Source organism: Nocardia sp. alder85J, assembly GCF_020176955.2.
In the GTDB taxonomy this organism is placed as follows: domain Bacteria; phylum Actinomycetota; class Actinomycetes; order Mycobacteriales; family Mycobacteriaceae; genus Nocardia.
This window is the reverse complement of record NZ_JAIUCZ020000001.1, coordinates 398,896-629,581: the sequence shown is the minus strand read 5'-3', so window position 1 is coordinate 629,581 and position 230,686 is coordinate 398,896. Positions and strand designations below refer to the sequence as shown.

200 protein-coding genes and 4 pseudogenes (2 of these 204 running past the window's edge) are annotated in these 230,686 nt (G+C 70.0%); 70 read left to right on the top strand and 134 right to left on the bottom strand.

Annotation, left to right across the window (positions count from 1 at the left end; all coding sequences use genetic code 11):
- Both LBW94_RS02905 and LBW94_RS02900 read left to right on the top strand, forming a co-directional pair.
- Nucleotides 1-695, top strand: partial view of an FAD-dependent monooxygenase gene (locus LBW94_RS02905; protein WP_225056426.1) — the 3' portion only. 778 nt of this gene lie to the left of the window's left edge; the window shows 695 of its 1,473 coding nt (coding positions 779-1,473); its start codon lies off the left edge, out of view; its stop codon occupies nt 693-695.
- A gap of 163 nt (nt 696-858) precedes the next feature.
- On the top strand, nt 859-2,289 hold the full coding sequence (locus LBW94_RS02900) for a hypothetical protein (RefSeq protein ID WP_225056427.1): 1,431 nt from the start codon (nt 859-861) through the stop codon (nt 2,287-2,289).
- A 127-nt stretch (nt 2,290-2,416) separates the two neighbouring features.
- Here the strand turns inward: LBW94_RS02900 and LBW94_RS02895 are convergent, their stop codons facing one another.
- On the bottom strand, nt 2,417-3,388 hold the full coding sequence (locus LBW94_RS02895) for a heme o synthase (RefSeq protein WP_416276844.1): 972 nt from the start codon (nt 3,386-3,388) through the stop codon (nt 2,417-2,419).
- 263 nt (nt 3,389-3,651) lie between these two features.
- Here LBW94_RS02895 and tkt point away from each other — a divergent pair, with 263 nt between their 5' ends.
- Genes tkt through pgl form a run of 5 tightly spaced genes read left to right on the top strand, consistent with a single transcriptional unit; the run spans nt 3,652 to nt 10,180 of the window.
- Nucleotides 3,652-5,802, top strand: coding sequence for a transketolase (gene tkt, locus LBW94_RS02890; RefSeq protein ID WP_225056428.1), 2,151 nt, complete (start codon nt 3,652-3,654; stop codon nt 5,800-5,802).
- Between the two features lie 39 nt (nt 5,803-5,841).
- Nucleotides 5,842-6,981 carry a transaldolase gene (gene tal, locus LBW94_RS02885; RefSeq protein WP_225056429.1) on the top strand — a complete coding sequence of 380 codons (1,140 nt, stop codon included), beginning with the start codon at nt 5,842-5,844 and terminating at the stop codon, nt 6,979-6,981.
- Nucleotides 6,982-6,985: 4 nt separating this feature from the next.
- On the top strand, nt 6,986-8,548 hold the full coding sequence (zwf, locus tag LBW94_RS02880; RefSeq protein WP_225056430.1) for a glucose-6-phosphate dehydrogenase: 1,563 nt from the start codon (nt 6,986-6,988) through the stop codon (nt 8,546-8,548).
- Entirely contained in the window at nt 8,545-9,453 is a 909-nt protein-coding gene (opcA, locus tag LBW94_RS02875) for a glucose-6-phosphate dehydrogenase assembly protein OpcA (protein WP_225056667.1), read from the top strand. Before zwf ends, opcA begins: the two co-directional genes overlap by 4 nt.
- Nucleotides 9,446-10,180 carry a 6-phosphogluconolactonase gene (gene pgl, locus LBW94_RS02870; protein WP_225056431.1) on the top strand — a complete coding sequence of 245 codons (735 nt, stop codon included), beginning with the start codon at nt 9,446-9,448 and terminating at the stop codon, nt 10,178-10,180. Before opcA ends, pgl begins: the two co-directional genes overlap by 8 nt.
- Nucleotides 10,181-10,192: 12 nt before the next feature.
- Here the strand turns inward: pgl and LBW94_RS02865 are convergent, their stop codons facing one another.
- Complete coding sequence (locus tag LBW94_RS02865; protein ID WP_266269668.1) at nt 10,193-11,137, bottom strand: alpha/beta fold hydrolase; 945 nt, start codon at nt 11,135-11,137, stop codon at nt 10,193-10,195.
- A gap of 95 nt (nt 11,138-11,232) precedes the next feature.
- Here LBW94_RS02865 and LBW94_RS02860 point away from each other — a divergent pair, with 95 nt between their 5' ends.
- Entirely contained in the window at nt 11,233-12,081 is an 849-nt protein-coding gene (locus tag LBW94_RS02860; RefSeq protein WP_225056434.1) for an SDR family NAD(P)-dependent oxidoreductase, read from the top strand.
- Nucleotides 12,082-12,258: 177 nt separating this feature from the next.
- Entirely contained in the window at nt 12,259-12,504 is a 246-nt protein-coding gene (locus LBW94_RS02855) for a S1 RNA-binding domain-containing protein (protein WP_225056435.1), read from the top strand.
- Nucleotides 12,505-12,569: 65 nt separating this feature from the next.
- Here the strand turns inward: LBW94_RS02855 and secG are convergent, their stop codons facing one another.
- Nucleotides 12,570-12,803 carry a preprotein translocase subunit SecG gene (gene secG, locus LBW94_RS02850; protein ID WP_153345647.1) on the bottom strand — a complete coding sequence of 78 codons (234 nt, stop codon included), beginning with the start codon at nt 12,801-12,803 and terminating at the stop codon, nt 12,570-12,572.
- A gap of 120 nt (nt 12,804-12,923) precedes the next feature.
- On the opposite strand from secG, the gene LBW94_RS02845 reads away from it, so the two are divergent.
- Both LBW94_RS02845 and LBW94_RS02840 read left to right on the top strand, forming a co-directional pair.
- On the top strand, nt 12,924-13,700 hold the full coding sequence (locus tag LBW94_RS02845; protein WP_225056437.1) for an META domain-containing protein: 777 nt from the start codon (nt 12,924-12,926) through the stop codon (nt 13,698-13,700).
- 28 nt (nt 13,701-13,728) lie between these two features.
- Entirely contained in the window at nt 13,729-16,242 is a 2,514-nt protein-coding gene (locus tag LBW94_RS02840; RefSeq protein ID WP_225056439.1) for a thiamine pyrophosphate-dependent enzyme, read from the top strand.
- A gap of 304 nt (nt 16,243-16,546) precedes the next feature.
- On the opposite strand, the gene tpiA is transcribed toward LBW94_RS02840, so the two are convergent.
- The 8 genes from tpiA to LBW94_RS02800 form a co-directional block, all read right to left on the bottom strand.
- Nucleotides 16,547-17,332, bottom strand: coding sequence for a triose-phosphate isomerase (tpiA, locus tag LBW94_RS02835; protein WP_225056440.1), 786 nt, complete (start codon nt 17,330-17,332; stop codon nt 16,547-16,549).
- A 3-nt stretch (nt 17,333-17,335) separates the two neighbouring features.
- On the bottom strand, nt 17,336-18,547 hold the full coding sequence (locus tag LBW94_RS02830) for a phosphoglycerate kinase (protein WP_225056442.1): 1,212 nt from the start codon (nt 18,545-18,547) through the stop codon (nt 17,336-17,338).
- 5 nt (nt 18,548-18,552) lie between these two features.
- Complete coding sequence (gap, locus tag LBW94_RS02825) at nt 18,553-19,572, bottom strand: type I glyceraldehyde-3-phosphate dehydrogenase (protein WP_225056443.1); 1,020 nt, start codon at nt 19,570-19,572, stop codon at nt 18,553-18,555.
- A gap of 176 nt (nt 19,573-19,748) precedes the next feature.
- A complete protein-coding gene (gene whiA, locus LBW94_RS02820) occupies nt 19,749-20,732 on the bottom strand; it encodes a DNA-binding protein WhiA (protein ID WP_019926973.1) in 984 nt (327 codons plus the stop codon).
- Nucleotides 20,723-21,793 (bottom strand): gluconeogenesis factor YvcK family protein, encoded by a 1,071-nt coding sequence (locus LBW94_RS02815; RefSeq protein ID WP_225056445.1) that lies wholly within the window; start codon nt 21,791-21,793, stop codon nt 20,723-20,725. Before LBW94_RS02815 ends, whiA begins: the two co-directional genes overlap by 10 nt.
- On the bottom strand, nt 21,790-22,755 hold the full coding sequence (gene rapZ, locus LBW94_RS02810) for an RNase adapter RapZ (protein WP_225056446.1): 966 nt from the start codon (nt 22,753-22,755) through the stop codon (nt 21,790-21,792). Before rapZ ends, LBW94_RS02815 begins: the two co-directional genes overlap by 4 nt.
- A gap of 214 nt (nt 22,756-22,969) precedes the next feature.
- Nucleotides 22,970-25,348: an excinuclease ABC subunit UvrC gene (uvrC, locus tag LBW94_RS02805; RefSeq protein WP_225056448.1), complete on the bottom strand. Its 2,379-nt coding sequence runs from the start codon at nt 25,346-25,348 to the stop codon at nt 22,970-22,972.
- A gap of 10 nt (nt 25,349-25,358) precedes the next feature.
- The gene (locus tag LBW94_RS02800) at nt 25,359-26,258 is read right to left on the bottom strand and encodes a LysR substrate-binding domain-containing protein (protein WP_225056450.1); all 900 of its coding nucleotides are present in this window, start codon (nt 26,256-26,258) and stop codon (nt 25,359-25,361) included.
- A 71-nt stretch (nt 26,259-26,329) separates the two neighbouring features.
- On the opposite strand from LBW94_RS02800, the gene LBW94_RS02795 reads away from it, so the two are divergent.
- Entirely contained in the window at nt 26,330-27,376 is a 1,047-nt protein-coding gene (locus tag LBW94_RS02795; RefSeq protein WP_225056452.1) for a bile acid:sodium symporter family protein, read from the top strand.
- A 39-nt stretch (nt 27,377-27,415) separates the two neighbouring features.
- Here the strand turns inward: LBW94_RS02795 and LBW94_RS02790 are convergent, their stop codons facing one another.
- From LBW94_RS02790 to LBW94_RS02780, 3 genes are all read right to left on the bottom strand, one after another.
- On the bottom strand, nt 27,416-29,326 hold the full coding sequence (locus LBW94_RS02790; RefSeq protein ID WP_416276851.1) for a CocE/NonD family hydrolase: 1,911 nt from the start codon (nt 29,324-29,326) through the stop codon (nt 27,416-27,418).
- 118 nt (nt 29,327-29,444) lie between these two features.
- Complete coding sequence (locus LBW94_RS02785) at nt 29,445-31,145, bottom strand: multicopper oxidase family protein (RefSeq protein ID WP_225056454.1); 1,701 nt, start codon at nt 31,143-31,145, stop codon at nt 29,445-29,447.
- Nucleotides 31,142-31,540, bottom strand: coding sequence for a hypothetical protein (locus LBW94_RS02780; RefSeq protein ID WP_225056455.1), 399 nt, complete (start codon nt 31,538-31,540; stop codon nt 31,142-31,144). Before LBW94_RS02780 ends, LBW94_RS02785 begins: the two co-directional genes overlap by 4 nt.
- A gap of 91 nt (nt 31,541-31,631) precedes the next feature.
- On the opposite strand from LBW94_RS02780, the gene LBW94_RS02775 reads away from it, so the two are divergent.
- On the top strand, nt 31,632-32,090 hold the full coding sequence (locus LBW94_RS02775; protein WP_225056456.1) for a MarR family winged helix-turn-helix transcriptional regulator: 459 nt from the start codon (nt 31,632-31,634) through the stop codon (nt 32,088-32,090).
- Between the two features lie 33 nt (nt 32,091-32,123).
- Here the strand turns inward: LBW94_RS02775 and LBW94_RS02770 are convergent, their stop codons facing one another.
- Nucleotides 32,124-32,723, bottom strand: coding sequence for a TetR/AcrR family transcriptional regulator (locus LBW94_RS02770; RefSeq protein WP_225056457.1), 600 nt, complete (start codon nt 32,721-32,723; stop codon nt 32,124-32,126).
- Between the two features lie 79 nt (nt 32,724-32,802).
- Between LBW94_RS02770 and LBW94_RS02765 the strand changes: the two genes are divergently transcribed.
- Nucleotides 32,803-33,642, top strand: coding sequence for an enoyl-CoA hydratase/isomerase family protein (locus LBW94_RS02765; protein ID WP_225056458.1), 840 nt, complete (start codon nt 32,803-32,805; stop codon nt 33,640-33,642).
- Between the two features lie 198 nt (nt 33,643-33,840).
- Here LBW94_RS02765 and LBW94_RS02760 read toward each other — a convergent pair whose 3' ends face one another.
- The 4 genes from LBW94_RS02760 to LBW94_RS02745 form a co-directional block, all read right to left on the bottom strand.
- The gene (locus tag LBW94_RS02760) at nt 33,841-35,058 is read right to left on the bottom strand and encodes a winged helix-turn-helix domain-containing protein (RefSeq protein WP_225056459.1); all 1,218 of its coding nucleotides are present in this window, start codon (nt 35,056-35,058) and stop codon (nt 33,841-33,843) included.
- A gap of 377 nt (nt 35,059-35,435) precedes the next feature.
- Nucleotides 35,436-37,103: an FAD-binding dehydrogenase gene (locus LBW94_RS02755; RefSeq protein ID WP_225056460.1), complete on the bottom strand. Its 1,668-nt coding sequence runs from the start codon at nt 37,101-37,103 to the stop codon at nt 35,436-35,438.
- Between the two features lie 52 nt (nt 37,104-37,155).
- Nucleotides 37,156-37,878 carry an MBL fold metallo-hydrolase gene (locus LBW94_RS02750; RefSeq protein WP_225056461.1) on the bottom strand — a complete coding sequence of 241 codons (723 nt, stop codon included), beginning with the start codon at nt 37,876-37,878 and terminating at the stop codon, nt 37,156-37,158.
- A gap of 130 nt (nt 37,879-38,008) precedes the next feature.
- A complete protein-coding gene (locus LBW94_RS02745) occupies nt 38,009-38,689 on the bottom strand; it encodes an HAD family hydrolase (protein ID WP_225056462.1) in 681 nt (226 codons plus the stop codon).
- 87 nt (nt 38,690-38,776) lie between these two features.
- Here LBW94_RS02745 and LBW94_RS02740 point away from each other — a divergent pair, with 87 nt between their 5' ends.
- From LBW94_RS02740 to LBW94_RS02730, 3 genes are all read left to right on the top strand, one after another.
- Complete coding sequence (locus LBW94_RS02740; RefSeq protein ID WP_225056463.1) at nt 38,777-39,586, top strand: ABC transporter ATP-binding protein; 810 nt, start codon at nt 38,777-38,779, stop codon at nt 39,584-39,586.
- 92 nt (nt 39,587-39,678) lie between these two features.
- Nucleotides 39,679-39,996, top strand: coding sequence for an ArsR/SmtB family transcription factor (locus tag LBW94_RS02735; protein WP_225056464.1), 318 nt, complete (start codon nt 39,679-39,681; stop codon nt 39,994-39,996).
- Entirely contained in the window at nt 39,993-40,544 is a 552-nt protein-coding gene (locus LBW94_RS02730; protein ID WP_225056465.1) for an SRPBCC family protein, read from the top strand. Before LBW94_RS02735 ends, LBW94_RS02730 begins: the two co-directional genes overlap by 4 nt.
- Nucleotides 40,545-40,550: 6 nt before the next feature.
- Here LBW94_RS02730 and LBW94_RS02725 read toward each other — a convergent pair whose 3' ends face one another.
- A complete protein-coding gene (locus tag LBW94_RS02725) occupies nt 40,551-42,020 on the bottom strand; it encodes an amino acid permease (protein ID WP_225056466.1) in 1,470 nt (489 codons plus the stop codon).
- A 352-nt stretch (nt 42,021-42,372) separates the two neighbouring features.
- On the opposite strand from LBW94_RS02725, the gene ggt reads away from it, so the two are divergent.
- Nucleotides 42,373-44,325 carry a gamma-glutamyltransferase gene (gene ggt, locus LBW94_RS02720; RefSeq protein ID WP_225056467.1) on the top strand — a complete coding sequence of 651 codons (1,953 nt, stop codon included), beginning with the start codon at nt 42,373-42,375 and terminating at the stop codon, nt 44,323-44,325.
- Nucleotides 44,326-44,364: 39 nt separating this feature from the next.
- On the opposite strand, the gene LBW94_RS02715 is transcribed toward ggt, so the two are convergent.
- The 4 genes from LBW94_RS02715 to LBW94_RS02700 all read right to left on the bottom strand — a co-directional run bounded on the left by LBW94_RS02715 (nt 44,365) and on the right by LBW94_RS02700 (nt 47,386).
- Nucleotides 44,365-44,874 (bottom strand): PH domain-containing protein, encoded by a 510-nt coding sequence (locus LBW94_RS02715; RefSeq protein WP_225056468.1) that lies wholly within the window; start codon nt 44,872-44,874, stop codon nt 44,365-44,367.
- Nucleotides 44,875-44,878: 4 nt separating this feature from the next.
- The gene (ribH, locus tag LBW94_RS02710; protein WP_225056469.1) at nt 44,879-45,358 is read right to left on the bottom strand and encodes a 6,7-dimethyl-8-ribityllumazine synthase; all 480 of its coding nucleotides are present in this window, start codon (nt 45,356-45,358) and stop codon (nt 44,879-44,881) included.
- A 49-nt stretch (nt 45,359-45,407) separates the two neighbouring features.
- A complete protein-coding gene (locus LBW94_RS02705; protein WP_225056471.1) occupies nt 45,408-46,658 on the bottom strand; it encodes a bifunctional 3,4-dihydroxy-2-butanone-4-phosphate synthase/GTP cyclohydrolase II in 1,251 nt (416 codons plus the stop codon).
- A gap of 119 nt (nt 46,659-46,777) precedes the next feature.
- Complete coding sequence (locus LBW94_RS02700; RefSeq protein WP_225056473.1) at nt 46,778-47,386, bottom strand: riboflavin synthase; 609 nt, start codon at nt 47,384-47,386, stop codon at nt 46,778-46,780.
- Nucleotides 47,387-47,898: 512 nt separating this feature from the next.
- Here LBW94_RS02700 and LBW94_RS02695 point away from each other — a divergent pair.
- Entirely contained in the window at nt 47,899-48,369 is a 471-nt protein-coding gene (locus LBW94_RS02695; RefSeq protein ID WP_225056474.1) for a hypothetical protein, read from the top strand.
- A 145-nt stretch (nt 48,370-48,514) separates the two neighbouring features.
- Here LBW94_RS02695 and rpe read toward each other — a convergent pair whose 3' ends face one another.
- The gene (gene rpe, locus LBW94_RS02690) at nt 48,515-49,183 is read right to left on the bottom strand and encodes a ribulose-phosphate 3-epimerase (RefSeq protein ID WP_225056669.1); all 669 of its coding nucleotides are present in this window, start codon (nt 49,181-49,183) and stop codon (nt 48,515-48,517) included.
- 115 nt (nt 49,184-49,298) lie between these two features.
- Between rpe and LBW94_RS02685 the strand changes: the two genes are divergently transcribed.
- The 3 genes from LBW94_RS02685 to LBW94_RS02675 are packed head-to-tail and all read left to right on the top strand — an operon-like array spanning nt 49,299 to nt 52,770.
- Nucleotides 49,299-49,721 carry an ATP-binding protein gene (locus LBW94_RS02685; RefSeq protein ID WP_225056476.1) on the top strand — a complete coding sequence of 141 codons (423 nt, stop codon included), beginning with the start codon at nt 49,299-49,301 and terminating at the stop codon, nt 49,719-49,721.
- A complete protein-coding gene (locus tag LBW94_RS02680) occupies nt 49,721-50,638 on the top strand; it encodes an RNA polymerase sigma factor SigF (protein WP_416276843.1) in 918 nt (305 codons plus the stop codon). The genes LBW94_RS02685 and LBW94_RS02680 overlap by 1 nt, the downstream gene beginning before the upstream one ends.
- 53 nt (nt 50,639-50,691) lie before the next feature.
- Complete coding sequence (locus LBW94_RS02675; RefSeq protein WP_225056479.1) at nt 50,692-52,770, top strand: NAD(+) synthase; 2,079 nt, start codon at nt 50,692-50,694, stop codon at nt 52,768-52,770.
- Here LBW94_RS02675 and LBW94_RS02670 read toward each other — a convergent pair.
- Both LBW94_RS02670 and LBW94_RS02665 read right to left on the bottom strand, forming a co-directional pair.
- Nucleotides 52,767-53,246 (bottom strand): YbaK/EbsC family protein, encoded by a 480-nt coding sequence (locus LBW94_RS02670; RefSeq protein ID WP_225056480.1) that lies wholly within the window; start codon nt 53,244-53,246, stop codon nt 52,767-52,769. The genes LBW94_RS02675 and LBW94_RS02670 overlap by 4 nt on opposite strands.
- Nucleotides 53,247-53,275: 29 nt before the next feature.
- Nucleotides 53,276-54,193, bottom strand: coding sequence for a LysR family transcriptional regulator (locus tag LBW94_RS02665; protein WP_225056482.1), 918 nt, complete (start codon nt 54,191-54,193; stop codon nt 53,276-53,278).
- A gap of 101 nt (nt 54,194-54,294) precedes the next feature.
- Between LBW94_RS02665 and LBW94_RS02660 the strand changes: the two genes are divergently transcribed.
- Entirely contained in the window at nt 54,295-55,323 is a 1,029-nt protein-coding gene (locus tag LBW94_RS02660) for a YeiH family protein (protein WP_225056484.1), read from the top strand.
- Nucleotides 55,324-55,476: 153 nt separating this feature from the next.
- On the opposite strand, the gene LBW94_RS02655 is transcribed toward LBW94_RS02660, so the two are convergent.
- Entirely contained in the window at nt 55,477-56,937 is a 1,461-nt protein-coding gene (locus tag LBW94_RS02655) for an RsmB/NOP family class I SAM-dependent RNA methyltransferase (RefSeq protein ID WP_225056486.1), read from the bottom strand.
- On the opposite strand from LBW94_RS02655, the gene LBW94_RS02650 reads away from it, so the two are divergent.
- Nucleotides 56,824-57,684 carry a hypothetical protein gene (locus LBW94_RS02650; RefSeq protein ID WP_225056690.1) on the top strand — a complete coding sequence of 287 codons (861 nt, stop codon included), beginning with the start codon at nt 56,824-56,826 and terminating at the stop codon, nt 57,682-57,684. The two genes, LBW94_RS02655 and LBW94_RS02650, sit on opposite strands and share 114 nt — an antisense overlap.
- 150 nt (nt 57,685-57,834) lie before the next feature.
- Here the strand turns inward: LBW94_RS02650 and fmt are convergent, their stop codons facing one another.
- From fmt to LBW94_RS02630, 4 genes are read right to left on the bottom strand one after another with little or no spacing between them, the layout of a single operon-like run.
- Nucleotides 57,835-58,758: a methionyl-tRNA formyltransferase gene (fmt, locus tag LBW94_RS02645; protein ID WP_225056488.1), complete on the bottom strand. Its 924-nt coding sequence runs from the start codon at nt 58,756-58,758 to the stop codon at nt 57,835-57,837.
- Nucleotides 58,758-59,348 (bottom strand): peptide deformylase, encoded by a 591-nt coding sequence (gene def / locus LBW94_RS02640; protein WP_225056490.1) that lies wholly within the window; start codon nt 59,346-59,348, stop codon nt 58,758-58,760. The genes fmt and def overlap by 1 nt, the downstream gene beginning before the upstream one ends.
- A 32-nt stretch (nt 59,349-59,380) precedes the next feature.
- Entirely contained in the window at nt 59,381-60,448 is a 1,068-nt protein-coding gene (locus LBW94_RS02635) for an esterase/lipase family protein (protein WP_225056491.1), read from the bottom strand.
- Between the two features lie 54 nt (nt 60,449-60,502).
- Nucleotides 60,503-61,138, bottom strand: a complete 636-nt coding sequence (locus LBW94_RS02630; protein WP_225056672.1) for a PadR family transcriptional regulator — start codon at nt 61,136-61,138, stop codon at nt 60,503-60,505.
- A 185-nt stretch (nt 61,139-61,323) separates the two neighbouring features.
- Here LBW94_RS02630 and LBW94_RS02625 point away from each other — a divergent pair, with 185 nt between their 5' ends.
- On the top strand, nt 61,324-61,782 hold the full coding sequence (locus LBW94_RS02625) for a GNAT family N-acetyltransferase (protein WP_225056493.1): 459 nt from the start codon (nt 61,324-61,326) through the stop codon (nt 61,780-61,782).
- Between the two features lie 3 nt (nt 61,783-61,785).
- On the opposite strand, the gene LBW94_RS02620 is transcribed toward LBW94_RS02625, so the two are convergent.
- The 16 genes from LBW94_RS02620 to pyrR form a co-directional block, all read right to left on the bottom strand.
- Complete coding sequence (locus tag LBW94_RS02620) at nt 61,786-61,944, bottom strand: hypothetical protein (RefSeq protein ID WP_225056495.1); 159 nt, start codon at nt 61,942-61,944, stop codon at nt 61,786-61,788.
- A 457-nt stretch (nt 61,945-62,401) separates the two neighbouring features.
- On the bottom strand, nt 62,402-63,382 hold the full coding sequence (locus LBW94_RS02615) for an Rpn family recombination-promoting nuclease/putative transposase (RefSeq protein WP_225056496.1): 981 nt from the start codon (nt 63,380-63,382) through the stop codon (nt 62,402-62,404).
- Between the two features lie 133 nt (nt 63,383-63,515).
- Nucleotides 63,516-66,551, bottom strand: a complete 3,036-nt coding sequence (locus LBW94_RS02610; RefSeq protein ID WP_416276850.1) for a hypothetical protein — start codon at nt 66,549-66,551, stop codon at nt 63,516-63,518.
- Between the two features lie 43 nt (nt 66,552-66,594).
- Nucleotides 66,595-67,809: a methionine adenosyltransferase gene (metK, locus tag LBW94_RS02605; protein WP_225056497.1), complete on the bottom strand. Its 1,215-nt coding sequence runs from the start codon at nt 67,807-67,809 to the stop codon at nt 66,595-66,597.
- Between the two features lie 270 nt (nt 67,810-68,079).
- Nucleotides 68,080-69,297, bottom strand: a complete 1,218-nt coding sequence (gene coaBC, locus LBW94_RS02600) for a bifunctional phosphopantothenoylcysteine decarboxylase/phosphopantothenate--cysteine ligase CoaBC (protein WP_225056498.1) — start codon at nt 69,295-69,297, stop codon at nt 68,080-68,082.
- A gap of 60 nt (nt 69,298-69,357) precedes the next feature.
- Entirely contained in the window at nt 69,358-69,633 is a 276-nt protein-coding gene (gene rpoZ / locus LBW94_RS02595) for a DNA-directed RNA polymerase subunit omega (protein WP_225056499.1), read from the bottom strand.
- A gap of 136 nt (nt 69,634-69,769) precedes the next feature.
- Nucleotides 69,770-70,351, bottom strand: a complete 582-nt coding sequence (gmk, locus tag LBW94_RS02590; RefSeq protein ID WP_225056500.1) for a guanylate kinase — start codon at nt 70,349-70,351, stop codon at nt 69,770-69,772.
- Between the two features lie 7 nt (nt 70,352-70,358).
- On the bottom strand, nt 70,359-70,679 hold the full coding sequence (mihF, locus tag LBW94_RS02585; RefSeq protein ID WP_019927023.1) for an integration host factor, actinobacterial type: 321 nt from the start codon (nt 70,677-70,679) through the stop codon (nt 70,359-70,361).
- A 603-nt stretch (nt 70,680-71,282) separates the two neighbouring features.
- Nucleotides 71,283-72,107, bottom strand: a complete 825-nt coding sequence (gene pyrF / locus LBW94_RS02580; protein ID WP_225056501.1) for an orotidine-5'-phosphate decarboxylase — start codon at nt 72,105-72,107, stop codon at nt 71,283-71,285.
- On the bottom strand, nt 72,104-72,349 hold the full coding sequence (locus LBW94_RS02575) for a hypothetical protein (protein WP_225056502.1): 246 nt from the start codon (nt 72,347-72,349) through the stop codon (nt 72,104-72,106). The genes pyrF and LBW94_RS02575 overlap by 4 nt, the downstream gene beginning before the upstream one ends.
- Nucleotides 72,350-72,453: 104 nt before the next feature.
- Nucleotides 72,454-75,855, bottom strand: coding sequence for a carbamoyl-phosphate synthase large subunit (gene carB, locus LBW94_RS02570; RefSeq protein ID WP_225056504.1), 3,402 nt, complete (start codon nt 75,853-75,855; stop codon nt 72,454-72,456).
- Nucleotides 75,856-75,925: 70 nt separating this feature from the next.
- Nucleotides 75,926-77,041 (bottom strand): glutamine-hydrolyzing carbamoyl-phosphate synthase small subunit, encoded by a 1,116-nt coding sequence (gene carA / locus LBW94_RS02565; protein WP_225056506.1) that lies wholly within the window; start codon nt 77,039-77,041, stop codon nt 75,926-75,928.
- Nucleotides 77,038-77,544 (bottom strand): transporter, encoded by a 507-nt coding sequence (locus LBW94_RS02560; RefSeq protein WP_225056508.1) that lies wholly within the window; start codon nt 77,542-77,544, stop codon nt 77,038-77,040. The genes carA and LBW94_RS02560 overlap by 4 nt, the downstream gene beginning before the upstream one ends.
- Nucleotides 77,544-78,866 (bottom strand): dihydroorotase, encoded by a 1,323-nt coding sequence (locus LBW94_RS02555; RefSeq protein ID WP_225056510.1) that lies wholly within the window; start codon nt 78,864-78,866, stop codon nt 77,544-77,546. Before LBW94_RS02555 ends, LBW94_RS02560 begins: the two co-directional genes overlap by 1 nt.
- 139 nt (nt 78,867-79,005) lie before the next feature.
- A complete protein-coding gene (locus LBW94_RS02550) occupies nt 79,006-79,971 on the bottom strand; it encodes an aspartate carbamoyltransferase catalytic subunit (protein WP_225056512.1) in 966 nt (321 codons plus the stop codon).
- On the bottom strand, nt 79,968-80,573 hold the full coding sequence (gene pyrR, locus LBW94_RS02545; protein WP_225056514.1) for a bifunctional pyr operon transcriptional regulator/uracil phosphoribosyltransferase PyrR: 606 nt from the start codon (nt 80,571-80,573) through the stop codon (nt 79,968-79,970). The genes LBW94_RS02550 and pyrR overlap by 4 nt, the downstream gene beginning before the upstream one ends.
- A 182-nt stretch (nt 80,574-80,755) precedes the next feature.
- On the opposite strand from pyrR, the gene LBW94_RS02540 reads away from it, so the two are divergent.
- The 3 genes from LBW94_RS02540 to LBW94_RS02530 all read left to right on the top strand — a co-directional run bounded on the left by LBW94_RS02540 (nt 80,756) and on the right by LBW94_RS02530 (nt 83,611).
- On the top strand, nt 80,756-81,646 hold the full coding sequence (locus tag LBW94_RS02540; RefSeq protein ID WP_225056516.1) for an alpha/beta fold hydrolase: 891 nt from the start codon (nt 80,756-80,758) through the stop codon (nt 81,644-81,646).
- A gap of 100 nt (nt 81,647-81,746) precedes the next feature.
- Nucleotides 81,747-82,193: a MarR family winged helix-turn-helix transcriptional regulator gene (locus LBW94_RS02535; RefSeq protein ID WP_225056518.1), complete on the top strand. Its 447-nt coding sequence runs from the start codon at nt 81,747-81,749 to the stop codon at nt 82,191-82,193.
- Entirely contained in the window at nt 82,190-83,611 is a 1,422-nt protein-coding gene (locus tag LBW94_RS02530) for an MFS transporter (protein WP_225056519.1), read from the top strand. Before LBW94_RS02535 ends, LBW94_RS02530 begins: the two co-directional genes overlap by 4 nt.
- 209 nt (nt 83,612-83,820) lie before the next feature.
- Here LBW94_RS02530 and LBW94_RS02525 read toward each other — a convergent pair whose 3' ends face one another.
- On the bottom strand, nt 83,821-84,726 hold the full coding sequence (locus LBW94_RS02525) for an aminoglycoside phosphotransferase family protein (protein WP_225056521.1): 906 nt from the start codon (nt 84,724-84,726) through the stop codon (nt 83,821-83,823).
- 200 nt (nt 84,727-84,926) lie between these two features.
- On the opposite strand from LBW94_RS02525, the gene LBW94_RS02520 reads away from it, so the two are divergent.
- Nucleotides 84,927-85,568 (top strand): alpha-ketoglutarate-dependent dioxygenase AlkB, encoded by a 642-nt coding sequence (locus LBW94_RS02520; protein ID WP_225056523.1) that lies wholly within the window; start codon nt 84,927-84,929, stop codon nt 85,566-85,568.
- Here LBW94_RS02520 and LBW94_RS02515 read toward each other — a convergent pair.
- The 3 genes from LBW94_RS02515 to LBW94_RS02505 are packed head-to-tail and all read right to left on the bottom strand — an operon-like array spanning nt 85,534 to nt 88,540.
- A complete protein-coding gene (locus LBW94_RS02515; RefSeq protein ID WP_225056524.1) occupies nt 85,534-87,021 on the bottom strand; it encodes a MutS-related protein in 1,488 nt (495 codons plus the stop codon). The genes LBW94_RS02520 and LBW94_RS02515 overlap by 35 nt on opposite strands.
- Nucleotides 87,018-87,875: a MutS-related protein gene (locus LBW94_RS02510; RefSeq protein WP_225056525.1), complete on the bottom strand. Its 858-nt coding sequence runs from the start codon at nt 87,873-87,875 to the stop codon at nt 87,018-87,020. Before LBW94_RS02510 ends, LBW94_RS02515 begins: the two co-directional genes overlap by 4 nt.
- Nucleotides 87,854-88,540 (bottom strand): hypothetical protein, encoded by a 687-nt coding sequence (locus LBW94_RS02505; protein WP_225056526.1) that lies wholly within the window; start codon nt 88,538-88,540, stop codon nt 87,854-87,856. Before LBW94_RS02505 ends, LBW94_RS02510 begins: the two co-directional genes overlap by 22 nt.
- Nucleotides 88,541-88,847: 307 nt before the next feature.
- Between LBW94_RS02505 and LBW94_RS02500 the strand changes: the two genes are divergently transcribed.
- Both LBW94_RS02500 and LBW94_RS02495 read left to right on the top strand, forming a co-directional pair.
- Nucleotides 88,848-89,561 (top strand): HD domain-containing protein, encoded by a 714-nt coding sequence (locus tag LBW94_RS02500; RefSeq protein WP_225056527.1) that lies wholly within the window; start codon nt 88,848-88,850, stop codon nt 89,559-89,561.
- 18 nt (nt 89,562-89,579) lie between these two features.
- Nucleotides 89,580-90,011 carry an SRPBCC family protein gene (locus LBW94_RS02495; protein WP_225056528.1) on the top strand — a complete coding sequence of 144 codons (432 nt, stop codon included), beginning with the start codon at nt 89,580-89,582 and terminating at the stop codon, nt 90,009-90,011.
- A gap of 208 nt (nt 90,012-90,219) precedes the next feature.
- Here the strand turns inward: LBW94_RS02495 and LBW94_RS02490 are convergent, their stop codons facing one another.
- A complete protein-coding gene (locus tag LBW94_RS02490) occupies nt 90,220-91,029 on the bottom strand; it encodes a helix-turn-helix domain-containing protein (RefSeq protein WP_225056529.1) in 810 nt (269 codons plus the stop codon).
- 86 nt (nt 91,030-91,115) lie between these two features.
- Here LBW94_RS02490 and LBW94_RS02485 point away from each other — a divergent pair, with 86 nt between their 5' ends.
- Nucleotides 91,116-91,967: an NAD(P)H-binding protein gene (locus tag LBW94_RS02485; RefSeq protein WP_225056530.1), complete on the top strand. Its 852-nt coding sequence runs from the start codon at nt 91,116-91,118 to the stop codon at nt 91,965-91,967.
- A 297-nt stretch (nt 91,968-92,264) separates the two neighbouring features.
- Here LBW94_RS02485 and LBW94_RS02480 read toward each other — a convergent pair whose 3' ends face one another.
- Together LBW94_RS02480 and LBW94_RS02475 are read right to left on the bottom strand one after the other, a co-directional pair.
- The gene (locus LBW94_RS02480) at nt 92,265-93,497 is read right to left on the bottom strand and encodes an FAD-dependent oxidoreductase (protein ID WP_225056531.1); all 1,233 of its coding nucleotides are present in this window, start codon (nt 93,495-93,497) and stop codon (nt 92,265-92,267) included.
- Between the two features lie 78 nt (nt 93,498-93,575).
- Nucleotides 93,576-94,124 (bottom strand): DUF4334 domain-containing protein, encoded by a 549-nt coding sequence (locus LBW94_RS02475; protein ID WP_225056533.1) that lies wholly within the window; start codon nt 94,122-94,124, stop codon nt 93,576-93,578.
- A 336-nt stretch (nt 94,125-94,460) separates the two neighbouring features.
- Here LBW94_RS02475 and LBW94_RS02470 point away from each other — a divergent pair, with 336 nt between their 5' ends.
- Entirely contained in the window at nt 94,461-95,600 is a 1,140-nt protein-coding gene (locus LBW94_RS02470) for a serpin family protein (protein WP_225056534.1), read from the top strand.
- A 110-nt stretch (nt 95,601-95,710) separates the two neighbouring features.
- On the opposite strand, the gene LBW94_RS02465 is transcribed toward LBW94_RS02470, so the two are convergent.
- Nucleotides 95,711-95,926 carry a hypothetical protein gene (locus tag LBW94_RS02465; protein ID WP_225056535.1) on the bottom strand — a complete coding sequence of 72 codons (216 nt, stop codon included), beginning with the start codon at nt 95,924-95,926 and terminating at the stop codon, nt 95,711-95,713.
- Nucleotides 95,927-96,002: 76 nt separating this feature from the next.
- Between LBW94_RS02465 and LBW94_RS02460 the strand changes: the two genes are divergently transcribed.
- The gene (locus LBW94_RS02460) at nt 96,003-97,244 is read left to right on the top strand and encodes an SLC13 family permease (protein ID WP_225056536.1); all 1,242 of its coding nucleotides are present in this window, start codon (nt 96,003-96,005) and stop codon (nt 97,242-97,244) included.
- Nucleotides 97,245-97,250: 6 nt separating this feature from the next.
- Here LBW94_RS02460 and LBW94_RS02455 read toward each other — a convergent pair whose 3' ends face one another.
- Both LBW94_RS02455 and LBW94_RS02450 read right to left on the bottom strand, forming a co-directional pair.
- Nucleotides 97,251-97,913, bottom strand: a complete 663-nt coding sequence (locus LBW94_RS02455; RefSeq protein ID WP_225056537.1) for a PaaI family thioesterase — start codon at nt 97,911-97,913, stop codon at nt 97,251-97,253.
- 63 nt (nt 97,914-97,976) lie between these two features.
- Nucleotides 97,977-98,549: a TetR/AcrR family transcriptional regulator gene (locus tag LBW94_RS02450; RefSeq protein ID WP_225056538.1), complete on the bottom strand. Its 573-nt coding sequence runs from the start codon at nt 98,547-98,549 to the stop codon at nt 97,977-97,979.
- 85 nt (nt 98,550-98,634) lie between these two features.
- On the opposite strand from LBW94_RS02450, the gene LBW94_RS02445 reads away from it, so the two are divergent.
- Complete coding sequence (locus tag LBW94_RS02445; RefSeq protein ID WP_225056539.1) at nt 98,635-99,618, top strand: quinone oxidoreductase family protein; 984 nt, start codon at nt 98,635-98,637, stop codon at nt 99,616-99,618.
- Between the two features lie 47 nt (nt 99,619-99,665).
- Here LBW94_RS02445 and LBW94_RS02440 read toward each other — a convergent pair whose 3' ends face one another.
- Genes LBW94_RS02440 through LBW94_RS02425 form a run of 4 tightly spaced genes read right to left on the bottom strand, consistent with a single transcriptional unit; the run spans nt 99,666 to nt 102,162 of the window.
- The gene (locus tag LBW94_RS02440) at nt 99,666-99,923 is read right to left on the bottom strand and encodes a YciI family protein (protein ID WP_225056540.1); all 258 of its coding nucleotides are present in this window, start codon (nt 99,921-99,923) and stop codon (nt 99,666-99,668) included.
- The gene (nusB, locus tag LBW94_RS02435; protein WP_225056541.1) at nt 99,924-100,439 is read right to left on the bottom strand and encodes a transcription antitermination factor NusB; all 516 of its coding nucleotides are present in this window, start codon (nt 100,437-100,439) and stop codon (nt 99,924-99,926) included.
- A gap of 4 nt (nt 100,440-100,443) precedes the next feature.
- Nucleotides 100,444-101,007, bottom strand: a complete 564-nt coding sequence (gene efp / locus LBW94_RS02430) for an elongation factor P (RefSeq protein ID WP_225056542.1) — start codon at nt 101,005-101,007, stop codon at nt 100,444-100,446.
- A gap of 33 nt (nt 101,008-101,040) precedes the next feature.
- Nucleotides 101,041-102,162 (bottom strand): M24 family metallopeptidase, encoded by a 1,122-nt coding sequence (locus tag LBW94_RS02425; protein ID WP_225056544.1) that lies wholly within the window; start codon nt 102,160-102,162, stop codon nt 101,041-101,043.
- Between the two features lie 128 nt (nt 102,163-102,290).
- Between LBW94_RS02425 and LBW94_RS02420 the strand changes: the two genes are divergently transcribed.
- The 4 genes and pseudogenes from LBW94_RS02420 (at nt 102,291) to aroB (ending at nt 107,855) form a co-directional block, all read left to right on the top strand.
- Nucleotides 102,291-102,734 carry a prepilin peptidase gene (locus tag LBW94_RS02420; protein WP_225056546.1) on the top strand — a complete coding sequence of 148 codons (444 nt, stop codon included), beginning with the start codon at nt 102,291-102,293 and terminating at the stop codon, nt 102,732-102,734.
- Nucleotides 102,735-102,868: 134 nt separating this feature from the next.
- Nucleotides 102,869-104,080, top strand: coding sequence for a chorismate synthase (aroC, locus tag LBW94_RS02415; RefSeq protein WP_225056548.1), 1,212 nt, complete (start codon nt 102,869-102,871; stop codon nt 104,078-104,080).
- Nucleotides 104,081-104,083: 3 nt separating this feature from the next.
- Nucleotides 104,084-104,599 (top strand): annotated as a pseudogene (locus LBW94_RS02410) (shikimate kinase); the annotation flags it as partial.
- Between the two features lie 2,137 nt (nt 104,600-106,736).
- On the top strand, nt 106,737-107,855 hold the full coding sequence (gene aroB, locus LBW94_RS02405; protein ID WP_225056550.1) for a 3-dehydroquinate synthase: 1,119 nt from the start codon (nt 106,737-106,739) through the stop codon (nt 107,853-107,855).
- A gap of 275 nt (nt 107,856-108,130) precedes the next feature.
- Here the strand turns inward: aroB and LBW94_RS02400 are convergent, their stop codons facing one another.
- Nucleotides 108,131-108,583, bottom strand: a complete 453-nt coding sequence (locus LBW94_RS02400) for a B-4DMT family transporter (protein ID WP_225056552.1) — start codon at nt 108,581-108,583, stop codon at nt 108,131-108,133.
- A gap of 182 nt (nt 108,584-108,765) precedes the next feature.
- Between LBW94_RS02400 and LBW94_RS02395 the strand changes: the two genes are divergently transcribed.
- Entirely contained in the window at nt 108,766-108,984 is a 219-nt protein-coding gene (locus tag LBW94_RS02395; protein ID WP_225056554.1) for a hypothetical protein, read from the top strand.
- 168 nt (nt 108,985-109,152) lie between these two features.
- Here the strand turns inward: LBW94_RS02395 and LBW94_RS02390 are convergent, their stop codons facing one another.
- From LBW94_RS02390 to LBW94_RS02370, 5 genes are read right to left on the bottom strand one after another with little or no spacing between them, the layout of a single operon-like run.
- Nucleotides 109,153-109,974, bottom strand: a complete 822-nt coding sequence (locus LBW94_RS02390; protein ID WP_225056556.1) for a shikimate dehydrogenase — start codon at nt 109,972-109,974, stop codon at nt 109,153-109,155.
- A 31-nt stretch (nt 109,975-110,005) separates the two neighbouring features.
- A complete protein-coding gene (locus LBW94_RS02385) occupies nt 110,006-112,123 on the bottom strand; it encodes an endolytic transglycosylase MltG (RefSeq protein WP_225056558.1) in 2,118 nt (705 codons plus the stop codon).
- Complete coding sequence (ruvX, locus tag LBW94_RS02380) at nt 112,120-112,707, bottom strand: Holliday junction resolvase RuvX (RefSeq protein WP_416276842.1); 588 nt, start codon at nt 112,705-112,707, stop codon at nt 112,120-112,122. Before ruvX ends, LBW94_RS02385 begins: the two co-directional genes overlap by 4 nt.
- Nucleotides 112,707-115,370 (bottom strand): alanine--tRNA ligase, encoded by a 2,664-nt coding sequence (gene alaS / locus LBW94_RS02375; protein WP_225056676.1) that lies wholly within the window; start codon nt 115,368-115,370, stop codon nt 112,707-112,709. Before alaS ends, ruvX begins: the two co-directional genes overlap by 1 nt.
- Before the next feature lie 49 nt (nt 115,371-115,419).
- A complete protein-coding gene (locus LBW94_RS02370) occupies nt 115,420-116,775 on the bottom strand; it encodes a replication-associated recombination protein A (protein ID WP_225056560.1) in 1,356 nt (451 codons plus the stop codon).
- 168 nt (nt 116,776-116,943) lie between these two features.
- On the opposite strand from LBW94_RS02370, the gene LBW94_RS02365 reads away from it, so the two are divergent.
- Entirely contained in the window at nt 116,944-118,605 is a 1,662-nt protein-coding gene (locus LBW94_RS02365; protein WP_225056562.1) for a CocE/NonD family hydrolase, read from the top strand.
- Between the two features lie 82 nt (nt 118,606-118,687).
- Here LBW94_RS02365 and LBW94_RS02360 read toward each other — a convergent pair whose 3' ends face one another.
- Entirely contained in the window at nt 118,688-119,857 is a 1,170-nt protein-coding gene (locus tag LBW94_RS02360) for a phosphotransferase family protein (protein ID WP_225056678.1), read from the bottom strand.
- Nucleotides 119,858-120,449: 592 nt separating this feature from the next.
- Between LBW94_RS02360 and LBW94_RS02355 the strand changes: the two genes are divergently transcribed.
- Entirely contained in the window at nt 120,450-121,397 is a 948-nt protein-coding gene (locus tag LBW94_RS02355) for a hypothetical protein (protein ID WP_225056563.1), read from the top strand.
- 55 nt (nt 121,398-121,452) lie between these two features.
- Here LBW94_RS02355 and aspS read toward each other — a convergent pair whose 3' ends face one another.
- Nucleotides 121,453-123,270 carry an aspartate--tRNA ligase gene (gene aspS, locus LBW94_RS02350; RefSeq protein WP_225056564.1) on the bottom strand — a complete coding sequence of 606 codons (1,818 nt, stop codon included), beginning with the start codon at nt 123,268-123,270 and terminating at the stop codon, nt 121,453-121,455.
- Between the two features lie 186 nt (nt 123,271-123,456).
- Here aspS and LBW94_RS02345 point away from each other — a divergent pair, with 186 nt between their 5' ends.
- Nucleotides 123,457-124,374, top strand: a complete 918-nt coding sequence (locus tag LBW94_RS02345) for a neutral zinc metallopeptidase (RefSeq protein ID WP_225056566.1) — start codon at nt 123,457-123,459, stop codon at nt 124,372-124,374.
- 189 nt (nt 124,375-124,563) lie between these two features.
- Here LBW94_RS02345 and LBW94_RS02340 read toward each other — a convergent pair whose 3' ends face one another.
- From LBW94_RS02340 to LBW94_RS02325, 4 genes are all read right to left on the bottom strand, one after another.
- Nucleotides 124,564-125,643 (bottom strand): 2-oxoacid:ferredoxin oxidoreductase subunit beta, encoded by a 1,080-nt coding sequence (locus LBW94_RS02340; protein ID WP_225056568.1) that lies wholly within the window; start codon nt 125,641-125,643, stop codon nt 124,564-124,566.
- On the bottom strand, nt 125,643-127,583 hold the full coding sequence (locus LBW94_RS02335) for a 2-oxoacid:acceptor oxidoreductase subunit alpha (RefSeq protein ID WP_225056569.1): 1,941 nt from the start codon (nt 127,581-127,583) through the stop codon (nt 125,643-125,645). The genes LBW94_RS02340 and LBW94_RS02335 overlap by 1 nt, the downstream gene beginning before the upstream one ends.
- Nucleotides 127,584-127,702: 119 nt before the next feature.
- Nucleotides 127,703-128,722 (bottom strand): Rv2578c family radical SAM protein, encoded by a 1,020-nt coding sequence (locus LBW94_RS02330; RefSeq protein ID WP_225056571.1) that lies wholly within the window; start codon nt 128,720-128,722, stop codon nt 127,703-127,705.
- Between the two features lie 31 nt (nt 128,723-128,753).
- Nucleotides 128,754-129,743 carry an NAD-dependent epimerase/dehydratase family protein gene (locus tag LBW94_RS02325; RefSeq protein WP_225056573.1) on the bottom strand — a complete coding sequence of 330 codons (990 nt, stop codon included), beginning with the start codon at nt 129,741-129,743 and terminating at the stop codon, nt 128,754-128,756.
- Nucleotides 129,744-129,983: 240 nt separating this feature from the next.
- Between LBW94_RS02325 and LBW94_RS02320 the strand changes: the two genes are divergently transcribed.
- The 3 genes from LBW94_RS02320 to LBW94_RS02310 all read left to right on the top strand — a co-directional run bounded on the left by LBW94_RS02320 (nt 129,984) and on the right by LBW94_RS02310 (nt 133,180).
- Nucleotides 129,984-130,307, top strand: coding sequence for a type VII secretion target (locus LBW94_RS02320; RefSeq protein ID WP_225056574.1), 324 nt, complete (start codon nt 129,984-129,986; stop codon nt 130,305-130,307).
- Between the two features lie 3 nt (nt 130,308-130,310).
- On the top strand, nt 130,311-131,951 hold the full coding sequence (locus tag LBW94_RS02315) for a hypothetical protein (RefSeq protein WP_225056576.1): 1,641 nt from the start codon (nt 130,311-130,313) through the stop codon (nt 131,949-131,951).
- Nucleotides 131,952-132,310: 359 nt separating this feature from the next.
- Nucleotides 132,311-133,180: a TIGR03619 family F420-dependent LLM class oxidoreductase gene (locus LBW94_RS02310; RefSeq protein ID WP_225056578.1), complete on the top strand. Its 870-nt coding sequence runs from the start codon at nt 132,311-132,313 to the stop codon at nt 133,178-133,180.
- A gap of 52 nt (nt 133,181-133,232) precedes the next feature.
- Here LBW94_RS02310 and LBW94_RS02305 read toward each other — a convergent pair whose 3' ends face one another.
- From LBW94_RS02305 to hisS, 3 genes are all read right to left on the bottom strand, one after another.
- Nucleotides 133,233-134,240, bottom strand: coding sequence for a malate dehydrogenase (locus LBW94_RS02305; RefSeq protein ID WP_225056579.1), 1,008 nt, complete (start codon nt 134,238-134,240; stop codon nt 133,233-133,235).
- A 254-nt stretch (nt 134,241-134,494) separates the two neighbouring features.
- Nucleotides 134,495-135,139, bottom strand: a complete 645-nt coding sequence (locus tag LBW94_RS02300) for a hypothetical protein (protein ID WP_225056580.1) — start codon at nt 135,137-135,139, stop codon at nt 134,495-134,497.
- Nucleotides 135,140-135,238: 99 nt separating this feature from the next.
- Entirely contained in the window at nt 135,239-136,516 is a 1,278-nt protein-coding gene (gene hisS / locus LBW94_RS02295; protein ID WP_225056581.1) for a histidine--tRNA ligase, read from the bottom strand.
- A 163-nt stretch (nt 136,517-136,679) separates the two neighbouring features.
- On the opposite strand from hisS, the gene LBW94_RS02290 reads away from it, so the two are divergent.
- Together LBW94_RS02290 and LBW94_RS02285 are read left to right on the top strand one after the other, a co-directional pair.
- Nucleotides 136,680-137,549, top strand: a complete 870-nt coding sequence (locus tag LBW94_RS02290) for a peptidylprolyl isomerase (RefSeq protein WP_225056582.1) — start codon at nt 136,680-136,682, stop codon at nt 137,547-137,549.
- Nucleotides 137,550-137,961: 412 nt separating this feature from the next.
- Complete coding sequence (locus LBW94_RS02285) at nt 137,962-138,528, top strand: hypothetical protein (RefSeq protein WP_225056583.1); 567 nt, start codon at nt 137,962-137,964, stop codon at nt 138,526-138,528.
- Nucleotides 138,529-138,683: 155 nt separating this feature from the next.
- Here LBW94_RS02285 and LBW94_RS02280 read toward each other — a convergent pair whose 3' ends face one another.
- From LBW94_RS02280 to LBW94_RS02215, 14 genes are all read right to left on the bottom strand, one after another.
- Nucleotides 138,684-139,466: a DUF4913 domain-containing protein gene (locus LBW94_RS02280; RefSeq protein WP_225056584.1), complete on the bottom strand. Its 783-nt coding sequence runs from the start codon at nt 139,464-139,466 to the stop codon at nt 138,684-138,686.
- Entirely contained in the window at nt 139,463-141,352 is a 1,890-nt protein-coding gene (locus tag LBW94_RS02275) for a TraM recognition domain-containing protein (RefSeq protein WP_225056585.1), read from the bottom strand. The genes LBW94_RS02280 and LBW94_RS02275 overlap by 4 nt, the downstream gene beginning before the upstream one ends.
- A gap of 41 nt (nt 141,353-141,393) precedes the next feature.
- Entirely contained in the window at nt 141,394-141,969 is a 576-nt protein-coding gene (locus tag LBW94_RS02270) for a hypothetical protein (RefSeq protein WP_225056586.1), read from the bottom strand.
- A complete protein-coding gene (locus LBW94_RS02265) occupies nt 141,966-143,636 on the bottom strand; it encodes a peptidoglycan DD-metalloendopeptidase family protein (RefSeq protein ID WP_225056588.1) in 1,671 nt (556 codons plus the stop codon). The genes LBW94_RS02270 and LBW94_RS02265 overlap by 4 nt, the downstream gene beginning before the upstream one ends.
- A 76-nt stretch (nt 143,637-143,712) precedes the next feature.
- Nucleotides 143,713-144,021, bottom strand: coding sequence for a transposase (locus tag LBW94_RS02260; RefSeq protein ID WP_225056590.1), 309 nt, complete (start codon nt 144,019-144,021; stop codon nt 143,713-143,715).
- Entirely contained in the window at nt 144,018-147,269 is a 3,252-nt protein-coding gene (locus LBW94_RS02255; RefSeq protein ID WP_225056592.1) for a hypothetical protein, read from the bottom strand. Before LBW94_RS02255 ends, LBW94_RS02260 begins: the two co-directional genes overlap by 4 nt.
- A 6-nt stretch (nt 147,270-147,275) precedes the next feature.
- Nucleotides 147,276-148,766 (bottom strand): SCO6880 family protein, encoded by a 1,491-nt coding sequence (locus LBW94_RS02250; protein WP_225056593.1) that lies wholly within the window; start codon nt 148,764-148,766, stop codon nt 147,276-147,278.
- On the bottom strand, nt 148,763-150,253 hold the full coding sequence (locus LBW94_RS02245; protein ID WP_225056691.1) for a hypothetical protein: 1,491 nt from the start codon (nt 150,251-150,253) through the stop codon (nt 148,763-148,765). The genes LBW94_RS02250 and LBW94_RS02245 overlap by 4 nt, the downstream gene beginning before the upstream one ends.
- An 11-nt stretch (nt 150,254-150,264) precedes the next feature.
- Nucleotides 150,265-151,101 carry a hypothetical protein gene (locus tag LBW94_RS02240; protein ID WP_225056595.1) on the bottom strand — a complete coding sequence of 279 codons (837 nt, stop codon included), beginning with the start codon at nt 151,099-151,101 and terminating at the stop codon, nt 150,265-150,267.
- Between the two features lie 19 nt (nt 151,102-151,120).
- Nucleotides 151,121-151,366, bottom strand: a complete 246-nt coding sequence (locus LBW94_RS02235) for a hypothetical protein (protein WP_323137785.1) — start codon at nt 151,364-151,366, stop codon at nt 151,121-151,123.
- 14 nt (nt 151,367-151,380) lie between these two features.
- A complete protein-coding gene (locus LBW94_RS02230) occupies nt 151,381-151,677 on the bottom strand; it encodes a hypothetical protein (protein WP_019927091.1) in 297 nt (98 codons plus the stop codon).
- Complete coding sequence (locus tag LBW94_RS02225) at nt 151,674-152,324, bottom strand: hypothetical protein (protein ID WP_416276841.1); 651 nt, start codon at nt 152,322-152,324, stop codon at nt 151,674-151,676. Before LBW94_RS02225 ends, LBW94_RS02230 begins: the two co-directional genes overlap by 4 nt.
- Entirely contained in the window at nt 152,321-153,187 is an 867-nt protein-coding gene (locus LBW94_RS02220; protein ID WP_225056597.1) for a MinD/ParA family ATP-binding protein, read from the bottom strand. Before LBW94_RS02220 ends, LBW94_RS02225 begins: the two co-directional genes overlap by 4 nt.
- Nucleotides 153,188-153,203: 16 nt before the next feature.
- Nucleotides 153,204-154,217 (bottom strand): hypothetical protein, encoded by a 1,014-nt coding sequence (locus LBW94_RS02215; protein WP_225056598.1) that lies wholly within the window; start codon nt 154,215-154,217, stop codon nt 153,204-153,206.
- 910 nt (nt 154,218-155,127) lie between these two features.
- Here LBW94_RS02215 and LBW94_RS02210 point away from each other — a divergent pair.
- The gene (locus tag LBW94_RS02210) at nt 155,128-156,006 is read left to right on the top strand and encodes a DMT family transporter (RefSeq protein WP_225056599.1); all 879 of its coding nucleotides are present in this window, start codon (nt 155,128-155,130) and stop codon (nt 156,004-156,006) included.
- 143 nt (nt 156,007-156,149) lie between these two features.
- Here the strand turns inward: LBW94_RS02210 and LBW94_RS02205 are convergent, their stop codons facing one another.
- Together LBW94_RS02205 and LBW94_RS02200 are read right to left on the bottom strand one after the other, a co-directional pair.
- Nucleotides 156,150-158,546 (bottom strand): RelA/SpoT family protein, encoded by a 2,397-nt coding sequence (locus tag LBW94_RS02205; RefSeq protein ID WP_225056600.1) that lies wholly within the window; start codon nt 158,544-158,546, stop codon nt 156,150-156,152.
- Nucleotides 158,547-158,772: 226 nt separating this feature from the next.
- On the bottom strand, nt 158,773-159,426 hold the full coding sequence (locus tag LBW94_RS02200; protein ID WP_225056601.1) for a TetR/AcrR family transcriptional regulator: 654 nt from the start codon (nt 159,424-159,426) through the stop codon (nt 158,773-158,775).
- A 638-nt stretch (nt 159,427-160,064) separates the two neighbouring features.
- Here LBW94_RS02200 and sigK point away from each other — a divergent pair.
- From sigK to LBW94_RS02185, 3 genes are all read left to right on the top strand, one after another.
- Nucleotides 160,065-160,715 carry an ECF RNA polymerase sigma factor SigK gene (sigK, locus tag LBW94_RS02195; protein ID WP_323137784.1) on the top strand — a complete coding sequence of 217 codons (651 nt, stop codon included), beginning with the start codon at nt 160,065-160,067 and terminating at the stop codon, nt 160,713-160,715.
- Nucleotides 160,712-161,443 carry an anti-sigma factor domain-containing protein gene (locus LBW94_RS02190; RefSeq protein WP_225056602.1) on the top strand — a complete coding sequence of 244 codons (732 nt, stop codon included), beginning with the start codon at nt 160,712-160,714 and terminating at the stop codon, nt 161,441-161,443. The genes sigK and LBW94_RS02190 overlap by 4 nt, the downstream gene beginning before the upstream one ends.
- Before the next feature lie 195 nt (nt 161,444-161,638).
- On the top strand, nt 161,639-163,417 hold the full coding sequence (locus LBW94_RS02185; RefSeq protein WP_225056604.1) for a serine/threonine protein kinase PknE: 1,779 nt from the start codon (nt 161,639-161,641) through the stop codon (nt 163,415-163,417).
- Here the strand turns inward: LBW94_RS02185 and LBW94_RS02180 are convergent.
- Both LBW94_RS02180 and LBW94_RS02175 read right to left on the bottom strand, forming a co-directional pair.
- Entirely contained in the window at nt 163,410-164,270 is an 861-nt protein-coding gene (locus tag LBW94_RS02180) for an alpha/beta fold hydrolase (RefSeq protein ID WP_225056606.1), read from the bottom strand. The genes LBW94_RS02185 and LBW94_RS02180 overlap by 8 nt on opposite strands.
- Nucleotides 164,267-165,127, bottom strand: coding sequence for an SDR family NAD(P)-dependent oxidoreductase (locus LBW94_RS02175; protein ID WP_225056607.1), 861 nt, complete (start codon nt 165,125-165,127; stop codon nt 164,267-164,269). Before LBW94_RS02175 ends, LBW94_RS02180 begins: the two co-directional genes overlap by 4 nt.
- Nucleotides 165,128-165,279: 152 nt before the next feature.
- Here LBW94_RS02175 and LBW94_RS02170 point away from each other — a divergent pair, with 152 nt between their 5' ends.
- The 3 genes from LBW94_RS02170 to LBW94_RS02160 all read left to right on the top strand — a co-directional run bounded on the left by LBW94_RS02170 (nt 165,280) and on the right by LBW94_RS02160 (nt 166,740).
- Nucleotides 165,280-165,933 carry a TetR/AcrR family transcriptional regulator gene (locus LBW94_RS02170; RefSeq protein WP_225056609.1) on the top strand — a complete coding sequence of 218 codons (654 nt, stop codon included), beginning with the start codon at nt 165,280-165,282 and terminating at the stop codon, nt 165,931-165,933.
- 40 nt (nt 165,934-165,973) lie between these two features.
- Nucleotides 165,974-166,297, top strand: a complete 324-nt coding sequence (locus tag LBW94_RS02165; RefSeq protein ID WP_225056611.1) for a hypothetical protein — start codon at nt 165,974-165,976, stop codon at nt 166,295-166,297.
- 110 nt (nt 166,298-166,407) lie between these two features.
- On the top strand, nt 166,408-166,740 hold the full coding sequence (locus LBW94_RS02160; RefSeq protein ID WP_225056612.1) for a YnfA family protein: 333 nt from the start codon (nt 166,408-166,410) through the stop codon (nt 166,738-166,740).
- Nucleotides 166,741-166,744: 4 nt separating this feature from the next.
- Here LBW94_RS02160 and LBW94_RS02155 read toward each other — a convergent pair whose 3' ends face one another.
- From LBW94_RS02155 to LBW94_RS02145, 3 genes are all read right to left on the bottom strand, one after another.
- Nucleotides 166,745-167,194: a nitroreductase/quinone reductase family protein gene (locus tag LBW94_RS02155; RefSeq protein WP_225056614.1), complete on the bottom strand. Its 450-nt coding sequence runs from the start codon at nt 167,192-167,194 to the stop codon at nt 166,745-166,747.
- A 403-nt stretch (nt 167,195-167,597) separates the two neighbouring features.
- Complete coding sequence (locus LBW94_RS02150; RefSeq protein ID WP_225056616.1) at nt 167,598-169,454, bottom strand: hypothetical protein; 1,857 nt, start codon at nt 169,452-169,454, stop codon at nt 167,598-167,600.
- Nucleotides 169,455-169,469: 15 nt separating this feature from the next.
- Entirely contained in the window at nt 169,470-169,880 is a 411-nt protein-coding gene (locus LBW94_RS02145) for a hypothetical protein (RefSeq protein WP_225056617.1), read from the bottom strand.
- Here LBW94_RS02145 and LBW94_RS02140 point away from each other — a divergent pair.
- On the top strand, nt 169,863-170,354 hold the full coding sequence (locus tag LBW94_RS02140; protein WP_225056619.1) for a hypothetical protein: 492 nt from the start codon (nt 169,863-169,865) through the stop codon (nt 170,352-170,354). The two genes, LBW94_RS02145 and LBW94_RS02140, sit on opposite strands and share 18 nt — an antisense overlap.
- A gap of 32 nt (nt 170,355-170,386) precedes the next feature.
- On the opposite strand, the gene LBW94_RS02135 is transcribed toward LBW94_RS02140, so the two are convergent.
- From LBW94_RS02135 to LBW94_RS02105, 7 genes and pseudogenes are all read right to left on the bottom strand, one after another.
- The gene (locus tag LBW94_RS02135; RefSeq protein WP_225056620.1) at nt 170,387-170,785 is read right to left on the bottom strand and encodes a hypothetical protein; all 399 of its coding nucleotides are present in this window, start codon (nt 170,783-170,785) and stop codon (nt 170,387-170,389) included.
- 60 nt (nt 170,786-170,845) lie between these two features.
- Nucleotides 170,846-171,403, bottom strand: a complete 558-nt coding sequence (locus tag LBW94_RS02130; protein ID WP_225056682.1) for an adenine phosphoribosyltransferase — start codon at nt 171,401-171,403, stop codon at nt 170,846-170,848.
- Nucleotides 171,404-171,447: 44 nt separating this feature from the next.
- Nucleotides 171,448-173,118: an ABC transporter substrate-binding protein gene (locus tag LBW94_RS02125; RefSeq protein WP_225056684.1), complete on the bottom strand. Its 1,671-nt coding sequence runs from the start codon at nt 173,116-173,118 to the stop codon at nt 171,448-171,450.
- Between the two features lie 42 nt (nt 173,119-173,160).
- Entirely contained in the window at nt 173,161-174,354 is a 1,194-nt protein-coding gene (gene secF / locus LBW94_RS02120; protein WP_225056621.1) for a protein translocase subunit SecF, read from the bottom strand.
- Nucleotides 174,354-176,250: pseudogene (gene secD, locus LBW94_RS02115) on the bottom strand (protein translocase subunit SecD). The gene secF and the pseudogene secD overlap by 1 nt, the downstream one beginning before the upstream one ends.
- A 94-nt stretch (nt 176,251-176,344) precedes the next feature.
- Nucleotides 176,345-176,821, bottom strand: a complete 477-nt coding sequence (gene yajC / locus LBW94_RS44350; RefSeq protein ID WP_416276840.1) for a preprotein translocase subunit YajC — start codon at nt 176,819-176,821, stop codon at nt 176,345-176,347.
- A gap of 153 nt (nt 176,822-176,974) precedes the next feature.
- The gene (locus LBW94_RS02105; RefSeq protein ID WP_225056623.1) at nt 176,975-178,486 is read right to left on the bottom strand and encodes a flavin-containing monooxygenase; all 1,512 of its coding nucleotides are present in this window, start codon (nt 178,484-178,486) and stop codon (nt 176,975-176,977) included.
- A gap of 129 nt (nt 178,487-178,615) precedes the next feature.
- Here LBW94_RS02105 and LBW94_RS44170 point away from each other — a divergent pair, with 129 nt between their 5' ends.
- Nucleotides 178,616-179,224: a DivIVA domain-containing protein gene (locus tag LBW94_RS44170; protein ID WP_323137783.1), complete on the top strand. Its 609-nt coding sequence runs from the start codon at nt 178,616-178,618 to the stop codon at nt 179,222-179,224.
- Nucleotides 179,225-179,288: 64 nt separating this feature from the next.
- Here the strand turns inward: LBW94_RS44170 and ruvB are convergent, their stop codons facing one another.
- The 5 genes from ruvB to LBW94_RS02070 form a co-directional block, all read right to left on the bottom strand.
- A complete protein-coding gene (gene ruvB / locus LBW94_RS02090) occupies nt 179,289-180,389 on the bottom strand; it encodes a Holliday junction branch migration DNA helicase RuvB (protein WP_225056624.1) in 1,101 nt (366 codons plus the stop codon).
- Between the two features lie 6 nt (nt 180,390-180,395).
- Entirely contained in the window at nt 180,396-181,001 is a 606-nt protein-coding gene (ruvA, locus tag LBW94_RS02085) for a Holliday junction branch migration protein RuvA (RefSeq protein ID WP_225056625.1), read from the bottom strand.
- The gene (gene ruvC / locus LBW94_RS02080; protein ID WP_225056626.1) at nt 180,998-181,567 is read right to left on the bottom strand and encodes a crossover junction endodeoxyribonuclease RuvC; all 570 of its coding nucleotides are present in this window, start codon (nt 181,565-181,567) and stop codon (nt 180,998-181,000) included. The genes ruvA and ruvC overlap by 4 nt, the downstream gene beginning before the upstream one ends.
- Nucleotides 181,568-181,691: 124 nt before the next feature.
- Nucleotides 181,692-182,204 (bottom strand): O-acetyl-ADP-ribose deacetylase, encoded by a 513-nt coding sequence (locus LBW94_RS02075; RefSeq protein ID WP_225056627.1) that lies wholly within the window; start codon nt 182,202-182,204, stop codon nt 181,692-181,694.
- Nucleotides 182,205-182,272: 68 nt separating this feature from the next.
- Complete coding sequence (locus LBW94_RS02070; protein ID WP_225056628.1) at nt 182,273-182,986, bottom strand: TetR/AcrR family transcriptional regulator; 714 nt, start codon at nt 182,984-182,986, stop codon at nt 182,273-182,275.
- A gap of 109 nt (nt 182,987-183,095) precedes the next feature.
- Here LBW94_RS02070 and LBW94_RS02065 point away from each other — a divergent pair, with 109 nt between their 5' ends.
- The 3 genes from LBW94_RS02065 to LBW94_RS02055 all read left to right on the top strand — a co-directional run bounded on the left by LBW94_RS02065 (nt 183,096) and on the right by LBW94_RS02055 (nt 187,231).
- Nucleotides 183,096-184,118, top strand: coding sequence for a phosphatase PAP2 family protein (locus LBW94_RS02065; RefSeq protein ID WP_225056630.1), 1,023 nt, complete (start codon nt 183,096-183,098; stop codon nt 184,116-184,118).
- A 201-nt stretch (nt 184,119-184,319) separates the two neighbouring features.
- Nucleotides 184,320-185,690 (top strand): DUF2254 domain-containing protein, encoded by a 1,371-nt coding sequence (locus tag LBW94_RS02060; protein ID WP_225056632.1) that lies wholly within the window; start codon nt 184,320-184,322, stop codon nt 185,688-185,690.
- 83 nt (nt 185,691-185,773) lie between these two features.
- Nucleotides 185,774-187,231, top strand: a complete 1,458-nt coding sequence (locus tag LBW94_RS02055; RefSeq protein ID WP_225056634.1) for an alpha/beta hydrolase — start codon at nt 185,774-185,776, stop codon at nt 187,229-187,231.
- A gap of 150 nt (nt 187,232-187,381) precedes the next feature.
- On the opposite strand, the gene LBW94_RS02050 is transcribed toward LBW94_RS02055, so the two are convergent.
- Nucleotides 187,382-187,999 (bottom strand): hypothetical protein, encoded by a 618-nt coding sequence (locus LBW94_RS02050; RefSeq protein ID WP_225056636.1) that lies wholly within the window; start codon nt 187,997-187,999, stop codon nt 187,382-187,384.
- Between the two features lie 64 nt (nt 188,000-188,063).
- Here LBW94_RS02050 and LBW94_RS02045 point away from each other — a divergent pair, with 64 nt between their 5' ends.
- The 3 genes from LBW94_RS02045 (at nt 188,064) to LBW94_RS02035 (ending at nt 190,446) form a co-directional block, all read left to right on the top strand.
- The gene (locus LBW94_RS02045; RefSeq protein WP_225056637.1) at nt 188,064-188,885 is read left to right on the top strand and encodes an acyl-CoA thioesterase; all 822 of its coding nucleotides are present in this window, start codon (nt 188,064-188,066) and stop codon (nt 188,883-188,885) included.
- Between the two features lie 62 nt (nt 188,886-188,947).
- Nucleotides 188,948-189,577 carry a pyridoxal 5'-phosphate synthase glutaminase subunit PdxT gene (pdxT, locus tag LBW94_RS02040; RefSeq protein ID WP_225056638.1) on the top strand — a complete coding sequence of 210 codons (630 nt, stop codon included), beginning with the start codon at nt 188,948-188,950 and terminating at the stop codon, nt 189,575-189,577.
- 116 nt (nt 189,578-189,693) lie between these two features.
- Nucleotides 189,694-190,446: a YebC/PmpR family DNA-binding transcriptional regulator gene (locus LBW94_RS02035; RefSeq protein ID WP_225056640.1), complete on the top strand. Its 753-nt coding sequence runs from the start codon at nt 189,694-189,696 to the stop codon at nt 190,444-190,446.
- Nucleotides 190,447-190,528: 82 nt separating this feature from the next.
- Here LBW94_RS02035 and LBW94_RS02030 read toward each other — a convergent pair whose 3' ends face one another.
- Nucleotides 190,529-191,491 (bottom strand): NADP-dependent oxidoreductase, encoded by a 963-nt coding sequence (locus LBW94_RS02030; RefSeq protein ID WP_225056641.1) that lies wholly within the window; start codon nt 191,489-191,491, stop codon nt 190,529-190,531.
- 70 nt (nt 191,492-191,561) lie between these two features.
- Between LBW94_RS02030 and LBW94_RS02025 the strand changes: the two genes are divergently transcribed.
- Nucleotides 191,562-192,554 (top strand): GlxA family transcriptional regulator, encoded by a 993-nt coding sequence (locus LBW94_RS02025; protein WP_225056643.1) that lies wholly within the window; start codon nt 191,562-191,564, stop codon nt 192,552-192,554.
- 245 nt (nt 192,555-192,799) lie between these two features.
- Here the strand turns inward: LBW94_RS02025 and pdxS are convergent, their stop codons facing one another.
- The 9 genes from pdxS to LBW94_RS01980 form a co-directional block, all read right to left on the bottom strand.
- On the bottom strand, nt 192,800-193,738 hold the full coding sequence (gene pdxS, locus LBW94_RS02020) for a pyridoxal 5'-phosphate synthase lyase subunit PdxS (protein ID WP_225056644.1): 939 nt from the start codon (nt 193,736-193,738) through the stop codon (nt 192,800-192,802).
- Between the two features lie 372 nt (nt 193,739-194,110).
- Nucleotides 194,111-195,148 carry an NUDIX hydrolase gene (locus LBW94_RS02015; RefSeq protein WP_225056685.1) on the bottom strand — a complete coding sequence of 346 codons (1,038 nt, stop codon included), beginning with the start codon at nt 195,146-195,148 and terminating at the stop codon, nt 194,111-194,113.
- A complete protein-coding gene (locus LBW94_RS02010) occupies nt 195,148-196,272 on the bottom strand; it encodes a glycosyltransferase family 4 protein (protein WP_225056687.1) in 1,125 nt (374 codons plus the stop codon). The genes LBW94_RS02015 and LBW94_RS02010 overlap by 1 nt, the downstream gene beginning before the upstream one ends.
- Entirely contained in the window at nt 196,272-197,273 is a 1,002-nt protein-coding gene (locus LBW94_RS02005) for a phosphatidylinositol mannoside acyltransferase (RefSeq protein ID WP_225056646.1), read from the bottom strand. Before LBW94_RS02005 ends, LBW94_RS02010 begins: the two co-directional genes overlap by 1 nt.
- A 9-nt stretch (nt 197,274-197,282) precedes the next feature.
- Nucleotides 197,283-197,954, bottom strand: a complete 672-nt coding sequence (pgsA, locus tag LBW94_RS02000; protein ID WP_225056647.1) for a phosphatidylinositol phosphate synthase — start codon at nt 197,952-197,954, stop codon at nt 197,283-197,285.
- Between the two features lie 225 nt (nt 197,955-198,179).
- Nucleotides 198,180-198,800, bottom strand: coding sequence for an HIT family protein (locus tag LBW94_RS01995; RefSeq protein WP_225061790.1), 621 nt, complete (start codon nt 198,798-198,800; stop codon nt 198,180-198,182).
- Nucleotides 198,801-198,829: 29 nt separating this feature from the next.
- Nucleotides 198,830-200,884: a threonine--tRNA ligase gene (gene thrS / locus LBW94_RS01990; protein ID WP_225061791.1), complete on the bottom strand. Its 2,055-nt coding sequence runs from the start codon at nt 200,882-200,884 to the stop codon at nt 198,830-198,832.
- A 216-nt stretch (nt 200,885-201,100) separates the two neighbouring features.
- Nucleotides 201,101-201,796: a (2Fe-2S)-binding protein gene (locus tag LBW94_RS01985; RefSeq protein ID WP_225061792.1), complete on the bottom strand. Its 696-nt coding sequence runs from the start codon at nt 201,794-201,796 to the stop codon at nt 201,101-201,103.
- A gap of 300 nt (nt 201,797-202,096) precedes the next feature.
- Entirely contained in the window at nt 202,097-204,340 is a 2,244-nt protein-coding gene (locus LBW94_RS01980; RefSeq protein ID WP_225061793.1) for a SulP family inorganic anion transporter, read from the bottom strand.
- A gap of 533 nt (nt 204,341-204,873) precedes the next feature.
- Here LBW94_RS01980 and LBW94_RS01975 point away from each other — a divergent pair.
- Entirely contained in the window at nt 204,874-205,596 is a 723-nt protein-coding gene (locus LBW94_RS01975; RefSeq protein ID WP_225061794.1) for a hypothetical protein, read from the top strand.
- A gap of 193 nt (nt 205,597-205,789) precedes the next feature.
- Here the strand turns inward: LBW94_RS01975 and LBW94_RS01970 are convergent, their stop codons facing one another.
- The 8 genes from LBW94_RS01970 to LBW94_RS01935 form a co-directional block, all read right to left on the bottom strand.
- Nucleotides 205,790-208,009, bottom strand: a complete 2,220-nt coding sequence (locus LBW94_RS01970; RefSeq protein WP_225061795.1) for a SulP family inorganic anion transporter — start codon at nt 208,007-208,009, stop codon at nt 205,790-205,792.
- A gap of 260 nt (nt 208,010-208,269) precedes the next feature.
- Nucleotides 208,270-209,157 (bottom strand): cyclopropane mycolic acid synthase family methyltransferase, encoded by an 888-nt coding sequence (locus tag LBW94_RS01965; RefSeq protein WP_225061796.1) that lies wholly within the window; start codon nt 209,155-209,157, stop codon nt 208,270-208,272.
- Nucleotides 209,158-209,294: 137 nt separating this feature from the next.
- Nucleotides 209,295-209,834: a hypothetical protein gene (locus LBW94_RS01960; protein WP_225061797.1), complete on the bottom strand. Its 540-nt coding sequence runs from the start codon at nt 209,832-209,834 to the stop codon at nt 209,295-209,297.
- A gap of 46 nt (nt 209,835-209,880) precedes the next feature.
- The gene (locus tag LBW94_RS01955) at nt 209,881-210,894 is read right to left on the bottom strand and encodes a hypothetical protein (protein ID WP_225061798.1); all 1,014 of its coding nucleotides are present in this window, start codon (nt 210,892-210,894) and stop codon (nt 209,881-209,883) included.
- A 154-nt stretch (nt 210,895-211,048) separates the two neighbouring features.
- Nucleotides 211,049-211,405: a hypothetical protein gene (locus tag LBW94_RS01950; protein ID WP_225061799.1), complete on the bottom strand. Its 357-nt coding sequence runs from the start codon at nt 211,403-211,405 to the stop codon at nt 211,049-211,051.
- 56 nt (nt 211,406-211,461) lie between these two features.
- A complete protein-coding gene (locus tag LBW94_RS01945) occupies nt 211,462-212,901 on the bottom strand; it encodes an aspartate ammonia-lyase (protein WP_225061800.1) in 1,440 nt (479 codons plus the stop codon).
- Nucleotides 212,902-212,943: 42 nt separating this feature from the next.
- The gene (locus LBW94_RS01940) at nt 212,944-214,797 is read right to left on the bottom strand and encodes a serine/threonine-protein kinase (protein WP_225061801.1); all 1,854 of its coding nucleotides are present in this window, start codon (nt 214,795-214,797) and stop codon (nt 212,944-212,946) included.
- A gap of 125 nt (nt 214,798-214,922) precedes the next feature.
- Entirely contained in the window at nt 214,923-216,374 is a 1,452-nt protein-coding gene (locus LBW94_RS01935; protein ID WP_225061802.1) for an amino acid permease, read from the bottom strand.
- A 152-nt stretch (nt 216,375-216,526) separates the two neighbouring features.
- On the opposite strand from LBW94_RS01935, the gene LBW94_RS01930 reads away from it, so the two are divergent.
- Entirely contained in the window at nt 216,527-217,270 is a 744-nt protein-coding gene (locus LBW94_RS01930) for a MerR family transcriptional regulator (RefSeq protein WP_225061803.1), read from the top strand.
- Nucleotides 217,271-217,339: 69 nt separating this feature from the next.
- Here the strand turns inward: LBW94_RS01930 and LBW94_RS01925 are convergent, their stop codons facing one another.
- Nucleotides 217,340-220,114: an AAA family ATPase gene (locus tag LBW94_RS01925; RefSeq protein WP_225061804.1), complete on the bottom strand. Its 2,775-nt coding sequence runs from the start codon at nt 220,112-220,114 to the stop codon at nt 217,340-217,342.
- Between the two features lies 1 nt (nt 220,115).
- Nucleotides 220,116-222,647 (bottom strand): ATP-binding protein, encoded by a 2,532-nt coding sequence (locus tag LBW94_RS01920; RefSeq protein WP_225061805.1) that lies wholly within the window; start codon nt 222,645-222,647, stop codon nt 220,116-220,118.
- Between the two features lie 219 nt (nt 222,648-222,866).
- Between LBW94_RS01920 and LBW94_RS01915 the strand changes: the two genes are divergently transcribed.
- Complete coding sequence (locus tag LBW94_RS01915; protein WP_225061806.1) at nt 222,867-223,889, top strand: LacI family DNA-binding transcriptional regulator; 1,023 nt, start codon at nt 222,867-222,869, stop codon at nt 223,887-223,889.
- A gap of 56 nt (nt 223,890-223,945) precedes the next feature.
- A complete protein-coding gene (locus LBW94_RS01910) occupies nt 223,946-226,219 on the top strand; it encodes a family 78 glycoside hydrolase catalytic domain (RefSeq protein WP_225061807.1) in 2,274 nt (757 codons plus the stop codon).
- 77 nt (nt 226,220-226,296) lie between these two features.
- On the opposite strand, the gene LBW94_RS01905 is transcribed toward LBW94_RS01910, so the two are convergent.
- The 3 genes from LBW94_RS01905 to LBW94_RS01895 form a co-directional block, all read right to left on the bottom strand.
- Entirely contained in the window at nt 226,297-227,643 is a 1,347-nt protein-coding gene (locus LBW94_RS01905) for an ABC transporter substrate-binding protein (protein WP_225061808.1), read from the bottom strand.
- A gap of 124 nt (nt 227,644-227,767) precedes the next feature.
- Complete coding sequence (locus LBW94_RS01900) at nt 227,768-228,580, bottom strand: hypothetical protein (RefSeq protein WP_225061809.1); 813 nt, start codon at nt 228,578-228,580, stop codon at nt 227,768-227,770.
- Entirely contained in the window at nt 228,580-229,350 is a 771-nt protein-coding gene (locus tag LBW94_RS01895) for a hypothetical protein (protein ID WP_225061810.1), read from the bottom strand. Before LBW94_RS01895 ends, LBW94_RS01900 begins: the two co-directional genes overlap by 1 nt.
- A 383-nt stretch (nt 229,351-229,733) precedes the next feature.
- Between LBW94_RS01895 and LBW94_RS01890 the strand changes: the two are divergent.
- Together LBW94_RS01890 and LBW94_RS44345 are read left to right on the top strand one after the other, a co-directional pair.
- A pseudogene (locus tag LBW94_RS01890) lies at nt 229,734-230,519 on the top strand (ABC transporter transmembrane domain-containing protein); the annotation flags it as partial.
- Nucleotides 230,513-230,686 (top strand): annotated as a pseudogene (locus LBW94_RS44345) (ATP-binding cassette domain-containing protein); its annotated part runs 168 nt beyond the window's last position; the annotation flags it as partial. The pseudogenes LBW94_RS01890 and LBW94_RS44345, both read left to right, overlap by 7 nt.

Below are 230,686 nucleotides of genomic sequence, written 5' to 3'. Positions count from 1 at the left end.
AACCGGTCTGGTCGACGATCTGGCGGCCGAACATCCGCCTGGCACAGCGCTTCCGGGTGGGCCGGGCCTTTCTCGCCGGCGATGCCGCGCACGTCCATCCGCCGACCGGCGGGCAGGGCATGAACACCGGCATCCAGGACGCGTACAACCTGGGCTGGAAGCTGGCCGCCGCCCTCGGTGGCGATCCCGCCGCCCTGAACAGCTACGAGCCGGAGCGGCGCGCGGTCGCTGTCCGGGTGCTGGGGATCGCGGCCGCCCTGCTCGAAAAGACCGTTGCGGGAGACGAAGACGCGATGCGCCGCGGCACGGAGACACACCAACTGGACATCACCTACCGAACCCCGCAGGCCGCCGGCGCACTCGTCGCGGGCGACCGCGCACCCGACGCCCCCTTGCGCCGACCCGACGGCTCCACGCTGCGGCTGTTCGATCTGTTCCGAGGCCCGCACAGCACCCTGCTGACCTTCGGCGCCCCCGCGGACACCGACGCCGCCCCCGGCGTCCGTTCCTTCTCGATCGCCGGCCCGGCCGACCCGATCTCCGATGGCTCGCTGATTGCGGCGGATCAGCACGCCTTCACCGCCTACGCCGCCACCGCGGGCACCCGGATCCTGGTCCGCCCCGACGGCTACCTGGCGTGGCGCAGCGACGAGCCGGTGACATCGCCTGCCGCGCACCCCCATCCGGTGGCCTGAGCCCAGCCGTCGCGGCGCCGCCGCACCCGGATGTGCTGCGGCGCCACGGTTCACCCGCCGGGCCCGCTCCGAATGCTCCGCGATTGCCGGGATTGCCGGATGATCTTGCTGTCGCACAAGCCGATTCGCCCACTTGGGCGAATTCGGCGTACGGTTGTCGACGGTGCCGGCGCAGGTGGCCGGCGACGACGCATCCGGTCAGGGGTTGATCAGCATGTTGGTGAAGGTTCGCAACGACGACCCGTCACGGCTGTCCAGCACGGAGCGCACCGTGGTGGCCTGGCTACAGACCTGGCGCGATGCCCGTGCCCTGGCCGGCATCGCGGTGTTCAAGGCGCACGGAACCGACCTGATCGTCTTCACCCCGGAAACCTGTGTGGTGGTGGCGATCAAGGCATTCACCGAACGGGCCACCGGCACCCTGCGCTGCGGCGCCGACGAGCCGTGGACCCTGGACGGCCGGGTCGCTCCGCTGGAAGGGGTGCAGACCGGCACCGAGCCGCTCGAGGAGATCCTCGCCCGCACCGACGAGATCGCCCGGCTGCTGCGATCCGCACCCGGGCGCGAACAGGTGAACATCACCGGGGTGGTGCTGGTGGTTCCTCAGTTCGGTAGCCGGATCAGTCTGGACCGCGGGAACCTGCCGGAGGGTATCGATGTGGTCCGCGGTGACGGGCCGTCCTCGCTGCGGTCGTACATCATGCGCGCGGCTGCCGACAATCCCGGGTCCTGGGATGCTGCCCAGGTGGGTCAGGCGCTGGGTGTGCTGGGCTTCGCGGCTGCGGCGACATTCGGCGAACTCACCGACGAGGGCTTTCCGGCGCCGGCTGCGGATCGCGCGCCGAATGCGCCGCAGCAGGGTCATCAGGTTCCGGGCTATGCGGCGGTACCTCAGGCTGCGTACTCGGCGGCCGGGGCACCAGCGGGTCCCGGTCAGGCACCGGTGGGCTCGCCCTCCGGCGTGCCTCCACAGTCTCCTGCGGGGGCAGCTCCACAGTCGCCCAGTGGTGTACCCCAGCAAGCCGGGATGCCGTCGAGACCGCCCGCCGGTATGCCGCAACCCCTGCCCGCCGGCGTCCCGGCCCAATCCACCGCAGCGATGCCACACGCCGCACCGATTCCCTCGGCGGCACCCGTGCCCGATCCCGCGGCTCCTACTCCCCCCTACGGTTCCGCGGGCGGCGCTCCCATCCCCACGGCGGGCTCCGCCGGACAGCCACCCTCCTCTCACCATGTCCAGCCCACAACGGAGTTCGCAGCGGGACCGCGCGACTTCAACGCGCCGTACGCCGGTTCGGATCCGCAGCGGTATTCGATCCCGTTCGATCCGCGCCCGGCGGCCAAGCCCCGCCGGCGACTCGGCAGCCTCGTTCCTCTGGTGCTGCTGGTATTCCTGGTGGTCATCCTGGGGCTGGTCGCCATGTGTGGTGGCGGCGGGCACAAGTCCACCGGTGGTGACAGCGTGACGCATGCCCCGGCCCCCACCACGGTTCGGCAGACCGGCGGGCCCTTCTCGCCGTCCACGCCGACCGAGATGACTATTCCGCCGTCGTCTGCCGGACGGGCGTGCTTCCCGCTGCAACCCAACTGCTGAACGCTGTCTGTCAGCGGGGCCTGCTCACGGTCACGGCGGGCCGGAGTGAGGTGGGGTCCGGTCCCGGCTCTGTCGTGAGGTGGGGTCGTGAGGTGGGGGCCGGTCCCCGGCCGCGAAACGACCGAACTCAGAACAGGTGGTGCCACCCCAGCACAGAGTCCACCGCCAGCCCGCAGAACACCACAGCCAAATAGTTGTTGGACTGCAAGAACAGTCGCAGCGGCTTGACCGATTCACCCCGGCGCACACCGGAATACAACTGATGGGCCATCAGCAGGAACCAGGCCCCCGCGACGATCGCCACGGCCGTGTAGATCACGCCGGTGGCGGGAATCAGGGCCAGCGTGGCCGCGACCGTCAGCCAGGTGTAGATGACGATCTGCTTGGTCACCGCCTGCTCGGTGGCGACCACCGGCAGCATCGGCACCCCCGCCGCGCGGTAGTCCTCCTTGTAGCGCATGGCCAGCGCCCAGGTGTGCGGCGGCGTCCAGAAGAAGATCACCAGGAACAACGCCAGCGCGGGCCAGCCGATGGTGCCCGTGACCGCGGCCCAGCCCACCAGCACCGGCATACAACCGGCCGCGCCGCCCCACACCACGTTCTGCGAGGTGCGTCGCTTCAGGCCGAGGGTGTACACGAAGACGTAGAACAGGATCGTCGCGACCACGAGCAGGCCGGAGAGCAGATTGGCCTGCCACCACAGCCAGGCGAAGGAGCCGAGCCCGAGCACCACGCCGAAGACGAAGGCGTGCGAGGTCGGGACCGCCTCGCGGGCCAGCGGCCGCTTCGAGGTCCGCTTCATCACCTTGTCGATATCGGCGTCGGCGACGCAGTTCAGGGTGTTGGCGCTGGCGGCACCCATCCAGCCGCCGAACAGCGTGGCCAGGATCAGCCGGATGTCGACATGCCCGCGATGCGCGAGCAGCATGGTCGGGATGGTCGCGACCAGCAGTAGTTCGATGACCCGCGGCTTGGTGAGCGCGATGTAGGCCAGTACCCGGCGGGTCAGCGTCGCGATCGGGCCGGTGCCCTGGACGCGATCGGTCAGCGCGGTCGAGGAGGAGCCGTGCGCACCACCCGGCTGTTGCCCAATCCGCACAGTCTCTCCTCGCAGGTGGTGCCTCGATCCGGTCCAGGAAGAAGCAGCGCGCCTCGGGCGGCGCGGCTACTACTACACGCGATGGTAGACCCCCGCGTTCCGTGCTCCCGAATCGGCGGGGCCGTAACGCCGACATTGTGGACGACACGGGCGGCCCGCAAGGGCGGGTTCGGTGATCCCGCCGCTCCGCAGCGCTCTAGGGTGGTAGCTGCGCCCCCCACACCGCACAAACGTTGTCGAACAAGGTCAGGAGAATTCCGGTCGTGTCAGTCACAGACGACATCCGAGCCCTCACCCAGTCGCACCATCCGACCGGCTGGACCGATCTGGACACCAGAGCAGTCGACACGGTCCGGGTCCTCGCCGCAGACGCGGTGCAGAAGGCCGGCAACGGCCACCCGGGTACCGCCATGAGTCTCGCGCCGCTGGCCTACACGCTGTACCAGCGAGTGATGAACTACGACCCGAGCGATCCGGACTGGGTCGGCCGCGACCGGTTCGTGCTGTCGTGCGGGCATTCCAGCCTCACCCAGTACATCCAGTTGTACCTGGCCGGCTTCGGGCTGGAGCTGCACGACCTGCAGAACCTCCGGCAGTGGGGTTCGCAGACCCCCGGACATCCGGAGCACCGGCACACCAAGGGTGTCGAGATCACCACCGGCCCGCTCGGCCAGGGCCTGGCCTCCGCGGTCGGCATGGCGATGGCCGCCCGCCGCGAGCGCGGCCTGTTCGATCCGGATGCGGCGCAGGGGCGCAGTCCGTTCGACCACTTCATCTACGTGATCGCCTCCGACGGTGACATCGAGGAGGGCGTCACCTCCGAGGCGTCGTCGCTGGCCGGTACCCAGCAGCTGGGCAATCTGGTGGTGGTCTACGACGACAACCGGATCTCCATCGAGGACGACACCCGCATCGCGCTCACCGAGGACACCGCCGCGCGCTACCGCGCCTACGGCTGGCATGTGCAGGTGGTCGAGGGCGGCGAGAACGTCACCGCCATCGAAGCCGCGCTGGAGGCCGCCAAGGCCGTCACCGACAAGCCGTCGTTCATCCTGCTGCGGACCATCATCGGCTACCCGGCTCCGAACAAGATGAACACCGGCGCCGCGCACGGCGCCGCGCTGGGCGCCGCCGAGGTGGCCGCCACGAAGACCGCGCTGGGCTTCGATCCGGAGCAGAACTTCGAGGTCGACGACGCTGTCATCGCGCACACTCGCGGCCACGCCGCCGGCCGGGCCGCGGCCGCCCGCGGCGCCTGGAAGCGCGAGTTCGAGGCGTGGGCGAAGGCCAACCCGGAGAACAAGGAACTGTTCGACCGGTTGCGGCAGCGCAAGCTGCCCGAGGGCTGGACCGCCGCGCTGCCGTCCTGGGAGCCGGATCCGAAGGGCACCTCCACCCGCAAGGCGTCGGGTAAGGTGCTCGCCTCGCTGGCCCCGGTGCTGCCCGAATTGTGGGGCGGCTCCGCCGATCTGGCCGAGTCGAACAACACCACCATGCCGGATGTGCCCAGCTTCGGCCCGGAGTCCATCTCCACCGGCATGTGGAAGGCCGATCCATACGGCCGCACCCTGCACTTCGGCGTCCGCGAGCACGCCATGGGCTCGATCCTCAACGGCATCGCGCTGCACGGCCCGACCCGCCCGTACGGCGGCACCTTCCTGGTGTTCTCGGACTACATGCGGCCGGCGGTGCGGCTGGCCGCGCTGATGCGCATCCCCGCGGTCTACGTGTGGACCCACGATTCGATCGGCCTCGGCGAGGACGGCCCGACCCACCAGCCGATCGAACATCTGGCGGCACTGCGAGCGATCCCGGGGCTCAACGTGATCCGGCCCGGCGACGCCAACGAGGCGGCGCACGCCTGGCGCGCGATCCTGGAAATCGAGAGCGGCGAACATCATTCGCCCTACAGCGTGTCCGAGCTGCCGCACATCGACGGCCCGAACGCGCTGGCGCTGACCCGGCAGGACCTGCCGGTGTACGAGGGCACCAGTTTCGAGGGCGTCCGGCACGGCGGTTACATCCTCGCCGAGTCGTCCACCGAGACACCGGAGATCATCCTGATCGCGACCGGTTCCGAGCTGCAGCTCGCGGTGCAGGCACGGCTTAAACTGGAGGAGCAGGGCATCGGCGCCCGTGTGGTATCCATGCCGTGTGTGGAGTGGTTCGACGTTCAGGACCGCGCCTATCGCGACCAGGTGCTGCCGCCGTCGGTCCGGGCCCGGGTCGTGGTCGAGGCCGGCATCGCGATGCCGTGGCACCGTTTCGCCGGCGACGCCGGTGAGATCGTGTCGATCGAGCATTTCGGCGCCTCGGCTCCCTACCAGACGTTGTTCCGGGAGTTCGGTTTCACGACGGAGCATGTCCTGGAAGCCGCACAGCGTGCACTCGGCAAGCAGCGTGCAAACGACTAGCAGCGTTCGCTCGACAAACGTGAAGGGATGAACCCGACCATGGCTCAGAACGAGAACCTCGCCGCGTTGTCCGCGGCCGGGGTGTCGGTATGGCTGGACGACCTGTCCCGCGACCGCATCCAGTCCGGAAACCTCGCCGACCTCATCGCGACCCGCAGCATCGTGGGCGTCACCACCAACCCGACCATCTTCCAGGGCGCGCTGAGCAAGGGCCACGCCTACGACGCGCAGCTGCGCGAGCTCACCGAACAGGGCGCCGACGCCGACGCCGCGATCCGCACCATCACCACCGACGACGTGCGCGCCGCCTGCGACGTGTTCGCGGAGGTGTTCACCGCGAGCAACGGTGTCGACGGCCGGGTGTCCATCGAGGTCGACCCGCGGCTGGCCTTCGACACCGACAAGACGGTGGCGCAGGCGATCGAACTGTGGAAGATCGTCGACCGCCCGAATCTGTTCATCAAGATCCCGGCGACCGAGGCGGGCCTGCCCGCGATCACCCGGGTGCTGGCCGAGGGCATCAGCGTCAACGTCACGCTGATCTTCTCGGTCGAGCGGTACCTGTCGGTGATGGGCGCTTACCTCGACGGCATCCGCAACGCCTCGCTCGGCGGCCACGACATCGGCAAGATCCATTCGGTCGCGTCGTTCTTCGTGTCCCGGGTGGACACCGAGATCGACGCCCGGCTGGACGCCATCGGCACCCCGGAGGCGCTGGAGCTGCGCGGGAAGGCCGGACTGGCCAACGCCCGTCTCGCCTACGCCGCGTACGAGGACGTGTTCGTCGCCGGCGAGCACGTCTCGACCTACCAGTACCTGCACTCCAACGGCGGCGCCAACCGGCAGCGGCCGCTGTGGGCGTCGACCGGCGTGAAGAATCCGGCCTACCCGGACACCCTGTACGTCACCGAGCTGGTCGCGCCGAACACGGTGAACACCATGCCGGAGAAGACCCTCGACGCGGTCGCCGACCATGGCGCCGTGCACGGTGACGCGATCAGCGGCACCGCCACCGAGGCGCAGCAGGTGTTCGACGCGCTCACCGCCGTCGGCGTCGACCTCACGGACGTCTTCGCGGTGCTGGAGCGCGAAGGCGTCGACAAGTTCGTCGCCTCGTGGGACGAACTGTTGCAGGCGACCACCGCCGCCCTGGACGAGACCACGGCGGGGAGCAAGTAGCCCGATGGCCGGCGAGCAGTCGACGGCCGATCCGGTGAATCCGCTGCGCGAAGAGCGCGATCAGCGGCTTCCCCGGATCGCGGGGCCGTGCAGTGTGGTGATCTTCGGTGTCACCGGTGACCTGTCGCGCAAGAAACTGATGCCGGCCATCTACGACCTCGTGAACCGGGGGCTGCTGCCCCCGGCTTTCGCGCTGGTCGGCTTCGCCCGGCGTGAGTACAGCGACGAGGATTTCGCGCAGATCGTGCTGGAATCCGTGAAAGCGCACGCGCGCACGGAGTTCCGGCAGGAGGTGTGGGACCAGCTGTCGGAGGGCATCCGGTTCGTGCAGGGCACCTTCGAGGACGACGCGGCGTTCTCGCAGCTGGCGACGACGTTGAAGCAGCTGGACCACGATCGCGGTACCGGCGGTAATCACGCCTTCTACCTGTCCATTCCGCCGAACGCATTCCCGGTTGTGCTGCAACAGCTTTCGCGCACCGGGCTGGCGGCGGCCGTGGAACCCGAACCGGGGCAGGCGAAGCCGTGGCGGCGGGTGGTGATCGAGAAGCCCTTCGGTCACGACCTGAAGAGTGCGCAGGAACTCAACGCCCTGGTGAACCGGACCTTCCCGGAGGAGACGGTCTTCCGGATCGATCACTATCTGGGCAAGGAGACTGTCCAGAACCTGCTGGCACTGCGCTTCGCCAATGAGCTGTTCCAGCCCATCTGGAACTCCAACTACGTCGACCACGTCCAGATCACCATGGCCGAGGACATCGGATTGGGCGGCCGCGCAGGCTATTACGACGGCATCGGCGCCGCCCGCGACGTGATCCAGAACCATCTGCTGCAACTGCTGGCCCTGACCACCATGGAGGATCCGGTCAGCTTCCAGCCCAAACAGTTGCAGATCGAGAAGATCAAGGTGTTCTCGGCGCTGAAACTGGTGGAGCCGCTGGACGAGACCACCGCACGCGGCCAGTACACCGAGGGCTGGCAGGGCAGTGAGCACGTGGTCGGGCTGCTCGACGAGGAGGGTTTCGACCCGCAGTCGCGCACCGAGACCTACGCCGCCATCACGCTGAACGTCGATACCCGGCGCTGGGCCGGGGTGCCGTTCTATCTGCGCACCGGTAAACGGCTGGGCCGCCGGGTCACCGAGATCGCGATCATGTTCAAGCGGGCGCCGCATCTGCCCTTCGACCAGGTCATGACCGAGGAACTGGGGCAGAACGCCCTGGTCATCCGGGTGCAGCCGGACGAGGGCATCACGCTGCGGTTCGGGTCGAAGGTGCCCGGCTCCAGCATGGAGGTCCGCGACGTGAACATGGACTTCAGCTACGGCGCCTCGTTCACCGAATCGTCGCCGGAGGCGTACGAGCGGCTGATCCTGGACGTGCTGCTCGGGGAGCCGTCGCTGTTCCCGGTCAACGAGGAGGTCGAATTGTCCTGGCGGATCCTCGATCCGGTGCTCGAGCACTGGGCGGCCGAGGGCAAACCGGACCCGTACGAATCGGGCACCTGGGGTCCGAAGTCCGCCGACGAGATGCTGGCCCGCACCGGGCGCGAATGGCGGCGGCCGTGATCGTCGACATGCCCGACACCAACACCCAGGCCGTGGCCAAACGGATGGTCAGCCTGCGCGATTCGAACGGCGTGGTGACCCAGGGCCGGGTGCTGACCCTGGTGGTGTGCACCCTGGACAGCTCGGAGGCCGAGGACGCCATCGAGGCGGCCAACGACTCCAGCCGCGAGCACCCCTCCCGGGTGATCGTGCTGGCCCGCGGCGACCGGTTCGCCGAGACCAAGCTGGACGCCCAGATCCGTGTCGGCGGCGACGCCGGCGCGGCCGAGGTGATCGTGCTGCGCTTGCAGGGTGAGCTGATCAACCACGAGAACAGCGTGGTGATCCCGTTCCTGCTGCCGGATGTGCCGGTGGTGGCCTGGTGGCCGCGCGGCGCCCCGAAGTATCCCGCCGAGGACGCGGTGGGCAAGCTCGCCACCCGCCGCATCACCGACGCCACCTTCGCCACCGATCCGCGGGCCACCATCAAGAAGCGGCTGGACTCCTACGCTCCCGGTGACACCGATCTGGCGTGGAGCCGGATCACCTACTGGCGGGCGCTGCTGGCGGCGGCGCTGGACGATCCGCCCTACGACCCGGTCGAATCGGTGACCGTGTCGGGCCTGCGCGAGGAACCGGCGCTGGACATCCTGGCGGGCTGGCTGGCCGCGCGCCTGGAATGCCCGGTGCACCGCAAGATCGGCGATCTGAAAGTGGAGCTGCACCGTTCGTCGGTGTCGATCGCGATCTCCCGCCCGCAGACCGGCCGCACCGCGACCCTGGCCCGCACCGGCGAGCCGGAGCAGCGGTTCGCGCTGGCCCGCCGCGAGACCAAGGACTGCCTGGCCGAGGAACTGCGCCGGCTCGACGCCGACGAGGTGTACGCCGAGGCCCTGGCCGGCATCGAGAAGGTGATCTATGACTGAGCGGATCGTCGAAACCCTCTCCGGCACAGACGATCTGGTGGTGGCCGCAGCGGCCCGCCTCGTCGCGGTGGTCACCGCGGCGCAGCGGGAGCGCGGCTCCGCCTCGGTGGTGCTCACCGGCGGCGGCACCGGTATCGGCCTGCTGGAACTGGTGCGCAAGTCGCCCGGCGACATCGACTGGTCCCGGCTGGACGTGTTCTGGGGTGACGAGCGGTTCGTTCCGGCGGGCGACGCCGAGCGCAACGAACTCCAGGCCCGGCAGGCCCTGCTGGACCATGTGCCGGTGGATCCGTCCCGGGTGCACCAGGTCGCCACCTCCGACGGGGAGTATCCCGATCCGGTGGCAGCCGCCGCGGAGTACTCCGCACTGGTGCACGCCCACCTGGCCGAGCACGGCGCCTTCGATCTGCATCTGCTCGGCATGGGCGGCGAGGGACACGTGAATTCGCTGTTCCCCGAGACCGATGCGGTCCGCGAGGAGCACGAACTGGTGGTGGCGGTGACGAATTCGCCGAAGCCGCCGCCGGTCCGGGTGACCCTGACACTGCCCGCGATCCGCCGCACCCGGCACGTGGTGCTGGTGGTGGGCGGTGCCGCCAAGGCCGAGGCCGTGGCGGCGGTGTTCGCCGGTGCGGCTCCGGTGGACGTTCCCGCAGCCGGTGCCGTGGGCAGCGAGACCACCACCTGGCTGTTGGACGAAGCAGCGGCGGCCCGGCTGCCGAAATAGCAGCAGGACGTCTCAGGCGCCCGGCGTGCGCGTCGCCGGGCCGACCAGTTGGGCCACGGCGGTGAGCAGGAAGTCGTTCACCGCGCCGGTACGCTCCAGTTGGACGAGATGTCCTGCGCCGGGGACCTTTTCGACGGCGCGCAGGTCGGTGAGGTGGGCTCGCATCACCGTCAGTGGGTCGCGGCCGCTGAAGCCCTCCATATCCGGATCGTGCGCGCCGTAGAGGAAGTGGACGGGCACGGTGACACGGGTCGGCAGGTCGGCGGACAGCTCCCAGTTGCGGTCCAGCGCGCGATACCAGGCGAGGCCGCCGCTGAAGCCCGTGCGCTCGAATTCCGCGGCGAGGTGGTCGAATTCGGATTCGGTGAGCCAGTTCCACGGCAGCGCCGGCGCCTGCGGCAGCACATCCAGGTAGCCGAGCCCCGGCGGATTGCTCCAGGTGTCGAGGTAGTGGTAGTCGGCGCTGAGCGCATAGAACACGTTGGCGAGGAATTCCCGTGGGCGACCGGCGAGTTCGGCATCGGCCACCCCGGGCCGCTGGAAGTAGGACAGGTGCAGGAAGTGCCGCTCGGCCGCCTTCGTCCAATAGGTGGACGGCGGCTGCGGCGGCCGTGGCGCATAGGGATTGTTCAGCACGATCACCCCGGCCACCCGCTCCGGAGCGCGCAACGCCAGCTCCCAGACCAGTTGCGCACCGAAGTCCAGCCCGACGAAGACCGCACGCTCGGCGCCGAGCCGATCCAGCAGACCGAGCAGATCCCCGACCACCGCCCGGTTGGTGTGCGCCTCGATCTCCGCCGGCGCCTCGGTCCGGCCGTAGCCGCGCAGGTCGGGGGCGATGGCGTGGTACCCGAACGCCCCGAGCACCGCCAGTTGCCGATGCCAGACATACCACCCGTGCGGGAACCCGTGGCAGAAGATCACCGGATACCCTTGCCCCTCCTCCGCAACGTGCATGCGAATTCCGTTGGTATCGACCATCCGATGCGTCGGGGCCACCGCGCCTCCATAGGCTAGAACGTGTTCTCATTTCACGGTAATGTCCCGGAGTCGTGAACGGAATACTTTCCGGCCGGGTCGCCGTCGTCACGGGCGCCAGCCGCGGCATCGGCAAAGGCATCGCCCTGGAACTCGGCGCGGCGGGCGCGACCGTCTACGTGACGGGCCGCTCCGCCACCGCGGCCCGACTCCCCGGCACGGTTCTCGACACCGCGGCCGCCGTCGACGAACTCGGCGGCACCGGAGTGCCGTTCGTCTGCGACCACCGCGACGACGACGCGGTGGCGAGCCTGTTCGCCAAGGTCCGCGCCGAGCACGGCCACCTCGACGTCCTGGTCAACAATGTCTACAACTCCCCCGCCTCCGCCCGCTGGCTCGGCAAGCCGTTCTGGGAGGTGCCGCCCCGAGCCTGGGACGAGACCTTCGACATCGGCGTCCGATCCCATTACGTGGCCGCCCATTTCGCCGCTCCCCTGCTGATCGACTCCCACGGCCTGATCGTGAACATCTCCTCCCCCGGCGCCACCCACTACACCCACAACGCCGTGTACGGCATCGCGAAAACCGCCGTCGACCGCCTCACCGCCGACCTGGCCCACGAATTGCGCGACACCGGCGTCACCGCCGTCTCCCTCTGGCCCGGCGTCGTGGAAACCGAACTACTGCAACTGATCCCACCCGACGACACAGGCCACCGCCGACTGGCCCTCCCCGGCGAAGGCACCTTCGACCTGGCCGAAGCCCAGACCCCCCGCTTCGTCGGCCGTGCGGTGACCGCACTCGCCGCCGACCCCGCCCGGCTCACCCGTACCGGAAAGCCCTGGCGGGTAGCCGAACTCGCGAACGACTACGGCTTCACCGACCTCGACGGCGCCATCCACGACGCCGAACCGCACCTCTGAACCACACCCGGCTCTCCTCACCGTATACACTGCTCCCGTGACTGCCGGGTCGGCTACCAGCCGCACACAGACGGGTTTCCCGGCCGCGCGTTGAGCGCGGCGCGGGCTCGAAGCCCGCCCTCCCCGCGAATCCCCCGCGTCCACGACGCTTCCAGGATTTGCGAAGGAGGTGAAATCATGACCCCTCACGAGGTGTCACCTGCCCGGTGGCAGGAATTCCAGGCGCACAACGGAGTCGGCGCCGTTCTCGAGGCGACCGTGGTGTCGGTGGTGCCGTTCGGCGCGTTCGTCGAGGTGGCTCCGGGTATCCACGGTCTGCTGCACAGCGATTCGTGGTCCGTGCCGCCGAACGTCGGCGATCGGCTGGCGGTGCGGATCGCCGAATGGGGCCCGCCGCGACTGAGTGTCGTGCCGGCGCCGTGATCCGGTGACGCGCGTGTGGGGCCGGGTTCAGGCCGGCCCCACACGGGCTCGAGCGTAGCCGGGGATCAGGAGAACTTGATCTGGAAACCGATGCCGAGAATCGAGATGACCCAGATCAGGCCGACGAAGACGGTGATGCGGTCGAGGTTCTTCTCCACCACGGTGGACCCGGACAGGCTGGCCTGCACGCCACCGCCGAACAGGCTGGACAGACCGCCGCCCTTCGCGCGGTGCAGCAGCACCAGCAGCACCAGCAGCACACTGGTGATCACCAGGAGGATGTCCAGGAACATGCGCATGCCGACAGTCTAGACAGCATGCCGTGGGGTTCCCGAATCAGCCGTGCGCCCGCGGTCGCGCGGGCCGTCCGAGCGGCGCGGCAGCCGGGCATATGTCCGGTTGGTCGTTAGGATCGGTGCATGTCGGCTACCGTGCTGCGCGCCCTGCCCGTGCTGGCCGTCGCGGCGCTGACCGCCTGTTCCTCCCACCACGACGCCACGGCCGATCCGATGGGCCGATCGTTCGTGTCCACCGAAGTCAGCGGGACGCCGATCCCCGGCGGCGGGCCCATGACACTGTCCTTCGCCGACAGCCGGGTGACCGCCGACTCAGGGTGCGACACCAGTACCGGCGCGGCGCGATTCGACGAGGATCAACTGCTGGTCGCAGGTCTGGCCACCACCCTGCTCGGCTGCACCTCCGACAAGGCGGGCGCGGACACCTGGCAGGCCGGGTTGCTGCAATCGAGCCCCACCTGGAAGCTGGACGGCAACACCCTCACGTTGACCGGCAACAACAGCATCGTCACGCTGAAGGACAAGAAGATCGTCGAACCCGACCGCCCGCTGACCGGCACCTCCTGGATCGTGACCACCCTGATCCAGGCCCAGGGGATGCAGCGCACCGCGACGCTGGAACAAGTGCGCCCCACGCTCACCATCGCCCCCGACGGCACTGTCACCGGCTCCGCGGGCTGCAACCGCCTGACCGGCACCGCCGACCTGCCCGAGGCGGGCAACTCCGACCTCACCTTCCACCTCGCCACCACCCGCATGGCCTGCGCCGACGAGGTCATGCAGGTGGAAGCCCGGGTGTTGCAGGCCCTCGACGGCCGCGTCACCGCGACCGTCGACGGCGACACCCTCACCCTCCGCAACCCCGGTAACCACACCGGGCTGGTGCTGCGGGCCGAATGAACACCCGACCCGGCGGCGACGGGCAGGTGTGACGTCCGTGCCCGAGACCGCCCTCGACCATCGCTTCCGCGCCGCCGTCACCGCGGCGACCGCGACCGGTCGCACCCAGGCCCCCGAGGCCGACTTCCTCGCCCTGTTCGACGCCCAGGTCACCAGCCGGCAGCTGGATCTCGCCGCCCGCGGCCTGACCGCCGCCGGGCGCGGCTACTACAGCATCGGGTCGTCCGGGCACGAAGGCAACGTCGCGCTCGCCGCCGCGCTACGGGTCACCGATCCGGCGCTGCTGCACTACCGGTCCGGGGCGTTCTACGTGCACCGATGCCATCGGATACCGGGCTCGGACCCGATCCGCGATGTGCTGCGGGGTGTGGTCGCCGCGGTGACCGATCCGATCTCCGGCGGCCGCCACAAGGTGTTCGGCAACGCGGCGGCGGCGATCATCCCGCAGACCTCCACCATCGCCTCCCATCTGCCGCGCGCGGTCGGGCTGGCCTTCGCACTGGACCGGGCCACCCGGCTGGGCCGATTCACGTCCTGGCCGACGGATGCGGTGGTGCTGTGCAGTTTCGGTGACGCGTCCGCCAATCACAGCACCGCCGCCGGGGCCGTCAGCACCGCCGTGCACACCGCCTACCAGCGCCTGCCGATGCCGATCCTGTTCGTCTGCGAGGACAACGGGCTCGGGATCAGCGTCCCCACCCCGCCCGGCTGGATCGAGCAGGCCTACGGATCCCGTTCCGGCCTGCGCTATTTCAGCGCCGACGGCTCGGATCTGCCTGAGGCCCTGGCTGTTTCGGCCGAGGCCGCGGACTGGGTGCGCGCCAGCCGCCGCCCGGCGTTCCTGCGCCTGCGCACCGTCCGCCTGCTCGGCCACGCCGGATCCGACCTGGAATCCGCCTACCGGCGGGCCGCCGACATCGCCGCCGACCTCGACCACGATCCGGTGACGGCGACCGGCCGCTTCCTCGTCACCACCGGAATAGCCACCGCCACCGACGTTCTCGCCCGCTACGACGCGATCGCCGCGGAGGTGTCGGCAGTCGCGGCCCAGGTCACGACGGAACCGAAACTCTCCTCCGCCGCAGCGGTCACGGCCCCCCTGGCACCGAGCCACCCGGCCCTGGTCGACGCCGATGCCCGCCGTCCCGCGCCACTCCCCGAGGCCATCCCGCGAATCACTTCTGCCGCAACCACTCCCGGCCACTCCACCGGGTCCGCTGCGCCCGCCTCGGACTCCACCCGCCCACCGAACCACAGTGGCGCGCCCGGACCGGGGACCGAGCCCAGCCGACCCACTTCGCCGGATCCTCTCGATTCGACCCCCACACCGAGCCACGATGACGCGCCCGAGCCAGCCGTCGCGCCAGGCCGGGCCGCCATATCGCCCGCGACCACCGCACCGAATTCGGCTACCGTGACCAGGCACGGCGCTACTGCCGGACCGAGCCTCGGGGCCGTCACCTCGCCGGGACCCGGCACCGTACCCGGGCGCGGCGACGGATCCCCGCCGGCGGCACCGGTGACGCTCGCGCAGGCGGTCAATCGGACGCTGGGTGAGTTGCTGGCGCGGGACGGTGATGTGCTCGTCTTCGGCGAGGATGTCGGGCGCAAGGGCGGGGTCTACGGGGTGACGAAGGGGTTGCAGAAATCCTTCGGTGCGCGAAGGGTTTTCGACACGATTCTGGACGAGCAGAGCCTGTTGGGGTTGGGGCTGGGGGCCGGGCTGGCCGGGTTCGTGCCGATTCCGGAGATCCAGTACCTCGCCTACGTGCACAATGCGCTGGATCAGATTCGCGGGGAGGCGGCGACGCTGCGGTTCTTCTCGGCGGGGCGGTTCCGTAATCCGATGGTGGTGCGGATCGCGGGGTACGCCTATCAGAAGGGGTTCGGCGGGCATTTCCACAACGACGATTCCGTGGCGGCGCTGCGCGACATTCCCGGCCTGCTGATCGCCTCACCGGCCCGCGCCGACGATGCCGCGGAGATGTTGCGCACCTGCGTGTCGGCGGCGCGGGTGGACGGGCGGGTGTGCGTGTTCCTGGAGCCCATCGCGCTCTATCACACCCGAGATCTGTACCGGGCCGGCGACGACGGCTGGCTGGCTCCGGCGGGCTCAGGGCCCGCAGCGCTCGGCAAGGCCCGAATCTATGGCGCCGGAACGGATCTCACGATCGTCAGCTTCGCCAACGGGGTGCCGATGAGTCTCCGGGTCGCCGCCCGGCTGAGCGCTCGCGGCGTGCACGCCCGGGTTCTCGACCTGCGCTGGCTGACGCCGCTGCCGGTGGACGATCTGCTCGAGCATGCCCATGCCACCGGCCGGGTGCTGATCGCCGACGAAACCCGCCGCAGCGGCGGGGTTTCCGAATCCGTGCTGGCGGCGCTGCTGGACGGCGGCTTCACCGGCCCGATCGCCCGGGTCACCAGCGCCGACAGTTTCGTGCCACTGGGCCCGGCCGCCGCTACGATCCTGTTGAGCGAGAACGATATCAAGGCTGCCGCCGAGCGGCTGGTGACCGCTGGGCCGGAGATCGGCACGCGCTGAGCCGATTTCGGACCCCGACGGCCCCGCGATGTGGTGCCCCGGAGGTCTCGGCCGGTCGGGCCCAGCCGTGCTCGCACGAGATGGGACCCAGCCGGGTCCGCGGCCCGCCGTGTCCCGCACCGGCTACCGTCACGGTACGAAATTCGGACTGGGTCCGGAAACGGTCACGGCCCGGCACTCACGTGAGTGCCGGGCCGTGACCGAATTGCTCCAGGCGACGTGGTGCCCGTGGCCTGGGCGACGAACCGCCCGCGGCTCAGGGCAACGGGCCGCCCGCGGCTCAGGGCAACGAACCGCCCGCGGCTCAGGGCAACGGGCCGCCCGCGGCGATGGCCGACAGGGTGGCGAATTCGTCACCCTTCAGCGAGGCGCCGCCGACCAGTGCGCCGTCGATATCGGTCTGCGCGACCAATTCGCCGACGTTCTTCGCGTTCACCGAACCGCCGTAGAGGATGCGCACACCCCCGGCGACCTCGGCGCCGACCATCTCGGTGAGCTCCTTGCGGAGCGCACCGCACACCTCCTGTGCGTCGGCCGGGGTGGCGACGCGACCGGTGCCGATCGCCCAGACCGGCTCGTAGGCGATCACGGACTTCGACACCTCCTCCGGCGACAGGCCCTTCAGCGAACCGCGCAGCTGTTCCAGGTTGTAGGCGACGTGGGTCTGCGCCTCCCGGACACCGAGACCTTCGCCGATGCAGACGATGGGGGTCATCCCGTTCTTCAGCACCTGCTTGGCCTTGGCGAGCACGACGGCGTCGTCCTCGTTGTGGTACTGGCGGCGCTCCGAGTGGCCGACCACCACGAAGGAACAGCCCAGCTTGGCCAGCATGGGGGCGCTGATCTCGCCGGTGTAGGCGCCGGCATTGTGCACCGACACGTCCTGTGCGCCGTAGGTGATGCGCAGCCGGTCGCCCTCCACCAGCGTCTGCACGCTGCGGATATCGGTGAACGGCGGGATCACCGTGACGTCCACCTTGTCGAAGTACTTGTCCGGCAACGCGAATGCGATCTTCTGCACCAGAGCGATGGCCTCGAGGTGGTTGAGGTTCATCTTCCAGTTGCCCGCGATCAAGGGCTTACGTGCCACCGGTCAGTCCTCCAGAATCGCAATGCCGGGCAGTTCCTTGCCCTCCAGGTACTCCAGCGACGCGCCCCCACCGGTGGAGATGTGCGAGAAACCATCCTCCGGCAGGCCCAGGGTCCGCACGGCCGCGGCCGAATCGCCGCCGCCGACCACGGTGAAAGCGCCCTTCTCGGTGGCCTTCACGATGGCCTCGGCCACCCCACGGGTGCCCGCGGCGAACTTCTCGAACTCGAACACGCCCATCGGGCCGTTCCAGAAGACGGTCTTCGCCTCGGTCAGCAGCGCGCCGAACCGGGACACCGATTCGGGGCCGATGTCCAGACCCGACCAGCCGTCCGGAATCTCGTTGGCCTGCACCACCTTCGACTCCGCGTCCGCGGCGAACTTGTCCGCGATCACGATGTCGCGCGGCAGGTGGATGACATCGGCGTAGGTGTCCAGCAGCTTCTTGCAGGTGTCGACCATCTCGGCCTGCAACAGCGAGGAACCGACTGGAAGGCCCTGTGCCGCAAGGAAGGTGAAGCACATGCCGCCACCGATCACCAGCGTGTCGACCTTCGGCGCGAGCGCCTCGATGACCGCCAGCTTGTCCGACACCTTCGAGCCGCCCAGCACCACCGCGTACGGCCGCCGCGGATCGGCGGTGAGCTTGCGCAGCACCTCGACCTCGGCCGCGACCAGCGTGCCCGCGTAGTGCGGCAGCAGCTTCGCCACGTCGTACACCGACGCCTGCTTGCGGTGCACCACACCGAAACCGTCGGAGACGAACGCGCCGTCGTCGCCGACCAATTCGACCAGCGCCGCCGCCAGCTTGGCGCGCTGCGCGTCGTCCTTGCTGGTCTCGCGCGGATCGAAGCGGATGTTCTCCAGCAGCATGACATCACCGTCGGTGAGGCCCTCGGAACGCGCGAGCGCGTCCTGGCCCACCACGTCACCGGCGAGCTGCACATTGCGGCCCAGCTCCGCCGCCAGCCGCGCGGCCACCGGGGCCAGCGACAGCTTCGGATCGGGCTCGCCCTTCGGGCGGCCCAGGTGCGCGGTGACGATCACCTTGGCGCCGGCCTCGGCCAGCGCCTTGATCGTCGGCGCGGAGGCCACGATCCGGCCCGCGTCGGTGATCCGGCCGTTGTCGAGGGGGACGTTCAGGTCGGAACGCACCAGCACGCCCCGGCCCTCGACCCCCTCGGCCAGCAGATCCTGAAGTGTCTCGACGGCCATGGCGATTACAGCGACTTGCCGACGAGACCGATCAGATCGGCCAGGCGGTTGGAGTAGCCCCACTCGTTGTCGTACCAGGAGTACACCTTGACCTGATCGTCGATGACCTTGGTCAGCGGCGCGTCGAAGATCGACGAGTGCGGGTCGGTGACGATGTCGCTGGACACGATCGGGTCGGTGCTGTACTTCAGGATGCCCTTCAGCGGGCCCTCGGCGGCAGCCTTGAACGCGGCGTTGATGTCCGCGATCGAGGCCTTCTTCGCCAGGTCGGCGGTGAGGTCGGTGATGGAGCCCGTGGGGATCGGCACCCGCAGCGAGTAACCGTCCAGCTTACCGTTGAGCTCCGGGAGCACCAGGCCGATGGCCTTCGCGGCGCCGGTGCTGGTCGGCACGATGTTCAGCGCGGCGGCGCGGGCGCGGCGCAGATCCTTGTGCGGGCCGTCCTGCAGGTTCTGATCCTGAGTGTAGGCGTGGATCGTGGTCATCAGGCCCTTGACGATGCCGAACTCGTCGTTCAGCACCTTGGCCAGCGGGCCGAGGCAGTTGGTGGTGCACGAGGCATTCGAGATGATGTTCTGGCTGCCGTCGTACTTGTCGTGGTTGACGCCCATCACGATGGTGATGTCCTCGTCGGTGGCCGGCGCGGAGATGATCACCTTCTTGGCGCCCGCGGCCAAGTGCCCCTTGGCCTTGGCGGCGTTGGTGAAGATGCCGGTGGACTCGACCACCACGTCCACGCCCAGGTCGCCCCACGGCAGCGCCGACGGGCCCTCCTTGATGGCCAGCGCGGTGATGCGCTTGTCGCCGACCACGATCGTGTCGTCGCCGTCCAGCGAGACATCCTGCGGCAGGCGGCCCAGGATCGAGTCGTACTTGAGCAGCGTCGCCAGCGTGGCGTTGTCGGTGAGGTCGTTGACCGCGACGATTTCGATGTCAGTGGTGCCGAGGGCTTTCTGCGCCTCGACCGCCCTGAAGAAGTTACGCCCGATGCGGCCGAAGCCGTTGATCCCAACCCGGACAGTCACGTTTCGCTCCTCAGCTTTCAAGCGGATTCGTTGCGTTGCCGGGTCCCACCCTAATGCCCAGCTGTTACCTCGCTGACATGCCCCTGGTCACTGTGAACAGCCACCAGCGGCCAGGTCACGATCGAATAACAACCACCGGCCGGTCGGTACGGTCACCCGCACCGCGGCGGAGGACCTCAGGCGTCTTCCAGCAACTCGGCGGTGACCGCCGATTCGGTGTCCGGAATCCCGAGTTCCTTGGCGCGGCGGTCGGCCATCGACAGCAACCGGCGAATGCGCCCGGCCACTGCGTCTTTCGTCATCGGCGGCTCGGCCAGCTGGCCCAGCTCCTCCAGCGACGCCTGGCGGTGCAGCACCCGCAGCCGGCCGGCGGCGGCCAGATGGTCGGGCACGTCGTCGCCGAGGATCTCCAGCGCGCGTTCCACCCGGGCGGCGGCGGCGACCGCGGCACGCGCCGAACGCCGCAGATTCGCGTCGTCGAAATTGGCCAGCCGGTTGGCCGTGGCCCGGACCTCGCGGCGCATCCGCCGCTCCTCCCAGGTCAAACGGGTGTCCTGGGCACCCATCCGGGTCAGCAGCGCGCCGATCGCCTCGCCGTCGCGCACCACCACCCGATCGGTGCCGCGCACCTCGCGCGCCTTCGCCGAGATGCCCAGCCGCCGCGCCGCGCCGACCAGCGCGAGCGCCGCCTCGGGACCGGGGCAGCTGACCTCCAGCGCCGACGAGCGGCCCGGTTCGGTCAACGAGCCGTGCGCGAGAAACGCACCGCGCCACGCGGCCTCGGCATCGGCGATGCTGCCGCCCACCACCTGGGCCGGCAGCCCGCGCACGGGACGGCCGCGCACATCGAGCAGACCGGTCTGCCGTGCCAGCGCCTCACCCTCCTTGGACACCCGCACCACATAGCGGGAGGTCTTGCGCAAACCACCCGCACCCAGGACGTGCACGTCCGAGCCGTATCCGTACAGCTCGAAGATCTCCCGGCGCAGCCGGCGCGCGATGGAACCCATGTCCACCTCGGCCTCGACGATCACCCGGCCACCGACGATGTGCAGGCCGCCGGCGAAGCGCAATAGAGCCGAGAGCTCGGCCTTGCGCGAACTCACCTGCGACACGCTGAGGCGGCTCAGCTCGTCTTTCACCTCGGCTGTCATCGCCACGAGACCCGCTCCTTTCCACCCGACGCAGACTGCACCCGCCGGCCCATGTGCCGTCCTTCGACTCGAAGCTCTGCCTTGTCCGACCGGGGTTGCCGGATCACCTGTTCCAGTGCGGCGGCTAGCTTTCCGGGGTGGTGCCGGTCCGTCCCCGCCTCGGCGACATCGGCAAAGGTTACTCGCGCACGCAGCTGTTCGGCAGCTCTTGCCACATGTTCGCGTTCCCTACCCTCCGGTACGGTGCCGGAGTCCACCACTACCTGATCAACCGCGAAATCCGGTGCGTGCTGGGACAATACATGCAGGTGTCGCTCCGCGGAGAATCCGGCCGTCTCCCCCGGTTCCGCGGCGAGATTGAGCACCAGGATCTTCCGGGCGCGGGTGTGCACCAGCGCGTCGTGCAATTCGGGTACCAGCACATGTGGAATCACACTGGTGAACCACGAACCCGGGCCCAGCACCACCACATCGGCGCGCGCGATCGCGGCCGTGGCCTGCGGACTCGCCGGCGGATCGGACGGAATCAGCCGCACCCGGCGCACCTTGCCCGGGGTGGTCGCGACCGCCACCTGCCCGCGGATGCACCGGCTCACCCGCGGATCCGCTTCCAGGCCGGACACATCCGCCTCGATGATCAACGCGGTCGGCGACATCGGCAGCACCCGGCCGGTGCAGCCGAGCAGCCGGGCCGCCTCGTCCAGCGCGGCCACCGGGTCGCCGAGTACCTCGGTCAGTCCGGCCAGGATCAGGTTGCCGACCGAATGCCCGGCCAGCGCGCCGGTGCCGCCGAACCGGTGCTGCATCGTGCGGGCCCACAGCCCGTCGGTGTCGTCGGCCAGCGCCGCCAGCGCCATCCGCAGATCGCCCGGCGGCAGCATGCCCAGCTCGGCGCGCAGCCGGCCGGAGGAACCGCCGTCGTCGGCCACGGTCACCACCGCGGTGATCTCCCGGGTCAACCGCCGCGCGGCGGTCAGGGTGGCATACAGCCCGTGCCCGCCACCGAGCGCGACCAGGGCGGGCCCCGCACCGGAATCGTCCGCCGCGGTCTCGTTCCGATCGGTCATTCGCGCCCCAGATCCCGATGTACCACCCGCACCACGTCGGCGGGTGCGCCGTCGTCGGCGGCGCCGAGCAGTTCACCGAGCGCCTCCGCGAGCGCCACGCTGCGGTGCTTGCCGCCCGTGCAGCCCACTGCCACGGTCATGTATCGCTTCCCCTCTTGGCGGTACCCGTCGGTCGTCAGATCGATGAGATGACGACAGGTCCGCAGATAGTCGTCGGCCCCCGGACGGGACAGCACGTACTCGCTGACCACCGCGTCCTGTCCGGTGAGTTCACGCAGTTCCGGTACCCAATGCGGATTGGGCAGGAAACGCACATCAAACACCATGTCGGCGTCCAGTGGTACTCCGTACTTGAAACCGAACGATTGGATTGTGAGTTGCAGCGCCGTCGGCGTGCCGCCGCCGTACGCCTCCTCGAGTTTGCGGTGCAGCTGATGCACCGACAGCGCGGTGGTGTCGATGACCACGTCGGCGGCCGTCTTGACCGACGCCAGCCGGGCCCGCTCGGCCGCCAGGCCCGCGGACAGCGTGCCGTCGGCGCTCTCGCTCTGCAACGGGTGCCGGCGCCGCGCGAAGCCGAACCGGCGGATCAGCACGTCGTCGGACGCCTCCAGGAACAGCACCCGGGTGCGTACTCCATTCGACCGCAACTGTTCGATGACCGCCGACAGATCACCGGTGAAGAAGCGGCTGCGCACATCCATCACCAGGGCGAACTTGGTGATCGGCGGATCCGCGGACACGCCCAGTTCCACCATCCGGCCGATCAGGTCCGGCGGCAGATTGTCGGCGACGTACCAGCCGAGATCCTCCAGCACCCGGGCCGCGGTGCCGCGCCCGGCGCCGGACAGGCCGGTCACGATCACCACCTCGACCGGCCGGTCGGCACTCGCGGCCGGGTGGGTCCGGCCCGCCGCGGACCCGCGGTCAACGGCACTGCTGCTCGATTCGACGCTCGTCATGTCCTACCGGGTCCGTCCCTGCCTGTCACTGTTGTCGATTCCCGCCGGGCCACGCGGCCACGCAGCGCGTGGACGGGTGGTCCCGAACATCCTCGCACCCGGACCCGGTCACGTGTTCGATCCACGCGGCCGGGCAACGGGCCCGTCACCGTATCAACCTGCCGGAAACATCAACCTGCTCGAACAACACCGGTACATCGCCTCGCGCGCCGCGCTACTCCGCGTTCCGGGCCGACAGCTCCCCGTGGAGAGCGGACAACACCGCCCTCGCCGTCGCCACGCCGATGCCGGGCACCTCCGTGATCTGCTCCACCGTAGCGTCCTTCAGCCGCGCGACCGAGCCGAAATGGGTGACCAGCGCGGTGCGCCGCGATTCGCCCAGTCCCGGAACCTCGTCCAGTACCGAGGCCGTCATCCGGCGCGAGCGCTTGCTGCGATGGAAGGTGATGGCGAACCGGTGCGCCTCGTCCCGGACCCGTTGCAGCAGGTAGAGGGACTCGCTGTTGCGCGGCATGATCACCGGATCGGGCTCGCCCGGCACCCAGACCTCCTCCAGCCGCTTGGCCAGACCGATCACCGCCACATCGGTGATACCGAGCTCGTCGAGCACCTCGGCAGCCGCGTTGACCTGCGGCGCGCCGCCGTCGACGACGTACAGGTTCGGCGGATAGGAGAATTTGCGCGGTTTACCCGTCTTCGGGTCGATGCCGGGCAATACGGACGGATCTTCGGCGCTTTCCGCTTCGAGCGTGTCGAGGTCGCGCCGCAGCCGCTGGAACCGCCGCCGGGTCACCTCGGCGATGCTGGCCACATCGTCGGAGCGACCACCGCCGGCCGCCTCCTTGATGGTGTAGTGCCGGTACTCGGACTTGCGGGCCAGGCCGTCCTCGAACACCACCAGCGAGGCGACCACGTCGGTGCCCTGCACATGGCTGATATCCACACATTCGATACGCAGCGGCGCGCTGTCCAGTTCGAGCGCGTCCTGAATACCTTGCAGCGCAGCCGATCTCGCGGTCAGATCACCGGCCCGCTTGAGCTTGTGCTGGGCCAGCGCCTCCCGTGCGTTGCGCTGCACGGTCTCCATCAGCGCCTTCTTGTCGCCACGCTGCGGCACCCGCACATGCACCGCCGACCCCCGCAACCGCGACAGCCAGTCCTGCAACTCCACCGAATCCGGCGGCAGCGCCGGCACCAGCACCTCGCGCGGCACCACCGTCGCCGGACTTTCGGACTGCCCGGCCAGCGCCTCGTCCAGCAGCGCCGCCTGCTCCCCGTAGAACTGCGTGAGGAACTGCTCCACCAGCGCCCCCAACTCGCCCCCACCGGCAACCGGCTCGAGCGCACCCGGCTGCTCCTCGGCGTCACCGGGCTCGACTTCGGGCTGCCCACCAGTGGTCTCGTCCCCGAGATCCCGCTGCTCAGGGGCACCCGATGCGGGCGCAACCTTCACCCCTGCCGCCGGCTCGCGCCCGGCTCGCGCGGCAATACCCGGCTCGGGACCGACGTGCTCAGCAGCGCCGGACTCGCCCCCGACCTGCTCAGCAGCGCCGGACTCGGCCGTCGCGGCGACACCCGATTCGGCCCCGGCCCGCTCAGCACTCCGGTCCGGGCCCGCCTCGGCGGCACCCGGCCCGAGTCCCGCCTCCGCGGCAGCCTCCGATTCGGGCTCGGCCCCGCCTCGCGCTGCCGCCAGGCTCGCGTCCAGGACGTCGCCGGACTTGTCGACCACCCAGCCGCGCTGGCCGCGCACCCGGCCGTCGCGGACGTGGAAGATCTGGACGGCGGCCTCGAGTTCGTCGGTGGCGAAGGCGATCACGTCGGCGTCGGTGCCGGTGCCGAGCACCACCGCCTGCTTCTCCAGGGCGCGCTTGAGCGCCTGGACGTCGTCGCGCAGCCGGGCGGCGGTTTCGAAGTCGAGGTCCTCGGCGGCCGACTGCATGCGGCGCTCCAGGTCGCGGACCATGCGGTCGGTCTTGCCGGAGAGGAAGTCGCAGAAGTCCTCGGCGATGTGCCGGTGCTCCTCGGCACCGACGCGGCCGATGCACGGCGCCGAGCACTTGTCGATGTAGCCGAGCAGGCAGGGCCGGCCGATCTGGTTGTGCCGCTTGAACACTCCGGCCGAGCAGGTGCGCACCGGGAACACCCGCAGCAGCAGGTCGACCGTCTCCCGGATGGCCCAGGCGTGGGCGTAGGGACCGAAGTACCGGATGCCCTTCTTGCGGGCGCCGCGGTAGACGAACACCCGCGGATACTCCTCGTTCATGCTCACCGCGAGCATGGGGTAGGTCTTGTCGTCGCGGTACCGGACGTTGAACCGCGGATCGAACTCCTTGATCCAGTTGTATTCCAGCTGTAGCGCTTCCACCTCGGTGGACACCACGGTCCACTCGACCGAGGCGGCGGTGGTGACCATCTGGCGGGTGCGCGGATGCAGGATGGCGATATCGGCGAAGTAGGAGTTCAGACGGCTGCGTAAGCTCTTCGCCTTGCCGACGTAGATGACCCGCCCGTGCGCGTCCCGGAATTTGTAGACGCCGGGGTCGACGGGGATCGTGCCCGGTGCGGGCCGGTAGGTCGCGGGATCTGCCACGCCAACCAGGTTAACGATCGGCACCGACAGCGACGGCCACGCGGCCGCCGGCCACGTTCGCGCGCACCCGGCGGGCCCCGGCCGCGATCGCCTCGCACAGCGCGCGCTCCGGATCGGTCGGGGTGCGGTGCCGCCGGATCAGCACGAACTCCAGCTCCCCGAGATCGGGCAGACTCGGGTCGTCGACCGCGAAAACATCTGCTGGAAGCAGACTTTCGGCATGCACGAGGACCCCGAGCCCGGCCAGCACCGCCGCCCGCAACCCCAGTTGACTGTCGCTGACACAGGCCACCCGCCACGACCGCCCCTCGCGCTCCAGCGCGCGCAGCGCGGTCAGCCGGGTGAGGCTCGGCGGCGGGTAGGTGACCAGCGGGACGGGATCGGTGAGATCGGTGGCGCCGCGGCGACCGGCCCACACCAGCCGGTCCCGCCACAGCAGTTCGCCGTGCTGTTCGCCGGGCAGCCGCTTGCCCACCATCAGGTCCAGTTCACCGGCGGCCATCCGGGTCTTGAGGTTCTCGCTGAGCCCGACCGTCAGTTCCAGATCGACCCCCGGATGGGCACGCTGGAACTCGTACAGCACGTCGGGCAGTTCGCGGCCCACCACGTCGTCGGAGGCGCCCAGCCGGATCAGCCCGGTCAGCCGCGAGCCGGAGAAGTGCCGTTCGGCCTGCTCCTGTGCCTCCAGGATGGTCCGCGCGAAGCCGACCATGGCGGCGCCGTCGGCGGTGAGGGCCAGGTTGCGGGTGTCGCGGCGGAACAACTCCCGGCCCGCGGCCAGCTCCAGCCGGGCCACGTGCCCGCTGACCGTGGACTGCCGCAACCCCAGGATGCGGCCCGCCGCGGTGAAGCCCCCGGCCCGCTCGACCGCCAGGAAGGTGCGCAGCAATTCGGGATCGAACATATTCATCACGATAGCCGTTCAGAGATATCGGTTCCAACGACTTCTGCGTTCAGTACCGGTCGGCATACGGTACTCGGGTGAACCTTCTCGCCAAGCTCCGCATCGAACCGTTCATGCTCGGCATCCTGGCCAGCGTGGCGGTCGGCGCGGTCCTGCCCGCCTCCGGTGCGGCCGCGGACGTCCTGAACTGGGCCACCAAGATCGCGATCGCGCTGCTGTTCCTCCTCTACGGCGCCCGGTTGCAGCCACAGGAGGCGCTGGAGGGGTTGCGGCACTGGCGGCTGCACACCACCGTCCTGGCCGCCACCTATGTGCTGTTTCCGCTGATCGGGCTGGTGTTGCGGATCCTGGTCCCGTCGATACTGACCGACGACCTCTACACCGGCGTGCTGTACCTGTGCCTGCTGCCGTCCACCGTGCAGTCGTCGATCGCCTTCACCTCGGTGGCCCGGGGCAATGTGGCGGGCGCGGTGGTGAGCGCCTCGCTGTCGAACCTGCTCGGCGTGTTCGTCACGCCGCTGCTGGTGATGCTGCTGATGCACACCACGGGCAACGTGCACGTCTCCGGCGGGCAGGTGCTGACCATCGTGGTGCAGCTGCTGCTGCCGTTCTTCGTCGGGCAGGCGCTGCGGCCGTGGCTGGGCCGACTGATGCGGCACAAGTCGGTCACCAAGACCGTCGATCGGGGGTCCATCTATCTGGTCGTGTACTCGGCGTTCAGCGCCAGCATGACCGAGCACATCTGGCACGGGCTGTCGGTGTGGCGGATCCTGGCCGTCGCCGTGGTGTGCGCGATCATGCTCGCGGTCGTGCTGGGCATCACCACCGCCGCGGGTCGGCTGCTGGGCTTCTCCTGGCCCGACCGCATCGTGATCACCTTCTGCGGCTCCAAGAAGAGCCTCGCCACCGGACTACCCATGGCGACGGTGCTGTTCGCGGGGCACCCGGTGGGCCTGATCGTGTTGCCGCTGATGATCTTCCACCAGATCCAGTTGCTCACCTGCGCCTGGCTGGCCGGGCGGTGGGGCCGGGAGGCCGAGGCGGCCGGCGCGGCGACGGCCACCGCCGTCACGGCCACCGCGGCGACGGCCGAGGCAGCACCCACCACCGCGCCCAGCGCCTGACAGGACCGCGAATCCGGCACTCGCCCAGCCCGATTCGACCTATCTGGTCACCGGGAAGTGCGCGCTCCCGGGGCCGCCCGCCGGGACGATCGGCAGCACGATCTCCGACGGGTGGACCGGATCGTGCAGGATCGTCTGGGTGGCGCCGAGCACGTTCGCGCTCTGCCCGAAGGGCTCACCGGTGTTCGGATTCGGCGCGTACTGCGGGAAGTCGCTGCTCGAGATCTCCAGCCGCAGCCGCGAATCCGCCGGCACCAGATAGCTGGTCGGCCAGATCCGGATGGTGTACTGGTACGGCCGTCCCGGTTCGATCGGCGTCGCGTGATCGGCGCCGTCCCGGAAGGCCGTGCGCAGGATGCCGTTGTTGAGATTCTCGGTACTGCCGTCCGGCGCCACGGCGATCAGTTTCGCGGTGAAGTCGGTGTCGACGGCCGTGGAGGCGGCCCACAACTTCACCTCGATCGGCCCGGTGAGCTCGGTATCGGCGGACATCCTGCCGGTGGTCCAGGTGAGCACGTCACTGCGCTGTTCGACCACGCCCTGATCATCGGGCCCCTGCGGGCCACTCGAGGCCGAACAGCAGGAATGACCACCGGCGCTCGGCACCGGATTCAGCGGGTCGTAGTAATAGGTGTCCGGTGGCTGCGCCGCGGCGGGAACGGTGGTGGTCAGCGCCCCGGTGCGGCCGGCGATGGTCGGCGCCCCGGAACCGGAGAAGTAGTAGTCGGTGAACCGGGTGTCCGGCAGCGGCCAGGCGGTGGCGGACTTCCAGATGTTCGCGCCGCGCAGGAAGTAGTCGACCATGGGCGTGCCGGTGACGACCTTGTTGTCCGCGCCCTTCAGGAAATGGTCGAACCAGGCCAACATCAGATCGTTGACCGGGCTGTCCCCGGCGGCGCCGGCCGCGGACAGCAGCGGCGCGGACAGACCGGTGCCGGGCCGGCCCCAGCCGATATGGTCCCACGGCCCGATCACCAGCCGTTCGCCGGCGCGGGCCTCTGGGGTGCCACCGTGCTGCACCATGCCGGTGAAGTTCTCGACGCCACCGGCGAGGAACGCGTCGTACCAGCCCTCGATGTCCAGCACCGGGACGTGCACGTTCGCGTACCGGTCCCGGATGCTCCACTGCTTCCAGTAGTCGTCGCGCGCGGAATGCCGGATCCAGTCGAAGAACCACGGCGCGACCGCCGGATCGCCCGGATGCATCGGCGGGAACTGTTGATAGGGCCGGTAATTCAGCCAGCGGGTGCTCTGGGCGCTGTCGGCCTCCAGCTGTTCCGCCGTGCCGGCGTCGCCGCGGTTGGCGGCCGCGGTCGAGCCGATGGTGCCCATCGCCCACGGTTCGACGAAGGCCAGGCGGAATTCGCCGCCGTCGTAGGTCCAGCCGTCGTAGTAGTCGGAGGCGGTGTTCGCGGGCACGATGGTGGTCAGATGCGGCGGGGTGGCGGTCGCGGCGAGCCACTGGGTGGCCCCCACATAAGACGAACCGTACATGCCGACCTTGCCGTTGCTGCCCGGCAACGCCGCCGCCCATTCCACGGTGTCGTAGCCGTCGGCACCGTCGTTGGCGAATTCGGTGAAGCTGCCGCCCGAGGCGCCCTGCCCCCGGATGTCCTGCACGACAACCAGATAGCAGTGCGAGGCGAACCACTCCGGTGACTGGTAGCGGTACGGCTGGATCTGGGCGGCATCCTTGCCGTACTGGGTGCGCATCAGGATCACCGGTACCGGGTCCCCGGTCTGCGGCCGGTAGACATCGGCCTTCAGCACCACGCCGTCGCGCATGGTCGCGGGCACGTTCTCCCGTTTGCTCACCGCACAGGGCCCGCGCCCGCTCGCGGGCGGCCAGGTGCCCGCGGCGATCGGCGTACCGGACCCCTGCGGCACCGGCGAGGTACCGCCTCCGCACCCGCTCAGCATCGACGCGGCTACCGCGACTACGGCGATCATCCGGCCAATTCCGCTGCGCCGCAGCCCGATCCGCGCCATGCGCCGACGGTAGCACCGAACCCGGCCGGGTTCGACCGGATCAGGCGTATCACCGCGGATCCGGCACCGGCCGAAGGGTTCACGTGTGTGTGGTGAAGGTGGCCATCATCGACATGTCCTCGTGCTCCAGGTTGTGGCAGTGCAGCACGTAGCGGCCGGCGTGGTCGGTGAACCGGACCGCGATCTCGGCGGTCTGCGCGGCCGTCAGATAGAGCGTGTCCTTCCACCCGGCATCGGCGGGCAGCGGTGGACCGCCGTTGCGCGACAGCACCCGGAACTGGTTGAGGTGCAGGTGGATCGGGTGATCGAGATCGGTCACCAGCCGCCAGATCTCCAGGTCGCCGAGGCGCGGCCGGGCGATCGGCTCGAACGGGGAGTAGGGGCGGCCGTTGATCACCCAGCCGTGCGTACTCCCGGCATCGCGGCGACCGAAGCGGAACACCCGGGTGGTCACGGCCGTGCCCGGGTCGGGCGGCGCGGTTCCGGACAGCGTGTCCGGGATCACGGCGGTGTCGGCGACCCGGTCGGTGACCGCGAAACGCATGATCCGCGTGGTGGTTCCGGCGCCGAGGTCGTTGTACACGGTCACCCGGTCCCCCACCGCGCAGCCGCCGAAGTCGACGACGACGTCGTAGCGCTCGCCGGGGGCGATGGTCACCTCATCCAGCCGTTGCGGCCGGTCCAGCAACCCGCCGTCGGAACCGATCTGCACGAAATGCCCGTCACCGTGCGGCATGTCGAGGCGCAGGCGGTACACCCGCGCGTTGGAACCGTTGAGCAGCCGGAGGCGGTATCTCGCGGTGACCACCCGATGCTCGGGCCAGGGCACGCCGTTGACCAGGACGACGTCGCCGAGGGCCCCGCGGGTGAACTTCCCGGTCACCCCGGCGGTGTGCAGCGCCGAGGGGTCGATCGCCGGATATTTCAGCGCCCCGGTGGTGTCGAAGGCGCGGTCGGCCAGCAGCAGTGGCAGATCCCGATCCCCGGCGGGCAGCCCGAGCCGCTGCTCGGACTCGTCGGTGACCAGGTGGAAACCGGCCAGCCCGCGCCAGACCGCGGCGCCGGTGAAATCCATCCGGTGGTCGTGGTACCAGAGCGCGGCGGCGGGCTGTCCCGCCGGATACACGTAATCGCGCTCGCCGATCGCCGTGTGCGCCATGGGGTCCCGGGCCATGCCGGGCATGTCCGGCATGGCCGCCGCCGGGGTCCCGGCCGGGTACAGCAGATCGGTCGGGAAGCCGTCGGATTCCTCGGGCAGATGTCCGCCGTGCAGGTGCACCACCACCGGCACCGGCAGTTCGTTGCGGTGGGTGACGACAGTGCGCCGGTCGCGTGCCGACACCACGGTCGGACCCGGGAAACTGCCGCCGTAGGTCCACATCGGCGTCGAATACCCCGGCAGCACAGCGATATCCGCCGGACGCTGGACGATCCGGTAGTAATCGGTCGTGTCGTCGCGGGCGATCGGCGCGAGCACCGGCGGCAACACCAGCGGCAGGGTGAACGGCTCCGGCAACCGCGCGTCACTGGTCAGATGCTCGCGATCGGCCGGTGTGTCCGCCGACCACTCCCACGCCCCCAGCGCCCCGGCCGCACCCAGCACCGCGGCCCCGCGCAGCACTCCCCGTCGCGACAACCGGCGCCCGGCCCGGATCTGATCGTCGGAGCCGTGCTCACCGAGCGCGTCCGGCCTCGAACTGTTCTCGCGCTGTCCCCCAGGCAGGTCCGGCGGGCTCGCACGGTGACCCTCCCCTGCCGTATCCGCCGCACGGCCGGTCACGCCGCGACTCCGGCGGGCTCCCGCCACGCCTGCACGACCAGTCCGAGGAGGCCGCCGATCAGCAGAACCCCCACCGGCACATGGACGGCGAGGATCGCGCGGAACCCGGTCGTCATCTGGACAGCGGTCAGCACGATGAGGCCCAGGCCCACGAACACCGGTCGTGCCGTGCCGCTGCCGAATCGCCAGGCGAGGGCGAAACAGATTGTCTCGGTGAGTATTCCGACGGCCAGCACGATCGCATTCAACGCGTGCGCATCCAGACCGTCGTAACTGCCGGCGAGCAGTCGCCCGGCGAACACCGCCTGGGCGAATCCGTCCAGCGCGACGACGGCGGTGAGTGCCCGTAGCAGCGATGGCCAGATTCGGGACCCCGCGCGCTCCGCAGTGGTCATACGATCACCCCAATAGTTCAGATTTATGAATAGTTCAGGAGTCTGAACTTGTATGCTGAGCCTGTCAAGACCGGACCGACAGGAGGAGCCAGTGGCCGACGCGGAGGATTTCGCAGAGCTCAGAACGCTGGTACCGCTGCTGTCGGCATATCTGCGGCGCGCGCACGGCGACATGTCGCCGGAGTTGCGGCAGGCGTTCGAATCGGCGGGCCTCGGCCCCCGGCACGGCGCGGTGCTCTCGTTCGTCCTGTCATCGGGCCCGGTCAGCGTGGGTGACCTGGCACGGCAGTTGAATCTGGGCCTCACCAATGCCAGTCAGCTCAGCGGCGACCTGACCCGGGCGGGCTGGTTACGCCGCGAATCGGACGCGGCCGACCACCGCCGCACCCTGCTGACCGTGCCGCCGGAGCGCCGCCCGGCCGTCGCGGACTTCCTCGACCGCCGCTCGACCCCCCTCGCCCGCGCGGTACAACGCCTGACACCGGGCGAACTCGCCGGATTCCGCGCCGGCCTCACCGCCTGGGTCGAGGAGATCGCGGCGATGGAGTGAGACCCGGGCGCTCGAGCGACGTCGAGACGCCGCTCACCGATCGGGCAGCAGGAATCCGGTCGCGGCCAACCTCACCAGCCGCTCGATCAGATCCGGTTGACCCGGAACGTATTCCGCCGCCACGGCGACGCCTGCCGCGAGCGCGAGCAGGTCGCCCGTGGTGACGTCGCCGCGCAGTGCGCCGGATTGCCGGGCGCGGCGGACCAGGGTGTCGATTCCGGCGGTCATCTCCCGGCAGGCGGCGTGCAGGGCCGAGCCCTCGTCGTGGACCGCGGCGAGCACCGAGGTGGGCAGGCCGCGGTAGACCATCGAGCCGGAGGCGAGCTGGGTCAGCCATGCGATCAGGGCGGCGCCGGGGGACGGATCGTCCACCAGGTGACGGGCGGTCTCGCTCAGATCGTGCAGCGCGTCGGCGAACAGCGCCTCCAGCAGCGCCTGCCGGTCCGGGAAGTGCCGGTACAGCGTGCCGATGCCGACCCCGGCCCGGCGCGCGACATCCCGCAGCGAGGCCTCGACGCCGTGTTCGGCGAACACCTCCCGGGCGGTGGTCAGCAGGCGGGCGCGATTGTCCAGGGCGTCGGCCCGGCGCGGGGCGCGGCGCGATTCGGTTGATGCGTCGATGACGGCACACACCTTTCCCGTTGCGTTCCGGAGCGGCGCTCCGTATAGTTCGGAGCACCGCTCCGGATAATTATCGCTCGAGAGGAACCCTATGCCGAAGGACCTTGACGACTGGCACGCGGCCGTCGGTGGCTACGTCACCAGGCCGCGTTTCGAGGAGTACTCGAAGAAGTACGCCGACTATTTCGTGATGACCCGCGAGGACGGAATCCTGGAGTTGCGCATGCACACCGACGGTGGGCCCGCGCAGTTCGGCTTCGCGACCCACAACGCCTGGGGGCAGGCGTGGCAGGAGATCGGCAACGATCCCGACAACGAGGTGCTGATCCTGACCGGCACCGGCGATCAGTGGATCGCCACCGACGGCAGGAAGCCCGCCGATCGGGACCTGAAGGACATCGTGCCGGTGGCCCCGCCGCCGAGCTTCTCCTACGAGCACACCTATTACGACGCCACCAAACTGCTGGAGAACATGGTCTTCGGGATCGACATCCCGACCATCGCCGCGATCAACGGACCCAGCCCGGCACACACCGAATTCGGGTTGCTGTGCGACATCACGCTGGCCGCCGAGCACACGACCATCCTGGACCCGCACTTCCCCACCGGCGTCGCACCCGGTGACGGCCTGCAACTCACCTTGCAGGAAGCCCTGGGCACCAAACGCGCCGCGTACTACCTGTACACCGCCACCCCGATCGATGCCCGGACCGCCCTGGAACTCGGCCTGGTGAACGAGGTGCTGCCATTGGACGGATTGCTGCCGCGCGCCCGGGAGATCGCCGAGGCGATCATGCGCCAGCCCCGCACCGCCCGGCGGTTCACCCACGCCATCGCCCAGCGGCCGTGGAAACGGCGGCTCGTCCAGGACCTCGGCTTCGGACTCGCCCACGAGATGTTCGGCGCCGCCGCCGATCACCGATTCGGGTAACCCCTACACGCTCCCCCGGCGACTGCGGTCACCCGATCGCGGTCACCCGGTGGCCACGCTCACCGGCCGGCCGTAGTCACCCGGCGGCCCGCGCTCACCCGGCGACTGTGGTCACGCGGCAGCCATCGTGGCCCGATGGCCCGCGGCCGGCCAGCGGCTGTGGCCACCCGGCAGTCGCAGCCGCCCGATAGCCCGCGCTCACCCGGTGGCCCGGGTGAGTTCCGCGGCCAGATCGCCGCGCTCGCCGATCACGACGGTGTCCAGCTCCAGCCAGTCCGCCATCGCGCGCAGCGCCGCGGCCAACTCGGCCGCCACGCGTGCTTCGTCGCGGCCGGGTTCGGCGAAGGCGCCGGGGACCAGCAGGCGGCCGGTGCCGCGATCGGCCCGCAGATCGACCCGGGCCACCAGCTCCCCGTCGAGCAGGAACGGGAATACGTAATAGCCGTGCACCCGTTGGGGTTCCGGCGTGTAGATCTCGATGCGGTAGTGGAAGTCGAAGAGCCGTTCGGTGCGCGGGCGGCAGAAGATCAGCGGGTCGAACGGGCACAGCAGGGCCGAGCCGGTGACCGCTCGTGGGGTGCGGGCGCCGGTCCGCAGGTAGGCGGGCCGATCCCAGCCCGTCACCTGCACCGGCTCGAGTTCGCCCGCGTCGACCAGATCGGCGAGGGCGGGCTCGGTCTGCGTCCGTTGCAATCGGTAGTAGTCCCGCAGGTCCGGTTCGGTCGCGATGCCGAGCGCATCGGCCGCATGGGAGACCAACTCCCGCACCGCATCCGGCTCGTCGACCGAGCGGGCGAGCACCTCCGGCGGCAGCACCCGCTCGGTGAGGTCGTAGTACCGCTGGAAGCCGACGCGCTTGTCGACCGACAACTCCCCGGTGGCGAACAGCAATTCGCACACCACCTTGGTGTCGCTGTAGTTCCAGCCCCAATGATCCTTGGACCGTGGACGTTCCAGCTCCAGATGCCGCTCCACCTCACCGGCGGTGCAGGCTCCGAACTCACGGATCACCTCCAGCACATCCTTCGGCAACCGGGGACTGTGCTCCAGCACCCGCTTCGCCCCACCCCACCGCCCGTGCCGGTAGCGATCCATGCGCCAGCGCAGCAGCGGCCAGTCCTCGACCGGCATCAGCGCGGCCTCGTGCGCCCAGTACTCGACCAGCCGCCGCGGCCGGCGGGCATTGTGACTCCAGGCCAGCTCGTCGAGCAGGTCACGGTCGTATCCGCCGATGCGGCTGAAGACCGGCGCATAGTGCGCCCGCACCACCGCTGCCACCGAATCCAGCTGCAACAACCGCGTCCGCTCCAGAACCCGTTGCAGCGCACGGCGATTCGCCGTCGACGGGTGGGCTGCGCCGAAACCCTGCGCCGCGAGTGCGGTGCGCCGGGCTCCGGCGGCGGTCATGGTACGCACCTCAGCACCTTCTCACGAGGCACCGACAAGTTCCGCCGCAGCGGTCACCTCGGCACTCGCACATCGATGGACCCCGTGCCTGCTGCTCGGACTACCGCCCGTGCCCGCACCACTCTGGCAAGACGACCGACGCCGCTCACCGACGCCGCTCACCGGTCGGCGCGAACCGGTCGGCGGCGTAGCGCACCGGCACGCGGTGTCTGGACAGTCGGCAACCCGCACCCCTCGGCCAGCGACTGCAACCGCGCCGACAGCACCTGCACCGGCACGCGGCGTCTAGACAGTCGGCAACCCGCACCCCTGGCAGCGCACGCATCGACGTCGGCGACGATGACCGGTGTCGCCCAGCGACTGCCGCCGATATCGCCCGGTATCCGCTACCTCGGTGTGCGCGCCGCAGCCCGCCCTGCCGCCCGGCCGGAGAAGATGCAGCCGCCGAGGAAGGTGCCCTCCAGGGCGTTGTACCCGTGAACGCCACCGCCGCCGAAACCGGCGACCTCGCCCGCCGCGTACAGGCCCGGGAAGGGCTCGCCGTCGGCGCGGATCACCCGGGAGTCCAGGTCGGTCTGCAAGCCGCCCAACGTCTTCCGCGTGAGGATGTTCAGCCGCACCCCGATCAGCGGGCCGTGCTCCGGGTCCAGGATCCGGTGCGGCGCGACCACCCGGAGCTTCTCGCCGAGGGAGCGGCGGGCGTTGGTGATCGCCATCAGCTGGGCGTCCTTGGAGAACTTGTTGGTGACCTCCCGGTCGCGGGCAACGATCTGGCGCTCGATGTCCGCGAGCTCCAGCTGCGGGCCGCGCGAGATCTTGTTCATCCCCGCGATGAGCTCCGGCAACGAATCGGCGACCACGAAATCGACGCCGTGCTGCTTGAACGCCTCCACCGGACCGGGTGCGCCCTTCGCCACCCGGCTGCGCAGGGTGAACTTGAGGTCCTTGCCGGTGATGTCCGGATTCTGCTCGGAGCCCGACAGCGCGAACTCCTTCTCGATGATCGACTGGTTCAGGATGAACCAGGAGTAGTCGTGACCGGTCGCGAGGATCTCCCGCATCGTCCGGTTCGTGTCGAAACCAGGGAAACACGGTGCCGCCAAACGCTTTCCGTTGGCGTCGAACCACAGCGAGGACGGGCCCGGAATGATCCGGATGGCATGGTCGGGCCAGATCGGATCCCAGTTGTGGATGCCTTCGGTGTAGTGCCACATGCGATCCCGGTTCACGATGCGGCCACCCGCGGCCTCCGTGATGCCGAGCATCCGGCCGTCGACGTGCGCGGGCACGCCGGAGATCAGCGTCTGCGGGCACGGCCCCAGTCGGTCGGTGGGCCAGTTCCGGCGGATCAGATCGTGGTTGTGACCGATGCCGCCGGAGGTCACGATGGTCGCCGGTGCCCGGAATTCGAACTCCCCCACCACCATTCGGGACGACGCCTGCCCGCGCGCCAGATCGGTCGGTTCCAGCACGCCGCCGCGCACCCCGGCCACCACGCCGTCCTCGACGATCAGTTCGTCGACCCGATGCCGGAAGGCGAACTCGACCAGCCCCCGCCGCTCGGCCTCGAGCACCGGTTCCAGGAACACCCGCACCACCTCCGGCCCGGTACCCCAGGTCAGGTGGAAACGCGGCACCGAGTTGCCGTGCCCGTCGGCCGCGCCGCCGCCGCGCTCGGCCCAGCCCACCAGCGGTGTCACCCGCAGGCCCAGATCGTGCAGGTACTGCCGCTTCTCGGTGGCCGCGAACTCGACGTAGGCGCGCGCCCACTGCCGGGCCCAGTGGTCCTCCTCGTCCCGGTCGAATCCGGCCGAACCCTGCCAGTCCTGCCAGGCCAGCTCGAAGGAGTCCTTCACGCCGACCCGTCGCTGTTCCGGGCTGTCCACGAAGAACAGCCCGCCCAGCGACCAGAACGCCTGACCGCCGAGGTTGTTGCGGTTCTCCTGGTCGAGCACGAGCACCTTGCGGCCGGCCCGGCTCAGCTCGTAGGTCGCGACCAGACCGGCCAGGCCGGCTCCGACGACGACGACATCCGGCTGCAACGACGGAGCCACGGATCCTCCTCCATACGGGGACGAACGGATACATTCGTGTATCGAATGCTTGTCAACGTAGCAGACCCACCCGGCGCTCGTAGTCGGCGGCGAGTTCCCGCAGCGCCGCGGCACAGTCGCCGGTATAGCTCGGGCCGTGCATGATCGCCAGCGTCGTGGGCCCGAGTTGGGCCAGCCCGTACAGTGCCGCCGGCACCGCGGGCCCGAGGGAGGTCGCGTGGAAGACGTCCTCGGCGCAGCTCGCGGGCCCGACGACATCCGCGTCGGTCAGCGCCGGGCCGGGACCGACCTGGGTCATGAAATCGCCGCACAGCAGGACGCCCGTCGTCTCCTCGTAGAGCACCCTCGACTCCCAGTTGTGTGGGGCGTGCGGTGTGTCGACGTGCCGGACCCGATGACCGCCGAGGTCGATGACCTCGCCGTCGGCGAGGCGCCGCGGCGGCCGGTCGGCCAGATCGTCCAGCGACACCCGACAGCCGAGTTCACCGTGCGCCACCTGCGCCTGCGGAGCCGCCGCCAGGAACAGGTTCATCGCGCCGGACTCGTCGGCCTCGACATGCCCGAAGGTGATCCACCGCAACTGCTCGACCGGCAGCACCCGGGCGATCTGCTCCGTCACGGCGGAGAACAACCAGCGCATCCCGCAGTGGAACAGCAGCGGCTCCGCACCGGTGATCAGGAACTGGTTATACGTGAAGCCGGTCGGCCCGACCCCGGAGACGAAGGTCGAGATCCGATAGATGCCGTCGGCGATTTCGTCCGTGCGGATATCCATGGGGAACCTCCCTCTGGCGCCGGGCGACCACAGACTCCGGTGAAGGCGAGGCGAATGGTCACCGCCGGATGTTGCCCCTGTCACACCGTACTCGTCGCGGGCGGCCCGGGGCACCCCCGCCCGGACCCGCTCAGCCCACTCCGTGCGCGCGCAGCGCCTGCGTGAGGGCATCCCGGCGTTCACCGGTGGGCAACGGGTCGACGAGGGCGAACTTGCAGCCGAATTCGGTTGCCACACCGTCATTCTCGGGGCTGTCGCCGACCATCAGCACCGATTCCGGGGCGACCCCGAGCCGATCGAAGGTCCAGTCGAAGATGCCGCGATCCGGCTTCATCGAACCGATCTCGAAGGACAGCGCGAAGGCGGCGATGTACCGCTCCCAGCCGTGCGCGGTGAGGGCGGGGCGCAGATCGAAGGCGATATTGCTCACCACCACGGCCGGAATCCGTTGGGTATCCAGATGTTTCAGCACCGCACCGGTATCCGGATAGGGTGTCCACGCCAGCGGGTCGACCAGCCGGGAGTACAACCGGCCCGCCTGCGGCCCCGTCACCCCCGACTGCCGCAGCACCTCGCGGTACGCCTGCTCGTGCAGCGCCGGGTCCAGATCGCGATGGTCCCAGGCGTACTGCGCACGGGCGTCGAACCGCAATGTCTGCGTGGGATGGGTCAGGTGCCGCAGCAGCTCCGCCGATTGCTGCGGCGGGAACGGCTCACCACTGTCGGATACCAGGTCCTCGGTCCAGGTCTCGTCCGGCTCCAACCGGTACAGCGTCCCCGAGAAATCGAACAACACCGCCTCGATGGTCACCGGGTCAGCCTACCCGCCACCACCGACAGGGCCGCCGGCACCGACGCCACCCATCAGCTTGTCTGAGGAGTTTGCTACCGTGTGGACATGGCCGACTCCCCCATCCTCCAGGTCGACGGCGTCGATTTCGTGCGCAACGGCACTCCGATCCTCAGCGAGATCGCGCTGACGGTCCGGCCGGGTGAGCACTGGGCGCTGCTCGGTCCGAACGGCGCGGGGAAGACCACGCTGCTGAAGATGGTCGGCGCCTACGAGCATCCGACGCGGGGCGCGGTCGAGGTGCTCGGCCACCGGCTCGGCCGGGTCGACATGCGTGAATTGCGCACGGCCATCGGCCATGTCGATCCGAGGCATAATCCGCCTTATCCGCTCACCGCCCACGAGGTGGTGCTCACCGGCCTCACCAACACACCCGATCTGAAGCAGCGCTGGAGTCCGACCGCCGCCGACATCGCCGAGGCGGACCGGTTGATCGACCTGCTCGGTCTCGCGCACCGCCGCGACGCCCGCTGGCCCACCATGTCCCAGGGCGAACGCGGCCGGGCGCTGATCGCCCGCGCCCTGATGCCGCGCCCGCGCCTGCTGCTGCTCGACGAGCCGGCCACCGGCCTGGACGTCGGCGGCCGGGAGCAGCTGATCGACCGCATCGATCGCTTGCAGACCGCCCACCCGGAACTGGCCTCGATCCTGGTCACCCATCACCTGGAGGAACTGCCCCCGGGCACCACCCACGCCATGCTGCTGCGCCAAGGCCGCACCGTCGCCCGCGGCCCGGTCGACGAGGTCCTCACCAGCGACCACATCAGCCACTGCTTCGACCACCCGATCCGCCTCACCCGCACCGACGGCCGCTGGCAGGTCCGCAGCCGCGGCGACAGCGTCGACGCCCGGGTCTGATCCGGCCCTCCAGTGGTTCCCTGACCCAGTGACAGCAGAACACCGTCTAATATTCCCTTGAACGTATATACTGGAACACGTATATTAGACTCGTGGCAGCCGACCTCTTCACCGTCGTCGCCGAACCGCAGCGGCGGCGGATCCTCGATCAGTTGCGCGGTGGCGATGCCACCGTGGGCGAGTTGGTCGATCGGCTCGCGCTGCCGCAGCCGACGGTCTCGAAGCACCTGAAGATCCTGCGCGAGGCGGGCTTCGTCACCTGCGAGGTCGCGGCACAGAAACGGATCTATCGCCTGTCGCCGGGGCCGTTCGAACAGCTCGACGGCTGGTTGCAGCCGTATCTGCGGCTGTGGAACCAGCATCTGGACGCGCTCGGGCGGCATCTCTCCCGGAAGGATCGGCCGACATGACCACACACCCGTATCGTCCCGGCCCGTTGCAGCAGGTCGATCTCGTCGAGGAGGGCGGGCGATGGTCGCTCGTCTTCATCCGGGAGTTCCCGCAGGGACCGGCAGCGGTGTGGTCGGCGCTGACCGAACCGGACGAACTGCGCGAGTGGGCGCCTTATACGGCAGACCGGTCGCTGGCCACCGTCGGACCCGTCACGCTGATCACGACCGACGGCACACGCCAGGAACTCGCCGGTACGGTCGGGGTGGCCGAGCCGCCTCGGCTGCTCGAATTCACCTGGGGCACAGACCGGCTGCGGTGGGAGTTGGACGAGCAGGGCACCGGCACCCGGCTGCGGCTGACCCATCGTCTGCCCGACCACGCGGTCGCCGGGATGATGGCCGCCGGCTGGCATCTGTGCCTGGACGTGGCCGCTGCACTGCTCGACGGCACTCCGGTCGGGCCGATCGTCGGCGCCACGGCCATGGACCACGGCTGGCCGGAGTTGAACGAGCAGTACTCGCGGCAGCTCGGGGTCGAACCGATGCAGCCGCCGCTCGACCGGTAACCACGCTCAGTCGTCCGAATCCGCCGGAATGTTCGTGACCACGGGGAAATCACCCGGATATCCCTCCCGCTCCCGGGTGATCGCCAGCACCCGGCGCCGCGCCGCGAACCACCCGCCGATCAGCGCCGGGACGATGATCAGCAGACTCGCGACGGTCCAGGTGCCGACCGGATGGTCGAAGGCCATCAGCACCAGCACCACCGCCAGGAACACCAGCGTCGCGATACCGGTGTAGGGGGCGCCGAACATCCGGAACGCGGGCCGCTGCATCTCGCCGCGGCGCCATCGCGACCACAGCCGCAGCTGGCACAGCACGATCGTCGCCCACGAGGCCAGGATTCCCAGCGACGCCACGTTCAGCACGATCTCGAACGCCCGCGCCGGCACCAGATAGTTCAGCCAGATACCGAACAACGCGATCACGCTGGTGAGCAGGATGCCGCCGTAGGGCACACCGCGACCGTTCATCACGCCGGTGAACCGCGGCGCGCTGCCGTTCATCGACATCGACCGCAGGATCCGCCCGGTCGAGTAGAGCCCGGCGTTCAAACTGGACAGCGCGGCGGTCAGCACCACGAAATTCATCACCGAACCGGCATGTCCCACACCGAGTTTCGAGAAGAAGGTGACGAACGGACTGACCGACGCCGAATAGGCGGTGTAGGGCAGCAGCAGGGCCAGCAGCACCAGCGACCCGACGTAGAACACGGCGATGCGGACGATCACCGAATTGATCGCGCGGGGCATGATCCGCTGCGGATCGGCCGTCTCACCCGCGGCCGTGCCCACCATTTCCACTGCGGCATAGGCGAATACGACACCCGAGGTGACCGTGACCAGCGGCAGGACGCCGGTCGGGAACAGTCCGCCGGAATCGGCGACCATCCCGAAGCCGGTGCTCATGTCCTGGATCCGGAAGCGCCCGGCCAGGAACACCGTGCCGACGAGCAGGAAGGCCACCAGCGCCACCACCTTCACCAGCGCCGCCCAGAACTCCAGCTCACCGAACCACTTGACCGAGATCAGGTTCACGCTCAGCACCACGCACAGCGCGATCAACGCCAGCAGCCACTGCGCCACCGGCCGGAACGCGGCCCAGTAGTGCAGATAGGTCGCGATCGCCGTGGTGTCGACGATGCCGGTCATCGACCAGTTCAGGAAGTACATCCAGCCGGCCACGAAAGCCGCCTTCTCCCCGTAGAACTCGCGTGCGTAGGACACGAACGACCCGGACGACGGCCGGTGCAGCACCAGTTCGCCGAGGGCGCGCAGGATGAAGAACACGAATATGCCGCAGACCGCGTACACCACGAACAATCCGGGACCGGCCTGCGCCAGGCGGCCGCCGGCGCCGAGGAACAGGCCCGTGCCGATCGCGCCGCCGATGGCGATCATCTGGAGTTGCCGCGGCTGGAGGCTCTTGTGGTAGCCGCTGTCCTCGCTGTCGAGATAGCTGTTGCGCCGCACATCAGTCATCGCGTCGGATCCTTCGCCTCGCCGGGTGAGCGCGTGCGCGCCCGGAATCGCCGATCAGTAACCGCACTTCACGAGCTTCGAACCACATCGCCGAACCGACCGGGCCATCGCACCTCCGGGCCACCGCACCGCGGCCACCGGACGACCCCGTGGCCGTTGTGCCATCGCACAACGGACCGTGTCACCGGACAGTGGCGGCGCCATCTCCGTCGACCACCACCCCATCGAATGTACTGGCAGGGGGTGACAATCCGAGTGGTTCGCTCGGAAAGATCCGTGCGAACACTGTGAACGGCGACGTTTCGCTCCGAAGCACCGTTTACCACTGCCGGGGGGCGGCTACAGTCCCTGCATGCGCCGCCCTCGACAGCTCTGGTCCGGCGCAACCGTCGCGGTGTTGCTGACCGCGGGGTTGCTGACCGGGTGTTCCCCGTCCTCCTCCGACAATTCGGCCGACGCGGCGCGGACATGTGCCCAGACGCCCAACGGAACCCCGGTCGCACCCGGTGGGCCCACCGCGAGCGGCGGGAACATCGCCACCAACCCCGAGATCGCCACCGGATATCGCAGCAACATGACCCCGGTCCGCACCCGGACCTTCGCCGCCTCCACCGCCAATCCGCTGTCCACCGAGGCCGCCTGCAAGGTGCTCGCCGCCGGTGGCACCGCCGCCGACGCACTGGTCGCCGCGCAGATGGTGCTGGGCCTGGTCGAACCGCAGGCCTCGGGTATCGGCGGCGGCGCCTTCCTGCTCTACTACGACGCGGACCGCAAGGCCGTCGACGCCTACGACGGCCGCGAGATCGCGCCCGCCGCGGCCACCGAGAACTATCTGCGCTGGGTCAGCGACACCGATCGCACACTGCCGCAACCGAATGCGCGTGCCAGCGGCCGGTCGATCGGGGTGCCCGGAGTGCTGCGGCTGCTGGAGTCCGTGCACGCCGACCACGGCAGACAGCAGTGGAAGGACCTGTTCACCCCAGCAATCACGATGGCCGATCAAGGCTTCTCGATCAGCCCGCGGATGTCGAGCCAGATCGCCGATTCCGCGCATGATCTGGCCCGCGACGACAATGCCAGGGCCTACTTCCTGCAACCCGACGGGACCGCGAAACCGGCGGGCACGACACTCACCAATCCGGCCATGGCCAAGACGCTCGGCGCGATCGCGACCGACGGACCGAAGGCCTTCTACACCGGCGCGATCGCCCAGGACATCGTCGACACCACCGCCACCACCGCCGGCGGCCGCACCCCCGGTCAGATCACGCTCGCCGACCTGGCCGGATATCAGGCGAAGAAGCGCACCGCGGTCTGCACGGACTACCGGACCCACGAGATCTGCGGTATGCCCAGCCCGTCCTCCGGCGGCATCACCGTCGGCGCGACGCTCGGCATCCTGTCGAACTTCGACCTGTCGGCGCTGCCGCCGGACCACCTCGATCGCAACGGCGGCAAGCCGAAAGCCCGTGCGGTGCATCTGATCTCCGAGGCCGAGCGGCTGGCCTACGCCGATCGCGACAAGTACGTGGCCGACACCGATTTCGTGCCGCTGCCGGGCAATTCCCCGAATACGCTGCTGAACCCGGACTATCTGAAGAAGCGTGCCGCGCTGATCGATCCCGATCACAGCATGGGGACCGCCCAGCCCGGTGATTTCGGGCCGGTTCCGGTCGGCGCCGGTCCGCAGCAGCCCGAGCACGGCACCAGCCATCTGTCGATCGTCGACGAGTACGGCAACGCCGCCAGCATGACCACCACCGTCGAATCGGCATTCGGATCGTTCCACATCGTGGACGGATTCGTGCTCAACAATCAGCTCACCGACTTCGCCGCCACCCCGCAGGCCCCCGACGGCACACCGGTGGCCAACCGGATCCAGGGCGGGAAACGGCCGCGCAGTTCCATGAGCCCGACGCTGGTGTTCGATCGCAATCCGGACGGCTCACGCGGGCAGCTGTCGTACGTGACCGGGTCCCCGGGCGGTGCGGTGATCATCCAGTTCGTGGTGAAAACCCTGGTGGGCCTGCTGGATTGGAATCTCGACCCACAACAGGCGGTATCCCAGGTCGACTTCGGCGCGAGCAACACACCGGTCACCGGCCTCGGTGGTGAGCACCCCGCGATCGACGCCACCGCCAACGGCGACCACGACCCGCTCGTGCAGCAGTTGCGCGCGATGGGCCACCAGGTCTCCGTCGATCAGCAGTCCAGCGGGCTCAGCGCCCTGAAACGCGAGAGCGACGGCTGGATCGGCGGCGCGGACCCGCGCCGCGAGGGCGCCGTCATGGGCGATACGAAGTAGCCGACGCGGCCGGACGCTCCGGCCGCGTCGCGCGAACGATCAGTGCCCTTGTGCGGCGGTGTATTTCGCGCCGAGCTCACGGAAGCGGTCCAGCGCGAGGGCCGCCCGCTCGCCGTCGTTGGCGCGGATCGCCAGCATCGGCGCGTACTCGTCACCGGCGAGTTCCAGCCGGGCCCAGGCCTTCTTGTCCGGGAACGACACCCCGCGGATGTCCTTCCACTGGAACTCGCTGTCGCCGAACGCATTACGCACCACGACCCCCTCGGCCCCGACCTGGACCCGGGGACGGGTCAGCAACAGCACCCCACCCGCGAGCAGCCAACCGAAGAGGATGACCGCGATCTGGTCGGCGGCACGGAAGTTCACCCCGGTGCTGCTGTGCGCCGACAGCACACCGGCGACGGTGAACACGATCGCGATCGCCGCCGCGACGATGCGGGAGGTCAGTACCGAGCGATGCGGGCGGATCTCCAGGTCCCACCGGGGTGCGGCGGCCGGCTCCGCCGCTTCGCCGGGCCCTCGCTTCCAGATCCGAACCACGGGCGGCATCGGCTCACACCACCTGACGCAGTGCCCGCAGGGTCAGCGCCGCATCCAGCGCGGCGGCGCACGCCTGCTCGCCCTTGTCCTCGGCCGAGTCGGGCAGTCCGGCCCGATCCAGCGCCTGATGCTCGGTGTTCACCGTCAGCACGCCGTTGGTGACCGGGGTGCTCTCGTCCAGCGACACCCGGGTCAGCCCGGTGGTCACCGCATCGCACACGTACTCGAAATGCGGTGTCTCGCCGCGGATCACCACACCGAGCGCGACCACCGCGTCATGGCTGCGGGCCAGGGCCTGCGCGACCACCGGCAGCTCCATCGCGCCCGCGCAGCGGACGATGGTGATCTGCTCGACACCGGCCTGCCGGGCCACCCGCTCGGCGTTCGCCAGCAGGGTGTCGCAGATCGTGGCGTGCCAGCGCGACGCGACGATGCCCAGGCGCAGGTCCCGGGCCTCCTCGAGCGTGAATTCCGGTACTCCCGCACCGCTCACGGACGTTCGCCTTTCTGTTCGGAAGACTGGTGCCTCGCTACGCTCGCGCTCACTGCGCGGTCTCGCCGAGATCCAGATCGTCGAGGCCGACCAGGTCGTGACCCATGCGGTCACGCTTGGTACGCAGGTAGCGGAGGTTCTCGGCATTGGCGCGCACCGGCATCGGCACGCGCTCGGTCACGCTCAGACCATAGCCGTCCAGGCCGACCCGCTTGGCCGGATTGTTGGTGAGCAGCCGCATCGAACGGATGCCCAGGTCCACCAGGATCTGGGCGCCGGTGCCGTAGTCGCGCGCGTCGGCGGGCAGTCCGAGTTCGATGTTGGCGTCGACGGTGTCGTGGCCGGAATCCTGGAGCTGGTACGCCTGCAACTTGTGCATCAGACCGATGCCGCGGCCCTCGTGACCACGCATGTACAGCACCACGCCGCGGCCTTCCTGGGCGACCATCTCCAGAGCGGCGTGCAGCTGAGGGCCGCAATCGCAGCGCAGCGAGCCGAACACATCGCCGGTGAGGCATTCCGAGTGCACCCGGACCAGCACGTTCTCGCCGCCGTCGACACCGAGATCACCGAGCACCAGGGCCACGTGCTCGATCTCGTCGTAGATGCTCTTGTAGCCGACCGCCCGGAACTCGCCGTAGCCGGTCGGGATGCGGGCCTCCGCGATGCGCTCGATCTGCTTCTCGTGCCGGCGGCGCCAGGCGATCATGTCGGCGATCGAGACCAGTGCCAGCTCGTGCTCGTCGGCGAAGACCCGCAGCTCCTCGGTGCGGGCCATGTCGCCCTCGTTCTTCTGGCTGACGATCTCGCAGATCACGCCGGCCGGATGCAGTCCGGCCAGGCGGGCCAGATCCACGGCGGCCTCGGTGTGACCGGGCCGGCGCAGCACGCCGCCGTCCTTCGCGCGCAGCGGGACGACGTGGCCCGGGCGGGTGAAGTCCTGCGGCTGGGCGTCCGGATCGGCCAGCAGTCGCATGGTGGTGGCGCGGTCGGCGCCGGAGATACCGGTGGTGACGCCCTCGCGGGCATCCACCGACACGGTGTAGGCGGTGCCGTGCTTGTCCTGATTGATGCCGTACATGGGCGGCAGGCCGAGCCGATCGCAGTCCGAACCCAGCAGCGGCACGCAGATGTACCCGGAGGTGTAGCGGATCATGAAGGCGACCAGCTCGGGAGTGGCCTTCTCGGCGGCGAAGATGAGGTCGCCCTCGTTCTCCCGGCCCTCGTCGTCGACCACGACGACCGGCTTACCGGCCGCGATGTCGGCGACTGCACGCTCGATGCTGTCGAACCTGGTCACGTCTGCTGTGCTCCATCTTCCATTCGGTGGCCCCTCAACACTACGGCGTGTCGCCCGGGGCACGGTTGCCGCCCGTGCCTGGTTTTCGTCACACCGGCGGCCTCGTCGTCGTGCCGCGCTCAGCCGCGCTGTGTGAGCCGCTCGACGTATTTGGCGATGATGTCGGTCTCCAGGTTCACGGTGGCGCCGACGGATGCGGCACCGAGGGTGGTGAGCTCGCGGGTGGTGGGGATCAGCGAGACCTCGAACCAGTCGCCGGTCGCCGCGTCGGCGCCGAGGCCGGAAACGGTCAGGGAGATGCCGTCGACGGTGATCGAGCCCTTCTCGACGACGTAACGAGCCAGGCTGTCGGGCAGCGAGATCCGGACCACCTCCCAGTTCTCCTGCGGATCACGGGAGACGATGGCGCCGGTACCGTCGACGTGGCCCTGCACGATGTGCCCGCCGAGCCGGCTGTTCACGGCCGCTGCGCGTTCCAGATTCACCTGCGCGCCCACGTCGAGACCGCCGATCCCGGAGCGGTTCAGCGTCTCCCCCATCACGTCGGTGGTGAAGCTGTCGCCGTCGACCACGTCGACCACGGTGAGGCAGACCCCGTTGACCGCGATCGAGTCGCCGTGCCCGGCATCGGAGGTGACCAGTTTGCCGCGGATGGTGAGCCGGGCCGCGTCGGCCAGCCGCTCGACCGCGACGATCTCGCCGAGCTCTTCGACAATGCCTGTGAACATGTCCGCTTCTCCTGTCACCCGATGCCCGTGCCGCCCGCGCCGACGCGTTCCACCTGCGCCAACGACCCGGACCGCCGACGCTATTCCCGCGCCGTTACACCGACCGTAACGACCGCGGCACGTCGCGCGAGTGTCGCCCGCCGGTGAGTGGGACCGTACTCGCCCGGGCGGACACCCAGACCGGCGACCCGGAACCGTGCCGCGAAACGGGAAGCAGGCATCTTCTCGCCCTGTAGCCAGAAATACACTCGTGTGATTTGCCGGGATTTCCTACTGGCGTTCCGGATTTACCGGATTATTCGGACCGGAAAGAATCGAACATTCGGTTTTCGCTAATTCACCGTCGAATTTCCGCCGACGGATGCGCAGGCGAACATCTGGTGATACCCACTCGGCGACGCACCCACACCCGACGCTTGCGCCCGGCACGAAGTGGACGCAATATTGTTATGGAGTTGATTCCCGGTGGTGAAAATTCCGAAAAGCCACAACAACAGATGGGGGTTACGGCGTTGACCACGCTGCTCGATTCGATACTCGAAGTTCGTTGCGTCCAGTACCGTCGCGAATTTCATCTGCCCGCATCGATCGACCCGGGGTCGCGTCACATCCTGCTGGACGTCGGCGGTCCCTACGGTGCCATCACCATGCCCGCGGACCTCGGGGAACGGGTGCGGGACAAGCTGTCCCAGGCCGATCTGACCGGGCCCGTGATCCATCACCCGCGCGCCCGGCGCTGGACCTTCATCACCAGCGCCTGCCGTCCGGACACACTCACCAAATCCGTTTCCGCCGAACTGTTCCGGCTCTACGCGACCGTCGCCTGCGCCGGCAGCCAGGTGGTGCTCCCGTCCGCCGACGACGAACGCACCGGTTACCGCACCTGGGTGCAGACGCCCGGAAACGCCGACCGGGTGCCGCCGCTGGTCGCCGTCATCGAGGCCACCCGCGCCGCCGGTGGCCGCCGCATCGCGCGGCGCTGATCCACACGACACCGATCCACACGACGCTGATCCACACGACGCTGATCCACACGACGCTGATCCACACGACGCTGATCCACACGACGCTGATCCACACGACACCGATACGCACGGCATCGATGCGCGAGAGGCCACCGGGAGCCCGCTAGTGCGCCGCCTCCGTGGCTCCGGCGTCCGCCGCCATCCGGCGCAACTTCGCCACCGTGGCCGCGCGATCGGGGGTGCCGTACACCGCGGACCCCGCGACGAAGCAATCGACGCCCGCCTCGGCCGCCTGCTCGATGGTGTCCATGTTGATGCCACCGTCGATCTCGACGATCAGCCGCAACTCGCCGGCATCGACCAACCGGCGCACGATCCGCGCCTTCTCCAGCACCTCCGCGATGAACGACTGCCCACCGAAACCCGGTTCGACGCTCATCACCAGCAGGGTGTCGAACTCGCGCAGGATCTCCAGATACGGCTCGATCGGGGTACCCGGCTTGACCGACAGGCCGGCCTTCGCACCCGCGGCCCGGATATCGCGGGCCACCGCGATCGGGTCGTCGGTGGCCTCCGCGTGGAAGGTCACATTGTGGGCGCCGGCCTCCGCATACGGTGGCGCCCACCGTGCCGGATCGTCGATCATGAGATGGCAGTCCAGCGGAATGTCGGTGACCTTCAGCAGGCTCTGCACGACGGGCAGGCCCAGCGTCAGATTCGGCACGAAGTGGTTGTCCATCACGTCGACATGCACCCAGTCCGCGCCTTCGACGGCCTGCATCTCGTCGGCGAGCCGGGCGAAATCGGCGGACAGAATGGACGGGGCGATCATCGGCGACGGACGATGGAAGCGCGAGTGAGGCAAGGACACAGCGCGAAGTGTACTGGCAGGCCGCAAATCTACGACAACCCGATTGTCGCCGCCATTATTGGGTAGCCTTCTCAGGGTGATCAACATTTCGGCGGAACAGGGGTTGCGCGGCACCCCGGTGGAGATCGGCGTCGCTGCCACCGTGTCACAGTTGCCCATCGTGCGCGGGCTCGCCGAAACACTCGTCCTGCTCAGCGATTTCACACTCGACGAGGTGGCCGACATCCGGCTCGCGGTGGACGAGGCGTGCTCCACCCTGATCGCGGTGGCCGCCCCGGACACCACTCTCCAGTGCCGCTTCACCGTCGGCGACAAGGATCTACTGGTGCGCGTCGCCGGTGTCGCCGGTGCGGAGGGGCTGCCCGATCCGCGCAGCTTCGGCTGGCATGTGTTGCGGACCCTGACCGACGAGGTCGCGGCCACCCAGGACCCTTACGATGCCGCGGTCTCCGGGTACCCGACGACCGTGGAATTCCGGCGGGTCCGGGGGAAGGCGTAGTGGCCGGGGAAGACACCGCGTTCGAACCCGCCCCCGGCACGGCCCCGAGTGAACAGACCGAGTTCGACGCGCAGGCAGACTCGGCCGATGCCGAGGTGGAACCCTCGGCGGAGGCGGACGAGGCCACCGACGAGAGCGAGATCGACGAGGTCGCCGCGGCGGTCACCGAATACGACGATGTCACAGCCCTGTTCGAGGAATTGGCCGCGGCCGCCGGCAACCCGCAGCGCCGTGCCAAGGTGCGCAACGAACTGATCCGCCGGTGCATCCCGCTGGCCGACCACATCGCTCGCAAATTCTCCGGCCGCGGTGAGCCGTTCGACGATCTCACGCAGGTGGCGCGGGTCGGCCTGGTGCACGCGGTCGACCGCTTCGACCTCTCGCGCGGATCCAACTTCCTGTCCTTCGCGGTGCCGACCATCATGGGCGAGGTGCGGCGGTACTTCCGCGACAACACCTGGGCGATGCGAGTACCGCGGCGGATCAAGGAAACACATCTGCGCATCGGCTCCGCGGTCGACGCGCTGTCGCAGAGTCTGGGCCGCTCCCCCACCGCCAAGGAGATCGCCGCCGAACTCGGCATCGATGCCGACGAGGTGACCCAGGCCGTGATCGCCGGCAACGCCTATCAGCCCAGCTCGATCGACGCCGTCTCCACCGGGCGCGATACCGAGGCGTCGCTGCTGGACACGTTGGGCGAGGAGGAATCCCAGTTCGACCGGGTCGAGGAATACGTGGCCATCCGGCCGCTGCTGGCCGGGCTGCCCGAACGGGAACGCCGCATCCTCACCATGCGCTTCTTCGAGTCCATGACCCAGACCCAGATCGCCGCGCAGATGGGCATCTCGCAGATGCACGTCTCGCGCATCCTGGCCAAGACGCTGGCCCGATTACGGGAGCAGTCCGCTCGGGAGTAACCGACCGCGGGCTGCCCCCGGCCACCATGACAGACTGGAGCCACTGTCGGTGAGTGAAGGGACCCGGTGTGAAGCAGTTGCCGTTCGAATCGCTGTATCGGCACGGATTCGCACGCGTGGCACTCGCCGTGCCGTCGATCCGGGTCGCCGACCCGGCCTTCAACGCGGAGCAGACCCTGCAACTGGCCCGGCGTGCCGCCGACGACGGCGCGGTGCTGACCGTATTCCCGGAGCTCGGGCTGTCCAGCTACACCGCCGACGATCTGTTCCATCAGGACGCGCTGGACGACGCGGTCCAGGCCGCGCTGGAACGGGTGATCGTCGAAAGTGCCGAGATCGATTCGGTGTTGCTGGTGGGCGCGCCGGTACGGGCCCAGGGCCGATTGTTCAACTGCGCCATCGCGATCGATCGCGGCACGGTGCTCGGCGCCACGCCGAAGAGCTATCTGCCCAACTATCGCGAGTTCTACGAGAAGCGGCAGTTCGCGGCCGCCCGCGAGGCGCTCGACGACCACATCACGATCGCCGGGCAGCGGGTGCCGTTCGGTACCGATCTGCTGTTCGAGGCGACCAATGTCGAGGGGCTGGTCTTCCATCTGGAGATCTGCGAGGACGGCTGGGTTCCGGTGACGCCCAGCGCTTTCGCGGCGCTGGCCGGGGCGACGGTGCTGGTGAACCTGTCGGCGAGCAATATCGTCGTCGGCAAGGCCGACTACCGGCGGCAGCTGTGTTCCTCGCATTCGGCGCGATTCGTCGCCGCCTACCTGTATTCCGCTGCGGGACACGGGGAATCGACCACCGACCTGGCGTGGGACGGGCATGCCCTGGTGTGCGAGAACGGCGACATCGTCGCCGAGGGCGATCGGTTCGCGGACCATCCGCAGCTGGTCACCGCCGATCTCGACCTGCGCCGGCTCGCCGCCGACCGGCTGCGGATGACCAGTTTCGCCGACAACGTGCACGACCATCGCGACCGGCTGACCCGGCTGCGGCGCATCGCGGTCGAACTGCCGGTGCCGGCCGGGCCGGTGCCGCTGCGCCGCGAGATCCCGCGCTTCCCTTATGTTCCCGCCAATCCGGCGGTACGCAACGAGCGCTGCGCCGAGGTGCACCACATCCAGGTCGAGGGCCTGAGCACCCGGCTGGCGGCCACCGGGTCCAAGCGGCTGGTGATCGGCGTCTCCGGCGGTCTGGACTCCACGCTGGCGCTGATCGTGGCGGTCAAGACGATGGACCGGCTGGGGCTGCCGCGGGCGAACGTGCTGGCCTACACCATGCCCGGCTTCGCCACCAGCAAGCGCACCCTCAACGACGCGCACCAGCTGATGCGGGCGCTGGGGGTGTCGGCGCACGAGATCGACATCCGGCCCTCGGCCACCCAGATGCTGCGCGATCTGGAACATCCGGCCGCCGATGGCGCGCCGCAGTACGACATCGCCTACGAGAACGTGCAGGCCGGTGAGCGCACCTCGCACCTGTTCCGGCTGGCCAATCAGCACGACGCGATCGTGATCGGCACCGGCGACCTCAGCGAATTGGCGCTGGGCTGGTGCACATTCGGCGTCGGCGATCACATGGCGCACTACAGCGTCAACGCGTCGGTGCCGAAGACCCTGATCAAATATCTGATCGCCTGGACCATCGACACCGGCGAACTGGGTGCGGAGGCCGGGGCGGTGCTCTCCTCCATCCTCACCACCGAGATCTCACCCGAGCTGATCCCCGCCGCCGACGGTGACGACGACGCGCCCGGCCAGAGTTCGGAGGCGACGGTCGGCCCGTACGAATTGCAGGACTTCCACCTGTATTTCCTGCTCCGCTTCGGCTACCTGCCCAGCCGCATCGCCTATCTCGCGCAACACGCCTGGTCGGACCGCAGCCGCGGCCGGTGGCCGGATCTGATCCCGGTCACGGACCGGCACGAGTACGACCTGCCGACGATCAAGCACTGGCTGGCCCAGTTCCTCCGGCGATTCGTGCAGACCAGTCAGTTCAAGCGGTCGACCCTGCCGAACGCGCCGAAGGTCGGCTCCGGCGGTTCGCTGTCGCCGCGCGGTGATTGGCGCGCCCCCAGCGATGCGGTGGCCACCGCCTGGCTGAACGAACTGGAGCGCAACGTCCCCGACCGCTAGTTCACGGCGACCGGCTGCCCGCCCGTCATCGCCACCAGCTGCGTGAAGGTGGTGGCGAACACGGTGTGCGGGTGGCCGGCGGCGGCCCAGACCTCCGGGTGGCCGGCGAGGGTCTCGTCGACCAGCGTGCGAATCGGCGCCGGATGACCCACGGGCGCGACACCGCCGATCGCCTGACCGGTGTGCGTACGCACGAAAGCGGGCTTGGCACGGGCGATGTCGCCGGTTCCGAGCCGCTGCGCGAGCTTGCCGGTGTCGACCCGGTGCGCACCGCTGGTGAGCACCAGCAGCGGCGCGCCGTCCACCTCGAAGATCAGGCTGTTCGCGATGGCCGCTACCGGGCAGCCCAGTTGCTCGGCCGCGGCGGCGGCCGTCGGCGCGGTCTCCGGCAGGACCCGCACCCGCGGTTCGATACCGGCGCCGCGCAGCGCCTCGGTGACCGCGACAACAGTGGGATGGCGGGCGATGTCGTCCATGCCGCGATCGTAACGACCACCACCGACATTCAGCGCGGCCGGTCCCCGCTCCGGCGCGCCCGCACGATCTCCGCCACCAATTCGCCTGCCGGACCGGACAATCGACGCGGCGGACGCCAGACCGCGCGCAGGGTGCGCGGCAGTTCCAGCCCCTCGACCGCGATCGCGCACAGCTCCCCGCGCGCCAGTTGATCGCCGACGGCCAGACTGCTGACCACGGCCGGACCGACACCGGCCAGCACACTCGTCCGGATGGCGGCGGCGCTGCCGAGTTCCAGCAGCGGTTCGGCGCGCGGATATTCGGCCAGGGCCACATCCAGGGTGCCGCGCGTGCCGGAGCCCGGCTCGCGCACCACCAGCGGGGTCGCCGCCAGTTCCGCGACGGTGAGCGCGCGCCGCCGCCGGGCCCACGGATGTGCCGGATCGACGATCACCACCAGCCGGTCACCGGCGACCGTGGCGCTGTGCAGTCGCGCGGGGACGGTGGGACTTTCGACGAATCCCAGATCGCACTCCCCCGTAGCGAGCCGTTCGAACACCTCGCGCGAGTTGCGCATCTGGAGATGGATCCGCACATCCGGATGGTGGCGGCGGAACTCCCCCAGCCATCCGGGCAGCAGGCATTCGGCGACGGTCATACTCGCGAAGACGGTCAGCTCGGCCTCCTGATCGGTGCGCAGCGCCGCCGCCGCGTCCAGCAGCCGGTCCACATCGGCCAGTACCTGCCGCGCCCAGTGCACCACCACCCGACCGGCCGCGGACATCGTCGACCCGCGCGGACCCCGCTCCACCAGCGGCAGGCCGAGCCGCTGCTCCCACGCTCGTACCGCGCGGCTGGCGTTCGGCTGCGCCATCCCCACCGTACGCGCGGCGGCGCCGAGGCTGCCGTGGTCGTCGATGGCGACCAGTAGCGCCAAGACGGCGAGGTCCGGACGTTCGGGGGTCATGCCGACATCATATGGGTTGGCCGGAACCCATATCGCAGTGATATGTCTCGATGCCGAATCCGCGGCTACCGCGAGCAGTTGCCACCGGCGAGGGTCGAACCATGAGCGTCACCACCGAAACCCCCGCCGTCACACCGCCGCCGCCGACCGTCCTCCGACGCGCCCGCGAACTGGCACCGGGATCGACGGTGGTCGCCGCGGTCACCGCGACCGGCCTGCTGGTGAACCACCTGCTGCCGATGCTCAGCCCGCTGTCGGTGGCCATCGTGCTGGGTGTCCTGATGGCGAATACCGTTGCGGTGCCGGTCGGTTGGGAGCCCGGTCTGCGTTTCTCGTCGAAACGGCTGCTCCGCGTCGGGGTCGCGTTGCTGGGTTTGCAGGTGACCTTCGGGGATGTGCTCGGGCTCGGGCCCGCGGTGCTCGCGGTGGTGGTGACGATCGTGGCCGCCGGCATCGGCGGCACCCTGCTGATGGGCCGCGCACTGGGGGTGGGCCGCACACAGCGGCTGCTGATCGCCTGCGGCTTCTCCATCTGCGGGGCCGCCGCGGCCGCCGCCGTCGGCGAGGTGACCGATGCCGACGAAGAGGAGCTGGTCACCACGGTCGCGCTGGTGGTGGTGTTCGGCACGCTGCTGATCGCCGCGCTCCCGGTGGCCTCCCGGGCTCTGGGCCTGGCACCGCACACCGCCGGCGTGTGGGCGGGCGGCGCCGTGCACGAGGTCGCGCAGGTGGTGGCGACCGGTAGCGCCCTCGGTGGTGGCGCGCTGACGGTCGCGGTCATCGTGAAGCTGGCCCGGGTGATCCTGCTGGCCCCGGTGCTCGCCGTGATCGGCCGCCGGACCCGCCGCCGCGACGGCGACGCCCGCCGCATCCCCCTGATCCCCCTCTTCGTCGTCGCCTTCCTCGCCTGCGCGGCGCTCCGCACCACCGGCGTGCTGCCGTCACCTCTGCTCGCCGCGGCCAAGCCGGTGCAAACCGCCCTGCTCACCGCCGCGATGTTCGCTCTCGGCGCGGGCGTGCGAATATCCGCACTCCGCCGCGTCGGCCCGCGCCCCCTCGTCCTCGCCGCCCTCGCAACAGCCTGGGTGACCGGCCTCGCCCTGGTCGGCGCGGTCCTGACCGCCGGGTGACGACCGCGTCAGGCGACATCGGAGGCCGACTCCCGTGCCGGCGGCAGGATCACTGCCGACAGCACCGGACGATCCATCCACGGCACACTCTGCCGATGGGTTGCCGCGCGTCCTTCCCGCCGCGGCGGTGAGTGCGGGTGGTCCGGGCCAGGGCTATTCCGGTTTGCGGAGGACGGCGACGAACATGGCGTCGGTGCCGTGGCGGTGCGGCCAGAGTTGGGCGGCCGGGCCGTCGCCGAGGTCCGGGACGCCGGGCAGCAGCGGACGGGCGTCGAGTTGTTCGGCGCCGGTGCGGCGGATCGTATCCGCAACCACGGCAACGGTTTCCGACAGGTGCGGGGAACAGGTCGAGTACACGACGACGCCACCCGGTCGCAGCAGATCCCATGCGGCGGTGAGCAGTTCGCGCTGGAGCACGGTGAGATCGCGGACATCCGCCGGGGTTCGCCGCCACCGGGCCTCCGGGCGGCGGCGCAGGGCGCCCAGTCCGGTGCACGGGGCGTCGACCAGGATCCGGTCGTAGCCGGGGGTGAGGCCGCTGTCGCGTCCGTCCGCGACGCGCACCGTCACCGGCAAGTCGCGGGTCGACTTCCGGACCAGTTCGGCGCGGTGTTCCGCCGGTTCGACGGCGTCGATGTGGAAGCCGTCGATACCGGCCAGGGCGCCGAGCAGCGCGGCCTTGCCACCGGGGCCCGCGCACAGGTCCAGCCAGCGGCCGGTGTCGGCGCCCAGCAGTGGGGCCCGGGTCAGGGCCAGCGCCACCAACTGGCTGCCCTCGTCCTGCACCGCGGCCATACCGTCGCGCACCGGTTCCAGTTTGCCCGGGTCGCCACCGTCGAGGTACACCGCATACGGCGACCATCGTCCCTCGTCGCCGCCACTGACCAGCGCCAATTCCTCGGCGGTGATGTCACCGGGCCGGGCCACCAGATGAACGAGCGGCCGCTCGTCGTCGGCGGCCAGCAGATCGCCGAGTTCTCCGGCGCGCCCGCCGAGCGCGTCGGCGAAGGCCTGTGCGATCCAGGTGGGATGCGCGTATTCGAAAGCCAACCGGCCCACCGGATCTCGGGGAGCCAGCCGCTCCACCCACTCGTCGGTGGAGCGTTCCGCCGCTCGCCGCAGCACGGCATTCACGAAACCCGCCTTGCCGGGGCCGGATTCGGTCCGTGCCAGGTCCACGGAGGTGTCCACCGCGGCATGCGCCCCGACCCGGGTCCGCAGCAGCTGATAGACGCCCAGCCGCAACACGTCCAGCAACGGCCCGTCGATCTCACCGACCGGCCGCCCCGCGCAATCCGCGATCACCGCATCCAGCAGCCCCAGCGAACGGCAGGCCCCGTACGCCAACTCGGTCGCGAACGCCGCATCCCGCCCCGCCAGCCGCTGTTCCCGAATCAGCACCGGCAGAACGAGATTCGCGTACGCATCGCGCTCCCGCACCGCCCGCAACACGTCCCGCGCCACCTCACGCGGCGCATCCACCGACCCCGACCGCCCACCATGCTGCCGCCGACCCGAGCCCCCTCCGGCCCCCGCCGAATCCCGCCGACCGGCCCCGGTTCCCGCGGCGTCGCGCCGGCCGGAACCACGGCCGCCACTCCCGGCGCCCCGCACGTCACGCCGACCGCCGGCATCACCCGCGCCCGCATCACGCCGACCGGGCCCGGTATCCGCGGCATCGTCGCGACCGTTGCTGCCGCGGGCATGTCCTCCATCACGCCGACCGGCACCGCCGACTGCACGATCGCCGTCTCGGCGGCCGGCATCACCGGCGGCCCCCGGACCGCCACCGCTCCGGGAGCCTCCAGTGCCACGGCGATCGGCTGCACTCCCGGTACCCGTGTCCCGCCGACCGGCACCGCCGGTTTCCTGCCGACGCCCGGCACCAGAGCCATCGGTATCTCGCCGACCGGCGCCACCGGCCACGCGAGCGCCGTCGCCACGACCGGCACCACCGGTGTCCCTGCGTCGAGTACCACCGTCAGGACCGCCGTTCGCCCGAGACGGTTCGCGCCGAGCGGTACCGCCGTCGTCACCCCGTGGGTCCCGTCGACCGGTCACACGGGCAGTACTCGCGTCTCGCCGGCCGGCAGCATTCGTATCCCGTCGATCGCGACCACCGTCGGCGCTACCGGAAGCTCGCCGATCGGTCGTTCTCGCGGTGCCCGCTGTATCTCGCCGACCCGCTGCCGTGTCCGGCCGCCCGGCCTTCCCGGCTCCTCGCACCGAGGACACCGAAGGCGCCTGCCCTCCGGCACGCCGCGTGCCGCGTTCATCGGCATCGAATTCCTCGCCACCGGAATTCACGAGCACTCGCTTACGAACATTCCGGACCTCCCGGTCGTCGGCGCCACGCCATGAGAATCGCTGAACTGTGCCTCTGAAACGTTGTGCCACTTGCATTTTCGGCTGGTGGGATCATGCGGTCCGGAGGCGCGGATGTCGTCGCGCCACAGCGCCGCCGCACGGACGCGGTCCCGGCCGGGGCCGGACAGCCCCGGTGCGGGAACATCACGCGACCACCGCACCCGGCTCCAGGCGGGCGCCGCGGGCCCAGTCGAGCGCGGGCATCATCCGTTTGCCTTGGGGCTGTACCTGATCCAGGCGGATCGCGGTGGTGGCGGTGCCGATGTAGACGCCGGACTTGCGTATCTCGATCGTCCGGACCGGCAGGGATTCCTCGACCAGCTCCACCGGGCCGAGTTTGAGCCGCTTGCCGTCGATCTCGGTCCAGGCGCCGGGGGCGGGGGTGACCGCGCGGATGCGGCGGCCGATCGCCAGGGCCGGCTGGTCCCAGCGGATGTGGGCGGTTTCGGCATCGAGCTTCGGGGCGTAGGACACGCCGTCGGTGCTCTGCGGAACCGGTTGCAGCACACCGTCTTCGATGCCGTCCATGGTGGATTCCAGCAGGTGTGCGCCGGACCGGGCCAGCCGGTCCAGCAGTTCGCCCGCGGTGTCGCCGACCGCGATCTTCTCGGTGACCACGCCGAATACCGGGCCGGTGTCGAGCCCCTTCTCGATCTGGAAGGTCGCCGCGCCGGTGAATTCGTCGCCGGCGAGGACGGCCGCCTGCACCGGGGCCGCGCCACGCCAGGCCGGCAGCAGCGAGAAATGCAGGTTCACCCAGCCGAACACCGGGATGTCGAGCAGTCGCTGCGGCAGCAGTGCGCCGTAGGCCACCACGGGGCAGCAGTCCGGGGCCAGGGCGGTGAGGGCTGCCACGAACTCCGGTTCGGACGGTTTCTGCGGGGTGAGGACCGGGATGCCGTGCTCGTCGGCGAGTGTGCCGACCGGTGAGCGGGTGACCTTGCGGCCGCGGCCCGCGATCGCATCGGGACGAGTGACGACCGCCACCACCTCGTGCCGGGACGAGGCCAGCAGCCGCTGCAACGACGGGACGGCGGGTTCCGGGGTGCCGGCGAAGACCAAGCGCATCAGCGGCCCCGGCCCGGGAGCGCGGCCTCACGGGTGGCCGCCACCTCGGCGGCCGACATCACGGTCTTACCGGCAGCGAACCAGGACGATTCCCGGACCGCGCGCATCGCGTCCTTGCGACTGGCCTGATCGAGTCGCTGGATGTACAGCACCCCGTCGAGGTGGTCGGTCTCGTGCTGCACACAGCGGGCCAGCAGGTCGGACGCCTCGAATTCGACCGGTTCGCCGTCGGCGTCGTGCCCACGCGCGACCACCTTCAACGCGCGCGTGACGTCGTAGCGCAGGCCGGGAATCGACAGGCAGCCCTCAGGGCCGGTCTGCTCCTCCTCGCCGATCACCTCGAAGGTGGGGTTGACCAGCGCACCGGCCGCACCGGGGGTGTTCGAGCGGCCGTCGCGGCGGGTGTCGTACACGAACACGCGCAGGCCGACACCGATCTGCGGCGCCGCCATACCGACACCGCCGCTGCCGTGCATGGTGTCGGTGAGATCGCCGACCAGCTGGCGCAACTCCCGATCGAACGTGCCGACCTCGTCGGCACGCGCACGCAGAACGGGATCGCCGAACAGGCGAACGGGCTGGATGGTCACGGCGGTCTCCCCGGACGAACGAACAATTCCATTCATTTTACGGGTCCGGACGACCCCGTCTCACCAGCTCCCGAACCGGACGCGGGCCAATGCGCGCCGACGATGGCATCGGGAATGCCGGTTCCGAGCGGAACGACCACGCAGTCCGGCTCCCGGGCGTGCGCGGGATCGAGCGTATTGATCAGCAACTGCTGCACATACGGGTCGTAGACCAGATGGAAGTGCCCGGTCAGGTCGACCGGGCAGCGATCCTGCAGCACGATGTTCTCGGCGCCGGGCCCACGCAGGGCGATGTTCTCGAACGGCTGGATCATCTCGTCGACGCGGCTGCCGATGGTGGTGTATCGCACACCCGCCACGGTGTCGCCACCGGCGTTCAGCTCCTGCATGAACGGCGATCCGTCGGCCTGCTGGATGACCGCGGTGGAGGTGAACTGCGCCACCACCCACCACAGCGGCGGCACGGCATTCGCCACGGGGACCAGACCCCAGAGGGTGCCGCCGTAGGTGGGCGAGGCCAGCCCGACCCACTGCCGCACCCGCGCCGCGCCGCCGAGTTTGTTCACGTAGTACCGGGTGACGACGGCGCCCTGCGAGAATCCGACCAGATCCACCTGTTTCGCGCCGGTCGCCGTGAGCACGTCGCCGACGAAGGCGGCCAGTTGCCGGGCCGAGAGGTGGATGTCGGCGCTGCCGAAATCGGTGTCATCGGATTCGCTGCCGTAATTCAGGGCGAAGACGCAGAATCCGGCGCCGGCCAGTTCCGGGCCGATCGCGGCCCAGTCGGAATAGGCGGAGGATCCGGTGCCGTGCGCCAGCACCACGGGATTCGGGTGTGCGGCGCTCGGCGTGCAGTGAAAGTTGTTGGTGCCCTGCGGCGTCACGTTCCGATGGCCGGCCAGGTAGCGGGCCGCGCCGAGATGTTCGGTCTGCGGCGGGCCGGGTTCGGCCGGGACCACGGGCGCGCGATAGTCGTCGGATCCACCCGGATCCGCGGTCGCGACCGCGCTACCGAACTGTAGTGCGCAGATCAGCGCAATCGCGACCGCGATCCATCGTTGTGATCGGTACCGGTGACACCGCCCCCGTATTTGTGGCATCTCCCGATCATCGCGCATCCCCCCAGCAAATCAGCGCTGGGACACGGCATTTCGTCACGACTGTTGATCGGTGACGTCGTCGGCGAGGATCCGGTAGAGCGATCGGCGCGCCTCGGTGAGCACCTCGGCCGCCTTGGCCGCCTGCTCCGGCGAACCGGCCCGCGCCACCTGCGCGACCGCACCCATCAGCTGATGCACCTGTCCACGCAGGTCCAGCGTCTGATCACCGACTCCGGCCCGGACGTCCTGCCACGGATCACCGAGGTCCTCACGATTGTCCTGGAGGTAGGTGACGCCCTCCTCGGTGAGCTTGGCGGTCTTGCGCCCGGCCACCTTGTCGATGATCACCAGACCCTCGTCCTCGAGCTGGGACAGCGCCGGGTAGATCGAGCCGGGGCTCGGCCGCCAGACATCGTCACTGCGCTCACGGATCTGCTGGATCAGCTCGTATCCGTGCATCGGACGCTCCTGGAGCAGCAGCAGGATGGCCGCGCGGACATCACCGCGCCGCCCCCGGCCACCGCGGCCGCGACCGCGACCGAAGTGCCCGCCACCCGGACCGAACCCGGGCCCGAAATCCGGCCCGAACGGGCCACCGAAACCGCGGGGATCCCGCGGATGCCGGCGGAAGTGCTCCCGCCCGCCCGGTCGCGGACCACGCCCGCGACCACGAATGCTCTTGTTTCCCATGTCTTCCATGGTGTGCCTCCTGAGGCTTTGTACTTACGATTACTTCATCGACGATATATCGACAATGCATCTACTGCAAGGGTGTATTCGAAGTGATCCATGACACGAACCGATCGGTTCGCGGTTTTCCCAGCAGCTTCGATCCGGGCTCCGACCGGCCGAAGCCCGTCGGGCAGAATGATCCGGTGCCGCCGGAACCGACGATCCGCACCGCGATTCCCGCGGATTACGACGCCATCATCACCGTGGTCGACGACTGGTGGGGGCGCTCGGTCGCCCCGATCCTCCCCCGGTTGTTCCTGGACCACTTCGCGGCCACCAGCCTGATCGCCGAATCCGGATCCGATCTCGCGGGCTTCCTCATCGGCTTCCTGTCCCCCACGGAGGCCGGCACCGCGTACATCCACTTCGTCGGCGTACATCCGGATCGGCGCGGCACCGGACTGGCCCGCACGCTCTACGACCGGTTCATCAGCGCGGCGATCGCCGACGACCGCCGCCGGGTCTGCGCGATCACCTCACCCGGAAACCAGGGCTCGGCCGCCTTCCACCGGGCCCTCGGCTTCACCGTCCGCGGCCCGGTCACCGACTACAACGGGCCCGATTCACCGATGCTCACCTTCGAACGGGCGATCGGCGGGTAGCTACTACCGATCGACCTCCGCGGTCAGCCGGGCCAACTCGGCCACCTTGGCCGCGAGCGATTCCACGACCGGTTCCGACACCGCCGCCCGACGCCGCGACGGCGCACCTCCGGCCATCAGGCTCACCCGCCCCTGCTGATCGACCAGCCACTTCCCGCACACACACCGCAAATATCTGGTCGTGCCGCGCGACGAGATCAGCATGGGCGATGGCCAGGAGCAGGAAGGGCAGGTGGCGGGCATAACCGCAAGCCTGGGCACTGCCGGGCTTCATGCCAAACACCTCGGCGGCGTGGCGCGAGAATTCACCTCGTGCCAAATCCCCCGACCTCTCCCTATTCAGCTACTTTTCAGCATCCCCATCTGGATCCTGGTCGATTGCCGCTCCAACGGTGATCACCTCATCGATCGAGAACGCCCTGACCAGACATCTCGTCAGCTCCCGCATGGTCATCAGATCCGCTGCGCGGACCGGCCGGACCACACTGTCCGACAGCGATCCAAACTTGTCGGACAACGTCCATATCAGGACGTCGGCTCATCCCCGGAGGGATCCTTCAGCTCATAGCCTGTCTGCAATAGTCATGTTCTCAGCGCATGCTTCAGCAGACATCGTTGGCTAGGCGATCACTTCATCGATCGAAGATGCTGTGACGAATCGCTCCGACAGCTCTCGAAGTGTCACGGCATCCGCGGCACGCACCGTCCGGATCACACGGTCCGATAGCGACCCGAACTTGAGCGAAAACTGGTGGATCAGCAGATCGGCCTGCCCTTGGACCCGCCCCTCGGCCTGCCCTTCGACCCGCCCCTCGGCACGAAATTCGTCTGCGACAGTCATCATGGCCTCCTTAGCCTGTGGCCCGAGCTGGTCGAAAACCGGACGCAATGCGCTGGCACTGGTCTTACTGACAGTAAAAAGGTACATCAGCAGCCGGTATATCTGCTCCGGCGTCAGCAGTCGCAGATGCTCTATGAGCGAGAACAAGACCTCTTCGATGTGATCATGTTTCGGCGCCTGCAACAACATCACGAGGATGACTCCGACCGCGGGCTGCCTCGCCAGCAACTCCCGCACACCGATGGCGTTCACGTCATCGAGCAGGAAACGGAACCGTGGTAGGTAGTCGCCCAGCAGGTCGCGCACCTCCTCGTCGACATCCAGGATGTCGCCGAGTTCGACCGGGACCGACCATCGCGCCCCATCCGCGCTCACGTGCACCACGACCGGCAGGATCAGCGGTAGCCGCGTGACCGGTGGACGCTGCTTCTTCCGATCTTCCAGGTAGCGGGCCCAGATCGCCACCATGTACTCGACCATCCGGAACGGCATCAGCGGATCCTGGCTGCTCTGGTGCTCGATCAACAGATAGACGAAGGCGTCGCGGTTGTTCCATCGGGTGCGGAACAGGATGTCGCTGTAGCGGGAACGCAACTCCGCGGGGACGAAGCTGCCGGACTGGCGTTCCATGACCGACCAGTCCATGAGCTCCGAGACGGCTGCCGACAGGACGGACCGCAATTCACCGGCCGCCACCTCGGGGTTCGACAGTTCGGCCCGGAAGTAGGCATCGTGTGGGTTGTTCGGTTTCTCCCCCATACGAGGCAAACTACCTGCCGAATTGTGCTGGCGCTACACGCCTTTCGAGATTTCGACGTGAAAGGTTTGTGCTGCAAGCGAACACGGCGTGGCGACACGCACTGGGCCCGCCGGCACCACTTCGAGGCAGCAGCTAGCCGATGTCGACGGGGTCGATCTGCACGCGCAGGGGGGCGGTGTCGCGGTGGGTGCTGCGGACGGCCTGAGCGGCGGTGAGGGCACGGGACAGGGCGGCGCCGGCGTTGCGGTCGACGCGCAGAATCATGCGTTCGACCTCGGCGGGAGAATCGCCGGAGGAGAACGGTTTGCGCGCGCCGGGGGGCAGCGGGACCGGGCCGAGCAGTTCCACATCGGCGGGAAGCTTTGCCTCACCGAGCAATTCGGCGACCGAATCGGTGGTGCCGTCGACGACCGCGAGGCGCACGGCCGGGGGGAAACGGACCTCGGTGCGAGCGTTCAATTCGAGGTCGGCGTGGCCCACCGGATCCCAGCGCACCAGCGCCTGGACAGTAGGCAGCGACGGCTCGGCCATCACGAGTACCCGGCCGCTGTGGCGGACCAGGGTGGCGGCCGACATCCAGCGGCGCAGGGCGTCCTCGGCGGCGCGCAGGTCGGCCCGGCCCAGTAACGCCCAGCCGTCCAGCAGCAACGCGACGCCGTAGCCGCCCGGCGCCGACGGCTCGGCGCCGATGGTGGCGACCACCACCTGCGGGCCCGCCGGGACCGTGTCCAGTATCTCGGCGCCGCCGGAACCGCGGATCGGCACGCCCGGGAATGCCCGGCCCAGTTCCTCGGCGGTACGGGCCGCGCCGATCACCGTTCCGCGCAGCACCCGGGAACCGCAGGTCGAGCAGCGGAAGGCCGCCTCCACGATGCCGCACCAGCGGCAGCTCGGACTGTGTGCGACCGCATTGGAGCTACTGCGGGACAACGTGATTCCGAGTTCACGTGCCGAACCCGGGTGGGATCGCGCCGGATCCGGCTCGGCACGGGCGGACTCGCCGAGCGCGGCCGCCGCGGCGGCACCGCGACGCTGGGCGCGGGAGCCGACCGGGTGGCTCGCCGCGGGTGGCTCGCCGTTGCCGTCGGGCAGCGCCAGCGGGCCGTTGCAGTGTCGGCACCGGGCAGGCGTGCGACATTTCGAACAGGCCAGTGCGGGCACGTAACCGCGGCGCGGAACCTGTACCAGCACCGGCATTCCCGCCGCCAGCGCCTTGCGCGCGACCATGAACGCCTCGCCCGGAATACGCGCGGCCCGCGCCATCGGATCCCGTTCCAGCGCCACATCGGTATCGCCCGGCGCGCTGATCCGAGGCGCGCATTCCCGCAGCACGGCCCGGTCGGCGACGAGGTCGTGGGCCCATCCGGCCTCCACGACGGCGTGGATCTCCGCCGTGCGGGCGAACCCGCCCGCGACGAACGCCGCCCCCGACTCGTGCACCCGCAGCATCGCCACCTCCCGCGCGTGCGGATACGGCGATCGCGGTTCGGCGTAGGTGTCGTCGCCGTCGTCCCAGATCGCGATCAGTCCCAGATCGCGCGCGGGGGCGAAGATCGCACTGCGCGTGCCGACGACGATCCGCGCACTCCCCCGCAGGATCGCCAGCCAGCGCCGATACCGTGCTGCGGGCCCGAGCCCGGCCGCCAGCCCGACCGCCGCCTCCCCGGTGAGATCCACGCAGGCGGCCAGCACCCGATCCAGATCCCGCTGATCCGGCACCATGATGATCGCGCTTCGCCCGGCGGCGACCACCACCGCCGCCAGTTCGGCCAGCCGCGCCGCCCAATCCTCCCCGGGCAGCGCCTGCCAGGCCGCACGCGGCCCCTTGCCCTGCCCCAGTGCGGCCAGAAAAGATTCGCCGTGCCGGTACCGCCGCCACGCCGAGCTCGAAATATCAACAGCAGCAACGTCACTCGACTCCGCCGCGCGAACATCGACGGGATCGCCGACCGGATCATCCGAGTCGCCCGCATCACCACCGGATCCGGCACCGGCCGCTTCGTGCGCCACCGCCGAACCGCTGTGTTCCCGCTCCGCCTCGGACGTGACGCCGACCAGGCCTCCGGGTCCGACCGCACCGTCATCGGACCGCACACTCTCCAGCCCCAAAGCATTCACCAGGCGAACTCCGGCGGCGCCCGACTTCGCCTCGCCACCGTCGGTCGGGTCGACCGGCCGGCCGGCTGTACCGCTGACTTCCGTGGCACCCGGCCGGATTCGGTTGCGAGGCGCGGGCACCTCGACGGTGAGCTCCGCTGTCTCCGGCCGCACTCGATCACGGGCCTCGGAGGCACCGGTCTCGACGGCACCGTGAACGTGCGACGGCGGCCCGGTCTCTGCCACGACGGCCCGGGGGCCGAGCGGATCGCCGCCCCGCGTGATCGCAGTCGAGTCCGAGTCCGCCTGTGGCCCGACCACCTCGGGGGTCGGTGGGATCGTCTCTGCGGCAAGCGGATCCGGAACTTCGAGTGCGGCGGCGCCCTCGGTCCCCGCGTGTCTTCCGGTGGCCGCAGCGCCGCCGGGTGACTCGGGAGCGGCATCCGTGGGTGGAACCGGTTCTGTAGCAGATGAATTCGGAGCTCCGGTCGCGGCGTCGCCGACTCCGGAGGCCACGGATACCGAGGAAGGAGCGGCGGTCGTCCTCGCCTCCGATTCGGCCGAGTCGCCCGGTGCGGTGGTATCCGCATTCTCGATCACCGCGGGGCCGTCTGCCACGGTGGCATCGTCCGTACTCCCGGCCGGGGACGCGGAGGCCTTGCCGCGCTTCTTCGGCGGTTTCACCGGATCCTCGGCCTCGGTCCTGGCGTGGCGGGGTGGGACGGCCAGACGCAGGACGTCGGCGCGGGTGCCGGCGTAGCGGGCGGCGACGGCGGTGATCAGGCGGAGGATCTCGGGAGTGAGGACGCGTTCGCCGGAGACGACGCGGTCCAGGGGCATCAGGCGGCCGGTGTGGTCGGTGCGTTCGAGCCGTTCCAGCAGGTAGCCGTCGATCAGGCGGCCGGAGAAACGAATACGGACGCGCACGCCGGGTTGGGCGAGCGCGTCCATGTCGGGGGGTACGAGATAGTCGAAATCGCGGTCCAGGTGGGCCGGTTCGAGCAGAGGCAGGACCCGGGCGATCGGGTGGGTCGGGCCGATGGCAGACCCGGCGGCGGCGTGCGGGACCACGGTGGGTCCGGATATGCCGTCGCCGGGCACTGCCTCCGCCACATCAGCGTCCGGCGGCGGCGCGCAGCTTCTCGGCGCGGTCGGTGCGCTCCCAGGGCAGGTCGACGTCGGTGCGGCCGAAGTGGCCGTACGCGGCGGTCGGTGCGTAGATCGGGCGCAGCAGATCCAGGTCGCGGATGATCGCGCCCGGACGCAGGTCGAAGACCTCGCTGATGGCGGCCGAGATCTGCTCCGGGTCGACCTTCTCGGTGCCGAAGGTCTCCACGAACAGGCCGACGGGGGCGGCCTTGCCGATGGCGTACGCCACCTGGACCTCGGTGCGGTCGGCCAGATCGGCGGCGACCACGTTCTTGGCGACCCAGCGCATGGCGTAAGCGGCCGAGCGGTCCACCTTCGACGGATCCTTGCCGGAGAAGGCGCCGCCGCCGTGGCGGGACATGCCGCCGTAGGTGTCGACGATGATCTTGCGGCCGGTCAGGCCGGCGTCGCCCATCGGGCCACCCAGCACGAACTTGCCGGTGGGATTGACGAGCAGCCGCACGTTCGAGATGTCCAGCGGGCTGGGCAGCTCCAGCTCGGCCAGCACTGACTCCAGCACCTTCTCGCGGATGTCGGGAGCGAGCAGGTTGTCCAGGTCGATGTCGGCGGCGTGCTGGGTGGACACCACGACCGTGTCCAGCCGGACCGGGATCGCGCCGTCGTATTCGATGGTGACCTGAGTCTTGCCGTCGGGACGCAGGTAGGGCAGCACGCCGGACTTGCGGACCTCGGTCAGCCGGCGGGCCAGCCGATGCGCGAGCGCGATCGGCAGCGGCATCAGCTCGGGGGTCTCCTTGGTGGCGTAACCGAACATCAGGCCCTGGTCACCCGCGCCCTGCTGCTCGATCTCGTCGTCGGAACCACCCACGCGGGACTCGTGCGACTTGTCGACGCCCTGCGCGATATCGGGCGACTGCGCGCCGATGGCGACGTTCACGCCACAGGAGGCGCCGTCGAAACCCTTGGCGGAGGAGTCGTATCCGATCTCCAGCACCTTCTCCCGGACGATGGTCGGGATGTCGGCGTAGGCCTCGGTGGTCACCTCACCGGCGACGTGCACCTGGCCGGTGGTCACCATGGTCTCGACCGCGACGCGACTGCGGGGATCCTCGCGGAGCAGCGCGTCGAGGATGGAATCGCTGATGGCATCACAGATCTTGTCCGGATGACCCTCGGTCACGGACTCACTCGTGAAAAGCCGGCTACCGGACTTGGGCACAGTTCTTCCCTCTCCTCAACGGATTACTTCGCTCGGGTCGCAACGGTAGCCGTACTGCGCCACCGCACAACCCTTCAGATCAGAATATTCCAAACCAACGACAGTGGGTACACTGTACGCAGAAGTATTCGCAACCGTCCACAGCAGGTAACCCCTACACACCCGTCCGCTCACCACCGAGACATCTCGGCGTGTCGACGGGTTCCGGCAGCGCCCGCATCGCTGCATCGGGTGCATGTTCGCGGTCCGCGCGCGTGCGCACGGCAGCGCTCAGCGCAGCAGCGGCCCCAGCGCGTCCAGCACCCGGCTGGCCAGCAGCGCCTTCGACCCGTGGTCGAGCGCCTGTTCGGTACCGTCGGCGCCGAGCAACCAGCCGTCGTTGTGGTCGACCTCGAAGGCCCGGCCCTCGCCGACGGCGTTGACCACCAGCAGATCACAGCCCTTGCGCTTCAATTTGGCGCGGGCATGGGTGAGCACGTCGCCGTGCTCGTCACCGGTCTCGGCGGCGAAGCCGACGATCGCGGTACCGGGCAACCGGCCGTCGTGCCGGGCCTGGACCAGACCGGCGAGGATGTCGCGGTTCTTGGTCAGCTCGATCGACTGCGGCTCGTCGGCGCCCTTCTTGATCTTCACCGCGGCCACGTGCACCGGGCGGAAATCGGCCACGGCCGCCGCCATGATCACCGCGTCCGCGCCGACCGCGTGCTTGTCGACGGCGACACCCAGTTGTTCAGCGGTGGTGACATGCACCAGTTCCACCGCGGCCGGCGCGTCCAGGCCGACGGTGTTACCCGCGATGAGGGTCACCTGCGCGCCGCGTTGCGCGGCCAGCCGGGCGACCGCGAAACCCTGTTTGCCGGAGCTGCGATTGCCCAGGAAGCGGACCGGGTCCAGCGGTTCCCGGGTGCCGCCGGCCGACACCACGAGGCGCCGGCCCTCCAGATCGCGCGGGATGGCGTCGGCGCGTTCCAGCAGCAGCGACGCCAGCCCGAAGATCTCCTCCGGCTCGGGCAGCCGGCCCGCGCCGGTATCGGCGCCGGTCAACCGCCCCGACGCGGGTTCGATCACGGTCGCGCCGTGCGCGCGCAACGTCCGCACGTTGGCGACGGTCGCCGGATGCTCCCACATCTCGGTGTGCATCGCGGGGGCGAACACCACCGGACATCGGGCGGTGAGCAGGGTCGCGGTGAGCAGGTCGTCGGCGCGACCCATGGCCGCGCGCGCCATCAGATCGGCCGTCGCCGGCGCGATCACCACGAGGTCGGCCTCCTGGCCCCGGCGCACGTGCGGCACCTCGGGCACATCGGTGAACACGTCCGTGTGCACCGGATTGCCCGACAGCGCCTCGAAGGTGACCCGCCCGACGAACTGCAACGCCGACTCGGTCGGAATCACCCGGACGTCGTGCCCGGTCTCGGTGAACTTCCGGACCAGCGCGCAGGCCTTGTAGGCAGCGATCCCACCGCCCACACCGACTACGATCCGCATCTGATCAAGCCTTTTCGATCGCAGGTGGCGGCGGCGTCGCAGACGCCACCGCGTGCGGCGTTACTCGCCTTCGGAGTGCTCGAGCAGGTCGGCGTGGATCTCGCGCATCGCCACCGACAGCGGCTTCTCCTGGAGACCGGGCTCCACCAGCGGACCGACGTACTCGAGGATGCCGTCGCCGAGCTGGTTGTAGTAGTCGTTGATCTGACGGGCCCGCTTGGCCGCGTAGATGACCAGCGCGTACTTCGACGACGTGCGCTCGAGCAGCTCGTCGATCGGCGGGTTGGTCAGGCCGACCGGGGTGTCGTACGCGGGCACGGGCTTGGTGTCGCTCACTCGGGAGGCTCCTGCTGGGTCTGGTTACGGTTCTGTGGTTCGACGGTCGCTGCGCACCCGACGGCGTCGGGATACCGCATCGGCGATCGGGGTGGTGCGTTTTCTGCAGAGCGGCCACGCGACAGCGGGCCGGTCGCTACCTCGAATTTGTGCTGATGAACAACGATACCAACTGCTCACAGGCACTGGTCAGATCGTCGTTCACGATCACGATGTCGAACTCGTCACATGCCGCGAGCTCGGTCCTCGCTGTTTGCAGCCGGCGTTCGATCACCTCGGGTGATTCGGTGCCGCGGCCGGTGAGCCGCTCGACCAGAACGTCCCAGCTGGGCGGGGCCAGAAACACCAGCAGTGCCTCCGGCATGGTGGTGCGGATCGAGCGGGCCCCCTCCAGGTCCACCTCGATCAATACCGGTTTACCGGCCGCGATCGCGGTCCGGACCGGGGCGGCCGGGGTGCCCGACCGCTGCAGGCCGCCGTGGATGTCGGCCCATTCGAGCAACTCCCCCTGTTCGATCATGGTGTCGAACTCGGCCCTGGTCACGAACCGGTAATCGCGGCCGTCGACCTCTCCGGGCCGCGGGGCCCGGGTAGTGGCCGACACACTGAACACCAGTTCCGGCAGTCGTTCGCGAACACAGCGAACCACTGTCGACTTCCCGACGGCCGAGGGGCCGACCAGTACCACCAGTCGACCCTTCTGCGTGTGTCCGACCACTCTCGGCTCAGGCCGTGAAGTCGAACTTGGCCAGCAGCGCCTTACGCTGCCGGTCGCCGAGGCCACGCAGGCGCCGGGTCGGCGCGATCTCGAGTTCGCTCATGATCTCCGCCGCTTTGACCTTGCCCACCTTCGGCAGGGCCTCCAACAGCGCCGACACCTTCATCTTGCCGAGAACCTCATCGGTCTCGGCGTCCTTCAGGACCGTCTTCAGGTCGGTGCCGCCACGCTTCAAGCGCTCCTTGAGCTCTGCCCGAGCGCGGCGAGCGGCAGCCGCCTTCTCCAAAGCAGCGGCTCGCTGCTCGTCAGTCAGCTGGGGAAGGGCCACGGTTCCTCCGTCTCATCGTTCATTGCATGATCTACCCCCGGTAACCCGGCGGTCTCAGCGACCGTACCCACGCCGCTTGCCGATTGCGAACCCACCCCCCAGGTCAGCGAGGGATTCCGGGCGCGTCGCGAGGCGACACGGGCCCGGCGGCGCCGCATCCGAAGCCGTCGCGCAGATCCTACCGCCCGTACCCCGCGCAGCCCTGTGGCCTGGGCTTTTCCGCTCGGTGCGGGGGTGCGGGACGGGAGCGGCAGCGGTCCGGAACCGGTCGTAATCGACCTGTTATCGCGCGACCTGGAACTTTCTTGGATTCATCGGCGTGTCGCGCTTTTTAACCTCTGCGTGTCGCGTGTCGCGGCCCTCCCGGGGGATCTCACGACGGGCTCGCGACACGATCGCCACAAGGACTCGCACGACCGCCGGAAAGACCCACTGACGCGGAAAAACACATTGGTGTAGTTCGTGATACCCAACCGGGCGTCGGGTCGCCCAGCGGGCCATATTCGAAAACGGACCAGTCGGAATGATATGCAAGGTGCGCTGAGCGTGCCTCACAGCACACCCGCGCACCGCTCGACCTCGAGTCCCGGAGAAACGCTCGACCTAGTCCTGGAGGAACGCGAAAGCCTCCGCGAGTTCGCGCACCCGCTGTCGCAGCGCGGTCACCGCCGGACCGGCCGCGAGAACCTCGCGGGAGACGCTCGGCAGCACCGCCGACAGCACCGCCGGCGGCACCAGCGACCGGATCGATGCCGCTCCCCCGCCCTGCGCCCCCACCCCGGGCATCAGGATCGGGCCGTTGAGCCCGGTCAGATCCGGCGCTCGATCCAGGGTCGAGCCGACCACCACGCCGACGGAGCCGAATTCGGCGCCGGCATTGCGCGCTGCGGTCGCGTCGACCATGGTCTGGGCGATGGTGCGGCCGTCGCCGGTGACGGTGGCCTGCACGACGGCCGCCTCCGGATTCGAGGTGGCCGCCAGCACGAACACGCCCCGATGATTGGCCTCCGCCAGGTCCAGTGCCGGTGTCAGCGAGCCGAATCCGAGGTACGGCGACGCGGTGATGGCGTCGCCGGCCAGCGGGCCGTCGCCGAGCCAGGCCTCGGCGTAGGCGGCCATCGTGGAGCCGATGTCACCGCGCTTGACGTCGGCGAGCACCAGCGTGTCCAGCGATCGCAACGCGGCGATCGTGGATTCCAGCACGGCGAATCCCGCGGAACCGTAGGTCTCGAAGAACGCCGCCTGCGGCTTCACCAGGGCCACCTGGCCGCCGAAGGCGGCCACGCAGATATCGGCGAATCGCTTCAGCCCTTCGGCGTCCTCACTGAACCCCCAGGCGCGCAACAGGGCCGGATGCGGGTCGATGCCCACACACAGTGGCCCGTATTCCGCCATGGCGTGCCGCAGCCGGACGCCGAACGGCTTCACTTCGGGTCCGCCGCGGTTCCGGCCACCGCCAGTTCGCGCTCGATGTCGGCCTCGGCCTCGGGTTCCGGTTCGACGGGCGCCGGGTTCCAGTCGATCGGCGGCGCGACCCGGAAGCCGACGGCGCTGTAACTGCCGAACCCGCCGGCCTTCTGCAGGCCGCGGATGTCACCGCCACCGCGTGGTGTCACCTCGGCGGACATCGGCACCCCCGTGGTGTCGATCAACCGCCGCCGCGGCTTCACCCGCCCGGCCCCTACCGGCCGCGCCCCTGCACCAAAACCGATGGCTCCCACCGTAATTCTCTCCCGTCAGTGTTTCTGTTCGACGTTCCCGGAGCCCCGCGTGGTCACGCGAGAGATCCGCTTCGTGGCTCGTCGGTCACGTCAGCGCGCAGCACGGCATGCAACTCCTGGAGGGAGCGCACACCGATACCGCCGTTTATTGTGGCCTCGATACCTTGTACGGCCGCAGCCGCACCCTGCACCGTGGTGATGCACGGAATGTTCGCACCCACCGCGGCGGTCCGGATCTCGTAGCCGTCGACCCGAGGCCCGGAGTTCCCGTAGGGGGTATTGAACACGATGTCGATTTCACCATCCTTGATCTGATCTACGATCGAGGGACCAAGAATGTCCGATGTCGTGTCGGCGCGGTGAATATCCGAGGCCGTGTTGTCACGCTCCCCCGTTGCATCCGGATGGGAGTGCTTCCGCACAGTCTGGCACGGGATGCCGTTGCGCCGGAGCATTTCGGCGGTGCCCTCCGTTGCCAGGATACGGAACCCCAGGTCGTGCAGCCGCTTCACCGGGAACACCATGGCACGCTTGTCCCGATTGGCGATCGACACGAACACCGTGCCCTCGGTCGGCAGCGATCCGTAAGCGGCGGTCTGACTCTTGGCGAAGGCGGTGCCGAAATCGGCGTCGATGCCCATGACCTCGCCGGTCGACTTCATCTCCGGCGACAGCAGCGAGTCGATCCCGGAACCGTCCGGACGGCGGAACCGGTGGAATGGCAGCACCGCCTCCTTGACCGCGACCGGCGCGTCCAGCGGCACGTTGCCGCCGTCGCCCTCGGCGGGCAGCATGCCCTCCTTGCGCAGTTCGGCGACGGTGGAGCCGAGCATGATCCGGGCCGCGGCCTTGGCCAGCGGCACCGCGGTGGCCTTCGACACGAACGGCACCGTGCGGCTGGCGCGCGGATTGGCCTCCAGCACGTACAGCACATCGTCCTTCAGCGCGTACTGCACGTTCAGCAGACCGCGCACGCCGATACCCTTGGCCAGTGCGGTCGTGGAACGGCGGACGGCCTCGATATCGCTGCGCCCCAACGTGATCGGCGGCAGTGCGCACGCCGAGTCGCCGGAGTGGATACCGGCCTCCTCGATGTGCTCCATGACACCGGCGAGGTAGACCTCGTCACCGTCGCACAGCGCGTCCACGTCGATCTCGATGGCGTCCTCCAGAAACCGGTCCACCAGCACCGGATGCTCCGGCGACACATCGGTGGCCCGGGAGATGTAGCCCTCCAGCGAGGATTCGTCGTAGACGATCTCCATCCCGCGCCCGCCCAGCACGTACGACGGCCGCACCAGCACCGGATAGCCGATCTCGGCGGCGATCTTCTTGGCCTGCGCGAAGGTGGTGGCGGTGCCGTACTTCGGCGCGGGCAGCCCGGCCGCGGTCAGCACCTGACCGAATTCGCCGCGGTCCTCGGCCAGGTCGATCGCGGCCGCGGAGGTGCCGACCACCGGCACGCCGGCGTCGGTCAGCCGCTGCGCCAGGCCCAGCGGGGTCTGGCCGCCGAGTTGCACGATGACGCCCGCGACGGTGCCGGATTCGCGCTCGGCGTGGTACACCTCGAGCACGTCCTCGAAGGTCAGCGGCTCGAAGTAGAGGCGGTCGGCGGTGTCGTAGTCGGTGGAGACGGTCTCCGGGTTGCAGTTGACCATCACGGTCTCGTAGCCCGCGGCCGACAACGTCTGCGCGGCATGCACACACGAGTAGTCGAATTCGATGCCCTGGCCGATCCGGTTCGGGCCGGAGCCCAGGATGATCACCTTCGCGCGCTCGGGCTGCGGCGCCACCTCGGACTCCGCGGCCGGATCCAGCTCGTAGGCCGAATAGTGGTACGGCGTGCGGGCCTCGAACTCGGCGGCACAGGTGTCGACGGTCTTGTACACCGGGCGGACGCCGAGCCGGTGCCGCAGCGCGCGCACACCGTCCTCACCGGCCAATTCCGGTCGCAGCGCGGCGATCTGGCGATCGGACAGCCCGTGGTGCTTGGCGCCGCGCAGCAGCGGCTCGTCCAGCACGGGGGCGTCGAGCACCTCGCGGCGCAGGTCCACCAGGCCCTCGACCTCGGCGACGAACCACGGGTCGATACCGGAGGCCTCGGCCACCTGCTCGACCGTGGCGCCCAGCCGCAGCGCGCGTTCCACCTGGTAGATGCGGCCCTCGGTGGGCGTGGTGAGGTCGAGCAGGATGTCCTGTACATCGGTCCAGCGGCCGTCGGGCAAGGTCCAGAAGCCGGCGGCCTTGGTCTCCAGCGAGCGCAGCACCTTGCCGAGCGCCTCGGTGAAGTTGCGGCCCAGGCTCATCGCCTCACCGACGGACTTCATCGTGGTGGTCAGCGTCGGGTCGGCCCCGGGGAACTTCTCGAACGCGAACCGCGGCGCCTTCACCACGACGTAGTCGAGGGTGGGCTCGAAGCAGGCCGGGGTCTCCTTGGTGATGTCGTTGACGATCTCGTCGAGCGTGTAGCCGATGGCGAGCTTCGCGGCGATCTTCGCGATCGGGAAACCCGTCGCCTTGGAAGCCAATGCGGACGACCGCGACACCCGGGGATTCATCTCGATGACGATCAGGCGGCCGTTGCTCGGATCCACCGCGAACTGGATGTTGCAGCCGCCGGTGTCCACACCGACCTCGCGCAGGATGGCGATACCCAGATCGCGCATCTTCTGGTACTCGCGGTCGGTGAGGGTCATGGCCGGGGCCACGGTCATCGAGTCGCCGGTGTGCACACCCATCGGGTCGACGTTCTCGATCGAGCAGACGATCACCACGTTGTCGCGGCGATCGCGCATGAGCTCGAGCTCGAATTCCTTCCAGCCCAGGATGGATTCCTCGATCAGCACGTTGGCCGTCGGCGAGGCCGCGAGGCCGCCACCGGCGATGCGATCCAGGTCGACGTCGTCGTAGGCCATGCCCGAACCCAGGCCGCCCATGGTGAACGACGGGCGCACCACCACGGGGAAACCGAGTTCGGCGACCGTCTCGCGCACCTCGTCCATGGTGTAGCAGACCCGCGAACGGGCGCTCTCACCACCGACTTTCGCGACGATGTCCTTGAACTTCTGCCGGTCCTCACCGCGCTGGATGGCGTCGAAGTCGGCGCCGATCATCTCGACGCCGTACTTCTCCAGCGTGCCGCGCTCGTGCAGGGCGACCGCGGTGTTCAGCGCGGTCTGGCCGCCGAGGGTGGCCAGGATGGCGTCGGGGCGCTCCTTGGCGATGATCTTCTCGACGTATTCCGCGGTGATCGGCTCGACGTAGGTGGCGTCGGCGAACTCCGGGTCGGTCATGATGGTGGCCGGATTCGAGTTGACCAGCGTCACCCGCAGGCCCTCGGACCGCAGCACCCGGCACGCCTGGGTGCCGGAATAGTCGAATTCGCACGCCTGGCCGATGACGATCGGACCGGAGCCGATCACCAGGATGTGCCGGAGGTCTTGGCGGCGAGGCATCAGACACCTTCCTGTGTCATGCGGGACACCCGCACCCGGTCGGCCCGATAAGTGGGCTGCGCAGTGTCACTCATCGGTCCTCCATGAGCTCGGCGAAACGGTCGAACAGGTAGGCCGCGTCGTGCGGCCCGGCGGCGGCCTCCGGGTGGTACTGCACCGAGAAGGCCCGGCCGTCGACCAGCCGCACGCCCTCGACGGTGCCGTCGTTGGCGCAGGTGTGGCTGACCTCGGCGGCGCCGAAGGGGGTGTCGAAGCGCTGCCCGGCCTCACCCTCCAGCGCGAATCCGTGGTTCTGCGCGGTGATCGAGACCTGCCCGGTGGCATGGTCGATCACCGGCACGTTGATGCCGCGGTGCCCGAATTTCATCTTGTAGGTGGACAATCCGAGCGCGCGGCCCAGGATCTGGTTGCCGAAGCAGATGCCGAACAGCGGAATACCCTCGCCGAGAACGGCTTTGGTGAGCTCGACGGCATCGTCCTGGGTGGCCGGGTCGCCGGGGCCGTTGGACAGGAACACGCCGTCCGGATTCAGCTCGCGGATCTGCTCGGGGGTGACGCCGGAGGGCACCACGTGCACCCGCATGCCGCGCCGGGCGAACATCCGCGGGGTGTTGGTCTTGATGCCGAGATCGACGGCGACCACCGTGAACCGGTGCTCCCCGGCCGGTTCGATCGTGTACACGCCCGGCGTGCTGACCTCGGCGGCGAGATCGGCGCCGAGCATCGAGGGCTGGCCGGTCACCCGGGCCAGCAGTTCCTCGACCGGTGCCGCCGCGGCCGCGCCGCTGAAGATACCCGCCTTCATCGAACCGCGGGTCCGCAGGTGGCGCACCAGGGCGCGGGTGTCGATGCCGGCGATGCCGACCACCTGCTGCCGTTCCAGTTCCGCCGGCAGGGTGGTGGTGGCGCGCCAGTTCGAGGCGCGGCGCGCGGGGTCGCGCACCGCGTACCCGGCGACCCAGATCCGCTTCGACTCGTCGTCCTCGTCGTTCCAGCCGGTGTTGCCGATCTGCGGGGCCGTGGCCACCACGATCTGCCGGTGGTAGCTCGGATCGGTCAGTGTCTCCTGATAACCCGTCATCGCGGTGCAGAACACCGCCTCACCCAGCGTCTCACCCGTGGCGCCGTAGGCGGACCCGCGGAACACCCGGCCGTCCTCCAGCACCATCAGCGCGGTCGCGCTCATTGGTTGTCTCCGTTCGTCGTGCTGGCGCGGCCGCTCGTCCAGGCCGGATACACCGTCTTGTCGTCGCCGCGGAACCCGGTGTCCACCTCGGTGCCCGTCGGCAGTTTCCAGCGAATGACCAGCACACCATCTTCTGTCATGACCTTGCCCGCGTGGCCGCGCTCGGTGCGCACCGCCGTGATGGACTCGCCCGGAATCCAGATCGGCGCCGCGCCGTCGCGCTCCAGCAGCACCCCGCGCTCGAAGCGGGTCAGCTCCGCGGTGGCACGGAAGCCCAGGCCACCGACCACCACCCGGTTCTGCCAGCTGGGCGCCAGCGTGGTCCCGGTGTAGAGGCCGGTGGTCGGCTCCAGCACCTGCGCGCCGAGCTCCGCGGGCACCGCGGGCAGGTCGCCGATGGCGTCCGCCTGCCGCGCGCCGCGCCGCTGCCACGATCGGTACATACCCCATACGCACAGCGCGAACAGCGCGAGCAGCAGAAGAACCAGCAGTGTTCGTTCCATTACGACTCTCCTCCGGTCCTGGATGCGCCCGCACCGGCACGCACCGCCCCGTCGCGAGCGGTGAGCCGGCCGCGCAGGAACGTCGCCGTCACCCGCCCCGGCAGGGTCATCGCCTCGTACGGCGTGTTGTTCGAGATGCTGGCCAGGTCGGCGGACCGCACCGTCCACTCGGCCTCGGGGTCGACCAGCACCAGGTTGGCCGGCTCCCCCACCGCGAGGGGGCGGCCCTGATCGTCCAGGCCCGCGATGCGGGCCGGATTCTCGCTCATCACGCGGGCCACCCCGCGCCAGTCCAGCAACCCGGTCCGGACCATGGTGTCAGCCACCACCGACAACGCCGTCTCCAGGCCGAGCATGCCGGGCCGGGCCGCCGCGAACTCGCAGCACTTGTCCTGCTCGGCGTGCGGGGCGTGATCGGTGGCGACGCAGTCGACGACACCGTCGGCCAGTGCCTGCCGCAGCGCGGCCACGTCGGCGGCCTCGCGCAGCGGCGGGTTCACCTTGTTCACCGCGTCGTAGGTCTCGAGTCGCGAGTCGTCCAGCAGCAGATGATGCGGGGTGACCTCGGCGGTGATCGAGATGCCTTGTGCCTTGGCCCATTTCAGGATCTCGACGGTACCGGCGGTGGAGGCGTGGCAGATGTGCACGCGGGCACCGGCGTCGCGGGCCAGCAGCGCGTCGCGGGCGACGATCGACTCCTCGGCCGCGCGCGGCCAGCCGGCCAGGCCGAGCCGGGAGGCGGTCGGGCCCTCGTGCGCCACCGCGCCGGCGGTGAGCCGGGGTTCCTCGGCGTGCTGGGCGATCAGCACACCGAGGGAGTTCGCGTATTCCAGGGCGCGGCGCATGATCAGCGGATCGTGCACGCACTGACCGTCGTCGGAGAACATCCGGACCCCGGCCTCGCCCGCGGCCATGGTGCCCATCTCGGCCAGTTGCTTCCCGTGCAGCCCGACGGTGACCGCGCCGACCGGGTACACGTCCACCAGGCCGACCTCGCGGCCGCGGCGCCACACGTGGTCGGTGACCACCGGGTTGTCGGCGACCGGGCTGGTGTTGGCCATCGCGAACACCGCCGTGTAGCCACCGAGAGCGGCTGCGGCGGAACCGGATTCGATGGTCTCGGTGTCCTCGCGGCCGGGCTCGCGCAGGTGGGTGTGCAGGTCCACGAAACCGGGCAGCAGCACCTGGCCGGTGGCGTCGACGGTCTCCACGTCATCGGCCGTCAGGTCCGGGCCGATCGCGCGGATCTCGCCTTCGCCCAGCAGCACGTCGACCGGATCACCCTCGCCGTACAGGCGCACATTCTTGATCAATACGTTCATGCTCGCCCCTCCTCGCACGATCGGAGAGCCTCCGTGGTTACGCTCCGCTGCCGCCTCCGGCCCCGCCCGATCATGCTCCGCTTTTCTCGCATGCTCAGGGGGCCTCCGTGGTTGCGCTCCGGCGCCACCTCCGACCCGATCATGCGACGACCTCCTCGGCACCGGCGAGCAGGCGGAACAGTACCGCCATGCGCATGTGCACACCGTTGTTGACCTGTTGCAGCACAGCGGCTTTCGGTGAATCGGCGACCGCCGAGGCGATCTCCATGCCGCGCAGCATCGGGCCCGGATGCAGCACCACCGCCTCGTCGGGGAGCAGCGCCAGGCGACGTTCGTTGAGCCCGTACCGGATCGAGTACTCGCGGGCCGACGGGAAGAATCCGCCGTTCATCCGCTCGGCCTGGACCCGTAGCATCATGACCGCGTCGGCGCCCGGCAACTCGGCGTCGAGCGAGTCGGAGACCCGCACCGGCCAGTGGCCGACGCCGACCGGCAGCAGGGTGCGCGGCGCGACCAGCACCACGTCGGCGCCGAGGATGCTCAGCAGGAAGGCATTCGAGCGGGCGACCCGGCTGTGCAGGATGTCGCCGACGATGACGATCCGCTTGCCCTCCAGCGCGCCCAGCCGCTGCCGCAGTGTCAGCGCATCCAGCAGGGCCTGGGTCGGGTGCTCGTGCATGCCGTCGCCGGCGTTCACGACCGCCGGGCCGTTGCCCGCGAAACCACCTGAGCCGGTGGGCATTTCGGCGAACCAGCGGGCGATCTGGTGGGCGGCGCCGGAGGCCGGATGCCGCACGATCAGCGCATCGGCGCCGGCGGCGTGCAGGGTCAGGGCGGTGTCGCGCAGCGATTCACCTTTGGACACCGAGGAACTGGAGGCGCTGACATTGATCACATCGGCGCTCATCCACTTGCCCGCGACCTCGAACGACACCCGGGTGCGGGTCGAGTTCTCGAAGAAGACCGTCATCACGGTGCGGCCGCGCAGGGTGGGCAGTTTGCGCACCTCGCGACCGAGCAGCGCCTGTTCGAATCGTTCGGCGTCGTCGAGCAATTCGGTCGCGGCGGCCCGATCGAGATCGGTCACCGACAGCAGATGCCTCACTGCTCGTCCCCCTGGTGCAGGTAGACGCCGTCGCGGCCGTCGTGTTCGGTCAGCAGCACGGATATGTCCTCGTTGCGGGAGGTGGGGACGTTCTTGCCGACGTAGTCGGCGCGGATCGGCAGTTCGCGATGGCCGCGGTCGATCAGCACGGCCAGCTGCACCGCGCGCGGACGGCCGAGATCACGCAGGCCGTCGAGCGCCGAGCGCACGCTGCGGCCAGAGAACAGTACGTCGTCGACCAGTACCACCAGGGCGTTCTCGATGCCGCCCTCGGGCACCTGGGTACGCTCCAGCGGCCGGTGCGGGCGATTGCGCAGATCGTCGCGATAGAGCGTGATGTCCAGTGAACCGAGTGCGGGCCGCACCCCGGAGAACTCCTCGATCCGGTCGGTGAGCCGCGCGGCCAGCGTGGTGCCGCGAGTGGGAATGCCGATCAGCACGACGCGCGGCGCCTGGGGATCCGCCGAGTCGAGGGCGGTCTTCTCGATGATCTGGTGGGCCATCCGGGCCACGGTGCGGCTCACGTCCTGCGCCGACAACAGCTCGCGCCCGGCCCGGATCCATTCCGGGTCGTGTCGCTGCGAGTATTCGGGCACGGCCATGCCGACCTCCTTCCCCGCCTCACGGGACGGTCCGTTAAAGGATGTCTGTTTCGGCTGGCAAGCCTAGCAGTGCGCGCACCGGGCCCCGACCCCGGTCCCCCCATTTCCCGGCCGTTCAGCGAATTGTCGGCTATGTCACAGCGCCGTTGTCATACACTGTAAATCTCACCCGCACCTGTGTCATGCTCATAGTCGTGAGCAATGCGAATGGGTTCACGGATCCGACCCCGCTGACCTTCCGCGGCGCCGACGGTATCCGACTCGCCGGAGAGAGCTGGGGGCCCGACGACGGTCCGCTGGCGGTGTTCCTGCACGGCGGCGGCCAGACCCGGCACTCCTGGAAGGACACGAGCGCGGCACTGGCCAAGGTCGGGCTGCGCGCGGTACTGCTGGACGCGCGGGGGCACGGCGACAGCGAGTGGGCCCCGGACGGAAACTACAGCCGCGAGGCGCAGGCCGGTGACCTACTGGGCATCCTGGCCGAGCTGGGCCGGCCGGCGATCGTGGTGGGCGCCAGCATGGGTGGGCTGACCAGCCTGCTGGCCACCACCATGCCCGGCGGCGAGCTGATCTCCGGACTGGTGCTGGTCGACGTGGTGCCCCGCCCGGAGCGCAAGGGCATCGACCGGATCCTGAACTTCCTGGTCGGGAATCCGCAGGGTTTCGCCACCCTCGAGGAGGCTGCCGACGCGGTCGCGGAATACCTGCCGCATCGCCCCCGGCCACGCAGCCCCGAGGGTTTGAAGCGCAATCTGCGCCAGCGCGACGGCCGCTGGTACTGGCACTGGGATCCGGCGATGATGCAGGTGCCGGAGCGGCCGGAGGATCTCGACCTCAACGCCGACGAGTTGGAGGAGGCGGCCCGCGCGCTCACCATCCCGGTGCTGCTGGTCCGCGGCCGGCTCTCCGATGTCGTCGGCGAGGACAGCGTCGCCGCCTTCCGGGCACTGGTCCCGAGTCTGGAGTACGTCGAGATCGCCGGGGCCGCGCACACCGCCGCCAGCGACGTGAACGACCAATTCACCGATGCCGTGGTCGATTTCGTGCGGGCACACATCCCGCACACCGCCTGACAGCGGCTCACGGCGGCGGTAGCGGCACGGCCGTGAATTGTTCAAGTCGGATTGTTCAATCTGGATTGAACAATCCGACTTGTCTATCTAGAGTGGGGTCATGGATTCCACCCAGACCGTCTCCGAGTCGGCCGTCCGGGCGGCCCGCGAACTGCGCGTGCTGATCAGCCGGTTGCGGCGACGCTTCCTGGAGGCGTCCGACAGTCACGAGCTCACCCCGTCGCAGCTGTCGGTGCTGAGCCGGTTGCAGAAGAGCGGCGAGGGCACCGCCAGCGATATCGCCGCCGCCGAGCGGGTGCGACCGCAAGCCATCGCCGCCACGCTCGGCGTGCTCGACGAGCGCGGACTCGTCGAACGCCGCACCGATCCCGCCGACCGGCGCCGCCAGGTGGTGTCGCTGAGCCGGGCCGGCCGCGAACTGCTCGAGGGTCGCAGCCAGGCCGGGCACGAATGGCTGTCCGCCGCCATGCAGGAACAGTTCACCGAGGCCGAACGGGCCACCGTGCTGGACGCCCTGAGCCTGCTGGAAAGGCTGACGGCACAATGACTGTCACCTTGCACCGGATCGGTCGCAGGTTCCGGCAACCGGCCGACGCGGACGGTTTCGACCGGCGGCTGATCGTCCCGATGATCGTCTCGTCGGTGCTCAATCCGGTGAACTCGTCGATCCTGGCGGTTTCGCTGGTTCCGATCGGCGTGGCGTTCGGCGCGCCGCCCGCACAGACGGCGTGGCTGGTGTCGGCGTTGTATCTGGCCACCGCGATCGGGCAGCCCGTGGTCGGGCGGCTGATCGACCTGTACGGGCCGCGACGGTTGTATCTCGCGGGCGCCGCGCTCACGGGTGTCGCCGGAATACTGGGCCTGCTGGCGCCGGCACTGTGGGTGCTGGTACTGGCCCGGGTCATCCTCGGCTTCGGCACCTGCGCGGGCTACCCGGCCTCGATGTACCTCATCCGCCGCGAGGCCGAGCGCACCGGGCACTCCAGCCCGACCAGCGTGCTGACCGCGCTGTCGATCGCGGGACAGACCATCATCGTGCTCGGGCCGACCGCGGGCGGGCTGCTCATTCACCTCGGCGGCTGGCGGGCCACCTTCGCCGTCAACATCCCACTGGCGCTGGCATGTCTGGCGCTGGGCATCCGACGGCTGCCGAAGACCCCGGTCGCGGCCGGGCGCGGCAAGTTCGCCGGTCTGGATGTGCCGGGCATCGCGTTGTTCTCGGTCACCCTCGTGGCGCTGTTGCTGTTCCTGATGGAACCGGCGTGGTCGCACTGGTATCTGCCGGTGATCGCGGTGCTGGCCGCGGCCGCGCTGGTGCTGCGGGAGTTGCGCACGTCCGAGCCGTTCCTGGACATCCGGGTGCTCGGCGGTAATCTGCCCCTGCTCGCCACCTATGTGCGCGGCGCGCTGACCGCTCTGATCGGGTACTGCTTCCTCTACGGATTCACCCAGTGGCTCGAGGACGGGCGCGGATTGTCGGCGGCCACAGCCGGTCTGGTGCTGCTGCCGATGTCGCTGGCCGGGATCGGGGTCTCCGCGCTCACCGGCCGGCGCCAGGCGATTCGCGGCAAGATGGTGGTCGGTGCGATCGCGCAGATCGCCGCCGCGAGCCTGCTGCTGCTCGTGCACGCGTCCACCACGATCTGGGTGCTGGTCGCGGCGGTGTGCATCATGGGAATTCCGCAGGGGCTCAACAATCTCGCGATCCAGAATGCCGTCTACCACCAGGCGGATGCGGAACGGATGGCCTCGTCGGCCGGGCTGTTGCGTACCTTCATGTATCTGGGCGCGATCGGCTCGGCGGCGGCCAGCGGCGCGCTGCTGACCCGCCCGGCCGGTACCGCGGCGTTGCATCATCTCTCGCAGTTCATGCTGGTCGCCGCAGTCCTGTTCCTCCTGCTCACGGTGGCGGATCGCTCGCTGGGCCGGATCGGGCGTGCCGAAACGGAGCTCACCGGCGCCTGACCCGCGCTCGGCCGATTCCGTTGCGGCACATGCCGATCGCGGCCCCGGCAAGGTCCAGATCTGCGCACCCATACCTCGACCCGGCCGAACGCCATCGGCGTGGCCACACGCCTGGAGCGCCGACCACAGCATCGGGTCACGACATGCCATCCAGACGACTCACGTCGTGGACCTGGTCGCCACGACCTCGCGGTGCCGGACGTCGGCGGTCACGTCAGCGCCAGGGCGAGCCGGTCGGCGGCCTGCACGAGCTCTGCGGAATCGCTGTGCCGCCGTTCCCGCAGGGCCTCTCGCACCGCCCCGGCCTGGGTCCAGCGGCGGGCCCGCTCCACGTCGACTTCCGCTGCGTCGCAATAGATGTCGAGGAGGCGCAACAGGGTCGGCCGCGGATCGGGTGAGGCGATCAGGTCACCGAAGCGCGGGCTGTAGATCGCCGTGAAGGCATCGTAGGCCGGGTCGCCGACACAGACCTTCGGATCGATCGCCAGCCAGTCCTCACGGTCGGAGCCGAGCACGTTGGCGTCGTGCAGATCGCCGTGCACCAACGTCTGCGGTTGATCCGGGCCGAGTTCGCGCACGGTGGCAAGCGCGGCGTCCACGGTCCGACGGGGCAGCGGGTGCCCCAATTCTGATGCCGCAGTGCTGATCTCGTGCTCCCACGGGGCGATCTGCGCGGACAGCGTGGGGAATCCGGGTGGTGCGGTGACGGCCAGTCGTCGCGCCAGCGCACCCTGAATCGCGACAGCCCGTTCCGGATCGGCGACGTCGGCGAGCGTGCCCCGCGCGGCTCGTTCCAGCAGCATCGCGCTGTAGTTGCCGGCGCGTGCGTACAGGCGCACCGCACCCGCGCCGTCCCACGCCGCGAAGGCCGCCGATTCGCTGACGGTCCAGGAATGCGGAAACGACACCTTCATCACCGCCGGTGGCAGATCGCGGTGCCGTACCGGCACCACGATCCCGACCCGGCCGTGCATCACCTCGCCGTCGGGAGTACACGACCACTGTTGCAGCAACTCGTCGAGCACTGCGGGCAGGGCATCGATCCATGTGCGACCCGCCTCTCCCGCGTCGGAGGCCATACTCCGCGCGAACCCCTCCGGAATGTCGATCGGCACGCCACAGCCTATGTCGCGGAAGCCGTTTCGCGCCAACAGCGGCGGCCATCACACACCCTTTCGGGCGGCGCGCCGCAGCGGCACGCACGATCATCACGGCGGAGGGAGTAGACCGACTGCCGACGGGCGCCGGGGCGAGCGATTCGGAAACCGACGGTTTGCTACTGGAACATACGTTCGAGAGCCGGTAGATTGGCCGCATGTCGACGACACTCCAGGGTTCGCTGTTCGACTGCCCGGACGAGGGTGCGGCCGGGCTCACCGCGCCGGGTCCGTGGCACGGGTTGCATCGCACGCAGCTGGGTTCCGGCGCCTGGGTGGACGTACTGCCGGGGTGGCTGACCGGTTCGGATGCGCTGTTCGAACGGCTGGTGGTGCGGGTGCCGTGGCGGGCCGATCGGCGGCCGATGTACGACCGGGTGGTGGATGTGCCACGGCTGCAACGGTTCTACGACGAGAGCGAGCCGCTGCCCGATCCGGCGCTCGACGCGGCTCGCGCCGCACTCAGCGCGCATTACGCCGCCGAACTCGGCGAGCCGTTCCGCACGATCGGACTGTGCTGGTATCGCGACGGGAACGACAGTGTCGCATGGCACGGCGACACCATCGGCCGGGGCGCCCGGCACGACACCATGGTCGCGATCGTCTCCGTCGGCGCGCCGCGCGGGCTGGCGTTGCGGCCGCGCGGCGGTGGCGCCGCCGTCCGGTACCAGCTCGGCCACGGTGATCTGCTGGTCATGGGCGGGTCGTGCCAGCGCACCTGGGAGCACGCGGTGCCGAAAACCCGGCGGTCGGTGGGGCCGCGGATCAGTATCCAGTTCCGGCCGCGGGGGGTGCGGTGAGACCGAACACCTGGCGGAACAGGTCGGCGCCGTGCGCCTCCGGCCGGGGTGCGCCCGGCGTCATGCGATAGGTACGCGTGCCGTCGTCGGCGCACCCGGCGCGCAGGAACAGGTCCGACGGATGCGCCGCGGCGCGGCGGGCGGCGGCGAATTCGTGGAGGTGCGTGACGAAGACGATCGTCACCCCGGAATCCACCAGGGCCGCGATCAACGGCCCGGCGATCCGGGCGGCGTCGTGTTCGCCGGTGGAGGCGAACGACTCGTTGCACAGCAGCAGACCACCCGCTGCCACTCGGTCGACGATGCGGCTCATCCCCGCCAGCTCCTCGGCCAACCGGCCGCGGGTCAGCGTCCGATCCTCCTCCGGCGCGAAATGTGTGAACACGCCGGTGCGCAGGGGCGCGACGAATTCGTCGGCCGCCACGAACAGGCCCGCCTGCATCATGATCTGAACGACGCCCACACTGCGCAGGAATGTCGTCTTACCGCCGTTGTTGGCGCCGGTCACGACCAGCAGGGAGCGGTCGTCGGCCGACACGTCGACCCCGACCACCGGTTCCCCGGTGAGCCCCAGGCCGATGTCGCGCAGGCCGAGACAGTGCAGGCCGGGCGACCCGGCCGGCAGTACGGACGGCACGCACACCGGCACCCCGGCCTGCCGCACCCGCTGCCACAGGGTGAGACCACCGAGGTAGAAGGCCAGTTCGGTGCGCAGCCGGAGGAAGAAATCGCCGATACCGTCGGCGGCACGGCTGACCACGTCGGCGACCGCCTCCAGTGCACGGCTCCGGAAGCGGGTCAGCGCGGTGGTTCCGGCCTCGAAGTCGTCGGCCGCTTCGAAGGCTCCGGGGCGGCGGCGCAGCCCTCGCGGGCGCGACCGCGGCGGGGCGTGCAGGATCGGATCCACCGGTTTGTTGCCCGGCCCGAGGGATATGCTGAGGTGCATGCCGTGGTCGAAATCCAGGGCGGCGAGGTGGGTTCCGACCTCGTCGAAATATTCGTCCGGCAGGGTGGATCGCACCTGCGCGCACAGTGCGGTCAGCCCACTGGATTCGAAATACGCTGCGCTGCCGTCACATTCGGCGCGCAGACGGCGCAGCAGCAGCATCGACTCCGCGACGGGTTGCAACGCCAGCAGCAGCTTGCCGCCCGGACGACTGCCGCGGCCGATCGTCCACCGGCGCACTTCGGTTGCGGCGCAGGCGATATCGTAGATCCTGCGGATCCGATCGGGATGCGCACAGCAGTCGGCGAACACCGCCTGCCGGTAGCGGACGGTCGCCGCGTCGGCGGCGATCGAGGTCAGGCCGGTCCGGGCCGCGGTGAGCAGGACCGGATCACCGTCGGCCATCGCCGCGCATACCGCGGTCAGGCCCAGGTCGGTGAACACCGTGTCGCCGAGAGTCGTTGCCGCACCGGCGTGTCCGGGTGGAAACAGCAGATCGGCCCTCATCCGATGACCCTGGCCGTGACCGCGTCGTAGGTCAGGCCGTATCGCTGCGCGAGCGTCGCGGCGTGGGCCTGTCCGGTGCCGTCGCTGCGGTGCAGCCGGTAGGTGCGCCGCGCCGGATCATCGGGATCCACCGTCGCCACCATGCCGACAGTGGCGGAACCGTGTGCGCCGAGCCCCTCGAAGAAGGTGACGAACACCGCGACCGCGCCGAGGGCGGTGATCCGGTCCAGCACCGCACCGCCGATGCGCAACCCGTCGGCGGTGGTGGTCGACGCGAAGCTCTCGTTCAGCACGATCATGCTGTCGGCGGTGGCCGCGGCGAGTGTGTCGCGCACCGCGGTCAGCTCGCGCAGCAGCCGGCCGGTCCGATCGGCGGCGGTGTCGGCACGCTCGAAGTGGGTGAACATCCGGTCCGGCAGCGGCAGCCGCGCCCGGGTCGCCGGCACCGGGCACCCCAGCGCGGCCAGGTACACGAGCTGGCCCACAGTACGGGCGAAGGTGGTCTTGCCGCCGGAGTTCGGGCCGGTCACCACCAGGATCCGTTCGGCATCGTCCAGTCGGAAATCGTTGCACACCAGAGGTTTCCGGTCGGCAGCACATTTCAGGCCGAGTGCCAGGTCGAAGGCGGCGTCGGCATACGGGCGGTCGAATCCGGCGGTCACCTCCGGCAGTGTCACCGCGCGCCCGTCCCCGGTGACCCGCGCGGCCACCGCGAGATACCGCAGATAGAAATGGATCTCGCGATCGAAGGCGACGACGCCCGGATCGGCGAACTCCTCGTGATCGCGCGCGAAGCGTTCGAGCAGCCGGAACGGGGCCGGGAACAGCGCCGTCACGTTGTCCAGCAATTGCATCTCGAACGGGTTCGCGTCGGCGCGATCCGGGGCCGATCGTGGACCGGGTGCGGCGGAGACGAAGCGGCGGAACAGGTTCGCGATGGTGTCCTGATAATCCGGCTCACCGCCGTACCGGCCGACCTCGACGGTTCGGTCGGTGATCCGCACCGAGAACGCACGCCTCGTAATGCTTCCTCGGTATCGTGCAGCGCCGCGGCGAGCCGGGTGAAGGCGGCGCCGGCGACCAGTTCGGCCAGGTAGGCGCGCCAGCCGGTGAGGGCGCGGGAGGTGAGCGGCAGTCCGGTGAGCTCCTCGTGCAACCGGATCACCGCGCGCACATACTCCGCAGCGGCATCCAGCCACCAGCGGGCCCGCTGCTGCGGCCGACGCTGCGCGACCGCGCGTTCCCGCAGATCGCGCATTCGCCACAGCGCGATGGCGAACTCGTCGAATGCGCGGTAGGCCGCCTCCGAGGCCAGGTCGGCGAACACCTCCTGGCGATATCGCACCGCTTCGACGTCACACAACGGCCGCCGCAACCATTCGGTCAGCCGATACGGATCGAGATCTCCGGCCACCGCCGCGATGATCCGGTCCAGATGCAGATCGACCCGGACCTGCTCGGCGACCACCACCTCCGCGATCTCCGCCCGCGGCTGCCACAGCACACTGTGATACTCCATCGTCCTCAGAATGCCTTGCGGGTCCGGTGATGTCGATCGACCCGGCCCGGGTGCGCCGATCGACCCGGCATCGGTCGTCATGCGAGATGATCGGCACGCTTGCGACCACCGTGACCGCGCGAACGCCGCAACGCGGGCAGCTCACAACCTCTGTCCGGCACCGTTTCCCACCACCGGGCACCGCACGGGAGGGGCGGTGGCGGACCGGTGCACCACAGCCGGACCTGCGGTGACAGGTCGCGATGCCGGGTGGTGGCACGGCCCACAGTGCGGTCAGGATGTCATACCGGACTGGTAGATTGGCCCCATGAATACTCCGGGGGCGGGAATTCTGGCCGTGATGCCGCTGCACGCCATCAGCGAGGTCCACGGTGAAGAGGGTCTACGTCAGCGGCTGGCCATCGAGAAGGAGAAGCTTCCCCAGCCCGAGCGGGTCGATGCCGCACTGGATCTCGCCTCCGATCTGCATCGGGACGACCGGTACGGGCGCGAGCCGTATGTGAATCATCTGCTCCGCGTCGCGATCAGGATCATCAGCCACTATCAGGTGTACGACACGGATATCGCGGTCGCCGGGCTACTGCACGACGCCGTCGAGGATCATGCCCCCGAACTGGCCGGTACCCGTGGTGATTCCGGCACCGAGGCCGCGCTGGCCGAGGTCGGGGACCGGTTCGGCTCCCGCGTCGCCGGGCTGGTCGCCGCAGTCACCAATCCCCCACCGGACCCGGCGGTCGACAAACATGTGCAATACCGGGAGCACATCGCCAGTAGTCTCGGCCGCGATCCGTGGGCGCGGGTGGTGAAGCTGTCGGATTTCACCGACAACGGGGTGGGCATCCTCTACGCCACCGAGCCCGCGATGCGGCCCCTGGCCACCAAGTATCGGCCCATGACCCCCATTTACCGTGATCTGGTCACCCGGTCCGACACCCCGCTGTCGGACCACGTCAAACAACATATTCTCGGCCAACTCGATCTGGCCGAGGAACGTTTCAGCGCCATTCTCGACCCGAAGTAGGCCGAACTGACCACCGAGTTGCCGTTCATCGACGAACACCGGCTCACCGTGCCCGCCCCGGCCGCTACCGTCTGGGCGGCGCTGACCGACTGGATCGGCCATACCGGCCTGGGCGTCGACCGGCGCTTCACCCGGATGGTCGGCACGGATCCGCGGTCCCGGTCCGGAACCCTTCCCGATGTGGGCGCGACCGTGCCCGGTTTCGCCGTGGCCGAATCCGAGCCGGACGATCACCTCACTCTGGCCGGGCGGCACCGATTCTCGCGCTACGTACTGACTTTCACCCTCACCGCCGACCCGGCGGGCACGATCCTCGCCGCTCGATCGTCGGCGGCGTTCCCCGGACCGCACGGCCGGGTCTATCGAATGCTGGTCATCGACTCGGGGGCACACCGGATGATCGTCCGCCGCATGCTCCGCGACATCGGCCGCAGCGCCGAATCGCGCTGAGCGGGGCTCCTCGCCCTGTCCGCACCGGCTCGGCGCGTTGATCTCACCGCCGCCACCCGTAGATGACGGCCGGTTACGATATCTCCACGGCCCCCTCGGTGCGCACCCATCGAATTGTGCTCGGGCGAGACGACTTCCACGACCGGTGGCGTCGATGTGCACGGTATGCGGTATCGATCGGATTCGTCTGTTCACCGGGATCCGATGGTCAGCCTCGCGGGTGCGCCGTGCACGGGACCGGCGCCGGGAGGCGGCCCTCGAAGAATCGGGAGGGTGCGACACCCATGAGGGACCGGAAGTCGGCGGCCATATGTGATTGGTCGTAGAAGCCCTCGTCGGCGGCCAGATCGGCGAGCAGGGCGGCATCCGGGCCGGACAGCAGTCGCCGCACCCGGGAGATTCGGGCAAAGTGCTTGGGTGACAGGCCGATTCCCGAGGTGAACAGGTTGCGCAGCTGGCGTTCGCTGACGGCGAGGCGGGCTGCCACCTCGGAGACGCCGATCCGGTCGGCCACCAGGGTCGCCGCGTCCGAGAGCAGCGCGCGGCGGGAGCGGTCGGCCGGATCGTCGGAGATGCGTTGCGGTAGTTGGTGTTCCAACAGCGGCAGCACGCCGTCCGCAGCGGCGTGCAGTATTCGATCGGTGAATTCGGCCAGCGGGCCCGGGAATTCGGCCAGTGGCACGATCCGGTCGGTCATTTCGGCGGCGGCCACCCCGAGCAGGGGGCGCACCGCGCCGGGGGCGATCCGCAGGCGGAGACAGGAGGCCGGTGCTTTCGCGGCGTGGTAACTGGCCCGGGTGCGGGGGCCGATCACCATCACGTCCTGATGGTCCGGCGCCTGCCGGCGCAGGATCACCGTCGTCGCCGCGGTCGGAATGTGGGTGAGCGCATCCGGCTGCCGCAGCTGGATCGGAATGTGCCCGGCCGCGGCGAACCAGGACCGCAACGAGGGGGGAACGCCGAGGGGGCGTTCGTAGGTTTCCGCCAGGCGCACCGGACCGGCGAGACGAGTGCTCACCGGATCCACTGTAGCCAGCGCGCGAGGGGTGCGGCCGTGCCGATTTTTCCTATCGCCGCAGGTCGCCGTCACGGCAATCTGGCGGCATGATTCTGGTTACGGGTGCGACGGGCACCATCGGCAGTGAACTGATCCGGCAGTTGGCGCAACGCGGTGAGCAGGTGCGGGCACTGACCCGGAACCCGGGCGCGGCGACGGTCCCCGACGGGGTCGAGGTCGTGGGTGGTGATTACGCCGATCGCGATGCGGTGGCGGCGGCGATGGCGGGTGTCGACGCGGTGTTCCTGGTGGGGGTGTTCGGACCGCACAGCAACGCCGACCCGGGGCTGGTCGCGGCCGCGCGGGCGGCGGGGGTGCGCCGGGCCGTCAAGCTCTCGGCGATCGGCACCGGTGATCCCGAGCTGGGCTGGATCGGCACCTGGCACGAGCCCGGTGAGCGCGCGCTGCGGGACAGCGGCCTGGAGTGGACCGTCCTGCGCCCCAGCGCCTTCGCCACCAACTCCCTGGCCTGGGCCGACGACATCCGGCACGGCAAACCGGTGCCGAGCCGGACGTGGACCGGCGCCCAGGGCGTCGTCGACCCGCAGGACATCGCGGCGGTGGCAGTGCGCGCACTGGTCTCGGACGCACACACCGGGCACACCTACACCCTCACCGGCCCGGAAGCCCTGTCCGAATACGACCAGGCCGCGGTGCTCGGCTCGGCGCTCGGACGCCCGGTTGAGGTCGTCGACCTGACCGACGACGAGGTGCGGGCCCGCATGGCCACCGCCGGCCTACCGGCCGATTACATCGACGGCGTCCAGCAGGGGACGGCCTTCATCCGCGACGGTCGCAACGCCACCCTCACCGACGACGTGCAAGCGGTGCTGGGCCGCGCACCGCGCACCTACACCCAGTGGGTGGCCGACCACCTGTCCGCCTTCACCGCGAACTGAGCTCGCGCGTGCTCCGGTGAGCATCGGTGTGAACGGCACACCGCGCGACACCGCCGGACCCCCGGGTGCCGCCATGCCGCGCCGCGGCGAGCCGCCTTCAGCTCGGTCGGCAACCCGCAGAACCGGTCTCGGCCCACCCGGCACAGCTGTCGGCACGGCTACCGCACCCGGCAGGCCCGGACATCACTCATTCCGAGCGACGCGAAATCTGGTGCATGCTCGGGGCGAGACCGGTCCCGGTCTACCCGGCAGACGCTGTCGGCGCGGTCACCGGACACGGACGGGCCGGAACGTCGTTCATTCCGGGCGGCGTGCGAAATCCGGTGCGTGCTCGGGTAGCACGCCGCGGGCGACCAGGAAGGCCGGGAGGGTCCGGATGACCGGGAGGCTGCGGAACACGCGCAGCGGCAACGGAATCCGGTCGAAGGTCGAGATATCGAGTGCACCGGACAGACTGGGCTCGATACCGAATCGGTGGACCGCCCGTTGCATGTCCTGAGTCACCATCGTGGGTACGAGGCGGCGGCGCTGCACCCGCGCCAGATCGGCCTCGGTGATGTTGTGGGAGAGCAGCTTCGGCGCGAGGATCCGCGCGGCCGCGACGGCGTCCTGAACGGCCAGGTTGATGCCGACACCGCCGATGGGCGACATCGCGTGCGCGGCGTCGCCCAGGCACAGCAGGCCCTCGGCGTACCAGCGGTGCAACCGGTCGAGTTTGACGTCGAGCAGTTTCACCTCGTCCCAGTCGTGTACGGCGTCGATCCGATCGGCCAGCCAGGGCGCCACCGTGATCATCGTGCGCATGATGTCGGCGACCGGGGCCTGCCGCAGCACCGCGTCGGCGCCCTTGCGGATGACGGTGGCGCACTGCCAGTATTCGCCCCGGTCCAGCAGCAGTGCGAAACGGTTCGCGGTGACCATCCACACCGCACCGGCCGGATCGGTGTCGTTGCGCGGGAAGCGGAACCACCACACGTCCATGGGTGTGGACCATTGCCGCAGGCTCAGCCCCGCGGCGGCGCGCAGCACCGAACCGCGGCCGTCGCAGGCGACCGTGAGGTCGGCGTGGATCTCACCGGTGGCGCCGTCCGCGGTGCGGTAGCGCACGCCGGTGACCCGTTTACCGTCCCGGATCAGGTCCGTGGCGGCGGTGTTCATCCGCAACCGGAAGGTCGGCTCGCGATCGGCGGCACGGGCCAGCAGATCCAGCAGATCCCACTGCGGGACCATGGCGATGTATTTGTGCCTGCCGGGCAGGTGCGTGAGCGTGGCGAGGCGGACCATCCGGCCCCGGATCGGCAGTTGGATGTCGGTCATGTGCCGTGCGGGCAGTTTCGCGAACTCCCGGCCCAGACCGAGTTCGTCGAGCAGATCGAGCGTGGTGGGATGCACGGTGTCACCACGGAAATCACGCAGGAAATCGGCGTGTTTCTCCAGGACGGTGACCTCGACCCCGGCCCGGGCCAACAGGAGGCCGAGCACGATTCCCGCGGGGCCGCCACCGGCCACGAGACAGCTGGTCCGTTCCATTTCGGCGCCTTCCGTCGCTGGTACGGCGGTTGTCGCGTCGATGCTAGCGCCGCGGCCGGCGAACCGAGCGTGTCGCGGTCACTCGGCCCGGTCGCGGCGCAGGGTGAAGAAGTACGGCGCCGTCATACCGCGCAGGTCCATCACGCCGAGCAGGGTGTCGTCGTCGACCCAGCGGAACATGTCGATGATCGGCAGGTGGTCGTACACCATTGCCGCGCCGACCTTTCCACGGAACTCGAGATCGCGCAGGCGGGCCCGGGGCGCGCGGGCCCGCAGCACCGGACGCAGCAGTGGCAGCGCCGCCCGGGCCAGGCGCAGCGTCACCAGTGGGACCCGGCCGGCGAGCCCCAGCGGGGCCCGGCGCGGATCGACCGGGAAGACCACCTTGTCCGGACCGGCGAACAGCAGTGGCTGCACCCGGTCGGCGTCGTCGAATTGTTTACCGTACCAACCCGATCCGACCAGCACCCCGGCCCAGGGATGTCCGGTGTCGAGCTCGGCGCCACGCCACCGGCTGCCGACGATGTGGGTGACGGGTACCGCGGGCAGACTGTCGAACAGCTCCCATGCCTGTTGGGGCGTGCTGCCGCCGTCCAGCAATTCCCGCAACCGCGCTGCACCGGGCACCGCATCCTCCTCGACAGTGAGAGCTCGATGTGAGAGCAAACGCTGAAATCGCTCTCACCCTATCGCAGCGCGGACGACGCCCCGAAAGCGGCCGCATCCGGGACGGAAAGCCTTGCCCGCCAACGGATACCGCCACAACCACCTTACTCGATGAACAGCAGTGCCGGAGATCCGGTCACCTTCGCTTGACCTCGAGTGCACTCGAGGTACCAGGATCGGCGGTGGTTCGGTACCGCGTCCGCGGATGCCCTCGCCGTCTCCCGTACACCCGGCGGCGAGGGCCCGGACCCCTTCCGCCTCCGCCTCGGTGTCGGTGGGCACGGTTAGGCTGGTCGGGTGCAGACCAGCCTCCTGCCACATGTCTCGGCCGCCAACGACCTGACGGCCCGGTGGTGCGCCGCCGCCGGTCGTGACGATTTCGTCGTCTCCGGATGCGGCGTGTGGCCGCTGCTCGGGCTGCTCGCCGGGGCCGCCGACGAACCGGCGCGCACCGAGCTGGCCGCGGCCGCCGGTCTGCCCGCGGCCGATGCGCAGGCGGGCGCGCTGCGCCTGCTCGAATCGCTCGCCGAGGCCGAGGCCGTGGCCGCCGCACTCGGCCTGTGGGTGCGCCGGGACATCGAGCTGCGGCCCGGCTGGGCCGGCACGCTGCCGCCCGGCACGATCGAGCCGCTCACCGACCAGGCCGCCCTCGATACCTGGGCGTCGGAGCACACCGCGGGCCTGATCCCCCGCTTCCCGCTCGACCTCACCGCCGAGACGGCGATGCTGCTGGCCACCGCCGTCGTCGCCCGCACCGCCTGGTCCGAACCGTTCCACGACGACGTACTGGAGCCGGCCGCCGGACCCTGGCACGGCCATCGCGGGCCCGGACTGTCGCGCTATACCAAGCAACTCGGCGACGCGGCCGTGCTGACCGGCCCCGAACCGGTCACCCGGGTGGTAGTACGCGGCAGCGTCGACCTCGACGTCCATCTGCTGCTGGGCGAGGGCACGCCGGGAGCGGTGCTGGCCACCGGTTTCGGCGCGCTCGACGGCAGCGTCGAGGTGCGTGGCGACCTGCCCGTCGGCACCCGCGGCCCGGGGCTACGCGTCGAATCCACCCGCGCTATGTCGGATTCGCTGCGAATCCAAGTGCCGCCCTTCGAGATCCGCTCCGAACACGATCTACTGGCGAACGCCGGGCTGTTCGGCCTGCGCACCGCCACCGACCCGACGCGCGGCCACTTCCCCGCCATATCCGCCACCCCACTGGCGGTCGACGGGGCAAGTCAGAACGTCCTGGCCCGCTTCACCCGCGAGGGTTTCGAGGCGGCCGCCGTCACCGCCGTCGGATTCGCCGTCGCCGCAGCCCTGTTCCCACCGCGCCGGACCGTAGAGATCACCGTCACCTTCGACCGCCCCTTCGCCTTCCTCGCGGTCCACCGCCCCACCGGACTGGTCGTCGTCGCCGGCTGGATCGCCCGGCCACCCACCTGAACCGGGCTGAACCGCCGCTCCGCACCTCGCTCTGCGACCGAGCCATCACCTCACGATCCGACCCAGCGGCGGCTACATCGTCGCACTGCGACGATTGCCGGCCCACCACCTCACCACAGCGGCCAGCCTGCCACCTCACCGGACCGGCCCAGCGATCGCCTCGCCAGACCGGCCCGCTCGACCGGCGCATCGGTCTCCGCACCCGAACAGTTCGTGGCCGCAGAGATCGCCCGCCAGGTCGACCACAGCACACAGGTGACCGATTCGGACTGCTGTGGCCACCAGCGCACCCGGCAGTCACGCTCGTCGGCGACAGGCGCAGGCACCGACATGGCCGCGGCGGCGAATTCGGCGAATACCCCGCGAACGAATCGGCACGGTGCGGCTTGCGAAGATGGTGGGGTGTCCGAGCAATCCGAAACACCCATCCAGGCTGCGGCCGAACCTCGATGGTGGCAGCGGGTCGGGATGCTGGACCGGGTCCGGATCGGGCTGCTGGTCGCGGGTGGGTTGTGTGTCGCCACCGGGTTGCTGCCGCGGGCGGATGCGGCGGCGAATCTGCGGCGGATCGGACCGCTGCTGCTGTTCCTCGGCAGTGTCATCGTGCTGGCCGAATTGGCTCGTCAGGCACAGGTTTTCGATGTGATCGCGCATCGGCTCGCGATCATCGGCCGGGGCAACTACGTGGCGTTGTTCCTGTTGTGCGTGCTGTTCGCGGCGACGACCACGATGGTGCTGAATCTCGATACCACCGCGGTGCTGCTCACCCCGGTGATGCTGGCGCTGGCGGGGCCGGCTCGTATCCCGCCGCTACCGCTGGCGATGACGACGCTCTGGCTGGCCAATACCGCGAGTGTGCTGTTGCCGGTGTCGAATCTGACCAATCTGCTGGCCGCGAATCGAGTCGGGCTCGACGGCACGGATTTCGCCGCGGCGATGTGGTTGCCGCAGGTGGCGTCGATCGCGGTCACCATGGCGTGCCTCTGGTTGTGGTACTGGCGGCGGGGCAGCCGTGGCGTGGACCGATACCTGCCGCCGGAGCCGATCCGGCCCGAGGGTGGCCGGGAACGAGCGCTGCTGTACGCGACCGCGGCGGCGTGCGTGCTGTTCATCGCGGCGATTCCGGTCGTCGGCGACCGGATCGGCATCGCCGCCACGGTGGCGGCGGCGATCGCGGTGGCGGCGTTCGCATTCCTGGACCGGTCGGCGCTGCGCTGGTCGCTGATCCCGTGGCGGTTGCTGGTCTTCGTGATCGGCCTGTTCCTGGTGGTTCCGACCCTGGGGCGGCTGGGCCTGTCGCACCTGATGCGGAATGTCATCGGCAGCGACCCGGGCGCCGCCGGAGCCTTCCGGGCCGCGGCTTCCGGTGCGGGGCTGGCCAACCTCGCCAACAACCTCCCGGCCTACACCGCGGGCGAGGCGGTGATCCCGGCCGCGAACCACACCCAGTTGCTGGCGTTGCTCATCGGTACCGATGTCGGCTCGGTGCTGACGCCGTGGGCGTCGCTGGCGACACTGCTGTGCCTGGAGTTCTGCCGGACGCACGGAACTCGGGTGCCGATGGCCCGCTTCGTCGTCAGTGGCGCCGTACTCGCCGTGACGGCGACCGCCGCGGCGACCGCGGCCCTGGTCTGGACGCGGTGACCGCGGTTACTGCTGGCCGGGCTTCAGGGTCAGGAACAGGCCGTTCGCCTCGGCACACAGGCGATCGCCGTCGTACAGGGTGCCGAGCACGTAGATCTTGCGGCCCTCGCGCCGGTCGGTCCAGGCGCGGGCGGTCAGTTCCTTGTTCAGCGGTGTGATCGAACGGTAGTCGATGGTCAGAGACGCTGTGCGCGTGGGTGATTCGCCGTAGAGCGAGGCGATCGTGCCGAGCAGGCTGTCGAAGGCGACACCGATGTGCCCGCCGTGCGCGGCGGCGTTACCACCGAGGTGGGAGGTGCGGAAGGTGATCCGGGCCTCCACATTGTCACGATCGGCGTGATCGATGACGAACGGCGGCAGCGTGATGTTCCCGTTCGCCGGGAGATCGCGGCGCACCCAGCCGGGCACCGACCACTCATCGACCACGGTGTCGTCCAGCAGGTCGTTGAGTTCCTTCAGCCGGGCGATCGCCGCCAGTGCCGCCTCGTCCGACGGACAGGACAGCCGCACCCGGTCCATCAGCCCGCGCACCTGCTCGATGTACTCCCCGAAATGAGGTCCGCCACGGAGGTCGCCGACCAGGTCGTGCCGGTCCAGGCCCGGCATCGGCCGGAAGCCACCCTCGTGGTGTTCCCTGCTGGGCAGTGCGTCGGCAGGATTCTCAGTCATAAGAATCACGTTATCGCCCAGCATTCCCGATGCCCGCATCCACGCGTCCGACTGTGAGCACTGTTACCCGGGCAGGACCGACGCCACCACTTGCAGCATGGCGGCGCGTACCCGCTGCTTCTCCCCCGCGCGGGCCAGTCGCGGCAACAGTTCCGCACCCAGTGGCGCCATCAGCAGGGCGCCGACCATCTGCGCGTCCAGGTCCGGACGCACCTGCTCCAGCAGCGCGGTGACGTGCTCACTCCAAAAGACATGCAGCTGTTCGGCATCCGCGTGCGGCGGCATCGCCTGGTAGGCGAGCATCAGTTCGGCGTTGTCGACCACCATGTCGGTGAACGCGGCGAAGAAGGCGAGCAGTCGCTCGCCCGGTGGTGCGCCGGGGCCGAGCGGCGGCGGCCCCTGCACGACCGCGTCCCGCAGGGCGTAGGCATGCTCGCCGATGAGTTCCAGCAACAATCCGGCACGGCTGCCGAAGCGGTGGAAGATGGTGCCCTTACCGACTCCGGCCGCCGCGGCCACCCGGTCCATCGTCACCGCGTCAGCGCCCTGCTCGGCCAGCAGCGCCGCCGTCGCATCCAGGATCGCACGACGGTTGCGGGCGGCATCCGCGCGTTCTTTCGGCCGCTCTCCGGCCATGTCACCACCGTCCTTGACAAAGTTGACCGACGGTCCATATCGTATGCCCGCATAAGTTGACCGATAGTCCAGTTATGGAGATGCCATGCAAGCAGTCCTGATGTCGGAAGCCGGTGGGCCCGAGGTGCTGATCGCCCGCGAGATCGAGGATCCACGGCCCGGTCCGGGCGAAATCCTGGTGGACACCACGGCGATTCCGGTGTTGTATCCGGAAACCCTGCTTCGCTCCGGAGCCTTCCCGTTCCCCGTGCCGATGCCGGTGGTGTTCGGATTCCAGGCCGCCGGGGTGATCACCGCCGTGGGACCGGGAACAGCCCCCGCCCTGTGCGGCACCCGCGTGGTGGCCGCCACCGCCGGGCTCGGCGGCTATGCCGAGAAAGTCTGCGTACCAGCCGAATTCGCCACACCGATCCCGGACGGGCTGGATACCGACGCCGCGGCGGCGGTGCTGATGGGCGGCTCGGTCGCGATCTCGCTGCTCGAGACCGCGGCGCTGAGTGGCACCGAGACGGTGCTGGTACAAGCGGCAGCGGCCGGGGTCGGGGGTTCGCTGACCCAGCTGGCGAGGCGATTCGGCGCCGCGCGCGTCATCGCGACGGCGGGTGGCCCGCGCAAGGGTGACAGCGCCCGCGCGCTCGGGGCCGACGAGGTGCTGGATCACCACGATCCGGACTGGCCGGAGCGGCTGCGCGACGTACTGGGTGACGCGACGATCGATATCGTCTTCGACGCCATCGGCGGCCGGACCGCGGCTCGATTGCTGCCCGCGCTGACACCCCTGACCGGACGCATCCTCGGGTACGGGCAGCTGTCCGGCAGCCCGGCGGAGGTGACCGCCACCGATCTGATGGCCGCCGGCCTCACCTATTCCGGCTGCGCGGGCCCAGCGTGGCTGGGCCGGGTCGCGGCGGCACGCGGCGCGGCCCTGGAACTCGCCGCGACGGGCGCACTCCGCCCGATGCTCGGGCCCGTACTCCCGCTGGATCAGGCCGCGCGGGCCCACCACCTGATCGAGCAGCGGGCCACGGTGGGGACGATCATCCTGCGCCCGAATCACGCTGCGGGATGAGATGATTCGCCCCGGCCGGCGATGACCGGGGCAGGGCCGCCGGACCGTCAGCCGGTGATCTCCCACTCGAACACCACGAGTTCGGAGGCACCCGAGGTGTGGATCGGATCGGTGGCGACCAATTCGCGTGCGGCATCGAGGTTTTCGGCGAGGATCACGTAGGCGCCGCCGGTGCCGTCGGTGAAACGGCCGGTGCAGTCCAGATTTCCGGTCGAGCGCACCTCGGCCAGCCAATCCCGATGCGGTTCGGCGACCGCGTCGGTCCAGTCCGGCGTCCGCAGGGCCAGCACCAGGTATTTGTACATCTACACCTCACCGTCCGGGCGCGGAACCGCGCGAGTGGCGGCCGCGGCGGCGCGCACCTGCGGCGCCACTTCCACGACCCGGCCGAGAACGCCGTTGACGAAGCCGGGGGAATCGTCGGTGGACAACTCCTTCGCCAGCTCCACCGCTTCGTCGACGGCGACCACCGGCGGCACGTCGGCGGCGTGGAACAACTCCCACACCGCCACCCGCAGGATGGCGCGATCGACGGCGGGCAGCCGCTGGAGCATCCAGTCCTGGAGGTACGACTCGATGGCGCCGTCCACCCGGTCGAGGTCGTCGGCGACGCCCTCGACCAGGGTGCGGGTATAGGGATTCACCGGCGCGACGGTGTCGTCCTTCGCCGCCAGTTGTACCCGGTCGTCGAGCAGATCGGCGGGATCGATGTCCCGTGCCTCGGCCTCGAACAACAAGTCCACCGCACGGCGACGGGCCTTGTGCCGAGCGCCGAGTTTCTTGTGCGGGGCCTTCTTGTCGCCCCCGGGCTGATCTGCCACCGGATCAGGCGTTGACGCGGCCGAGGTAGCTGCCGTCACGCGAGTCGATCTTCAGCTTGTCACCGGTGTTGATGAACAGCGGCACCTGGACCTCCGCACCCGTCTGCAGGGTGGCGGGCTTGGTGCCGGCGCTGGAACGGTCGCCCTGCAGGCCCGGCTCGGTGTGCGAGACCTCGAGCTCGACGGTGACCGGGAGCTCCACGTAGAGCACCTCACCCTCGTTGGTCGCGACCTGGACCTGCATGTTCTCCAGCAGGAAGCCGGCGGCCTTGCCGATGACCCGCTCGCCGATGTTGATCTGGTCGAACGTGTCGCCGTCCATGAAGATGTAGTCCGACCCGTCGTGGTACAGGTAGGTCATGTCGCGGCGGTCGACGTTGGCGATCTCCACTTTCACACCGGCGTTGAAGGTCTTGTCGACCACCTTGCCGGAGATGACGTTCTTCAGCTTCGTCCGCACGAACGCAGGACCCTTACCCGGCTTGACGTGCTGGAACTCGATAATCTGCTGGAGCTGATTGTCGATGCGCAGCACGATGCCGTTCTTGAAGTCACTGGTGTCCGCCACTGTCCTCGGGTCTCCTGTTCGTAGCAACCGGCGTCAATCGACGACGGTCAATTCTTTGCTGGTGAGCGTGAGCAGCTCGGGTCCCCCCTCGCGAACCACGAGCGTATCCTCGATCCGGACGCCGCCGCGGCCGGGGAAGTACACACCTGGCTCGACGGTGACCGCCACGCCTCCGAGGAGTGTACCCGCGCCCGTCTTGGCGATCCCCGGCGCTTCGTGGATCTGCAAGCCGACGCCGTGGCCGAGCCCGTGCACGAACAACTCACCGTGACCGGCCCCGTCGATCACCGCACGCGCCGCCGCGTCCACCTCGGCACACGGCACGCCCGGCCGCAGCGCCTCCCGGCCGGCCCGCTGCGCCTCGTACACCAGCGTGTAGACCTCCCGCTGCCAGTCCTCGGCCGCGCCGAGCACGAAGGTACGGGTCATATCGGAGTGGTAGCCGCCGACCACGGCACCGAAATCGAACTTCACGAAATCGCCGGTGGCCAGCACGGCGTCGGTGGGCCGGTGGTGCGGTACCGCGGAGTTGGCCCCGGCGGCGACGATCGTCTCGAACGACACCGCCTGGGCGCCGTGTTCGAACATCAGCCATTCCAGTTCGCGAGCCACCTGCCGCTCGGTCCGGCCGGGGCGCAGCCCGCCGCGCTCGAGCAGCGCGGCCAGACCGGCGTCGGCGGCACCGCAGGCGGCCCGTAGCTGGGCCACCTCGTACGGATCCTTGACCATCCGCAACTGCTCCACCAGGCCCGGCGTGGGGACGAACTGCAATCCGCTGGCCTGGTCCAGGAAGCCGCGGTGCTGGTCGACGGTGACGACGTGACTCTCGAAACCGATCCGCCCGACCTGCCACTCCCCGGCCAGCTCGACGAGCCGGCGGGCGACGGCCCGGGCGATCTCCGCGCGCAGGTCCGGCACCTGCTCACCGACCTGGGTGGCGTAGCGGCCGTCGGTGCAGATCACCGTCCGCTCCTCGGCGCCGTCCCAGGAATGGATCAGCAACGCCGCATTCGAGCCGGTGAATCCGGTGAGGTACCGGATGTTGATCAGATCGGTCACCAGTAGGGCATCCGCCCCGGCCTCCACCAGCAGATCGCGCAGTGCGGCCCGGCGAGCGGCGTAGTTGGGGCGCCCCGCGCCCTGGTCGACAGACATGAGTTCCACGCTACCGCCGTCGGGTCACGAACGATCGACCGCAGCGGGGAGCTGTGCACAGCCGCGAAGTTGTCCACATTCTGTGATCGCACCCCCTTTCCGGCGGCGGAAACGACCACCCTGATGGCATGTCCGCTATCGCAACCGTCCTCGCCCGCGCACTGCTGATCGCGTGGTGCGTACTGCTCACCACCACCGATCTGCGCACCCGGCGGCTACCGAATCTGCTGACCGGCACCGGCGCCGCCGCCGTCCTCGGGTACGCGGCGGTCACCGGCCGGTTCATGCCCGCACTGCTCGGCGCGCTGCTGCTGGCGGGTCCGTATCTGGTTGTGCACCTTGTGGTTCCGTCCGCCTGCGGGGCCGGTGACGTGAAGCTCGCGGTGGGGCTCGGCGCGGCGGCGGCGCAGGGAGGAGCGGCCGCGTGGGTCTGGTCGGCGCTCGGGGCGCCGGTGGTCACCGCACTGTTCGGCGGGGCACGGAGCATTCTGAGATCACCCGGCGGTGGCGTGGTCCCGCACGGACCGGCCATGTGCGCCTGTACCCTCGCCGCGCTGGGGTGGGTCGCGTGACGCGCCCGGCGGCCGGCTGCGGCGCTCCCATCTCCGGTGGTCATGGCGCTGCGCGGGCATCGGCCGGCGGCCACCGCGCGCATCACACCGGGCCGTGTGTCGGACGACCGGCGTTGACATGGAAAGATAGATATGTGTTGCGCTGGATTACTGCTGGAGAATCCCATGGTCCCGCCCTCGTCGCCATCCTCGAGGGGATGGTGGCCGGGGTCGAGGTGACCTCCGCCGATATCGGCACGCAACTGGCGCGCCGCCGCCTCGGTTACGGGCGCGGCGCCCGGATGAAATTCGAGGCCGACCAGGTGACCATCCTCGGCGGTGTTCGCCACGGTCGCACGATGGGCAGTCCCATCGCCGTCCAGATCGGCAACTCCGAGTGGCCGAAGTGGACCCAGGTGATGGCCGCCGACCCGATCGACCCGGCGGAGCTGGCCGAACTGGCCCGCAACGCCCCGCTGACCCGGCCGCGGCCCGGCCATGCCGACTACGCCGGCATGCTCAAGTACGGCTTCGACGACGCCCGCCCGGTGCTGGAACGCGCCAGCGCCCGGGAGACCGCGGCACGGGTCGCCGTCGGCACCGTCGCGCGGCAGTTCCTGCGGCAGGCACTGGGTGTCGAGGTCATCTCGCACGTGGTGTCGATCGGCACGGCCGCGGCCGCCGCCGGGCTGGTCCCCACCGCCGCCGACCTCGCGGCGATCGACGAGTCGCCGGTGCGCGCCTTCGACAAGGCGGCCGAGGCGGCGATGATCACCGAGATCGAAGCGGCCAAGAAGGACGGTGACACCCTCGGCGGCGTGGTCGAGGTCGTCATCGAGGGCCTGCCGATCGGACTGGGCTCGTTCTCCAGTGGTGAGAACCGGCTCGACTCGCGGCTGGCGGCGGCGCTGATGGGTATCCAGGCGATCAAGGGTGTCGAGGTGGGCGACGGTTTCGAGACCGCCCGCCGCCGCGGTAGTCAGGCGCACGACGAGATGCGGCCCGGCCCCGACGGCGTGCTGCGCTCCACCAACCGGGCCGGTGGCCTGGAGGGCGGCATGACCAACGGTGAGACGCTGCGGGTACGGGCCGCCATGAAGCCGATCTCCACCGTGCCGCGGGCACTGGCAACGGTCGACATGGCCACCGGCGACGAGGCCGTCGCCATCCATCAGCGGTCGGACGTGTGCGCGGTACCCGCCGCGGGTGTCGTCGCCGAGGCGATGGTGGCGCTGGTCGTCGCGCAGGCGGTGCTGGAGAAGTTCGGCGGGGATTCGCTGCCGGAGACGGTCGGCAACGTCGACGGCTACCTGAAGCGGATCGCCGCCCGCCCGCATGTCGCGGGCCCGGTCACGCAGGAGGCGTAGTTGATCGTGCAGACCGACCCGCGCCGTCCGTGCGTGGTTCTGGTCGGGCCGCCCGGAGCGGGCAAGTCGACGATCGGCCGCAAGCTGGCCAAGGAACTCGGGGTCGACCTGTTCGACACCGATGCCGGGATCGAGGCCGAGACCGGACGGACCATTCCGGACATCTTCGCCACCGACGGTGAGCCGGAATTCCGGCGCATCGAGGAACGCGTGGTACGACGTGCCATCCTCGCCGAACGTGGCATCGTCTCGCTCGGCGGTGGCGCCATCCTGTCGGCGGCCACCCGCGACCTGCTCCGGGGCCGCACCGTCGTCTACCTGGAAATCAGCATCGCCGAGGGCCTGCGCCGCACCGGGGGCAACAACAACCGCCCGCTGCTGGCCGGCGACGATCCGGACGAGAAGTACCGCACGCTGATGCGCCATCGGCGGCCGCTGTACCGCGAGGTCGCCTCGGTGCGAGTCCGCACCGACGGCCGCAGTCCGGGCCGCGTGGTGCGCAACATCATGACGAAGCTCGACCTCGAGTCGATCGTGCCCGTCGCCGAACCGGAAGCGGAAACCCCGCGCCTCGCGCGTTCCCGCCCGCGCCGCCGTCGCGGCCGCACCACCGAGACAGCTGCTGCGGGCACCTCGCCCGCCGCCGACTCCGCCTTATTGACCGAACCCGGTACCCCGGCCACGAAACGCCGAACCCGGCGCGGCGGCCGCCGTTCGCGCGGCGCGACCACACCGGCCGCCCCCGAGACTGACTCGACCGATACCAGCACGGCCACAACCGAATCCGGCACCGACTCCCCCATCGCCGCCGTTGCCCGCACCGGTGCCGACCCTGCCCCCAGCGGACGCCGACGCCGCCCCCGACGCCGACGCCGCGGCACCTCGGCCGAGACGCCCTCGCCCTGCGACACGGCCGCCCACGGCTCCACACCGGATGCGTCCGAGGCCCTCCCCCGGCCGGCATCGAATCCGCAGGCCGTGTCCGGCAACGCGTCGCCGGCCGTGTCCGCCGGCGGGTCCGGCCGACCGTCATCGACGGCACCGAGTTCCGGCACCGAATCCGACAGCACGCGAACCACATCGGACATCACCGCCGCATCCGACGCCACACCGTCGACCGCCGGTGACATCGCCACCGCGCCCGCCGATATACGACACGCCCGGTCGAGCAGCCGATCCCGCCGCAGCCGTGCACGTGGAGCGGCAGTCACCGATCCCGCGACATCGGACAGCGCGAACTCGGCACCGCGAAACCCCCAGTCCGGCAACCGATCACGCGGCAGCTCGACCGATCCATCGACGAGCGTCGACGGCAACCCCTCGACCGGATCGCGAAACACCGATCCCGGCAATCGATCCCGTCGCGGCCGCGATCAGCGACCCGCACCGGCGGCGACCCTCGCCGCGCTCGCACACAACTCCGGATCGACCACTACCGACGGCCGGATACCGGAAAGCACGCCCGAGGGCAACGCCCGCCGCTCCCAGCGGCGAACCGCACGACGCCCCTCCGGCCCACCCATACCACCGTCGACCACGGACCGGACCGCCGCCACGGATTCCGCCGACCTCTCGCACCCGGCCACGACCGATCAGGCCATCCCGCCGCAGGCCGCGACGGCCGACACCGCCACTTCGGAACCGGTGGCCACCAGGGCGCCCTCGGTCGTCGAACGGACCACCACGGATTCTGCCGCCCAGCAACCGGTCCCTCCCCCGACGCCAACCGCTGCCCGGCAACCAGCTGACGCCGCAGGTACCACTGCCACACTCCAGGCCACAACCGACCCGGCCATCGCCGCTCGGCTTGTCGAGGCTGCCGCCGCCACTCGATACCCAACCGCCGCTACGGAATCCACCGCTGTCCCAGAAGTGGCGACAGATATAGCCAGTGCTCGATGGCCCTCAGCAGACGCGGAGACCGGCCCGCAAGCCACCGCGGACACAGACGCCACCGATTCCGGCACCGTCTCCCGAGTGGAAATCGCCACGGCCACAGCCGCACAGACCGCGACAGACCCGATCACCAGCCCGCAGAACGCCCCGAGCACGACCACCACCACGGGTTCCGGCATCGCCGCGCACCTCGCCGCTGCCATGGATTCCACTGCCACCTCCAGAGTTGCGACGATCGCTGGCCCACAGTCGGCTGCGGATTCAGTCGCCGGGCCACAGATCGCCACGAAATCCGCCGGGACCACGAGCGACGTTGTCCCAGCCGGGACCGTCGCACCCGGGGGGACCGGCGACCCACAGCCAGCGGCGGATGCTGCCGCCAGGCCACAAAACGCCGCGGAATCCGCCGCGACCACGAGCCCCACCGTCGCGGCCGGGCCGACCGCCGACCCACAACCAGCGTCGGATTCAGTCGCCGGGCCACGGATCGCAGCGGAATCCGCCGGGACCGCGGGCGCCACCGTCCCAGCCGGGACCGTCGCGACCGGGGCGGCCATGGACCCACAGCCTGCGGCGGACTCTCTCGCCGGGCCGCAGGTCGTCGCGGAATCTGCCGGGGTCACGGGCGTCGGTGTCCCGAATGGGGTCGTTTCGTCCGGATCGGTGGCGAATGTGGTTGCCCAGCACGGTGATTCGTATGGGTCGCCCGGCGACCGGATCAGTTTCCCATCAGCGCTAGCAGAATCGGAGCCGCACGCCCATGAGTGAGCCGACCCGCATCGAGGTTCGCACCGCCGCACCGTATCCGGTGATCATCGGGCGTGGACTGCTGAGCGACCTGGTCGATCAGGTGACCGGTCATCGCGGCGTGCGCACGGTCGCGATCTTCCATCAGCCGCCGCTCACCGAGACCGCCGAGGTGGTTCGGCAGGCGTTGGCGGACAAGGGGATCGACGCGCATCGGATCGAGATTCCGGATGCCGAGGCGGGGAAGGAACTGCCGGTCGCGGGGTACTGCTGGGAGGTGCTCGGGCGGATCGGGCTGACCCGGCAGGACGTCGTGGTGAGTCTCGGGGGTGGCGCGGCCACCGATCTGACCGGATTCGTGGCGGCCACCTGGATGCGCGGGGTGAAGGTCGTGCACGTGCCGACCACGCTGCTGGCGATGGTCGACGCGGCCGTGGGAGGTAAGACCGGGATCAATACCGAGGCGGGCAAGAATCTGGTCGGCTGCTTCCACGAGCCGTCGGCGGTGCTGGTCGATCTGGCGACGCTGGAGACGGTGCCGCGCAACGAGATCGTCGCGGGGATGGCCGAGATCATCAAGACCGGTTTCATCGCCGACCCGGTGATCCTGGACCTGATCGAGCGGGATCCGCAGACCGCGCTCGATCCGACCGGGGAGGTGCTGCCGGAACTGATCCGCCGTTCGATCCAGGTGAAGGCCGATGTGGTGGCCGCGGACCTCAAGGAATCCAGCCTGCGCGAAATCCTCAACTACGGTCACACGCTCGGCCACGCGGTCGAGCGCCGGGAGCGGTACCGGTGGCGGCACGGCGCCGCGGTCGCGGTGGGGCTGGTGTTCGCCGCGGAGCTGGGCCGGCTGGCCGGGCGGCTCGATGATGCCACCGCCGACCGGCACCGCAGCATCCTCACCAGCGTGGGCCTGCCGGTCAGCTACGACGCGGACGCACTGCCGCAATTGCTGGACACCATGCAGACCGACAAGAAGACCCGTGCGGGCGTGCTGCGCTTCGTCGTCCTCGACGGCCTGGGGAAACCCGGCCGTCTGGAGGGACCGGATCCGAGCCTGCTCGTCGCGGCGTATGCCGCCATCGGCCGCGAATCCAGCGGTGACGGCGGCGCGGTGCTGCTCTGACGGTCGCGGGGCCCGGCCGAAGATTTCCGGCCGCGCCGGACAACGAGCCCAGCCGATAGCTCCGGCCGGGCGCAGGTCCTCGACTGGGCTGACCAGGTGAGTTGGGCGGACAGGCCAGGCGCAGGCGCTCAGGCTGCGTAGGACGAACGAACCGGGCCGGCGGCTCCGGGCCGGCACGGACGCTCCGGCTGGGCCGGACAGGCGGGTTCAGCCGATGGCTGCGGCCGGGCGCGGATGCTCCGGGTGGGCCGCGACCGCGCCGGGCGGATGGCCGATCAGGCGGCGGCGGCCGCGCCGTTGCGGTTTTCGCGGTCTGCCAGGAAGCGGCCGAGGGCGACGCCGGCCATGGCGGGCACGAAGATCAGCAGCACGATGAAGGACGCGCCGGCGGTCAATTCGAAGACCAGGCTGTTGCCGCCGAGGTCCATCTTGGGCAGCAGGTCGACCACCCAGGCCACCAGGCCGCTGCCCAGGCCGCCCGCGACACCGGCCTTCAGCCAGCGGACGGTGAGGTCCGCGCCGCCGCGCTCGGGGTCGGGGTTCGCCTGCCGGTCGTTACGGCCGTCGGCCAGGCCCCACGCGGCCACCGAGACGAGGATGACCGCGAGGCACAGGATGCGCAGCCACGACCCCTGCGTCGGCCAGTGGATCATGGCGAAACCCAGCAGCGTCCGCAACGCCACGACCAGCACACCGAACGCCGTCGCACGCAACACCCACGCACTCATGTCGACCACCCTAACCCGAACCTGTCGAAGGAAACCCAAAAACAGTAACCGGTTACAGGAACGCACCCGGTATCGGACCCGGAAACAATACGAACCGTTCGGCCTTTTTGACGGATGTCCAGCAGGGTGGACACACTGTCCCTCGACGCCGGGGAGGTTCCGGCGGGAGGGAGGAGCAACACATGTCCGCAACCATCGCCCGGCTCGCCGCCGCGGCCCTGCTCGGCACGCTGATCCTGTGCGGCGGCAATGGAATTCACGGCACCGTCCGCGCCGCCGACCAATGCCACGAGGGCTTCTGCGACGACACGCCACAGGTGCCACTGGTGACGCCGGGCAGTAACGCCACCGCCCCGGTCGCCGGCTGGGCCCGTGCCCTGATCTCCGGCAGCGCAGCATAAGACGGACCTGCGGCACCGCCGGACACCACGACCTCCGGCGGTGCCGCAGACACCACGTTCGAACCAGGGAGTGCACCGGCCGATCGGGGCCAACGACCGGACAGCACACGCGGTCGACGGGTCACGTGACGGCCTCGCGATCGTGTTGCGGCGCTGGGCAATCCCCGCTCAGTGGTCGAGGACCGCGGCCATGGCCGCCTTCGGCGCCGGGCGGCCGGTGAAGTGTTCGACCTGCCGGTACGCCTGGTTCAGCAGCATGTCCAGACCGCTGACCACGGTGTGCCCGGCACGCTGGACCGCTGCCGCCAGCGGGGTCGGCCACGGGTCGTAGATGGCGTCGAGGACGACAGGGGCGGCGGCGACCGCGTCCACCACGGCGGCGACGCCGGCGGACGGCACCGTGCTCACCGCGGCGTCGGCCTCGGCGGCGACCGCGCGGACGGCCTCCGCGTCGAAGCCGATCAAGGTGGTGGCGAGGCCCAGTCGCTCGGCCAGCTCGAGTGTGCTCGCGGCCCGGTGCGCGTCGCGCGCGACGACGGTGACCGCCCGGGCGCCCAGCTCCGAGAGCGCCAGCAGGGCCGGGCGGGCGGTGCCGCCCGCCCCGAGCAGCACCGCGCTGTCGACCTTCTCGACGCCGCCCTCCTGCAACGCGCCGCGCACCCCGTCGATATCGGTGCAATCGGCGCGCCAGCCCGTGGCGGTGCGGATCAGGGTGTTCACCGAACCGACGAGCACTGCCCGCTCGGTGTGCTCGTCGGCGAATTCCAGGGCCGCGACTTTGCCGGGCATGGTCACCGACAGGCCGATCCACTCCGGGCCCAGGGCGCCGACCAGGCCCGGCAACTGCTCGCCGGTGCATTCGATGCGCTCATAGGTCCAGTCCAGGCCGAGCGCCCGATAGGCGGCCAGATGCAGTTGGGGCGACCGCGAATGCGCGATGGGGCTACCGAGCACGGCCGCACGGCGACCGTGCCACTCGCCGCCGTCCACCGCTGCCGATCGCGTCGTTGCGACTGGCCGGCTATCGTCCACTGTCCAGAATTCCGCTCTGCCGGGCGCGATCGATATTGCGCAGGTGTTCGCTGTAGCTGTCGGTGAACAGGGTGGTGCCCTGTTTGTCGACGGTCACGAAATATAACCACGGCCCCGGCGCCGGATTTTCGACGGCCCGCAGTGCCTCCAGCGACGGCGACGAGATCGGTGTCGCCGGGAGCCCGGACATGGCATAGGTGTTCCACGGCGTGCGGCGCGCCCGGTCGGCATCGGTGGTGGCGACCTCGGTGCGGTCCAGGGTGTAGTTGACCGTGGAGTCGAACTGCAACGGCTGGTTGGCCGCCAGCCGGTTCACGATCACCCGCGCCACCTTGGCCATGTCGTTGGGCAGCGCCTCGCGTTCCACCAGGGAAGCCGCGGTCAGCACCTGATACGGGTTCAGGCTGTTGGCGGGACTGCCGCCGGCCACACCGGTCGATTCGTAGCTGTGCGCGCTGGCGCTCACCAGTTGCGCGAGCATCTGCTCGGGTGTGCCGCTCGGATCGAAATCCCAAGTGCCGACCGCGATCAGGCCCTCGAGCTGCCGGCTGCGATCCGGCGCCTGCCGGACCGCGTCCATCGCCCACGCCGGGACGCCCAGCACACTCGGATCACCCGCGCCGGCGGCATCCAGTTGTTCGTAGGTGACGCACTTCTTCTCCGTGCCGGTGCCGATGCAACTGGCGTCGGCGATCTTGCGGTAGATGCCCTCCATCCGCGCGCCGGTGCTGACGTCGTTCGAGTCGTGCAACTGCCGTCCGCTGGACACCACCACATTGCCGACCCGGGCGTCCTTGCCGACCAGCGCCGCGGCCGCGTCGGAGCCCTTGCTGTGCGAGGGCACCGCGTAGAAGCCGGGTTGCACCGACTTCATCTCGCTGTTGCGCACGGCCGCCTCGTAGAAGGCGCCCGTGCTGGCCACCACGCCCTTGGTGAGCATGGTCTTGGCGATCTGCTCGGCGGTGTCGCCGGGCTGGACCTGGACGACCACCAGTGGGCCGGCCGGGCCGGAATAGTCGGCGGGATTGCCGAATTTGCCGCTGACGAACTTGAATCCGGCATAACCACCCGCGGCGAGGATCAACACCGCGATCAGGGTGCCGAGCAGGATGACGTTGCGCCGCCGCCGACGGCGTTCGGCGGCGCGCCGCGAGGCGGCCCGGGAGCGACGGCTGCCGCGACCCGACGAGCCGCCCGACCGGGCGCGTTTGGGTCGCCGGGCGTCCGCGCCCCGGGTCCGGCGTTGCGACGGCGTGGTGACCACAGGCAGATTCTCGTCCGTGTCGTACGCATCGTCCGTATAACGCGGAATGACCGTGGTGTCGTCGTCCTCGTAGGCGTCGTAGGGACGGTCCGCACGGTCGCGATCGCCGCGTGCCCGCGCGCCGCCGCCGGTGGTTCGCCCGGCCGCGGGCGGGACCGCGGGCTGTTCGCGGCTGCGCGCCGCGGGGCCCGCCGCCACCCGGGCAGGGGCCACCGGGACATCGCGGCCCGGGGCCGGGTAATCGTCGTACTCGTCATCGTGGTAGTCGTCGTCCGCGTAGTCCGGGTCCGCGTAACCGGGGGCGGCGGCGCCCGGCGTGGCATAGCCGGGGCTCGCGTGCCGGGGCGCGGCATAGACCGGTTCCATCGGCCCGGACGCCGGAAAGCCCGGATCCAGCGGCCCGGACGCCGGATAGGCGGGATCCGCCGAGCCGGGTGCGAGGTGGGCCGGATCCGCACGACCGGGCGTCGCGTAGACCGGATCGGCAGGACGGGCCGCGGGATGGTCGGGATCCGCGCCACCGGGTGTCGCGTAACCCGATGCCACACCGGGAGTCGCGTAGCCGGGCGCCACGCCGGAAGCCGCGTAACCGGGATCCGCGCGGCGGGCCGCGTGATCGGGGTCGCCGTAGCCGCTGTAGTCCGGATCGGCATAGGCCGGATAGTCGCGGCTGGGGTGGTCGTCATCCAGGTAGTCGTCGTCGTCCGATACCGCCGCGTGCCGCGCCCGGCGAGCGGGTGCGGGCCGCTCGTCAGCGCCCCAGTCCTGATCCTCGCGCCGATACCGGCGCGCTTCGGTCTCCTGACGATAGCGCTCTTCGGCCCGGCTCCAGCGGTCGCTCATTCGAGCACCTCGCCGCGTCCGTCACCGGCCGACCTCAACACCGCACTCCGTTCGTCCAACCAAGTCTGCAGGATCGCAACGGCGGCCGCCTGGTCGATCATCCGCCGCTGGCCACGTGCGCGAACTCCGCTCTCCCGCAACGCACGTGCAGCTGACACGGTAGTCAAACGTTCGTCGGAAAGTCGTATGGGGAGCGCGGGCAAGAGCGTCCGCAAACTCTTCGCGAAATCGACAGCGAGCCGCGCCGACGTGCCACTTTCACCCCGGAGCGTCCGAGGGAGACCGACGATGACTTCGACTGCCTCATATTCCAGCACAATTTCAGCTATCCGCGCGAGATCGGCTGCCTTCGCGCCTTTTCCGCCACCGGCCCGACCCGGCCCGCCCTTGCCTCCGGCGCGCACCACAGTTTCCACCGGGGTCGCCAGGATCCCGTCCGGGTCGCTGGCGGCGACACCGATGCGGACGGTGCCCACATCGATGCCGATCCGCCGACCGCGGCCGGGATCGGTTGCGGCACTTGGTCGATCACTCCCCATGCGTGCGGGATCGAGCGGTGGATCCGAGTGGTCGGAACTGTCCATCAGGCGGCGAGCTCGGCCACCCGCGCCCGCACCGCGGCCAGTCCGGCCGGTATCCCCTCCGGATTCGCGCCCGCGCCCTGGGCCATCTCCGGCTTCCCGCCGCCACGTCCGGCGATACTGGGCCCGAAGCTGCCGACCAGGTCACCGGCCTTCAGACCCAATTCCTGCGCCGGCTTGTTGACGGTGACGACGAACGGCACCTTGCCGTCGGCGTTGCCCAGCAGCACCACCACGGCCGGCTCGCCGCCGAACCGGCCGCGGATATCGGTGGCCAGCGTGCGCAGATCGCCCGCGCCGACGCCCACCGGCGCGGCCGCGGCCACCAGCAGTACCCGGCCGACCCGCTCGGCGTCGTCGACGAACTGCGCGGCCTGGGCCAGCACCGCCTGTACCTTGGTGCGCTCGAGCTCCTTCTCGGCCACCTTCAGCCGCTCCACGAGTTGTTCGACGCGGCCGGGCACCTCCTCGGACGGCACCTTCAGCGAGGCCGCGACACCGGCGAGCAGCGCCCGCTCCTTGGCCAGGTACTTGTAGGAGTCCAAGCCGACGAACGCCTCCACCCGGCGCACCCCGGAACCGACCGAGGACTCACCCAGCAGCGTGATCGGGCCGATCTGCGAGGAATGCCCGACGTGGGTACCGCCGCACAGCTCCATCGAGAACGGGCCGCCGATCTCCACGACGCGGACCTCGTCACCGTAGTTCTCCCCGAAGAGGGCCATCGCGCCCATCTTCTTGGCCTTGTCCAGGTCGGTGACGAAGGTGTTGACCGGGAAGTCCGACCCGACGGCGTCGTTGGACAGTGCCTCGATATCGGCCTTCTGCTGCTCCGACAGCGCACCCTGCCAGTTGAAGTCGAAGCGCAGGTAGCCGGGCTTGTTCAAGGAGCCCGCCTGCACCGCGTTCGGGCCCAGCACCTGCCGCAGCGCGGCGTGCACCATGTGGGTGCCGGAATGCCCCTGGGTGGCCCCGCGCCGCCAGGCCGGGTCGACCTGTGCCAGCACCGTGTCGCCCTCGGTGAGCTGCCCCTGTTCGACCGTGGTCTTGTGCACCCACAGCTGCTTGGCGACCTTCTGCACGTCGTTGACGCGCACCTTCAGCCCGGCCGCGGTGATGCTGCCGCGATCGGCGATCTGACCACCGGCCTCGGCGTACAGCGGACTGCGGTCGAGCACGACCTCCACGTCCTGACCGGCATGCGCGACCGGGACCCGGACGCCGTCGGCGATCAGGGCCAGCACCGTGGCCTCGGAGGTCAGCTCGTCGAAACCGGTGAACTCGGTCGGGCCGCGATCGACGAACTCCTTGTAGACGGTGAGGTCGGCGTGCGCGTGCTTGCGGGACTGGGCGTCTTCCTTGGCCCGCTGCCGCTGCTCGGCCATCAGCTCCCGGAACCCCGTCTCGTCGACCTCGAGGCCGGCCTCGGCGGCCATCTCCAGGGTCAGGTCGATCGGGAAACCGTAGGTGTCGTGCAGGGTGAACGCGTCGTTGCCGGAGATCCGCTTGCCGCCGGAGGTGCGGACCTCGTCGACGGTCTCGTCGAACAGCTTGGTGCCGGTGCTCAGCGTCTTGAGGAAGGCGGTCTCCTCGCCGACGGCGACGTTCTCGATCCGCCGGAAGTCGGTGCCCAGCTCCGGATACGAGGGGGCCATCAGCTCGCTGACGGTCTTCATGAACCGGGCCATCACCGGCTGGTCGGCGCCGAGCAACCGGGCCGAGCGCACGATCCGGCGCAGCAACCGGCGCAGCACGTAGCCGCGGCCGTCGTTGCCGGGGTTGACGCCGTCGGCGATCAGCATGGCCGCACTGCGGGCGTGGTCGGCGATGACGCGGAAGCGGATGTCGTCGGTGTGCTCGACGCCGTACGACTTACCGGTCAGCTCCTCGGCCTCGGTGATGATCGGCCGTAGCAGGTCGGTCTCGTAGACGTTGTCGACGCCCTGCAACAGGAAGGCGACCCGCTCGACGCCCATGCCGGTGTCGATGTTCTTCTTCGGCAGCGGGCCGAGGATCTCGAAATTGTCCTTGCCGCGCCCCTCGCCGCGCTCGTTCTGCATGAAGACGAGGTTCCAGATCTCCAGATACCGGTCCTCGTCGGCCTCCGGGCCGCCGTCGCGCCCGTACTCCGGCCCACGGTCGAAGTAGATCTCCGAGCACGGCCCGCACGGCCCCGGAATACCCATCGACCAGTAGTTGTCGGCCATGCCCCGGCGCTGGATGCGCTCGGACGGCACGCCGAGCGACAGCCAGATCCGTTCGGCCTCGTCGTCGTCGAGATAGACGGTGACCCACAGCTTTTCGGGATCGAAGCCGTACCCGCCGTCGGCCACGTCCTTGGTCAGCAACGACCAGGCGAGCTCGATGGCCCCGCGCTTGAAGTAGTCGCCGAAGCTGAAATTACCGGCCATCTGGAAGAAGGTGTTGTGCCGGGTGGTGATGCCCACATTCTCGATGTCGAGGGTTCGCACGCACTTCTGGACACTGGTCGCGGTGCTGAACTGCGGGGTCTGCTGACCGAGGAAGTACGGGACGAACTGGACCATGCCCGCGTTGACGAACAGCAGGTTCGGGTCGGCCAGGATCAGCGAAGCACTGGGTACCTCGGTGTGTCCGGCACGGACGAAATGGTCCAGGAAGCGCCGTCGAATCTCGTGGGTCTGCACAACCATCCAGCCTACCGGGAACGATCCACCGAGTTTTACGGGGCAGGATCTACTTTCCGCGCACGATCCGGCGCAGCTTCGTCACCCGGGGGCCGACCTCGCGTTCGTATCCGTGGTCGGTCGGGAGGTAGTAATCGGCGCCCACCAACTCGTCCGGCGGGTACTGCTGCGGCAGCACGCCGTCGGGGTGATCGTGCGGGTACCGGTAGCCCTGCGCGTGGCCGAGGGCGGCCGCCCCGGCGTAGTGGCCGTCGCGCAGATGCGGCGGCACCGCACCGGCCTTGCCCGCGCGGATGTCGGCCATGGCGGCGCCGAGGGCCGCGGGCACCGCGCCGGATTTGGGGGCCGTGGCGATGTGGATGGTGGCGTGGGTGAGCGCCAGTTGCGCCTCCGGCATGCCGACGAGCTGGACCACCTGTGCGGCGGCCACCGCGGTCTGCAACGCGGTGGGGTCGGCCATGCCGACCTCCTCGCTGGCCTGGATCATCAACCGGCGCGCGATGAAGCGCGGATCCTCGCCGGCGCTGATCATCCGGGCCAGATAGTGCAGGGCCGCATCGACATCGGAGCCGCGCAGCGACTTGATGAACGCGCTGATCACGTCGTAGTGCTGGTCACCGGCGCGGTCGTAGCGCACCGCCGCCTTGTCGACGCTCGCCTCCACCAGATCGACGTCGACCACGCCGTCCAGCGAGGATTCCGCGGACGCCTCCAGCGCGGTCAGCGAACGCCGGGCATCGCCGCCGGCGATGCGCACGATGTGATCCAGCGCGGCCTCGGTGACGGTGTAGGCCCCGCCCAGACCGCGTGGATCCGCGACGGCACGCTGCAACACCTCACGAATATCGTTGTCCGACAACGACTGTAGCTGTAGCACCAGCGACCGGGACAACAACGGGGACACTACCGAGAAGGACGGGTTCTCCGTCGTCGCGCCGACCAGCAGCACCACGCGGTTCTCCACCGCGGCCAGCAGCGCGTCCTGCTGGGTCTTGGAGAAGCGGTGCACCTCGTCGATGAACAACACCGTCTGCTCACCGGCCAGCAGGCGGCGGCGGGCCACGTCGATGACCGCGCGCACCTCCTTCACCCCGGCCGACAGCGCCGACAGCGCCTCGAACCGGCGGCCGGTGGCCTGCGAGATCAGCGAGGCCAGCGTGGTCTTGCCGGTGCCCGGCGGCCCGAACAACAGCACCGAGGCCGCGCCGGAACCGTCGATCAGCCGCCGCAGCGGTGAGCCCGCACCGAGCAGATGCCGCTGCCCGACCACCTCGTCGAGGCTGCGCGGGCGCATCCGTACCGCCAGCGGGGCCAACTGCCCGGCCGACTCCCCCATCCGGAATTCGGCGCCGCCGGACACGCCCTCGGCGGGCTCCCCCGGAGCATCGAAGAGCCCCTCGGTCATGCCGCGGCCACCCCGCGCGACAACGCCCTCCGTCCCCCGGCAACACTGCGGCCCTCGCTCACCCGACCGACGGTACCGCCGTTGTCCGACAACTCCGCCACGCACCGGCTATCTTTTCCTTCGGAACCGGGTCGCCACCAGGTGATCCTTGCACGAGAATCGCGGAGCATGACGGTCACCGACGACAGCATTCCCACCGGACGCGGCCTTTTCGACCGACTGGTCGACGATGCCGCTCGCAGGCTACTGAAACTCCCCGAGGGCACGACCGATTTCACGATCACTCGTGACCTGCGGATTCCCACCCGCGACGGGGTGGAACTGGCCGCCGACCTGTACCGCCCGCTCGACGGCGAGCCGATCGGGACGGTGCTGGTGCGCGGGCCCTACGGCCGCGGGCTGGCGATGGCGCTGATGTCGGCGCGGCCGTGCGCGGCCCACGGCTACCAGGTGCTGTTCGTGTCCAGTCGCGGCACCTTCGGCTCGGGGGGCACCTTCGTGCCGGCTCGCACCGAGGCCGACGACGGCCAGGACGTGCTGTTCTGGATGTACAAGCAGGACTGGTATACCGGGTCGTTCGCCACCGTCGGCGCGTCCTACCTCGGGTTCACCCAGTGGGCGCTGATGGCGGACACGCCGGTGGAGCCGGCCGCGGCGGTGGTCGTCATGGGACCGCACGACTTCGCCCGGCACCACTGGGGCACCGGGGCCTTCAACCTGGACATGCTCGCCTGGAGCGATATGGTCGCGCACCAGGAGGAACCGGGGGCGCGCAATCCGCTGCGCCGGTTCCGAAGCGCCCGCGCGCTGCGCCCGGTGCTGAACGGGCTGCCGCTGGCCGACGTCGCGGAGCAGCACTTCAAGGGCGCGGCGCCGTGGTACCGCGACATCGTCACCCACCCCGATCTGTCGGACCCGTACTGGGCGCCGGTGCGGCATCGGGGCGCACTGGACAAGGTGACCACCCCGACGCTGCTGATCGGCGGCTGGCAGGACATCTTCCTGGAGCAGACCATCCGGCAGTACACCCGGTTGCAGGAACGCGAGGTCGACGTGGCGCTGACCGTCGGCCCCTGGACCCATCTGGAGATGGCGACCAAGGCCGCCGGTCTGATCGCCACCCAGACACTGGAATGGCTGGACGAGCATCTGGCCGGCCGCGAGGAGCAGATCCGCAAGGCGCCGGTGCAGGTGTACGTCACGGGGGCGGACCAGTGGCGCGATCTGGAGAGCTGGGCGCCGGAGACCGAGGATCTCGAGCTCTACCTCGCGCCGGGCCGCACCCTGGCCGAGGAGCCGACCCAGGGATCCGCGTCGCCGATGTCGTTCACCTTCGATCCCGCGTCGCCGACACCGACGGTCGGCGGGCCGCTGCTGTCCGGCGGCGGCTATCGCAACGATGCCCGGCTGGCCGGGCGCACCGACGCGCTCGCGTTCACCGGGAATTTGCTCAGGAAGGACATCGAGGTGTTCGGTGAGCCGATCGTCGACCTCGACCACAGCACCGACAACCCGCACGCGGACCTGTTCGTCCGGCTCAGCGAGATCGACTCCCAGGGGCGGTCGCGCAACGTCACCGAGGGCTACGTGCGGCTCGATCCGGAGCGCGAGGCGGGCCCGGTCGTGGTCCGGATGCGTCCGATCGCGCACACGTTCAAGGCCGGGCACCGGATCCGGTTGATCATCGCGGGCGGTTCCCATCCGCAGTTCGCCCGCAACCTGGGCACCGGCGAGGATCCCGGCACCGGCTCGGAGCTGCGGCCGTCGAAGCACACCGTCCAGTACGACGCGCAGCACCCGTCCTGCCTGGTGTTGCCCGCGGTGAACTGAGAACGGCCCGGCGCCGACCTGGAACAGGTTCCGCGCCGGGCCGTGCGGCTCGGGCTCGCCGCCGGAAATCCGGCGGCTGTGCTCACTCCTCCCAGTACTCCTCCAGCGTCGCCGACACGTGCTCGGCGAAATCGCCCAGCGGGTCGTCGCCGGTGCACCGGGCGTCCTCGGCGAGCGAGGCCCAGCGGTTGATCAGGGCGGCGGAGCGCGGCACCGACAGGCCGTGCTCACGCGCGGCGGCGATGCGGGTGTGATCGGCGGGCAGGAACCAGTAGGTGGTCAGCCAGACCCAGATCAGGCGGGCCTCGAGGATGCGCCCGGCCAGCACGTCGTCGTCGATCAGGGCCGGCCAGACGCCGACCACCTCCGAGCGCCACGCCTCGACCATCTGCCGGGCGCGCTCGCGCGACAGCTCGAAGTCGCACAGGCAGCCCGGGAACGACACCAGCGTGTAGGCGATGTCCAGGGTGGCGTCGCGGAAGCCGCCCCACTCGTAGTCGAGGAAGCGGGCGCCCTCGTCGTTGAGGATGACATTGTCCGGGCACAGGTCCGACGGGCTGAAGGCCCGGAACCGCCCGGCCGAGAACAGCCGGTTGCCGCGGACGATGCGCTCGGCGATCTCACCGGGCACCTCGATGCCGAATTCGCGTTCCAGTAGCCGCGGCACCTCGGTGACGGCGGTGGCCGCCTGCTCGGCGATACCGTCCAGGCGGTGGACGACGTCGACGCGGCGTAGCAGGGCTACGAAGTCCTCTTCGCGGCCCATGGTCGCGGCGTGCATGCGGCCGAGGGCCTGCGCGAACGCCATCAGCGCATTGCGGCGGGTGGGTTCGGACCCGGTCTGTAGCACCTGGGTCAGCGAGGCGTTCTCGCCCAGGTCGCTCAGGACCAGCAGTCGGTCGGGTCGGCTGTGTGCCAGAAGGTACGCGCCCGGGCGATGGTCACTCGACAGCGCAGTGGTGAACTGGTAGGACACTGCCTCACGGAGGAAGGCCGAGTCGAGGCTGGCCACACCGGGCGCCAAGCCGCCGATTCGGCGGTCGTCGGCGGCCCCGCGGACCTGCTTCACGATCAGCGTCCGAGGAAGTGAAAAGGAGTTCTCCGCCACGCGCACGCGGAGTACCGTCGTTCTACCACTGCCACTGAGCTCGATCGGATCACTCAGCTTTACCGGAGCACCCATTCGCTTTGTGAGCAACTGTTGTGCCGCGGACACGACTTCGGCGGCGCGTTCGGCCAATAGTGCGGTCATCGCGTCCCAAGGTACTCGCATCGGGTCACTTTCAGCGAGCGGTTACGCAACCTTTCGCGCGTCGCTCGGCGTGTCATTGTCACCGTCAGGCTACCGCCCCGGCAGGCTCGGCGCAGTGGTCCGCGTGGCGCGGCGACACGGCGGCGGCTTCCTTGACACAATTGGGTAGGTCCACTTGTGTCGTCGGCAACTGCCGTGCGCCACACCGTAACCCGGGTGACTCGAAAGGCTCGCGACGATGACCGACAGCCCGCACTCCGCGTCCGGCGATCTGCCCGCGGAGGGTGGTGAGCACAGACACCCCGCAGCACCGGGAGGGCACCAGCAAACCGAACCCTCGGCAACCGGTCAGGCTCGTTCCGATTTGCCCGATTCGTCCAGATATTCGCAGTTCAGCAGCCCGGGGACGGGGCAATTCGGCACCGAGCCGATTGCCTCACAGCATGCTGCCGGGGGCGGCGCACCCCTCCCCCGGACCGGACCGAGCGCCGGCGGCGCCCCGATCCCACCGGCCGGGCCCGGTGGTGGTGCCGCCATTCCCGCATCCGGGCCGGGCGGAGGCGGGGTTCCCATCCCCGGACCCGGGCAGCCGATGTACGGACCGCCCGGTTCGGGGCCGGAACATGCCGGTTACGCGGCCGGTGGATATCCACCGGCGGGGGGCTACCCACCGGCGGGCGGCGGGTACCCGCAGGAGGCGTATTCCCAGGGCGGATATGCCCCGGGCGGGTACCCGCCGGGCGCTTACGCCGAGGGCGGCTATCCCGAAGGTGGCTACCCCGACGGCGGTTATTCCGAGGGCGGTTATTCCGAGGGCGGTTACCCGGCGGGTCCGTATCCCGGTGGACCGCAGGGCGAATGGGCCGGGCCGCCCGGCACGATTCCCATGACGCAGGCCTACGGGCCTGGCCCCCACGGCTATCCGAGCAACTACAGCGTCGGCCAGGCCCTCGGCTACGGCTGGGAACGCTTCCGCGCCAACCCGATTCCGTGGATCGCCGTCACCCTGGTCGGTTTCGCCGCCTATCTGGCGGTGACACTGGTGATCCGGATCGGCAACGTGCAGTCGCTGATGGCGCTGCTGCTGATCTTCCTGGTGGTGGCGGTGGTGGTATGGCTGTTGCAGGCGGCCATGATTCGCGGCGCCCTGCTCGAAACCGACGGCACCTCACCGGATTTCGCATCCTTCTTCGGCTTCGTGAATGCCGGTAACGTGCTGCTGACGGCGCTGCTGGTCTTCGTGCTGGCGACCGTGGCCGCGGCGCTGTGCATCGTCCCCGCCCTGATCGTCGGCTTCCTGTGCATGTTCTCACTGCACTTCGTCGTCGATCAGGACCTCGGGCCGTTCAACGCGATCAAGGCCAGCGCCCGGCTGGTGATCGCCAACATCGGCCGGCTGCTGCTGCTGGCGCTGGCGGTCGCGGTGCTGACCTTCCTCGGCTGCCTGCTCTGCGGGATCGGACTGGTGGTGGTCGGGCCGATCACCGCGATCGGGGTCACCTACTCCTACCGCATCCTCAGCGGCGGGCCGGTGGTCTGACGCGAACCGCCCGGATGCCGAGCGGGCATCCGGGCGGTCACGGTGTGCGGGAATGCTATTCGGCGGCCTTCGCGGCGCCGGCCTGGTCGTCCTTGCGCAGCGGCTTGCCGTCCGGGCCGAGCACCACGTCGAGGCCGGCCTCCTTGCGCTGCTGTGCGGTGATCGGTGTGGGCGCATCGGTGAGCGGGTCGACACCGCCGCCGGACTTCGGGAACGCGATCACCTCGCGGATCGAGTCGACCCCGGCCAGCAGGGCGACGATCCGGTCCCAGCCGAAGGCGATGCCGCCCATCGGCGGAGCGCCGTAGGAGAACGCGTCCAGCAGGAAGCCGAACTTGTCCTGCGCCTCGTCGTGCCCGATGCCCATCACGCCGAACACCCGTTCCTGCACGTCGCGGCGATGGATACGGATGGAACCGCCGCCGATCTCGTTGCCGTTGCAGACGATGTCGTAGGCGTAGGCGAGCGCCGCGCCCGGATCGGTGTCGAAGGTGTCCAGCGACTCCGGCTTCGGCGAGGTGAACGCGTGGTGCACCGCGGTCCAGGCCGAATAGCCCAGGGCCACATCGCCGCTGGCGGTCGCGTCGGCGGCCGGCTCGAACATCGGGGCGTCCACGATCCAGACGAACGCCCAGGCGTCCTCGTCGATCAGGCCGCAGCGGCGGGCGATCTCACCGCGGGCCGCGCCCAGCAGCGCCCGGCCGGACTTCGCGTCGCCCGCGGCGAAGAAGACACAGTCGCCGGGCTCGGCGCCGACGAACTTCGCCAGCCCCTCCCGCTCGGCATCGGTGAGGTTCTTGGCCACCGGGCCGCCGAGCGTGCCGTCCTCGGTGACGAGGATGTAGGCCAAGCCCTTGGCGCCGCGCTGCTTGGCCCATTCCTGCCAGCGGTCGAGCTCGCGCCGCGGCTGGCTCGCACCACCCGGCATCACGACCGCGCCCACGTACGGCGACTGGAACACCCGGAACGGGGTGTCCTTGAAATACTCCGCCATCTCGGTGATCTCGATCCCGAACCGCAGGTCGGGCTTGTCGGAACCGTAGCGGCGCATCGCCTCCGCGTAGGTCATGTGCGGGATCGGCGTCGAGATCTCGTACCCGACCAGTTTCCACAGCCCGGCCAGGATGTCCTCGGCCAGCAGGATCACATCCTCCTGTTCGACGAAGCTCATCTCGATGTCGAGCTGGGTGAACTCCGGCTGCCGGTCGGCGCGGAAATCCTCGTCGCGGTAGCAGCGGGCGATCTGGTAGTACCGCTCGACGCCGCCGACCATCAGCAACTGCTTGAACAGCTGCGGCGACTGCGGCAGGGCGTAGAAGTTGCCCGGCTGCAAGCGCGCCGGCACCAGGAAGTCGCGGGCGCCCTCGGGGGTGGACCGCGTCATGGTCGGGGTCTCGACCTCGACGAACGCGTGCCGGGCGAGCACCTCGCGGGCGGCGGCGTTGACCTTCGAGCGCAGCCGGATCGCATGCGCCGGGGCATCGCGGCGCAGGTCCAGGTAGCGGTACTTGAGGCGGATCTCCTCGCCGGGCTGCTCGTCGAGCTGGAACGGCAGCGGGGCGCTCTCGTTGAGCACCTCCAGCTCGGTGACGTTCACCTCGATGGCGCCGGTCGGCAGGTTCGGGTTCTCGCTGCCCTCCGGCCGCGCCTCGACCACGCCGGTGACCTTCACGCAGTATTCGCCCCGCAGCCGGTGCGCCTGCTCGGCGGGCGCGCCCTCCCGGAACACGGCCTGTGCGATACCCGACGCGTCACGCAGATCGATGAAGATCACGCCACCGTGGTCTCGCCGCCGGGCCACCCAACCGGTGAGGGTGACGATCGAACCGGCGTGCTCGCTGCGAAGCGAGCCGGCCAAGTGGGTGCGCAGCACGGGAATCCTTTCGACGGCTCGGTGCCCCGGCGGACGGCGGCCGGTGCGCCTTCATCGTAGAGAGACACGTCCGGTGGATGGAAACCGATATCGGTCTCGCCGTGCCAAGCTGTACACGGCACGGCCGGAGGCAGCGGTCGCGCCGAACCTGATGGCGATCCGCCGGGCCGTGGCGAGAGGGTAGCGATGACCTTCAACGAGGGAATGCAGATCGATCCGGATCGGGTCTCGAGCGGTGGCCCGGGTCCCGGCGGCATGATCGCCCTCGGCGGCGGCGCGGGCGGCCTGATCCTGCTGGTCCTGGCGTTGCTGTTCGGCGGCAATCCGGGCTCGCTGCTCGGCGAGTTCACCGGCGCGCAGAACAAGCCGTCGGCCGCGATCGAGGGCACCCCGGCGCACTGCAAGACCGGTGCGGACGCCAACAAGTACGTCGACTGCCGGGTGGTGCTGACCGCGCAGAGCCTGGATTCGGTGTGGTCCACCGAATTGCCGAAACAGACCGGCCGCAATTACACGAAGCCCGCGATCACGCTGTTCAGCGGGCAGGTCGGCACCGGTTGCGGCACCGCGTCGAGCGCGGTCGGGCCGTTCTACTGCCCGGCGGACAAGACCGCCTACTTCGACACCAGCTTCTTCCAGGAGCTCGTCACCAAGTTCGGCTCCAGCGGCGGGCCGCTGGCCCAGGAGTACGTGGTGGCGCACGAGGTCGGGCACCACATCCAGAATCTGCTCGGCGACTCCGGGCGTGGGCAGCGCGATCCGCGCGGACCGCAGTCGGGCTCGGTCCGCACGGAATTGCAGGCGGACTGCTACGCCGGCCTGTGGGCCTCCTACGCCGACAAGCTACCCGCCCCCGGCAGCAATCAGCCGTTCCTGAAGCCGTTGTCGGACAAGGATATCCAGGACGCGCTCTCCGCGGCCGCGGCGGTCGGCGACGACCGGATCCAGAAGGCCGCCACCGGCCGGGTGAATCCGGAATCGTGGACCCACGGCGCGGCGAACCAGCGCCAGGCGTGGTTCCTCACCGGCTACCGCACCGGCCAGGTCCGCGCCTGCGACACCTTCTCCGCCACCGACCTGAACAACCCGCCGGCCATGCGCTGAGCTCGAACACCCGACGCGGCGGGCTCGGACAGCCCGCCGTCCGGCCGGCCCGAGCCACTCGCTGCGCCGGACAGCCTGCCGCGCAATGAGTGCCAACCACCCGCTGCGCCGTGAGCCCGAAAGACCTGCCGCGCATTGTGGCGCACACCCTGCCGGGTATGCGGTGCGGGCGCGGCGAGCGGCCCGCTGTCAGCCGACGGTCCAGGTCTCCTTGCCGGTGAGCAGGTCCTGCAACGAATTCTCACCCACGGGTTTACGCTCGCTCGCCATGGCCAGCTGCGCGCGGACCCCGTCGTCGTAGGTGGGGCGGGCAGCGCTGCGGAAGATGCCGACGGGGACGTGCGACAACTCCTGATCGGACAGCCTCGACAGCGCGTACGCGTACTCCGGATCGTCGGTGTAGGCGTCGTGCACCACGATGTCGGACTCGGCGACGGTGTCGGCGCGGACCACCTCGAGTCCGAAACCGTTGCGCACCACCGCGAATTCATTCTCGGCGCCGAATCGGATCGGCTGCCCGTGGCGCAGCCGGATCAGATGCGATTCGGCGTTGTCGCGCCGCAGCACGTCGAACGAGCCGTCATTGAAGATCGGGCAGTCCTGCAGGATCTCCACGAAGGCGGTGCCCCGATGGGTCGCGGCGGCCTGCAACACCTCCGACAGCCCGGCCCGGTCGGAGTCCAGCGCCCGCGCGGCGAAGGTGGCCTCCGCGCCCAGCGCGACCGACAGCGTGTTGAACGGGTGGTCGACCGAGCCCATCGGCGTCGACTTGGTGATCTTGCCCGGCTCCGAGGTCGGCGAGTACTGGCCCTTGGTGAGCCCGTAGATCCGATTGTTGAACAACAGGATCGTCATGTTCACATTGCGGCGCAGCGCGTGGATCAGATGGTTGCCGCCGATGGACAGTGCGTCGCCGTCGCCGGTCACCACCCACACCGACAGATCGGGCCGGGTGACGGCCAGACCGGTCGCGATGGCCGGCGCCCGGCCGTGGATGGAGTGGATGCCGTACGCGTCCAGGTAGTACGGGAACCGGCTGGAACAGCCGATGCCCGAGACGAACATCAGATTCTCGCGGCGCAGCCCCAGATCGGCGAGGAAACCGCGCACGGTGGCGAGGATGACGTAGTCACCACACCCCGGGCACCAGCGCACCTCCTGATCGGAGGTGTAGTCCTTGACCTTCTGCGGGCCGTCGGCGACGGGTACCCCCGACAGCCCGGTGAGGCCGAGATCGGTTCCGACGAGCGAGGTTTCGATGATGGTCATCAGTTGCCCCCTGTCTGTGGCACGGTGGAGCGATAGGTTGCCCGGGCCCGCGCGGCGAACGACTTGCCTTGTTCCAGTTCGGTGACGGAGCCGTCGAGCGCGGCATCGATGACGCCGACGAGTTCCTGCGCCGAGAAGGCGGTGCCCGCGACCTTGGTCCATGGTTGCACGTCGACCAGATAGCGCGCGCGCAACAACATCGACAGCTGGCCGTTGTTCATCTCCGGCGCGACCACCGTGCGGTACCGCCGCAGCACCTCACCGGTGTTGGCCGGCAACGGATTCAGGTGCCGCAGATGCGCCTGCGCGACCGGGACGCCGCGGCGGCGCGCCCGGCGGCACGCCTCGCCGATCGGCCCGTAGGAGCTGCCCCAGCCGATGATCAGCAACTCGGCGCGGCCGGACGGATCGTCGACCTCGAGGTCGGGCACGGTGATGCCGTCGATCTTGGCCTGCCGCAGCCGGACCATGAGCTCGTGATTGGCCGGATCGTAGGAGATGTTGCCGCTGCCGTCGGCCTTCTCCAGGCCGCCGATGCGGTGGGCGAGACCCTTGGTGCCGGGCACGGCCAGCGGCCGGGCCAGCGTCTCCGGATCGCGCGCATAGGGCTGGAATTCGACGGCCTCGCCCGGCTCGGGTTCGAAGCCCGGGTCGATCCGCGGCAGGTCGGCGACGGACGGAATCGCCCACGGCTCCGAACCGTTGGCGATGCTGCCGTCGGACAGCAGCAGCACCGGCGTGCGGTAGACCAGCGCGATCCGGGCCGCCTCCACCGCGGCGGCGAAGCAGTCCGCGGGCGAGCGCGGCGCCACCACGGCCACCGGCGACTCACCGTTGCGCCCGTAGAGAGCCTGGAGCAGATCGGCCTGCTCGGTCTTGGTGGGCAGGCCGGTGGACGGACCGCCGCGCTGCACGTCGACCACGACCAGCGGCAGTTCGGTCATCACTGCCAGGCCGATGGTCTCGCTCTTGAGCGCCAGGCCGGGACCGGAGGTGCTGGTGACGCCGAGGGCCCCGCCCAGCGCGGCACCCAGCGCGGCGCCGATGCCGGCGATCTCGTCCTCGGCCTGGAAGGTGGTGACGCCGAAGTTCTTGTGCTTGCTCAGTTCGTGCAGGATGTCCGAGGCGGGCGTGATCGGATACGTGCCCAGGAACACCGGCAGTCCGGACAGCTGCCCGGCGGTGACCAGGCCGTAGGCCAGTGCGGTGTTGCCGGTGATCTGCCGATAGGTGCCCGGCGGCAGCGCGGCGGGCGCGATCTCGTAGGTGGTGGCGAACGCCTCGGTGGTCTCGCCGTAGTTCCAGCCCGCGCGGAACGCCAGGATGTTGGCCTCCGCGATAGCCGGCTTGGCCGCGAACTTCTCGCGCATGAACTGCTCGGTGCCGCCGATGGGCCGCCCGTACATCCAGGACAGCAGCCCCAGTGCGAACATGTTCTTCGCGCGCTGGCCGTCCTTCTTGCCGACGCCGGTGGATTCGGTGGCGCCCAGCGTCAGCGAGGTCATCGGCACCTGGTGCACGACGAAATCGGCCAGGGTGCCGTCGGTGAGCGGATCGGCGGCGTAGCCGACCTTGGCCACCGCGCGCTTGGTGAACTCGTCGGTGTTGACGATGATCGTGGCGCCGCGGACCAGATCCTCGATATTCGCCTTCAGCGCAGCCGGATTCATCGCCACCAGCACATCGGGCTGATCACCCGCGGTGAGGATGTCGTAGTCGGCGATCTGGATCTGGAACGACGAGACGCCGGGCAGCGTGCCCTGGGGCGCGCGGATCTCGGCCGGGAAGTTCGGCTGGGTGGCAAGGTCGTTGCCGAAAGCGGCCGCCTCGTGCGTGAACCGGTCACCGGTCAGCTGCATGCCGTCGCCGGAGTCGCCGGCGAACCGGATGACGACCTGTTCCAGCTTCTCGCTGCCGCCGGTCCTGCCGGTGTCGGCCATGCCGCTCTCCTCACTGCCGGTCTGCTCCGTGCCGGCCACTCGCCTGGTTTGCGGTACCACACGCCAAGTTACCCCGCCGACACCGGGACACACCCGGGTTGCACACGGTCCGACGCGATTCACACTGCGAATAACGACAATTGCAATTCACCGTGCGCCACCGGCGCCGGTCGTGCTCCGGATTCCACTGGGCGCGTGGGCCGTAGCGCGTGCTGGTCCAGCAACGGGTCGAGTCGGTCCCGCAGCCACGCGGAGTACTCCGGTGTGACGTACGCCCCACGACCGTACAGCTGACGATAACGCCGCAGTAATGCCGGGTGGTGGCTCGACAGCCAGGCCAGGAACCAGCCTCGGGTACTGCCCCGCAGATGCATCGGGAACGCCACGGCGCTCGCCGCTCCGGCTTCGGCGATGGCGCCGAACAATTCGTCCAGGTGCGCGGTGCCGTCGGTGAGGTACGGAACGATCGGGGCCGCCATGACATTCACCGCGAAGCCGGCCTCGGCCAGCGCCCGCACCAGCTCCAGCCGGGCCCGCGGACTCGGCGTGCCGGATTCCAGGCTGCCGTGCAAGGCGGGATCGAGGATCGCGATCGATACCGCGACCTGCACCGGCACCTGCGCCGCGGCGGCGCGCAGCAGTGGCAGATCGCGGCGCAGCAGCGTGCCCTTGGTGAGAATGGAGAAGGGGGTGCCGGATTCGGCCAGTGCCGTGATGATGCCGGGCATCAGCCGATATCGGCCCTCGGCCCGCTGGTACGGGTCGGTGTTGGTGCCCAGCGCGACCGGCTCCCGCTGCCAGGAGCGCCGCGCCAGCTCGCGCCGCAGCACCGCGCCGACATTGGTCTTCACCACGATCTGGGAGTCGAAATCGCGGCCCGCGTCCAGATCCAGATATTCGTGCGTACCGCGCGCGAAACAGTAGGTGCAGGCGTGCGAACAGCCGCGCATGGTGTTGATCGTCCAGGTGAACGGCAACCCCGAACTCGGCGGCACCTTGTTCAGCGCGCTCTTGCACAACACCTCGTGGAAGGTGACGCCCTCGAACTCCGGTGTGCGCACGCTGCGCACCAGCCCGGCCCGCTCCAGGCCGGGCAGCGCGCCCTCGTCGGCGCTCGGAGACTGCCGCTGCCACCGCATTCGACCATTCGAACAGGTGTTCTAAAACCTGTCAAGCACTCGCACCCGCCGGCGCCGCGAGATCGCCGTTGTAGAACGCGATCAGATCGCGGACGGTGTCGGCGGTCGGACGGGGCCGGTAGCCCAGTTCGGCGCGGGCCTTGGCGCCGTCCACCTCGGGGGCCGCCAGCAGCGCGCCCATCGCCGCCCGCGACACCCGATCGCTGCCGAACAGCTTGCCGATCGGTTCCAGCACCGGCATCGCCGCCGAGATGACCTTCGGCGGAATGGCGAACGCCGGGCCGCGCCTGCCGTTGCCGGCCGCCGCGAGCCGGGTGAGCTCCAGCATCGAGACCATCGCGCCGGGCAGCAGGTAGTTCTCGCCGGTGCGGCCGCGCTCCGCGGCCAGCATCAGGCCGGTGGCCACGTCGCGGACGTCGACCAGGTCGAAGCCGCCGCCGATCATCACCGGCGTCAGGCCGCGGGACGCGTCGCGCAGCGTGGTGTTGATCCGCGAGCCGGTGTGGTCGATCGGCCCGTACACGCCGGTCGGATTGCAGATCACCGCGTCCAGCCCGGTCTCGATCACCGCGCGCAGCTCGATCTCGCCCTGCCACTTGGACCGGTCGTACACCGGTAGGCTCGGGTCGGTCGAGCGCGCCGAGTGCTCGTCGATGCGGCCGCCGCAGGTGTACTGGTCGAACGAGTGGATCGAGCTGGTGTGCACGAAGCGGCGCACCCCCACGTCGCGCGCGGCCTCCGCGACCACCCGCACCCCCTCGGTGTTCACCCGCCAGGCCAGGTCGTGGCGGTGCGCGAGGGTGATCACGGCGACCAGGTGGTACACCACCTCGGCGCCGGCCAGCGCCGCGCGCATCGACTCCGGGTCCAGCACGCTGCCCTCGACCCACTCGATGTCGGGGTCCACGGTGCCGGTGGGCCGGACCCGGTCGATGGCGGTCACCTCGTGACCGCCCTCCACCAGCCGGTGGAGCAGGTTCGTGCCCAGGAATCCGGCTGCGCCGGTGACTGCGACCTTCATGGAAACGAGAATATAGAACTTGTTCTAAATTGCAACAAGTTCTAATTCAGCCTCCCACCGGCGCTTCGGGGGTCGAAACCTGTCCGGCCCGTCGGCTATATTGAGGCCCAGGCCACACCCGAAGTACCGCAAGCCCGGTCCGGGTTGTCCGCGGTTTCGCTCGCGATTCCCGGCAGCCGGGCGGACAATGTTCGAAGCGTTCGAGATGTTCGAGACCGAGCACAGATGGGGGGCACACCGATGGCCGATCTCTCGGTGGAGACCGCGGCGGTGCGCGAATTCGCCGCCACCAATCAGGGCGTGGCCGCGGATATCGCGGGCACGGCGAATTACGACACCACCCAGCACGTGGTCGCCATGACCCCCGTCTTCGGCCTGATCGGCGCCGACTATCTCGCCATGTTCGCCGCCGCGCAGGTGCTGCACGCGCGCGACGTGAACGATCTGTCGGCCAAGGTCGACCACATCGGCCGGGCGGCGTTCGGCACCGCGGCCACCTTCGACGACGCGGACGGCTCGCTCGCCGACACCCTCGGCGCCCTCGGGCAGCAGATCGGAGGCTGAACCATGAGTCCCGGATACGACACCGGCGTGATCGGCCCCGCAGGCGCCCCGGCACCGGCCGCGGCCCCGCCACCGGTCACCGCGCCCGGCAGTCAGCCCCCGATGCTCGACCTGGCGCTGCCGCAGTGGCCCGACGACCTGCCGCCGGTCGAAGCGCCCGCATTCACGGTGGCACACAAGGAATTCGACGAGGACGGCGGCGCGCTCGGCGTGGGGCACGTCCCCGGTCCCGGCGGCGCGCCCGGCGCGGTGCACCCCGCCGACCTCACCGATCCCCTGCTGGGCGGCGCGCACACCGGCCTCGGCGATCCCCTGCTCGGCGTCACACCCGCGGGACTCGGCGGCTCCCCGGCCGTCCTCACCGCCGCCCACGACACGGCGGCGCAGGCGCAGCAGGCGGCGGCCACGACCCCGAGCGCGCCCGGCGACACCGCGTCCGGCGTGGGCGCGGTACATCAGGCCGTCGCGGGCGCCCCCGCGGCCGTACCCGCCACCCCGGCGGTCGCACCCGCACTGCCCCCGGATCCGGTCGGCACGCTTCTGCACGGGCTGGGCCTGGCCGCGGTGCCCGGCGCCGACGCACTGCTCAAACCGGTCCTCGACCTGCTCAGCGGTTTCGGCACCGGCGTCCTCGGCGCGGTGAACCCCGCGACCGTCCTCAGCGAGGGCTCCCAGGTCATCCAGGCCGCGATGCAGGTCGGCGCGGGCGCCTTCAAGACCGTCGACCAGGTCTGGCAGGGCAAGTCCGCGCGCAGCGCGCAGGAGGCCGGTCAGCGGGCCCAGGCCCAGGGCCAGGACGCAAGCCAGCGCGGCCTGGACATCTCCCAGCTCACCGAGCAGGCCGCCGGTGTGATCCAGCGCGGCAACGTGCAACTCACCGCCGTGGCCCAGGCCTTCGCGGCCGAGGCCACCGCGCTCGCGCCGGTCGTGCTCACCCCGCCCGGCCAGGCCACGCTGATCTCCACGGCCACCGAATCACTCGGCCAGGCGGTGTCGATCGTCAACGCCACCCGCGGCGAATTGTCCGGCTACACCGCCCAATTGGCCGGCGTGGTGCAACAGTTGACCGGCGCCGACGCCCAGACCGTCTCCGACGCGGCCCAGGCGGCCGCCCAGAACATCGGCCAGCCGATCCTGGACGACGCCCACCAGGCCCTCTCCGGCGACAATGCCCGCACCGTCGGCCTGGGCAAGGACGCGCTCGGCTCCCGGCTCGGCGCCGGCGACCCCACCGTGGCGGCGGGCTACAACGGCTACAACGGCGCACACCCCGGCTCCTACGGCGGCGGCACCGGCGGCTACTACGGCAGCACCGGCGGCGTCGGCGGCAACGGCAGTGCCCACCCCGGCCCCGGCGGTTCCGTCCCCGGAATGCGCCCCGCCACCGGCCTTCCCGCGGCCCCGTTCACGCCGGGCGCGCCCGTCGCCCCCGGCCAGGGCATGGGCGGCAGCGGTTTCCTCGGCGCGCCGGGAGCGGCCGCCCAGCGCAGCGACGAGGACGAGAAGTCCCGAGCGGTACAGCCGTACCAGAGCGCCGTCGGCAACTCCGACCTCACCGGCTCACTCGGCGAGACCACCCCCGAGGTGATCGGCCAGACCCACCTGGACGAGATCATCCACGAATACGAGAACGATCGGTTGTAAACCGCAGGGCGGCAACGAGACTCGGCGCAACCATCCGACCGGGCACGTCCCGGGCACACGGACCTCGGCACCACAGTGCCATCGAGCGAATGCGCACGCTGAACCCACGGCGGCCCCCCTTCGGTCTGTCACCCGAGCCGGACGGACAACCCGGTCGCGATGGCCGGTGAGCGGCGGCTCGGCACCACGTTACTGGTACACGTTCCGAGGCTCTCGATCAGACCCGCGTCCGGGTGGACTGCCGATACTTCCGCACGTCCCGGTCGCGGAAATGATGTCGAGGGGGGAGGTCTGGGGTTAGCATCGCGGGAAGAACTAGAATCTGTTCTAGTTTTCGCGATTTCGAGAGGACTGCACCGATGCGCTTCACCTACGCGGAGGCGATGACGGATCCCGCGCACTACATTCCGCTGGCTCAGGCCGCCGAGGCCGCCGGGTTCCACAGCATGTCGATCGCCGACAGCATCGCCTATCCGGCCGAGTCGGATTCCACCTATCCGTACACGCCGGACGGGTCGCGGGAGTTCCTCGACGGGAAGCCGTTCATCGAGGCGTTCGTGCTGTCCGCCGCGCTCGCGGCCGCGACGACCCGGCTGCGGTTCACGCCGTTCGTGATCAAGCTGCCGATCCGGCCGCCGGTGCTCGTGGCGAAGCAGACCGCCTCGCTGGCGTATCTGAGCGGCAATCGGTTCGGGCTGGGGGTGGGCATCAGCCCGTGGCCGGAGGATTTCGAGATCATGGGGGTGCCGTTCGCCAAGCGCGGCAAGCGCATGGACGAGTGCATCGAGGTGGTGCGGGGGCTGTGCAGCGGCGACTACTTCGAGTACCACGGCGAGTTCTACGACTTCGCCAAGATCAAGATCACGCCCGCCCCGACGGAGCCGGTGCCGATCCTGATCGGCGGCCACAGCGATGCGGCGCTGCGCCGTGCGGCCCGGCTCGGTGACGGCTGGATGCACGCCGGCGGCGATCCCGCCGATCTCGATCGCATGCTCGCGCGCCTCACCGAACTGCTGCCGGAGCGCGAGAGCACCCTGCCGTTCGAGATCCACGTCGCCTCGCTGGACGGCTACACGACCGACGGCATCAAGCGGCTGGAGGACAAGGGCGTCACCGATGTGATCGTCGGGTTCCGGTATCCGTACGTGGCCGGTCCGGACACCGAACCGCTGGCCAAGAAGATCGCCCATCTGGAGCGGTACGGCGAGTCCGTCATCGGCACGTGCTGACGCGCCGCCCGCCCGGCTCGCGCAGTCGCCGAACCGGGCGGGCCACTGCCGGTCAGGAACGCTTGGCGAAGCCCAGGCCGATGACGGCCTCGCGCTCGGACTCCAGTTCCGCGACGCTGGCGTCGATGCGAGCGCGGGAGAACTCGCCGATGTCCAGGCCGGGCACGACGGTGTACTCCCCCGCCGCGCAGGTGACCGGGAACGAGCTGATCAAACCCTCGGGCACACCGTAGGACCCGTCCGACGGCACGGCCATCGACACCCAGTCGCCGGGCGCGGACCCGAGGGTCCAGTCGCGAATGTGGTCGATGGCGGCGGCCGCGGCGCTGGCGGCCGACGAGGCGCCGCGCGCCTCGATGATCGCGGTGCCGCGCTGCTGCACGGTCGGGATGAACGTCTCCCGCACCCAGTCCGGATCACCGACCGCTTCGGGGGCCGGCCGGCCCGCCACCGTCGCATGCGTGATGTCGGGATACTGGGTGGCGGAATGGTTGCCCCACACCGTGATTCGCGCGATATCCGCCGCGGCGGCGCCGGTACGGCGGGCCAGCTGGGCGATCGCGCGATTGTGGTCGAGCCGGGTCAGCGCGGTGAACCGCTCGGCCGGGACGTCGGGTGCGTTGCTCATCGCGATGAAGGCGTTGGTGTTGGCCGGGTTACCGACGACCAGCACCCGCACGTCGGCGGCGGCGCTAGCGTTGATCGCGGCGCCCTGATCGGTGAAGATCGGCCCGTTGGCGGCCAGTAGATCGCCGCGTTCCATCCGCGCGGTGCGGGGGCGGGCGCCGACCAGCACGGCAATGTTCGCGCCGGAGAAGCCCTCCCAGGGATCGTCGCTGATGTCCACCGATTCGAGCAGCGGGAAGGCGCTGTCCTCCAGCTCCATCGCCACCCCTTCCAGGGCGTGCACCGCGGCCGGCACCTCCAGCAACCGCAGCCGCACCGGCGTCCCGGGGCCCAGCATGTCCCCCGAGGCGATCCGGAAGAGCAGCCCGTAGGCGATCTGGCCGGCGCCACCGGTCACGGTGACGGTGACGGGAGTCCGGGCGACAACACTCACGAAAACTCCTAGCGATCCGAGTACATTGCAGGGCTCCCCGGTGGCACCTCGGTGCACCCGGCGGCCGCGTCGCGGGGCCGGCCCCATGGCCTGTCGCCACCACCCTAACCACCTTCACCGCGAGACACGGCACCCAGTGAGCAAGAAGACACCCACCGCCCGCGACAATGGGGCAAATCGGGCGAAAATCGGCGAATTATGTTGATGCGTGCCACATTTGGCGTTACCGAATCGATATCTCGGCGGGCCGCGCCTCACCCCAGTGTCGCGATCTCCCGGTCGCTGAGCACCACCGGTTGCACGCTGTCGCGGGTGCGGACCAGTTGCACCGCCCGGAACAGCGGACGGTCGTCCAGTACGGCGTCGCGGGCCTCCGCACGCAACTGCCCGACCAGCATGCCCGATACCGCGAGCGCCGCCGCGAGGTTGCTGGCCGCCAGCGCGTCGGCCAGCCGGCGCAGGCCCAGCAGGTGCAGTTCCCGGCCGCTGCCCGCGTCGGTGTACATGGCCAGCGGCACCACCTGCCGGGCGCCACCGGCGGTGACGCGCAACACTATTCGCGACAGCCGGCCCGGGAAGACCAGGATCTCCACGCCGGTGGCGGCGGCCACGTCCAGCTGCCGCCGCCCGAAGACGGTGCGCGCCCGAATAACGGTGCCCACCAGCCAGATCCGCCGCCGTTGCACCGACAGCGCGTACAGCGTCGTGGGTGCGCCGAGGACCACGGCCGCGACGACCGCGATCGGCCACCACACCGCCAGCGCCAGCAGCAGGCCCACCGCGACGCCGATGCCGAGCGCGGCCAGCGTCAGCCGCCGCAGCATCGGCGCGTACATCTCGGGGGCGATGAGATCCAGGCCGATCGGTTGCGGCGGCTCGGGTTTCGGTTCGTCGGTCACGCGTCCCACTCGTCCGTTCCGGGTCGACAGCCGGGGCAACTGCCGTGCCGCACCCGAATTACTCAGTGCGGCACGACAGTTGGTGGCCCAGTGACCGTACTACCGATCCGCCGCGAGCGCCGCCGCGACCGCGGTCACCGCCTCGCCGATCGGGATCTGCCGTTGCTCGCCGGTGGCCAGATCCTTCAGGCCGATCTCGCCCTCGGTGAGGTCGCGATCGCCGAGGACCAGCGCGAAGGCCGCCCCGGAACGGTCGGCGGCCTTCATCGCGCCCTTCACGCCACGACCACCGTAGGCGAGGTCGACCCGGACACCGGCGGCCCGCAACTGCCCCGCCAGCACCACCAGGCGCTGCTTCGCGGCGTCGCCGAGCGAAACCCCGAACACGTCGACCCGGGCCGGGCCGGGAGCGCTCCTGCCCTCCGCGGCCAGGGCCAGGACGGTGCGGTCGACGCCGAGCCCGAAGCCGATACCGGACAGCGGCTGGCCGCCCAGTTCGGCCATCAGCCCGTCGTAGCGGCCGCCGCCGCCGATGCCGGACTGCGCGCCGAGCCCGTCGTGCACGAACTCGAAGGTGGTCTTGGTGTAGTAGTCCAGGCCGCGGACCATGCGCGGATTCACCACGTGCGGGACGCCGAGCGCGTCGAGGTGGCCCAGGACCTGCTCGAAGTGCGCCTTCGCCGATTCCGAGAGGTGGTCGATCATCAGCGGGGCGGCAGCGGTCAGCTCCTTGACCTCGGGCCGCTTGTCGTCGAGGACGCGCAGCGGGTTGATCTCGGCGCGGCGGCGGGTCTCCTCGTCCAGCGGCAGCGCGAACAGGAACTCCTGCAACAACTCCCGGTACTGCGGGCGGCAGCTGTCGTCGCCGAGCGAGGTGATCTCCAGCCGGAACCCGTCCAGGCCCAGCGACCGGAAGCCGGCGTCGGCGACCGCGATCACCTCGGCGTCCAGCGCCGGATCGTCGACCCCGATGGCCTCCACACCGACCTGCTGCAACTGCCGGTACCGGCCCGCCTGCGGACGTTCGTAGCGGAAGAACGGCCCCGCATAGCAGAGCTTGACCGGCAACTGGCCCCGGTCGAGGCCGTGTTCGATGACCGCCCGCATCACCCCGGCGGTCCCTTCCGGGCGCAGCGTGACACTGCGGTCGCCGCGGTCGGCGAAGGTGTACATCTCCTTGGTGACCACATCGGTCGACTCGCCGACACCGCGCGCGAACAGGGCCGTGTCCTCGAAGATCGGCAGCTCCACATGCCCGTATCCGGCCAGTCGCGCGGCGTGCACGAGCCCGTCCCGCACGGCGACGAACTCGGCGGAGGCGGGCGGCAGGTAGTCCGGGATACCCTTCGGGGCGGTGAAGCTGCTGGTCTTGGTCACGATCGCCCAGTCTCCCCTACCGGGACACGCCAAGTCCAACCGGTTCCGAGCGTGCCGTCTCCGGATCTCCTCAGGAAGTGATGGCAGACTCTAACGCCGGAGCCGGCGACCGCGACGCCGCACGTGGCACCGCCGGTGCCACGACAGGAGAAAGGGATCGGTAGTGCCGAGCAACGAGCAACGACGAGCGGCAGCGAAAAGGAAGCTGGAACGACGGCTGGAACGGCAGGCCGAACGCGCCCGCAGGCGCAAGCAGCTCACCATCGCCGGATCGGTACTCGGTGTCGTCGTCGTCATCGCGGCCGGCGTCGGAATCTACTTCCTGACCAAGGGTGACACCGACAAGTCCACCGCCTCGGCCACTCCGGATGCGTCGCTGTCCAGCACGCCGGAGATCGCACCGCCACCCGCACCCAAGCCCAAGGCCGCGACGGTCTCCTGCACTTACGCCGACGGCGGCGATGCCGCGAAGCCGGCCACGAAACCCGCGAAGACCGAGGTGTCCACGCAGGATTCACCGAAGGTGAGCATCGACTCGAGCCAGGGCCCGATCGGTATCACGCTGAACGCCGCCGCCTCGCCGTGCACGGTGAACAGCTTCGAGAGCCTGGTGCAACAGGGCTTCTACAACGGCGCTCCCTGCCACCGGTTGAGCACCCAGGGCCTGAAGATGTTGCAGTGCGGCGATCCGAGCGGCACCGGTAAAGGCGGGCCGGGCTATTCGTTCGCGAACGAGTACCCCACCGACCAGTACGCACCGGGCGATCCGGCGGCCAAGCAGCCCGTCACCTATCAGCGCGGCGTGGTCGCGATGGCCAACGCCGGGCCCGACACCAACGGCAGTCAGTTCTTCCTGATGTTCGGTGATTCGAAACTGCCGCCGCAGTACACCATCTTCGGCACCGTCGACGCCGCGGGCCTGACGACCCTCGACAAGATCGCCGCCGGCGGTGACGACGAGTCGCTGGCGACCACCGCCGGTGGCGGCAAACCGAACCTGCCGGTCACCTTCAATACCGCCCGAATCGGCTGACCCGGTACGGTTTTCGCGTGAGCGGCCCGGTGCGACGCACCGGGCCGCTCGCGACTTCCCGACGTGTTCGCCCGACATGCCCGGTGGTGCTGGCCACAGCACCTTCGGTTGCGGCATCCTGATGCCGGAGAAGATCCTGCGCATCGTCCGATACGCCGGAAATGTGAGTTATATGCTTTTGTTGCACGGTTCGAGTAAGGATCACCTCCGTTCCCGCTGTAACCTCGTATAACGGAGTACTACGCGGCGTGGTGACCCATCCCGCACGGCAGGGCCACCCCCGCACCGGTCCTCCCGGTGTCCACGTTTGCAGGCTGCGGAGACCGTATGCGAACCACCGTTCGTGTGGCGGTGCCCGCGACAAAGCACCACAATCATCCATAGTGTTCACTGCAACATCGGGGAGCAGGCAATGGCCGAGGAACTCGACGACATCGGCCGCGAAACCGCGGCGCTGATGAAGCAAATGTTATCGCTTGCGACTCTGGTTGCGCTGCGCACTCGCGAACGGGGCCAGAAGGAAGCCGAAGCCCGCGTCAAAATCACCGAGCAGCGTGTCAAGGATGCCAAGGAACTCGGCTTGCGCGAGGCCCGCGAGGCCAAGGCGAAGGACCCGCGCAACCAGGAACTCACCCGGATGCTCGACCGCCCGCCGCTCGAGAAGGGCGGCGTCTCACTGGAACGCGATCAGTTCGCGGCCACGGCCAGTGCCGCCCGCAGCGAGGCGCACGCCGCCGCGGCCACCAGCCCGACCATCCGATACGACTCCGCCGAGCGCCGTACGGCCCTGGCGGCACATCTCACCAAGATCGGTGTGGCCCCCGAGTTGCGCGCGATCCGGATGCTGATGGAAGTCGGTCAGGCACAACCGGCTTCGGAGGCCGTCCGCTCGGTTCCCGACGACAACGACCGGCTGGCCAAGCGGTTGCGCGAACAGCAGGAACTCGCCCGGCAGCGCGGACTCGAACGCAGCCGCTGACATCCGGTCACCGCGGGTGGGTTCCGCCACGGATACCCACCCGTCCGATCGCGGCGAGCGACCGGGAGGCGGCACGATCGCCGCTGTCGCACAGCGGCTTTCGGTGACGACCGCGCGTCGCACAGCGGCGCGGCGCACCTCTCCCGCGGAGCGGCTCAGTCGCCGCCCCGGAGCTGCTCCGAGACGTCCGAGACGTCCGAATCGGGCACATAGCGCTCCGGATCGTCCACATCGGCGAACATCTCCGGCTGCGCGACCGTGGTCGGCAACGGCCCCAGCAGCGCCTTGTGCCCTTGGCGCACACCGCAGAACCGGAACGGTCCACGCGGATCCATCAGCACTGCCATGTGCGGATCGGCATGTTCGATGAACCACCGGCTCAGCCCGGTGTCGGCCTCCCGCCGGTAGTACTCCCACGCCCGCCACGACGCGTCCAACCGCGCGACGGCCTCCGTGTGCTCCCACCACGACGGGCACCACACGGTATCGGTGGTGTCGCTGACCTGGCGCTGGTACAGCAGGCTGAGATAGTTCTCGACGAATTCGACCACCGACTGGTACGCCGTGCCGGGGGTGTCGACGTTCTGGAACATCCCCTTCGGCGGCTGCGTCAGGATCAACGGCGACAACAACTCCTGATGTCCGTTGCGGACACCGCAGTACTTGAACGGACCGGACGGATCGAAGAGTTTGGCCATGTGCCGGTCGGCATGGTCCAGGAACCAGTTGCTCAACCCCGTCCGCGGATTTCGGCGGAAGTACTCCCACGCCCGCCACAGCGTCTCCAGCCGGATGACCGCCTCGGTGTGCTTCCACCACTCGGGGCACCAGACCGCATCGGTGGTATCGGTGACCTGACGCTGATAGATGTGGATCAGATAGTTCTCGACGAACGCCGCGACGCTCGGATAGTAGGTGGGCTGTTCCGGCTCGGTCACAGGGGCCGGACCTCCTCGGGTTGTCCGGAATGCTGCGGCTGACCGTAGTAGGGCTCGGCGGGAGCGCCGGGCTCCTCCGTGCTGCTGGCCGTGATCAGTTCCCGCTGCGCGATCAGATCGTTCATATCGGTGCGCCGGGCCGGATTGTGCCGTTCGATCGAGCGGCGCACGGCCTCGGCGTACTCCCCCTCCCACCACGGCACGGTCCGCACCAGCACCGCCGGCGCACCCGAGGTGAACACGATGACCCGCCCGCGCGGCAACGTGATCAGCGCGTTCACGTTGAAGGTGCGCGAGGAGCTCAGCGACCGGGAATAGCTCTTGCCGCCCTTGGACTCCGACATCGACTGCGAGATGACCTCGTAGTCGCCGATCGCCTCGGACCGCTCGGCCAGGAACTGGGTGTCGTCGATACCGCTGCCGATGACCTTGATGTTGGCCGCCGACCACAGCGCCTCCATGCCGGCCTCGCCCCAGCAGCGCACGCCCTGCGCCCACGACTGCAACACCGTCATGACCACGATGCCGCGAGAACCGAAGTGGCTGTACTGCTTCGGCAGATCCTTCCAGCGCACCACGTTCGCGGCCTCGTCCAGCACCGCCAGCAGCGGGACCGGCAGCCGGCCGCCGTAGGACCGCGAGGCGCGGCGCATCGCCACGTCGATGATGGCCTCGGTCAGCGCGGAGACCAGCGGCCCCGCCGAACCGCGGCCCTCCAGCGACAGGCTGTAGAGGGTGCCGTTGTCCTCGATGAAGTTCAACTCGTCGAACGGGATCCGGGTGACCGTACCGCCGTCGCGCAGCTGCGTGGTGCCCGGCTGCACCCAGTTGTGCACATTGGACAGCTTCAGGCAGCGCACCATCTTCTTGGCGGTGCCGAAAATACCACTGCGGGTGCGGGGATCGACGTTGTACTGCGCCGACAGACCGGAGGCGCTGAGACCGAAATGGTCACCGGCGGCGCGCAACACCTCGACCGGCTCCGGATTCAGCGGATTGGTGACCCACTCCCAGACCTGGGTGATCGGCTTGCCGTACATGGCCGCCGCGAGGAACAGACCGGCCAGCAGATCCTCGGCCTCCGGATCGAAGAACGAGTCGCGCGCGTCGGATCCACTGTCGCCGTCGGCGAAATGGCCCGCCAGCCGCGCCGCGCGCATCTCCGCGCCCTCGTGCCGCGGGTCGACCCAGGCCAGCGGATCCCAGTACCAGCGCGGCTCCTCGTTCGCGACGCCGGTCGGGTCGAAGACGAACACCGGAGATCCCTTGGCCTCCCGCACATCCCGGGTCGCGTCGACCACGTCGCGCTTGTTCGAGGTGACCAGCACCGGGCCGATCGCGGAGAGAATCGCCGGGATCACCCGCGAGGTCGACTTGCCCTGCCGCGGCCCCCAGATGTCGATCTGGAGATCCTCGTAGGAGCCGTAGATCATGCAGCCGTCGGCCACCGAGATACCGATCGGCACGCCCGGCTCGTCGTCCTCGCCGAGGGTCTGGCCGAGCTGGACCGCCTTCTCCCGCACCCCGGCCTCGGTGAGCGCGGCGATCGCGCCGCCGTTGCCCATGTGCTGGGCCTTGTCGTCGATGGCGAGTTTGCCCTTGCCGGCCCGCTTCTTCTTCTCCTGCTTGTAGATCCGGTACGCCACGTAGGCGGCGATCACCAGCAGCACGATCGCGGTGGAGGCCAGCGGCCAGTGTATCTGCCCCTTGACCAGCCCGATCACGATGGCGATCGGGTTGACGGGGATGTGCTGCTTGGTCACCGCCAGCAGATTGCCGAGTTGTAGTGCCACCCACAGCGTGCCCAGCGTGGCGAACCCGATGTACACCATGATCAGCTGGTGGTCGGGGCCCGGGATGGCCGGGTCCGTCACCTTCTTCGCCATCTGGAACCTCCTGTGGTGACCGAATTATATGTTCTTGCCGCTCAACGGAATCCGTCCAGCCGCCAGCCGTCCGCGGTGTGGACGACGGTGGCGATGACCGTCGCCGGCGGTAACGGCTCGCGCCGCCCGTCCGGATAGACGACGGTCTGTTCGATCCCGATCTTGTACTGCTCGTGGTCCGGATCGGTGGTAGGCGCCTTCTCCCCCGACGCGAACGTGAACGCCTCCACGTGCGCGCCCGCGGCGCCCCAATCCGCCCACTGCAACGACGGCTTCGGTGTCTCGATGCCCGTGGGTGGTGTATCCAGGGTACGGATCAGACTCGGCCCCAGCCACTTCCGAGCCCGGCCCAGCGACGCACCCGGGGCCTCCGTCGCCGGGTACCACGTGTAGACCTCGCGCAGCGCCGCCACCGCCACCCCGTCCGAGGTGCTCGGATCCGGGGCCGGCACCGCCGCCAGTTGCCGGGTGGTGGTCGAGGGCGAGGGCGTCGCCGATCCGGTGTCGCCGCTGCCGCACGCACTCGCCAGCGTCGTGACGCTCACCATCAGCATCACCCCCAGGCTCGCGCGTTGTGCCGTCACCTTCCAGGCTATCCGCCCGGACCCCCGGCTCACAGCACCCTCCGCAATCGCGCGTCGCCGGGCACCGGAACCTGGGTGACCCCGGACGGCTCGGCGGACCGGATCATCATGCCCTCACCGACGTACACACCCACCTCCGCCGGGCCGCGCGGCCCGAATCGCGAGAACACCAGATCACCTTGCTGGGCACGGGCGATCGGCACCTCGCCGCCGAACTCCCACTGCTGTTCGGCGGTGCGGGGCAGGGTGACCGTGCCCGCCGAGGCGGCGAACACCGCGGCCGAGGTGAGGCCGGGGCCGTCCAGGCCGCCGCCGGTGGGACCCTCCGGGCCGCCGCCGCCCCACACGTACGGCGTGCCCAGATACTGTTGTGCCGCACCGAGGATCTCCTGGCCGCCGGATCGGCCGTCCGGCTCGAACCGGCCCAGCGACCCCGGCGCCCGGTACTGCGGTTCCATCGCGAGGATGTTCGCCACGTAGGGCTGGGTCTCGGAGAGGTGCGCGGGCACCTGATTCGGCATCCCGCCGGAGGCCAGCACCGCGCCCTCACCGGCGTTGTAGGCCGCCAGCGCCAGCGGGACGACATCGCCGCGCACCTTGCCTTCACCGATCCAGCCCTCGATCCGATGTGCCAGCGAGCACATGTACCGGCCCTGGGCGATGATCGCGTCACCGTCGTCCCAGAGGCTCGGATTGCCGTTGCCCTCCACGTCGAGCAGATACGGCTTGCCGTCGTCGGGATCGATGGATGCGGCGGTGCCGGGCAGGAATTGGGCCAGGCCCTGCGCCCCGGCCGGGGAGGTCAGCCCGCGCCGGAAACCGGACTCCTGGCGGCCCTGCGCGGCCAGGATCGACGGGGTGATCTCCGGGCACAGCGATCCGGCCCGGCGGTACCAGATCTCCAGTTCGGGCGGCACCTTGCCGCCCGCGAGCGCGCCGCCGGCGGTGCCGAATCCGCGGTTGCACAACGGATTCACCGAGAACGGCCACGCCCCCGCGGATTCCGGGGTGGGGGCGCCGTCCAGCCAGGGCAGCGGATCGATCTGGTGACCGCCGGCGAAGCGACCGCCCGGCACGATCTCGAAATGCAGGTGGGAGCCGGTGGATTCGCCCGCCGAGCCGACGGCGCCGATCAGATCACCCGCGTGCACCGTCTGCCCGGTGCGCACCCGGATCCCGCTGTCCCATTCGTGGCCGTACACCGCGGAGAACGGCCGGCCGTTGACATCCACCGAATCGATCACGATCCAGTTGCCGAAACCCGTGGCCGGACCCGCCGCGACCACGGTGCCGTCGGCCACCGAGTAGATCGGGGTGCCGTCGGGGGCGGCCATGTCGACCCCGAGGTGGGTGCCGTTGCGGGCGCCGAACGGATCGGAGATGTAGAAGGAGCCCTGCGGCAACGGCCAGGTGCGCCGGATCGGCCCGATCCCCGACGCCAGCGAGGCGGTGCCCGCGGCGGCCGGATTCGTCGCCGCCGCAGGCGCGTTCACGATCGAGGTGCGGGTGGCGGTACCCGGCGCCGGGCCGTCGGCGCGCACCGAGGACGACGTCCCGGCCGGCGGCGGCGCAGTGGTGGAGGCGACCGTCGGTTGATCGGCGCACTGGTCCTCCACCGACGGCAGCACGATCACCACCACGAGGACCACGAGGGCGATCACGCTCCCCACGCCCACCCACAACAAGGCCTTGGCGTTCACCGGGCCCCCGGCGGGGCGGCGCGGCGGATCCCCGCGCGGCGGGCGGCCGGTCCGGCCGCGGTGCGGGTGGCACGGGTCATGTGTGGTGTTCGGCTTCGTTGAGGGATTCGACGAGGGTGCGGTTCATCTCGGCCGCGGCGGCCAGTTGCTGCTGTAACAGCGCCACCTTGCGGCGTAACGCGACGGCATCCATCCGATCCAGGCCCGGTTCCTGCGCGGCCCGGACCCAGTTGCGCACCGAATTGGTATGCACGCCGATCTGTTCGGCCACCACCCGGCACGCCTCCGATTCGCTGCGCAGCGTGCCGGTGAGCGCCAGCACCTGTTCGACCGCGGCCTCTCTGACCCGCGGCGAGACTCTTCGATACGATCTGTGCGGCATCATGCGACGTGCCCTTCGTCCCCGCCGGTGCCGTCCTCGTCGATGAACTCCGTCGCCGCCTCGGGCGGATAACCGTAGGCGCCGTTCTCGTCCGGGCCCGCACCGAATTCACTGAACCGCTGATTCGTCTCGTGGATGCCGCTGTCCTGTTCGGACGGCGTGAATTCCATGTGGAACGGGATGCCCGGCCGGCGGTCCTCGCCGACCTTCAGGAGGAATTTGCCGGTGCCCGGCGCCGGCGGGCGGGCCTGGCCCGGTTTGAGCGCCTCGCCCGTGAGCGCCTGCGGCGCCGACCATCCCGTGACCATCTCCTCCTCGGCGGAGGTGAACGGCACCGTCGAATCCAGCCGCTTGATCTCCTCCGGCGGCAGCGCGCCGAAGATCTTCGCGCGCGCACGTTCCAGGAAGCCCAGCGCCTTCGCGATCGCGGCCTCCGAACCGAGGGCCTGGAGGTCCTTGATGGTGTGGCTGATCATGATCAGCGAGGTGGCGATGGCACGTTGCAGACGGGTCAGCTCGTCGACGCGGTCGACCATGAAGTCGCCGAGGCCGAGCACCTGCCACAGCTCGTCCATCACGACCTGGAAGTAGCGCTGCGGGCCCATCCCCGCGTCCGCGAGAACGTGCGCGGCCTCCACCGAGGCGAAACCGTCGGCCCAGCAGGCCAGCATCACGGCGGCCTTGAGCTTCTTGTCGCCGTTGGGGATGTGCGACACGTCGATGCACACCGCGACCGACGAGGTGTCGATCGGTGTGGTGGTCTGGCCGTTGAACACCGCGCCGAACGGGCCCTGGGTGAGCGCGCGCAGCGACCGCCGCAGACCCTTGATGGCCTCCTGGTATTCGTCCGGATTATCGGCGCCGGCATCGAGCATCAGCTCGTCGCCGCCGTCGACGATCACGTCCAGCAGGTTGTCCATGATCGGCGGGCGGTCCGGGGCGAAATCGCTGCCCTCGCGGTAGAGGATGCGCAGCGCGGTCGAGATCAGCGTCTCCTCGAAATCGGCCACCCGGGCGCCGCGGACCAGTTCGACCAGGCCCGCGATCAGGGTGACCTGCCGGGCGCGCAACTCCTGCATCACCTGGAGTTGCAGTGCGGGCAGGTCGTCCAGCAGCGGCACGATCGAGCCGAGCACGCCCGCCGCCAGCGGATTCACCTTGCCGTGCCCGTAACCGAGGTCGATGACCTGGCCGCCGACCATCTCCACCAGGCGCCGGTAGTCCGGCTTGACGTCGGCGAGGATCAGCGGCGTGATGCCCTGCGCCACACCGCCGAGCACGATCCGGCGCACCAGCGACGATTTGCCGAAACCGTTGAGCCCCAGCACGAACAGGCTCGGCGCGGTGATGAAGCTGCCGCGCATGAACCAGTTCATCGGGTCGAAGCAGACCGGCGCGCCGGTGTGCAGATGCGAGCCGAGCGGGGTGCCGATCAGCGGCGCACCGGCGCCGACCGACCACGGCCACAGGCCCGCGACCTGGGCGGTGGTGGCGCGGTACTCGACCGGGCGGCCGATCACGTTCATCCGGCCACCGCCCTCGCCGGCGTAGCCGCGATCGGTGAGTTGCTGGGTGTCCCGGTCGAACCGGTCCTGCACGACCGCCTCGGTGCGGGCGATGGCATTGGCCCGCCGCAGGTCGTCGGTGCGGATCCGGAACGCGGCCCAGGCGGCGCGCAACCCGCTGCGTTCGCGGGCCACCGCCTCCAGCTGGGCGCGGCGCAGATCGTCCAGCAGCGGCGGGCCCTGCTTCTTCTGCTTAGCGGCCTTGCGCTTCGCGGGCCGCTCACCCGGCGGCGGCGTGGCGGCGGCGCGGGCCGCCCGGCCGTCCAGCCGGGGCGGTTGCCCGGTGGGCGGAAGTGTGTTGCGGCCCAGCGCATTCCGGCCGTTGCGGCCGGGGTCGAGCTCACCGTAGGGCCGCCGCTGGCCACGCGCTCCACCGTCGCGGCCGGTCTGCGCGCGGCTGCCCGCCGTGCGCCCGGTCGCCCCCGGCTCACCGCGTCCCCCGGACCGGCGCGGATCTCCGGCCGGACGCCGGGCCGCCCCCTCCTGACCGGAGCCGCGGCGCGGTGCGTCCGGGACACCGCCACGGTGCGAGCCGTCCGCGCCTGCGCCACGATGCGAACCATCCGGACCACCGCTGCGGTGCGAATCATCCGTGCTCGCGCCATGACGCAAACCATCCAGGCCATCGGTGCGGTGCGGAGCGTCCGGCGAGCCGTCCCGAGAGGAGGTGCCGGTGGCGTCACTGCGGTGTGGAGCGTCCGGACCGCCCGAGCGGGGTACGCCGGCCGGGCCGCCGGACTGCGGAGCATCGCCGCTACCGGCGTGTCCCGGGCGGCGCACCGGCTGGCGCTCGGCCAGTTCCTCGAGTCCGCGGCGACGCTGGCCGGTGCGGGGGCCGTCGGCGGGCGGCTCGGAACCTGTTGAGCGCGAGGACATTGCGGCTCCCGATGAGCGGGTGGAGATTTCGGCGCCCGCAGCGGGGGCGAGGTCCTCGCGACGCGCACGCAGGCGGCGGCGAGTGGTGTCGGAATCGCCTGCGGCGCCCGACATGTCGCGGTCCTGGCCGCGTTCGGCAGTACCGGGTTCGACCACGCCGCGACCGGATTCGGGGGCAGCGCGGCCGGACTCCACCGCACCACGACCGGACTCCAGGGCGCCACGGTCGAGTTCGGCGGCGGCACGGCCGGATTCCATGGCGCCGCGGCCGGACTGGGGTGCATCACGGCCGGATTCTCCCGCGGCACGGCCGGACTCGAGCGGGGCACGACCGAACTCGAGCGCGGCACGGCCGGACTCGAGCGGGGCACGACCCGGGTCGGCCGCGGCGCGGCCGGGCTCGAGTGCAGTGCGGCCGGGTTCCACTGCGGCACGGCCGGATTCGACCGGGGCACGGCCGCGCGAGCGCGGTGCGGCGTCCATCGCCGTGGGATCGGCCGGGCGGCGGTGCGTGGGCAGCGCCGGGTCACCCACCTCCGCGAAACCGGCTCCGGGCGTGGCGGGTTCGCCGGCGAGGCCGACCGGCGCCGGGCCTCGGCGCACCGGGCGTACCGGGGCGTCGTCCCAGTCAGCGGGTTGTCCGGCGCGCGGCTCACCGGGGGTGTACGACTCGATCGCCCAGCCGTCCTCGCCCTCCCGCGGCGGTGTGCGCCGCGGTGGCAGCGGATTCTCCGGGTCCACGATCCGGTCCCCGTAGCGCGGGGGTCGGCCGCGGTACCGGACCGGCGGCTCGCCGAACTCACCTGCCATGGTCGATCACCCCGCCAATGCCTTGGGAATTGTGGCGTGTTCCGGCAGGATCACCCCGCACCCGAGCGAGGCCGCGAAGGCGGCCGCCTGGTAGCGGTAGCATCGCCGGATCCGCAGGCGCGCCTGGGTCGACAGGTCGCGCGTGATCGCCTCGACGCGCGGCAGATCGCCGCGCAACGGTTCGGTGATGGTCACCAGCACGCCGAACCGGGTGACGCCGTGCCCGCGCGCCTGCTCCTCACGAGCCTGCTGGGTGGCGCCGACGCGCAGGGTGGCGGCGGCGGAGACGACGCCGCGTTCACTCTGCTGGGCCACCAGCGCGTTCTTGTAGTCGTCGTCGACGATCTCGGCGGCGTCGGCGGCCGAATGCGGCCGGTACACGATGGCGATCCGCTTGCGCGGCACCTCGGGATTGGGCGCCAGCAGTCGTTGCAGCACCCGCTCGTCCACCGCGCCCTCCGGCGCCATGTCCATCTCCCAGGTGACCGAGCGGCCGCCGTCGTGCAGGAAGTGGTCCCAGCGTTCCTCGTGCGAGATCGGCCCGGCGTCGGCCCAGTCCAGCCCGTGCCCGCCGGGCTCGCCGACGGCCACCTCCAGGTCGGCCTGCGCGGCGGGATCGTAACTGCGGCGGATGAAGGCGATCACCTCGTCGGCCGACATCGGCTGCGCGCGCACACCGGCCTCGGCCAGCGCGGCGCAGATACCGGGCAGCCGGCGGCCGATCTCCACGGCCTCCTCGGCCGGATTCTTGCGGCGCTCGGCGGTGGTCGCCTTGAACGTGATCGCCACCCGCGGCAGCAATTGCACCCGCTCCTGCGGCAATTCGGTGGCCAGTTCGTACATCACCTGCTGGGCCAGCGCGGGCGCGTCCGGATGGGTGATGGTCGAGACCTCGGTGAGCAACCGGTTGCCCGTCTCCGGGACGGTATCGATCACCGGCACCACCGCGATGATGTCCGAGGTCTGCCCGAGCGAGGCCAGGAAGGTGCCCCACGCGGAGACCCAGCGGTCGATCACCGGCTGGTCCACCGCCTCGTGGCCCTGCGGCCACGCCCGCAGCACCACCGTGTACTGGGCGAACTGTGGCAGGTGGATCATCCCGAAGCTGTAACCGCCGGCGTCGATGCCCTCGTACAGCTTCGACGGCGCCATCAGTCCGGGCAGCCGGGCCACACCACCGGGAATCCGCGAGAACCGGCCGCCCCGATAGACGTGCTCGCCGTTGCTGCGCCCGCGCAACCAATGGAACATCATCAATCCCGTCTCGTAGCCGGAGCGGCCCCCGGTCCGCCATACCAGTGGAACCATCACGACCGCGCCGATGCCCGCCACGAAGAACGCGGGCTTGGGACCGGCCACCAGCGCGGTCAGCAGAGCCGAGATCACCACGACGAAACCGAGGACCGTCTCCCCCCACCGCAGACCGAAAAGGCCTGCGCTGCGGGGCTTCTGCCACAAACCGTACGAGCGGTGCTCGTACCCGTCGGTCATCGTCATCGCGGAATGGTGCTCCTACCGAGGTCGGGTGCGCGGTTCGCCCAGCGGTCGCCGGCGACGTCGCCCGCCGCGGCGTCGGCGCGGTGCACGGCGGCACCGGCGGCGCGGGCGGTATTGGTGATCCGGGTCATCGCCCGGGATGCGCCGGATGCTACTGCGCTCGGCGCCGCGGCCCCGGCAGGACGCGCGGCTCCCGCGGCGCCACCCCCGGCGGGCCCGCGGGGCGGAACGCCCGGCGGCCGCGGACCGCCGCCACCACCACCGCGCGGACCGGCCGCGCCACCCGGCGGCCGGGGACCGCCACCACGACCGCCCACGTAACCCGGCTGGCCGACCGCCGCCGCGGCGCGGATGCCGACGGCCTTGGTGCCCACCGCACCCAGTGCGGCGGCGCCCAGCAGCAGGCCGCCGGTGGCGTTGAGGCCGGAGCCACCGCTGCCGACGATCGCCACCGCCGGTGTCACCAGCCGCATCAGCGCCGGCAGCACGAACGCGACGCTGCCCAGCAGCACCAGCGCCACCAGCATCCGCTGCGCCTGATCGGCGTCCGGGATACCCGAGGTCGGATTGCTCTGATCGGTGTAGCCGACGGTGACGAAGGCGATCATGTACACGATCGCGGCCACCGGTTTCCACAGCATGAACGCGATGATCCAGCCGATCAGCTTGGGATACGCCTGCCTGCCGGTACTGGTGCCGCCCGCGGCGGCCGCCAGCGGCAGCACCCCCGCGGCCACCACCAGCAGGCCCTGCCGGACGATCGCCAGGATGATCTGCGCCAGCGCCCCGAGCAGGCCGACGATCGCGATGATCAGCACCAGGCCGGGTGAGAACGCCTGCAACTTGGACGTTTTCACCATCAACTCGGCGATGTCCTTGGCGTTGCCGTTGGTGGCGTCCTCGATGATCCAGGAGGAGAAGCGATCCGACGCCTGGGTACCGGCCACCACCACCGCGCCGAGCATCCAGGAGCTGAACACCACGCGGGCGAACATCCGGAACGATTCCGCCGCCTCGCTGAGGGCGGCGCCGCGTCTGGCCTCCGCGAGTCTGCCGCCGGTGAGGATCACCGAGACTATCAACAGCAGGATCTGTGCCTGGTACGTGTAGTCGTTGATCTTCCGGAAGAGGTTGCCCGCGTCGCTTATTCGCTCGTTGGGCACCTTCATCCAGAATGTCAGGCCCAGGATCAGCGCCTGCCCGAGGCCGCTCATCAGCGAGTCGACCACCTTGCCGAAGGTGGAGTCCCACGCCTTGTCGCGCACGGCCACCGCGGCGTCGCCGGGGTGGGTGGCGGCGTTGCCCGCCTTACAGGCCGCGGACGCCGCGTCACCGAGAGTGACGCCGGGTACGCCGATTCCGTCCAGGGTGTCGTGTAATTCGTTGCACGTCTGGTCGAATCCGTAGGTCTGTCCGTAAGCCACCGTAGGCGTCGCGACCATGACGGTGAAGACCACCGCCAGGATCGTCATGATGCGCCTCAACATGGTCGCCCCTCTCACCATTTGGTCCACCCAGCCAGGGAATCCACGTATTCCGTCTGCGCACTGCGGGATTCGGTGGGCTTGAGCCGCCAGTCACCGCCGTCCCAGACCATGACCAGCCGGATGGCCGCCCACAATTGCTTGCCGTCGTTGACCGGCCCGCGCGCGGCCAGCCGCACGATGGCCATGTCGTCGGCGTAGTTCTCGATCTGGAAGGCGTCCGGCGCCACCAGATATCGCGTCACCCGCTCCGGTTGCTGGTCGGGCAGCTTGCCGTCGGCGCGGGCCTTGTCGTACGCGGCGATCTGCTGCGCCGACGCCCGCACCTGCGTGACATACAGGTCCCGATCCGCCGGGCGCGCGTTGAAGCGGTAGGTGATCTGCGCGGCGGCCAGCACGGCCCCCTGCGGGGTGTGCGAATACCCCACCGCCAGACCGTTGTCGATCCGCAGGGGACCGTCGCTGGTGGAGAACGGCACCGTCGCGCCGTACACCCGTTGCCAGCCACGGGGGTCCGTCGTCCCCGCCGGGGCCGCGGTCAGCCAGTCCGCGTCCGTGGGCTTGTGCACGCCCGAATCCTGCGGCAGCGGTTGGCCGTCCGGATTGTTCGGCACATCCACCCGCCGGCCGAACAGGTCGACCTGCGGATCGGCGAAGCCGGTCGCACCGCTGCCGGCCACCGGTGTCGGCGCCGACTCGGCGTGCTTCGGGCCCGAGCCGCCGTGCCCGACCCACATGAACACACCGACGATCACGATCAGCGCGATGATCGCGGCGGACGCGATGACGCCGAAGGAGATGCCGCGGTCTTCGTCGTCGACCTTCGCGCGGCCCGCGCCCTTCTCGCTCATGTCGTGTCTCCGATCCGGGTCACTGCGGCAGGAAGGCCAATGCGATGGCGCTCGCCGAACTCGCCACGATCGCCCCGAGCAAGCTCATGAGGATGCCGTGGGTGGCGTTGTTGATCGCCATGTCGTCCCGGAACGCCGACCACAACCGGCCCGCCGAGATGATGAGCCAGGCCAGGCACAGCAACAGCACGCACCACAGCAGCCAGTCGATCAGCTGCATGATGGGCGCGATGACCTCCGTCGGCATCGGCTTGTAGGCAAACACGATCCCCCCGGCCCTCAGGATCCGATCACCGCGTTCATGATCGTGCCCGCACTTGTCGCCACGATGCCCCCGATCATCGCTCCCGCCACCATCTTCGGCGACTCCAGACCACCACCGGTCCACTTCTCCCACGCGAACTTACCTCCGGCGTAGGTGATGCCCAGCACACCCGACAAGAGCACGAACCACGTGAAGTAACGCACCAGTTTCAGCAGTTTGTCCGAGGCGGGCGGCGCTTCCGGCGTCGGATTCCCGACCTGGGCGAGCACAACGCCGTACGTTTCGTGCACGGCGGCCAGGATGGTACTCATGGGATGTCCTCTTCATCGAAATGCGAACTGGCGTTTACTTTTTCCCGGATAAGGGCAACGAGTTCGGTGCCGAGGGTGTCCACGTCGTGCGGGACCTCCTCCAGCGGATCCAACTTGCGCTTCTTCTGTTGCGGCGGAGGATCACTGGGAGACCAGACCGGTAACTGATCCGGCTCGACCAGGGTCCACTCCTCGTACCAGGGCACCTGCCAGACATGGCCGGCCAGCGAGGCGACCACGTCGCGGTAGCGACGGATCTCCGCGGGCAGCCGGCCCGGGCGGGCAGCGACGGTGATCAGGCCCAACACCTCGCTCGGTCCGGCCAGCCCGGCATGGTGCTGGCGCAACAGGTCGTGAGCGCGGGTCAGCCCGACGATGGTCTCGCGGGCCACCAGCACCACGAAGGGGGATTCGCGGTCGAACACTCCCGGCCAGCGGCGATGCGAATCCGCCGCGGGCGCGAGCACATGTGCGAGAGTACTGGTTCCGGCGCCGCCATGGACACCCAGCAACCAGACCAGCGGTGCGCGACCGGCTCCCGGCACCGGCCGATCCCACGTCGGGGCGCGCCGATTCTCGGGCGGCGCGACAACGCCTGCCACAGGCGGGGATTCGGAGGAGCGTCGGTCATTCATGATCGCGGTCATGATGCCACCCCGGCCAGCAACATGCGATACGCCCTCCGCGTGCCGGCCGCGAGTGCATTGTGCCGCACCAGTTCCCCGCGGGCCAGATGCGGATCCCAGGGAATCTCACGGATATCGCGCACCCAGCCGGTGAGATGTTCCCGCAAATGTTCCGCGACCGGCGATTCCGGGCCCGGCGCCTGATGCGAGACGACGATCGTGGTGTCGCCGACGATGCCGCCGCCCTGCCCCTCGGTGTGGCCGCCGAATTCGTCGTCGAGCCATTCCAGCGTGACGCGCAACCGGTTCGCCGCGTCGACGCGCGCCGGAATCGCCAGTACCAGAGCGATATCCGCGTCCTCCAGCAGCGGCCGCAGCTGCCGGGCGGTGATCGGACTGCCGCCGTCGTACACCGCGGTGCACCCGGCCTCGGCGATCGCGCGGGCGACGGTGAGGTAGGTGGCGCGGCGGCGCAGCGGGGCGGAGTCGCGCCACAGCAGGCCGATGCCGGAGGTGGCGCGCGACAGGCACTCCTTGAGCGGGGCCGGCTCGTCGTCGCCGCGGCCGTAGAGCCAGGCCTGCAGGCTGATCGGGTTCAACTGCTCGTCGGCGCCGCGCAGCGCCAGGTCGCTGCCCGCGCCCGTCGCGTCCACGGCGACCGTCTGCTCCCCCGTGGCGCCCAGCTCGCCGGCGATCCCCAGCGCCGTCGTCGTGGTGCCCGCACCGCCGCAGCCACCGACCACCAGGATCGGCCGCGGCAGCGCCGCACCGTCCGCGTCGTCGCGGCCGCGCAGGCGCACCACCGGGGCCTTCGCACCCGTCCGCCGTTCCCGCTCACCGGATTCCGGTGTCTCGTCGAGCCATTGGCTCCAGTCCTCTGCCATGGTCCCAGCTCTCCTCTTACCCGGCCGCGATTCCCGTGATCAGGGTGCGGCCGTCGACGACCGTGGTGCTGACCGTCTGCTTGTCGTACGTGGTCGGGGCGGCGCCGGGCCGGCGTTCGGTCACCTGCACCGAATACCGGCCGGGGTCCAGGGTCACCACCCACACGCAGTAACCGGTGCCGACCGGAACGGAATCGATGCCGCGCTGGATCACCGCGGCCGGCGAGACCGTGGCGTCCGGCGCCACGACCTGCCAGGCCCGGGCGGCCGAGCGCTCGACGTAGTAGGAGTGCTGGAACCACATGATCGCGTCGAACCCGGTGTCGGTGCCACCGGGTTCGGTACCGCGCATCATGGTCGGGCGCTGCTCGGTGGGGCAGTCGCCGGCGGCATCGCCCGCGGCGGTGAGCCGGACCGAGGGCACGGCCGGACCGGACGAGCGCGGGAGGATCCGGCCGGACTGGAGCAGATAGGCGCCGGCCCCGCCCACGGCACCTAGCAACACGATGGCTACCGTTCCGGCGACGAGGTATCGCGGCCGTTTCGGGCGGGCGTGGTCGCGCAGGGTACGGGGTGCGGTCGCCGCGCCGGGACCCTCGCGCCGACCACGGGCGCCGCGCCGGCGCCGGACGCCGGAGGTGCGGCGGACGGCCTCGCCATCGGCCCGCGCCGACGCCTCGGCGGCGTCGATCACATCCGTGTCGTCGGCATCGTCGTCATCGTCGGGCTCGTTGCGCCGCAACGGCAGCAGGTCCGCGTGCGGCCGGTCGTCCGCGGCGCGGGGATCGACCACCCAGTCCGCCCATCCGCCGGTGAATTCACTGCGCCGGGCACCGGTCTGGTCGGGAAACGGAATGTTGAACGGCTCGGGTTCGGTATCGCGGATGTAGTGCGGGAAGCGCGGCGCGCCGTCGTCGACCACCGGAACGGATTCGACGGCCCGCTGGGCCCGCGCCGACGCGCGGGGTGCCGCACTGGGCGGCTCCATGGCCGGGTACCAGCGCCGCAGATCTTTGTACGACTTCAACATTCCCCCACTCCCGCGAAACCGGGTACGTCGTACGGCATCGTCGGACCCTCTCGGCGATCAGTTCGTGGAGATCGGGTAGTGGTTGTCGGCGGAACCGGCGGGCCTCGGCTTCGGCTCACCACCGACGGCGGCGCCGAGACCTCTCCCGAATGGAAATTGTCCAGGACCCGAGAGGTTCGGCGAACACGACGCGCCGAGGGATAGAACGGAGTTTCCACAGACCGGGTGCGCGACATCACCACCGTGCCGACACACGGCAATTTGCACCGGTGCGGTCGGCGTGTTGCTGTGCGCGCGCGTGGCCAGCATGCCGGACCCCCTTCACCAGTTGTGTTCAACAGTTCGGAGGGCCGGAAACCGCGGCGACCCGTTGGCGCAATCGTTCGGTGGTTCGAGTTGTCGCGGTTGTCGCGCACGCCCCGAAACGCCATAGACCGTAACAGAATAGAGCCTCCGTCGCAGGCATACGAGCGCGTGTCACGGGACCGAAACAGGGAAACTTGGCGTGACACAGCAGTTTTCGCGACATCAGCTAACAGTCGGCGAATAACGGACGGTAATCCGTTCGGAGCGAACACAACTCAGTGGACACGCACTCGGAACCCGATCGCACCGCTGTCATACCCGTCCCGTGACGACACCTCACACAGCCGAGGCGCAACCCACCCGCCACCCCGCCCGGACACCACCACCGGCCGGTGCCCGATTCGCCCGCTCCGCACCGCCGATCCCCGGCCCGGTAACCCTGCCCGCGAGGACACTTCCCCCTCTGCTCGGCGACGTCCCGAGCAGGCCGATGGCGCCGGCGCGGCCCGGCATCAGCCCTCCCACGGTTCGGCCCCGACTGTCACGGCCGGGTGACGACGGGGTAGCTGCGGCGGCCGTAGACGGCACCCGGCAGACTGGCCGGGTGAACGATCGACCGATTATCGCCGTCGTCTGCGCGTTCGCCGGAGCGCTGCTGTTCGCCGTCGCCGCGGTGGCGCAGCAGCGGGCGGCGGCCGACGTGCCCGAGGGTGAGGCGCTGCTGGCCCGGCTGATCCGCAGCCCGCGCTGGTGGGCCGGGCTGATCGGCGACGCGGGCGGGTTCGCGTTCCAGGTCGCGGCGCTGGCGTTCGGCTCGGTGCTGGTGGTCCAGCCCATCCTGGTGACAGCGCTGGTGTTCGCGCTGCCGCTGGCGGCGCACTACAGCGGCCGCCGGGTGACGGTGATGATGTGGGTGCAGGCCGCGGCGCTGTCGGTGGCGCTCGCGGTGTTCCTGGTGGTCGGCGATCCCACCGAGGGCGTCTCGTCGGTGTCGTGGCGGCACTGGGTGCTGCCCCTGGCCGTGATGCTCGTGGTGGTCGCGATCGCCGTGACGGTGGCGACCGTCTCCCGCGTGCCCGCGTTGCAGGCGCTGCTGCTGGGCGCCGCGGCGGGGCTGCTGTTCGGGCTGTCCTCGGCGCTCACCGAGTACGTCACCCAGCAGTTCGGCCACGGCCTGCCCGCCGTGCTGTCCTGCTGGCAGCTGTATGCCGTGGTGATCACCGGCGTGAGCGGTCTGTACCTCCAGCAGCGTGGCTATCAGGTCGGCCCGCTGGCGGCCTCGTTCCCGGCCTTCACCGTCGCCGAACCGCTGGGTGCGGCGGTCATCGGCCTGACCGTCCTGGCGGAGCGCCTGCGCAGCGGACCGCTCGGTACCGCCTTCGTGCTGCTGGCCGTGCTGGTGATGTGTGTGGAGGCGGTACGGCTTTCCCAGGAACAGGCCCGGACCCAGGAACCTGCCGAGAGCCCGGCCGGCGTCGGCTGATCCGCGCGCCGGTGCTCCTGCGTGACCGCGGGTTCCGCCCGGCACGATCTGTACCACGGCGTCGCGCGGGAGAACCCGCGCAACGATCGTGTTCGGGTGCCCCAGCATGACGCCCGGCTCCTCGGCGCGGTGGAACCAGGGGTTCAGGCCGCGGAGGTGACGCGGTAGACGTCGTAGACGCCCTCCACGTTGCGCACCACGTTCAGCAGGTGGCCCAGGTGTTTCGGGTCGCCCATCTCGAAGGTGAACTTGCTGATCGCGACCCGGTCGCCGGAGGTCATGACCGAGGCCGACAGGATGTTGACGCGCTCGTCGGCGAGCACCTTGGTGACATCGGACAGCAGGCGGGTGCGGTCGAGCGCCTCGATCTGGATCGCGACCAGGAACACCGACGACGGCGACGGCGCCCACTTCACCTCGATGATCCGCTCGGCCTGGGACTGGAGCGAGTCGGCGTTGGTGCAGTCGGTGCGATGCACGCTGACCGCGCCGCCGCGGGTGACGAAGCCCATGATCTCGTCGCCGGGGACCGGGGTGCAGCACTTGGCCAGCTTGGCGACCGTGCCGGGCGCGCCCGGCACCTCCACGCCGGCGTCGCCGAGGGTGCGTTGCCGCGAGGGCAGGGTGGAGGGCGTGCTGCGCTCGGCGAGCTCGTTCTCCACATCGCCGACGCCGCCGAGCTGGGTGACCAGCCGCTGCACGACGTGGTGCGCGGACACCTGGTTCTCGCCGACCGCGGCGTACAGCGCCGAGATGTCGGTGTAGTGCAGCTCGGTGGCCAGCGCGTTCATCGCGTCGACGCCCATCAGGCGATGCAGCGGCAGGCCGGTGCGGCGCACCTCCTTGCTGATCGCGTCCTTACCGGCCTCCAGCGCCTCCTCGCGGCGCTCCTTGGCGAACCACTGCCGGATCTTCGCCTTCGCCCGCGGCGACACCACGAAGTTCTGCCAGTCGCGGCTGGGACCGGCGTTCTGCGCCTTCGAGGTGAAGATCTCGACGACCTCACCGTTCTCCAGCTGCCGTTCCAGCGCCACCAAGCGGCCGTTGACCCGGGCGCCGATGCACTTGTGCCCGACCTCGGTGTGCACCGCGTACGCGAAATCGACCGGCGTCGACTTCTGCGGCAGCGTGATCACATCGCCCTTCGGGGTGAACACGAAGATCTCCGGCGACTTCAGGTCGAAACGCAGCGACTCCAGGAACTCCGCCGGGTCCGCGGCCTCCCGCTGCCAGTCCAGCAACTGCCGCATCCAGGCCATGTCGTCGACCTCGGCGATATCGCCGGAATGCTTGCCCTTGGTCTCCTTGTAGCGCCAGTGCGCGGCGATGCCGAACTCGGCGGTGCGGTGCATCTCCTGAGTGCGGATCTGCACCTCCAGCGGCTTACCGTCCGGGCCGACCACCGTGGTGTGCAGCGACTGGTAGACGCCGTACCGGGGCTGAGCGATGTAGTCCTTGAACCGGCCCGCCATCGGCTGCCACAGCGAGTGCACCACGCCGACCGCGGCATAGCAGTCGCGCACCTCGTCGCACAGGATCCGGATGCCGACCAGGTCGTGGATGTCGTCGAAGTCCTTACCCTTGACGATCATCTTCTGGTAGATCGACCAGTAGTGCTTCGGGCGACCCTCGACCACCGCGGTGATCCGGCTGGCCTGCAACGTGCTGACGATCTCGGCGCGCACCCGGGCCAGGTAGGTGTCGCGCGAGGGCGCGCGGTCGGCCACCAGGCGCACGATCTCGTCGTACTTCTTCGGATGCAGGATGGCGAACGCCAGATCCTCCAGCTCCCACTTGACGGTCGCCATTCCGAGCCGATGTGCCAGCGGCGCAATGACTTCCAGCGTCTCGCGGGCCTTCTTGGCCTGCTTCTCCGGCGGCAGGAAGCGCATGGTGCGCATGTTGTGCAGCCGGTCGGCGACCTTGATGACCAGCACCCGCGGATCGCGGGCCATGGCGATGATCATCTTGCGGATGGTCTCGGCCTCGGCGGCGGAACCCAGGTTGACCTTGTCCAGCTTGGTGACGCCGTCGACCAGGTGGGCGACCTCCTGGCCGAACTCCGCGGTCAACTCCTCCAGGGAGTAGCCGGTGTCCTCGACCGTGTCGTGCAGCAGGGCCGCGACCAGGGTGGTGGTGTCCATCCCCAGCTCGGCGAGGATGTTCGCCACCGCCAGCGGATGGGTGATGTACGGATCGCCCGATTTGCGGAATTGGTGAGCGTGCCGCTCGTCGGCCACGTCGAAAGCGCGCTGCAACAGTTGCAGATTGGCCTTCGGGTACAGCTCGCGATGGACAGTGGCCAGCGGCTCCAGCACCGGCTTCACCGCGGCGATACCCCGCTGACCGGTCATCCGGCGGGCCAGCCGGGCGCGCACCCGCCGCGAGGCGGAGGTCGGCACGGCGGCCGGACTACCGGGCTGGCGCATCGGCATGTTCCGAGGCGTGGGCGTGCTCACGTCGGAGGCGGGGGCGGCCGCGTGAGAGGCGTCGCTACCGGTCGATTGCCCGGCATTCGCCTTCTCCAGATGCGCAGTCATGCCACCACCTCTCCCGCCTCGATCGGACCACCCTATCCGACCGGTCCAACTGCTCAGACCACAACTTTAGTCCCGCCCGCCGACAACCGGGGGACCGCGCCACGACCCGAGGTTCTCCGGATGGTCACCGGGAGTTCGCGGGCATGTCGCCCCGGCGGGATCAGCCCGGCGCCGGACCGAATCGACCGGCCGCCCGGAGGTTTCGGCGCGACGCGAGCGCGTCCGGTCAGCCGGGTAGCGAGATGTCCGGTGGCGGTAGCGGCCGGCGGCTGAGTTCCCGGGCGTCGGCGGCGGGCAGGCCCAGCGTGCGCAACAGATCCTCGGTCATCCGATCCACCGAGTCGGCGTCGTCGCGATCCGGGTCGTCGTGCAGCAGCCGGCCCAGGCAGATGGCGGCCCCGGTGATCAGCGCGAGCGTCAATTCGATGTCGCCCACGGCGAATCGGCCCGCCGCCACGCCCGCGGCGAGGTCGCGGCGGACGCGGGGGACCAGGCCCTTCTCGTCGACGATCGGCGTGGTGGCCCAGTTGTTCAGCAGCACCTTGCTCAGGATCGGCTCGCGCCGGTGCAGCCGGCCCAGCAACCGGAAACTGCGGGCGAACACCTCGGCCGGATCGTCCAATTCGCCCGTCAGCACGTCGAATGTCGCGCCCAGCCCGTCCAGCGCCGACACCACCGCGGCGTGGAACAGCTGTTCCCGATCGGTGAAGTGGTTGTAGAACGAGCCCAGGCCGACATCGGCGGCGCGGGTGATGTCCAGGATGGGCGCATCGGGCCGGCCGTCGGCCAGAAACGACTGGGCCGCACCGATCAACGCGGCCCGGGTGCGGGCCTTGCGGCGTTCCAGGCGGTTGGGCTGGCTGCCGGCTGGTGCGGCCATTCGCGGACCCCTCTGCTCGGTGGACGCGACGAATCCGAGGCTAGCCGCGTGGTCGGTTTGTACGAAATCACCCTATCGGCAAATCTGAATATTTCGTCAGAACTGTATATACCATCTATTACTGATGTTCCGGATCGGTCGCCCCGGCCACGGCGATGCCACCGCTGCAAGCCCCGCCTGCCCCGATCCACACCGCCGCGCCGCTGGGTCCCCATCCGGTCGGGGTGCGGGTGCGGTCCTCCGACGTCGACGGTTACCGGATGCGCTTGACCACCTGGTATCCCGCCGAGCAGACCGGCGCGACGCCGTATGTCACCCCGGCCGGTATCCAGGGCACCGCCGTCCGTGACGCCCCACCCGATCGCACGCACGGGCCGTATCCGCTGATCGTGTTCTCCCCCGGCCTGGCCGGTCCCGGCGACGGCGACCGGTCCGGAAAAAAATCTTCGCGCGCGACCAAACCATGGCCCGGGGCTGGACGAAACCCATTGCGTACGGACCCGTCGTGGTCCGTGTGGCATGCAAGGATTTCCCTCGCCGCCGCACGGGGTCACGGTGTGCCCGGACCGCGGGGCCGCGGGCCTGTCGCGAAGATTCGCCGTTCCGAACAGCTCTGGAGGAATCACGCAGGTGCACCCGTGACCGGATACGAAGATTCGCCGTTCCCCCCACTGGCTCTGCCCTCGATGCCCGGTTCGTCCTGTCCGGTCGCACCGGTGACAGCGGATACGACGGGGGTGGCCCGGCTGGCCGCACTCGTCGCCGCGGTCGCGGACGGTGATCGGGGCGCGTTCACCGAGTTCTACCGGTGCACCAGCCATCGGGTGTTCGGGTTGGCATTGCGCATGCTCGGCAGTCGAGCGACGGCCGAGGAGATCTCGCAGGAGGTGTACTTGCAGGTATGGTCGCTGGCCGGTCGGTACGACGGCCGCATGTCCAGTCCGATGGGCTGGCTGATGATGCTCACCCATCGGCGCACGGTCGACCGGATCCGGGCCGACCTGTCCAGCTCGGGTCGCGATGCCGTCTATCAGGGCCTGCATCTGGTCCGGGACCACGACGTGGTGGCCGAGACAGTCGAGCACTCCCTCGAACGGCAGGCGGTGGTGCGCTGTCTGGATACCCTGACCGACCGGCAGCGCGACACCATCACCATGGCCTACTACGACGGGCTGACCTACAGCGAGGTGGCCGAACATCTGGGCACACCCGTGCCCACTGTGAAATCCCGTATCCGCGACGGGCTCAAACGCCTGTCGGCCTGCCTGACAGGAAGTGACCTGCGATGAGCACACCCGGGCGGCCGGATGTGGACCTGCTGGATCTGGCCTACCCTTACGCCCTCGACGCGGTCGGCGCGGCCGAGCGCACCGCCATCGAACATCGGCGGGCCCGCGCGCACCGGCTGATCGCCGCCGAATTCGACGCCATCGTGTACACCCTGCGCGACACCCTCGCCGGACTCACCGCCGTCGACGCGCAAGCCCCGCCCGACCATCTGGAGGATCGGGTGCAGCGCGCCCTGGACCGGATGTTGCGGGGAGCGGCGACGCCCGCCTCGGCGCGATGGCGGCGATCCCGGCTCGTCGCGGCGGCCGCCGTGATCGTCCTCGCGCTGGGTGCGGGTCTCGGTGTCGCGACCGCGATCCAGCACCTGTACCACCCGGGCTCCGGCGGTACGACCGGCGCGGCCGCGATCGACGCCGAACCGGATGCCCTGATCCGCGCGGCGGACACCGCGATCGGGGGCCGCCTGGAACTGCACTCGTCCGCCGCCCGTGCGGCGGCGGTGCTCACCTTCGACAGCGTGCCCGCACCGGAACCCGGCCGCTGCTACCAGATCTGGCTGGTCCCGGCCACCGGCGCACCCCGATCGGCCGTGGTCCTGAACGCCCTGCCCACCGGACCGGTGGCCGTCCCCTTCGGCACCTCCGACACCCTGGCCGTCACCGTGGAGCCGGACGGCGGCTCACCGGCGCCGACCTCCACCCCGATCGTGACCATCCCCGCCACCTGACGGAGCGGGGGTCGCTCGGCGCGTATCCCCGGCCGGGTCGAAACCCGCACGCAGGCAGCCACTCCCACGGCACTCCCGAAGGCCTGCCGGGGCCGCGGCCCGGACCGTGCCCGGAACGAACCGACCTGCTGACACCTGCCGCAGCCGACAGTATGCTGGGGCTGAGCTTGGCGAGCACGGCGAGGGGTCACGCGGATGCCACTGGAGCCCGGATCGGTTTTCGCCGGTCACACCATCGAGCGCGTGCTCGGCGTCGGCGGCATGGGGGTGGTGTATCTCGCGCGGCATCCGCGCCTGGAGCGGTCGGTCGCGCTGAAGGTGCTCAATACCAATGTCGGCGAGGACGGCCGGACCCGGGCGCGGTTCGAACGCGAGGCCACCCTGGCGGCCCGGCTGGACCATCCCGATATCGTGCCCGTCTACGACCGCAGCGGCCCGGACTCCGACACGCTGTGGATCTCCATGAAATACATTCCCGGCGGCGATACGTCCCAGTTGCTGGCGCAGGCCCGCGGGCCGCTGCCGATGCCGCGCGCGGTGCGGCTGATCACCGGCGCCGCTTACGGTTTGGACTATGCACACCAGCACGGGGTGCTGCATCGCGACGTGAAGCCCGCGAACATCCTCGTCGAACAGGACGAGCGCGGCCAGGAACGGGCGGTGCTCACCGATTTCGGGATCGCCCGCGCCGTCGACGAGGCCGAGACGACGACCGGGACCACCGCCACCTTCGCCTATATCGCGCCGGAACGACTGCGGGGCGAGCCGGTGGACAATCGCTCCGACGTCTACTCCCTCGGCTGCACGCTGTACGAATTCCTCACCGGCAGTACGCCGTTCCCACGTTCGGGAGCGGGCGCGCTGATCGCCGCCCATCTCGACGAGCCGCCGCCGCGGCCCTCGCTGACCCGGCCCGGACTGCCCGCGCGGTTCGACGCGGTGATCGCGACCGCCCTGGCCAAACGACCCGCCGACCGCTTCCCGACCTGTACCGCCCTGGCCGAGGCGGCGCAGCGCGTACTCGGTGAGGCGCAGCGGCCGACCACGGTGAATCCCTATCCGGCGGGCGGGTTTCCGTCGCGGTCCCAGCCGATCGTGCAGCACGCGTCGCCGCCGGGATACCGGCCGCAGACGGCCCCGCCGGTCGCTCCGCCGCCGACGTATCCGCCCGCGGCACAGACGCATCCGCCCGCAGGCCAGACCTATCCGCTCGCGGCACAGACCTATCCTGCGGCGGGACAGACCTATCCGCAGTATCAGCCACCGCGCCCGGCCCGCACCCGCACCATCGTGATCGCCCTGCTGATGGTGGTGCTCGCCGCCGCCGGGGTGGCGGCCGGTGTGTATTTCGGCCGCGACCGCCCCACCCCGGTGGCGATCGACTCGACCACTCCCACCACCCCACCCGCGGCGGGCATCCAGTTGCTCGACGACGGGGTCCGGATCGGAACGCCCAACGCGCCCACCACGATCGACATGTTCAACGAACCGATCTGCCCGCCGTGCGGCAAACTGCTGACGACCTTCTCCCCCGACATCCAGAGCGGTATCGACTCCGGCAGGCTCGCCGTCCGATTCCACCTGCTGGATTTCCTCGACGATCGGTCGGCCAGCCGGAACTATTCCACCCGCGCGGTCGCGGCCACGCGCTGCGTCGCCCAGTCCGGTGACGCCGTGGCCTATCTGAAGACCTATCAGGGCCTGTTCACCCCGAACTTCCAGCCCTCGGAGGACGGGCGCACCGACCACAGCGACTCCGACCTCGCCCAGCTGGCCCGCGGCGCCGGGGCCTCGGCCGCCACCGCCGACTGCATCACCTCCGGCCGCCTGATGGACCTGGCCCGGGCCACCGCGGCCCAGGGTGAGGACCGGCTCGACGAGCTGATGCCCGGCGGCTATTCCACCCCGGCGGTCTTCGAGGGCACCGTCAAGGTCGACACCAGCCGATCCGACTGGGTCACCCGGCTCAACTGACCGGCGGACCGAGCCGGTCCAGGAAGGGCAGCAGTGCGGCGAGGTAGGCGCCGGGGTCACGGCTCCACAGATCGTGCCCGGCGCCCGCGATCGTCACCACGTCGACGCTCGGCAGCGCGGCGCGCCACCGCTGCGCGAGTTCGTCGGTGACGATGCTGCTGGGCCGATCGCCACGCAGAACCAGCACCGGGCAACGCAATTCAGCCAGCCGATCCCACAGCGGTACCTCCCGGCTCTCCGCCACCACCCGCCGCACCGCGTGCTCGGGCATACGCTCGGCGACGGCGACCCCGCGGATCCGCGCGCCCAGCTGCTGATCCGCGAAGGCCGCGGGCAGCCCGACGTGGCGGGCCTGATAGTCGCCGACGACCAGTCCGGCCACCGCGCCCGGCGATTCGAGCGCGTAGCCGAGGGCATACGACGAACCCCGGGAGAAGGCGACCAGGACAGGCCGCCGCAACCCCAGCGCCGTCACGACGGCACGCAGATCGCCGATGTGATCCGCCCAGGTGTATCCGGATTCCGGGGTGTCGCTGCCGCCGCGTCCGCGCAGATCCGCGACGACCACCCGGCGCTCGCCCAGCCGGTCGAGCAGCCACGCGTATTCCCCGGCGTACTCCCCCATTCCGGGCACCACCAGCACCGGCGGCGCGCCGCCGGCACACCCGTTGTCCAGGACGTGCAGCCGGACACCGGCATTGTCGACGAAGACCGATCGCGCCTCGCCGCCGGAGGTGCCGTCGCTCGCGGTGGTCATCGCCGTCTCCTCGTCCACCCCCGCGACCGGGTGGCCGCGGCCGTGCCGTCGATCGTGATTCTCGCCGACGGCCGCCGCGGTGGTCACCGGTTTCACACGCCGACCGCGGACGCGTCGTCGGGATCCAGGGCCAGCGCCTCCAGTTCGCGCTGGGCCCAGAACAATCGGCCGGTGTACTCCATCGGCTCGGCGCACGCCGCGAAATAGGTCAGCATGCGGGCGGGAACCGTCATGGGCACGGCGACGCTGGTGTCGAGACCGGACTCCCGCGCCCGCAGTTCGACGATCTCGGTCGCCACCAGGCCGGGCATCAGGCCGATGACGGCGATGTTCAGCTGGGCGAGTTCGGGAGCGAGGACGTTGCCGAGCCGATCGAGCGCCCGCTTGCTGGCGTAGTAGCCGGGCACGGCGAGGCTGAAATCGCCGACCTTCTCCAGTTTCGGCGGTTCCTCCGGCAGCCGGAAGACCTCCCCGCTGCCGGTGGTGACGTTGAGGATGCGGCCCCCGCCCCGGGCCGCCATGATCGGCGTCACCAGCTGCATGAGTGTGAACGGCGCGTGCACGTTCACCGCGAACTGGTACAGCCAGTCGGCCCGGGTGAGATCCAGGAATCGCGTGGACCAGAAGTCGCCGGCGGTCGCGGCGGCATTGTTGACCAGGACGTCCACCCCGCCGAACCGCTGCACGGCGGCCTCGACGAGGCTGCCCAGCGCGTCCTCGTCGGCGAGATCGGTCGGCACGGCCAGCCCTTCCGCCCCGAGTTCCTCGATCTGCGCCAGGGTTTCCGCGACCGTGCCGGGCAGTGCGCCACCGGGAGTCACGGTCCGCGCGGCCAGGACCAGTTTCGCGCCGCGGCGCGCGAACCCGCGGGCCGCCTGCCGGCCGATCCCCCGGCTCGCACCCGTGATGAGCACGACTTTTCCGGTCAGATCCAGTTCCGATTGTCGTTGCACGGCGATCACACCTCTCACATCCATTTGAACTGAGTTCAAATGGATCGTATCGGCGGCGCACCGTGACGGGAAGCCCCCGGCCCGAATTCGCCCACCGAACCGTCCGTGGCGCACCGCGTTTCACCCGCGCCGGACTGCGTATCATGGCCACGATGCCGCCCGACCGACCTCCCGCCCAGCCGCGCCAGCGGGCCATGCTGGGCAACACCCGGTCGCGGGAAACCAGGCAGGCGCTGGTCCGCGCCGCCCTCCGGCTGTGGGCCGGGGGCGATTTCGACCACGCCTACGAGACCAGTTCGGCGGCCGATATCGCGCGCGCCGCCGGAGTCAGCAAGGGCACCTTCTATTTCCACTTCGCCGGCAAGGAGGACATCCTGCTGGAGATGACCTCGGCGACGGCCCGCACCATGCTCGACCGGATCGAGACCGGCAGTCGGGCGGACGTGCCCTTGCGGACACTGACCGATCAGGTGGTGACGGCGATGGCCGACCGGGTCGTGCGCGCTCCCCGCGGGGCGGCCGCGCGGGCCGGCGCCCTGGGCTCCAAGGCACGCGCCGGCGAGGTGACCCTGGCCGGCCCCCGGCTCGGTGACGCCTTCGAGGCCCTGGCCCGCTACGGCGCGCGGCGCGGCGAACTCGGCGCGGCGATCGCCCCGGCGGACACAGCCGCGATGCTGACCGCGGTGACCGTGGACGCCGTCATCCGCTGGGGCGCGAGTGATCATCCGTCCGAGTGGCTGCACCGCACCCTGTGCGAGCGCGCCCGGGTCGTCCTGAACGGTGTGGCACACACCGACCAACACTGAGACCGGGCAACCACCGTCGCCGATGCGCGACACTGGCACCATGTCGCATCCGGCCCTGCACGCCCGGCCCCGCTGGCAGCGCACCGGCCACGCCTACTTCCCGACCGCGGCACTGGTCGACGGCCACTGGTGGGTGCTGCGGATCAACAGCTTTCCCGACCATCCGCTCTGGACACTGTTCATCGACGGCGAGCGCTGTTTCGATGTGGACGACGCGCCCCCGGCCTGGGGCGAGCCCGCCGCGTTCTCCGCACCGTCGCTGGACGAGGTCACCGCCGCGCGGGTCGTCGGGCCGATCCAGGATTTCGTCGGCTACGGCAGCGAGATCGGCGATCCCTGCGACAACCCGTTCTGCTGCGGCTGACATCGTCGGTCCGGAAGACGCTCCGGGCCGCACTGGAGCCGTTACCGCGAGCGGCCACGCCACACTGTGGCAGGCGGGCATCCACCCGGGAATCCGCTAACGTCCCGGACATGACCGTGGTCCGTTCACTGTTGTTGTTCCTGCTCGCGGCCCTGGCCGAGATCGGCGGCGCATGGCTGGTGTGGCAGGGGTGGCGGGATCATCGCGGAGTGCTGTGGATCGCGGCCGGGGTGGTGGCGCTCGGGGCGTACGGCTTCGTCGCCACCTTCCAGCCCGATCCGAACTTCGGCCGGATCCTCGCCGCGTACGGCGGCATCTTCGTGGCCGGATCGCTGGCGTGGGGCATGATCGTGGACAAGTTCCGGCCCGACCGCTTCGACGTGATCGGCGCGGCGCTGTGCCTGGTCGGCGTCGCGGTGATCATGTACGCCCCGCGCCGCTGACCGCTCACTCGATCCGGAACACCGGGAAGCCGGGGGCGATCGCGGTCAGCTCCGCGTCGGAGGCGTCCTTGGTGACGCCCTCGAAGAAGCGGCCCACCTCCCAGCCCCACTTCTGGAGGTAGAGCCGCAGCACCGGAATCTTGTCCGCGTCGGCCACCTCGACGGCGGTGAACGCCTCGGTGCGCCGGCCCAGCCGCAGCTCACCGGACCCGGCGACCCGCAGGTTGCGCACCCACTGGGTGTGGCCGCGCGGCGCCACCAGGTAGCGCCCCCCGTCGGCATCGACGAGCAGGTTGACCATGGTGGTCCGCCATTCGCCGGACTTGCGACCCCGCACCGCCAGCAGTCGCGAGCCCGCGACGCTGATCCCGAGGCGCGGCAGCCAGTTGGCGAGCTTGTTGAAGATCGGATCGAAGCCGGTGGGGCTCAGGTAACGGGTGTCCGCCGCGTTCATGACTACTCCTCACTTTCGAGAGCATCGCTCTCTGTTCATGACCCAGTCTGCGCCCCCCGCCGCCCTCGAGTCAAGAGCAGTGCTCACATTTCCGCCCCGTTCACCGACCGCCGATTCCGCCCGGAGCAGATCACCCCACCCGGCGCAAAGTCCACCCCACAGCAGCTCCGCAGCGCCGAGAAGCCCCCGATCATCCTTCAGCACAAGGCATTTCGCCGCACCACACCGCCCCCGGTCACCCCCGAGCAGGCATATCCCGAGTGTTCTCGGCCCGTCTCGATTCTGGACTGACGGAGCGGGGGAGCGAAGCGGAGGAGCGGAGGAGGGAAGAATCGAGACTAAGGGGCCGAGAACCCGCCGCAGCAAAGCGGAGGCCAAAAATACAGAAGGCCAGGAATACAGCTCACGGCGGCGGAACCTTGCGGTCCGATTCGGCGCCGACCGAGGACAGGTCCCGGTCGGGTCGCTCCGCGCTGGGACGTGGCGGCGCGGTGCGGGGGGCGGTGGTGTGGGGGCGAGTCGGGGTGGGTGCCCACTGTTCCGGCATCGCGCGCCTGCGGCCCGTGCCGACGCGCGGTTCCACGGTGATGGGCCTGGTCCACGGCGTCACCGGGCTCTCGGCGCTGTCGTGATCGGCCGTGGTCCCGGCGCGCGACTTCGTACGATCGGCGGTGGTCTGCGGCGTTTCGTCAGCGGCCGACTGTTGCGCGGCCTCGCGCGAGGAGCCGGATCCGGGTCGCTCGTCGGCGGATACCCGCCCGCCGCCCTTCCGGGCCGCCGTCCGGTCGCCGGTGTGGGGACTGCCGGTACGACGACCCCCGGTATCGACATCGGGCCGATCGGCGGCCGGAGTCCGCTCGGCGGTGCGCCGGCGCGCCTCGGATCGGTCCCCGGTGGTGATCCCCCGGCCGTCCGGGCCGCTGCCGGAACCTCGGTCACCGCCACGCCCGGCCGCCGGGTCGTCACCGCGCTTCGCCGGTTTCGGCTCCGCGTCCGGGGAGGGTTTCGCCGCATTGTTGATCGGCGTGAAGACCTGTGCGCCAATGGCTTCGGGTGCCACGGCCGCTCCACCCACGAGATCGGGACCGTCGAGCGGCTCGATGGCGTCGAAACCCACGATGCCGTCGAATCCCGTGACACCCGGCGTCACACCCCCACCGGCGAGCCCGCCGGGCACACGTTCGCGGCGAGTCGTGGCCATACCGCCCCCGGCCGCGCCGAGACCGGCGAGAGCGCTGGTGGCCATGCTCTCCAGACCCGACATCCCGGCCATCCCGGCACTGCCACCGGATGCCGTTGCGCCCGGTCCGGCGGCCGTGCCGGCAGCCGCGAGATCGCCGGCACTCGGCAGTGTGGACTCCACGGGAGTCACGGCATCACCGGGCGCGGCAACCTCGGCAGGAGCCGTTGTGGCACCGAATGTCTCGGCACCGGCGCCGGATCCGGGCACTGCGCCGGGACCGGCGGCGGTCGAATCACCGAGCGCGGCACCATCACCCGGCGCCCCGGAACCATCCGGTGCGGCAGCGACATTCGGCATCCCAGCGCCATCCTGCCCGGCAGCACCACCCGGGACCGCGACATCGGCTTGCCCACCGGCATGATCCGGCACCCCAGCGCCATCCTGCCCGGCAGCAATGCCCGGCGCCCCGGCACCATCCTGCCCGGCGGCTCCGCCGTGCCCGGCCGCGCTCGCCCCGGCGCCGTTCGCACCGGGCGCGGTGCTGTGGGAACTCCAGCGCCGCAACAGATTGTCGAACTGGGCGGCGTGCGGGCGCGCCGCATCGGCCACCGCCGAGGCCGAGCCGAGCGCCACCCGGCGGACCTGTTCGCGGATCTCGTCGACGATGGCGTCCACGTCCGCCCGCTCGTCGCCGGATTCGCGGCCGGACGCGGGCGAGCGGCCGCGCGTGGTGACCGCGTCGATGCGGTGCACCGCCTCCTCGTACAGATCCAGGATCTTGTGCTGGGCGCGGGCGGTGATGGCGACGAAGTCGTCGAGCATCGCGTTCAGCGCGTAGAGGGCGCCGCCGAGGTCACGGAGGTCGGCGGTGCGGGTGTCCATCGCCGTCCGGATCGACTCCAACGCGCGGCTGGACACCACGGCGTCATCGAAGCGGTGGCAGGCCTGCTCGGCGGGCCCGTGGTCGAAGGAGTCGGCCGCACTGCGCACCGACGACGCCAGATGCTCCCATTGCCGCTGTGGCCAGTTGTCTCCGACGATCAGCGGCCAGTACGGGCCCTGTCCAGGTTCCGGCACGGCTGAGGGCTCTCGTCAGACGACGGCACCGGAGAAGATGGTGCGATCCCACATCTCCTGGGCCCCCTCGGGGGTCTCGTATGCGGACTGGCGGCGCGGCGGCGCGGCGGGTGCGTTCGCGACGGCCCGGCCGCCCTGCTCGTCCATCTCCGCCATCCGGTCGCCCACGCCACGGACCGCGTCGGCGTATCCGGAGCCGTAGTCCGAGGGCGGCGCGGCGGCCGCGCCGTCGAGGGCGGGCAGCACCGAGGACAGCTGGCCCAGCACCGCGTCGTCGATCGGGCTCGGACCCGCACCGGGTGCCACCGTGTTCCGCAACTCCCCCACGGCGTTCTGGAAGACACTCCAGGCATTCTGCACACCCTGGTCGAAGGCCAGGGCGGCTTCGTGCGCGGCATCCGTATCGGCATGAAAGAGATCGCTCATGCGGTCAATCCTTCCCTCGAAGCGGTTCGGAGCAATCCCTACTATCCGGCATTCTCGGTACTGGGAATCGCGCCGGGAGCGGTGGCGACCGGGCGCTCACACGCGGCGAAAGTTAGCCGACACAATGAAATTGGCTTGTTTCAGGCGCTCGAGCGCGGGCAAGCCAGGGATATGAGTCAACGCTACACTTACCGTTATCGTGGGTCGGTCACCGCTGCGGGCATCGTCAGCGCCGTCGGTGGCATCTTCGCTCTGATCGAAGCCGTCTACATCCTGATGCTGCTGTTGCACGCCAACCAGGGCAATGGATTCTTCCGATTCATCAAATCGCTGGCCGAACCGCTGGCACTGTTCTTCCCGGGGTTGTTCAGCCTGGACAACGCCGACCTCAACATCATCCTCAATTACGGTCTGGCAGCGATCTTCTGGCTGATCGTCACCGGATTCATCGCACGAGTGGTGGCGCGGATCTAGTCCGGCTCCGACCGACTCGGTGCGAGCCCGACTCAGTGTTCGCGCGGAGTGAGGAACTCCAGCCTGTGGTGGTGGAGGAATTCGAAAGCCGGCGCCCAATGACCGGTGAACACATCGTCCTCCCGGCCGACCGTGCGCACCGACGCGTCACCGGCGTTCGGATCCTCGCAGACCACCCGGGCCTCATGGCGGCCCCCACTCACGGGGCCGGTGTCCAGATCGACCGTGCCGCCGGAACCGACCGACTGCCACGGCATATCGATACCGGCCCCCGCGATCCGGCATACGTGACCGGCCCGTTCGCCGGTCACGTGGGCGGTGACGGTGCCGCCACCGTGCATGGCGGCCGATGGCGTCGCCGAAGCGGTGGCGGCGCCTACCACGAAGACCGCGCCGACCGCACACCCGAGTCCTACGGTGATCCGGTTCATGACGATCCGAGCTTACTGAGGATCATCCACCACGACAAGCCGTAGTACTCCTTTCCCGGGCTAACGACGGACGATCGAGGTCACGGGATAATCACCCTGTCGCTCACGGCCACCCAGGAAGCTCAGTTCCAGCACCACCGCCGCGGCCACCACCTGCGCGCCCGCCGCGGCGAACAGCTCCGCCGCCGCGGCCAGGGTGCCACCGGTCGCCAGCACATCGTCCAGCAGCAGCACGCGGCGCCCGGCGAGATCGATTCCGTCCGCGGGGATCTCCAGCGCCGCCGAACCGTATTCCAGGGTGTATTCCCGGGAGAGCACCGGGGGCGGCAGTTTGCCCGCCTTGCGGACCGCCACGACGCCGGTACCACGCACGGCCGCCACGCCGGCCCCGAGCAGGAAGCCGCGGGCATCGACACCGGCCACCAGATCGGCGTCACCGGCGAGATCGCCCAGATAGTCGATCACCGCATGGAAACCGATCGCATCGGCGAACACCGGCGTCAGATCCGCGAAACGCACGCCGGCGGTGGGGAAGTCGTCGTGCCAGCGGGTCAGCCGCTCCACCGCGCCGGCCGCCCGCGCCGACCGCTCCCCGGCGGACTCCGCCGTTTCCGTCATCGTGTGCTTGTTGCTCATCCGCACCCACTCCTCATCCCAAGTGCTCACCGCTGCAACACCCAGCGGTCCATGTTCCAGCCCGCACCGGCCTTGGTGGGGCTCACGATCCCGTTCACCAGTCCGTCACCGAAGGCGACGGTGCGCGGCGTGGCGAACAATGGTACCGACGGCATATCGGTCCACAGCAGATTCTCGGCTTCGGTGTTCGCGCTGAGAACGTCCGCCGAAAAGTCATCCGCCGCAAGCTGATCGGTGAGCGAATCGTACCGGCCGTTACTGTAGTGGCCGAAATTCAGGCCCTGACCGCTGTGCAGCGACACCGTGGCACCCACCCCGGTCAGCGTTCCCGAGGGGCCCGGAGCCCCCGCGGTGCCGCCGAGCGCCGCATCCACCTTGTCGCCGAGTTCGGTCGGTGAGAAGTCCGGGGCGCCCGCGTCCACCACGGTGATCCCGGCGGCCTTGCAGGCATCGGCGATCATCGACACGGTCTGCGCGCGCCGGTCGTCGGGGGCGAGGTAGCCGATGCGCACGGTCGGATCGGCGCCGAGCGCGCGGGCCTGACCCGCGGCCGCGTCACCGGTGCGGTATTTGTCCGCACCACCGGACACCACCGGGTAGTACAGCGAATCCGCCTGCACGATACGGGAATTGAGCGGTCCGGCGCCGAGGCCCGATTTCACGTCGAAGCCGGGGTGACCCAGCTTGTCGTACAACGACTGCCGCGGCAGGCACGACGCGAACGCGCGCCGGGCATCGGCGCTGCCGAACACCCCGCCGGTGGACAACACCAGCTGTTCGGCGCCGCGACTGGGCACCTGCTGCACCGAGAATCCGCTCAGGCTCAGATCTTTCACCGAACCGGCGCCGACGTCGACCACGGCCACCGCCTTGTCGGCCACCTTCTTCCGCAGATCGATGTTTTTGGGCAGCAACACGATTCGAGGCGTACGCGCCGCGTTACCCCACCAGCGGTCGTTCTTGACCAGCACGATTCCGTCGGTGGCGCTGACGGATTCGATCCGATACGGGCCCGAGGACGGGAACACCTTGGGATCGGTCGTGCCCTGGTTCAGCATCCAGCCGTTGTTCCAGAACTGGGCCAGCTTCTCGAGCGTCGCCTGATCACCGCTCTGCACCGGCTTCACCACATCCGGCACCCCGGCCACCTGGGCGACCACGTGCGCGGGCATCAGATCGGCGGCGGTGAACAGCGTCTGCCAGGCCAGGAAGTGCCGCTCGGCGCGGAAGGTGACCGTCGCGCTCTTGGCGCCGGGCTGGCAGTCCACCCGCTCGATGTCGGAATAGCCCGCGGTGCTGGCCGCGTCGAACATCGGGGCGCCGCCGGGCCGGGTGAACCGGCCGCTGCGCGCCGCCCACTCCAGCACCATGTCGTCACAGCTGGTCGGCACGCCGTCGGAATAGACGCCGTCCGGATTCAGCCGGTACTGGATGGTCTGCGAATCGCCCGGCACCTGTTTGGCCGTGCCGTAATCGGTGTCGGCGACCGGCTGCCCGTCCGGCCCGGTGTAGAAGAACCCGGTCAGCACCCGCGGAAACAGCGCCGCCGCACCACCGTTGGCGCCCAGGGTGCTGCCGCCGTTGTAACTGGCGGGCAGGGCGTCCACCGCATACCCGATGGACGGCACCTGATTCTTGCTCGAACATCCCGCGAGCAGCCCGGCGGCGAGCGCGCCTGCCGCCAGTACCGCCCACATCCGGCGACTCGTGCGGCGGGCCCGCCGCCCCCAGCTCACGGCTCAGTTCCTTCTCTTGGTCCGCTTCCCGCTGGGCCTGGCACCCGGTCTCGGGCCGGCCCCGACCTCCTGCGCCTCGATCGCGCGGGCGGCACTGGCCGCCGCCGCCCGTTCGGCCGCCAGCGCGCCGATCCGCGCATTGCCCACGGCGGCCCGCTTGGAGAGCACCCGCTTGGTGTGCGCGGCCACCGGCCCGAACCGCTCCTTGAGCGACACCAGCAGCGGCACCGCGAAGAAGATCGACGAATAGGCGCCGACGACCATGCCGACCAGCTGTACCAGCGCCAGATCCTTCAGCGTGCCCACACCGAGCAGCCACACCGCGATCACCAGCATCGCGACGATCGGCAGCACGCCGATGATCGTGGTGTTGATCGAGCGCATCAGCGTCTGGTTCGCCGCCAGATTGGCCTGCTCACCGTAGGTCCGCCGGGTCAGGTGCAACACCCCGCGGGTGTTCTCCTCGACCTTGTCGAAGACCACCACGTTGTCGTACAGGACATAGCCGAGGATGGTCAGCAGGCCGATCACCGCCGCCGGGGTGACCTCGAAACCGACCAGCGAATAGACCCCGGCGATCACGATCATGTTGAAGAACAGCGAGGCGATCGAGGCGAAGGCCATGTCGCGCTCGAACCGGATCGAGATGTACACCATCGTCAGCAGCACGAACACCACCAGCGCGATGAGCGCCTTCCGGGTGACCTGCCCACCCCAGGTGGAGCTGATCTCCGCGACGCTGATCGTGTTGCGGCTGGCCTGGCCGTTGGTGTCCTTCGGATGGAAGGCGTCGAACAACGCGTTCTGTACCTTGTCCGCTTCGTCGCTCTTCAGCGTGTCGGAGCGGATCTCGATCGCCGCGGCCGATCCGGCGCCGACCCGCTGCGTCGACACCGGCTTGTGCCCGAGCGCGTCCGCGTAGACGTTCTCCACCTGCGAGGTGGTGACGGTGCCGTTGGTCGGCAGCTGGATCCGGGTGCCACCCACGAAGTCGATACCCAGGGTGAACCAGCGCACGCTGATGCTCGCGATCGAGATCACCAGCAGCAGCGCGGCCAGCCCGTAGTAGAACCGGCGGCGGCTGACGATCCGGAAGCCGCCGGTGCCGGTGTAGAGCCGCTCGAAGAACCCGTGCCGCTCCGCCGTCTCGATCGGCTCGTCGACCTCGGCGTCGAGAACCGGAGTGGGATTGCTCATTACGCTTCCTTCCCCGCCAGCACGCGGGCGCCGGCCTTGCGTTCACGGGCGATCTGCTGCACAGCGCCGAGACCGTTGACCGAGGGCTTCGCGAAGAACGGCGATCGCGAGGCCATCATCATCAGCGGCGCGGTGACCAGATAGAGCACGATCACGTCGAGGACGGTGGTCAGGCCGAGAGTGAAGGCGAAGCCCTTCACCTGCCCGGCGGCCAGGACGTACAGGACCACGGAGGCGATCAGGCTGACCGTCTTACCGGAGAGGTTGGTGCGCTGCGCCCGGGCCCAGCCGCGCGGCACCGCCGAGCGGAAGCTGCGGCCCTCGCGCATCTCGTCCTTGATCCGTTCGAAGAACACCACGAACGAGTCGGCGGTCATACCGATACCGATGATCAGACCGGCGATACCGGCCAGGTCCAGGGTGAAGTGGATCCACCGGCCCAGCAGCACGATGATGCCGTACACCGCGAAACCCGAAGCGACCAGCGAGAATCCGGCCAGGAAGCCGAGCATGCGGTAGTAGGCCAGGCAGTACAGCAGCACGGCGATCAGGCCGATGCCACCGGCGAGCAGACCCGCGTGCAGCGAGGACAGGCCCAGCGTCGCCGACACCGTCTCCGCCTCGGACGTGGCGAACGACAGCGGCAGCGAACCGTACTTCAGCGAGTTGGCCAGTTCCTTGGCCTGACTCTGGGTGAACTTGCCCGAGATCTCGGTGTTGCCGCCGACCTGACCGGCCGCCTGCACCTGCGGGGCGCTGACCACCTGCGAGTCCAGCGTGAACGCCAGCTGCTTCTGGTAGTAGTCCGAGGTCAGCTGACCCCAGGTCTTGGCGCCGCCGGACTTGAAGGTCACGTCGACCACCCATTGCGACGACTGCTGGTTCAGGCTCGCGGTGGCTCCGTCGATCTCCTGGCCGTCGAGCTTGCTCTTGTCGAGCAGGTACACACCCGTGCCGTCGGTGGAGCAGGCCACCAGGGGCAGGTTCGGATCGTCGTTGCCCGCCAGCGGATCCGGCTTCGAGCAGTCCAGCGACTGCAACGCCAGCGCCTGGATCTGCGGATCGGTGCTCTGCCGCAACGCCTTCGCGTCGGCGATCTCCTTCTGCGCCTGCTGCTGCGGGGTCAGGCCGCCGACCGGCGCCGGCGTCGGGGTCGGGGTCGCGGGCGCCGCGGTGGGCGCGGGCGCGGTGCTGGCCGCCGGGGCGGGCGGGGCCGGGGGCTCCTCGGGAGCCGGCTCCGGATTCGGCGCCTGGGCCGGGAACACCCGGTTCTGTGCCGCGGGGGCGGAATCGTCGCCCGGGACCACCTCGGCGGGCGCGAATCGGCCGCCGGTCCCGCGACCGGCGGGGCCGCGGCGGGGCCGGGGCCGGAGCGGGCGCGGCGGCCGGGGCCGGCTCGGCCGGCGGGGCCGGGACGGGCTGCTCGCCGGGCGGGGGGGCATCGGCGCCGGGCGCGGGCTGCGGGGCGGTCTGCGGCGGCACCTGCTGCTGCGGCGCGACGCCACCGCTGCGTTGCGCCTGGCCGGACTGCAACACCGGGCGGACGTAGAGCTTCGCGGTGGTGGCCAGCGACTTGGCCTGCTGGCCGTCCGCGCCGGGCACCGTGATCACGACGTTGTCGCCGTCGATCCGAACCTCCGACCCCGACACGCCGAGGCCGTTGACCCGGGATTCGATGATCTGCTGGGCCTTCTTCAGGCTGTCCTGACTCGGCTTACCACCGTCCGGGGTGCGGGCGGTGAGGGTGACACGCGTGCCACCCTGCAGGTCGATGCCGAGCTTGGCCTGCGGAGATTTGTCCGCAGTGAAGAAGATCAGCGCGTAGATCAACGCCACGAGCGCCGCGTAGACGCCGATGATTCGCAGCGGATGCCCCGTTCCCTTGGAAGGTGGCACAGTCGTTTCTCCTAGGCGGGTCGTCGGTGGAACGTGCGGACACGCTACAGCGCCGTCGCACCACTCGGGAGGGGTGCGTCGGCGCTGTCGCGGATCAGTCCTTGGTCAGCCGGTTCGGGTCCGCGGCCGCGTCGCCCGCCTCGGCGCCGTGGGCGGTATCGCCGGTGCCATTGGCCGAGGTGGTGCCGTTGGTGTGCGGCGCGGCAGTGCCCTCGGCGGCCGCGGTGCCGTCGGCCGAGTCGAGTTCCGGGGTCGCCACGGCGTCGTCCACGGCCGCAGCCTCGTCGGCATCGATCGGCTCGGCGGCCGCGTCGGTGTCCTCGGTGCGGATGTCACGGATCGAGGCGCGCAGCCACGTGGTGACGACATCCTCGGCGATCTCGAGGTCGACGGTCGTGTCGTCGGCGTCGATCACAGTGCCGAACAGCCCCGACGTGGTGGTGACGCGGTCGCCGACCTTCAGGCCCGACTGCATGGTGTTGACCTTTTCCGCTTCGCGCTTCTGGCGGCGGACGCCGAGGAACATCGGCACAAGCAGGGCTACCAGTAGCAGCGGAAACAGCAGTTCCATCGTCGTCGTCGGTCCCTAGTCTGTGGGGTGGTCTGGGTGCGTACCCCAACAGTCTGCCAGCTAGCGCTGGTCCTGCCACATTCGCACGCCTACAGTTCGCGGATTTGTCGGCATTGCGGGTACTCCCTGCTCACCGGGCGGCCGGTTTTCCGGCTATCGGAGAGCGTCCCGGCCGTACGCGTAATCGTCGAGCGGGAAGCTCACCGCCTCGCGGTGGGTGGTGACGGTGCTGTTCGGCCGCAGCAGCGCCGCCTCGCCGTGCTGGTTGAAGTAGTAGCTGCGCGCGCCGCGGCAGTCACCGGCGTAGAACACCGAGGAGTCCAGCTTGGCGGTCACATAGTCGAGGAAGCGGGTGTTGGCCGCCTCGGTCACCTCGAAGACCTGCTCGCCGCGCCGGGACAGCTCCCCGAACAGCCGGGCCATGTGCTTCATCTGCGCCTCGATGGTCGTGAAATACGACAGGCCGCTGTACGAATAGGGGCTGTTCAGCGACAGGAAATTCGGGAAGCTCGGCACGGTGATGCCCTCGTATGCCTGGAATCGGTGGTCGCGCCAGAACTTTCCGAGGTTCAGCCCGTCCCGGCCGATGATCTCGAAGGCCGGGAAGTTGACGTCCCACAGATTGAATCCGGTGGCCAGCACGAGCGTGTCGATCTCGGTCCGGTGCCCGTCGGCGGTGACGATGCCGCCCGCGTCGAGGTGATCGATCGAGCCGGTCTCCAGCCGCACGTGCGGATCGTTGAAGGTACGGAAGTAGGTGTTGGAGAAGGTGGGCCGCTTGCAGCCGAAGTCGTAGTGCGGGGTGAGTTTGCGCCGGGTCTCCGGATCGCGGACCTGGGCGCGCAGATGCGCCTTGGCCAGCAGCGCGGCGGCGCGATTGCCCAGCCGGGCCTGCTTGAAGTGCAGCACCCCGGTCACCATCAGCAGTTCCAGCGCGCTCGTGTTGAGCAGCCGGGCCGCCTTCTGGGTGACCGGCACCCGGGCGAACACCCGTCGCACGGCCTTCGGGATGGCCGTGTCGACCTTCGGCACCACCCAGATCGGGGTGCGCTGGAAGACCGTGAGCGCCGCTGCCCGCTCGGCCACCTTCGGCACCAGCTGGACCGCCGTGGCGCCGGTGCCGATGATCGCGACGCGGCGATCGCGCAGGTCGTAGTCGTCGTCCCAGGCCGTGGTATGCAGGATCCGGCCGCGGAAGGCGTCGATCCCGGGAAACGGCGGGGTGTAGGGCTGGGACAGGAATCCGGTGGCGGCGAGCAGATACCGGGCGGTCAGCGTCTCGCCGGATCCGGCCGCGCGATCATCGACGGTGACCACCCACTGCTCGTGCTCGTCGTCCCAGCGCGCGCCGGAGACGCTGCGCCCGAACCGCATCCGGCGGCGCAGATCGTACTTGTCCGCGACGTGCGCGGCGTATTGCTTCAGTTCCGTGCCCGGCGCGAACAGCCGCGACCAGTTCGGATTGGGCTCGAACGAATACGAATAGGTGACCGAGGCGATGTCCACCGCCAGCCCCGGATACCGATTGACGTGCCAGGTGCCGCCGAGATCGTCCTCCCGTTCCAGGATGACGAACTCGCGCAGGCCGAGCCGGTCGAGCTGGATTCCGGCGCCCATCCCGCCGAATCCGGCCCCGACCACGATCGCGTCGTACTGAGGCGCCACAGTGAACCTCCCCGCTACTCGAAGTATCCGTTACAGGATGACACATTATTCTGCGCCGGGATGCCCGGCAATGGACGGAAACCGGCCGACCCGGCCGCATCCTGCCGGACGGGTTGCGACAATGGGCGCGTGACTCCCCACGAAGTGCGACGGATGCGGTTCGGCCGGGCGCCGATCGGGCATCGCGGCTACGACGCCGCCGAGGTGGATGCGTTCCTGGAACTGGTGGCACAGGCCCTCGGCGGCCACGCCGCCCTGTCCGCCGCCACGATTCGCGGCGTCGAATTCCGGACCGCGCCGCTGGGCCATCGCGGCTACGACCGCGACGAGGTCGACGAATTCCTCGATCAGGCCTGCCTGGAGCTGGAGTTCGCGCGGCGCGGCGCGTTGCGGCCGCCGGGCGACCGCACGGTGCTGACCCCGGCGGATGTGCAGCGCACCCAGTTCTCCGGCCCGCCGTTCGGCCACGCCGGCTACGCCGCCGACGAGGTCGACCTGTTCCTGGACCGGGTCGCCGCCACCCTGGCCCACATCGGCCCGAACGGGCTGACCGGCACCGACGTACTCACCGTGAATTTCGGCCTGGCCCACGCGGGGACGGCCGCCTACCGGATCGACGAGGTGGACGCCTTCCTGGAGGTCGTGGTGCGGGCGCTGCCCGGCGGTGAGGCGCTGCGCCCGTTACCCGGCGGTGAGCCGTTCGTGCGACCTCTGCCCGGCGGGTCACCCGCGGTCTGAGCCCGCCGGATCACCGGTCCACCCGATCATCGTCCGCCGGATCACCGATCCCCGCGGGCCGCGGTCACGGTCCGTCGAACAGGTCCAGGGTGGGGTGGGGTTCGCGGCTGCGGACCTCGATGGAGCCGAACACCAGGTCCGGCGGCGGGACCAGGCCCAGATGCTCCCACGCGGCCGCGGTGGCGACCCGGCCGCGCGGGGTGCGGGCGACCATGCCGGCGCGCACCAGGAACGGCTCGCACACCTCCTCGACGGTGGCCGCCTCCTCCCCCACCGCGACGGCGAGGGTGGACACGCCGACCGGTCCGCCGCCGAAGCTGCGGACCAGCGCGGCGAGCACCGCGCGGTCCAGCCGGTCCAGGCCGAGGCCGTCCACGTCGTAGACGGCCAGCGCGGCGCCGGCGATCTCCCGGGTGACCAGGCCGTCGGCCCGGACCTCCGCGTAGTCGCGGACCCGGCGCAGCAGCCGGTTCGCGATGCGTGGCGTGCCCCGGGAGCGGCCCGCGATCTCCGCGGCGGCGTCGGTCTCGATGCGGATGTCGAGGATGCGGGCCGAGCGCAGCAGAATCTGCCGCAGTTCGCCCGGATCGTAGAAGTCCATATGCCCGGTGAAGCCGAACCGGTCGCGCAACGGACCGGTCAGCGCACCGGAGCGGGTGGTGGCGCCGACCAGGGTGAACGGCGCGATCTCCAGCGGGATCGAGGTGGCGCCGGGCCCCTTGCCCACCACCACGTCGACGCGGAAATCCTCCATCGCCAGATAGAGCATCTCCTCGGCCGGGCGGGCCATGCGATGGATCTCGTCGATGAACAGCACATCACCCTCGACCAGATTGCTCAGCATGGCTGCGAGATCACCGGCGCGTTCCAGCGCCGGACCCGAAGTGATCCGCAGCGCGGAGCCCAGTTCCGCGGCGATGATCATCGCCATACTGGTCTTGCCCAGGCCCGGCGGACCGGACAGCAGCACGTGGTCCGGGGTGCCGCCGCGCTTTTTCGCGCCGCGCAGCACCAGTGTGAGCTGTTCGCGGACCCGCGGCTGGCCGATGAAGTCGTCCAGCGACTTCGGGCGCAGGCCCGCCTCGATCTCACCGTCGGAGTCGATATAGCTTGCGGTGACGGCGGATTCGGCCTCGTCGTCGTAGGCCTCGGCAGGATCGTTCACGGCCGGTTACCGGTTCTTGCCGAGCAGGCCCAGGGCCGCCCGCAGCGCCTTCGAGGTGCCCAGTTCCGGATCCTCGGTGAGCACCGCGTCCACCGCGGGCTCCGCCTGCCGGATCGGGAAACCCAGCCCGATCAGCGCCTCCACCACCTGATCCCGCACCGGGGTGACCATCGCCGCCGGACCGGCGCCGGGCGGACCCGCTTGCACCGGAACGAGATTCACCTTGTCGCGCAACTCGACCACCATGCGCTCGGCGCCGCGCCTGCCGATACCGGGCACCCGGGTCAGCGCCGCGATGTTGCTCTCCGCCAACGCCTTTCGCAACGCCTCCGGCTCCAGCACCGCCAGCACCGCCATCGCCAGCCGGGGGCCGACCCCGGAGACGGTCTGCAACAGGGCGAACAGCTCCCGGGCCTCGGTGTCGGCGAAGCCGAACAGCGTCATCGAGTCCTCGCGCACGATCATCGCGGTGTACAGCCGCGCCTCCTCGCCGCGGGTGAGCCCGGCCAGGGTCGCGGGCGTGGCGTTGAGCCGATAGCCGACGCCGGCGGCCTCGAGCACCACGTGGTCGAGCCCGATCTCGAGCACCTCGCCGCGTACCGACGCGATCACCCGGTCACCGCCTTTCGTTGCCGATCCAGTCGTTCCGTGTACTTGCGCTGCGCCGCCGCGGCCTGGGCCTCGGCCTTCGCCATCCGGTCCAGCATCGGCGCCCGCCAGCAGTGACAGATGGCCAGGGCCAGCGCGTCGGCGGCATCGGCGGGCTTGGGCGCGGTGGCCAAGCCTAGGATGCGCGTCACCATCGCCGTCACCTGGGCCTTGTCGGCGGAGCCGTTGCCGGTGACGGCGGCCTTCACCTGGCTGGGCGTGTGGAAGGCGACCGGGATGTCGCGCCGGGCCGCCGCGAGCGCGATGACGCCGCCGGCCTGGGCGGTGGCCATGGCCGTGCGCACGTTGTGCTGGGAGAACACCCGCTCGATGGCGACCGCCTCGGGCCGGTGCCGGTCCATCCACTCCTCGGCGGCATCGGCGACCAGCAACAACCGTTGCGGCAGCGCCATTTCCGGCGGCGTCCGCACCACATCGACCGCCACGGCCGTCACCTGCCGGCCCAGCGCGCCGTCGACGATGCTCACCCCGCACCGGGTGAGCCCGGGGTCGACACCCATCACCCGCACGAAAGCACCCCTGTCGAGTTCGCGAACAGTTGTTCGAAGTCTAGCGGAGACAGCGGGTTCCCCCGGCCACCGACACGGACCGTCCGGCGCTCACCACGGACCGCGCCGCATCCCACCGGCATCGTCAGCCGGGCAGTTCGGACGCGAACGCCGCGTGGGCATCCGGCGTGAACACCACGAAACGCACCTCGGCGACCGCGGTTTCGGCGGACCGCAGGGTCCCCACCGCGATCCGGGCGCCGTCGGCCATCGGCCACCCGAACACCCCCGTCGAGATCGCCGGGAACGCCACCGTGCGCGCCCCCAATTCGTCGGCCACCCGCAGGGATTCGCGATAGCAGGAGATCAGCAACTCCGAACGATCCTCGCGCGCCGACCACACCGGCCCGACGGTGTGGATCACCCACTGCGCGGGCAGTTTTCCGGCCGTCGTGGCGACCGCCCGCCCGGTCGGCAACCCGCCCCGGAACTCCCCCGCCCGCAATTCCCGGCAGGCCGCCAGGATCTCGGGCCCGCCCTTGCGATGGATCGCCCCGTCCACCCCACCGCCCCCGAGCAGACTCGAATTCGCCGCATTCACCACGGCATCCACCTGCTGTTCGGTGATATCCCCACGGACCAGCACCAATTCCGGCATGCGGCGATTCTCGCACCGGCGCCGGACTCCCGGCGGCGAACCCGCCGGACAGCCGAATCGGCGGGCGATCAGCCCCGATCCGAGGGCGGCACGGCCGCGTCGGAGGACGGCAGGACGGGATCGGGCACCGCGCAGGCCGAGCCGCGCAGCCCGGTGAGCAGCAGGTCCAGGCCGAAGATGTACTGGTCGGTGCCGCAGCCGCGGGCGCGCAGCAGTTCCGGCGCCAGGTCGGCGATCATCGGATGGGCCTGTGGCGAGAGCCGGGGCAGGGCGCCGGGGTCGTGGGCTTCGGCGCGCACCCGGCCCAGGGCGGCCCCGAAGGTGTACTGCAACAGCACCAGGTAGCCGCGGGCGGTGCACTCCCGGTCCAGCCCGGCGGCGCGCAGTTGCCCGACGATGAATTCCAGTGCGGCCGTGGCGGTATCGGCGAACTCGTCGTCGCCGTGCATACCGGTGGCCAGCACCCGCATGACCGCGGGCCGCTGCACCAGCAGCAGATACAGCGCGGTGCAGCAGGCCCGGACCTGCTCCTCCCAGCCGCCGTCGACCGCCGGGGGATGGAAGCTGTCCAGCACCCGGTCGCGGGCGGCCTGGAGGATCTCGTCCTTGCTGCGGAAATAGGTGTAGAGGGTCATCGTGCCCACGCCGAGTTCGGCCGCCAGCGTGCGCATGGACAGTTCCTCGGCCGTGGTGGTGTCGAGCAGGTGCAGCGCCGCGTCGACGATCCGGTCGGCGCTGAGCGTGTGGCGCGGTGCCCGGCGGCGCGATTCGGCTGGGGTCACGACGTGCTCCTCGGAACGGAAGGTTGCGGTTCGGTGAACAGTTTGCTGGTATGTTGGTCCGTACCGCGTACGGTACATCGTACGCGCTGGGAAACCGGAGGTCAGCGGAATGGTCGTGTCGATCCGATCCTTCCTGTCCCGCTATCGGGCACACCTGGCCGAGATCGGCCTGATCCTGCTGCTCTACGTCGCCTACGACGGCACCCGATTCCTGATCCGCGGCGGTACGGACGCGGCCGAACTGGACGCGCACACCGTGCAGCGGGTGGAGGACTGGCTGCGGCTACGCCCGGAACACTGGCTCAACGACCTGTTCACCGCCCATTTCTGGCTCGGGGTCCCGGCGGACTACCTCTACGCGACCCTGCACTACGTGGTCACGGGGGCGGTGCTGATCTGGCTGTGGCGCGCGCATCGGCCCGCCTACCGGCACGGCCGCACCCAACTCGCGCTGGCGACGGTCACCGGGCTGGCCGGTTTCATCTTCTTCCCGACCGCGCCGCCGCGGCTGCTGTCCGACGGCGGCTACATCGACGTCATGTCCCAGCACGCCGCGGTCGGCTGGTGGGCCGACAACGCCAGCGCACCGCGCGGGCTCGGGTCGCTCACCAACGAATTCGCCGCGATGCCGAGCCTGCACGTGGGCTGGGCGGTGTGGTGCGGGCTGATGGTCTTCCGCCACGCCCGCCCGCACTGGGTACGCGCCCTCGGCGCGGCCTATCCGGTGGTGATCATGCTGGTGGTGATGGGTACGGCCAACCACTACCTGCTCGACGGCATCGTCGGGACGGCGCTGATGCTGCTCGCCGGCTGGGTCGCCACCCCCTACCTGCGCGGCTTCGACGCCGCCGCCTCGTCGCTGCGCACCCCGCCCACCCGGGTCACCCGCCGGGCTCCGGCCACCCCGCTCCCGGCGCCTGCCTTCGGTGCCCCACGCCCGGCGCCGGCCCCCGCACCGGCCGCTGCCGCCGTCCTCGGCCCGGTACCCATCCCCGTGCCGGCGTCGCTCGCCGCCACCGGCCCGGCACACATCCCCGCGCTGGCCGATCTCGCGGCCGCCGGGCTGCGCTCGGCCGGCGGGATGATCCTGATCCCGCCGCTCGGCCCGCAACCGCAGCCGAGATCGGCCTGAGGATGCGGTGACGGGCCGAGCGGCGCTCCGCCGGGTTCTCGGCCGGCTGCCGCACGATGTCGCGGCGATCCGGCGACCACCCGGAGTAGCCCGGGATCCGACCAGCCGGTCCGTCTCCGCCCGGAAATTACCGCCGTGCGGCGGTAGATTTCCTGCCGACGTGCCACAATCCTCCGCTCGGCACGTCGGAGGGAGGCGGCCGTGCGCGGCATCTGGTGGGAGGCGGATCGCTGGCGGGAACGCCTGCGCACCAACCTCTGGTTCGTGCCCACCATGGTGGTGCTGGTCGCGATGCTGATCTTCGCGGTCACCCTCACCCTCGATCGTGCGGCCGCGCGCGGCGTGTTCACGATTCCGCCGTGGGTGATCGGCGGCACCCCGGACGCGGCGCGGCAGGTGCTCACCGCGATCGCCGCCGCGATCATCACGGTGGTCGGCGTCGTCTTCTCGATCACCATCGTGGCGCTGACCCTGGCCTCGACCCAGTTCGGGCCGCGCATGCTGCGCAACTTCATCCGCGATCGCGGCACCCAGCTCACGCTGGGCACCTTCGTCGCCACCTTCGTGTACGCGATCGCGGTGCTGGTGGTGCTGGGGCCGGATTTCGTGCCGCACATCGGCGTCACGGTGTCCATCGGCTCGATGGTGCTGGATCTGGCGGTGCTGATCTACTTCATCAATCACATCGCGATGCAGATCCAGTTGCCGAACGTGATCGCCGACATCGCCCGCGACGTCAACCTGGCGGTGGACGCCAACCGCGACCTGTCGCCGAGCATCGCCGCCCGGGGCCCGTCCACCGGCGAGCTGCTCACCCTGCTCGACGAATCCGGCGGCGTGGTCCGCACCACCAGCAGCGGTTATCTGCAATACATCCGGTACGAGCGGCTGGTCCGGCTGGCCGCCGACGCCGACGCCGTCGTCCATCTGCCCTATCGCCCCGGCCATTTCCTCACCGAGGGCCAGGTGGTGGCGACGGTGTGGCCGGCCGAGGCGGCCGACCGGATCGCCGAGAACTTCGCCCGCAAGCACGTCACCGGCTCCACTCGCAGTCTGGTGCAGGACATCTCGTTCGGGATCGACCAGTTGGTGGAGATCGCCCTGCGTGCCCTGGGCTCCTCGACCAACGACATCTTCACCGCGCTGGCCTGCATCGACTGGCTCGGCGACTGCCTGTCGCGGATCGCGGTCGCCTGGGATCCGGCGCCGGTGCGCCGGGACCGGTTCGGCCGGGTCCGGGTGATCGCCTCCCAGGTCAGCTACGAACGGCTGGTGCAGCGCGCCTTCGAGAAGATCCGCCAGGCCGGGCGCGGCGACACCGCGGTGATGATCCGGCTGCTCGACGCGCTCACCCGCATCTCCGACAGCTGCACCGATGCGCAGCGCCGGCAGGTGCTCGTGGAACAGGCGGCGATGATCGAGCGTCAGATCGACAGCATCCCGGAACACGCCGACCGCGCAGACGTATTTCGCCGTTGCCGCGCCTTCCACACCGCGGCCGCCGAAACCCCCGGAACCGGTCCTGAGCCGGGCGGACCGACTTCGGCGGCCGACACGGTTGCGATCGGATAGCCAGGAATCCACCGTACTCGGAGCCGATTCACAGCGGGCATTCAGAATCTCGATCAAGAATTACGGGCGTGTTTCATGCGCCGATGGATGTACCGACGACGCCACTGCCGACCACGAGCGTCGCACCGCCCCCACCCCCGCAGCTTCCTTCGGCAAACCTCAACCCGTATGCGGGTTTCCATCGAGGGCTGTCGCTGCTGCACGGCTGGTTACCCCTGACCATCGAACTGGTCGCACTGGCCCTGCTGGTCATCGCGATCATCCGGCCGAGCCGCCGCTGGTGGCTCATCCGGCTGCCGATCTGCCTGGTGATCGCCGTCGCGGTCGGCCTGGGCGCCCTGTGGTACATGGACGACCAAGGTCTGGCCTCGGATCCGGCGCCGCCGTTGCTGTGGGTGTGTATCGGCGCCACCGGCGCCGCGCTCGCGATCGCGATCCTCGGCTGGTCGCGCGCCCGCTGGTGGTACCGGGTCGTCGCCATCCTGGCGATCCCCGTCACGGCGGCCAGCGCGCTCGTCGTGCTCAACCAGTGGGTGGGCTACTACCCGAGCGTCCAGTCGGCGTGGAACGCGGTGACCGCCGGCCCGCTGCCACACCAGACCACCCTGAACGCGCTGGCCGGGATGCGCAACACCACTCCCAAGACGGGGGTGGTCGTCCCGGTCGACATCCCCACCAGCGGTAGCCATTTCCCGCACCGGACCGAGGACGTCTACCTGCCGCCCGCCTGGTTCGCCGGACCGACCCCGCCCACACTGCCGGTGGTGATGATGATCGCCGGCGAGTTCAACACCCCCGGCGACTGGTTGCGCAGCGGCCAGATCATGTCCGACATCGACAAGTTCACCGCCGCCGACAACGGGCAGGCGCCGATCCTGGTGTTCATCGACTCCAGCGGCTCGTTCAACAACGACACCGAATGCGTCAACGGGCCGCGCGGCGACGCCGCCGACCACCTCACCAAGGACGTCGAGCCGTACGTGGAGCAGAAGTTCAACGCCTCCGCCGACCCGGCGAACTGGGCCGTCATCGGCTGGTCGATGGGCGGCACCTGCGCGATCGACCTGACGGTGATGCATCCGGAGCTGTTCCACACCTTCGTCGACATCGCCGGCGACCTCGGTCCGGCCTCCGGCAACAAGGAACAGACCATCAAGCGGCTGTACGGCGGTGACGCCGCGAAGTGGGACCAGTTCGACCCGGTGACGGTGATGCAGAAGCACGGGCCGTACACCGGCGTGGCCGGCCTGTTCGACGATCTGACCCCGCCCAAGCGCCTGGCGAACGGCAAGATGCCGAACTTCAAGATGCCGACGGTGTCCGAGGACCAGATCGGCAAGGGCGGCGTGGACGGTGTGATGGACGACGGCGAGGTGGGCGCGGCCGAGAAGCTGTGCTCCACCGGGCAGGCGCTCGGCATCGAGTGCACCATCCACACCACCGAGGGTGGCCACACCTGGCAGTTCGCCGCCGCGGCGTTCCGCGCGTCGCTGCCATGGGTGATGGCCCGGGTGGGCCTGCCCGTTCCGGCCTCGTTCTGACGCACCCTCCCCGAGAGCCGCCCGGCAGGATCCTGCCGGGCGGCTCTCGGCTTTCCGCCCCCGACGCCACCGTCACCCGCGACCCGGCAGTGCCGCCGCCCACGACTCGGGCAGTGCCGCCGCGACTTCCGCGCTCCGCAGGTCCGCGACTCAGCGGTCCTGCCGCACCCGCACGGCGGGCCGGTCGCGATGGTCCCAGGCGACCAGGATGTCCGCCTCCTCCCCCGCATCCCGGCGGTGCCGCAGCAACGCGTCGGTGGTGAACGCGGCGTCGGGGTCGGCCGCGCGGCGCAGCGCCCCCTCCGACAGCCGCAGTTCGACCCCGAGATCGAAGTCCAGACCACGGCCGAACAGCATCGGACCCGCCACCAGCAACACCGTATCCCCTTGCGCGGCAACACTTCGCGCTCGCGCCGACCGATCGGTACGCTCGTCCCACAGCGCGGGCAGCCAGCGATCCTCTTGGCGTAATGCTTGCAGCACTTCCCGATTCAACCCGGCATAGTCGAACCAGGCTGTCCGGTAGGACATCTCGTCGCGGCCGAACTCGTAGCGCAGCGAGGCCGGCCGGACGAAATCGTGCAGTGACACCACCGCCGCAGGCCGCCCGCGGGTGTGCAGCCGGTCGGCGACCCGCTCCGCGAAGACCACCGGATCGGCGGCATCGGCCCCGTCGACGGCGACCGTCACATGGCCGCCGCGGGCCGCGGCGCGCGCGGTGACCAATTCGATCAGGGCCTCGGTGGTGATGGCGGAGTACTCGGGCACCGATCCATCATGTCCGATTCGCCGTGCCGTAGCCTGAGCTGGACCGCCGAGGGAAGGACGACACATGGCCACGATCGAGGAGGCCCTGGAGATCGAACGGCTGGAGCGGGACATCTTCCGTGGCGCGTCGGTCGAGACCCAGCTGGCCCGGACCTTCGGCGGCCAGGTTGCCGGGCAGGCGCTCGTCGCCGCGGTGCGCACCGTCGAACCTCGCTTCGAGGTGCATTCCCTGCACGGTTACTTCCTGCGGCCCGGGAATCCGGCCGAACCCACCGTCTACCTGGTCGAACGCATCCGCGACGGCCGCTCGTTCAGCACCCGCCGGGTGACGGGCGTGCAGAACGGCGAGGCGATATTCACCATGTCGGCCTCCTTCCACGTCGGCGACGAGGGTCCCGGCCATCAGGACGCGATGCCGGAAGTGCCGGGGCCACAGGACATTCCGATGGACAGCGCGGCCTACAGCGTTGAGCGCGCCTGGCGGATGCGGGAGTGGGAGCACTGGGACATCCGCTCCGTCCCTCAGAATCAGGTGTCGCACAACAAGGGTCTGGCCGCGCAGCAGCAGATGTGGTTCCGCTACCGGCATCCGCTGCCCGACGATCCGCTGTTCCACGTCTGCACGCTCGCCTACATGAGCGACATGTCGTTGCTCAGCAGTTCGCTGGTCCCACACCCCGACGCGCACACCCAGACGGCCTCGCTGGATCACGCCATGTGGTTCCTGCGTCCGTTCCGCGCCGATCAGTGGCTGCTGTACGACCAGTTCTCCCCGTCGGCGGGCTGCGGCCGCGGCCTCACCGGCGGCCGCATCTACAAAGAGGACGGCGAACTCGTCGCCTGCGTCATGCAGGAGGGCATGATCCGCTACCTGCGCGACCAGTGATCACGGCCGGGTGACCGGGAACACACCGCCGGGCGCGGAAAAGCCGCCCGTGGCCTGCGCCTATGCTCGTTTTCGTGACACCGACGATTGGCGTGCTGGGCCTGCAGGGCGATGTGCGCGAGCATTTCCGGGCGCTGGCCGAATGCGGGGCGAACGCCGTCACCGTGCGCCGGGCCGCCGAACTGGCCGAGGTGGACGGGCTGGTGCTCCCCGGCGGTGAGTCGACCACCATCAGCAAGCTGCTCCAGGTGTTCGAACTGCTGGAACCGCTGCGGCAGCGGCTGCGCGAGGGGATGCCCGCGTTCGGCTCGTGTGCGGGCATGATCATGCTGGCCTCCGAGGTGCTCGACACCCGGCCCGATATGCGGACCCTGCACGGCATCGATATGACGGTGCGGCGCAACGCCTTCGGCCGCCAGGTGGACTCCTTCGAAACCGATCTGGACGTCACCGGTCTCGACGGCGGGCCGATGCGCGCGGTGTTCATCCGGGCACCCTGGGTGGAGCGGGCCGGTGACGGCGTCGAGGTGCTGGCCCGGGTGCCCGACGGTCCGTTCTCCGGTCGTATCGTGGCGGTACGGCAGGGTGCGGTGCTGGCCAGTTCGTTCCACCCCGAGGTGACCGGTGACCTGCGTTTCCATCGCCTGCTGGTCGACACCGTGGTCCGCGGCGGGGTGGGCGCGCAGCGGTAGCCGCCACGGCGGAACAGCGGTAGCGGCCCCGGTGGGACGGGCCGCTACCGGCGGGACAGTAGACTGGCACAGTTGTCCGCCCGGACCTCGAGCAACCGACGTGAAGGAAGTAGGGAATGAGCGGCCACTCCAAATGGGCCACCACGAAGCACAAGAAGGCCGGCATCGATGCCAAGCGCGGCAAGCTCTTCGCCAAGCTGATCAAGAACATCGAAGTCGCGGCCCGCACGGGCGGTGGTGACCCTGGAGGAAACCCGACGCTGTACGACGCCATCCAGAAGGCGCGCAAGAGCTCGGTGCCGTTGGACAACATCGAGCGGGCCCGCAAGCGCGGCGGCGGCGAGGAAGCCGGCGGCGCCGACTGGCAGACCATCATGTACGAGGGCTACGGCCCCGGCGGCGTGGCGGTCCTGGTCGAGTGCCTCACCGACAACCGCAACCGCGCCGCCGGCGAGGTGCGGGTGGCCGTCACCCGCAACGGCGGCAACATGGCGGACCCGGGTTCGGTGTCCTACCTGTTCGGCCGCAAGGGTGTGGTCACCCTGGAGAAGAACGGCCTGTCCGAGGACGATGTGCTCGGCGCGGTGCTCGACGCGGGCGCCGAGGACGTCAACGACCTCGGCGACGAGTTCGAGATCATCTCCGAGCCCGGTGATCTGATCGCGGTGCGCACCGCCCTCCAGGACGCCGGCATCGACTACACCTCCGCCGAATCCGGCTTCCAGCCCTCGGTGTCGGTCGCCGCCGACGCCGAACTGGCCCGCAAGGTGTTCAAGCTGGTCGACGCCCTGGAGGACTGCGACGACGTACAGAACGTGTACACCAACGTCGACGTCTCCGACGAGGTCCTCGCCCAGCTCGACGACTGAGCCCCAACGGTTTCCACAATCGGCGACGGCCGCTCCTCTCGCACGAGGGAGCGGCCGTCGCCGATTCGCCTGTGTCCCCGCTTCAGTCGACCGTCAGCACCAATTTGCCGACGGTGCGGCCGGTTTCGCCGAGTGCGTGCGCCTTGGCGGCCTCGGCCAGCGGGAACACTCCCGCGATCGTCGGGCGCAGTCCGCCGGACTCCACCAGGTCGGTGAGCGCGGCCATGCCCGCGTGATCGGCCTCCACCAGCAGGATTTCGGCACGGCGGTCCGCGGCCTCGGCGGCGGCGAGCAGACCGTCCGCGCCCCGGGCCCGCAGGCTCACCACCACGCCGCCCGGTCGCAGGGTGCGCAGTGAGCGGATGGCGGTCTCGGCGGTGATCGCGTCCACGACCACGTCGACGTCGCGCACCTCCTCCGCGAAATCCACTGTGCGGTAATCGATCGGCTCGTCCACCCCGATGCCGCGCAGGAAGTCGTGATTGGCGGCACTGGCCGTGCCGATCACGTACGCGCCCAGCGACTTCGCGATCTGCACCGCCAGATGCCCCACTCCGCCGGCGGCGGCGTGGATCAGCACTCGTTGTCCCGCTTGCAGATTCGCGGTGTCGACCAGCGCCTGCCGGGCGGTCAGCGCGGCCAGCGGGACCGCCGCGGCCTGCACGTGGTCGAGGTTGCGCGGCTTGCGGGCGAAGGCGCGGGTCGGGCCCACGACGTATTCGGCCGCGGCCCCGTTCCCGTGCGGATACGGCAGCATGCCGAACACCTCGTCACCGGGACGGAACAGCGTGACGCCGACGCCGGTCGCCGCCACCACACCGGAGACGTCCCAGCCCAGCACGAACGGCGGCGGGCCCAGGAACAGGCCGGGCTTGGCGCGATGCCCCCAGTCGGTCGGGTTGAGGGCGGTGGCCCGCACCCGGACCAGGATCTCGCTCGGGCCCGGCTGCGGCACCGGGAGTTCGATCTCGTGCAGTACTTCGGGTCCGCCGAGGCGGTCCTGGCTGATGGCACGCATGGTTTCCGGTATCGGGTATGTGCTCATGTACCCAGCATGCCGTCCGCGGGCCCACCGGGAAAATGGCATGATTGCCACTCTTCGATAGGATCGTGCCATGCGTGTTCCGGTGCCCCACCGTGTCGTCGTGCTGGCGCTCGACGGCGTGTACCCGTTCGAACTCGGTATTCCGACCCGGGTGTTCGGTTCCGCCGACGGCCGCTACGAGGTCCGCACCTGCTCGGTCGACGGCCGCCCGGTCCGCTCCGGCAGCGATTTCGACATCGCCGTCCGGCACGACGCTGCGGCGCTGGAAACCGCCGACACCGTAATGATTCCGCCCTGCGACGTCCGTTCGATCCTGAAAGACGGCCTGCCCCCGGAGCTTTCGGCGGCATTGACCCGAATCCCGCCGCACGCCAGGCTGGTATCGATCTGCACAGGCGCGACGGTGCTCGCCGCCGCCGGACTGCTGGACGACCGCGCGGCCACCACCCACTGGGACGCCACCGACCGTTTCCGCGCCGCGTTCCCCCGCGTCCGCGTCGATCCGGACGTGCTCTACGTCGACGACGGCAGCATTCTCACCTCGGCGGGAGCCGCGGCCGGACTGGACCTCTGCCTGCACCTGATCCGCGTCGACCACGGCAGCGAGGTGGCGAACGCGGTGGCCCGCCGCTGTGTGGTCCCGCCGTGGCGCGAGGGCGGCCAGGCCCAGTACATCGAGCAGCCCGTCCCGCGCAGCACTTCAACCGGCACCGCCGAGGCCCGCACCTGGGCCCTCCAGCACCTGAATCTGCCACTGACCCTGGCCGATCTGGCCCGCCACGCCGGAATGAGCGGCCGCACCCTCGCCCGCCGTTTCCGCGACGAGGTCGGCGTCAGTCCCGGCCGCTGGCTCATCCAGCAACGCGTGTTCCGCGCCCGGGAACTGCTGGAGGCCACCGACCTTCCGATCGACCGGGTCGCCTCCGAGGTCGGCTTCGCCACCGGCGCCTCCCTGCGCCAGCACCTGCACGAGGCCATCGGCGTCTCCCCCCAGACCTACCGCCGCACCTTCCGCACCACGCCACGCAGCACGGTAGCGGCCACAGCGCTCAGCGAATCATGAAGAGATACCGAGTGTTTCGGACCGCACAGCGCCCGGCCGACTGACATCGTCAGCGAAATTCGCGCCACCACAGCGAACGCGACACGATACGGCGGTAGGGTCACCGCACACGATCGCCGGTCGCCACACTCGACCGGCCGGCCCGCACCATGGCCGCTGGTAGCCAGCGCGATCCGGCCCGAGCGACGGAAAACAGCCGCCCACCGCAACGGTGGACGGCCGCAACGTTTCCGGCTACGCCGCGCTCACCAACCGCGCTCGGCGAGGCGGTGCGGCTCCGGGATCTCCTCGACGTTGATGCCGACCATCGCCTCACCCAGGCCGCGCGAGACCTTGGCCAGCACGTCCGGGTCGTCGTAGAAGGTGGTGGCCTTGACGATGGCGGCGGCCCGCTCGGCCGGGTTGCCGGACTTGAAGATGCCGGAGCCGACGAACACGCCCTCGGCGCCCAGCTGCATCATCATGGCGGCGTCGGCCGGGGTCGCGATGCCACCGGCGGTGAACAGCACGACCGGGAGCTTGCCCGTGGCGGCGATCTCGCGGACCAGCTCGTAGGGCGCCTGCAACTCCTTGGCGGCGACGTAGAGTTCGTCCTCGGCCAGCGAGGTCAGGCGGCGGATCTCGCCGCGAATCTTGCGCATGTGGGTGGTGGCGTTGGACACGTCGCCGGTGCCGGCCTCGCCCTTGGAGCGAATCATGGCCGCGCCCTCGGTGATTCGGCGCAGCGCCTCACCCAGGTTGGTGGCCCCGCACACGAACGGCACGGTGAACTGCCACTTGTCGATGTGGTGCTCGTAGTCGGCGGGGGTCAGCACCTCGGACTCGTCGATGTAGTCGACGCCCAGGCTCTGCAACACCTGCGCCTCGACGAAATGACCGATCCGGGCCTTCGCCATCACCGGGATGGACACCGCCTCGATGATGCCGTCGATCAGATCCGGATCGCTCATCCGCGCGACACCACCCTGCGAGCGGATGTCGGCGGGCACCCGCTCCAGCGCCATGACGGCCACCGCACCGGCGTCCTCGGCGATCTTGGCCTGCTCCGCCGTGACGACGTCCATGATCACGCCGCCCTTGAGCATCTCCGCCATACCCCGCTTCACGCGGGCGGTACCGGTGCCGGTCGCTCCGTTCGGGGAAACGGCGGGGGTGGTCTCGGTCACGGCAAACTCCTGGGTCATCGGGGCCAATCGGGGTCACGCGAATGCGAACACCTCGATTGTAGGCAGCCCGATCAGGCCACTTGATAGCCAGTTGGACGGCACTGGACCCTCACCGCGCCCGCCGGGCGGCCACCACCACCGGTGAAGGCTAGCCGCCCGCAACCGGCGCAGCCGTCACAGCGGGTCGATCACGAACACCGTCGCCCAGTACGTCGCCGCCTCTTCCCCGAGGTAGGGCAGCAGAAAGTCGTGCAGGATGTACGACATCGGCACGGGGACCTCACCTTCATCAGGTCGCCGCCGAATCCGGCGGCGCTGTCGCCTCCGACGATAACCGATCGGTCACGACGGTGGGGCGACTCACAGCTTCCGCTCGGTAGTACCCCGCGATCAGCGGATCGAACGTACCTCGGGGTGGGAATCTCCCGCGGCGGCCGCCACCGCCTCGGGCAGCAAGCGGTCCAGTTCGTACGGGTACACCGCCTCGCCGGCGGCGTCCAGGGACACGATGTCCGCGGGCGCACACCATTTGTTGCCGCTGATGCTGCGCCGTTCCAGCACGGTGAGGCCGGTGGGGGCCGGATCGAAGGAGGCGACCCGGGTCACGAAGAACAGCTCCTCGGAGCGGATCAGCTCCCCGTTGAACGGGAACACGGCGACCCGGCGCCAGATCGGCCCGCGCAGCGCCGAGGAGTCCAGGGCCAGGCCGGTCTCCTCCCACAGTTCCCGCACCGCGGCCGCGCGCAGCGTCTCGCCCGGTTCCACGCCGCCGCCGACGGTGAACCAGAACGGCACGTCCGGGGTCATCGGGTCGTTGCCGCGCATCAGCAGCACCCGGCCGGATTCGTCGAGCAACACCACCCGCGCGGAGGTGCGGACGCTGTCGACCTCCAGGCCGGTGCCCGCGGCCGGGGTGACCCGCTCGGTGATCTCGAAATAGGTGGGTAGCGGGGCGGTACCGCCGAGGTGCAGCAATCGCACCGGGCGGCGGGTGCGCAGCGCGAGGGTGTCGCGGACGGCGTCGTTGTGGAAGCGGCGGGCGATCAGCACCCGTGCCTCGGCGTCGGCCAACTCGGCGACCAGCTGGGCGGGCAGGCCGGTGATGTCGAGCGAGGACACCGCGGCGGCGAGCTGATTCTCCGCGGTCTCCCGATCGGCCCAGTCCGCGCGCTCGGCGCGATCGGCCAGGGCCACAAGCTGTTTCGCCTGCTCGGCCGAGGCCTCCCCGGCGCCGCCCACCGCCACCGCGACCGTGCGGACCACCACCGCCCGCCGGGCCAGGGCGTACTCCAGGGCGTGCCGGGCCTGGTCACCGCGGACGTGCAGCCGGTCCAGCCGGTTCGCGGTCGAGTACGCCCAGACGCCGACCGCGACCAGGGCCGCCGCGACCAGCGCGAGGATCAGGATCGCGGTCGCGGAGAAGGTGATCATCCGGCGGTCCTCACTCTGGCGTCACCGACGGTCACCGTCTCGTACACCCGCAGAATCTGCTCGGCCACGACGGGCCAATCGTATTCGCCCACCACCTGATTCGCGGTGCGGACCAGATCCTCGCGGCGCTGCGGGTGACCGAGCAGGTCGTCCAGGGCCGCCGCCAGCGCCGCCGAATCGCCCACCGGCACCAGCCGTCCGGCGGCACCGTCGCGCAGCACCCGGCGGAAGGCGTCCAGATCGCTCGCGAGCACCGCGGTGCCGGCGGCCATCGCCTCCACCAGCACGATGCCGAAACTCTCGCCGCCGATATTGGGCGCGCAGTACACGTCGGCGCTGCGCATCGCCGACGCCTTCTCCTGGTCGGACACCTGGCCCAGGAAACGCAGATGCCCGGCCAGGTCGCCGGCCTCGCGGCGCAACCGCTCCTCGTCACCGCGCCCGACGATGAGGATCTGCACATCGGGATGCCGCCGCACCAACGTCGGCAGCGCACCCAGCAGCACCGCCATCCCCTTGCGCGGCTCGTCGTAGCGGCCCAGGAACAACACCGCGCCGCCCGGCCGCGGATAGCCTTGCAGCAGTGGCGCGTTCGCGAACGCCTTCACGTCGACCCCGTTCGGGATCTCGACCGCGTCGCCGCCGAGCGCCTCCACCTGCCAGCGCCGCGCGAGCTCCGACACGGCGATGCGGCCGGAGATCTTCTCGTGGTACGGCCGCAGCACACCCTGGAAGGTGGCCAGCACCAGCGACCGGGTGGTCGAGGTGTGGAAGGTCGCGACGATCGGCCCCTCGGCGATCTTCAGCGCCAGCATCGACAGGCTCGGCGCGTTGGGCTCGTGGATGTGCAGGACATCGAAATCGTTGTCCTCGATCCAGCGCCGGATCCGGGTGTAGGCGGTAGGCCCGAACGACAGTCGCGCCACCGAACCGTTGTAGGGGATGGCCACCGCGCGACCGGCCGACACCACGTAATCCGGCAGCGGCGTCTCGTCGGCGGCGGGGGCCAGCACGCTCACCCGGTGCCCGCGCTCGATCAGCACCTGGGCCAGCTCCACCACATGGGACTGCACCCCGCCGGGTACGTCGAACGAATAGGGGCAGACCATGCCGATCTTCATCATTGCTCGTCTCTGGCGGTCCCCGCCGGATCCTGCCGGGCGGTCAGTTGCGCCTGCGCGGTGGTGATCCGCGCGCGGCGTTCGGCCGACAGATCGGCCTCCCACAACGGCTGCAACATATGCCAGTCGGCCGGGTGTTCGGCGATGTTGGCGGCGAACCGATCCGCCAGTGTCTGGGTCGCGGCCGCGATACCGCCGGAGACGTCGACCGCGCGACCGATGTTCAAGCCCCAGCTCTCCCGGCCCGCGGCGTCGACGGTGAACCAGGGGTGCGCGGGTAGCAGCGCGGCGCCGGTGTCGATCGCGAGTTTCGCGGCGCCGGCGGGCATCCAGGTCCGCTCGCCGAAGAAGGTCACCGGCACCCCCTTCCCGGTGAGATCCCGCTCCCCCATCAGGCAGATGATCCGGTTCGCGCGCAGCCGCTCGGCCAGTTGCGTGAACGGCGGCTGCTCACCGCCGGTCAGCGGGAAGACCTCGAAGCCGAGGCTCTCGCGGTAGACCACGAAGCGCCGGAACAGGGATTCCGGCCGCAGCCGTTCGGCCACCGTCGAGAATCTGCCGTAATGCTGCACCAGCCACAGCCCGGCCATGTCCCAGTTACCGGAATGCGGCAGCACGAAGATCACCCCGCGGCCGGCGGCCAGCGCCGCCTCCAAGTGCTCGACGTCCTCCGGCGGTGGCATCCGCGGCGGCCTGGTGACCGCCTCGTGATCCATCGACGGCAGCCGGAACGCCTCCCGCCAATAACGTGCGTAGGAGCGCATACTCGCCCGGATCAACTCGTCGGGCACCTCCGCCGGGGTGACGCCGAGCACCCGGGACAGGTTGCGGCGCAACTGATTCGGCGCATCACGGTGGTGCGCGGCCCGATTCGCGCGGCGGCCCGCCCAATCGCCGCCGGCATCGAACAGCCGGCGAGCGGTGTCCTCGGGCAGGCTCCGGACCAGCCACCATCCGGCCGCGTACGCCCGATCGGTCAGCGCGGCTTTCACATCCGTCATCGCTGTCGCCTAGTTCGTCGCGCCGGGCTCGACCTTGCCCGCGGGGGTTATCACGTCGCGGGCGCCCGCCGAATTCCGCACCGCCAGCACCCGCTGGAACACGGTGACGATGCTCAGCACCGCCAGGATGTACATCGCCACGTACACCGCGTAGGTGAGCCAGTCGATACCGAAATATCCACCGAGGCCGGTGAATCCGGCGCCGACGAGCACGATCACCAGCCGGTCGGGCCGCTCGATCAACCCGCCGTCGGCCGACAGGCCACTGGCCTCGGCGCGCGCCTTCGCGTACGAGATGACCTGCGAGGTCACCAGCACCACCAGGGTCGCCACGAACAGCTGCTTGCTGTGCTCGTGGTACACCGACCACCAGGCCAGCGCGGCGAAGATGGCGCCGTCGGCCACCCGATCACAGGTGGCGTCCAGGACGGCGCCGTAGCGGGTGCCGCCGCCGCGGGCACGGGCCATCGCCCCGTCGAGCATGTCGAACATGACGAACAGCCAGATCACCATCGTTCCCCAGAACAGGTGACCGGTCGGGAACAGCGTGACCGCGGCGACGATCGACGCGGTGGTGCCGATCAGCGTCATGGCATCCGGCGTGAGACCGGTGCTCACCAGCGCCCGCCCCAGCGGAGCGGTCGCCTTGGCGAAGGTCTCACGGCCGAAGAAGCTCAGCACCTACGCCTCCTGTGCTTCTGCGGGACACCCGCACCCGGTCGGCTCCGACGGGCAGGCTGCGCGAGAGTAGCCCATCTACGCCTCCTGTGCTTCTGCGGGACACCCGCACCCGGTCGGCTCCGACGGGCAGGCTGCGCGAGGATAGCCCATCTACGCCTCCTGTGCTTCTGCGGGACACCCGCACCCGGTCGGCTCCGACGGGCAGGCTGCGCGAGGATAGCCCATCTACGCCTCCCAGGCTTCCGCCAGCAGGGCCCTGGTCTCGCGCAGCAGCTGCGGCATCACCTTCACGCCGCCGACGACGGTGATGAAGTTGGCGTCGCCACCCCAGCGCGGCACGATGTGCTGGTGCAGGTGGTCGGCCAGCGAGCCGCCCGCCACGCCACCGAGGTTCAGGCCGACGTTGAAACCGGCCGGATTCGACACCTTCTTCATCACCCGGATCGCGTGCTGGGTGAACTGCATGAGTTCGGTGCTCTCCTCGGCGGTGAGCTCCTCGAGGTCGGCGACGCGGCGGTACGGCACCACCATCATGTGCCCGGGGTTGTACGGGTACAGGTTCAGCACCGCGTACACCCACTGCCCGCGCGCGATCACCAGACCGTCCTCGTCGGACATCTTCGGGATCTCGATGAACGGATGCCCGGACTTCCCGGAATCGCTCGCCGGCTCCTGGGTATCGGTTTCCCGATCGGCGACCGCACCGGTGATGTAGGACATCCGATACGGAGTCCACAACCGCTGCAACCGATCCGGCTCACCGACACCGCGATCGACCAGAGCGCCGGCCGCCTCCGGCGTCGAATCCGCCCGGGCCGCAGCCTCTTCCACAGTGCGCTCGCTCATACCCCATCCTGTGTCCGGCGGGCGATCATCTAGGAACCCTTCCGGATCTCGAAACCCTCCGCGGTGGGCGAGGCGTTGACCCGCCGCCGGACCCAGTCCACCACAGTCGCCACCGCGTCGGCGACCGGCACGCCGTTGACCTGGCTGCCGTCGCGGAATCGGAAGCTGACCGCGCCCGCGGTGACATCCCGCTCACCCGCGAGCAGCATGAACGGCACTTTCTGCGCGGTGTGGTTGAAGATCTTCTTCTGCATCCGGTCGTCGCTGCGGTCGACCTCGGCGCGCACCCCGGCGGCCTTCAGTTGCGCCACCACCTGTTCCAGATGCGGCACGAAGGTGTCGGCGACCGGGATACCGACCACCTGTACCGGGGCCAGCCACGCCGGGAACGCGCCCGCGTAGTGCTCGGTGAGCACACCGAAGAACCGCTCGATCGACCCGAACAGCGCGCGGTGGATCATCACCGGACGCTTCTTGGTGCCGTCACCGGCGGTGTACTCCAGCTCGAAGAGCTCGGGCTCGAAGAAGTCCAGCTGGATGGTCGACATCTGCCAGGTGCGGCCGAGCGCGTCCTTGGCCTGCACCGAGATCTTCGGGCCGTAGAACGCGGCCCCGCCCGGATCCGGCACCAGTTGCAGGCCCGAGGCCTCGGCGACCTGCCGCAGGGTGTCGGTCGCCTGCTCCCAGACGTCGTCCTCGCCGACGTACTTCTTCGGATCCTTGGTCGACAACTCCAGATAGAAGTCGTCGAGGCCGTAATCCTTGAGCAGGTCGAGCACGAAGTTCAGGATCGTGGTCAGTTCCTCCTGCACCTGTTCCTGGGTGCAGTAGATGTGCGAATCGTCCTGGGTGAAGCCGCGCGCGCGGGTCAGGCCGTGCACCACGCCGGACTTCTCGTACCGGTACACCGAGCCGAACTCGAACAGCCGCAACGGCAACTCCCGGTACGACCGGCCGCGGGACCGGTAGATCAGGTTGTGCATCGGGCAGTTCATCGGCTTGACGTAGTAGTCCTGGCCGGGCTTGCGGACGGTGCCGTCCTCGTTGTACTCCGCGTCCAGGTGCATGGGCGGGAACATGCCGTCGGCGTACCACTCCAGGTGCTTGGAGGTCTCGAACAGATGCGCCTTGGTGAGGTGCGGGGTGTTGACGAACTCGTAGCCGCCCTCGACGTGGCGCTGCCGCGAGTAGTCCTCCATCTCCTTGCGGATGATGCCCCCCTTGGGGTGGAACACCGGCAGGCCGGAACCCAGCTCGTCCGGGAAGGAGAACAGGTCCAGTTCGAGCCCGAGCTTGCGATGGTCGCGCTTCTCGGCCTCGGCCAGCATGGTCAGGTACTCGTCCTGGGCCTCCTGCGACTCCCAGGCGGTGCCGTAGACGCGTTGCAGACCCTCGCGGTCCTGGTCGCCCCGCCAGTAGGCCGCCGAGCTGCGGGTCAGCTTGAAGGCCGGAATGTACTTGGTGGTCGGGCAGTGCGGGCCGCGGCACAGGTCGGCCCAGATCCGCTCGCCGGTGCGCGGATCGAGGTTGTCGTAGATGGTCAGCTCGTTCCCGCCGACCTCCATGACCTCCGGATCGTCGATACCGGACTTGTCGGAGATCAGCTCCAGCTTGAACGGCTCCTTGGCCAGTTCGACCCGGGCCTCCTCGACCTCGACCACGCGCCGCGAAAACCGTTGCGCGCCTTTGATGATCTTCTTCATCCGGGATTCCAGCCTCGCCAGATCCTCGGGGGTGAAGGGGCGCTCGACCTGGAAGTCGTAGTAGAAGCCGTCCTTGATGAACGGGCCGATCCCGAGCCGGGCGCCCGGGAACTCCTGCTGCACGGCCTGGGCCAGCACGTGCGCGGTGGAATGGCGGATCACGTTGCGGCCGTCCACGGATCCGGCCGCGATCGGCTCGACCTCGACATCGGCCTCCGGGGTCCAGGACAGATCCTTCAGATTGCCCTCGGGATCGCGGACGACGATCACCGCGTCGGGACCCTTGTTCGGCAGGTCCGCCTCGCGCAGCGCGGCGCCCGCCGTCGTCCCGGCCGGCACCCGAACGAGGGCGGCTGGGTTGGTGCGGGCTGAGGTGGTCACGGCTGCGCTCTCCTTGGCAGTCTCGGGCGGGCGGCTGCCCGCTGGGTACGGACGGGTGGCGACCCGTCCGGTGGGCCCGGTGGGACCCGTGCCGGTGGTACATCGGTCCGGCGCGACCATGCTATCCGGCGCCTACGACGGATGCGCCGATGGACCAAGGTCTCGCACCCCGGAGCCCGGCCGGCGCGGCCGCGCCACCTGGTGGAATTGCGGCCGTCACGTTCGCGCGGCCAGCTCCGTCAGCAGTTCCAGCCGCTGCGCGGCAGGCCGTTTCGGGCAGCTGGTGCACATCTGGCAGCCCGGCACCTCGTAGACCAGGCAACACGAGATGCGGCGCACGAAACTGCGGCCGCCGACATCGGTGAAGCGCGGCACCGGCAGCTGGTCCGCGACCTCCGCGGCCAGCCGCACCCCCGCCTGCGCCGCCCCGGAGTCGATCGCCCGATTGCCGATGGCATCCGCGACGATCGCCCACAACGCGGGCACCCCCGCCCCGGACACCTCGGCGACCACCGGGACGATCCGGCCCAAGGTCTCCCGCAGCACCGCCCCCACGCTGTCCATCGCGGCGGATCCGTCTGCCGCGCAACCACTCTCGGCCGCGCCGCGCGCGGTCACCGCCGGATCCGGAAACACCCGTTCGATGCCACCGTCCGGCCGGACCTCACAGACCAGCTGCTCCAGCCGGGCAGCGGGTGCGGCCCGGCCCTCCGCGTAGGCGGCGGTGATCGGGTCGACGAGCGACGAGGCGGCCATACACCACCAGAGGGTGCCGGATACCCGCGAGTTCCCGGTCCCCCACGAGATGCCCATATCGGCGATCCGCTCCACCAGCCACTCCGGCCGGGTGAGCGCCACGCCGGGCACCAGGGTCTCGGACACCGCCGCCATCTCCATCCGACTCCGATCCATCGAAGGTGACTGTCACCAGGTCGCCTACCACCAGCCTGGCACGACCACACCCGCCCGAGCCAGGAATTTTCCGCCACAGCGGCGACGCCGCCCGGACACCGGCCGACCGCCGCCCAGCGTAGATCCCGCCCCCGACCCGGCCTCGCCGCCACGCCAGTACCAGTGTCCGAATCCAGCCGGTCGCCCTTCGACAGGAACACGACCGGCCTCCCCGATGCGACGGAAGGCGTGCCGCTCACCCGCTGCCACCGGCACGACCACCCGCCCGGCGCCCCGGCAGGCGCACGGGCGGGCGGGGTCCTACACCCGCGCGGGTTCCGGTGCGGGATCGGGGATTTCGGCGATTCCGGTGGGGGTGATGTGCAGGACCCGCGCGGTGGCGATGTCGAAGAACAGGCCCGAGACCTCCAGTTCGCGGGTCGTCGACGCGCGGCGGACGGTGGGGTGCCGGTACAGCGCCTCGACCTGTACGGCGACGTTCACCATGCTCAGTTGGTCGGCCTCGTGGAAGCCGGCGGCGGCCGCGGCGAGGGCGACGGGATGTCCGGCCCGATGGCGTTCGAGCGCCGGTTCGGCGTGCGCCAGCCAGTCGCCGAGGGCGCCCGGCGGCCGGGTACCGGCGAGCAGGGCCTGCATCGCCCCGCAGGCGGAGTGCCCGCAGACCACGATGTTGCGGACCGACAGCTTGTCGACGGCGAAGGTCAGCGCGGCCTCCACCGAGGTGTCGCGGCCGTCGGCGGGTACCAGATTGCCCACGTTGCGGACGGTGAACAGGTCACCGGGCCCGCTGGAGGTGATGACATTCGGCACGATCCGGGAATCGGCGCAGGTCAGGAAGAACGAATCCGGGTCCTGACCGTCGCGCAGGTCGTCGAGGTGCGGGCGGACCAGGTGCGCGTGGCCGCGGTGGTACTCGGCGACGCCGGTGGTGATGGTCGCGCCGTCGCCACCGCGTACCGCCGGCGGTCGCGCGCCGCGCGGTGCGAGCAGCCCGTCCAGCAGGCCGCGGGCCCGTCCGCGACGCGGCGGCCCGGCCAGTGCCCGGCTCATCCGCGCGGTGCCCAGCTCCACGAATTCCACTGTGCCACCGGTGCTCTCGTGCTGACGAGCCCAGTCGTGCAACGCCTCGGTCGCGGCGTGGTCGAGGAAGTCGACGGTCAGCTGCACCTGCGCGTCGGCACCCGCCGGCACCGCGGCCAGCCGGTAGGTCAGCCGGGGCAGCGCCAGGAAGGTGCAGGTCCCGTCGACGGTGACCAGCCAGCGTCCGGCCGGCCCGAGCGCGGCGGCGTGCACCTGCACCCGGACCACCCGCCACAGCAGCAGCGCGAACGCCAGCACCAGCCCGAGCAGCACGCCCTCGAGCAGGTTGAGGAACACCACGCCGAGAATCGTCGTCGCGTAGACGGCCAGATCGCCGGTGCGGCGCGCGGTCCGGATGTGCGCGAGTTTCACCAGCTGGATGCCGATCACGATGAGCAGCCCGGCCAGCGCGGCCTTCGGAATCTGTTCGACGACACCGACCAGCGCGACCGAGAACACCAGGATCCACACCCCGTGCAGCACCGCGGAGGCGCGGCTGCGGGCCCCGGCCTGCACATTGGTGGCGCTGCGCACGATCACACCGGTGACCGGCAGCCCGCCGAGCAGCCCGGAGGCAGTGTTCGCGACACCCTGGCCGATCAGCTCGCGGTCGAAGTCGGTGCGCGCGCCGCTGTGCATCTTGTCCACGGCCACCGCCGACAACAGGCTCTCGACGCTGGCGATCAGCGCGACGGTCAGCACCGCCATCAGCACGCCGTCCCAATCGCCGGCCGGCAGGTGCGGCAGGCCGATGGCGTCGAACAGCGACCCGTCGATCGCGATCCGGGCCGGATCGCCCGGGACGACCACCGCCAGCGCCGTGGCGACCAGCACCGCCACCAGCGGCCCCGGCACCGCGCGCACCGGCCCCGGCAGGTATCGCCAGGCGAGCATGATGCCGATCACGACGAGGCCGATCACCACGTCACCGCCGCGCAGCTCGAGCAGCTGCCCCGGCAGTTCGGTGAGGTTCTCCCAGGCCGAGCTGTGCGAGGCGCCGCCCAGCAGCACGTGCACCTGTTGCAGGGCGATGGTGACGCCGATGCCCGCCAGCATGGCGTGCACCACGACGGGTGCGATGGCCAGCGCCGAGCGCGCGATCCGGCTCAGCCCGAACACGATCTGGAGCAGTCCGGCCGCCACGGTGATGAAACAGGCTGTCTTCCAGCCGAATTCGTGGATGACCTCGGCGACCACCACGGTCAGCCCCGCGGCCGGTCCGGTGACCTGTAGCGGCGCGCCACCCAGCAGGCCCGACAGGATGCCGCCGACCGCGGCGGCGATCAGGCCCGCGGTGATCGGCGCATCGGAGGCCACCGCGATGCCCAGCGAAAGCGGTAGCGCGACAAGGAAAACCACGATGGAGGCCGGTAGATCGTAACGGATCAGCCCGGCGAAGCGGTCGGTCCGCACCGGCGGGCCCGCGGACGCGGGCCGGACGGTCGAGTCGGTGTCGGTGGACATATTTCTCCTTCACCGCACCGGCGGCACCGGTCACGGTCGGTCGAACATGTTCTCCAGGCATCGAGAGGCCGGCGGACTCCGGTGTCCGCGGGATCACCCGGACGTGCTCCGCAAGGCTAAATGTAAAGACTTAGCAAAGGCTGAGAAAGGAAGGTTCATTTCAACCCGCATCAGCGCCGGTCAGCGACCCGGAATCAATTTCTGTCATACGACAGAAACAAGGGCAATCCGGAAGTAACCACCGCCGCCCGAGACGAAACGAGCACGTCACCCACGGTGACCGCTTTCCGGGAGAAACTGTCGGTCGACAGGTTGCACACCACCGGACGCGACCCGATACCCGCCGACGACACCCCGGAGCGCACCGTGCAGAGATATCCGAAACAGCCTGCGATAAAGCGCTTTTCGGACATTCGGCCGAGCGGCGGACCCGACCGGCGCACCCATGCCCGGATCGTCCGGCCACGACCGGCCGGGTCACGGTCCGCCACCCGGGGCTCCGGATGCGTTGCGGCACTTCGGGCGACCAGCCGATGAGCACACCACCGGCCGGCGTTCCGTGCACCGGCAAGCCCGTGGCCTTGCCGGCCTGCACCGGCTTGTGGCATCGCAGCCTGCTGGCCACCGGCGAGATCCACGACACCAGCACCGATGTGCGCTGGCTCCAGGGCCGCACCCGATACGTGGATCTCCGCCGCCCGGCCTCGCGCCCCGATTTCACCGGCGTCCGCTGCGCCGCCGAACTCACTGCCGCACACCGTGATTGGCTGGCCACTCAGGACGGCTTCGCAGGCGCCGTCGAGCAGCGCGGCGACATCTTCCAATGGAACCGGACCGTCGAACTCACCCCGCCGGGCCCTCACCCCGACGCGGGCCGGATGTACTGGCAGGACGACATCCTGGTCGAGGTGGGCGTGCACGCCGACTATCTCGAACACTGGCAGCGGGAAACGACCCCCGGCCCGGTCTGGGCCCTCGAATTGTCCGGCCCCGCCGGTACTTCCGCCCTGCTGGTCCGCGCCGGAACCTACTTCGGCTGGGCCCGTGACGATCGGGAGAACCCGGTGGAGATCGCGCTGGGCCGCTGCGAGAACGATTGGACCATCACCGATTCCGCACTCCCCTATCGGGAATGGACGCCCCTGCACCCCCGATTGTCCGGAAACCTCCTCCGAACCAGCGAGATCGACCACACCGGCCGCCGGTCGACCCGCGAATGGACGGTCCGGGCGAGCGAAGGCGACCCGATCCTCTAGCGACGGCCCACGCCTCTGCGCCACCCCGTTGTCGCCGAGGCGATTTCGCGCCGCCCCGGCCGACGCACAGCGACCCCGCGCACAGCGACCCCGCGCACAGCGACCCCGCGCACAGCGACGCCCCGGGGATGGATCCCCGGGGCGTCGCCCGACTCGTCTCCGCCCGCCGTCATCGGAAGACCGGGCGTCCCGGCTACACCGGCAGCGCGGTGACCGGCCCCGTCGCATCGTCGATGTGGCCGATGCCCGAGGGCGTGATCTCCATGACGCGGGCACTGGAGATGTCGAAGAACAAGCCCGACAACACGACTCCGCGATCGAGCATCGCGCGCCGCACCACCGGATGCCGGCCCAGCGTCTCCAACTGCACCGCGACGTTCACCATGCCGAGCTGATCGACCTCGCCGTAGCCCGCGGCGGCCGCGGCGGTCACCACCGGATGCCCGTGCCGGTACTGCCGCAGGCTGGGCCGTCCGTGCGCGAGCCAGTCGTCGAGTCCCGGCCCGGTCACCCGCTCGTGGAACAGCGCGTCCATCGCCCCGCATCCGGAGTGCCCGCACACCACCACCGAGCGCACCGCCAGTTTGTCCAGGGCGTAGATGATCGCCGCCTCCACCGAGGTGTCGTGACCGTCGGCGGGCACCAGGTTGCCGATGTTGCGGATGGTGAACAGATCACCGGGGCCGCTGCTGGTGATCACGTTCGGCACGATCCGGGAATCGGCGCAGGTGAGGAACAACGCGTCCGGATTCTGCCCGTCCCGCAGTTCCCCCAGATGCGGCCGCACCACATGGGCGTGGCTGCGGTGGTAGGCGGCGATACCGGCCACCACCGGATCGATCGGCGGGGTGCGCCGCCACGGCCCGAGCACGTCGTCGAGCACCCGCCGGGCATGACCGTGACCACGCGCGGGCGGGCCACCGGCCAGATCCGCCATCCGCACCGCACCCATCTCGACCAGTTCGACCGAACCGCCGAGTTCCCGATGCCGCTGCATCCAGTCGTACAGGGCGTCGGAGGCGGCGTGGTCGATGAAATCCACGGTCATCTCCACGGTGACGTCGGCGCTGTCGGGCACCCGCGCCAATTCCGCGGCCAGTCGCGGCACCGCGAGGAAGGTGCAGGAGCCGTCGACGCTGACCAGCCACCGCTCGCCGACACCGGGCACCGGGGCGGCCACGATGACCACCCGCACCACCCGCCACAGCAGCAGCGCGAAGGCCAGCGCCAGTCCGACCAGCATGCCGATCAGCAGATTCGCGAACACCACCACACCCACCGTGACCGCGTACACGAACAGGTCGCCGGCGCGCCGGGCCAGCCGGATGTGGGCCAGCTTGATCAGGCTCAGGCCGATGACGATCAGCAGTCCGGCCAGCGCGGCCTGCGGGATCTGCTGCACGACGTCGACCAGGGCGACCGCGAACACCAGCACCCACACACCGGCGAGCATGGTGGACGCCTTGCTGCGCGCCCCGGCCTTGACGTTGGTGATGCTGCGCACGATGACCGCGGCCACCGGCAACCCGCCCACCAGCCCGGCGACCATGTTGGCGACGCCGTGCCCGACCAGTTCGCGGTCCATGTCGGTGCGGCGGCCCGGCTGCATCCGGTCGACCGCGACCGCCGACAACAGCGTCTCGACGCTGGCGATGAGGGCGATGGTCACCATCGCCAGCACCGCGCCGCCCCAGCCGCCGGTGGGCAGCGACGGCAGTGTCACATCGTGGAACAGGCTGCCCGCCAGGTAGATTCGCTCCACACCGGCCGGCACGACCATGGCCAGCCCGGTGGCCACGACCACCGCGACCAGTGGCGCCGGCACCATCCGCAGCATCGGCGGCAGATATCGCCAGCCGAGCAGGATCGCGATGACGACCGCGCCGACGAGCGCGTCGCCGCCGTGCACGGACATCAGCTGGCGCGGCAGATCGACGATGCTGGACCACGACGAGCTGTGCGACTCACCGCCGAGCAGCACGTGCATCTGCTGCAACGCGATAGTGACGCCGATACCGGCGAGCATGCCGTGCACCACCACCGGCGCGATGGCCAGCGCGCCGCGCGCGATCCGGCTCAGCCCGAACAACACTTGCAGTAACCCTGCCCCCATGGTGATGAAACAGGTTGCCGCCCAACCGAATTGATCGATGCTCTGCGCGACGATCACGGTGAGGCTGGCAGTCGGCCCGCTGACCTGTAGCGCCGAGCCGCCGAGCAGCCCGGCCACCAGGCCGCCGACGACAGCCGCGAGCAACCCGGCCGCTACCGGCGCCCCCGCGGCCACGGCTATGCCGATGGACAACGGTAGCGCGACGAGGAAAACCACCACGGACGCGGGCAGATCGTGCCGGAGCACGGTCGAGAACCCGGGAAACAACGTCCGGCGGGCCGGATCGGTGTCGGTAGACATATTTCTCCTTCGCCGAACCTCTCGGTTCGGTTCATCGGTGGAACATGTACAGGCATCGAGGCTTGTGGCCGACACGAGTGTAAAGAACCCGCAAAGAATTTGGAAAGTCTTTCGGAGAGCTTCGCACACACTGGCGCTGATTTGTGACGTACATCACACTGGTGATGATACACGGGGGCCGCCGTACCCGGCAGGGAGCCCTGCCCGGCACGACGGCCCGGTGCGATCAGCCGCGCCGATCCCGGCGCCGCGAGGTACGACTACGCGGAATCGTCTGCCACACAGGTGAACTGCATGACATCGATGCTGCCGTGACGGAAGTAGTGCGCACACCCGGTCAGGTAGCGCATGTAGGTGTCGTAGGTCGCCTCACCACACAGCTCGATCGCCTCCGCGCGCCGATCGGACAGCGCGGCGGACCAGTGATCCAGCGTCTTCGCGTAATGCGGTTGCAGTGCGTGGATCCGCTCCACCTCGAACCCGGCGCCCTCGGCGAAATCCTTCACGCCGGGGAAACCGGACTTCCACGGGAACGGCAACTGCCCGCCGGGGAAGATGACATCCCGGATGAACCGGAAGAACGCGATATCGTCGCGGGTGACCTTCAGCCCCATCTCACGCCCGTAGCTGAACGGGTACAACACGATGGTGTGCAGCAGCATTCGGCCCTGCGGCGGCAGCGCCGCGCGCGCGAAGGTGAAGAAGTCCGCATGCCGCTCGTGCCGGAAGTGCTCGAAGGCGCCGATGGAGACGATCCGATCGACGCTGCCGTCGAACTCCTCCCAGCCCTGCAACCGCACCTCGGCGCGATCGGTGTACCCACGCTGTGCCAGCAGCCCGGTCACGTACTCGTGCTGGTTGCGGCTCAACGTCAGGCCGATGACCGAGAGGTCCGGATTGGTGTCCAGCGCGCGCAACATCGTCGATCCCCAGCCGCAGCCCACGTCCAGCAGGGTCATCCCCGGTCCCAGGTGCAACTTGCCCAGCGCCAGGTCGATTTTGGCGATCTGCGCCTGCTCCAGGGTGTAGTCGTCCTGTTCGAAATAGGCGCAGCTGTAGGTCCGCGTCGGATCGAGGAACAGGGCGAAGAAGTCGTCGGACAGGTCGTAATGAGACTGGACGTCAGCATAGAAGGGCGTTTGGGTCATGCAGGCTCCTGTCGGAATACATGGACATCGGATCGATACGCGCAACAGCGACACCACGGCTGGCGGACCTGGTCCGCACCGAGCGCCAGCATTCAATCAGCACACCGCTGCCCGCAACCCCCGACACGCCGCCCCCGTCAACCCCACGACAACGCGCCCAGTACCCCCAGGTGGGAAGTCGACGCCGCCTCGTGCAGCCACTGCATCCATTCGTCGATCGCCGTCAGCACCTCCGGCTCCACCTCGGCGCGCTGCTCCGCCGTCGCCGCCCGCCACTGCCACCACGCCTGCCGGCAGTCCTCGTTGGCCCAGGGCGTCCCGCAGGTCAGGTCGTTCGCGTAGATCGCGTCGACCCCCAGACCGGCGAGCCCCTCCCCGATCCGCTCCAGCCGTGCGTGCTCGACATCGGCGAGCCAGCGCCCGTCGAACATCCCCATGATCGTCTCGAAGGCGCTGTTGTGCGCATCCGCCCACGGATAACTGCCCGGATCCTCCAGGATCAACATTCGCACCGCATCGAACTCGCCGACCTCGCCCGCCGCGCGCTCCGCCGCGTCCGCCACGAAGTCGTCCTTGTGCCGTCCGATGATTCGCTCGAGCAGTTCCTCGTCGCCGGATCCGATCGACCCGATCACCCGGTCGACATCGGTGAGGCACACGCGAACGAAACCATTCATGCGCCGCATCGTAGACAGCCCCACCGTCATCGCGCCGGGAACAGCCTCACGGCGCACTGGTCGCCGGTGGCGCCGAATACTGTTCGAAAGGGTTTCCCAGCCAGGTCTCGCCGTATTCGTCCTCAGGATCGGTCATCAACTCGGCCTTCAGCTCCGACGAGCTCATCCGCTCGTCGACCGTGAGCCAGATCCGCGCCGTGGGCGCGTAGACATCGGCGCTCACACCGGCCTCCCCGTGCAGATACGCGGCGGCCGTCCGCGCTGCCGAGCCGCCCGGATACGCCGAACTGCCGGCCAGCAGCACGATCGACCGCTCGTCGGTTTCCGCGACCGCCGCCTGAAAGTGCTTGTCCTGAGCGAGGATCCGACCGAAGGTGGTGCCGTCGACCTGCACCGTCGAACGCTTGCGCCACGGCCCGACCCCCTTGGAGATGGTGACGTCGAAGGTGTCCGGGTCGCTGTCGGCGTGCACGTAGAGCGGAGGTTTCGCGCCCGGCCGCCGCCACATCGTGTCCCAGGTGTCCGCGTGATACCACCGGCCACGGCCCCGCACGCGATACTCCATGTCCAGCAGACGATCACCGCGGCGGAATTTCGCACGCGTCCACTGTCGCGCGAGTTCGGCGCGATCCCCGTCCGCATAGGTCACTCCGATGACATTGCCGCGGGCATCCTTCAATTCCCGGCTGCCCACCTGTTCCGGCCGGAAGCGAACCTCGGTGCCGGTCGCGTCGAGCCCCGACAGCCGATCGTCCGGCTTGATCCGCTGTTTCGGCATTGCGACGGTGGTACGCAGATCCTCGGACGGAATGGGATTGCCGGGCGCGGGAATTCCCTGCGCGACGCGGAGATCCTGTTGCGCGACACCGTCGACGACCTGCCCGCCGGCCACCTCCGCCCGGTCCACCGATGCGGCGGCGTGCGACAGATCCGTACCGGCCTGCCCGTATCGATCGGCCATGGCCCGAGCCAGTTTTCCGTACCGCCCGGCCATCGCCTCGCCTGCGGCGGAGATCGCCGCACTCGCCTCGGAGAACTCTCCGTCCACATCCCCGCCCACCGGCCCCGACGACAGTTGCGCCTGCGCATGCTACCCAGCCACCCCGGCCTTCCCCGCCCTGGAACGCCCGGGACCCGAACGGATCAGGCGAGTTTCCGGCACGGCGGGAGGTCGTACCTCCGACGGTCCGCGGTGCCGCGGCGGGGGCGAGCCGTCATCGGCCCGCTCCGCGGGAGCCCGGCCAGGAACCGGCTACCGGCGGCACGAGCGCGACGGGCGCCCGGCCGGTCGGCATCGGTTCCGCGGGCAGGCTGGGAAACCGCCGCCGCAGCGCGCTCAACTGGCGATGGATTTCGCGCATTTCCTCGTGCAACGCGTTCAGCTCCTCTTGCAGCAGTTCGGCTTCGGCGAGCAGCGCGATCTGGAACACCCGCGCCTGTTCCAGCTGCCCCCGTTCGGCCCGGACCCGGGCGGTGGCCTCCTCGTCGGCAGCGGCCGAGTCGCCCGCCAGGATCCGGGGACGGCAGACATGAGGCCGCGCGACCATCGAGTCGTCGCCGAATTCGTCCATGACAGCACCGATCCTTCGTCGTGGTGCGCTGACCTGCCGAATCATGTTGCGCCCCCTCACGATACGACCGCATCGAGAACGGGCGCGACATTCGCCGCCGGCGGCAGTCCGGCCAATCGCCGCGGCGCGAGCAGTTCCGCGACCCGGTCACGGTCGAGCAGGCCCTCCGCCACCACGATCTCCGCGACGGAACGCCCGCTGCGCAGCGCCTGTTTCGCCACCCGCGCGCAGGCCGCGTAGCCGAGATAGGGTGCGAGCGCGGTGACCAGCCCCGCCGATCGGTGCACCTCCTCGGCGAGATGATCACGATTGGCGGTGATTCCGTCGACGCAGCCGGCGGCCAGGGTGTCCGCCGCCGCGGTCAGATGACTCAGGGTCCGCAGCAGGCTGTACGCGATGATCGGCTCGAAGGCGTTGAGCTGCAACTGACCTCCCTCGGCGGCCAGGGTCACCGTCAGGTCGTTGCCGATCGCCTCGAACGCGACCTGGTTGACCAGTTCCGGCACCACCGGATTCACCTTGCCCGGCATGATCGACGAGCCGGCCTGCGCAGCAGGCAGATTGATCGCGCCCAGACCGGCCGCCGGCCCGGACGCCAGCAGCCGCCGATCGTTGCAGATCTTCGACAGCTCGACCGCGACCCGCTTGATCAGGCCCGAGATCTGCACGAAATCACCGCAATTCGAGGTCGCCGCGATCCGGTCGGCGGCCGGCGCCACCGGTTCGCCGGTGATCTCCCGCAGATACCGGCACGCCAGTGCCGGGTAGTCGGGATGACCGTTGATGCCGGTGCCGATCGCGGTGCCGCCCAGATTGCATTCCAGCAGCGCGAGCGCACCCTCGGCCAGCCGGTCCCGGTTCTCGCGCACGGTGGTCGCGTACGCGGCGAACTCCTGGCCGAGGGTCATCGGCACGGCGTCCTGGAGTTGGGTGCGGCCCATCTTGATCACGTCCGCGAAGGCGTCGGCCCGGCCGGCGAAGGATCGGGCCAGGCCGTCGAGGCTCGCGGTCAGCTCCCGGATGTGGGCCACCAGGGCGAGCCGGACGGCGGTGGGATAGACGTCGTTGGTCGACTGACCGAGGTTGACGTGCGTGATCGGATCGATCTCGGTGTACGCGCCGCGCGGGTGGCCGAGGATCTCCAGTGCCCGATTGGCGATCACCTCGTTGGCGTTCATGTTCGAGGAGGTGCCGGCCCCGCCCTGGATCGGGTCGACCGGGAACTGGTCGAGGAACCGGCCCACCCGCAGTTCGGCGCAGGCCGTGGCGATGGCGTCGGCCCGCCGGTCGTCCAACCGGCCCAGTACCCGATTCGCTTCGCACGCGGCCATTTTCACCGACGCCAGGGCGGAGACGAGGGCGGGATACTGCCCGATGGTGGTGCCGGTGATCCGGAAGTTCGCCACCGCGCGGGCGGTGTGCACACCGTAGTAGGCGTCCGCCGGCACGGGTAGTTCGCCGAGCGAATCGCGTTCGATTCGATGGTCGTCGATCATGGGAGGACTCCAGCTTCTTCTGTATGGGATGCGAGGGCGTGGTCAATACCACGAGCGCGGGCGGACCGTATTGGCCCGGTCCACCAGCGCGAATCGGGCCAGCGTGTCGGGCGTCGCCCGCGCCACCGCGCGCAGCGCCGACTCCAGTCCGCGGCGCAGATCCGGTTCCGCGTAGGCGCAGCCGAGGATGGTGTCCGTCGGCCGCTGCGGGCGGCCGCCGGCCAGGAACCAGTGCAGCGCACTGTCCAGGACCACCGAGCACAGTTCCAGGACCCGGGCTTCCCGGGCCAGATCGGTGAGGCGGGCCGCCGCCTCGTCCAGCCGGTCCTGGGTCAGATCCGCCGCCGGCCGCGCGGCCAGCAGCAGGCTGATCGTCATCCGCGCCCGGTCGTAGGCGCTCGACCGGACCGGCACCCGGCGCAGGGTGGCGATCGCGGCCTCGCGGTCGCCCGCGGCGAGCAGTCGCCGGGCCAGCCCGAATCCGGCGCTCACGATGGTGCGATCGGATTGCCACACCGCCCGGTAGTGTTCGGTGGCGATGTCGAACCACCGGTCCCGATCGCCGGGATCGGCGGCGTCCCCGAGCAATTCGGCGGTCGCCGCGAGCGCCAGCAGCGGCGCGGTCTCCCCCGGCAGCATGGCGTTCACCACCTCGAACCGGCGCTGGGCCACGTCGAGCGCCGCCGAGGTCAGCGCGGTCAGACCGGCGAACCATTCGAACCGCCAGTCGCCGCCCCACTGACCACCCGAATCGGCCGACGCGGCCGCCGGGACGGGCAGCGCGGCCGCGACCGCCGCCGCGGTCAGTTGTGGCCGGCCGCCGCCGGATTCGGCCGAGCGCAGGGTGCGCAGCATCAGGTCGACGCCGAAATCGGACTGCCGCGGCTCGGCGAAGACCGCCGAGATCCGTGGCTGATCGCTTTCGGTCAACTGCACCACCATCATTCGCAACACCCCGGTCAACTGCCCGATCAGAGCTCGGATGGAAGGGAAGCGCGCCGCCGGATCGGGATGTGTCGCACGGCGCAGCAATTTCGAGAAGGCCGGATACTCCGACTCGGCGATCCGGTCGCGGGGCGCGCCCGGCGGCCGGGTCAGGGCCGCGAGCGTCCGGCCGATGGTGTAGATGTCGGTGGCCACGGTCGGGCCCGTGCGCGCGATCTCCGGCGCCTGGAATCCCGGTGTCCCGTAGAGGAATCCACCGGAGTTCACGGCGGCGACCGCGCCGAGGTCGATGAGTTTGACCTCGTCCGGGCTCACCATGATGTTGTCCGGCTTCAGATCGTTGTAGGCCAGGCCCAGCGAATGCAGATAGTCCAGTGCGGGCAGGACTTTCAGCAGGTAGCTGATCGCCTCGGCCGGGGTCAGCGGCGCGCCCCGCTGGTCGAGCACCCCGGCCAGCGACCGCCCGGCCACGTACTCCATCACGATGTAGCCGCAGCCGGTGCCCGCCGCGTCGCGGTGGGTGACGAAGTTGAAGATCTTGACGATGGCCGGATGCACCACCTCGGACAGGAACTGCCGCTCCGCCAGCGCCGCGATGTGCGCCTCGAGGTCACCGGGATTGCGCAACCCCTTCAGCACCACCGGACGCCCGCCCACCCGGCGGTCCCGGGCGAGGTAGATCCAGCCCACCCCGCCGTAGGCCAGGCAGCCCCGGACCTCGTACTGCCCCGCGACCAGATCACCGGAGGCGAGATCGGGACCGAAACTGTATCGCGTGCCGCAGTGTTCGCAGGCCCCCCGCAGCGCGGCGGCCGATCCGCCACCGCGTCCGACCGGCCGGCTACAGCTCCAGCAGAATCTCTTGTGTTCGGGCACTTCACATTTCGCCAGCAGCATGGCTTCCGGGTCCTCATCCCGCTCGATCGCCTCGCGCTCAGTGAATTCGTTCATGCTCGACACACCGTTCTGACTCGACGGCGGGGGCGCCGCGCGACCACACCGAGCGGTACGGTCGCGCGGCATTGGCCGATCCTGGATCGAAACTCGCCGTCGTGCAACAGGAGTCGGCCGGCCCCTCATCGCACCGGGCGCTCTCGGCCCGCCGCGAGTGCCACGACCCGGCGGCGGGCCAGGAACCAGCCCCCCACCATCATCGGCAGTATCACCACAACCATCGAGATCAGCGCACCGCGCTGGGTGCTGTCCTTGCCGAAGGCCATGATGCCGAGCACCACCACCAGGAAGATCAGCGCCGCGATACTGGTGTACGGGGCACCCATCAGGCGGAACGACGGCCGCTCGACCTTGCCCTGCTTCGCCAGGTGCCACAACTTCAACTGGCACAGCAGGATCGCGCCCCACGCGGCGATGGTGCCCAGCGCCGACATGTTCAGCACGATCTCGAACGCCTTGGCCGGCACCACCGCGTTGAGCCCGACCCCGGCCAGCGCGACCGTGGCGGTGGCGAGGATGCCGATGTACGGCACCCCACCCTTCGACATCCGCGAAGCGATCGCCGGCGCACTGCCGTTGACCGACATCGAGCGCAGGATCCGCCCGGTCGAGTACAGTCCCGCGTTCAGGCTGGAGAACGCCGCGGTGAGCACGATCAGGTTCATCACCGAACCGGCGCCGTGCACACCGAGCCGCGAGAAGAACGTGACGAACGGGCTGGTACCGGACTTGAACGCGGTGTAGGGCAGCAACATCGACAGCAGCACCAGCGAACCCACGTAGAACAGCGCGATCCGCGCGATCACCGAATTGATCGCCCGCGGCATGATCTTCTCCGGGTTCTCCGCCTCACCGGCGGCGGTGCCGACGAGTTCGACTGCGGCATAGGCGAAGACGACACCGGTCGTGGTCAGCACCAGGGGCAGCACCCCGTGCGGGAACAGCCCGCCGTGCGTGGAGATCACGCTCGGCCCGGTGACCTCACCGGCGATCTTGAAGCGCCCCACCAGGAAAACGATGCCGATGACCAGGAACGCGACCAGCGCGACCACCTTGATCAGCGCGGCCCAGAACTCCATCTCACCGAACCACTTGACCGACACCATGTTGATGGCGACCACGATCACCAGCGCGATCAGCGCGATCGTCCACTGCGGGATGACCTTCGTCGCCCCCCAGAAGTGCACATAGGTCGCGATCGCGGTGATGTCGACGATCCCGGTCATGCACCAGTGGAAGAAATACATCCAGCCCACGCCGAAAGCCATCTTCTCCCCGTAGAATTCCCGGGAATAGGACACGAACGAGCCGGAGGACGGACGGTGCAGCACCAGTTCTCCCAGCGCGCGCAATATGAAGAACACGAAGATCCCGCAGACCGCGTAGGTCAGGAACAGTCCCGCGCCGGCGTCCTTCAGCCGGGCGCCCGCGCCGAGGAACAGGCCGGTGCCGATCGCGCCGCCGACGGCGATCATCTGCAACTGCCGGGGGCGCAACGCCTTGTGATACCCGGCGTCCTCGTCGAATGTCACCGCGGGAGCGTCCTGGCTCCGCGGCGGTTTCACAGTGGTCATGGGGTGGTCTTCCTTCGGTGAACGGTGGAACATGCCATTGATTGATGTTATTTACCGTCATTTGACGGCAGATAGCAAGAGCTGCGTGAAGCTGTAACGTCGCCGAAACCTGGCCCCGGCCCACGGTGCTCGTCTGTGGTTTGCTGGGGGACATGAGTGTGGAAGACGAACTGACGATCGCCGAGTTGGCCGAACAGGCCGGAATGACGGTTCGCACGCTGCGCGACTACCACGAGCGCGGCCTCCTCCCACCCGCGAAGATGAAGGGCCGCACCGGTTTCTACAGCGCCGAGCACCTCGATCGGGTCCGTATCGTGACCCGGCTGCTCGACCGTGGCATCACGCTGAACGGAGTGCGGAGCCTGCTCGAGGCGTGGGACCGCGGCGAGGACCTCGCCGACATCCTCGGCGTATCCGCGGCTACCACACCGCCCCCGCCGCAGGCGCTCTCGGCCACCGCCACCGTCCCCGCCGCCGAACTCGCCGAGCGGTTCCGCGGCGTGCCGGACGGCCTGGCCGCCGCGGTGGCCGCCGGACTGTACGAGCCGGTCGACGAAAACACGTACCGGCCAGGCGATCCCGCGCTCATCGAGCTGTTCGACCAGCTGGTGGCCGATGGTTTGCCGATCGATCGCGCGCTCGACGAGATCGAGATGCTGCGCACCGATTGCGACCACATTGCCCGGCAGTTCACCGACCTGTTCGTCCGCACGGCCTTGCGGTCGTACCGGCGATCCGCGCGATCGGAGCGCGACATCGACAGGCTGGCCGGAGAACTGGCCGTCGCACGGGCCCGCCCGAGCGCCGTGGCGACGGGGTTGATCGACCGCATGGTGGACAGCTACCTCCGGTCCGCGGTCAGCCGTGATCTCCCGGGCGTCCTGCCCGACCGGTGACTACCGGCACGGCCGGCGACCACCGGGCCGATGCGGCCGCGCTCCGGGTGAGGCCGGCCCGCCCGGGATTCAGGCGCCGCTCTGCGTGCCCAGCAGGGCGGCGAGCTGCGCGCGGGTGCTGACATCCAGCTTGGGGAAGATCCGGTACAGGTGCGACCCCACCGTGCGGTGCGACAGGTACAGTCGCGCGCCGATCTCCTTGTTGGACAGCCCTTCCGCCGCCAGCCGGGCGATCTGGAGCTCCTGGGCCGTCAGCGAGGCCAGCCCCGCGGCCTGCCCGGCGGCGGACTGACTGCGCACCCCCGCCGCGCGCAGCTCCGACCGGGTCGTCTCGGCCCAGCGGCGGGCCCCGATCAGGTCGAAGGTGAGCTGCGCCGAATGCAGCGAGCGGCGGGCCTCGCCGACCCGGCGCTGCCGCCGCAGCCACTGCCCGAAGGCCAGTTCCAGCCGGGCCCGCAGCCACGGCCAGCGGGTCAGGTCCGCGCTGAGCGCGGCGAGGAAGGCCTCCTCCGCCTCGTCTTCGGGGGCCAGCACCGCCCGCGCGTAGTCGAGCTGCCGGACCAGGATCGGCGACCGGACCGTGCGGGCCTCCACCTCCAGCTCGGCGATCACCTCGCGGGCCTCGTCGATCAGCCCGGCGTACGCGGCGGCCTCGGCGAGAAAGCTGACGCCGTGGAACCGTTCGTGCATGTGGAAGGCCGCGTCGTCCGGGTCGAACAGCCGCCGCAGCGCGCGGTAGGCGTTCTCGTGCCGACCGGCGCTCATATGGGCGAAGCCACGGGCGAGCTGGGCCAGCGCCAGCAGGTTGCTGAGCCGCCGACCCGCCGCCGACCGCTCCGCGTCGGCCGCGATCGCCTCCGCCTGGTCGTGGTCACCGCGCAATGCCAGCAACATCGCGTACAGCGCCTGCGAGCTGGCGTCCCAGATCGCCTGCCCGGTGTCCACCGCCAGCCGCCGGCCCTCCTCGCTGGCCGCCCAGGCGTGCTCCCAGTCCCCGATCTCCATGCTGTCGATCACGCTCATCGTCAGCACCTGCGACAGCAGGCCCAGTCGGCCCTGCTGGCGCAGCACGGTCTCGGAGCGGCCCAGGAAGTCGACCGACAGCAGCGGATCGGCGATCGCCGCGGCCGCCATCCCGTAGAGCCACAGGTCGGCCGGGTCGGTGATGTTCTCCAGCCGCACCCGGGCCAGGCGGTCCGCCACCGTCCGGTACTCGCCGAGCGGATCCGCGATGCTGAAGATGGCCGTGAGCTGGGCGTTCTCGGGCGAGCACTCGATGCGGCGGGCCACCTCACAGACCCGGCCCCGGGCCGCCGGACCGGTGTCGGACCACCAGCAGCGCAACCCGGCCGCCTGCAACAGGTTCAGCGCGAGCGCGGAATCACCCGCGTCGATCGCCTGTTGCGCCGCCTCGCACAGCCGGAACACGTGCTCGGCGTCGCCGGGCACGCCGTCGTGGAAGATCTCCCGCAGCCACTGCATCCGGACCTGGTCCAGCCGGTCCAGCGTGGTCCGGCCGGCCCGCTCCAGCAACTGGTCGACCAGGTCGGCGCGGCCGAGGCCGAAGGCGTGCTCGGCGGCCAGCATCAGCCGCCGCCCGCGCGTGGCCGAATCGGTGCTGAGCTCGGCGGACCGCTCCAGCGCCCAGATGACCTCCGCCGCCGAACCGCGGCGCAGCGGGATCGTGTGCGCCCGTTCCATCTCGTCGGCGATCTCGTCGTCCTGCCCGCCGATGGACTGCGCGCGATGCCAGGTCCGGCGGTACGGCTCGCCGGTGAGCACCTCGGCCAGCGCGGCATGGGCCGCCTGTTTCCGGATGACCGACTCCTTGTTCACGATGGCCGCGCGGACCAGCGGATGCCGGAAGTGCAGGTGGAAGTCGTCGAACCGGACCAGACCGGCCGCCACCGCCGGTTCCAGCGCCGCGACGTGCACCTCCTGTGCGGCCAGGATGGTGGTACCCGCGATGATCTCCCGGAGGTCCTCGGCGTCGTCGACGGCCGCGATCAGCAGGGCGTCCTGGCAGCGCGGCGGCAGATCGCCCAGCCGCGCGGCGAAGGCCCGCTCCAGCCGCGCGGTCAGTGGCAGCGAATGCGGCGGCTGCTCCCCGTACTCGGCCGCCAGCCGGCTCGCCGAGCGCAGCGCCAGCGGCAGTTCGGTGAGCGCCAGCGGATTCCCGGCCGCCTCCAGCAGGATCCGCTGCCGGTCGGCGTAGCCGAGGTCGGCGGCGTGCCGGTCCAGCAGTTCGAGGGCGTCCTGCTCGGCGAGCCGGCCGAGGGTCAACTGCGGCAGTTCCGCGGCGGCGAAGGCGATGTCGTGCCCAGCGCGGACCACACCGATCAGGACGCAGGGGTCGCTGCCGAGCCGGCGCGCGACGAAGCCGAGGACGTCCTGGGTGGGCCCGTCGAGCCATTGCACGTCGTCGACGACGATGAGCAGCGGCCGCCGCGCCGACACATCCGTCAGCACGTTCAGGGTCGCCAGCGCGATCATGAACAACTCCGGCGGACCGCCGGCGGCCACGGCCGGGCGCATCCCGAACGCCGAGTGCAGCGCGTCCCGCTGCGGCGCCGGCAGCGCGTCGGTCTCGGCCAGGATCGGCCGCAGCAGCTGGTGCAGGCCCGCGAACGGGAGGTGGGCCTCCGCCTCGATGCCGGCGACCGACAGTACGGTGGCGCCGGCGTCCCGCCCGTGGGCGGCCGCGGCGCGCAGCAGCGACGTCTTCCCGATCCCGGGATCGCCGACGACGACGATCGCCGCGCCCTCGCTCGTCACCCGATCGATGTGATCGGCGAGAACTCGTAACTCCCGGTCCCGCCCTACCAGCCCCGACGCCTCCGGCACGCTAGGAACCGCTCACAGCCGCCTCGAGCTCGGCTCGAGCGCGATCGGACCAGGGTCCGGCGCCGATGCGATCGAGCTCCGCGACGGCCGCCCGTAGCGCCGTCACTGCCTCCGCGCGCCGACCGAGCCGCCGCAGCCGGCCACCGTAGGCCAGGTTCGCGCACGCCGCGGACCAGGGCAGACCGGTGAAATCCTGGCCGACCATGGCCGCGTGGAGCGAATCGGCGGTGACATCGGCTGCGAGCACAGCGCGAGCATAACGGAGATTCACCACCAGCAGCGGCGACGGAGTCACGGCGGCCACCTGCGACAACTCCGCCACGAGGGCATTCGCGTCGGCCTGCTGGCCCGCCTCGACCGCCGCCGCCGCGAGAAACATCACAGCGCCGAAGCATTCGCGCTGATGGAAGCTGGGGTCGTCGGCGCGGAACGCTCGTGCCAGTTCCCGGTACGCCTGCGCGTACCGTCCCTCGGCCCACAGCGCGGCCCCCTTGGCCAGTTGCGCTATCGACAGCAGCTGGTTCAGCCGTTGCCGGCTCGCCGTCGCCTCCACCTCGGCGGCATAGCTGAGCGCCCGGTCGGTGTCGCCCCGGAACGCGCTGCTCAGCGCGTCACAGGCGAGCGCCCCCGTCCGCCAGATCGGCTGACCGGTCTCCTTCGCCAGCCGCTCCCCCTCACCCGCCGCGGCCTGCGCGCCGTCCCAGTCACCGGTGTGCAGCCGGTTGACGACGCACAACGAGAGCACCTGCGACAGCAGCGCCAGCCGGCCCTGGCTGCGCAGCAACGTCTCCGCCCGGCCGAGGAACGCCAGGCTGCGGACGGGATCGCCGATCGCGGTGGCGGCGATGCCGAAAACCCGCAGGGCGTCGCCGTCGGTGATCGCGCCGGGGTCGATCTCCGACAGCAGGTCGATCACGGCCCGGCACTCGACCACCGGCCCGGCCAGCGCGAGCGTGGCCACATAGCGGTGGTCGTGGGTGAGGTCCACCCCGCCGGCCGGGGACTTCACGGTGGCCAGCACATCGGCACGCGCGTCCGGCCCGGTATCGGCCCACCAGCACCGCAACGCCGCCCCGAACAGCAGGTTCAGCGCCAGGTCGTGGTCGCCGGCCGCACTGGCCTGCCGCGCCACCGCACAGAGCTGCGACACCCGAGCGGCGTCGCCGGGCACCCCGTCGTGGAAGATCTCGCGCAGCCACTGCGCCCGCGCCCAGTCCAGTTCGGGCAGATCGCACCGCTCCGCGGCCGTGACCAGCAGCCCCACCTGGTCCTGCCGGCCCACGCTGAACGCGTGCTCCGCGGCCACCAGCAGCCGATGCCCCCGATGCGCCGAGGAGGTGGTGAGCTGCGCGGATCGCTGGAGCAGCCCGATCGCCGACATCGCCGCCCCCCGGCCCAGGGCCAGCGCCGCGCTCGCCTCCAGTTCGTCGGCGATCTCGTCGTCGGGCCCGACGATCGACTGCCCCCGGTGCCAGGCCCGCCGGTACGGATCGGCCGCCAGCACCGCCGCGACGGCGGCGTTGGCGGCATGCCTGCGCTCCAGCGGCTCGGCCTGGAGTACCCCCGAGCGCACCAGCGGATGACGCAGCATCAGCCGCCCCCGCTCCACCCGCACCAGCCCGACCGCCACCGCCGGCTCCAGCACGTCGGCCGCGACCGGCGCGCCGCGCAGCACCGCCATGGCCGCGAGGATTTCCGCCAGGTCGTCCACCGGATCCACGGCCGCGATCAGCAACGCGTCCCGGGCCGCCGAATCCAGTTCGGCCACCCGGGTCCCGAACGCCCGCTCCAGCCTGGCCGTCAGCGGCCACTCCTGCGCCTCCGGATAGGCCGCCCCGGCGAGCGTCTGCGGCAACTCGAGCAGCGCCAGCGGATTGCCCTGGGCCTGATCCCGGATGCGACGCCGGTCCGACACCCCGGACACACCGGCCATGCTGCGCAGGATCTCCTCGGCGGCGTCCCCGTCCACGCTGGAGACCTCCAGCCGCGGCAGCCCGGCGGCGACGAACGGCCCCGGATACCCGTTGCGGACCGCCCCGACGACGGCGATCCGCAGCGGCGCGCGACGGTGTGCGATGAAGGTGAGCACCTCCTGGCTCTGCGCGTCCAGCCACTGCACATCGTCGACCAGGATGGCCACCGGCTGCTCGGCGGCGGCCGCGCCGAGCAGTTCCACCGCCGCCAGCGCGACGCCGTAGATGTCCGGCCGCTCGCCCTCGGCCAGGCCGAACGCGGTCAACAACGCCTGGCTGCGCTGATCCGGCTCCCCGGCCCCCGGCCGCAGCAGCGGCCGCAGCACCTGATGCAGCCCCGCGTAGGGAAGCTGCGCCTCGGACTGCACGCCGGCGGCCGCGAGCACCCGGAACCCCCGGCCCCGCGCGATCCCCCGGGTGGCCTGGAGCAACGCCGTCTTGCCGATACCCGGATCCCCGAGTAACACGAGACACTGGCCCGCACCCCCCGCGGGCACCTGGCTGAGCATCTCGGTCAAAGCCCGGACTTCCCTCTCCCGGCCGAACAATTGGCTGGTCACCCCGACAACGTAGCCCGCGGCGGCGACCGCACCAATGCGTCGAACGACTGTCCGTCCACCGGCCGGGGCACTGCCGGGCCCGGCATTCTCGTGTCCGGCCGAAGCCGTTGTGCACCGACGGGTTGTTCCGCAGACCGTGCGGAGCAATCTCCCGAAAAGCTACCACCGGACTATATTCCGATGGTAGAAATCTTCGAGCGGCACGGAACGGAGGCACCGATGGGCGACGCAGTGCGTCTGGCTACGATCTACGACGTCGCGGACGCGGCGGGCGTCTCACCGTCGACGGTGTCACGAGCCTTCTCCCGGCCGGGTCTGGTCAGCACGAATACCGCGGAGCGGATCAGGACGGTGGCCGCGGACCTCGGGTATCGGGCGCATTCTCCCGCGGGCGAGCACCGCAGGACCCGGGCCGGCACCATAGCGCTGGTCGTGCCGGACGCGACCAATCCCTGGTACGCGAGCATGATGCGCGGCTTCGAGGCCGCCGCGACCCATGCCGGTTATACGACGTTGCTGGCGGACACGCGCGAATCGCGGGACACCGAGCGCGCGACGATCGAACGGGTGCTGCCGAACGTGGACGGAATCATCCTGGCCGGTTCGCGAATGAGCGATCGGGCGATACGGACGGTGGCGAAACAGCGACCGACCGTGCTGCTGAACCGGATCGCCTCGGGCAACCACTGCGTCGTGCCCGACACCGTCGCCGGCGCCCGTGACGCCATGGCCCATCTGCGCAGCCTGGGCCATGCCACGGTGACCTATGCCGGCGGGCCCGAACAGTCCTGGGACGACGGAGCGCGGTGGCGAGCGATCCTCCGGCTCGGGCCCGAACTCGACCTCGCCGGCACTCGGATCGGCCCGTTCCCGCCGACCGTGGCCGGCGGGCTCGCCGCCGCGGCGGATATCGAACGTCTCCGGCCGACCGCGGTCATCACCTACAACGATCTGCTCGCGATCGGCCTCCTGCGGGGCCTGACGGCCGCGGGCCTGTCGGTGCCCGCGCAGATCAGCGTCATCGGATTCGACAACGTGTTCGCCGGTGAACTGTGCCACCCGGCGCTGACCACCGTCGCGACGCCCCTGCGGCGCATGGGGATCACCGCGTTTCGGCAGCTGTATCGACTGATGCGCGGCGAAACAGTCAGTCCCGCAAGGCATTTCATGGTACCCGACACCCGGTTGATCGTGCGCGAGTCCACCGGGCCCAGCAGGACGCCCGGCACACCGCCGCGCTGATCCGGTACGGGCCCCACCCGCCCCGCCGGTGCGCCGGCACAGACGAAAGGGTCACCATGGCAGAGCTGTTCGGCGCCGCGATGATCACCGCGGACACGGACCGGGACTGTGCGCCGCTGCTGCGCAGGGAATTCGATCTCGACACCGGGCACGGCGAGGTGACCGGCGCCGTCCTGTTCGGCACCGCGCTCGGACTGTGCGAGCTGGTCCTCAACGGCGAACCCGTCACCGACGATGTGCTCACACCGGGCTGGAGCAGCTACGAGTGGCGCGTGCGCTACGCCCGATGGGAGGTCACCGGCCTGGTCGCCGAACACAATGTGCTCGGCATCCGGGTCGGAAACGGCTGGTATGCCGGGCATCTCGGATTCTTCGGCGGCCGCGCGCTCTACGGTGCGACCCGGTGCGCACTGGCCGAACTGCGAATCACCTTCGCGGACGGCCACATCCAGACCATCGGCACCGGCGCCGACTGGCAGTCGGGCCCCAGCGCCGTACTCGCGGACGATCTCTACCATGGCCAGACGATCGACGCGCGCCTGATCGACGACACCTGGACCCGGGCCGGCGCGGATCTCCCCGGATGGACCGGGGTGCGCGTCGTCGAGTTCGACCACGAGCGCCTCACCCCGTACCTGGGACCACCGGTGACTCGCCAGGAAGACATCGTCCCACAACGGATCTGGACCGCACCCTCGGGCACGATCCTGGTCGATTTCGGGCAGAACCTCGTCGGATGGATCCGGATGCGGGTCCGCGGCCGAGCCGGCGAGCAGCTCCGGCTCCGGCACGCCGAGGTCCTCGAACACGGTGAACTCGCCGTCCGTCCGCTGCGCACGGCCCGGGCCACCGACACCTTCGTCCTCAGCGGCGGCGACGACACCTTCGAGCCGACGTTCACCTTCCACGGATTCCGCTACCTCGAGGTCGCCGGATGGACCGGGACGACCGACGCGCTCGGCGACGCGATTCGCGCGGTCGTGATCGGTTCCCGCCTGGACCGCATCGGCGCCTTCGAATGCTCCGACCCGCTGCTGAATCGGCTGCACTCGAACATCGTGTGGAGTATGCGCGGCAACTTCGTCGACCTGCCCACCGATTGCCCGCAACGCGACGAGCGGCTGGGGTGGACCGGTGACATCGCGGTGTTCGCCGAGACCGCCGCCTACCTGTACGACGTCGACCTGTTCCTCCGGGACTGGCTGCTGGATCTGGCGGCCGAGCAGCGGCATGCCGGCGGACAGGTTCCGGTGGTGGTTCCCGACTGCCTCAAATTCCTGGACATGGCATCGCTGCGACCCTCGCCCGGCGCCGATTCCGGCGCGGCGCCGGTGGTGGCCTTGTGGAACGACGCCGTCTGCTGGGTGCCGTGGGCCGTGTGGGAGGCTTACGGTGATCTGGAAGTGCTTCGCCGACAGTATGATTCGACATCGCCCTATGCACGGCGTATCGCCGCCGCCCTGTCCGAGCGCGGATTGCTGGAAAGCGGTACCCAGCTCGGTGATTGGCTCGATCCCACCGCGCCGCCGGATACGCCGCAGCACTCGAAGGCCGACCCGTACGTGGTCGCCACCGCCTGCGTGTACCGATCCGCGCGGATCGCCGCGCAGGCGGCACACCTGCTCGGGCACCCCGGCGACGCCGCGGAGTTCACCGGGCTCGCCGACCGGATCCGGTTGGCGTTCACCATGTTCCATGTCAGCGACGGCCGGATCACCAGCGACGCGACCTCGGTCTACGCCCTGGCCATCTGCCTCGGGCTGCTCGATGCCGCCGACCGCGTATCCGCCGGTGACCGTCTGGCCGAGCTGACCGCCGCCGCGGGCCACCACATCACCACCGGATTCGCCGGCACCCCGTTCATCCTGCGCGCGCTCACCGAGACCGGCCATCGGGACACGGCGTATCGGCTGCTGCGGCAACAGGATTGCCCGTCCTGGCTGTATCCGGTCACCATGGGTGCGACCACGATGTGGGAACGCTGGGACTCGATGCTGCCGGACGGCACCGTCAACCCGGGCGAGATGACCAGCTTCAATCACTACGCCTTCGGCGCCGTCGGCGCCTGGCTGCACAGTGTCGTCGGCGGTCTCGGCGCCCTCGAACCCGGCTACCGCACGATCCTCGTCGCTCCGCGGCCCGGCGGTGACATCACCTGGGCCCGTGCCGAACTGCGGACCCCGCACGGCCGCGCCGAGGTCCGGTGGGAGCTCGACGGCGGCACGCTGTCGGTGACCGCCACCATCCCCGAAGGAACGACCGCGGTGGTCCGCCTCCCCGGCCGCGACGAGGTCACGGTGTCCGCCGGGCAGCACCGATTCACCGCGTGACAACGATGACGAGCAGGCAGGCTCGGTTCCAGTGCGGAACCGGGCTGGCTGCCTTCATATGCCCGCCTTGATCGGCGTCATCGAAAATCGCTCATACTCTTCCCGACGTCGGCGAGAGTCATCGGCCGGCCGTAGTCCCCGGTGAACCGGTACGGGCCGATATCGCATCGGAACAGGCCGTGGTCCGGTGCGAAATCGGGAATCCGCCATCCCTGCGGCGTCGCCTCCACGACATTGAAACAGTTCTGCACCACCGTCGAGGCCGGCGCCAGATCGGCCGGGGCCAGCAGGCCGCCGCCGGTCCAGGCGTGTTCCGCGATCGCGGCCTGGTACACGCATTTCCGGGTCAGGGCGTCGCCGCAACTGCCGGCCGCCTTCGCGAACAAGGCCCACTGGGACAGCGCGCGCAGGGCCGGGAAGGTCAGATCCTCACCCGGGGCGTATTGCGCGAACATGGCCTTCGCCTGCTGGATCACCGGCACGGTGCTCGCGGATTCCAGTGGCGCCGTGCTGCCGAGGCTGGCGTAGTTGTGCTGGGCGCTCAGCGAGGCCCCCGCCAGTTGCAGGAACGCCGACGTATAGGAATTGCTGTTGGAGTCGATCCAATCGAGCCTGTAGTCCATGCCGGACAGCACATCCTCCAGCTTCGCCAGGCTCCGGAAATCACCGAGGAAGATCAGTCCTTTGACATTCTTCTCCTTGATCGCCTGCGCGTACGGCGTCCAATCCGGCACGCCCATCGCTGGATACAGATCGTTGTAGACGATCTTCGCCCCCTCCACCGGCAGCGCCTCGGCGAATTCCTGTCCGATCACCCGCGTGATCGGGGTGTCGCCGTTGATCAGGCCGATCGCGTTCGCGGAGGACGGGTAGCGCTCCTTGAACAGCCACTGATGGAAGCCGGTGTACGAATCGTAGAGCCCGGCCGCGTTGGCGCCGCCGCCCACCTGGAGATCCGATCCACTGTTCTGCACCTGATCGACCTGTGCGGGGAAATCGGGCAGCAGACACGACAGCCGGTCTTTCACCCCCAGCCCGTCCAGGGCCGCGCTACCGGCCACGAGGGCGAAATCGTCGCGGCAGGCGTCGAGCATGCGCTGCCGCACCTCCATCAGTTTCGCGTCGTGGATGTCGGCCACCAGTTCCCGGCCGCCGATTCCACCGTGGGCATTGCACCAGGAGGTGAAAACCTTGGCGGTGTCGACGAATTCGGGATCCTTCGTGAATCCGGCGTCGGTGAAGACACCCACTCTGATCTGCCCGGCGGTGACGCCCTGCGCCGGTGCGCCGGTCGCTTTTCCAGGGTGGCAGATACCCTTCAGATCGCCGAAATCACCCGGGCCGGCGGTGGTTCCGGCGTTCTCGCTGCCGCCCCGACTGCAACCTGTGACCAGCAACGCCAGAGCGAGCAGGACTGTGGCCATGGATCTGATTCTCGCCGCCATCGCGGGTCTCCTTACTACTGTTCTCGTCGAGCCGAGACGGCCTCCCGCGCACGGGTGGAATACCGGATGAGGTCGGTATCCCCGGGAGGCCGTCCGGGTTCCGTCAGCCCGCGGATCCGCTGCCGAGTCCGCCGTACATCGGCGGGAAGGTGGGGCCGCGGAACTGCGAATTGGGAACGCCGGCATCATCCGGCCCGCCCATACCGCCTTGTCCCGCGAATTGGCTCTGCCCCGGCGGCGCCAGCACCGTCTGGATATAGGTCCACAGGCCTTGCAGAATCGTCGGGCCCAGAATGAGGATCGTGCCCGCGGCACCGCCGACCGCCATGAATCCCAGCACCGTGGGTACGGCGGTGAGCACACATCCGATCGTCAACGCGGCGCATTCGATGACACCGACCACCAGACCGACCAGCGCGGCGCCGATGATTCCCGCCACGGGGGCGAAGAATCCGATCAGCGCCAGATTGCCGACAGCCTGATCGGCGGCCAATTGGTTCTCGAAGGGACTGGCGACGAATTCGGCGTTCCCGTCGACCGGTGGTTGCGCCGACGCGACCGGCCGGAGCGTCAGCGTCCGGGCATCGTCGGCGATGTGCGCGACCACGTCGTAGCGCTGTTCCCGCATCTGGAATGCCAAGGGAACGGATGCAATCGTCCGACCGGCGCCGTCCTGCACGACGACCGAACGAGAATCGGCGCCGAGCGCGAAGGTGGCGCCGGTCATGGTCGTGGTCACGCTGTCACCGGTGGTCGCCGTCCGCACCTCGACGTTGTCGCCGGAGGCGCTGTCGCCGGACGGCTGTGCCGCACCGAACGCCGGTGGCGGGGCCGGCGCGGCCGCGGCGGTGCCGCCGGTGACGGTCAGGGCCGATATTGCCAGGAGCGCCGGGACCGCCCAGTTCTGCACTCTCACTACTGGCCGCCTTCGCCGGCCGGGGTCTGGACCGGCGGATTGTTGTAGGCCGGAATCTGACTGGCGTAGATGCTCTGCCCCGGTGCGGCGAGCATGGTCTGGACGTAGGTCCACACCGCCCCGAGTCCCGAGGCCGCACCGGCGACGTTGATGCCGACGATCCCGCCGATCGTGGCGCCGAGGGCCACCTCCGGGAATACGGTCAGCAGACATCCGATGCTGATCACCAGGCAGGTGGCGCCGGCGACCGCGAGACCCATTCCGGCGCCCACGACCGTACCGAGGATCGTGCCGACCAGGCTGCCGATCCCCAGCCCCGCACTGAGCAGATTGATCGCGTCGTTCGTCGCCAGCTGGTTCTCCAGCGGCGACGCGATCGGAGCCGCCGCGGCCGCCGCCGCGACGCCGTCGACCTGCGGCGTCAGCCGCAACGTGCCGCCGTCGGCCGAAATCTCGCCGGCGACAGGGAAATTCCGGTCGCCGATCACGAACGAGGTCGGCACGGATTCGAGCACCTGCCCGGCTCTGTTCAGGATCGCGATCGTCCGCGTCGCGGGCTGCGCCACGAAGGTGGCGCCGTCGGTCAGCGTCGCCACGACGCTGCCATCGATGATCCGGGCCTGATAGTGGACCTCGGCCACGGCCGGTGCGCTGACACCGGTGGCGGGATCGGCGCCGGGCGAGGCGGACACCTGCGCCGCCCCCGCGGTCACCACCGTCAGTGCCGCGGCGGCCACGGCCGCGGTCACGATCCATCGTTGCGCAAACATGGATACCTCATCTTTCGAATGCCCCGCACAGACCCCGACCGGCTCGTGTCGGGGGTCACAACCGTCGATAGATCGTGTGCTCCGTCACCGCGAAGAGACAATCTGTTGCAGCGACTTGCTTTTCGGTGTCGACGCGGTCGGCCGCCGCCCCTCTGGTCAATTTTCTACCGTTGGACTATATTCCGGTGGAAGAAATTCCAGGGCGGAGCGGCCCGGGTCCCGTTCGCCGATTCGGAGGTGTCCACTGTGCTCGCTGTCGATGTCCGCACTCGGCCGCACCGCGACCGGAGCCCGCTCGACCCCGCCGCGGGCCGGGCCGGCTCGCGGCTGTCCGGTCACGAATTGTGAACTCGGGCAACCAGGGCGGTGCGCGCGCTGCCCGAATGCTGTTCGCCTCGGCCGGAAACGGCGGGCCACTGCTGATGGCCGGGTATGCGCTGATCCTCGTCGACGCCGCCGCGCAGAGCCTCGCACCGGCGGTGTTCCGGGTGGTGCTCAACCGGATTCAGCACGACTCGCGGGAATTCCTCCGCACCGGCTGGCAGACCCCCGCACTGGCCGCGGTGGTCGTGGCGACCGTATTCCTCACCGCGGCCTACTTCGCGCACACCTGGACCCGCCGGGGAGCGACCCGATGGGCGAACAATCTCCGGCAGGCCCTGTACGAGCACGTACAGCGCCTGTCCGTCGACTTCTTCCACCGCGCGCGGCTCGGCGACATCGCCGGCCGGATCAACCAGGACATCGAGCGACTGGAATCGACGCTGGTGCAGGGCATGGCGCTGTGGTGGGCGGTCGCGCTGCTGCTCATCTCGGTGGGACTCATCGCCTGGGTCGACCTGTGGATGCTGGCGCTGGCGCTGGCCCTGCTCGCGGTGGCCGCCGGCTGGACGCTGCTGATCCTGCCGACACTGCACCGGCACACCCGTGACATTCGCGCTGAATTGGGCCGCACCGCAGCCACTCTCACCGAACTACTGGGCGTGCACACCCTGCTCAAGGCGTTCAACGCGGAGGAGGACGCGCTGCGCCGGGTGCACCGCGGCACCGACGGCGTGCGCGACCGGACCGAATCGCTGGCCCGGCTGCAACACCGCTACGCGGACACGCTCGGCTTCCACCTCGCATTCGTCGCACCGTTCGTGCTGCTGTTCGCCGGCGCGTGGCGCGCGGCGTCGGGAACCCTCGGCCTCGGCGATATCGTTGCCGTGTGGGGCTTCTGGCTCCAGGGGTCCGGCGCGCTGTCGACGGGCAGAACCTGCGGGAGGTCACCCAGCAGTCGATCCGCGACGCCGTGGGAGTCGTCTTCCAGGATTCCGTCCTGCTCAGCGGTTCC

Excerpts from the sequence above, each read along its gene's own strand:
- tal (WP_225056429.1), top strand. The coding sequence starts at position 5,842 with ATGGCTCAGAACGAGAACCTCGCCGCGTTGTCCGCGGCCGGGGTGTCG.
- zwf (WP_225056430.1), top strand. The coding sequence starts at position 6,986 with ATGGCCGGCGAGCAGTCGACGGCCGATCCGGTGAATCCGCTGCGCGAA.
- pgl (WP_225056431.1), top strand. The coding sequence starts at position 9,446 with ATGACTGAGCGGATCGTCGAAACCCTCTCCGGCACAGACGATCTGGTG.
- LBW94_RS02865 (WP_266269668.1), bottom strand. The coding sequence starts at position 11,137 with ATGCACGTTGCGGAGGAGGGGCAAGGGTATCCGGTGATCTTCTGCCAC.
- LBW94_RS02855 (WP_225056435.1), top strand. The coding sequence starts at position 12,259 with ATGACCCCTCACGAGGTGTCACCTGCCCGGTGGCAGGAATTCCAGGCG.
- secG (WP_153345647.1), bottom strand. The coding sequence starts at position 12,803 with ATGCGCATGTTCCTGGACATCCTCCTGGTGATCACCAGTGTGCTGCTG.
- LBW94_RS02845 (WP_225056437.1), top strand. The coding sequence starts at position 12,924 with ATGTCGGCTACCGTGCTGCGCGCCCTGCCCGTGCTGGCCGTCGCGGCG.
- LBW94_RS02830 (WP_225056442.1), bottom strand. The coding sequence starts at position 18,547 with ATGGCCGTCGAGACACTTCAGGATCTGCTGGCCGAGGGGGTCGAGGGC.
- LBW94_RS02815 (WP_225056445.1), bottom strand. The coding sequence starts at position 21,793 with ATGACCGATCGGAACGAGACCGCGGCGGACGATTCCGGTGCGGGGCCC.
- rapZ (WP_225056446.1), bottom strand. The coding sequence starts at position 22,755 with ATGACGAGCGTCGAATCGAGCAGCAGTGCCGTTGACCGCGGGTCCGCG.
- LBW94_RS02800 (WP_225056450.1), bottom strand. The coding sequence starts at position 26,258 with ATGAATATGTTCGATCCCGAATTGCTGCGCACCTTCCTGGCGGTCGAG.
- LBW94_RS02790 (WP_416276851.1), bottom strand. The coding sequence starts at position 29,326 with ATGATCGCCGTAGTCGCGGTAGCCGCGTCGATGCTGAGCGGGTGCGGA.
- LBW94_RS02780 (WP_225056455.1), bottom strand. The coding sequence starts at position 31,540 with ATGACCACTGCGGAGCGCGCGGGGTCCCGAATCTGGCCATCGCTGCTA.
- LBW94_RS02765 (WP_225056458.1), top strand. The coding sequence starts at position 32,803 with ATGCCGAAGGACCTTGACGACTGGCACGCGGCCGTCGGTGGCTACGTC.
- LBW94_RS02750 (WP_225056461.1), bottom strand. The coding sequence starts at position 37,878 with ATGGATATCCGCACGGACGAAATCGCCGACGGCATCTATCGGATCTCG.
- LBW94_RS02740 (WP_225056463.1), top strand. The coding sequence starts at position 38,777 with ATGGCCGACTCCCCCATCCTCCAGGTCGACGGCGTCGATTTCGTGCGC.
- LBW94_RS02730 (WP_225056465.1), top strand. The coding sequence starts at position 39,993 with ATGACCACACACCCGTATCGTCCCGGCCCGTTGCAGCAGGTCGATCTC.
- LBW94_RS02725 (WP_225056466.1), bottom strand. The coding sequence starts at position 42,020 with ATGACTGATGTGCGGCGCAACAGCTATCTCGACAGCGAGGACAGCGGC.
- ggt (WP_225056467.1), top strand. The coding sequence starts at position 42,373 with ATGCGCCGCCCTCGACAGCTCTGGTCCGGCGCAACCGTCGCGGTGTTG.
- LBW94_RS02715 (WP_225056468.1), bottom strand. The coding sequence starts at position 44,874 with ATGCCGCCCGTGGTTCGGATCTGGAAGCGAGGGCCCGGCGAAGCGGCG.
- LBW94_RS02700 (WP_225056473.1), bottom strand. The coding sequence starts at position 47,386 with ATGTTCACAGGCATTGTCGAAGAGCTCGGCGAGATCGTCGCGGTCGAG.
- rpe (WP_225056669.1), bottom strand. The coding sequence starts at position 49,183 with ATGATCGCCCCGTCCATTCTGTCCGCCGATTTCGCCCGGCTCGCCGAC.
- LBW94_RS02670 (WP_225056480.1), bottom strand. The coding sequence starts at position 53,246 with ATGGACGACATCGCCCGCCATCCCACTGTTGTCGCGGTCACCGAGGCG.
- LBW94_RS02665 (WP_225056482.1), bottom strand. The coding sequence starts at position 54,193 with ATGACCCCCGAACGTCCGGACCTCGCCGTCTTGGCGCTACTGGTCGCC.
- LBW94_RS02660 (WP_225056484.1), top strand. The coding sequence starts at position 54,295 with ATGAGCGTCACCACCGAAACCCCCGCCGTCACACCGCCGCCGCCGACC.
- LBW94_RS02650 (WP_225056690.1), top strand. The coding sequence starts at position 56,824 with ATGCTGCCGCCGACCCGAGCCCCCTCCGGCCCCCGCCGAATCCCGCCG.
- fmt (WP_225056488.1), bottom strand. The coding sequence starts at position 58,758 with ATGCGCTTGGTCTTCGCCGGCACCCCGGAACCCGCCGTCCCGTCGTTG.
- LBW94_RS02635 (WP_225056491.1), bottom strand. The coding sequence starts at position 60,448 with ATGCCACAAATACGGGGGCGGTGTCACCGGTACCGATCACAACGATGG.
- LBW94_RS02630 (WP_225056672.1), bottom strand. The coding sequence starts at position 61,138 with ATGGGAAACAAGAGCATTCGTGGTCGCGGGCGTGGTCCGCGACCGGGC.
- LBW94_RS02615 (WP_225056496.1), bottom strand. The coding sequence starts at position 63,382 with ATGGGGGAGAAACCGAACAACCCACACGATGCCTACTTCCGGGCCGAA.
- coaBC (WP_225056498.1), bottom strand. The coding sequence starts at position 69,297 with ATGCGGATCGTAGTCGGTGTGGGCGGTGGGATCGCTGCCTACAAGGCC.
- carB (WP_225056504.1), bottom strand. The coding sequence starts at position 75,855 with ATGCCTCGCCGCCAAGACCTCCGGCACATCCTGGTGATCGGCTCCGGT.
- carA (WP_225056506.1), bottom strand. The coding sequence starts at position 77,041 with ATGAGCGCGACCGCGCTGATGGTGCTGGAGGACGGCCGGGTGTTCCGC.
- LBW94_RS02560 (WP_225056508.1), bottom strand. The coding sequence starts at position 77,544 with ATGGAACGAACACTGCTGGTTCTTCTGCTGCTCGCGCTGTTCGCGCTG.
- LBW94_RS02555 (WP_225056510.1), bottom strand. The coding sequence starts at position 78,866 with ATGAACGTATTGATCAAGAATGTGCGCCTGTACGGCGAGGGTGATCCG.
- pyrR (WP_225056514.1), bottom strand. The coding sequence starts at position 80,573 with ATGGCCGTGCCCGAATACTCGCAGCGACACGACCCGGAATGGATCCGG.
- LBW94_RS02540 (WP_225056516.1), top strand. The coding sequence starts at position 80,756 with ATGCTCATAGTCGTGAGCAATGCGAATGGGTTCACGGATCCGACCCCG.
- LBW94_RS02535 (WP_225056518.1), top strand. The coding sequence starts at position 81,747 with ATGGATTCCACCCAGACCGTCTCCGAGTCGGCCGTCCGGGCGGCCCGC.
- LBW94_RS02530 (WP_225056519.1), top strand. The coding sequence starts at position 82,190 with ATGACTGTCACCTTGCACCGGATCGGTCGCAGGTTCCGGCAACCGGCC.
- LBW94_RS02520 (WP_225056523.1), top strand. The coding sequence starts at position 84,927 with ATGTCGACGACACTCCAGGGTTCGCTGTTCGACTGCCCGGACGAGGGT.
- LBW94_RS02515 (WP_225056524.1), bottom strand. The coding sequence starts at position 87,021 with ATGAGGGCCGATCTGCTGTTTCCACCCGGACACGCCGGTGCGGCAACG.
- LBW94_RS02510 (WP_225056525.1), bottom strand. The coding sequence starts at position 87,875 with ATGCAATTGCTGGACAACGTGACGGCGCTGTTCCCGGCCCCGTTCCGG.
- LBW94_RS02505 (WP_225056526.1), bottom strand. The coding sequence starts at position 88,540 with ATGGAGTATCACAGTGTGCTGTGGCAGCCGCGGGCGGAGATCGCGGAG.
- LBW94_RS02500 (WP_225056527.1), top strand. The coding sequence starts at position 88,848 with ATGAATACTCCGGGGGCGGGAATTCTGGCCGTGATGCCGCTGCACGCC.
- LBW94_RS02485 (WP_225056530.1), top strand. The coding sequence starts at position 91,116 with ATGATTCTGGTTACGGGTGCGACGGGCACCATCGGCAGTGAACTGATC.
- LBW94_RS02480 (WP_225056531.1), bottom strand. The coding sequence starts at position 93,497 with ATGGAACGGACCAGCTGTCTCGTGGCCGGTGGCGGCCCCGCGGGAATC.
- LBW94_RS02455 (WP_225056537.1), bottom strand. The coding sequence starts at position 97,913 with ATGACTGAGAATCCTGCCGACGCACTGCCCAGCAGGGAACACCACGAG.
- LBW94_RS02450 (WP_225056538.1), bottom strand. The coding sequence starts at position 98,549 with ATGGCCGGAGAGCGGCCGAAAGAACGCGCGGATGCCGCCCGCAACCGT.
- LBW94_RS02445 (WP_225056539.1), top strand. The coding sequence starts at position 98,635 with ATGCAAGCAGTCCTGATGTCGGAAGCCGGTGGGCCCGAGGTGCTGATC.
- LBW94_RS02440 (WP_225056540.1), bottom strand. The coding sequence starts at position 99,923 with ATGTACAAATACCTGGTGCTGGCCCTGCGGACGCCGGACTGGACCGAC.
- LBW94_RS02425 (WP_225056544.1), bottom strand. The coding sequence starts at position 102,162 with ATGTCTGTCGACCAGGGCGCGGGGCGCCCCAACTACGCCGCTCGCCGG.
- LBW94_RS02420 (WP_225056546.1), top strand. The coding sequence starts at position 102,291 with ATGTCCGCTATCGCAACCGTCCTCGCCCGCGCACTGCTGATCGCGTGG.
- aroB (WP_225056550.1), top strand. The coding sequence starts at position 106,737 with ATGAGTGAGCCGACCCGCATCGAGGTTCGCACCGCCGCACCGTATCCG.
- LBW94_RS02400 (WP_225056552.1), bottom strand. The coding sequence starts at position 108,583 with ATGAGTGCGTGGGTGTTGCGTGCGACGGCGTTCGGTGTGCTGGTCGTG.
- LBW94_RS02395 (WP_225056554.1), top strand. The coding sequence starts at position 108,766 with ATGTCCGCAACCATCGCCCGGCTCGCCGCCGCGGCCCTGCTCGGCACG.
- LBW94_RS02385 (WP_225056558.1), bottom strand. The coding sequence starts at position 112,123 with ATGAGCGACCGCTGGAGCCGGGCCGAAGAGCGCTATCGTCAGGAGACC.
- ruvX (WP_416276842.1), bottom strand. The coding sequence starts at position 112,707 with ATGGACAGTTCCGACCACTCGGATCCACCGCTCGATCCCGCACGCATG.
- LBW94_RS02370 (WP_225056560.1), bottom strand. The coding sequence starts at position 116,775 with ATGACCGAGGGGCTCTTCGATGCTCCGGGGGAGCCCGCCGAGGGCGTG.
- LBW94_RS02365 (WP_225056562.1), top strand. The coding sequence starts at position 116,944 with ATGACGGTCACCGACGACAGCATTCCCACCGGACGCGGCCTTTTCGAC.
- LBW94_RS02360 (WP_225056678.1), bottom strand. The coding sequence starts at position 119,857 with ATGACCGCACTATTGGCCGAACGCGCCGCCGAAGTCGTGTCCGCGGCA.
- LBW94_RS02355 (WP_225056563.1), top strand. The coding sequence starts at position 120,450 with ATGTACGGACCGCCCGGTTCGGGGCCGGAACATGCCGGTTACGCGGCC.
- LBW94_RS02345 (WP_225056566.1), top strand. The coding sequence starts at position 123,457 with ATGACCTTCAACGAGGGAATGCAGATCGATCCGGATCGGGTCTCGAGC.
- LBW94_RS02340 (WP_225056568.1), bottom strand. The coding sequence starts at position 125,643 with ATGACCATCATCGAAACCTCGCTCGTCGGAACCGATCTCGGCCTCACC.
- LBW94_RS02335 (WP_225056569.1), bottom strand. The coding sequence starts at position 127,583 with ATGGCCGACACCGGCAGGACCGGCGGCAGCGAGAAGCTGGAACAGGTC.
- LBW94_RS02330 (WP_225056571.1), bottom strand. The coding sequence starts at position 128,722 with ATGCGGTGGCAGCGGCAGTCTCCGAGCGCCGACGAGGGCGCGCTGCCC.
- LBW94_RS02325 (WP_225056573.1), bottom strand. The coding sequence starts at position 129,743 with ATGAAGGTCGCAGTCACCGGCGCAGCCGGATTCCTGGGCACGAACCTG.
- LBW94_RS02320 (WP_225056574.1), top strand. The coding sequence starts at position 129,984 with ATGGCCGATCTCTCGGTGGAGACCGCGGCGGTGCGCGAATTCGCCGCC.
- LBW94_RS02315 (WP_225056576.1), top strand. The coding sequence starts at position 130,311 with ATGAGTCCCGGATACGACACCGGCGTGATCGGCCCCGCAGGCGCCCCG.
- LBW94_RS02310 (WP_225056578.1), top strand. The coding sequence starts at position 132,311 with ATGCGCTTCACCTACGCGGAGGCGATGACGGATCCCGCGCACTACATT.
- LBW94_RS02285 (WP_225056583.1), top strand. The coding sequence starts at position 137,962 with ATGGCCGAGGAACTCGACGACATCGGCCGCGAAACCGCGGCGCTGATG.
- LBW94_RS02275 (WP_225056585.1), bottom strand. The coding sequence starts at position 141,352 with ATGGCGAAGAAGGTGACGGACCCGGCCATCCCGGGCCCCGACCACCAG.
- LBW94_RS02260 (WP_225056590.1), bottom strand. The coding sequence starts at position 144,021 with ATGATGCCGCACAGATCGTATCGAAGAGTCTCGCCGCGGGTCAGAGAG.
- LBW94_RS02255 (WP_225056592.1), bottom strand. The coding sequence starts at position 147,269 with ATGGCAGGTGAGTTCGGCGAGCCGCCGGTCCGGTACCGCGGCCGACCC.
- LBW94_RS02250 (WP_225056593.1), bottom strand. The coding sequence starts at position 148,766 with ATGACGATGACCGACGGGTACGAGCACCGCTCGTACGGTTTGTGGCAG.
- LBW94_RS02245 (WP_225056691.1), bottom strand. The coding sequence starts at position 150,253 with ATGTTGAGGCGCATCATGACGATCCTGGCGGTGGTCTTCACCGTCATG.
- LBW94_RS02240 (WP_225056595.1), bottom strand. The coding sequence starts at position 151,101 with ATGAGCGAGAAGGGCGCGGGCCGCGCGAAGGTCGACGACGAAGACCGC.
- LBW94_RS02230 (WP_019927091.1), bottom strand. The coding sequence starts at position 151,677 with ATGAGTACCATCCTGGCCGCCGTGCACGAAACGTACGGCGTTGTGCTC.
- LBW94_RS02225 (WP_416276841.1), bottom strand. The coding sequence starts at position 152,324 with ATGACCGCGATCATGAATGACCGACGCTCCTCCGAATCCCCGCCTGTG.
- LBW94_RS02220 (WP_225056597.1), bottom strand. The coding sequence starts at position 153,187 with ATGGCAGAGGACTGGAGCCAATGGCTCGACGAGACACCGGAATCCGGT.
- LBW94_RS02215 (WP_225056598.1), bottom strand. The coding sequence starts at position 154,217 with ATGTTGAAGTCGTACAAAGATCTGCGGCGCTGGTACCCGGCCATGGAG.
- LBW94_RS02205 (WP_225056600.1), bottom strand. The coding sequence starts at position 158,546 with ATGACTGCGCATCTGGAGAAGGCGAATGCCGGGCAATCGACCGGTAGC.
- LBW94_RS02200 (WP_225056601.1), bottom strand. The coding sequence starts at position 159,426 with ATGGCCGCACCAGCCGGCAGCCAGCCCAACCGCCTGGAACGCCGCAAG.
- LBW94_RS02190 (WP_225056602.1), top strand. The coding sequence starts at position 160,712 with ATGAGCACACCCGGGCGGCCGGATGTGGACCTGCTGGATCTGGCCTAC.
- LBW94_RS02185 (WP_225056604.1), top strand. The coding sequence starts at position 161,639 with ATGCCACTGGAGCCCGGATCGGTTTTCGCCGGTCACACCATCGAGCGC.
- LBW94_RS02170 (WP_225056609.1), top strand. The coding sequence starts at position 165,280 with ATGCCGCCCGACCGACCTCCCGCCCAGCCGCGCCAGCGGGCCATGCTG.
- LBW94_RS02165 (WP_225056611.1), top strand. The coding sequence starts at position 165,974 with ATGTCGCATCCGGCCCTGCACGCCCGGCCCCGCTGGCAGCGCACCGGC.
- LBW94_RS02160 (WP_225056612.1), top strand. The coding sequence starts at position 166,408 with ATGACCGTGGTCCGTTCACTGTTGTTGTTCCTGCTCGCGGCCCTGGCC.
- LBW94_RS02155 (WP_225056614.1), bottom strand. The coding sequence starts at position 167,194 with ATGAACGCGGCGGACACCCGTTACCTGAGCCCCACCGGCTTCGATCCG.
- LBW94_RS02140 (WP_225056619.1), top strand. The coding sequence starts at position 169,863 with ATGAAAGAGATCGCTCATGCGGTCAATCCTTCCCTCGAAGCGGTTCGG.
- LBW94_RS02145 (WP_225056617.1), bottom strand. The coding sequence starts at position 169,880 with ATGAGCGATCTCTTTCATGCCGATACGGATGCCGCGCACGAAGCCGCC.
- LBW94_RS02135 (WP_225056620.1), bottom strand. The coding sequence starts at position 170,785 with ATGAACCGGATCACCGTAGGACTCGGGTGTGCGGTCGGCGCGGTCTTC.
- LBW94_RS02130 (WP_225056682.1), bottom strand. The coding sequence starts at position 171,403 with ATGACGGAAACGGCGGAGTCCGCCGGGGAGCGGTCGGCGCGGGCGGCC.
- LBW94_RS02125 (WP_225056684.1), bottom strand. The coding sequence starts at position 173,118 with ATGTGGGCGGTACTGGCGGCAGGCGCGCTCGCCGCCGGGCTGCTCGCG.
- secF (WP_225056621.1), bottom strand. The coding sequence starts at position 174,354 with ATGAGCAATCCCACTCCGGTTCTCGACGCCGAGGTCGACGAGCCGATC.
- yajC (WP_416276840.1), bottom strand. The coding sequence starts at position 176,821 with ATGGAACTGCTGTTTCCGCTGCTACTGGTAGCCCTGCTTGTGCCGATG.
- LBW94_RS02075 (WP_225056627.1), bottom strand. The coding sequence starts at position 182,204 with ATGCCGGAATTGGTGCTGGTCCGTGGGGATATCACCGAACAGCAGGTG.
- LBW94_RS02065 (WP_225056630.1), top strand. The coding sequence starts at position 183,096 with ATGGTCGTGTCGATCCGATCCTTCCTGTCCCGCTATCGGGCACACCTG.
- LBW94_RS02055 (WP_225056634.1), top strand. The coding sequence starts at position 185,774 with ATGGATGTACCGACGACGCCACTGCCGACCACGAGCGTCGCACCGCCC.
- LBW94_RS02045 (WP_225056637.1), top strand. The coding sequence starts at position 188,064 with ATGGCCACGATCGAGGAGGCCCTGGAGATCGAACGGCTGGAGCGGGAC.
- pdxT (WP_225056638.1), top strand. The coding sequence starts at position 188,948 with ATGCTCGTTTTCGTGACACCGACGATTGGCGTGCTGGGCCTGCAGGGC.
- LBW94_RS02035 (WP_225056640.1), top strand. The coding sequence starts at position 189,694 with ATGAGCGGCCACTCCAAATGGGCCACCACGAAGCACAAGAAGGCCGGC.
- LBW94_RS02030 (WP_225056641.1), bottom strand. The coding sequence starts at position 191,491 with ATGAGCACATACCCGATACCGGAAACCATGCGTGCCATCAGCCAGGAC.
- LBW94_RS02025 (WP_225056643.1), top strand. The coding sequence starts at position 191,562 with ATGCGTGTTCCGGTGCCCCACCGTGTCGTCGTGCTGGCGCTCGACGGC.
- pdxS (WP_225056644.1), bottom strand. The coding sequence starts at position 193,738 with ATGACCCAGGAGTTTGCCGTGACCGAGACCACCCCCGCCGTTTCCCCG.
- LBW94_RS02010 (WP_225056687.1), bottom strand. The coding sequence starts at position 196,272 with ATGAAGATCGGCATGGTCTGCCCCTATTCGTTCGACGTACCCGGCGGG.
- LBW94_RS02005 (WP_225056646.1), bottom strand. The coding sequence starts at position 197,273 with ATGACGGATGTGAAAGCCGCGCTGACCGATCGGGCGTACGCGGCCGGA.
- LBW94_RS01995 (WP_225061790.1), bottom strand. The coding sequence starts at position 198,800 with ATGAGCGAGCGCACTGTGGAAGAGGCTGCGGCCCGGGCGGATTCGACG.
- LBW94_RS01985 (WP_225061792.1), bottom strand. The coding sequence starts at position 201,796 with ATGGATCGGAGTCGGATGGAGATGGCGGCGGTGTCCGAGACCCTGGTG.
- LBW94_RS01980 (WP_225061793.1), bottom strand. The coding sequence starts at position 204,340 with ATGTCCACCGACACCGACTCGACCGTCCGGCCCGCGTCCGCGGGCCCG.
- LBW94_RS01975 (WP_225061794.1), top strand. The coding sequence starts at position 204,874 with ATGAGCACACCACCGGCCGGCGTTCCGTGCACCGGCAAGCCCGTGGCC.
- LBW94_RS01970 (WP_225061795.1), bottom strand. The coding sequence starts at position 208,009 with ATGTCTACCGACACCGATCCGGCCCGCCGGACGTTGTTTCCCGGGTTC.
- LBW94_RS01965 (WP_225061796.1), bottom strand. The coding sequence starts at position 209,157 with ATGACCCAAACGCCCTTCTATGCTGACGTCCAGTCTCATTACGACCTG.
- LBW94_RS01960 (WP_225061797.1), bottom strand. The coding sequence starts at position 209,834 with ATGAATGGTTTCGTTCGCGTGTGCCTCACCGATGTCGACCGGGTGATC.
- LBW94_RS01950 (WP_225061799.1), bottom strand. The coding sequence starts at position 211,405 with ATGGACGAATTCGGCGACGACTCGATGGTCGCGCGGCCTCATGTCTGC.
- LBW94_RS01945 (WP_225061800.1), bottom strand. The coding sequence starts at position 212,901 with ATGATCGACGACCATCGAATCGAACGCGATTCGCTCGGCGAACTACCC.
- LBW94_RS01940 (WP_225061801.1), bottom strand. The coding sequence starts at position 214,797 with ATGAACGAATTCACTGAGCGCGAGGCGATCGAGCGGGATGAGGACCCG.
- LBW94_RS01935 (WP_225061802.1), bottom strand. The coding sequence starts at position 216,374 with ATGACCACTGTGAAACCGCCGCGGAGCCAGGACGCTCCCGCGGTGACA.
- LBW94_RS01930 (WP_225061803.1), top strand. The coding sequence starts at position 216,527 with ATGAGTGTGGAAGACGAACTGACGATCGCCGAGTTGGCCGAACAGGCC.
- LBW94_RS01915 (WP_225061806.1), top strand. The coding sequence starts at position 222,867 with ATGGGCGACGCAGTGCGTCTGGCTACGATCTACGACGTCGCGGACGCG.
- LBW94_RS01910 (WP_225061807.1), top strand. The coding sequence starts at position 223,946 with ATGGCAGAGCTGTTCGGCGCCGCGATGATCACCGCGGACACGGACCGG.
- LBW94_RS01905 (WP_225061808.1), bottom strand. The coding sequence starts at position 227,643 with ATGGCCACAGTCCTGCTCGCTCTGGCGTTGCTGGTCACAGGTTGCAGT.
- LBW94_RS01895 (WP_225061810.1), bottom strand. The coding sequence starts at position 229,350 with ATGTTTGCGCAACGATGGATCGTGACCGCGGCCGTGGCCGCCGCGGCA.